Consider the following 203,138-nt stretch of genomic DNA (forward strand, 5'->3'; position numbering starts at 1 on the left):
GCAGCTCCATGACGCCGGCCCGGCCCTCCTGGGCGCGCCACAGCGCGCGCTCGGCCTCGCGGGCCTTCTCCATCAGCTCCGGGAAGCTCTTTCCGACCTCCTGGTCGGCGTGGTGCCTGACCTCCGCCTCCCGGCTCACACTCGGACGGAAAAACGCCATCGCCTGCCCTTTCTCAGCACATCGCCGGTGATCCGGCCTTCGTCGCTCGCCATAGCGTACGCCGCCTCCGTGCCCGTCCGGACCCGCGGTCCGTCATGGTGGCGGGGTCCGGCACGGCGCGGTGCCCTTTACAAAGTAAGTCATCATGCGGATCATGCCTGGTATGCCAGCGAAGCGACCTCCCGTCCCCCTGTCCCGCGAGCGCATCATCGACGCCGCCCTGCACATCGCCGACGGCCAGGGGCTGCGCCGGCTGACCATGCGGCGCCTCGGCGACGCCCTGCAGGTGGAGGCGATGGCGATCTACCACCATCTCCCGCGCGGGAAGGAGGCGCTCATGGACGCGCTCGCCGAGCACGTCACCACGGTCACCGTCGAGCCGGTCGCCTCCGCGAGCTGGCAGGAGGTCGCCCGGGCCTGGGCGCACGCCGGCCGGGCGGCGCTGCTGGAACACCCGGGGGTGCTGGCCCTGGCCCTCACCAAACCGCCCCAGGGCACCGCGCTCATGGCGATCCGGGAGCAGGCGGAGCAGCTGGCCGCCTCGGGGCTCGGCGACGCCGCCCAGGCCGTCCGGTCCCTGCGCGCCTACGTGATGGGCAGCGTGGCGGTGGAGATCCAGCGCTCGGGGTGGGCCGCCCCGCCGGACGACGCGGACGAGGGTGCGGCGCCGGTTCCGGCCACCTCGCGTGCCGAGTCCGGCGAGGAGGCCGTGACCGCGTTCGAGCGCGGCCTGGACGCCCTGCTCAGAGGGCTGGCGCGCGCGTAACCCTTCGTTTATCTGTTCGGCGGCGAGTCGTGCCTGGACCGTTATCTTCGGTGGGGCAGGCTTGTGTCGCAGGTCACACCGCCGATTCAGCCCTATGGGGCCCCCGCGGACCCCCTAATCGAAGGATCCAAACCGTCCCAATGGGCTATGTCGCCCGCGTGTGACCCGCAGCACACTTACTCTGTAGGTGTGCGGTAGCGCACACGTCAACCACACAGCGCTCGTCCCCGTCCAACGGGGACCGGGGGAATCGGCGCGAGGCAGAGGTGCCTGGCCACGACGCCCCCTGCCGAGCACCAGACCGAGAGAGAAATCCGGAGGCACGCCAATGTGCCCGCATGAGCCGTCCTGTCCGACCACCACCGCGCCGGACCGCGAAGCCGCCCGCACGATCGCGGCACACCCTGAACAGGGGTGGAGCCTGTTGTGCAACGGCATCGTGCTATTCGAGGACACCGGGGAGCTCCTGCCCAACGGCGCGATCATCGCCCCACACCGTCCCACCGACCTGGCCATCAGCGCGGCCTGACGATCACGAGAACCGGGGGCCGAGCCACCGCGCGACGACCTCGCCCACGTGGGCGGGGTCCCTGTTGAGATCGTGTCCCTCGCCGGCGAGCACCACCAGGCGTGCAGCGTCCGCCTGATCGGGGATCCCGAAGCGATCACGGTCGCCGCTGACCACCAGCACGTCCACGCCCGCCCCACGCAACTCCTCCGCCCGCGAGCGCTCCGGCCTCCCCGGCGGGTGCAGGGGAAAGGCCAGTGCCACCACCGCCGCCGCTCCGACGGCGCGGGCCGTGCGGCAGGCCACCCGGGCCCCGTTGCTCCGGCCGCCCTGCACCAGGGCCAGGCCGGGAAACCGCTCCCTGAGCGAGGTCACCAGCGCGGTCCACGCCTCGTCCTGGCGGGCGGGCGCCCCCGGCGCGCGACCTCCGGCGACCCTGAACGGCTGCAGCACCCGCGCGACCGTGCCCCCGATCTCACGCACCGCGTCGCGCACCGCCAGCAGGTCGGGCGACTCCACCCCGCCTGCCGACCCGTGGGTGAGGACGAACAGGAACCTCGGCACCCGCGCCTGGTCGATCTCCACGATCGCCGGCCCCCGCGGCGTCTCGATCTGCATGGCCGACACGGTACTCGCGGCGTACCCCCTTACTTCTCACAGGGGATGCCACCGCCTGCGGATATGTGCCAGGTTAAGGGGGTGCCGGATAACTCACTCCCCCGCGACGAGCTTCGCGCCACCGTCGAAGCCCGCCGAGACCTCGGTCCCGACTACGAGAACGCCCTGATCGAGTCCTTTCTCGAGAAGATCGACGCCACGATCGATTCCAGGGTCCGGGCCGAAGTGGCCGCGCAGAACGGCTACCGGCCCCATCCCGCGCCGCCCGGCCATCCCGGGCCGACCGGCCACCTGGGGCCGTACGGCCCTCCGCACGCGGCCGGGCCCGCGCCCAAGCAGTTCGACGGCACGATCCCGATCGCGCTCGGGTCGCTCGGCATCGGCATCCCCCTGACCGCGATCGCCGCCAGCGAGGCGGGCCCCGCCGGGCTGTTCCTGGCCTGGACCGGCATCATCCTGGTCAACGTCGCCGCCGCCTTCGGGCGCCGCCGCCGCTAGGCCCTCACGGGGCCGCGGGCTGCCGGAGGGGCCGCAGGGCGCTCAGGGCGGCGCCCGGGTCGTCGGCGAAGAAGCGGACGGTGGTGACCTCGGCGCGCCGGCCGAGGGGGCGCACGATGGTGACCGGGCCTGTGAGCTCGACGACGACGTTGGTCTGGGAGGACACCGCCACGCCGAGCCGCCCGCCCTCCACGGTCACCATGCCCGGCTCGTTGTAGACGCGAGACAGCCGCACCGACGAGATGAGCTCCCGGGGGACGCGCAGGTCGAAGAACGCGCCGAATCGGACGCGCAGCTCGCCCGCCGAGACGACGTGAGGACGGGTGGCGCACGCCGCGGCGAAGGCCAGCGCGAACAAGATGCCGTACAGGTCGAGCACCAGGATCACGGTGCGCAGGCCCGCCGCCACGCCTAGCCCCCGCAGCAGCACCTCCACGACCACCGTCTCCACGGTCATCACGAACAGCATCACCAGGATCAGCGCGGACTGCTCCCCGGCGTACGGCACCGCGACCGCGCGGGCCGGCACGCCGTCGCGGCGGCGCAGGACCCACAGCACGAGGCTCGCCATGCCCTTCAGGTCGAACGCCAGCACCCTGCGCACCTGCTCGGGCACCAGGCGGTCGGCGGCCGCGCGCAGCGCCGCGCGGCGGCCCGCGCCGCCCCGGCGTGCGGCCCGGAACAGCCGCAGGAGGACCGCCACCTCCAGGAGCAGCACCGCCCCGACGGCGGGCTCGGCCACCGCGAGCACCGGGCCGGGCACGGGCACCCCCGACAGGAGCAGGACCGCGAGCAGCAGCTCCGCGGGGACCACGGCGTACAGGACGGCGCGCGCGATCCGGAGCATCACGCCCTCGCCTGCAACGTGATCATGACGAGCCGGAGCACCTCGGCCTGGGCGGGCGACATCTCCGTCGACATCGCCTCGAGCCACCGCCCGCCGTCCCCACCCCCGCCCCTGCTTTCGCTCGCGTCCCGGTTCCCGGCGGCGTCCGGGCCGGGTCCGGGCGGGAACGCCCGTTCGGGAGGGGTGTCCAGGTTCGCGAGCATCAGGGCGGCCATCTCGTCCGGGATGTGCGCGGCCAGGTCGGCGGCGAGCGGGGCGACGCGGAGGTCGCCGGGGCTCGCGCCGGCCAGCTCGTCAAGGCGCCGGTACAGGGCGTGTCCCCAGGCGAGCGCGGCGGGCTCGGTCAGCGGGCTCATCAGGCCGGCCAGCCGGGACCGTTCCTCCGGGCCGGCCAGGCCGTCCACCAGGGCCAGCAGTTCGCGGTCGAGTTCGGCGAACGCCGAGCCCGGGGCGGGCAGATCGCGCAATACCGCCGCCATCTCGGCCGACATCATCGCGTCGGGACCCGGGGCGGCCTGCGCCGATGGCTTCATTAGAAACGTTGACGCTACGTCAAGGTCAACCTGGCGGGTCATCGTCGCGGCGCAGGCGCAGGCGGACCTGCTCGGCCACGCTCTCGTCGGGATGGCCGAGCCCGTACGCCCACACCGCCTCGGCGTCGGCGTCGCGCCCCCGCAGGGGCAGCGTGCGGGCCAGCAGCTCGATGGCGAGCGCGGCGCCGTCGGTGTCCCCTCCGCCCTCGGCGGCCACGGCGAACTCCCCGCACGCCATGTCGAGATGGGCGATGCCGAGCAGCACGCGCAACCTGCCGGGATCGGCCACCTCCGGCAGCTCGAGAGCGTCGATGAGCACGTCGGCGGCCTCCCCCGGCTCCCCCACGTCCAGGAGGTACTCGGCCAGGCGCTGCGCCGCCAGGGAGCCCGCCTTGGGGTCGCGGGTGGCGAGGGCGGCCCGCAGGGACGCCTCCGCCTCGCTGTCGTCGCCCTGCCCTGCGGCGATGCGCGCCAGCGCCAGGTGGGCGGCGGGCAGGTAGGCCGGGGTGCCGACCCCGATCACGGCCTGCCAGGCGGCACGCGCCTGGTCGGTCATGCCTTCGTCCTCGAACCCGCGCGCCAGGTGGCAGGCCGCCTGGGCGGCGTACTCGGGGTGGCCGGTGGCCAGGGCGGTGCGGGCCGCGGCCCTGGCCCCGGCGACGTCGCCGCGCCGCTCCAGCACCAGGGCCAGGCCGACCGCCGCCTGGGCGCGGTCGGCCTCCCGCTCGTCGGCCGCGAGATCGGCGAAGATCTCGGCGGCCGCCTCGAGCTCACCGCTCTCGGCGAGCCTTCGCGCGTCGTCGATCCGCCGCCCGGACTCGACCTCGTGCGCCGCCATCGGGACCTCTTCTCCGCATCAGAACTCCCCGGGCCTCGCGACGCGGGCGCGCCGTCGCGCGCGACATATTATGCCGATCCAGACGGGGTTCCGGAGGTCGTCGCCTAGTCTTCGTACGCCTCCAGCGGAGGGCAGGAGCAGACGAGGTTGCGGTCGCCGTACGCCTGGTCGATGCGGCGCACCGGCGACCAGTACTTGTCGTCGCGCAGCGCCGGCACCGGGTAGGCCGCCTCGGTGCGGGTGTAGGGGTGCTTCCAGTCGTCGGCCAGCAGGCAGGCGGCCGTGTGCGGGGCGTTGCGCAGCGGGTTGTCGGTCCCGTCGTACTCGCCCGAGGCGACCTTGGCGATCTCCGCCCGGATGGCGATCATCGCGTCGCAGAACCGGTCGAGCTCGGCGAGGTCCTCGCTCTCGGTCGGCTCGATCATCAGGGTGCCGGCCACCGGGAACGACATGGTGGGCGCGTGGAAGCCGTAGTCGACGAGCCGCTTGGCGACGTCGTCGACCGTGACGCCGGTCTCCTTGGTGATCTGGCGCAGGTCGATGATGCACTCGTGGGCGACCAGGCCCTCGCGGCCGGTGTACAGGACGGGGTAGTGCGGGGCGAGCCGGCGGGCCAGGTAGTTCGCCGACAGGATCGCCTGCTCGGTGGCCGCCTTGAGGCCCTGCGCGCCCATCATCCGCACGTAGGCCCAGGAGATCGGCAGGATGCCGGCCGAGCCGTACGGCGCGGCCGAGACCGGGCCCACCGGGCCGTCCTGCATCGGATGCCCGGGCAGGTAGGGCGCCAGGTGGGCGCGGACCGCCACCGGGCCCACGCCGGGACCGCCGCCGCCGTGCGGGATGCAGAAGGTCTTGTGCAGGTTGAGGTGGGAGACGTCGGCGCCGAAGTCCCCCGGCTTGGCGAGCCCGACGAGCGCGTTGAGGTTGGCGCCGTCCACGTACACCTGGCCGCCGGCCGCGTGCACCTGCTCGCAGATCGCGGTGATCGTCTCCTCGTACACCCCGTGCGTGGAGGGGTAGGTCACCATGATGGCCGCGAGCCGGTCACGATGCTTCTCGATCTTGGCGGTGAGGTCGGCGACGTCGACGTTGCCGTCCTGGTCGCAGGCCACCACGACCACCCGCATGCCGGCCATGACGGCGCTGGCGGCGTTGGTGCCGTGGGCGGAGGAGGGGATGAGGCAGACGTCGCGCTCGTGGTCGCCGCCGGCCCGGTGGTAGGCGCGGATCGCCAGCAGTCCGGCGAACTCGCCCTGCGATCCCGCGTTGGGCTGCAGGGAGACCGCGTCATAGCCGGTGACCTCGGCCAGCCACCGCTCCAGGTCCTCGATCAGCGACCGGTAGCCCTCGGCCTGATCGGCGGGCGCGTAGGGGTGGATGCCGGCGAACTCCGGCCAGGTGATCGGCTCCATCTCGGTCGTGGCGTTGAGCTTCATCGTGCACGAGCCCAGCGGGATCATCGACCGGTCCAGCGCGATGTCCTTGTCCTGCAGCTTGCGCAGGTAGCGCAGCATCGCCGTCTCGGAGCGGTGGGAGTGGAACACCGGATGGGTGAGGAAGTCGGTGGTGCGGAGCAGCTCGGCCGGCAGCGCGTCGGAGGTCGCGGTGTCGAGGTCCTCCAGGACGACGCCGGTGAGGCCGAACGCCTCCCAGACGGCGCGCAGATGCTCGCCGGTGGTCTTCTCGTCGCAGCTCACGCCCACATGGTCGGCGTCGGCGAGCCGCAGGTTGACGCCATTGCCCAGGGCGGCCGCGACGACCTCGGCGGCCCGGCCGGGGACCCGGGCGAGCACGGTGTCGAAGAAGTCGTCATGGACGATCTCGACGCCCCCGCCGCGCAGCCCGGCGGCGAGCACCGCGGCGTGCCGGTGCGCGCGCTGGGCGATGCGCTTCAGCCCCTCGGGGCCGTGGTAGACGGCGTACATGCCGGCGATGACGGCGAGGAGCACCTGCGCCGTGCAGATGTTGCTGGTGGCCTTCTCCCGGCGGATGTGCTGCTCGCGGGTCTGCAGGGCCAGCCGGTAGGCCGGGCGGCCGTCGGCGTCCTGCGACACCCCGACCAGGCGCCCGGGCAGCTGCCGCTGAAGGCCCTCGCGGACCGCCATGTAGGCGGCGTGCGGCCCGCCGTACCCGAAGGACACGCCGAAGCGCTGGGAGGAGCCGACCGCGATGTCGGCGCCCAGGGAGCCGGGGGCCTCCACCAGCGTGAGGGCGAGCAGGTCGGCGGCTGCGACGACCAGCGCGCCACGCTCGTGGGCCTCGGCCGCGACCGCGCGGAAGTCCTTGATCCTCCCGCTGGCGCCGGGGTACTGGACGAGGACGCCGAACAGCTCCCCGTCGGGCAGCCCGCCGGCGAGGTCCGCCTCGGCCAGCTCGATGCCGAGCGGCTCGGCGCGGGTGGCCAGCACGGCCTTGGTCTGCGGGAGCGTGTCGGCGTCCACGACGAACACCGGGGACTTCGCGCGGCCGGCGCGCCGGGCCAGGGTCATGGCCTCTGCCGCGGCCGTGGCCTCGTCCAGCAGGGAGGCTCCGGCGACGTCGAGCCCCGCCAGGTCGGCGACGACGGTCTGGAAGTTCAGCAGGGCCTCGAGGCGCCCCTGCGAGATCTCGGGCTGGTAGGGGGTGTAGGCGGTGTACCAGCCCGGGTTCTCCAGCAGGTTGCGCCGGATGACGGCCGGGGTGATCGTGTCGTGGTACCCCAGGCCGATCATGGAGGTCGGCACCGCGTTGCGGGAGGCGAGCGCCCGAAGCTCGGCGATGGCCTGGTCCTCGCTCGCCGGCTCGGGCAGGTCGAGCGGCACCTGCGAGCGGATCGCCTCCGGCACCGCCACGGCGATCAGGTCGGCCACCGAGGCGTAGCCCACGGCCTCCAGCATGCGGGCCTGGTCGGCGTCCGACGGGCCGATGTGCCGGGTGGCGAAGGGCGGTGCGAAGAGGTCGCGAAGCGGTGACCGATCGGTCATGAGGCCCTCCTGAAGGGATAGAGACCGGCGCTGGACGCGCGCGTATGCCGGATCTCCCCCTCTGTCAGCGCGACATCCTCATCGCGACCTGAGAGCTTCATCCCAATATGCGGGATTTGCACCGTCGGTGAGACACGCCTGGCGGGCACGCCTACTTTCCAGAGTCGCCTCACCTGTGCGGTACGTGGGCCTGAGAGATTCCGGGGAGGTTGCTCCTTCGGCGCCCCGGTCACTCGCCGGCGCCACGCGGAGCGCGGAGCCAGCCCATGCCGGGGTCTCTCCCGCACAGGGTCATCAGCCTTCGTGGTAATGCTACCGTGCCGCCCGAAGTACGGGCCTCCCCTATTGATCCCCTTTGCCGGGTTTTATCCCCATCCAAGGGGTATGTAGCGATCTACCCTGATGCAACGGATCTCGAGGGATATGCACGAAAGAGTCCCCGCCCCTCACCAGAGGGAGTCGCCCCGCCCCGAACCTCGGCCCGGGTCAGCCGGTCTTGCGGGCCTTCCTGCGCCGAGCCAGCTCGTCACCTGGGTGGTCCTCCAAGGAGTCACGACCGGCCGGCTCCGCGCGTTCCCCCGGCAGCTCCGCCAGGGATCCCTCGACCTCGCGCCACACCCCGCCGAGAGCGATGCCGAACACGCCCTGGCCGCCCTCCAGCAGATCGATGACCTCATCCGCCGAGGTGCACTCGTAGACGCTCACGCCGTCGCTCATCAGGGTGATCTGCGCCAGGTCGTTGACCCCGCGCTCACGCAGATGCTGCACGGCGGTGCGTATCTGCTGCAGCGACACCCCGGTGTCGAGGAGACGCTTGACCACCTTGAGCACCAGGATGTCCCGGAAGCTGTAGAGCCGCTGGGATCCCGACCCCTGGGCCGCGCGCACCGACGGCTCGACCAGCTGGGTTCGCGCCCAGTAGTCCAGCTGCCGGTAGGTGATGCCGGCCGCCGAGCACGCCGTCGGGCCGCGGTATCCCACGTCGGCGGGCAGCGACGCCGGCCGCTCGTCGAACAGCAGGCCCTGCTCACCCGCGCGCTCCCGCGCCGACTGGCGCTGGGCCGGATCATGCTGGCCGGCCGTCTTTCCCTCGCCGCTGCTGACCGCCACTGCGGACCTCCGGCTTTCTCTCATCCCACGGTCTGATCTGGGGGTTCGTGAATTACAACCGTGGTTTCCCTTGCACCGTAGGACCGGCGCGATGCTCAGTCAACGATCCCGCCCGGCGCGTCGTGAAGCGTAAATGCCCGAAATGGTTAACCCGCACGGCCGAAGTCCTCGGGCGTGATCGTGTCAAGGAACTCCCGGAACTTCTCGACCTCGTCCTCCTGGTCGTCGGGGATGATGACGCCGGCCTCGCGCACCACATCCTCACTGGCGAAGATGCTGGCACCGGTGCGTAGCGCCAACGCGATCGAGTCGGACGGGCGCGCGCTCACCTCGACCCCGTTGGAGAACACCAGGTCAGCGAAGAAGATCCCGTCTCGCAGCGCGACGATGTTGACCGTCTGCAGCCGCACGCCGAGAGCTTCGATCACGTCCTTGAACAAGTCGTGGGTGAGCGGCCGGGGAGGCGGCTCCTCTGCCTGTGCCAGAGCGATGGCCGTGGCCTCGGTCATCCCAATCCAGATCGGCAGATAACGCTCACCCTTCGCCTCCTTGAGCAGGACGATGGGCTGGTTGGAGGGCATCTCAACGCGAACCCCCACGACCTCCATCTGCAACACAGGCTGCTCCGTCTCATTGGGTCGCCGGCCCGCTCCGGGCCCGTTCCCTTGCGGCTCTCGGCTCGCGGCGTGACCATCGCCGCAAAATTCAACGTAACATCCCCGCACCGCGAATTGTCCGGGCGGCCCGTCACCGGCCCAGAATGCCCCGCAGACCACCCCGCACCAGGGCGGTGTGCAGCTCCTGGAGCAGGCCGGAGAGCTCCCGGGCGGTCTCCTCGGCCCGGTCGACGGCGCCGGGGGCGCGGCGGCGCAGCAGCGGCGCGACGGCCTGCTCGACCAGCCCGGCCTCCCGCTCGGCGGCGGCCTTCAGCACCCGCAGGTGGCGCGGGTGCAGCCCGAACCTCGCCAGCGCTCCCGAGGCCCTGGCCACGGTGAGGGCCTCGGCGTCGTACCACCGGGCGACCGGGGTCAGCAGGCCGTAGTCCTCCAGCTCGACCAGGGTCTCCTCGTCGAGCTCGGCGGCCTCCAGCAGCTCGGCGCGGCTGAGCCGCACCTCGGCGGGCGGGGAGTCCGCCCCAAGGGCCCGCGGCCGCGTCAGGCCGCCCGGCCCGTCGCGCTCGGCGGTCTCCAGGTGGTCCTTGATCACGCGGAGCGGCAGGTAGCGGTCACGCTGGGCGGTGAGGATGTAGCGCAGGCGCTCAACGTCGGCATGGGTGAACTTGCGGTACCCCGACGGAGAGCGCTGGGGCTCGATGAGCCCCTCGCCCTCCAGGAAGCGGATCTTGGAGACGGTGACGTCGGGAAAGTCGGCCCGCAGAACCTCGAGCACCTCCCCGATGCTCATGAACGCCCTGGCCACCTGCGCGCTCATCACCGCTCCTGTTCACCCACGCGTGAGGAACACCAGCCGGAATTTGCCGATCTGGACCTCGTCACCGCCGGACAGCGGAAGCTCCTCGATGCGCTCCCGGTTGACATAGGTGCCGTTGAGGCTGCCGACGTCCCTGGCGGTGAAGTAGCTGCCCCGCCGGTAGAACTCGGCGTGCCTGCGCGACACCGTCACATCGTCCAGGAAGATGTCGCTCTCGGGGTGGCGACCCGCCGTCGTGAGATCGCTGTCGAGCAGGAAGCGGCTCCCGGCGTTCGGCCCGCGCATCACGACCAGCAGCGCCGTACCCGGAGGCAGCTGATCGACCGCCGTCCGGTCGGGTATGAGCGTCTGTCCCGTCGCCTCGCCGTCCATCGCCTCGATCCCGCTCAGGGAGATCGTGGAAGTGGTGTCCCCCGGCGTGTTCTCGACACGGCTCAGCGGCGACCCGCACCGTGAGCAGAAACGGGCGTCCTCAGGATTGGCATGACCGCACTGCGTGCAGTAGACGCTCGGCATCGATCGGCTCGGCCTCCTACCGCGAAGTCGCGGCGACGGTGCTCTGGGCGGCGTGCCTCGGTTCTTCGCTTCTCATGGTTGCTCAGACTGCGAATGCCGCAACTTACGCTGATGAGTCGCAAAGGTCAAGATGAGTGCAGGCTCGCGGGTTCGGACATGCTGCTGATGGGGCTCGCTCGGGTCCTCGCTGACGGGGGCTCGCGTGTGCTCCTGACGGCGCTCGCCCCTCGTTCCTTCCGACTCGGCTCGCCTCGCCGGTCCAAAGTTACCGCCCGGCCCGCCCTCCGGTCCATGCGCCGCGCCGTTCGATTGTGCCTGGAATCGGATGGTTCACTGCAGAACGTCGTCCCCGCCATCAGGTGCCGACGGCGTGCTCCACGACGCGGGCCCAGCGCTCGAGGAGGCTCTGGGCGACGTCCAGGTCGTCCCCCTCGGCCCACAGGTGGGTCACGGCCTCGGCGGGGTCGGGCAGGATGAGGGCCCAGCCGCCGTCCTCCTCCACCACCCGGACGCCGTCGGTGGTGTCCAGCTGATGGCCGTCGGCGGCCTCCACCACCGACCGCATGACCGCCCCCTTGGCGGCCCACGGCGTCGGCACGGTGCGCTTGAGCATCTTGGCCTGCGGGATGCGCGCGTCGATCTGGCTGAGCGACAGGCGGGTGCGGGCGACCAGCCCGAGCAGGCGCAGGAAGGCGGCCAGGCCGTCCACGGTGGGCGCGAACTCCGGCACGATGAAGCCGCCGCGCCCGTCGGCGGCGAAGATCAGCTCGGGGTCGGCCGCCGCCGAGGTGAGCGCGTCCAGGGCCGTCGAGGTCCACTGCACCTGGGCGCCGTGGAACCGGCACACCTGCTCGGCCACCCGGGTGGTGGTCACGGGAAGGGCCACCCGCCCGCCGCGCCGCTCGGCCGCGACGAGGTCGAGGACGACCAGCTGCGCGCGCTCCTCGCTGATCAGCTGGCCCATCTCGTCGACCAGGGAGATGCGCTCCCCGACCGCGTCGAACCGGACGCCGAACGCGGCCCTGGAGGATCCGACGAGCTCGGCCAGGCGCTGCAGGTCCCTGCGGCGCTCGGCGAGGGTCTCGGTCGGCGAGGCGTCGTCCAGGCGGTTGTTCACGGTCAGCACGTCCACGCCGACGCGGCCGAGCAGGCTGGGCAGGACCAGCGAGGAGGTGCCTCCCGCGCAGTCGATGACGACCTTCATCTCGGCGTCGCGCACGCCGGACATGTCGATCCAGCGCAGCAGCTCGCGGGTGTAGTCCTCGACCGCCCTGGCGGGGAAGCTCAGCTCGGCGATCTCCCCCGGGAAGGCCCGCCGGAACTCCTGGCGGGAGAAGACGCGCTCGAGCTTGCGCTGCGCGCCCTGGGACAGGTCGGCGCCGTTCTCGTCCATGAAGATGATGTCGACGCTCTGCGGATCGCCTGGGGTGGTGCGCAGCGCGATGCCGCCGGAGGCGGTCTCGTTGGAGGTGTGGAAGCGGGCGACCGGCAGCGGGGCGGCCTCCAGGTCGAGCACGTTGATCGCGCTCGCGTTGAGCGCGCTGATCACCGCGCGCTTGAGCGCGCGGGCGGCCCGGGAGGAGTCGCGCGAGGTGATGACCGACGCGCCCTTCTTCAGGGTGGTCGCGTAGGCGCTCGCCAGGCGCACGCACAGCTCCGGGGTGATCTCGACGTTGACCAGGCCGGAGACCCCGCGCGGCCCGAACAGGCTGCGCTGGCCGCGCGACTCCCAGATCACGCTGGTGTTGACCACCGCGCCCGCCTCGATCGTCTTGAACGGGTAGATCTTGACCCCGGAGGAGACGTAGGCCTCGGCCTCGATGACGCACTCGTCCCCGACGACGGCGTTCTCCTCGATGCGCGCGCCGGTCATCACGTCGGTGTTCTTGCCGATCACGCAGCCGCGCAGGTGGGCGCTCGGCCCGATGTAGACGTTGTCGTGGACGACGGCGCGGTGCAGGAACGCGCCCTCCTTGACCACCACGTTGTCGCCAAGGACGGTGTACTCCCGGAGCTCGGCGCCGGCCTCGACCTTGGCGTAGCCGCCGATGTACAGCGGGCCCTTCAAGATCGCGTCCGGGTCCACGGAGGCGCCCTCGGCCACCCAGACGCCCGGCGAGAGCTCGAACCCGTCGGCGTCCAGCTTCACCCGGCCCGACAGGGCGTCCGCCTGGGCCTTCAGGTAGCTCTCGTGGGTGCCGATGTCCTCCCAGTAGCCGCTCGCGACGTAGCCGTACAGCGGGGCGCCGCGGGCGAGCAGCTTGGGGAACACATCGCCCGACCAGTCGACGGGCACCCCCGAGGCGACCTCGTCGAGCACCTCCGGCTCCATGACGTACACGCCGGTGTTGACGGTGTCGGAGAACACCTGGCCCCAGGTGGGCTTCTCCAGGAACCGCTGCACCCTGCCCTGCTCGTCGACGATGATGATCCCGAACTCCAGCGGGTTCGGCACCCGTTTGAGGCCGATGGTGACCAGGGCGCCGTTCTCCTCGTGGAACCTGATCATGTCGGTGAGGTCGATGTCGGTCAGGGCGTCGCCGGAGATGACCAGGAAGCGCTCGTCGCGCAGCTTGTCGGCGGCGTTCTTCACGCTTCCCGCCGTGCCGAGCGGGATCTCCTCGGTCGCGTAGTGCAGGCTCATGCCGAGCTCGTCGCCGTCGCCGAAGTAGTTGCGCACCAGGGCGGCCAGGAACTGGACGGTGACGACGGTCTCGGTGAAGCCGTGCCGCTTCAGCAGGCGGAGCACGTGCTCCATGATCGGCCGGTTGACTACGGGTAGCAGGGGTTTGGGCTGGTTGGCGGTCATCGGCCGCAGCCGAGTCCCTTCCCCGCCCGCCATCACGACGGCCTTCACAGATCACCCTCCGGCTGTTTCGTCACGGTGGGCGCCCGGTCGTGCTCGCGCGGGCAGTCGCCTGCGGGGACCCGCCGGAGCGGACCCCGCGATCGCTCATGCCCGGCTCGCCCCTCCGATGAGCCGGCGCCCTTGAACCACGTACAGCGCCCCCGCCCACCAATACAGACCTGTTCCCCATATGGCAAAGGCCCATCCCATGATCCGGGCCACGTCGGCGTACCAGCCCTCATGGGAGGCCAGGAACAGCAGCGGGAAGGCGTAGAGCAGGCAGGCGGTCGCCGCCTTGCCCAGGAAGTGGACCGGCAGCGCGGGGCCGAAGCCGTGCCTGCGCAGGACGGGCACGCCGAGGAGCAGCACCACGTCCCTGCCGATGATCAGGGCCGCCAGCCACCAGGGCATGACCTCGCGCAAGGTCAGGCCGATCAGCGTGGCGAGGATGTAGAGGCGGTCGGCGACCGGGTCGAGCAGCCGGCCGAGCCTGCTGGTCTGGTTCCAGGCCCTGGCCAGCTTGCCGTCGAGCCAGTCGGAGAAACCCGCCAGCATGAGCAGGATGAGCGCCCACCCGTCGGCCTTGGGCCCGAGCACCAGCCACAGGAAGAGCGGCACGCCGAGCAGCCGGAGCATGCTCAGCACGTTCGGAACCGTCCAGATCCGGTCCTCCGCCGATTTCACCCGTGACTCCCCTCGTGAACCTGCTGCCGACCCTACCGGGGCGCGGCGCCCGGCGGCGGTGCGGGCGAGCTCGCCACGGCCGTATGGTGAAAGCACAGGTCCCTCCGTGCGGCCGGGTGGCGAGACGGTCCAGATTCAGGACGAAGACGGCATCCTCCCCAAGGTGGAGATGGCATCCTCCAGAGGACCATGAGATCGGCCGGACGGTGGAAGCGAGCGGACCGTTTTGTTCTTTAATGTCAGTGCCATGGCCAATGATGCAGCCCTCTTCTTCCGGCAGTTCGTGCGATCACCCGGCACCACGGGGGCGGTGGCGCCCAGCTCGCGCCGCCTGGCGAAGGTCGTCACCACACCGGTGCCCGAGCGTGGCGAACCGGTCATCGTCGAACTGGGGCCGGGGACCGGCGTGTTCACCAACGAGATCCAGCGGCGTCTGGGCGGGCGGGGCCACCATCTGGCCATCGAGATCAACCCCCTGCTCGCCGCGCGGCTGACCGAACGGCACCCGGGGGCCAACGTGATCGTGGCCGACGCGGTGAACCTGCCCCTGCTGCTGGCCAAGCACGGCCTGGAGAAGGCCGACGTGGTGGTCAGCGGGCTGCCGTGGGCCGCCTTCCCCGCGGCGCTCCAGGACAGGCTGCTCGGGGCGATCAGCGAGGTGCTCACCCCGGAGGGGGCCTTCACGACGTTCGCCTACGTGCACGCCCGTACGCTCCCGCCCGCGATCCGCTTCCGCCGCCGCCTGCTGGAGGCCTTCGAGGAGGTCGTGCCGAGCCGCACCGTCTGGGGCAACGTGCCCCCGGCCTTCGTCTATCACGCGCGGCGCCCGCGCCACTGACACCGCGCTCCCGCCTCGCCCCCGGACCGAACGTTGTTCTACCATTGCGGCCCGACGGGATTGGAGTGATCACGGTGGACTACACGCTTCCTGAGAGCGCCCGCGACGTCCAGCGGGGCATCGCCGGCATCTGCTCGCGGTACGACATGGACTACTGGCAGCGGTGCGAGGCGGAGAAGCGGTGGCCGGAGGAGGTGTGGGCCGAGCTGGCCAAGGGCGGCTGGCTGGGCCTGGCGGTGCCGGAGGAGTACGGCGGCGGCGGCCAGGGCCTGCTGGAGCTCGCCGTGGCGACCGAGACCCTGTCCGCCTCCGGCTCGGCCGGCGGCTCGGCGTTCACCTACGTGCTCACGCCGGGCTTCGGCGCGCTGACCCTCGCCCGCCACGGCACGGCCGAGCAGAAGTCGGCGCTGCTGCCCAGGCTCGCCACCGGGGAGGTCGAGACCTGCTTCGCGCTCACCGAGCCGGACGCGGGCTCCAACGCGCTGGCCATCTCCACCTCCGCCCGCCGCGACGGAGACGACTACGTGATCAACGGCCAGAAGATCTGGATCACCGGCGTCCAGCGGGCGAGCTGGATGCTGCTGGTGACCCGCACCATCCCCGCCGCCGAGGCCAGGCCGCGCAGCAACGGCCTGACGGTGTTCCTGGTCGACGTGCGCGAGGCGGTGGCCAGGGGCGGGCTGTCCTACCGCCCGATCCCGAAGATGGGCGCCAACACCACCCCGTCGAACATGGTGTTCCTGGACGATCTGCGGGTGCCGGCCACCAGCGTGGTCGGCGAGGTGGACCAGGGGGCGGTCGTGCTGTGGGACATCCTCAACCCCGAGCGGATCCTGCTGGCCGCCAGCGCGCTCGGCGGCGCGGAGGTGGCCCTGCGGGTCGCGGTCTCCTACGCCAAGGAACGCGAGGTGTTCGGCCGGCCCATCGGGGCCAACCAGGCGATCGCCTTCCCGCTCGCGCAGGTCAAGGCCAAGATCGAACTGGCCAGGCTCATGCTGTACAAGGCGGCCTGGCTGTTCGACCGGCAGGAACCGTGCGGCACCGAGGCCAACATCGCCAAGCTCACGGCCTCGCAGGCCGCGTGGGAGGCGGCCGACCACGCGTTCCAGACGCACGGCGGGATGGCGTACTCGCTGGAGTACCCCGTCGCGCGGCTGCTCGCCGACGCCCGCATCGGCAAGGTCGCACCGGTCACCGAGGAGCTCCTGCTCAACTATCTGGCGACCCAGGTGCTCGGCCTGCCCCGCAGCTTCTGAGGTCCCCGCAGCTTCTGAGCTTCTGCGCGACCGGCCCGCCATGCCTCACGGCATGGCGGCCTCCACCAGGGCGTCCACGAGGCGGTTGTCCTCCCCGCGCTCCGGGTGCCACTGGACGCCCACGCAGAACCGGTGGCCCTGGAGCTCCACGCCCTCGATGATCTGGTCGTCGGCCCAGGCGACCGCCAGCAGGCCGTCGCCGAGACGCCTGAGGGCCTGGTGGTGGGGCATGGCCACCTCGATGCGGTCGCCCACGGCCTTGCCGACCTTGCTGGACACGCTGACCTGAATGACGTGCGGCGTGGTGGCGGCGTGCCGCTCGTGGTGCACCGCGTCGGGCAGCCACCGGATCAGCGTGCCGCCGAGCGCGATGTTCAGGATGTGCATGCCACGGGCCACGCCGAGCACCGGGATGCCGGCCTGGATCGCCGCGCCGGCGAGCGCGATCTCGAACCGGTCGCGGCGGGGCTGCGGCTCCTCGACCCGCTCGTCGCGCTCCTCGCCGTAGGAGGCGGGGTCGACCTCGACGCCTCCGGCCAGGATGAGCCCTGACATGCCGCGCACGTAGCCGTCGATCGCGCCCAGGCTCAGCGGCGGTATCAGCACCGGGGCGCCGCCGGCCTTGTCCACCGCCTTCGCGTAGGCGGGCGGCGAGAGGATGGCCTCGCGTACCCAGGTGCCCCAGCGGGCGGCGTCGAAGTAGGTGGTGATACCGATCAGTGGTCGGGACATGCGGTCTCCAGGGGCTCGCGCAAGGTCGTACCGCCAAACCGCAGCGGCACCCAGCCCATTTGCAGTGGCCAACCCATCATGGCGCACAACATTTCGGGTATGGCACCTATCCGGGTATCAGTCCCGTCACTTCCACCCCATCCGTCCCGTTGGTCCCACCTGTCCGCCCGCTCGCCCGCTCGCGCGGGGCCTGCGCCGGGGCGGCCTCCCGGCCCTGCGGGCCGGCGCCATTCACGGCGGCCGGACCGTTGCACGGGGAATGACCAGGGAAAAGGAATGCCGATAAAGGCGAATGTGATTCCCTTTCATCTCCACTCCACACCCTCCCGATCGCCCATTACGTGGAATCACGCACCGATTACGAACAGTTCCCTTTCACGGCACCTTGTGGTGAAACGGTTGTGAGGCTCACGAGGGAATGGAAGACTCTATTTCGAGCGATCGGTTGAGCCGGGACCGCCGGACGCTCGCGACCCGGACCGTCAGGGAGGTGGAACAACAAGATCGGATGCTGAATCCGGTCATTTAGGGTGGCGTCAACAAATGTCGTTGAATCCGCGTCTCGTCAAGGAGAGCTTCTCCGCCCTCGAGCCCGTCATGGGCAAGGCCGTCGCCTACTTCTACGGGCGGCTGTTCGCTGAGAGCCCACAGCTGCGGTGCATGTTCCCTCCCGCCATGGACGTCCAGCGCGACCGCCTGTTCGGCGCGCTGACCCGCATCGTCTGGAGCCTGGACAGCCCGGACAGCCTGAGTTCCTACCTGGGCCAGCTCGGCAGGGACCACCGCAAGTACGGCGTACTCGCCGAGCACTACACCGCCGTGGGCAGCGCGCTCCTGGCCACGATCAGGCGCTTCGCCGCCGACGCCTGGACCTCGGAGGTCGAGGCCGCCTGGGTCGCCGCCTACACCACCGCGGCCAACATCATGATCGAGTCCGCGGAGAGCGACGCGGGCGTCTCCCCCGCGTGGTGGCTGGCGGAGGTGATCGACCACGAGCTGCGCACGCCCGAGATCGCCGTGATCACCCTGCGCCCGGGCGCGCCCATGCCCTTCGTCCCGGGGCAGTACGTCAACGTGCAGGTCGCCCGCTGGCCGCGGGTCTGGCGCACCTTCTCGATCGCCAACGCGCCACGCCCCGACAACACCATCCGGCTGCACGTGCGCGCCGTGTGCGGCGGCTGGGTCAGCACCTCCCTGGTCTCCCACACCCGGATCGGCGACACCGTGCTACTCGGCCCGCCCGTCGGCACCATGGCGCCCCCCGCGCAGGACTCCACCCGCGACATCCTCTGCGTCGCGGGCGGCACCGGCCTGGCCCCGCTCAAGGCCATCATCGAGCACGTCATGGCCTCCGGCCACCGGCCCAACATCCACCTGCTGTACGGGGCCCGCACCGCCGCCGAGCTGTACGACCTGGACGACCTGATCCGCATGGAGGCGACCTACCCCTGGCTGCGGGTGCTGACGGCGGTGTCCGGCCAGCCGGCCTACGACGGCATGCGCGGGCTGCTGCCGGACGTCGTGCGGCGCTTCCACTCCTGGGCCGACCACGAGGTCTACGTCTGCGGGCCCTCGCCCATGGTCGCCGAGACCGTGCGCCGCCTCCAGCACGACGGCGTGCCCCTCGCACGCATCCACCGGGACCCCACACAGGAGGTGCGCCGGCCGATCTCCCGCGATCAACCAGATATCGCGGGACGATACGGGCGAACTGATCAACCAAATCCCGTGGAGTCCGGCGGCCACTCCGGCAACGTGACACGATGATGCCGATCCGCGCGCAGCGGCCGACCACATCGATCGGGCCACCACGCCGGCCGGGGGACCGGCGATGCGAGCCCGGCATCGCGAAAGGAAGGGGCGATCATGCGGCGCACCCTGCTCGCCGCCGTGACCCGGCGGCCCGCTCCCCCTGTCGGCACCGCCCTTCTCATCGCCCCGGCGGTGCGCTGACCGTCATGGCCCGACCGGTCACGCTCGTGACATTCGTGCTGCCCAGCACCTTCTGGCACTGGGGCAGCGGGGCGACCGAGGTCCGTGTCTTCGCCGTCGCCGACTCCGACGAGGGCCGCCCGACGCTCGGCGCGGCCCTGCACACCCTGCGCCGCACCCACCCGATGCTCGAAAAACGCCTGTGCGACGAGTACGGCGGGATCCGCCGCCACATCAGCATGTTCGTGTGCGGGGAGAACGCCCGCCGCCTGGGCGGCCTCGAGTGCGCCTTACCCCCGGGCGCCGAGGTCTACGTCCTGCCCGCCCTCTGAGGCGATCACGGCGCCCACCCCAGGAAGCCGCCCGGCCGACCCGGCCTGAGCGCAGGGCCACACGGCGCGGACCGTCAGGGGGCGACGCGGCCCGGACGTCAGGGGGCGACGCGGCCCGCGGCGTTGAAGGCGGCATGGGTGAGCGGCATCAGCCCGGCCCAGATCGCCTCCATCTTCTCGGCCACCATCTCGATCTCGCGCTGCGGGAACGACGGCACGTTCGCGCGCTCGTCCTTGGTGCGCAGGGACAGGAAGTGCATCAGCGAGCGGGCGTTGCACGTGGCGTACATCGAGGAGAACAGCCCGACGGGCAGCACCGCCCGCGCCACCTCCCGGGCGACCCCGGCCGCCAGCATCTCCTGGTAGGCGGCGTAGGACTGCCGGTAGGACTGCTCCATCGCCTCGGTCACCAGCTTGTGCTGGTCGTCGCTGCCCTCGACGAACTGGTAGCGGCCCGGCTTGCCCTCCTGGACGAGCTTCCGCGCCCGCCCCGGCACATAGAAAACGGGCTGAAGCTCCCGATATCTCCCGCTCTCCTCGTTGTATGACCAGCCGACCCTGTGGCGGTGGAATTCGCGGAAGACCAGGATGGGGGCGTTGATGAAGAAGGTCATCGAGTTGTGCTCGAACGGGCTGCCGTGCCGGTCGCGCATCAGGTAGTTGATCAGGCCCCTGGAGCGCTCAGGGTCCTGGCCGACCGCCTCCAGCGACTGCTCCCCCGCCGTGGAGACCCGCGCGGCCCACACCACATCGGAGTCGGCCGCGCTGTGCCTGACCAGCTCGACCGTCACATCGCTCTCGAATCTCAAAGCTCGGCTCCCCCCGTCGTTCACGACCGCCCACATCGTAGTGGAGGCGGGCGCCGGGCACTCAGGTGATGTCGCGGCGGATGGTGGTCGCCGACGCCACGACCGCGAAGAGCAGCGCGTACCCGACGAGCAGCGCGGCGCCTCCCCAGGCCGGCAGGTAATCCCCGCCGAGCGGCGAGGAGACCCCGTACACCGCCTGGGCGGCCCCGCCGGGCAGCCACTTGCCGACGCTGGGCAGCAGGGCGACGAGCAGGTTCTCAAGGACGTAGACCCAGCCGATGCCGACCACGATGGCGGCGACCTGGTTGCGCAGCAGGGACCCGAGGGCCAGGCCGAGGATCGTGTAGAGGGCCATGGCGGCGACCACCCCGGCGCACAGGCGCACCACGTCCCCGTCGATCAACGACAGGCTCCCGCCCTTGATCAGGAGCGCCGGGACCCCGACGGCGAAGGCGAGGGCGATGCCGGCCGCGCCGAAGAACAGGCCCACGCCCGCGCAGGCCACGAGCTTGGCGGCGACCACCCGCTGCCGGCGCGGCGTCACCAGGAACGTGTGCGTGATCGTCTGGAAGCGGTACTCCCCCGTGATCAGGAGGGTGCCGATCACGAAGGCGAACACCAGCCCGACCCCGGCCTGGCTGAAGAGGTTCTTCACACCATCCGGGTCGGTGATCGGGGGCGCGCCCTGCATACCCGACAGCAGGCTCAGCGCGACCAGCCCGATCGCGGTGAAGCCCAGGGAGAGCGCGAGCATGCCCCAGACCATGCGGGTGGTGAACACCTTCTGCAACTCCGCCTTGACCAGCCGGATCACGACGTGCCTCCAGGGGTCTCGGTCAGGGCGGGGACGGGGTCCGGGCCGGGGGGCGCGGCCGGATCGCCGGTGAGCTCCAGGAAGACCTGTTCGAGGTCGGACCGCTGCCTGACCAGCTCCGACAGCACGACGAGCTCGTCCAGCGCCGCCTGGCCGACCGTCTCGGGCTGCGCGCCGTGGACCAGCAGCACGCCGCTCTCCGGGCATTCCACCGTGGCGCCCGCCGCCTCCAGGCGGGGACGCAGCCGTTCGACCTCCGGTCCGGACACCCGGACCCCGCGGTCGCCGTTGGACGTCAGCTCGGCAAGCGTGCCCTGCCTGATCAGGCGACCCTTCGCGATGATCACGACGTCGTCCACCGTCTGCTCCACCTCGGCCAGGACATGGCTGGACACCAGCACGGTGCAGCCCTGGTCGTCGGCGAGGAACCGCAGGAAGCCGCGCAGCCACTGGATCCCGGCCGGGTCCAGGCCGTTGGCCGGTTCGTCGAGGATGAGGATCTTCGGCTCGCCGAGCAGCGCGGTGGCCAGGGCGAGACGCTGGCGCATGCCCAGGGAGAAGCCGGCGACGCGCTTGCCCGCCACGTCGGCGAGGCCCACCTGGCCGAGCGTCTGGTCCGCACGGGCCGCAGGCAGCCCCGCGGCGGTGCACAGCACTCGCAGGTGGTTGCGGGCCGTACGGCCGGGGTGGAAGCTCGTGGCCTCCAGCACCGCGCCGACCTCCGACAGCGGCGCGGCCAGATCGGTGTACCCGCGGCCGTTGATGAGCGCCTCGCCCGAGTCGGGCGTGACCAGGCCGAGCAGGGAACGCAGCGTCGTGGTCTTCCCGGCCCCGTTCGGGCCGAGGAACCCGGTGACGGTGCCGGCCTCGACGGTGAAGGACACGTCGTCCACGGCCCGGACCGCCCCGAACGACTTGGACAGGTTACGGATCTCGATAGCGGCCATCAGAGGCGATTATCGTGCGGGTTGATCGGCGTGCCTAGCGATTCCGGCCGATATAGACCACAACGATATGCCGGGCCCTACAGCCGGTACACGCGGCGGGCGTTGCCGGACCCGATCATGTGGGCCACGCGGGCCGCGTCGCCGGGGCTCCACTCGCCCTCGTCGAGCCGCGCGGCGAGGGCGCGGGTCAGGCCGCGCCGGAAGTACAGGGCCCCCAGGTGGCACATCTCGGCGACGCCGTGGCAGTCGGAGCTGAACATCAGCTTGTGGTACGGGACCAGCTCCAGCAGCTCGCCGATGATCGCCGCCGAGCCCGAGGCCGTGGAGGTCAGCGCCAGCCCGACGTCGACGTACACGTGGGGGAACACGCTGGCCAGGTAGGCCGCCTGCCGGTGGAAGGGGTAGCAGTGGAGCAGGATCACCGGGACCCCGACCGGTCGCAGGGCCCGGATGAAGCCGGTCATCAGCGCCGGGTCGGACCGGTGCAGGTCGATGCCCGGATCGCCGTACCCGGTGTGGAACTGCAGCGGCAGCCCCCGCTCGCGGGCGATGTCGACGGCCGTCCAGAGCAGGTGGCGCAGCAGCACCGGGTCGGCGAGCCGCTCCTTGGGGTCGGCGAGCCGCCGGCCGGCCGCGGCGATGACGGTGCCGCGGCTCGGCCGTGCGGGCGCGAAGTCCAGGCCGTACCGGTAGGCGATGACCGACTTCAGGCCGACCGCCTTGGCCGCCCGCGCGGCGAGCCGGTCCTGCAGGGCGTCGAGGTAGCCGACGACGGTGAGGCCCTCCTGGGCGACGTCCTCCTCGACGCGCTCGAGCCGGACGAGCTCGTCGGCGGCGGCGCCGCCGAGCCGTCCCATCTCGGCCGCCGACAGCAGCTCGCGGCCGCCCCGCCCGCCGTCGACGAGGAAGGCCACGACGCCGGCCGCGCGCAGGAGCCGCGTGTTGGCCTCCTGCGCGCCGAGCTCGGCCCTGCGGGCGAGGTAGACGGCCGGGGGCGCGTGCGGTTCCAGCCCGAGCACGGGGGCGCACCACCGCCGGATCGCCGTGCCGACGGGGGTGTCGAAGTGCGTGGTCCCCGGAGGCGCCGGAGTGCCGGCCTCGGTGATCAGGAGCTCGAACCCCGCCCGGGTGAGCTCGTCGCGGCGCACGCCATGGCAGTGATGGTCCACGAGCGGGGCGAGCAGCGCGGCCGCCACCGCGTCGGGGACGGTGGCCGGCAGCCTGCCGTCGTGATCCATCGGCCACCTCACCCCGCTCGTCGGTCCTGGACGCGGGAAAGCCGCCGGGGGGGGCGGGGCCCCGCGGCCGGGGGGGGGCCCCCCGCGCCCCCGGGGCCCCCCCCCCCCCGGCCCGCGCTGCCTGTGGACTCTACGGCCGAGCCCACCACCCGGCCGGGAGTTCTGTCCTGCCTTTACTTAAGCTCGGCAGAGCCGCAACACGTTGGCGATGATCTGGGCCCCGGCGCCGCCCTCCGTGGTGAGGATGGACTCGGGGTGGAACTGGACGGCGAAGCGGCGGTTGGCGGTGTCCTCGATCGCCATGACCGCGCCGTCGGGGGTGAGCGCGGTCACCGTGAAGCCCTTCACCCCCGGCTGCTTGGCGTGCAGGGAGTGGTAGCGGGCGGCGGTGAACTCCTGCGGGAGCCCGTCGAGCAGGGCGCTCTCGCCCACCCGGGCGACCTGCCCGCGCTTGCCGTGCTCGGGGTGCGGCAGCAGGGAGAGGGTGCCGCCCGCCTGCTCGACCATGGCCTGCAGCCCGAGGCAGACCCCGAAGACGGGGAGCCCTCGCGCGTAGAGGGCGTCCACGAGGGCCGCGCTCCCGAAGTCGGAGGGCCAGCCGGGGCCGGGCGAGAGCACGACCATGTCGGGCGCGACCTCCTCCAGCATGGCCAGGGGGAAGCCGTGGCGCAGCGTGACGACGTCGGCGCCCTGCTGGCGGAAGTAGTCGGCGAGGGTGTTGACGAAGGAGTCCTCGTGGTCCACCAGCAGGACCTTCATGCCCTCGCCCTGCCGTTCGGCCCGCGGCGCGCGGGCGGCGCGCGCCTGGGGGGCGCCGACGGCGGCGAGGGCCCCGAGCAGAGCGCTCGCCTTCAGCTCGGTCTCGCGTTCCTCGGCGGCGGGGTCGGAGTCGAACAGCAGCGTGGCGCCGGCGCGGACCGTCGCCACGCCGCCGCGGATCTGGGCCGTGCGCAGGGTGAGGCCGGTGTTCATGGAGCCGTCGAAGCCGAGGTAGCCGACGGCGCCGCCGTACCAGCGCCGGGAGGTGGCCTCGTGGTCCTCGATGAACTGCATCGCCCAGGTCTTGGGCGCGCCGGTGACGGTGACGGCCCACATGTGGGTGAGGAAGGCGTCGAGCGCGTCGAACTCGGGGCGCAGGCGGCCCTCGATGTGGTCGACGGTGTGGATGAGGCGGGAGTACATCTCGATCTGGCGGCGGCCGATGACCTGGACGCTGCCGGGGACGCAGACGCGCGACTTGTCGTTGCGGTCGACGTCGGTGCACATGGTCAGCTCGGACTCCTCCTTCACCGAGCTGAGCAGGGTGCGGATCGCGTCGGCGTCCTCGACGGGGTTGGTGCCGCGGGCGATCGTCCCCGAGATCGGGCAGGTCTCGACCCGGTCGCCCTGGACGCGGACGTACATCTCGGGGGAGGCGCCGACCAGGTGCTCTCCCTCGCCGAGGTTGAACAGGAACTCGTAGGGGGCGGGGTTGATGAGGCGCAGGCCCCGGTAGAACCCGGCGGGGTCGGCGCAGGGGGCGTGGAACACCTGGCCGGGGACCACCTCGAACAGGTCGCCGCGGCGGAACTTCTGCTTGGCGGCCTCGACGACGGCGGCGTACCCGCCCGGCTCGGGGTTGCCGGGAAGGGCGGCGGGCGCGGGGGGCAGCGGGACCGTCTCGCCGGTGCGCCGCAGGCCGCGGGTGGAGACGCCGTCGACGGTGAACTCGTAGAGGTACTCGCGGCTGGTCTCGCGCTTGCGGTCGATCACCATGACGCGGTCGGGGAGGTGCAGGACGAGGTCGCGCTGGTCGGCGGCGCGGTCGAGGACCTGGCGGATCGGCTCGAACTGGAAGGCCAGGTCGTAGCCGAACGCGCCGTACAGCCCGAGGTGCTCGTCCTCGCCTGCGAAGGCGGCGATCACCTCGCGGATGGCGGTGAACACCGTGGGGCGGCGGCTGCGCATCTCCTCGGGCAGGATGTCCTCGGACTCGGCGACGTGCACCTCGACGTGGTCGAGGGTCGGCTCGGAGGTCGTCTTGCCGGCGGCGAGCAGGCAGGAGGCGACGGCGGGCAGCACGACCCTGCCGCGCTCGTTGAGCGCGCGAGCGGAGATCTTGCGGCCGCGGGCCACGATCTCCAGCACGGGGTCGACATAGGCGAGGTGCCATCGGCTGTACCGGCCGGGGTACTCCATGCCGGAGGAGAGCACGCCGCCGCGGCGCTCGCCCAGCGAGGAGACGACCTCCTCGAGCACGGACTCCGGAACATCGGCGGTCGTCACCTCGACCTCGATGCCGCCAGCGGTCGTATATCCGCTCGTGTCCACCCTTGCCTCGCCCTTCTCGATCTTCGATTGGCCCCGGGCGGGCATGAAGAAGGCCGCCTCCCGGGGCGGCCATCTGTAAAGATGCGAAACACGCGCCGCCTAGAAGCGGCGCCACCACGGAGCAGGTGAGATGGTTCGCATGGCCCAAATGCTAGCGGCATCGGTGGCGTCCCGCCACTTGTTCGCCCGGCCGCCGCGCTGTGGACCTCAGGCGGGAGTGTGACCTTCATCACAGCGTTCGCCGCTCGATAGCACTAGTATGTTACCAGGAAGTAAAGCGCCGCTTACATGAATTGGGGTACGTCTCCGGTTAGAGCGAGGAGCGCGCATGGGCCGGATTCCGTTCAGGGTGGTCGTCCACAAGGATCTGCGAGTCCCCATGCCCGACGGTGTCCTGCTGCTGGCCGACCGCTACACGCCGATCGGGGCGGAGAGTCCCCCGACCATCCTCATCCGGTCCCCCTACGGCAGGCGCGGCCTGTTCGGGTACGCCTACGGCCGGGCCTTCGCGCGCCACGGCTTCCAGGTGATCCTGCAGAGCTGCCGGGGCGGGTTCGGGTCGGGCGGCGAGCTGTCGCCGCTGGACGAGCAGGACGACGGCCTGGCGACCGTCGAGTGGATGCGCGACCAGCCGTGGTACGGCGGGAGCTTCGCCATGCACGGGCCGAGCTATCTCGGCTACGCCCAGTGGGCCATCGCCCCCTACGCCGGCCCCGACCTCAAGGCCATGGCGACCCAGGTGACCGCCTCCCAGTTCCGGGACGCCGCCTACGTCGGCGGATCCTTCGCGCTGGAGGCCACCTTGAGCTGGAGCACGCTGACGGCGATGATGTCCGGCCCGCTCAGCGGCGCGGCCGTGTTCTTCGCCCCGCGCCGGACCCAGCGGGCCGTGCTGTCCGGCAGGCCGCTCGGCGAGCTGGACCTGCTGGCGGCCGGCCGCTCGCTGCCGTTCTTCCAGGAGGTGCTCACCCACCACGCGGACCCGGCCGTGCCCTTCTGGAAGAAGAGGGACTTCTCGGCCACCGTGGGCGAGGTCGACGCGGCGGTCACCATGACCGGCGGCTGGTACGACGTCTTCCTGCCCTGGCAGCTGAAGGACTACATGGCCATGCGGGCCGCCGGGCGGCAGCCGTACCTGACGATCGGGCCGTGGCACCACGCCGACGTGCGGCACGGGCGGCTGGCCAACCTCGACGCGCTGGCCTGGTTCCGCGCCCACCTGCTCGGCGACACCTCCGGCCTGCGCGTGAGCCCGGTCCGGCTGTTCGTCACCGGCGCCGGCGAGTGGCGCGACTTCCAAGACTGGCCCGTGCCCGGCATGCAGCAGCGGCGCTGGCACCTGCAGCCGGGGTTCGGGCTCGCGCCGGACAACCCCGCGGACGCCGAACCCGACCGTTACCGCTACAACCCGGCCCGGCCCACTCCCGTCGTCGGCGGCCCGACGCTGCTCGGCAACTCCGCGCCGCGCGACAACCGGCGCCTCGAGGCGCGGGACGACGTGCTCGTGTACACCGGCGACACGCTCGGCGAGGACCTGGAGCTGATCGGCCCGGTGACGGCGGATGTGTTCCTGCGGTCCAGCACCCAGCACACCGACCTGGTGGTCCGCGTGTGCGACGTCCATCCGGACGGCTCCTCGCTCAACGTCTGCGAGGGCGTGCGGCGCCTGGTGCCGGGCACGCCGCCCGCCGACGACGAGGGCGTGCGCCGCGTCGAGGTGGAGCTGTGGCCGATCGCCCACCGGTTCAAGCGGGGCAACCGCATAAGGGTCCACGTGGCCAGCGGGGCCTACCCGCGGCTGGCCCGCAACCTTGGAACCGGCGAGCCGCTGGGCACAGGCCATACGGCGGTGGCGGCCGACCAGGAGATCTTCCACGACCCGGCGCATCCCTCCGCGGTGATCCTCCCCCACCTCCCCGGCTGACCCTCCCCCTCACCTCCGTGGCCTGCGGCGTCGCTCGCCCGCCTCGTGTGATAAGTAAGTGGTTACCAAGCAAGCCCGTCCCGGGGAGGGGCCATGGAGCCGGCGAACACCGAGTTCGAGCTGCGCGGGGTCAACCACCTGGCGCTGGTCTGCTCCGACATGAAGCAGACGGTCGACTTCTACTCCGGCGTCCTCGGGATGCCGCTGGTCAAGACCATCGAGCTGCCCATGGGCTGGGGCCAGCACTTCTTCTTCGACTGCGGCGGCGGCAACGCGCTGGCCTTCTTCTGGTTCCCCGACGCGCCGGAGGCCGTGCCCGGCGTCTCGGCGCCAAGGACGCTGCCCGAGCGCGGCGAGCTGCTGTCGGCCATCGGCTCGATGAACCACGTCGCCATCGACGTCCCGCCCGAGCGCATCGAGGAGTACCGCGACAAGCTCCTCGCCAAGGGCCTGGACGTCGGGGTCGTCCTCAACCACGACGACAGCGAGTTCGGCGTCTCGCCCGAGATGCACGACGGCGTGTTCGTCCGGTCCATCTACTTCAAGGACCCCGACGGCATCCTGCTGGAGTTCGCCGCCTGGACCCGCGACCTGAGCGAGACCTCCGCCGTGCGCCACGAGCCGAAAACCGCCGCGGACCGCACCGTCTGACCGGTTTCCCTGACCATTTCTCACCGCTCGTCGCGCCGACAAGTCCGTTCGGCGATTGGTGAGTTGCGCGATCTCACCGCGAAATTACGCTTCCGGACAACCGAATGACTAGCCTGATCAGGCTAGTCACGCCTCTCTTCTCCCTAGGAGAGTGTGTTGACCACGCCCCCCGGCGATCAGCCACCCGCTCGTAGCGATCACAGCCCGTGGAACTGGCTGCTGCTCGTGCCGATCGTGATTCCCTTGATTCCCGCCCTGTACAACGCGGACGAGCCGCGCCTGTTCGGGTTCCCGCTCTTCTACTGGCTCCAGCTGGCGTTCATCATCCTCGGCGTCACCGCCACGACCATCGTGTACCAGGTGGGCAAGAGGAGGAACGGCCGATGAGCGAGCACATCACCGAGATCGTCGTCTTCTCGATCCTGTTCCTCGTCGTCAGCGGCATGGGGTTCGTCGCGGCCCGCTGGCGCCGCCCCGACGACCTGGCCAGCCTGGACGAGTGGGGCCTCGGCGGCCGGAAGTTCGGCTCCTGGGTCACCTGGTTCCTGGTCGGCGGCGACCTGTACACGGCCTACACCTTCGTGGCCGTCCCCGCACTGCTCTTCGGCGCGGGCGCGACCGGGTTCTTCGCCCTGCCGTACACCATCGTCACCTATCCCCTGGTGTTCCTGGTGCTGATCCGGCTCTGGTCGGTGGCGCACGTGCACGGCATGGTGACGCCCGCGGACTTCGTCCGCGCCCGCTTCGGCTCGCCCACCCTGGCCCTGCTGATCGCGATCACCGGCCTGGTGGCGACGATGCCCTACATCGCGCTGCAGCTCGTCGGCATCGAGGCCGTGCTGAAGACGATGGGGGTCACCGGCGACCTGCCGCTCATCATCGCCTTCGCGATCCTGGCCGCCTACACCTACCAGTCGGGACTGCGCGCCCCCGCGCTGATCGCGTTCGTCAAGGACACGCTGATCTACGTGGTCATCCTGGTGGCGATCATCTACATCCCCGCCAAGCTCGGCGGCTGGGGGTCCATCTTCGATGCGGCCAAGGCCAAGTTCGACGCCACCCCGGCTCCCGGCGACGGCACCCTGCTCAACCCCAACAACCAGCTCCAGTACATCACGCTGGCGTTCGGCTCGGCCATGGCGCTGTTCCTGTACCCGCACAGCGTCACCGGCGTCCTCGCGGCGCGCAGCCGCGGCGTGATCAAGCGGAACATGTCCGCGCTGCCGGCCTACAGCCTGCTCCTCGGCCTGATCGCGCTGCTCGGCTACATGGCCATCGCCGCCGGGATCAAGCCCATCACCGCCAACGGCAAGGCGGACGCCAACACGATCGTGCCGCTGCTGTTCGACAAGATGTTCCCCGACTGGTTCGCCGGCGTGGCCTACGCCGCCGTCGGCATCGGCGCGCTGGTCCCGGCCGCGATCATGTCCATCGCCGCGGCCAACCTGTTCACCCGCAACATCTACAAGGAGTACATCAAGCGGGACGCCACGGCCGCGCAGGAGGCGTCGGTCAGCAAGATCGCCTCGCTGGTCGTCAAGATCGGCGCAGTGCTCGTCATCCTGCTGATCGACCCGCAGTTCTCCATCGACCTGCAGCTCATCGGCGGCGTCATCATCCTGCAGACCCTGCCGTCGGTCGCCCTGGGCCTGTACACGCGCTGGTTCCACCGGGCCGGCCTGATCGCCGGCTGGACCGCGGGCATGGCGGCGGGCATCCTGATGCTCTACAACGTCGCCAACCCCGCGACCAACCACGCCCACTTCGGCGGTTCGGCCTTCCCGCTCGCCAAGCTCGGCCTGGACACCAAGATGACGGTCTACGTCGGTTTCCTGGCCCTGCTGGTCAACCTCGTCGTCGCGGTCCTCGGCACCCTGATCGCCCGCGCCGGCAAGCTCGCCGACGGCAAGGACGCCACCCGGCCGTCGGAGTACTTCGCCGACGAGGGCGACCCCCGCGTCCACGAGGTCGAGCTCACCGGCTCCCACTGACCGCCCCCGCGCGGTCCCGTCCCTGACGCCCCGCGCCCGGCCGCTGCTCCCTCACAGAGCACCGGGCGCGGACGCGTCCCGCGGATCAGCGGCCGGCGGGCGGCCGGGAGGCGCTGGTCATGGCGGTCAGGACGGCGTCGGTGAGGGTGTCGACGACCTGGCGGCGGTCGACCTCGGGGTGTTCCAGCCACCAGTCGCCCGTGGTCTGCACCATGCCGACGAAGGCGTGCCCGAGGATCTGGGCGCGAACCGGGTCGGCCACGGTGCCGTCCGCGGCGATCACGGCGCCGAGTTCCTCCCCCAGGCTGCGCACGATCGTGGCCATGTGCGAGTGGGTGCGGCTGTCCTCGGCGCCGGCGCGGTGGAACAGGAAGCGGTAGAGGTTGAGATTGGCCGAGATCATGTCGAGGTAGGTCTCGATGGTGGCCCTGGCGCGGACGCGCAGGTCGGTGCGGGCCTTCGCGAACTCCGGCCGCAGTTGCTTGATCACGGTGCGGACGTGGCGGTCGGCCAGCGCCCGGTAGAGCCCGCTCTTGTCGCCGAAGTGCCGGTAGAGGATGGGCTTGGTGATGCCCGCCTCGGCGGCGATCGCGGCCATCGAGGCCTGCGGTCCCTCGCGCCGGATCACCCGGTCGGCCGCGTCGAGGAGCGCCCGGCGGCGGTCCGGATCTCGCCCGCCGTTGCCCGCCACGGTCGCCATGCCAGACAGCATAGGGGTACTTCACCGTCACGTACCGCTGCCAGGGCCAGTTCACGGTCAGGTACCGCCGCACGCGATCCCATGTCCGGTACGCACGGAAATTTCACGACTTCACGGCTCGCTGCCCGTCAACCTTTCTGTACGGAATTCGGGAGGGATCGCTTCCGGTAGTGTGCCGCCTCTGACCCCGTTGGAGGTGGATGGTGGCCGAGCCTGGAGCGCCTGAGGTGCCGGGCTACGAGGTGCTCGGGATCCTCGGGCAGGGCGGTTTCGGCGTGGTGTACCGCGCCCGGCAGCTCGCCGTGCGCCGCGAGGTCGCCCTCAAGGTCGACAACCGCGTGCTGGTGTCCGAGCGCGACCGGCGGCGGTTCATGCGCGAGGTCAGCTCGGCCGGCGCCCTGTCCGGGCATCCGCACGTGGCCGACGTGTACGACGCCGGGGTGCTCGGCGACGGCCGGCCGTACATGGTGCTGGAGCTGTGCCCGGGCGGGTCCCTGGCCGACCGGCTGCGCGCCGAGGGGCCGCCGGCGCCGGCGGAGGTCCGCGACATCGGCGTGCGCATCGGCGACGCCCTGGCCGCGGCCCACGCGGCGGGCGTGCTCCACCGCGACGTCAAACCGGCGAACATCCTGGTCAACGGCTATGGCATGGTGGCGCTGTCGGACTTCGGGCTGGCCACCGCCGCGCACGCCGAGGCCGACATGTCGGTGACCCGCGAGTCCCTCACGCCGGCCTTCGGGCCGCCCGAGGCCTTCGAACTCGCCCCGCCGAGCCCGGCCGGTGACGTGTACTCACTGTCGGCCACGCTGTACGCCCTGCTCAACGGCAGGCCGCCGCGCTTCCCTGAGAACGGCGTGGTGAACATCGCGATGATCATGGCGATGCACCGGCGGCCGATTCCCGAGATCCCCGGGGTGCCGCCGGAGCTGACCGCCGTGCTCCGCGCGGGGATGGCGACCGACCCGCGCATGCGCATCCCGTCGGCGGCCGCCCTCCGCGACGCGCTCTCCGCCCTGCCGGCCGCGGTTCTGCCGTCGCGCGGATCCGCTCCGGGGCCCGCCCGCCCGGGGCCCGCCCTCCCGCACGCGGCCTCCTCGGGCCCAGGACCTTCTCCGTACGCGGCCTCCGGCGCAGGGCCTTCCCGGTACGCGGCCTCCTCGGGCCCAGGGCCTTCCGGGCACGCGGCGCCGTTCCCGCCCGGGCCGTCGCTTCCCAGCGCCGGGGACCTCGGACCGGGCGCCCGGCCGGGGCCGGCGGTTCACGGCGTGCACGCGGAGAGGACGGGGCCGGGCAGGCCGGCGGCGGCGACCGGGCACGGAGCGAAGGCCTCGCTGCCGACGGTGCCCCCCGTGCCCCGGTCGCACGCGCATACGGGGCTGTACGTCGCGGTGGCGGGCGTCTTCGCGCTCCTGCTGACGGTCGGGGCCGCGATCATGCTGCGGGAGGGCCAGGACCCTGGGGTCGTGACGATTACGGGGGCGCCGAGCGGGAGCGGGCAGGCCGGCGGGCCCGCCTCCGTACCGGCCTCCTCGCCGGCCGTCGCGCCGGACGGGTCGATCGGGACGGTCCCGACCACCACCACCTCCTGCCCCGCGGCGGCGGTCGCCGGCGCGGGCGCGGCCTGCGGGCGGGACGCGGAGTGCTGGGGCGGCATCGTGTCGATCGCCGGATCGGTGACGGTCAAGAGGCGCGGCTGCGAGGAGACCCACTCGTGGGAGACCTTCGCCATCGCCCCGCTGCCGCTCGACACGCTCACCTACGACATGCATGACCTCGAGGCGCATCCCGTCGTCAAGAAGCTGTGCTCGCTGCCGGTCCTGCTGCGCTCGCGGTACGGCGCGGCCAAGGCGATCACGGCGGGCAAGTGGATGGTCTCCGTGCTGCCGCCCAGCCCGGAGGCGTTCAAGGAGGGGGTCCGGATCTACCGGTGCGTCGGCGGTGTGGCCGGCACCGATCGGCCCGGCACCTACTTCAGACCCCTCGGCTGAGGCCGCCCGGCGAGGTCGGGCGGATGTGGCGGCAGGTGTGAGGCCAGGTGTGACGGCCGGGCGCGCGTTCGAACGCTGCGAAGCAACGCGCGCCCGGCCGCCGTGCGAATCGCTCCGGGCCGGGGAGGAGACCCGAGCCCGGCACGATCCGGTCAGGTGGTCAGGTGGTCAGGTGGTCAGACCGTCAGGTGATCGGGGCATCAGACGGTGAGACGGCCGGGTGGTCACGGGCATGGGCGGGCGGCCGGGAGCAGGTCGGGCCGTCAGGGGCCATGGGCCGGGTGGCAGAGAACAGGCCGGACGGTCAGGGGCTTGGGCGGGTGGCAGGGAGCCGGTCGGGCGGTCACGAGCAGGTCAGGCCGGGGCAGTCGAACACCAGGACCAGGCGGTCGCCCGGATAGACCCCGTCCCCCTTGAACTCGCTCGCCAGCCAGAGCTCGTGGCTCGCGGGCCAGTAGCTGAGGTTCTGGGAGTTGGCGGGCGTGGTGGTCCAGTAGTGGACGTCCAGGGTGCCGTCGGACGCCAGCGTGGTCTTGTGCAGGCACGACTTGGTGTAGGTCGTCGTCCCGGAGGAGTCGACCACCTGGCCGTCGGTCGTCGAGGGCATGTAGCTCACGACGGGCGTGCCGTTGGGGCACCGTCCCGCCAGCAGGCCGTGGCTTCCGGTGAAGACCCCGCCCTGCGTGTCCCAGACGGGCGACGTCCACCCCGCGATCGGGTGGACGTAGCCGTCGGCGCTCTTCTTCAGCAGCGCGGTATCCGCGTCGAGCGGCCAGCGCATGATCTTGCCACCGGAGCCGCCCGACTTGAACTCGGTGGTCACCATGGCGTCGGGATAGCCGGACCTGTCGAGGGAGACGCTGGTCATGCAGGGGTTGGACAGGTCGAGCGAGACGCAGACGCCTCCGCTGCCCGCGAAGCGGTAGTAGCCGATCTCGGGGAGCGCGTAGATGTGGTACGCCGCCGAGCAGGCCGAGCTCGTGCAGCCGACCGACCCCGAGGAGGTGGAGCTCATCCTCCAGATGTGGCGCAGGTCGAAGACCCGGACGAGGCGGTCTCCCCCGCTGACCGCCGGGTCGCCGCCGGTCACCATGAAGAGTTTGTTGCCGTACCACATGATGCCGTCGGCGTGGCTCGGGATCGCGTGGTACCCCGCGGAGGTGCCGTCCGGCTCGACCAGCAGCACGTGCCGGTAGTTCGCGCCGACGACGCCGTTCGTGACGTCGACGAAGCTGACGCGCGCCAGCCTGTTCTCGCCGGCCTCGTGATGGTAGCTGCTGTGCCAGCTCACCGCGACGATCTTCTTCGCGGCGCAGCCTGAGCAGGGGGTGTAGAGCACCGAGCCGTTGGCGCCGTCACCGCTGCCGGTGATGCCCTGCGGGTACCAGACGTTGGTGGAGTCGTCGGCGCTCGCCCAGCAGAAGCCCTGGACGGAGGCGGAGACGTGCACGTCGGTGGCGTGGCAGATGTTCTGGGTCTTGTAGCCCCCGGCGACGACGTCCCCGAGGTCGGTGACGGTGAACGGCCGGGAGGACGCCTCCGCGGCGTCCCGGTGACCCGTGATGGTGGTGAAGCTGCCCTCGTCGGAGAGCGGCCGCACGCCGCTGAGTTCCTGGGCGGTGATGACGCCGCCGGTGGCGGCGCTCGCGGGTGCCTGCCACGCCGTCATGCTCGCCAGTACGAGCATGACGGCGACGGCGAGGCGGGGCAACCGTCCTGCGTCCATGTGAGGCTCCTTGGGGGGTGGAGGGGGCGCGGAGGCGCTCAGGGGATTTGGGTCTCGCCGATCAGTTCCAGGACGCGGTCCTGCTCGTCATCGGGGTCGAGGACGGAGAGGTCGCGGTAGATCGGCGTTCCCGCGAACGGGCTGGGCAACGCGGCGCACTCGGCGGGCAGGCGCAGGTCTGTGGGGGCGGTGCCGGAGTCCGCAGGTAAGGGGCTGCCGGTCATGTCAGGCCGCCGCGGATGTTGCTGGTCTCGACGGCCATGTGGGCGAGCCAGCGGCCCAGGTCCTCCGGGCGGCCGGGGACGCCGGGCCGGGTCTGCCAGGGCAGCGGGCCGTCCTCGCGCCGGTACTCGACGCCGATGGCGTCCAGGCGTTCCAGGTGGGGGGCGAGCCGCGAGCGGAACTCCTCGAAGTCGCGCTCCCCGCGGCTCCACATGGCCTCGGCGAACGCCGCCAGCCGCGGGAAGGCCATGTAGTCGAGCCGCCGGCCGGAGTCGATGAGCTCGGTCCACAGGCAGCACGTGGAGCCGAGGACGTGCCGGGCCTCGGCGCCGTCGAGCTCCCCGGGCACGGGATCGAAGGCGTGCACCGCGGCCAGGGTGAGCACGGTGCCGAAGGGGACGGGCTCGTCGGGGTGATCGGACTGGCGGTAGTCCAGGTAGACCGAGGTGTTCAGGCAGTTGATCACGTCGTGGCCGGCGCGGGCTCCCGAGACCGCGCCGTCCAGGCTGCGCCAGGACGCGACGACCGCGCCGGGGGCGAGGCCGCCTTCGAGGATCTCGTCCCAGCCGACCATCCGCCTGCCCCGATCGGCGAGGTAGGCGTCGAACCGCCCGATGAACCAGCTCTGCAGTTCCTCCTCGTCGCGAAGGCCGAGTTCGGCGATGCGGCGGTGCGCGGCGGGGCTGGCCCGCCACTGGTCCTTGCGGCACTCGTCCCCGCCCACACAGATGTAGGGGCTCGGGAACAGTTCCAGGACCTCGTCGAACACGTCCAGGAAGAACCGCACGGTTGCTTCCTCGACGTTGAGGACGTTCTGGGAAACGCCCCAGGTGGTGGCGACCTCCAGCGGCGTGCCGAGGTTGCCCAGCTCGGGGTAGGCGGCGATGGCGGCCTGCGTGTGGCCGGGGATGTCGATCTCGGGCACCACGGTGATGTGCCGGGCCGCCGCGTAGGCGACGATCTCCCTGATGTCCCGCTGGGTGTAGAAGCCGCCGTGCGGTACGCCGTCGCCGGGTCCGCGCCATCCCATCTGACTCTCCCGCCGCCAGGCCCCCACTTCGGTGAGCCGGGGGTGGCGCTCGATCTCGACGCGCCACCCCTGGTCGTCGGTCAGGTGCAGGTGGAGCACGTTGAGCTTGTGCATGGCCAGCAGGTCGATGAAGCGCAGCACCTCCGCCTTGGGCATGAAGTTGCGGGCGACGTCCAGCAGGCAGCCGCGCCAGGGGAAGCGCGGCCCGTCCTCGATGCGCACGGCGGGCAGGATCCAGGGGCCCGCGCCGAGCGGGGCCCGGCGGAACGCTTCGGCGGGCAGGAGCTGGCGGAGGGTCTGCGCGCCGTAGAACGCGCCCGCCGGCGTCACCGCCTCGACGCGCGCGCCGCCCGCGTCGACGGCGAGCCGGTAGTCCTCCGGCCCGAGGCCTCCACCAGGGTCGGCGAGGGCCAGGACGATCGTTCCGGGGCCCGGCGGGCGAGGGGCCAGGTCGTACCCGGTCGCCGCGCCGAGCTCACCTCGCAGCCAGGCCGCCGCGCCCGCCAACGCGGGGTGCGCGGCGATCCCCGTGTCGCGGTCGATGGTGAACGTGCCTGGGCGGGGTTCCCGCCGCTCGGGCCTCGGGATGGTCATCGTTTCCTTTCGGTCGGTCGTGGCGCCGGCCTGGACGGGTTCCCGCCCAGGCCGGCCTCGGGACGGTGGCCGCGTCCCTCAGTCGCAGGTGATCGTGGCGTCGGCGAAGTCGGCGTGGTCCCAATAGGCGTTGTCGACGCCGTTGGTGGCCACCAGGCGGATGTAGGTGGCTCCCTGGACCGAGGCGGTGACCTTCTTGGCGGGCCGGTCGCCGGTGACGACGCCGGACCGGGCGGTGCGCTCGCCGTCCGCCCAGACCTGGAACTCCACCGATCCGTGCTTGGCGGCGGGTTCGTCGACCTCGTCGTCGACCCCGCCCTGGAACTCCACGGTGGAGCACCGTCCGGCGACGTAGAACTCGATGTCGGCGGGGGCGTGGGCGCCGAGGCCCTTGGCGTAGACGGTGCCTTCGACGGTGAGGGGGCGCCCGTCTCCGGTGCCGCCGTCGCCGTTGCTGCGGTCCCGCTCGACGGTGCCGAGGTGGTTGGTCATGACGGTCCACGGCAGGTCGCTCAGGTACGTCCTGCCGGGCCCGGGCGCCTTGGCGAGCAGGACGCCGGCACCCGAGGCGACCTGCGGCCCGCCGTCCCAGGTGACCGTGCCGCCGATCTGGTAGCCGGTGAGCGGGGCGTCGGCGGGCGGGGTGAGGTCCCACGACGTCTCGAAGACGTCGCCGGTGGCGAGGGGCTTGGGCGAGGTGGCGGCGGTGGCGGGGACCGCCTTCCACCCCTGTGGCATGGTCAGCGAGACGGTCGCCTGGCGCAGGTTGGCGGTCCCGCCGGTGTTTGTGACCCGCGTGACGATCCGTCCCGCCCTGCCCGGCTCGAGCACCGGGGGCCGGTTGTCGCCGAGGAACGAGGCCGGGGCGACCTCGAACGTCACCGCGGGCGGCGCGCTCACCCGTCCCGTGCCGATGCGGTACATCACGGCGCCGTGCGGTGGTACGGCCGCGCCGATGTCCCCCTTGGTGAGGGTGACGGCGCCGGTCCACAGGTCCTCGACGCGGTAGCGGTCCGCCTGCGGCAGTCGGAGGCGGGCGGCCGTCGCGGTGATGGTGGCGTAGCGGTTGCTCTCGTTGAACAGCACGACCGCGTGGTCGCCGTTCGCGAGGGGCTTGTCGATCACGTGGTACCAGCCGTCGGTGACCGCGTAGTGGCCCTGCACCCCGAGCGGGTCCTGGTCGACCGCGATCACCTTGGGGTTGCCGAGCAGGCCGGCGTCCAGCTTGGCCGGGTCGGCCTGGGCGATCAGCGGCGAGGCCATGACGCTCCACAGGCTGACCTGGGCCTGGTACTCCCTGGCCGTCATGCCGCCCCGGGCGGCCTGCAGCAGGTCGGCGTCGTTCCAGTGGCCCGCCCCGGCGTACTCGCCGCGCAGCATGTTGGTCTCCCAGACGTCGACCATGTGCGCGTAGGCGTCGGTCAGCGGCTTGGTCACCACGTTGGTGCGCCAGGACGTGGCCACCTGCCCGCCCCACAGCCACGGGACGGTGCTGCCGTCCTCGTTGTTCATGGCGAAGGCGACCTTGTCGCCGAGGGCGTCACGCATCGCCGGGTACAGCGTCTGGGCGATCTGCTGGACGTTCTTGCCCGGGAAGTCGGCGGTGGGGATCGAGCACCAGTCGTACTTGAGGTAGTCGACGCCCCAGCCGGCGATCTGCGCACCGTCGGCGGCCTCGTGCTTGTAGGCGCCTGGGCCGCCGCCCGAGCAGGCGGTGGTGCCGGCCGAGTGGGCGAGCCCGAGCTTGAGTCCCTTGCCGTGAACGTAGCCGGCGAGGGCCTCGATCCCGCCGGGGAACCGGGCTGCGTCGGCGGCCGGCCCGCCCCGGGCGTCGCGCTGCTTGGCCAGCCAGCAGCCGTCGATGATCACGTACTTGTAGCCGGCGGCGGCCAGGCCGTTCGCGGCGAGGGTGTCGGCGGCGTTCCTGACGGCCGCCTCGTTGACGGCGCAGCCCAGGGTGCGGCTGCTCCACCCCATGGGCGGGGCGTCGATGGGCGGAGGGCCGCCGGTGGTCTGGGCGGCGGAGGCCAGGGGCACGGCGAGCACGCCGAGCAGGACCGCGGTCGCGGCGGCCGTTCTGCGGTACATGGGCTCGAGGCTCCCGTCAGGCGGGGTTGAGGGTCGGGGTGCCGGGCTCGATGACGAAGGAGCCGGAGGTGTAGGCGGGGGCATAGGGCTCGGAGACGTAGCCGAGCGAGCGGAAGTCGACCTTCATCTCCCGCTCGGACACCACGGTCCGCACGTAGCCGCGCCGGCCGTTGAAGAACTTCACGTGCGGGTTCTCCGCGAGCAGGATCTGGGTGTTGTCGTACTCGTCCCTGCCGTCGCCCTCGGAGGTGACCGAGGTGGAGACCAGCTCGACGGCGACCGACGGCGATCCGGGGTCGGCGTGGTCGCGCTTGACCTCGCCCGCCCAGTGGGAGTGGACGTCACCGGTGAGCACGACGCCGTTGCGCCTGTTGTCGGCGATGGCGGCCGTGACCCGGTTCCGGCTGGCGACGTAGCCGTCCCAGCCCTCGTTGGAATAGCCGTGCGCGGCGCCGTTCGCCCAGTCCATCTGCATGAAGAACACCTGCTGGCCGAGCAGGTCCCACACCGCCTCGGAGGTGCGGAGCCGCTCGCCGAGCCAGGCCTCCTGCTCGTCGCCGAGGATGGTGCGCCCGGTGTCGAACCGGTCGGCGCAGTCGTCGCCCACCGTGCCGGACCTGCCGGTGCAGGCGTACAGGTCGCGGTACTGCCGGGTGTCCAGCATGTGCATGTTGGCCACCGCGCCCCACCGCAGCGTGTGGTACAGCGACATGGCCGGTCCGGTGGGCTTCTGCGCGCGGCGCAGCGGCATGTTCTCCCAGAACGCCTGGAAGGCCGCCGCCCGGCGCGGCAGGAACGGCGGGTCGGGCTGCTCGGGGACGTCGCCGGCCCAGCCGTTCTCGATGTCGTGGTCATCGAACACGACCGTCCAGGGCGCGATGGCGTGCGCCATCTGCAGGTCGGGGTCGGCCTTGTGCTGGGCGTACCGCAGCCGGTAGCCGGCGAGGTCGAAGCATTCCCCGCCCGCCTGGTCGCGCACCGGATACTTGTAGTCGCCGTACTCGTAGATGTAGTCGCCGAGGAAGGCGATCAGGTCGGGGTGGTCCTCGGCCATCCGCCGGTAGGGGGTGAACCATCCCTTCTGGTAGTCGGCGCACGAGGCGAACGACAGGTGCAGGTCGCGCTTGCGGGCGCCGGGCGCCGGGGCGGTGAGGGTGCGGCCGGCCTGCGACAGCTCGCTCTCCACCTTGAAGCGGTAGAAGTACTCCGCGCCGGGGTCCAGGCCGTCCAGCTCGACGTGGACGCTGTGCGCCTCCTCGGGGCGGGCGGTCTCGACGCCGTGGCGCACGACCTTCTTGAAGTTCTCGTCGCGGGCGAACTGCCACTGGACCGGTACGGGCCGGGCGGGCATGCCGCCGAGTCCGTCGGGCGCTATGGGGTCCATGGCGAGGCGGGTCCACAGCACCACGCCCTCGGCGTCGGGCTCGCCGGAGGCCACGCCGAGCCGGAACACGTCGCGCAGAGGGGCGGCGCGGCGGGCCGCCGGGCTGGCCTGCGCCGCCTGCCCGGGCGGGCCGAGCGCGACCGCGAGGCCGAGGCCGGCGCCGCCGGCGATGAGGGAACGCCGGGAGATTCCCGGAGATGGGGGCATGGGGGGTTCTCCTCGCAGAAAGGTGACCGGCGCGTGCCGGACGCCCGGCGCGCGGGCCAGGAGCGGACGGCGGTGGAGCCGGCCATGGAGGCGGCGGAGCGTCGCCAGGTGATGGCGGAGCGGCCGGGGAGGCGGCGGAGCGTTGCCTGGTACGTGGCGGAGCGTTGCCGGGGAAATGGCGGAGCGGCCGGGAGGTGGTGAACGAGAAGCGGCTGGCCGTACGGCGGCGCGGGCGTGCGCCGCGCCGCCGTACGGCCGTCTACTTGATGGAGGCGTTGCCTTCCTGGACCGCCTGGTCGGCGGCGGCCTTCGGCGTGACCTTCCCGAGGTACATGTCGTTGAAGATCTGGTTCATCTTCGGTTCGAAGCCGGTGAAGCCGGTGACCACCGGGAGGTTGTAGGTCTGGCCCTGCGCCTCCTCAAGGAAGGGCGACACGTCGAGCTTCTTGGTGTTCTTCCAGTAGTCGACGTATCCCTGGTCCAGGCTGGAGATCGCGGGGAAGACGTACCCGGCGTCGCCCATGATCTTCTGGGCCTCCGGCGAGGCGAGGAAGGCGGCGAGCTCCTGGGCCTCCTTGGGGTGCTTGGACTTGGAGTAGACGGCCTCCGACAGCCCGTTGATGTTGACCGACCGGCCGGCCGGGCCCTCCGGCATGGCGGCCACGCCGATCTCGAAGTTGGACTCGGGGGTCACGAAGGGAAGCAGCGCGTTGTTGGCGGGGAACATGGCGACCTCGCCGCGCTCGAACATCGGCGTCACCTTGCCGGTCGGCGGGTTGGTCTGGGTGGCGGGCGGCGACACGTGGTACTTGTTCACCAGGTCGACGCCCCACTGCAGGGCCTGCACCGAGGCGTCGTCGTTGAAGACGTACTGGCCGAACGGCTTGTCGATGAGCTTGCCGCCGTTGGAGTTGATCCAGTTCATCCACTGGGTCTGGTAGTGGTTCCAGGAGGCGAAGCCCCACTGCTTCACCTTGCCGGCGTCGAAGCCGCTCTCGTCCGGGTGCTTGCCGGCCGCGTCGACGGTCAGCTTGCGGGCCAGCTCCAGGAAGGTCCCCGAGCCGTCGGGGGCCCAGTTCAGCTTGTCGGGCATCTCCACGCCGGCCTTCTTGAAGGCGTCCTTGTTGTAGAGCAGGCCGACGATGCCCCAGTCCTTGGGCACGCCGTACAGCTTGCCCTGGTAGGTGTAGGAGTCGACGACGTTCTTGTTGTAGATGCTCGTGTCGAGCTTCAGGGGGCTGAGGTCGGCCAGGATGCCCTTGGTGACGAACTCGGGGAACTGCGAGGCCGTCATCCAGAAGACGTCGGGCGCCGTGCCCGCCACCGCGTCGGCGGTCATCTTCGTCCAGTACTGGTCGTAGGGCAGCAGCTCGATGGTGACGCCGATGTTCGGGTGGCTCTTCTGGAAGGCCGCCGCCACCTTCTCGAAGCCGACCTTCTGCTGGTCGTCCCAGAGCCGGTAGGTGAGCGTGACCTTCTCGCCGGAGCCTCCGGACGTACCAGAGCCCGAGCCGCCGCAGGCGGCGGTCGCGGAGAGGAGAAGTGCGCCGAACGCGGCGCCGGCCCAGCGAATTCGGGGGGATGTCATATTCGCTGACACCTTTCTTTCGTGATGTTGCCCTGTCGGGAGCTCAGGTCGGGCGGTGGCGTGCGGTCATTTCAGTCCGGTGAGGACCACCGACCGCACGATGTAGCGCTGGAAGAAGATGAAGATCGCGACCATGGGGACGAGCGCGATCAGGCTGCCGGCCATCATCAGGGTGTCGTCCACGCCGACGGCGCCCTTCAGCCCCGCGAGCGCCACCGTGATCACCTTGGTGTCGTCACCGCTGGTGATGATCATCGGCCACATGAAGTTGTTCCAGGACGAGATCACCGTGATGATCGCCAGCGTCCCGAGGGCGGGGCGGCTGAGCGGCAGGATGATCCGCCACAGGGTCGTCAGCGGGCCCGCCCCGTCGATGCGCGCCGCGTCCTCCAGGCCGGCGGGGATGCCCCTGAAGAACTGCCGCATCAGGAAGATGCCGTACGGCGTGCCGAGGAGGTACGGGACGAGCAGGCCGTACCAGGTGTTGACCAGGCCGAGCTGGCGCATGATCAGGAACAGCGGGATGACGGTGACCGCGGCCGGCACCATCAGCGTCGCCATGTACACCCAGAACAGGGCCTCCCTGCCGCGGAACCGCATGCGGGCGAAGGCGTAGGCCGCGAAGGTCGTGAAGACGAGCTGCCCTGCGGTGAGCGCGGCCGTCATCACCAGCGTGTTGCCGAGGAACCACGGAAATCCCGTGTCGAGCAGCCGCTCGATGTTGCCGAGCGACGGCGGGAAGGCGGGTAGCCAGGGCTTGGTCGCGTTGAGCCGGCCGCGCGACTTGAAGGCGGTGAGCACCACCAGCAGGTACGGGAAGATCGACAGGAACGCCCCGGCGAGGAGGACGACGTAGATCGCGGACTTCTTGAGCACCGGTGCCTCCTCTCAGCTCAGGTCGTAGGTCGTGCGGCGGTTGAAGTAGCGCACCTGCGCCAGCGTGACCAGCAGGATGATCAGGAACAGCAGCATCGCCAGCGCGGACGCGTAGCCGAAGTCGAACTCCCTGAACGCCGTCCCGAAGATCTTGAAGTTGATCACCTCGGTGCTGTCGCTCGGCCCCCCGTCGGTCATCACGAACACGGTGTCGAACACCTGGAAGGCGCCGATCATGTTCGTGACCAGCACGAAGAACATCGCCGGATTGAGCAGCGGCAGGGTGACGGTGAAGAAGCGCTGCCAGGACGTGGCACCGTCCGTCGAGGCGGCGTCGTGCAGCTCCTTCGGGATGCCCTGCAGGCCGGCCAGGAAGAACAGCATGTTGTAGCCGGTGTGCTGCCAGATGTTGACGAGCGCGATGGCCGGCAGCGCCCACGTGCTGTCCGACAGCCAGTCGGGGCCCTGCACGCCCACCACGGCCAGGGCGCTGTTGACGGCGCCGTTGACCGGGTCGAATATCCAGTCCCAGACGAGGCCCATCACGATCGGGGTGGCGATCCAGGGGATGACGAACAGGGCGCGGAAGATCTTCACGCCCTTCAGCCGCTGGTTCAGCAGGACCGCGAGCGCGAGCGCGAGGGCGGTCTGCGCGGGCACGCAGAGCAGCACGTACAGCACGGTGACCCAGAGCGAGTGGCTCACCGACGGGTCCGAGATCAGCTTGCGGTAGTTGTCCAGGCCGGTGAACGCCGGGTCCGACAGCAGCTGCCAGTTGAAGAAGCTGAGCCCCGCCACGATCAGCACGGGCAGCAGCAGGAACGCGATCACGCCGAACAGGCTGGGTGCGATGAAGAGGTAGGGATACCAGCCGGTGAGCCCGCGCCGGGCGGCCGCGACCGGAGCCGGGGCCGTGTCGGGCCGGGCCTTCATCGGGGCCGCCTGGACCTGCGCCGGGCTCACGGCGTCGCCGTTCCGGGACCGGCCGTCACGATGGCTTCAGTGCTCCAGGGACGGGCCAGAGGCGGAGGCCCGGAGGGGTCGGGGCGGGTGGGGGTCATCAGGCGGCGGGTCGTCTCAAGGCCCCACGCGTCCAGGGCGGCGATGGGGTCGCTCGCGCCGCGCAGGCCGCCGCTGGACTCGATGTGCGCGGCCCACTCCTCACGGGTCTCGACCTCGGGCCGCACGATGAGGCAGTCGGGGTCGTTCACCCACCAGCGGGCGTGCAGGAACTCGCGGGCCTCGCCGGTGAGCCGGGCGCCTAGCTGGCTCGGCTGGCTGATGTCCCCGTGGCGGGGCATCCGCCGGGGCGCGGTGTCGGGGCTGACGCGCATGACGTCGACCAGGCCGAGGCTGGGCAGCAGCGGGGCGCCGCAACCGTGGATCACGGCGCCGGGGCCGGTCGCCTCCCTGATCAGCTCCAGGCCGCGCCGGTAGGCGGCGATCGGGCCGGCGCCGTCGTGCCGGCGGCCCGGCATGGCGCCCGCGTAGATGTAGTCGAGCTTGAAGTGCGCGATCCCGAGCGCGGTCAGCTCGCGGAAGACGCCGGCCAGGTGTTCGGCGGCGGCCGGGCGGGTGACGTCCAGCACGGCGAGGTCCTGGTCCCACATGTGCCCGGCGCTGACGCCGGGGACCGTCCAGCCGGGATGCTCCTCGTACAGGCGGCTGTGCCGTCCGACGAGGAAGGGCGCCACCCAGATGCCGCTCCTCCTGCCGCTGTCCGCGATCGCGCCGACGGCCCGTTCCAGGGAGCCGAAGGCGGGCCGGACGTCGAGCCAGTCGCCGATGCCGGTCTCGTAGCCGTCGTCGATGAGGAACAGGTCCAGGTCGATGCCGTGGCGGTCGGCCAGGGAGAGGTTCTCGGTCACGTCGGACTCGGTGACCTTGTCCCAGTACCCGTACCAGGAGCACCAGAGCGGCGGGATCACCGAGATCGCGGGGGCGACCGGCGCGGCCATCGTGTCGGCCCATCCCGCGAGGGCGGTGTCCAGCGGCCCCTCGGCTCGCCAGTGGGACACGGGGCCGTCGGCCGAGATCACCAGGGTGTCGTCGCCGGCCCGCCGCGCCCTGATGGAGGGCACGGCGAGGTGGCCGGGAGCCGACCAGAGGTGCACCGGCCCGCCGTCCCCGGGGTCGACGGCGAGCAGGCCCTCGCCCTGGAACACGCCGGGCGGCACGGGGGTCTCCGGGCGGTAGGCCAGCACCTGGATGGTGGCGTCGGCCGCCCGGGGCGGAGTGTCGTCGAGGCGGTAGGCGCCCGAAGGGCTCCATGACTGCCAGCCGTGCTCGAAGACCAGGGCGTGCCGGCGGTCGCACGCGACCTCGCCGACGTCGGTGAACTTCGCTCGCGACATCAGCACGTCCTCTCAAGCGGGGCATTTACGAAGGAGCCCATCATTAGTAGCACTGAGCCGAAATAGGGGTCAATGGGCAATCTTTTCTGTAAACCCGTCAAGGGCGTGCTCTCCCGGCCTCCGAGGATGGCTGGCATAATCGGACTTAACGAGGAGACCTACATTAGGAACCGTCCATGTCGAACCCTGCGCCGAGCGGCGGCGACCTCTCGCGGCTACGGCAGCTCAACTCCCTGGCCGCGATCAGGGTTCTGCGCGGCGCCGAGCCGCTCACACTGTCGGTGCTCGCCGAGCGCACCGGGCTGTCCCGCCCCTCCACCAAGGACGTGATGGACGAACTGGTCGGGCTCGGCTGGGTCGAGGAGGTCGCGCCGGTCGCGGGGACGATGGGACGCCCGGCGCGGCGCTACCGCTTCCGCGCCGACGGCGGCCATGTCGTGGGCGTCGACATAGGAGCGCACAAGGTCCTGGCCGCGCTCGCCGACCTCGACGGCAACATCCTGGCCGAGACCCGCCACACCGTCGACCCGGACACGCCCACCGACGCCCGGCTCGACGCCATCGACAAGGCCATCGCGGGGTGCCTGTCCCTGGCCGGCCTGACCAGGCGCGACCTGTGGGCCGTCACCGCCGGCACCACGGGCCTGGTCGATCCCGAGGGCCGCGTCGCGCTGTCCACCGCCATCCGGAACTGGTCCGGCGTGGACCTCGCGGGCCGGCTCTCGGAGATGTTCCCCTGCACGGTCCTGGTGGAGAACGACAGCAAGCTGGCCGCGCTCGCCGAGTGGCAGCGCGGCGTGGCGCAGGGGGCCAAGGACGTGCTGTTCCTGCACGCCGGACGGCGCACGGGCGCCGGCCTGATCGTCGACGGCAAGCTGCACCGGGGGTTCGCCGGGTCGGCCGGCGAGATCAGCCTGCTCCCCCTGTCCCGGTGGGCCGACGGGTCCGCGCTCCTCGACGGCAGCCCCGTGGTGCCGACGGGCATCCCGCCGCAGGACGCCGCCAGGTACGTGCTGTCGGCCGCGCGCGACGGCGACCCGGCCGCGATGGAGTCGGTCGAGCGTTACGTGGAGGTGCTCGCGCTCGGGGCCGCCATGATGGTGCTGACCGTCGATCCCGAGCTGGTCATCCTGGGCGGGAGCTTCTCCCGGGCCGCTGACATCCTGCTGCCGCCGCTGCGCCGCCGCCTGGCCGAGGTCTGCATGCGGCCCCCTGAGCTGCGCGTCTCCACTCTCGGGGACGAGTGCGTCGTGCTCGGCGGCATCGGCTACGCCATCCACCACCTGGACGGCCGGCTCTTCGGAGTCGAGGGGGGCCTGCCCACGCCGCTCCCCCAGCACGCCGATGCCATGCTCACCTCAGGCGCGCCACTTTGAGGTGAATGCTGGAAATCTCTGGAACTCCAGGGAACTGTTGGTACGCTCCGGGCGTGAGTGAAACGCTGGACGATCTCGAGGAGCGCATCAACGCGCTCCGCCGGGAGATCCGGCAGGCCGTGCGAGCCCGCGAGAGCGTCCTCGCCAGGTCGCTGCGCGCCGAGCTCAGAAGCGCCGAACGGGCATGGGACCAGGCCCTCGCCGTCCATGAACCCGTGTACGAACCCGGCGACGAGACCGGAGGCGAACCGGGCCACGGGACCGCGCACGGGCCCGGCCGGGAGTCCGCGCACGAGCGCGGTGATCGGCACGAGGCGCCGGGCTCCCTGGTTCCCGTGCGCGAGCAGGTCCACCAGGCACTCACCCTGCTCGGCGTGCCCGCCGCCGCCAAGATGATCGTCGCCGTGCACGCCGCCCTCCGCGCGGGCTCGCTCAAGGGCGCCCAGCTCGCGAGCCTGCGCAGGGACGAGGAGCGCTCCTTCAGGACCTCGCCCTTCGCCCGGCCGTACTACCTGTGCGCCGCGCTCACCGATCGCCTGTCCGCCTCGCGCGGCCTGCTCGCGGTCAGCACCTGGCCGCTGGAGCAGCGGGTCGTCGGCCCGCTCAGCCCGCGCGTGGACTTCCTGACCACCGCGATCCGCGTGGCCGAGCACATCATGCGCATGGTCGGCGCGGGCGAGCAGGCCCCGCCGAGCGCGCAGCGGCTGCTGTCGCGGCTGGCGCACAACATCCCCGGCGCCGCGCCGGAGACGGGGCGGTACGGCCGGGGCGCCGGCCTCCACCTGGTGGACGCCGGGACGGCGCGGGGCGGCCCGGAGGCGGGCGCGTTGGTCGTCGACGGGTTTCCCGGCTCCGATCCGGCCACCGTCGTGAAGGCGGCCCGCGCCGAGCTCGAGGTGCACGCCGCCGCCGACACGGCGGCGCGCGCGGAGATCGCCGGCCGAGCCCGCGACCGGCTCCAGGACGCCGAGCGCCTGTTCGGCGGCACCGTCCTCGGCCTGGCACGGAAAGAGGCGTCGCGGTGAACGTCACACGAGAGAGGCGTCACGGTGAGCCCGTGCGGAAAGGCGTCACGGTGAGCCCGGTATGGAAAGAGGCGTCGCGTTGAAGCGTTCGGGGCGACCGGGAAGACGAGCCGCGCTGGGCCGTGAGCGCTCCAGCGCGGCCGGGAAAGAGGCGTGAGGTGGATCGACTCGATCGGTTGCGCGGCCCGGTGCCGCCGCGTCCCCATGACGCGCGGGCCATCGCGGCCCTCGCGGCCAATCCCGGATGCGCGCGCCGCGCCGTCCTGGACGCCGCGGGCGTCGACAAGGACGCCACCGCCGCCCACCTCGGCTACCCCGCGCCCTTCGGCCAGTCCCCCTTCGCCATCACCCGCGGCAACGCCTTCGAGTCGCTGGTGAAGGAGAGCGGTTGCGCCGAGCTGCTGCGGCTCCTGCGCGAGCTCCTCGGGCTGCCGATCCCGCTCGCCGCCTACACCGATCTCGGCGACGTCGGCGGCAACCCCTCGGCGCAGGTGCGGCACTCCCACACCCGCAAGCTCCTGGACAAGGCGGCCCGCGACAGCGATGACGCCGGCACCCTGTACGACCATCCGCTGCTCCGGCTGGAGATCGCCGGCCACAGCGCCTATCTCGAGCCCGACGTGGTGGCGTTCCGGCTGGGCGGCCGGTTCCACATCGTGGAGATCAAGTCCTTCGCCGTCGTCGACGGGCAGGCCGAGCCGGACAAGGTGGCGGCGGCCGCCCGCCAGGCGGCCGTGTACGTGCTGGCGCTGATGAACACGCTGGAGGAGCTCGGCCACGACCCACGGCGGGTGTCCCACGAGGTCGTGCTGGTGTGCCCGGAGAACTTCGCGAACCGGCCGGCCGCGACTCTGGTGGACGTGCGCCCGCAGCTCGCCGTGCTGCGAAGGCAGCTCGCCCGCATGGCGCGCGTGGGCGCCATCGTGGACGAGCTCCCGCCGGAGCTGACCTTCGACCTGGCGCCCGATGCCGATGGCGTGCCGACCCGCCCGGTGGCGGAGCTGCGCGAGGCCGTGCGCGGGGTCGACGCCCGGTACGCCCCCGACTGCCTGTCGACCTGCGACCTGTGCTTCTTCTGCAGGGACGAGGCCTCCGCCGAGGGCTCCACCGACCTGCTCGGGCGGCAGGTCCGCGACGCGCTCGGCGGGGTCGCCACCGTGACCGAGGCGCTCGGCCTGGCGGACGGGTCGCTCACCCCGGGCGAGGGCCAGGAGGAGATCGCCCGCCTGCTCCGCCTGGCCGACCGCATCTACGCGGAGGTCGGGTGAGCACGCTCGCCGCGCTCGCACGCCTGCGCGCCGTCCACACCGGCACGGCGCAGCGGCTCGCGACCGTGCGGCACTGCCACCTGTCCGAGCGGCCCATGGTGTTCATCCCGCTGCGGCTGGCGGGCGAGGCGGCGGCGCCGCTGGCCGCGATGGCGGGCACCGACCCCGGCCATCCCCGGCTGCTGGTGGTGCCGCAGCCGCGCGACCGCGACCTGCGCTTCGCCTTCGCCGCCGAGCTGGCCGAGATCCTGCTGCCGTACTTCGAGGGGCTGCAGAAGGCGACCGAGACGGTGGAGCGGCGCGGCGCCGAGCCCTACGAGCGCTGCGTCGACGCGCCGCAGGTGATCGTGCCCGGCCGCGGGGCGGTGGCGTTCGTCCAGTTGCTCGGCCGCTCGACCCGGTTCCGCCGCGCCGAGGGGCCGTACGCCGTGCACCCGTCTGTGCCGGTGCTCGGCCGGTGGCTCACCTTCCTCGCCCAGCGGGCGCAGTACCCCGGCTCGTCGCTGCTCCTGGCCGCCACGGAGGCGCTGTCGCTGCACTGGGCCACCGGGCAGAGCACGCTGGAGGACGCCAACCTGGCGTCCCTGGTGGGCTGGATCGACCCGCCGCCCGGCATGACCGGGGCGAGCGCGGCGAGGGAGGCGGAGGATCCGCTGGTCTGGCCGCCCGCGGGGCCGGCCACCGACCCCGGCTTCGACACCGAGGTCCTCGCCCCGGCCATCCGCGCCTACGAGGAGACGCGAAGCGATCGGGCGGCGGCCCGGGTCGCCGAGGCGGTGCGCTCGCAGCTGGAGCCGACCTGGCGGCTGATGTGGCGGGCCATCGGCCTGCTCGGCACGCTGCCGGCCGCGCCCGGAGCCGCGGCGCGCTGGGAGGGCGACCGGACGTCGTTCACCGGGTTCGCCGCGCAGCTGGCCGAGGGCGGCCCGCCCCAGCCCAAGCGGGACGGTGCGGTCGGCGCCGCCTCGCGGCTGGCCCGCATGGAGCGGGCGCAGGCCTCCTACGACGCCCAGCGCGCCTACGACGATCCGCTGGTCATGGCCGCCTACCGCCTGACCGGCGAGGCCTTCACCGGCACGGTCGTGGCCACCGAGCCCGACCGCACCGAGGGCGAGGGCAGGGGGCGCAAGCTCCGGCCGCTGGTCACCGTGCGGACCACCGACCCCGTTCGGCTCGCGCCGGGCACCCGGCTCGGCACGCCCGAGCGGCGCGGCCAGCAGGCCGAGGTCGTGGCGATCGACGGCGAGCACGTCACCTTGAAGATCGTGAAGGGGATGGGCCGCGGCATGGCCGCGACGCCCGGCGCCGTGCCGGAGGCCGGCGAGCGGGTGTGCTACGCCGCGCTCACCGACGAGTTCCAGCCGCCTGCGTCGCTACCGGCGCCCGAGGAGACCCCGTGGACGCACGGCGGCCCGCCTCCGGAGTACTCCCCCGCCGACGACGAGCCCGAGGAAGAATGGTCATGATCTCTCCCGCGGCGGAGGCGTCCGCCGTCGTGGACGCCGTGCTGGCCGACCTGCCGAGGCATCGCGGGGTGGTCGTCGACTCGCCGCCCGGTGCCGGCAAGTCGACACTGGTCGTACGCGCGGCCGGACACCTCGCGGCGACGGGCGAGCCCCTGATGATCATCGCGCAGACGAACGAGCAGGTGGACGACCTGATCGTCCGGCTGGCCGAGGAGCACCCCGGGGTCTCCATCGGCCGCCTGTCCGCGGCCGACTACGCCGTGCCGCAGCGCATCATGGGCAAGGCGAGCATCGGCACCAAGCTGCCCGACCTCGGCGACCCGGCCGTCGTGGTGGCCACCGCCGACAAGTGGGCCTGGGCGGGCGGGCGCACCTGGCCGTGGGCGATCGTGGACGAGGCCTACCAGATGCGGTCGGACAAGCTGCTGCGCATCGCCGGGCTGTTCGAGCGGGCGCTGTTCGTCGGCGACCCGGGCCAGCTCGACCCGTTCACGATCGTGGACGGCGACCGCTGGGCCGGTCTTTCGTGGGACCCGCTGCAGAGCGCGGTCGCCGTGCTCCTGCGCCACAACCCCGGCCTTCCCGTCCACCGGCTCCCGGTCTCCTGGAGGTTGCCCGCCTCGGCGGCGCCGGTGGTGTCGGAGGCGTTCTACCCGTTCACCGGGTTCACCGCCGGCACCGGGCCCGGCGATCGGCGCCTGTCGTTCACCGTGGGCGGCATGCGCACCGCCTACGACCGGGCGCTGGAGGAGGCCGCGGCCACCGGCTGGGCGCTGTATGAGCTGCCGAGCAGGCACACGGTGCGCACCGACGCCGAGGCCGTCCAGGCGGTGGCCGTGCTGGCCACCCGGCTGCTGCAGCGCGCCCCCGTCACCTTCTCCGAACGGGGCGAGCGTCCGGTCACCCCCGGCCGGGTGGCGATCGGGGCGGCGCACCGCGACCAGGTGGCGGCGATCCAGGCCGCCGGGGTGCCGGACGGCGTGACCGTGGACACCGCCAACCGGCTCCAGGGCCGGGAGTACGACGTCACGATCATCCTGCACCCCCTGTCGGGGCGCAGGGACGCCACCGCCTTTCACCTGGAGTCGGGACGGCTGTGCGTGCTGGCCTCCCGCCACCGGCACGCGTGCGTCGTCGTCGCCCGCGCCGGGATCCCCGAACTGCTGGACGCCCACCCATCGGCCGAGACGGTGCAGCTCAACGTCCCGGTGAAGTTCCCCGACGGCTGGGAGGCCAACCAGGCGGTGCTCGCCCACCTGTCGGGGCACCGCATCGAGGCGGCGCCCCCGCGCTGACGCACGGCGGACGGCGCGGGGCCGCCCTCGGGCGGTCAGCCCCAGATCTCCTCGGCGGTCTCGACGATGAGGCGGAGCTTGGCGAGCTGCTCGTCCCTGGTCAGGGAGTTGCCCTCGACGGTGGAGGAGAAGCCGCACTGGGGCGACAGGCACAGCTGGTCGATGTCCACGAACTTGGCCGCCGCCTCGACCCGCCGCTTCAGGTCGTCCTTGGACTCCAGCGCGCCACGCTTGGTGGTGACCAGGCCGAGGACCACCGCCTTGCCCTTTGGCACGAACCGCAACGGCTCGAACCCCCCGGAGCGCTCGTCGTCGAACTCCAGGAAGAACCCGTCCACGGCCAGCTCGCCGAACAGGGCCTCGGCCACGAAGTCGTAGCCGCCCGAGGCCACCCACGAGGAGCGGAAGTTGCCGCGGCACATGTGCGTGGTGACCGACAGGCCCTCGGGCTTGTTCGCCAGGGCGTCGTTGATCTGCTTGATGTACCGCAGGTGCAGGTGCTCGGCGTCGTCCCCGCGATCGGCGATCTCGGCGCGCTGGCCCGGGTCGTTGAGGTAGGCGAGGCTCGTGTCGTCGAACTGCAGGTAGGTGCATCCCAGCTCGGCCAGGCGGCGGACCTCCTCGGCGTAGGCCGCGCTCAGGTCGCTCCAGAACTCCTCCATGTCGGAGTAGACGCCCGGGTCGATGGCGGCCCGGCCGCCGCGGTAGTGGACCATGTTCGGCGAGGGGATCGTGAGCTTCGGGGTGGCCGTGGTCACCTGGTCGCGCAGGAACGCGAAGTCCTCGCCGAAGATCGTCTGGTCGAGGTTCACCCGGTCGTGCACGCGCAACGCGGCCGGGGCGAACTCGATGACGCCCTGCTCATTCTGGAACCGCACGTTGATGCGCTCGTCGGCGGCCTGGCCGATGCCGCCGAGCCGGTAGATGAAGTCCATGTGCCAGGACGCCCGGCGGAACTCGCCGTCCGTCGCCGAGCGCAGGCCCACCTCCTCCTGGGCTCGCACCACCTCGCGAATCGCGTCGTCCTCGATCTCCCGGAGCCGCTCGGCGGGAAGGGTGCCGGCCGCGAAGGCCTCGCGGGCCTCGAGCAGCGCGGGCGGACGGAGCAGGCTGCCGACGTGGTCGGCGCGGAATGGGGGCTTGATCCGCATGGCGATCCTCCAGAAGATCGGTACCGACTACCGTCCTATCAGCTTTTGGGCGGTTTCGCCGTACCGCCGGAGCGGGAGAAGCCAGGCGTCGCGGGCGTAGGCCGCTCCGTACGGAACCCAATGGGACGGCAGCCTCCCGAGAAAGGACGTGACGGCCTCCCCGCGGGGCACGGGGGCATGCCCCTTTCCCTGGCCGCGAACCGGCCCGGCCTGCGGATCCTCGCCCCTCGCCGAGACGTCCGGCCCGCCGTCCGGCGCCGGCCGGATCTCCGGCCGGCCCCGCGCCGCCGCCTTGTCCGAGCCCTCCGCCGCGGCGAGCGCCTTGGCCGGTTCCACCGCCGCCGCGCGGGCCACGAGCCGGCCGTCGGCGTCCAGCTCGGGCTCGGGGCTGGTGGTGGAGGCCAGCAGCGCGAGCGAGATCAACCCCATCACCGCGATCAGTATCAGGGCGAGGCCCATGAGCATCAGAACGGCCAGCAACGTGTAGACCGCGCCGATGAGCGCCATCATCGCCCCTTCCTCCTTTTTTGTTGTCGCGGTGGGACACGTGCCCGGGATGGACACGGTCACACGTTTCCCCACTCAGGTGGATGAACCGATTCTCCCCCGTGCCGGCGGTGGTCGCGCACACCCGGTACCGGTACGCGGGACGTCAGGCTCCCGACATCATGTCCAGACGGCGCAGGATCACGCCTTCTCGCAGCGCCCAGGGGCAGATCTCCACCTCGCGGACGTCGAACAGATCCATCGTCGCGTCGGCCACGACGGCCCCCGCCAGCAGTTGCGGCGCGCGCCCCGCCGAGACGCCGGGCAGGCCGGCCCGTTGCGCGTTGTCCATGGTGGTGAGACGTTCGGTCCACTGGGACACGTCGTCGCGGCTCAGCACCCGCTTGACGTAGGCCCCCTCGCTGGACGGGGCCGCGCCGGCGATGCGGGCGAGCTGCTTGAAGGTCTTGGACGTGGCCACCGCGTGGTCGGCGCGGCCGTACTTCACCACGTCGCCCACGATCCGGCCGATCTCCGCGCGCACCTGCCTGCGCATGCCCCGTACCTCCTCGGCGGGGGGCGGGTCGCCGCTGAACCATTTGCGGGTCAGCCGCCCGGCGCCCAGGGGAAGCGAGACGGCCACGTCCGGCGCCTCCTCCATGCCGGAGGCGATCTCCAGGGAGCCGCCGCCGATGTCCAGCACCAGCAGCCGCCCGGACGACCAGCCGAACCAGCGCCGCACCGCCAGGAAGGTCAGCCGCGCCTCGTCCTGCCCGGACAGCACCTGGACGTCCACGCCGGTGCCGGCACGCAACCGGCCGAGGACCTCCTCGCCGTTGACCGCCTCGCGGACGGCCGAGGTGGCGAAGGCCATGATGTCCTCAACGCCCTTGTCCTCTGCGATGCGCAGCGAGTCCTCGACGAAGCGCCGCAGCTCCCGCTCGCCCTCGCCCGACAGCGTCTCGCCGTCGCTGAAGTGCTCGGCGAGCCGCAACTCGACCTTGTGCGAATACGCCGGCAGCGGCTGCGCGCCCCTGTGCGCGTCCACCACCAGCAGGTGAACCGTGTTGGAGCCTATGTCGAGGACGCCGAGTCGCATGAGCCGACGCTACTACCTGTGGGGAATCGGCCCGGACGCACCTGGGCGCGATCTCCGCGCTCCGGCATGACCAACATGGTCCGGGTGCTGTTCCACCACCCGCAGGCGCGAACCGTGTTCGCCGAGTGGCCCACCCTGCTCGACCGCCGAACCCGCGGCGAGCCCGATGGTACCCCCCTGACACGGGGTGGCCCTCAGCCGCCGGAGAGCGCCACGGCGGCTGTGACCACCAGGAAGACCGCGCCCACGCCGGCGAAGACCACGGCGATGACGGTGCCGCCGGCCCAGAAGCCGTCCAGGCGCATGCGGGTGGGCTTGGCGGGGTCGTAGAGCACCGTGACCGGGCCGCCGACCGGGGCGACCGGCGGGTTGGTGCCGTAGTTGGTCTCGGCCTCCACCTGCTGGCCGATGACCGTCGTGAACCTGACGGTCGGGAAGTAGGTCGTGCCGTTCTCGCCACGGCTCGGCCGCAGCCGTATCACCTGGCCGGGGACGCGCTGCGCGATACGGCGGAACTCCCGGGCGGACACCAGCAGGCCGATGCCGATCCCGCCGAAGACGAGGGCTGCCAGGCCGAAGCCGAGCACGATCCAGGCGGTGGAGGACACGCGAACTCCTTTTCCGTGAGAGGGACGCCGCCAGGGTAGGGACCCGTGCTTGCGCGCGACTTGCCACCCTCTTGAGGCCGCCCTCGGAACTCGCGCCCGACCGGCCCTTCTCCCCCCGGAAGTCGCACACGAGAATGGCTCCTTACCCTCCGAGTTCACACACGACCGGTCCTCCCTGGAGGTACGGCGGGCCCGCACGCGGCGACGACCGTGACCACGGTGGTGGTCACGGCCGTCGGGGTGAAGCGGTGGAGACGGCGGGCGGCTCAGTCGAAGACGGCCACCGGCGCGGCGTCCTTGGCCTGGCTGTCCGTGCCGCCGGATCCACCGGGGGCGACGGGGCCGCTGCGCAGCGGGATCTCCTTGACGAAGATCGCCAGCACCGGCACCAGGACCGCGAACAGGATGGCCCAGAAGAAGACGCTGGAGATGGAGTTGGCCAGTGACTCCAGGAACCCGATCCGCACCTGGGCGGGAAGCTGGGCCAGCCCCTTGGTGTCCAGCCGAGCACTGCCTTCCGCCATCTTGGCGGCCTGGGGCCCGAGCTTCTCGGTCAGCTGGGAAGTGAGGTTGTGGTTGAAGATCGCTCCGAAGAGCGACACCCCGAACGAGCCGCCGATGGACCTGAAGAAGGTGGCGGCGCTGCTGGACACGCCGAGGTCCTTCTGCTCGACGCTGTTCTGCGCGATCAGCATCGTGGTCTGCATCAGGAAGCCCATGCCGAGGCCGAGCACGGCGATGAACACGCCGGTCTGCCAGCGGGCCGTGTGGACGTCCTGCAGGGAGAGCAGCCACATGCCCACGGCCATGATGACGCCGCCGATGACGGGGTAGATCTTGTACTTACCCGTCTTGGTGATCATCTGCCCGACGAACAGCGACACCACCATCATAGCGGCCATCATCGGGAGCAGCAGCAGGCCGGAGTTGGTCGCCGAGGCGCCCTGGACGGTCTGCTGGAACAGCGGCAGGAAGTTGATCGCGCCGAACATCGCGAAGCCGAGCAGGAAGCCGATCAGCGAGACCAGCGTGAAGTTGCGGTTGCCGAACACGTGCAACGGCATGATGGGCTCGGCCACCCGGCGCTCCACGGGGATGAACAGCGCCAGCGTGACCACGGCGACCGCCACGAGCCCGAGGATCTGCCAGGAGCCCCAGTCGTACTGGTTGCCGCCCCAGGTGGTGATCAGCACGAGTGCGGTGATGCCCACGCCGAGCAGGCCGGCGCCCAGCCAGTCGATGCGGTGCTCGGTGCGGTACTTCGGCAGGTGCAGCCGGAAGACCAGCCAGACGAACGCCACGGCGCCGATGGGCAGGTTCACGTAGAAGGCCCAGCGCCAGTTCAGGTGGTCGGTGATGAACCCGCCGACCAGCGGGCCGGCGATCATCGCCAGCGACATCATCGCCGCCATGATGCCCTGGTAGCGGCCGCGCTCACGGGGCGGCACCAGGTCGCCGATGATGGCCATGGCGTTGACCATGAGACCGCCGGCTCCGAGGCCCTGGAGGGCGCGGAAGCCGATCAGCTCGCCCATGCCGCCGCCGGTGCCGCCGAACAGGTCGGAACCGGCCATGCCGCAGAGCATGGAGCCGACCATGAAGATGGCGATCGACGCCAGGAAGATGGTCTTACGGCCGTACAGGTCGCCGATCTTGCCCCAGATGGGCGTCGACACCGTGGTCCCGAGGACGTACGCCGTGACCACCCAGGAGAGGTGGGCCAAGCCGCCGAGTTCGCCGACGATGCGCGGCATCGCCGTGCCGACGATCATGTTGTCCAGCATGGCCAGGATCATCGCTAGCATCAGTCCCGGCAGGACGACCATGACCTCCCGCCGGCGACCGGGAACTATCTCGGCCTCGGTCTCCGTCATTCTTTACGCCCCCTTGATAGATGCTTACTTACTTGCCGACCGGCTAGTGACTATACTGCCAAGCTAGAGCGCTTACTTACCGGCCGTCAAGTTAATTAGGGGACCCAGGGAGCGTCTGAGGAGATATGAGGCCACACACCGACACGCGAGCTCGCATCCAGGAGATCGCCCTGAAACTCTTCACCGAGCAGGGCTATGAGGCGACATCGCTGCGGGAGATCGCCGAGACGCTTGGAGTGACGAAGGCCGCACTGTACTACCACTTCAAGACAAAAGACGACATCGTGGCGAGCCTCGCCGAGGACCGGCAGGCCGCCGTAGAACGCCTCCTCAAATGGGCGCAGGACCAGCCCCGGACCATCGAGACGCGCCGGGAGTTCGTCCGGCGCTACGCCGACGAGGTCTACGGCGGCCACCACCACGCGTTCACGAGGTTCATGGAGCGCAACCAGACCGCGCTGCGCGGCCACCCCAAGTTCGACAAGATGCGCAAGCTCATGACCACCCTCGGCGGGGTCCTCTGGGACGAGGACGCCTCGGTCGCCCAGCGGCTCAGGAGCTCGATGGCGATCTTCACGCTGCACGCGAGCTGGTTCGTGCTCAAGGACGAGCAGATCACCAACGAGGAGCGTAAGACAGCGGCCCTCGACCTCGCTCTGGACCTCCTGGAATCCGCCCAGCCCTCCGGCCGCTGACGCGCGCGCGGCGGTTCTCACGCCGCCCCCGCCCGGGGTCCGCCGCACGTCCACACCCGGGGTCCGCCGCACGCCTACCCCCGGGATCCATCGGACGCCCACGCCGGGGTCCGCCGGACGGTCACGTCCCGGATCCATCGGCGTTCAGACAAGGGCTCCGTGCAGGAGGACCTCGACCAGTTCGTCGATGCGAGCGGGTCCGGTGTCGCCGCCGGGGAGCCGGGGGATGGAGATCATGCCCAGGAAGATCGCCGCGAGCCGCTCGGGCGGCAGGCGGAGGGACTCGCGCTCCGGTTCGAACAGCTCGGCCACGGCCTGCACGGTCCGCGCCATGGAGGCGTCCCTGTCCGTGCTCCTTCCGGGGGCCGGCCGCTCCTCGTCCGCGCCCGTGCCCGCTTCGGCGCCGCCTCCCCCCGGCTGCGCCGGGCCGGCCGCGCTTCCCGGCCCGTGCGGCCCTGGGCCCGCCCTGCCGCGCCGGCCCGTGGCGTACAGGGCGCCGATGACCGTCCCCATGCGTTCGAGGTGTGCCCGCAGGGCGTCGGCGGCCTCGACGAGCCGGGCGGCCAGCGGCTGGTCGAGCGGCACCGCGGCGATCTCCGCCAGCGCGTGGGCGGGATCGAGCGCCTCGCGCAGGCAGGCGTCCAGTAGTTCGTCCTTGTCGTCGAACACCCGGAAGATGGTGGCTTCCCCGATCGCGGCGGCCCTGGCCACCTGAGCGGTCGTCACGGCCGCCCCCAGCTCCGCCACCAGCGGCAACGCCGCCTTGACGATCATCTCGCGCCGCTGCTCGGGGGTCATTCCCGGCGCCCTGCGCCGGACCTTCGGCTCCGTCATGCCTCCACTATACGGAGTGAGTACTCACTACGCACCGCTAAATCCGATGGCATCACCCGTGCCCGGATGGGCAGCAGGCAGGACCAGGGCATTCGGGCCGGCGGCACCCCCGCCCGAGCGCATGTCAACGCTGTGCGCGGGATCGGTATGGTCGTGGCGAGCTGGCGATTCCCGAGGGAGGACGGTTGAGCATCTCCGGCTACGGTCACGCGGCGAGATGGCCGCGCCTGAGCACGCGCTCGTGGTTCACGGCGACCCTGGCGATCACCGGGCTGCTGCTGGCGATCTCGGCGGTGCTCGGCACCTGGGCGCTCAGCCGCAGCACCCTCGCCTCCGACAAGCTGGCCCAGCACATCACCCCCAGCCTGCTGGCGACCGAACGGCTGCGCGGCGCGCTGCTGGACCAGGAAGCCGCGGTGCACGGCTATACCGTCAGCGGACGGCAGGAGTTCCTCACCGCCTATGACCAGGGCATGACAACGGAACGGGCCTCGGTCGCCGAGCTCAGGCGGTCGCTCAGGGCGAGCACGCTGCTCGCCGACCTCGACGTGATCGAGCTGCGCGCCGGGTCATGGCGCACCGGATACGCCCGGCCGATCATGGGCACCGTCGCGCGGCAGGGGCCCGGTTCGATCGACCCCGTGCAGGTGGGCAACGGCAAGGTGCTGTTCGACCGGGTCCGTGCAGCCGTGGACGTCCAGATGGGCAGCCTGGCCCAGGCCAGGGCCCAGGCGAACGCGGAGGTCGCTAAGGCGCGTCTCTGGCGGAACATGGTGTTCACGGCCATCCTGGCGATGTTCGTCCTGACCCTGCTGTCGGTCGCCCTGCTGCTGAGATATGCCGTGCTGCGCCCCCTCGACCGGCTGGGAGCCGCCTCCCGGCGCGTGGCGGACGGGGACTTCGAACACCTCATCGACATCAGGGGGCCGAGCGACATCACGATGCTGGCCGCCGACGTCGACGCGATCCGGCGGCGCATCTCGGCCGAGCTGGCCGTGTCCCGTGACGCGCAGCGGCGGCTGCAGGAGCAGGCCGACCTGCTCGGCGAGCAGGCGGAGGAGCTGCGCAGGTCCAACGCCGAGCTGGAGCAGTTCGCCTACGTCGCCTCCCACGACCTGCAGGAGCCCGTGCGCAAGGTGACGGCGTTCTGCCAGTTGCTGCAGCGGCGGTACGCCGACCAGCTCGACGAGCGGGCCAACGAGTACATCTCGTTCGCGGTGGACGGCGCCAAGCGCATGCAGTCCCTGATCGCCGAGCTGCTGACGTTCTCCCGGGTGGGACGCTCGCACACCGAGCGGGTGCCCGTGCCGCTGGACGCGCCGCTCGACCGGGCCATGGAGAACCTCGAGACGCTGGCGGAGGAGACCGGGGCCGTCGTGATCCACCCGGAGCTGCCGGAGGTCCTCGGCGACCCCGCCCTGCTGACGATGCTCTGGCAGAACCTCCTCGGCAATGCCATGAAGTTCCGCGCGCCCGACCGGGCGCCGGAGGTGCGGATCACGGCCGGGCGGGCCGGCGACATGTGGGAGGTGGCGGTCTCCGACAACGGCATCGGCGTGGAACCGCGGTTCGCCGACAAGATCTTCGTCATCTTCCAGCGGCTGCACAACCGCGGGGAGTACGAGGGCACCGGCATCGGCCTGGCCCTCTGCAAGAAGATCGTCGAGTACCACGGCGGGGAGATCCGCCTGGACACCGGTCAAAGCGAGGGCACCCGCTTCGTGTTCACGCTGCCCGCGGCCGATCGCGCCTCCCCGGCCTAGCCCTCCTGGACCTCGCGTACCACGGTCACGCCGCCGGCCGGGACGGTGGCGGCTCCGATGTACCGGGCGCCGTCCAGGACGCCGTCGCCGGTCACGCCCGGGACCGTCACCGGGTCCTCCCCGTGGCTGATGAGGAACAGGTGCCCGGCCCGCCGTACGATCTCGAGCGTCTCGGGCAGGTCGCGCGGCCGGTCGACGCCGGCGGAGTCCAGCGCCTCGGCCAGCAGTGGACGCGGGTCGGCGACGCCGGTGGCGAGGTACCAGGCCACGCCCGCGCCGAGCTCGTGGCGGGTGAAGGCGGGGTGCCCGGCGTCGGGGCCGCCGGCGAAGGTCCGCAGCACGCGGGCTCCGGCGGGCCGTACCCGCTCCGACCAGACCCGCCCGATCATGCCCGAGGCCGGCAGCGGGGCGGACCCCGACGGCGAGACGGACGGCGTCAGCGGGACGGGCGGCGGCGAGGAGACGGGGGGCGACAGCGGGACGGTCTCGTGCTCGCGCAGCGGGTGGAACTCCTCGACCGTCAGTCCGAGCACGTCGCGCAGCGCGCCGGGATGGGGCCCGGCGTGAACGGTGTCGTGCTCGTCGACGATGCCGGAGAAGTAGGACACGAGCAGGTGGCCGCCCGCCTCGACGTACCGGCGCAGGTTCTTGGCCCCCGCCTCGGTGAGCAGGTACAGGCTCGGCGCCACCACCACCCGATATCCCGACATGTCGGCAGTCGGGGCCACGAAGTCCACGGTCACGTGCGAGCGCCAGAGCGCCTCGTAGTAGGCGTCCACCCTCTCCCGGTAGGCGAGATCGCACGAGGGACGCCACTCCAGCTCCAGCGCCCACCAGGACTGCCAGTCCCACCCGATGGCGACGTCGGCCTTCACCTGGCCGCCGCGCACCCCTTCCAGCTTGGCGAGGTCGGCACCGAGGTCCTTCACGTCGTGCCAGATCCGCGAGTCCGTCCCGGCCTGCGGCACCATCGCCGAGTGGAACTTCTCGGCGCCGGCCCGTTCACCGAGACATCAGAGGGGCTGAGCGATCCGCCCCTTGCTGAGCCGACCTGCTCACCCCAGACCTCCTCGCCGGGCGGGTGGGGGATCATGCGAGGATCACATAATGCGCTATATCATCATCGGCGCCGGTGCGGTCGGCGGAACCATCGGCGGGCGGCTCGCCGAGGGCGGGCACGACGTCGTCCTCGTCGCACGCGGCGCCCACCTCGACGCGATCCGCCGGGACGGCCTCCGGCTGATCTCCCCCGGCGGCGCCACGACCCTGCCGATCCCCGCCGTCGCAGGCCCGGAAGAGCTCGACCTCCGCACGGACGACGTGCTCGTGCTCGCGGTCAAGACGCAGGACACCACCGCGATCCTCAACGCCTGGGCTCCCCGCCCCGTCACCGGCGGCGGCACCGCCGCCGACCTGCTTCCCCTCGTCTGCGCCCAGAACGCCGTCGAGAACGAGCGGCTCGCGCTGCGCCTGTTCCGCCGCGTCTACGGCATGTGCGTCTGGCTGCCGGCGCTGCACCTGGAGCCCGGCACGGTGGCCTCCCACGGCGCGCCCCTGTCGGGCATGCTGACCCTCGGCCGCTACCCGGACGGCACCGACGAGACGATCGAGCGGATCGCCGCCGACCTGCGCGGCAGCATGTTCGCCGCCCCGGTCGTGCCGGACGTGATGCACTGGAAGTACGCCAAGCTGCTGGGGAACCTCGGCAACGCCCACCAGGCGATCTGCGGCACGGGCCCAGGCTGGGAACCGCTGATGGAGCGCCTCCTGGCCGAGGGCAGGGCCGCGCTGGCGGCGGCGGGCATCGCCTGCACCTCCGCCGAGGAGGAGCGCCGCACCCGCGGTGACCAGGTGAACGAGACGGCGGTCGCCGGGGTGGACCGGCCCGGCGGCTCGTCGTGGCAGAGCCTCGCCAAGGGCAGCGGCTCCATCGAGGCGGACTACCTCAACGGCGAGATCGTGCTCCTTGGACGGCTGCACGGGGTGCCGACCCCGGCCAACGAGACGGTGCGCCGGATCGCCAACGAGTTCGCCCGGGAACGCCGTTCCCCGGGGTCCATGACCGTCTCCGCGCTCCTGAAGCTCGTCGAGGAGGAGGCCGCCACCGGCCGATGACACCCCGGCCCCACGCGCCGTGATGTTCCCGGCACGACGCGCGCCGCCTCCGCACGTCCCAGATCGCGCCGCCTCCGGGCGTCCCAGATCGCGCCATCTCGGGGCGCGGCGTTCCGGCCGCTCACGCGGTGGCGTCCCAGCGGGCGAGCTTGAGCGCCAGGTGGAGTTCGAGCCGGTCGCGGCCGTTCCTGAGGTCGCGGCCGGTGATCTCCTCGATCCGGCGCAGCCGGTAGTACAGGCTGGTGCGGTGCAGGTGCGCGGCCTCGGCGGTCGCCTGCGCGTCGCCTCCGGAGTCGAGGTAGGCCTCCAGGGTCGCCACCAGCACCCCGCGCGGATCGCGCCTCCGCAACGGCATGAGCGGATCACCGGCCTCCGCGCTCAAGACTCCAACGTCACAGACCTTGCCGCCCGTGACCCCACCGCCGGCGACCTCGCCGCTCCCGGCCTCACCGCTCGCGGCCTCGCCATCCGGACGACCGCGCCCGGCGGGCGGGCCGAAGAAGCGGTACACGCCCAGCTCGGGCCAGACGACGAGCGGACCGGCGCCCGGATCGGCAGCCGCCGCCCGGGAGGCGGCGAGGGCCTGCCGGTAGGCCTCCGGCGCGGCCTCCAGTGCGGAGTGCGCGGCGCTCGCGCCGACCGCTGAACCCGGCGGGAAACCCCCGGCCACCACGGTGATCCCTCCCGGGTACGGCGCGCGGCCGTGCGGCGCGAGCACGACGGTCCGCCCGTCGATCACGGCGTGGGCGGCGGGCGGGCGCAGCCCGCGGACCTCCCCGCCGATCAGCTCGCTCAGCCGGGACGTGGATGTCACCATCCCATCGCCGCCCGGCTCTGCGTCACCGGGCGGAAGACCGCCGGGGGGACCCGCCGCCCGGCGAACGCCCGGCGCCGCCGCAGGAGGGCGGACGACGAGCACGTGGTACGGCACGTGCTCGGGCAGCCCGCAGGCGGCCAGCCGCGCCGCCGCCTCGCGCCGGTCGCCGGCGCCACCGGTGAGCAGCCGGCACAGCGGCGGGCGGCTCCGGGCCGAGCGGCCGGGGAAGCCCTCGCCGAGCAGCGCGGCCACCCTCGCGGCGTCCCGTACCACCCGGCCGGTCTCGGCCGGCGTCAGCGGCCGCTCGCCCTCGATGACCCACAGGAAGCCCAGCCGCCGCCCGCGGTGCAGGAGCGCGACGCACAGCCGTGCCTCCATCGCCAGGTCCGGGTTGGGCGGGACGCGCACCGGGCCGGTCGCCACACCTGCGCCGTGGGCGCGCTGCCAGGCCCCGACCTCCGGCGGCACCGAACGGGACAGGATGGCGCGCGCCCGGACCGGATCGGTCTCGCCATTGTGGGCGCTGTGCGCGATGACCCGGCCGTCCGGGTCGTCGATCGAGACCCCGCGCCCCACGGCCGCGGCCAGCGCCTCGAGCGCTTCCTGCACGTCGTCCGCGACCATGCGCGCATGGTAGCCGAGCCCCGGACGCTCTCCCTTTCGCGACGCCGCCCGGCGGATCGAGCACGCGGCCGGGGAGGGTGCCCGGCGGCGTCGTGGCTGGTCTGGCTCCTCTAAGCTCGGGGCATGTATCGGGGAAGGATCCAGGACCTCTACCGGTGGCCGGTGAAGTCGCTGCGGGGCGAGCGGGTCTCCGCCGCGCTGCTGGACGGCCGGGGGGTGGCGGGCGACCGGGCGTACTCCCTGGTGGACGAGCGTCCAGGCCGGGAGGGCAACCGGCTCACCGTGCGGCAGACGCCCGGGATGCTCGCCTGGGAGGCCGCCTACCCCGCCACCTGTGACGGCTCCCCCGAACCGCCCGGGCCTCCTGTTCTGTACTCGGCGAGCGGAGCGGCGTGGGCCTGGGACGACCCGGACCTTCCCGCCGCGCTCGCCGAGGCCTACGGCGTCCCGCTGTCGCTTCGCGAGGCCGACGGCCAGCAAGATCGCGGGCCGACGGTCCTGGTCACCTTCGAGGCGTCGCGCCGGGGCCTTGAGGAGGAGATGGGCGCGCCGGTGGACGTGACGCGCTTCCGGCCCAACCTGCACCTTTCGCTGGACGCTCCCGCGTTCGCTGAGGAGTCCTTCGGCGGCGAGGTCACGATCGCCATCGGCGAGGTCGTCCTCGGCGTCACCGGTGATCACACCGGGCCATGCAGCCGGTGCGCGGTGCCGAGCTGGGACCCGCACGGGCGCGAGCGGTGGCCCGAGCTGCAAAAGCACCTCATCGCCGATCACGGCAACAAGTTCGGCCTGATCACACGGGTGGTCCGCCCTGGCACCGTCCACGTCGGCGACCTCGTCACGATCTCGGTCTCGGTGGTCCCGGCAGCCCTCTCCCGTTGACGCCCACCCCCGATTCGGGCGGTGTGGGCAGCCCTGCCGGCGCCAGGTCACGCCGGCGGCCGGCTTGGGGCCGAGGGCTAGAAGGCGGGGCGGGGGCCGCCGGTGCCGAAGTGGGTTTCGTGGTCCCACAGGTAGGCGCATCCCGGGCACTGGACGTGCAGGACGCTGCCGGTGGTGCTCAGCAGGTAGCGCCAGTGGTCCCGGCAGTTGCGGCCGGAGCCGCAGTCGGCGCAGTGCCGGTCGTCACGGCAGTGCGGGCAGGGGATCCAGGCGCGGCGGGCGATGTCGGCGTGCGGGTCAATCGGCAGCACGGCCGGCCTCTCGTCGCGGGAGCACCCCGGCGGCCACGAGCATGTCGTAGGTCTGCTGCTGGCCTTCGTCCAGGCCGGAGTAGAGCAGGTCGTAGGCCTCCTCCTCGCCCCGGATGACCGCCAGGGGGTCCCAGTCGTCGCCCAGCGCGGCGACGACTTCGGCCCGCCTGCGGGCTTCCTGGAGCGAGAGGTCCATCTCGAAGACGATGGGCGGAGGCCCGCTGTCGTGACTCATTGCGCGACTTCCCATGGAGCGATGGCAGAGACGGACATTTGTCCGTTTCAATACCATATGTCGCCTTTACGGTCCTGCGCCACCCCGATGGCGTGGCGCTCCCCACGACCGCCCATGACCCGGCGGGCGCGGCATGCGGCTGACCACCGGCAACCACTCCGGACAACGGTGAACACGGCACCCGGTTTCCTACAGATGTAGGAAACGGCGGGCCGCATCCCCTCGTTCCGGCGGTGGCAGGGCCGCCGCGGGCGGCCGTAGCGTCGAGCGCATCCTGGCAAGGAAACGTGTTCGGACGGAGTGGTCACCCTGGAAGCTCGTAGTCGTGTCGCGCCCTGGGCCTCGGAACGCGCTCAGCGGCGGCTCACCGAACTGGAGTCCGCGCTCGGCGGGCTGGACGCCGCCGGAGTCGTACGGGCCGTGGCCGACGCCCTCGGCGGGCACCGCCGCGCCTTCGACGAGGAAGGCATCGTGCTGTACGCGGGCACCAACACCATGAGCCCGCGCGCGCTGGCCGTGCATCAGGCGAGCGTGTCCAGCCGCCCGTCGATGGGCTGGCCGGGCGAGAAGTTCCAGGCCGGGCTCGACCACCTGGACGTGCTGGAGACGCTGGCGCCGCTGCGGATGGCCGCGCTGATGGACGGCCGGTACGCCGAGGTCCGGCTGCAGAGCGCGACGCTGGCCAACCTGGCCTGTTACACCGCGTTCGCCCGGCCCGGGGACACGATCGCGGTGCTACCGGAGGCGGCGGGCGGGCACGCCAGCCATCACGCGCAGGGCGCCGCGGGGATCCGCGGGCTGCGGGTCGTGGACCTTCCCTACGACGCGGCCGGGTTCGCGATCGACCATGCCAGGCTGCCGGCGTTCCTGCGCCGCGAGCGTCCGGCCATCGTGGTGATCGGCGCGAGCCTGATGCTGTTCCCGCACGACGTGGCGGCGGTCCGGGCGGCGTGCGACGAGGCGGGCGCGACGCTGATCTACGACGCCTCGCACGTCGCGGGGCTGATCGCCGGCCGGCGGTTCCAGCGCCCGCTGGCGGACGGCGCGCACGTCCTGACGATGTCGACCTACAAGTCGTTCGGCGGCCCGCCCGGCGCGGCCATCGTGACCAGGGACGAGGAGCTGGCCGAACGGGTCTCGGCGGCGGCCTACCCGGGCCTGACCGCCAACTACGACGCCGCCCGCCTGGCCCCGCTCGCCGTCACCGCCGCCGAACTGGCGGAGACGGGGCCCGCCTACGCCGACGCCTGCATGGCGGGCGCGACGGCGCTGGCCGCGGCGCTGCAGGCGTCCGGCTTCGCCGTGGCGGCGGCGGAGCTCGGCTGGACGACCTCCCACCATGTCGCGGTGGAAGCGGACGCGTTCGGCGGCGGCGACGAGGCGGCCCGCGCGCTCGCGGCCGGCGGGATCTATCTCAGCGGCATCGGCCTTCCCGGGCAGCCTCCCGGCGAGCCGATGGGCGGCCTGCGCATCGGCACTCAGGAGGTGACCCGCCGCGGCCTCGGCCCGGACCGGATGCCGGCCGTGGCCGACCTCATGGCCCGCCTGCTGATCAAGGGCGAGGACCCGGCGCGGGTGCGCCCCGACACCCTGGCCTTGCGCGCGTCGGCCGGCGAGGGGCTCTGACCGGCGGCTCGGGTTCCGCTGGAGTACTTGGACGTCCTACAATTTATTAGGACGTCCTAGTAACTTGCCTGAGGAGCTCCGGTGCACGAACCCGCAAACCCTGTACGCGTCGTGACCGCGGCGGCGCTGTTCGACGGGCACGACGCCGCGATCAACATCATGCGGCGCATCCTGCAGGCCCAGGGAGCGGAGGTCGTCCACCTCGGCCACGACCGGTCGGTGGAGGAGATCGTGACCGCGGCCGTCCAGGAGGACGCCCAGGGCGTGGCGATCAGCTCCTACCAGGGCGGTCACGTGGAGTTCTTCACCTACCTGGTGGACCTGCTGCGCGAGCGGGGCGCCGGGCACGTGAAGGTGTACGGGGGCGGCGGCGGGGTCATCGTCCCCGAGGAGATCGGCTCCCTCGAGCGCCACGGGGTGACCAAGATCTTCTCCCCCGAGGACGGGCAGCGGCTCGGCCTGGCCGGCATGATCAACACGCTCATCGAGGCGTGCGACGTCGACCTGACCAGGGACGGCGAGCCGCCCGCCGTGCTCACCGGCGACCAGCGGGCCGTCGCGCGCGCGATCACCTACGTCGAGGCCGGGCGGGCCGGCGCGGCGTACCTTGAGACGCTGCGCACGGCGGCGCAGGCGCGTCGCGTGCCCGTGCTCGGCATCACCGGCACCGGCGGCTCGGGCAAGTCCTCGCTCACTGACGAGCTGATCCGCCGGCTCCGCATCGACTACGAGGACAAGCTCCGCGTCGCGGTCGTCGCGGTGGACCCGACCCGGCGCAGGGGCGGCGGCGCGCTGCTGGGCGACCGGATCCGGATGAACAGCCTCGGCGGCGACCGGGTGTTCTTCCGCTCGATGGCCACGCGCGGCTCCCACGAGCTTCCCGAGCACCTCGACGACGTGATCGCCGTGTGCCGGGCGGCCGGGTACGACCTGGTGATCGTCGAGACCCCCGGCATCGGCCAGGGGGACGCCGCCATCGTCCCGTTCAGCGACATATCCCTCTATGTCATGACGCCGGAGTTCGGAGCGAGCTCCCAGCTCGAGAAGATCGACATGCTCGACTTCGCCGACGTGGTGGCGATCAACAAGTTCGACCGGCGGGGCGCGCAGGACGCGCTGCGCGACGTGCGGCGCCAGATGGTGCGCAACCGCGAGGCCTTCGGCACCTCCCCCGAGGACATGCCCGTCTACGGCACCATCGCGTCCCGGTTCAACGACGACGGCGTCACCGCGCTCTACCAGCGGCTGCGCGCGCTGCTCGGCGAGAAGGGCCTGCCCGAGAGCCCCGGGCTGCTGCCGGAGACCTCGGTCACGACCTCCAGCCTGGCGGCCGCCATCGTGCCGCCCGCCCGGGTCCGCTACCTCGCCGAGATCGCAGACGCCGTGCGCGACTACCACCGCCGCACCAGGCTGCAGGCGGAGGCCGCGCGCCGGCGCCGGCAGCTCGCCCAGGTCCGCGAGCTACTGGCCGCCGAGGGCGGCGATCCCGCGTCGCTGGGCAAGCTGGACGCGCTGCGCGAGCGCGCCGAGGCCGAGCTGTCACCCGGCAGCCGCGCGCTGCTGGACGACTGGCCCGAGACGGTCAAGGCCTACTCCGCCGACGAGCTGGTGGTCACCGTGCGCGGCAAGGAGCAGCACACCCCGCTGTGGCGCACCTCGCTGTCGGGCAGCCGCATCCCCCGCGTGGCGCTGCCGAGGTACACCGACCACGGCGAGCTGCTGCGGTTCCTGCGCTCGGAGAACCTGCCCGGACGGTTCCCGTTCACCGCCGGGGTGTTCCCCTTCAAGCGGGCCGACGAGGACCCGATCCGGATGTTCGCCGGCGAAGGCGACCCGTTCCGTACGAACCGGCGCTTCAAGCTCCTGTCGGAGGGCCAGCCCGCCGTCCGCCTGTCGACGGCGTTCGACTCGGTGACCCTGTACGGCAACGACCCGGCGGAGCGGCCCGACGTGTACGGCAAGGTCGGCACCTCGGGGGTGTCGATCGCCACGCTGGACGACATGAAGGCGCTGTACGACGGCTTCGACCTGACCTCGCCGAACACCTCGGTGTCGATGACCATCAACGGGCCGGCCCCGACCATCCTGGCGTTCTTCCTGCACACGGCCGTGGACCAGGCCCTTGCGCGCTTCCGGGCCGACAACGGCCGCGAGCCCACCGCCGAGGAGGCCGCCCGCGTGCGCGCGGCGACGCTGGCCACCGTGCGCGGCACCGTGCAGGCCGACATCCTCAAGGAGGACCAGGGCCAGAACACCTGCATCTTCTCGACCGACTTCTCGCTTCGGATGATGGCCGACGTGCAGGAGTGGTTCATCGCCAACGACGTGCGCAACTTCTACTCGGTGTCGATCTCCGGCTACCACATCGCCGAGGCCGGGGCCAATCCGATCACCCAGCTGGCCTTCACGCTGGCCAACGGCTTCACCTACGTCGAGGCCTACCTCGCCCGCGGCATGGCCATCGACGACTTCGCGCCCAGCCTGTCGTTCTTCTTCTCCAACGGCATGGACCCGGAGTACAGCGTGCTCGGCCGGGTGGCCCGCCGCGTGTGGGCCGTCGCCATGCGCGACCGGTACGGGGCGGGCGAGCGGTCGCAGAAGCTGAAGTACCACATCCAGACCTCCGGGCGGTCGCTGCACGCCCAGGAGATGAACTTCAACGACATCCGCACCACGCTGCAGGCCCTGATCGCGATCTACGACAACTGCAACAGCCTGCACACCAACGCCTACGACGAGGCCGTGACCACCCCGAGCGCGGAGTCGGTGCGCCGGGCCATGGCCATCCAGATGATCATCAACCGGGAGTGGGGACTGGCGGCCAACGAGAACCCGCTGCAGGGCGGCTTCATCATCGACGACCTCACCGACCTGGTGGAGGAGGCGGTCCTCGCCGAGTTCGAGCGACTGTCGGACCGGGGCGGCGTGCTCGGCGCGATGGAGACCGGCTACCAGCGCGGCCGCATCCAGGACGAGTCGATGCTGTACGAGACCCGCAAGCACGACGGCTCGCTGCCGATCATCGGCGTGAACACCTTCCGCAACCCCGACGGCGTGGTCGAGCACGGGTCGCTGGAGCTGGCCCGGGGCACCGAGGAGGAGAAGCGCGGCCAGCTCACGCGGCTCCGGGCGTTCCAGCAGGAGCACGTGGCCGAGGCGCCCGAGGCGCTGCGGCGGCTGCGGGAGGCGGCGATGTCGGACCGCAACGCCTTCGCGGCGCTGATGGACGCGGCCCGGGTGTGCTCGCTGGGCCAGATCACCGAGGCCCTCTTCGAGGCGGGCGGCCAGTACCGGCGCAACGTCTGACTGCGGATACCGGAACGCGCACGACAGCCGGAGGCGCCGGAGCGCCAACGACAACGGACCCGAGCACCAGGCTCGGGTCCGTTCTTCGTGTCAAGTCTCGCGCCGGCGGACCCGCGCACTACGCCCGGGTCCGCTCTCGCGTCAGGTCCTGCGCCAGCGGGCCTCGCAGAAGCAGTAGGCGGCGAAGACCAGCAGGCCGAGGGCGACCACGACCAGCAGCCACGGGCCGAGCGGCGTGTCGGCGAAGGCCCGCAACGTGGAGTCGATGCCCTTGGCCTCGTCGGGGTCGTAGGTGATGGCCGCGTGAACGAAGAAGACGCCGGCCGCGACCGCGATCACGCCGCGCGCGCAGTACCCCACCATGCCGAGCTTCTCGACCGTGCCGCGCGTCCTGGGGGACATCTCGCCGGTGCGCAGGTGCTCGCAGAACTTCTTGGTCACGCCGTCGTAGATCCAGTAGAGGCCGAGCGCGACGATGCCGAGCCCGACGGCGCCCACGATCCACTGCCCGCCGGGCCAGTCCATGACGGTGGCGGTGAGGTCCTTGGACTTCTGGTCGCTCGACCGGCCGGTGGTGCCGCGGAGCAGGAAGCTCAGGATGGTGCCGACGACCAGGGTGTAGACCACGGTGCGGCCGGCCGCCTCCACGCGGTGCTTGGCGTCCAGGCCGGCGCCCATCAGCGCCTCGGAGAGCTGCCACAACGCGAGGGCCGTGAATCCGACGGCGAGGAGCCATAGCAGGACGGTGCCGAACGGCTGCTCGGCCACCGTGCGCACGGCGCCGGTCTTGTCGGCCTCCTCCCCTCCCCCTCCGAAGGCGATCTGCAGAGCCAGGATGCCGATCAGGGCGTACAGGACGCCCCGGCACACCATCCCGAACCGGGCGAGCCGGTCGAAGGTCCGGCTGTTGGTCGCCTGCTGCGCGGCTCCCCGCGCCTGGTGACCTGCTGAGGCCACGGAGTCCATGGGCCGCTCCTTTCGATTCGCCCTCCCTCTACACATTTAACCTGGAAGTAAACTTGTCGCGCCGATCATGGATTGGCGCTCGCGTGGCGCGCGGGGATGCCGGGGATGAAGGCGGCATGAGGGTATTGATCACCACCCGGCGCAGGCCGAGGGGCGCCGGCCACCGCGCCCTGCCCGACGGGCCGTCCGGCGTGCCCCTGGTGCTGGCGGCGCCGGCGGCGGCCGCCCTGCTGTTCCTGGTGCTGCCCATCGTCGCGCTGCTGGTCCGGGCTCCCTGGACGACGCTCCTCGCCCGCCTCACCGAGCCCGAGGTCCTCGCGGCACTGCGGCTGTCGCTGCTGACCTCCGTGCTCGCCACTCTGGGCTGCCTGGTGTCGGGCGTTCCGCTGGCCTGGATGCTGGCCCGCGTGGCCTTCCGCGGCAGGCGCGCCGTCCAGGCCATGGTCAGGGTGCCGCTGCTCCTGCCGCCGGTGGCGGGCGGCGTGGCCCTGCTGCTGGCGCTGGGACGCGACGGCCTGGCGGGCAGCTGGCCCGCCGCCGTGGGCCTGTCCGTGCCCGCCCCTGCCGGGGCCGTGGTGCTCGCGCAGGCCTTCGTGGCGCTGCCCTTCCTGGTCGTCACCGTGGAGGGCGCTCTGCGGGCCTGTGACCCGCGCGTCGAGGAGGCCGCGACCCTGCTCGGCGGCTCCCGCTGGACGGTGTTCCACCGGGTGACCCTGCCTCTGGTGGCGCCGGGGATCGCCGCGGGAGCCCTGCTGTGCTGGGCTCGGGCCCTCGGCGAGTTCGGCGCGACGATCGTCTTCGCCGGCGGCCTCTCCGGGGCGGCGCTCACCGCGCCGCCGTCGGTCTACCTCGGCCTGCGGAGCGACCCCGAGGCCGCCGTCGTGCTCAGCCTCGTCCTGCTCGCGGTGTCCGTGGCGGTGCTGACCTGCCTTCGCGATCGATGGGTGAACCCCGCATGATGTTGGACGCCCATTTGGTCGCCGAGCGTCCGCCCCTGCGGCTGGACGTCAGGATCCGCGCCGCCGCCGGTGAGGTCCTCGCCCTCCTCGGGCCGGGCGGCGCGGGCAAGACCACCGCGCTGCGGGTCCTGGCCGGGCTCACCCCGCCCTCGGGCGGCCACGTCCTGCTCGACGGGGCTCCGCTGCACGCGCGCCCGGCCGAGCGCAGGTCGGTCGCGATGCTCCTGCGCGAGCACCTGCTGTTCCCTCACCTCAGCGCGCTGGACAACGTCGCCTTCGGGCCCCGCTGCCACGGCGCGGGCAGGAGCGAGGCCCGCCGCGCCGCCACCGCCTGGCTGGAGCGCGTCGGCCTCGACGCCCTCCGCGACGCCCGGCCCCGCGAGCTGTCGCCCGTCCAGGCGCTGCTGGTGTCACTGGCACGCTCGCTGGCCTCCGGTCCGCGCGTGCTGCTCATGGACGAGCCGCTGGCCGGCCTGGACGCCGGCACGCGCCCGGAGGCGCGATCGCTGCTCCGGCATCACCTGTCCGCCTTCACGGGCGTCTGCGTGCTCGTCGCCCACGATCCGCCGGAGGCGGCGGCGCTGGCCGACCGGCTCGGCGTGATCGAGGGCGGCGTGCTCATGCAGGAGGGCACTCCCGCGGAGGTGGCGCGCCATCCTCGAACCGGCTACATCGCCCGCCTCCTCGCCTCCCAGGCGGCGTCACAGCCTGGGGAGACACCACAGGGAGATCGCCGGCGAGGTCACGTACGCTTATAGGACCGCAGGTGCTTTGTCCGCCGCTGTGTGGGCAGAGGTAAAGGGCTGGGATCGCGACGGACACCCCCGCGTCCCTCATACCCGAATGATCACCATCGAAGGGAGCGGCCGCCGATGCCGAGGCAGATCGTCGCACACCAGCCCCCAAGCTCCGGCGAACTCGAGGCGCGGGTCCACACCCTCGAAGTCCAGGTTGCCCACCTCACCGAGGCGGTGCGGTCCCTCACGGCGAAGGCCGCCGAGGTCGCCGCCCGCGCAGCCGACTAGCCCCTCCCCCCTCGCGCCCCCACGGCGGACGCCCCGGACCTGTGTGGTCGACTTGTCTTGGGGGCGAAGGGGGGATCGCGGTGAGCATGTGGCACCGCTGGTCGGTCAGAGGTCGCTTCACCCTGTTCGCCGGCATCGTCGCGGCCCTGCTGTCGACGCTGCTCGCGGCCACCTTGATGGTGAGCGTTCACCGCTTCGCCACCGGCTACGTCACCGAAGGGGTCATCGCCGCGGGGCGCCGCGTCTCCACGGTGTTCCAGCGGGACCAGTTGCCCATCCCGATCCCGTACGAGCAGGTGCCCCACATCCAGCTCGTCGACTCCCAGGGGAAGGTGGTGGCATCCACCGAATCGATGGCGGGCAGGCCCCCGATGGCGCACTTCGCTCCCGCTGACGGCTCGGGGCCCGTCAACTCGGTGGTGTGCGACCGGGTCTTCCCTCGCCACCAGTGCTACATCGTGGTGGCGCAGCGGTTCCACCACGCCGGCCGGAGCTGGATCGTCTACAGTGCCGCACCGGTCGTCCCGCCGTGGGTCCATCCCGGGCTGATCGCCCTCGCACTCGCCTCCGTCGTGATCGTCACCACGACGATCGTCTACGGCAGCCACCGGATCATCTCGGTCTCGCTGGCGCCGGTCGACGCCATCCGGGCCGAGCTGGACGAGATCAACGCCACCAGCCCCGGCCGCCGCGTCCCCGTCCCGCCCAGCAACGACGCGATCCACGGCCTGGCCGAGAGCGTGAACCAAACGCTGGACCGGCTGGAGGCCGCGATGGAGCGCCAGCGGCAGTTCGCCTCCGACGCCTCCCATGACCTGCGCAGCCCCATCACCGCCATGCGCGCCGAGGTGGAGAGCGCCCTGCTCGCGCCGGAGGAGGCCGACGTGCCCGCGGTGGGCCGCTCTCTCCTGAGCAGCCTGGATCGGTTGCAGGCCATCGTCCGCGACCTGCTGCTGGCCGCCCGGCTGGACGCGGGCACACCGGGCGCTCGCGATCCGGTGGACCTGCCGCAGCTGGTCGGCGGCGAGCTGGACCGCCGCCACACCCGCCTGACGATCAGGCGCGAGGTCGAGCCCGGCGTGGTGGTGATGGGCGACTACGTGCGGCTGGCGCGGATGTTCGCCAACCTGATGGACAACGCCGAGCGGCATGCGGCCGCCTCGGCCACGATCAGGGTGCTGAAGCGGTACGGCGACCCGCCGGGCGATCCCCGGTTCGCCCACGGCACCGCGATACTCGAGGTGCACGACGACGGCGCCGGGATCCCGCCCGACAAGTGGGAGGTCGTCTTCCAGAGGTTCACCCGGCTGGACGCGGCGCGGAGCAAGGACGCGGGCGGCACCGGGCTCGGCTTGTCCATCGCCCGGCAGATCGCGGAGATGAGCGGCGGAACGCTCGGGATCGAGCCAAGCGAGAGAGGCGCCCGCTTCGTGGTGCGGCTGCCCCTCGGCCCGCGGAACGTGGAGGAGCTCTGAGGCCGCGGCCTGGTACGGGCCCGTGAGCGGCGGGCGCGCGAGCGGTCACGCGGGCCCTGCGGTCTCAGCGCGGCGGTCTCAGCCGGAGCGGCGCAGGATCGAGGCGGGCACCGGGATGGCGGGGAACGGGTTGTCCGGGAACAGGATGAGCCGGCGCGGCTCCCCGCTCGCCGTGGCGGCGTCCAGGTGGAGGAGCGCGGAGCCGATGCCGGCGGCGCCGATCATGTAACCGGTGTCGGCCGTGACCTCCCATGGCCGCAGCCGCCGGTAGGCCTGGTACCACCGGTAACCGGCCTCGTCGTGCCCCGTGGCGCGGCCGACCAGGTCGTCGGCGAGCTCGCGGGCGAACCGCAGGTGAGACTGCGCGCCGGTCGCGGCCCAGAGCCCGACGAACAGCTCCAGCAGGCCCGCGGCGCCGCAGCACTGGCAGGCGACGTTCCAGAACCCGGGCGTCCTGCGGCGCGGGACGCCGCTGCACACGATGCCCGCGGCCAGCCGCTCCACCCAGTCGAGGTCGCCCTGGTCGCCCGTGACCCGGTAGAGCTCGTAGAACATGCGCGCCACGCCGGCCGATCCCGAGCACAGGCCGAGGTAGTGCAGGCCCCGGCCCTGCGGGACGTGGTGCGGCACGAAGACGTGCTTGTCGGTCACGGTGCTGACCGTGCGGACGAAGTCGGCGCCCCTGCGAGCCGCGTCCAGGAAGCGCCTGTCCCGCGTGACGCCGTAGAGCCGGGCGAGCAGGAAGGCGGTGCCGGCCGTGCCGGACAGGAAGCCGGGCGTGACGGCGTCCAGCGGCAGGTCGGGGCACCCGTCCTTGCCGAACCTGTGCCCGGGGACCACCTGCTCGGCGACGCGCGCGCCGGCCTCCACGGCGATCTCCTCGTACGCGGGGACGCCGAGGATGCCCGCCGCGTGCAGGAGGCCGAGGATGATGCCGCCGTCGCCCCGCTGCGCCGGGTCGCCCGTCCATCCGACGCCGCCGCCGTCGCGGCGCAGGCTGCCGACGACACGGTCGGCTCCGGCTCTGGCGGCGACCGCGAGGCTCTCGTCACCGGTCGCCCATCCGGCCTCCGCCAGCGCGAAGACGATGCCGGTCAGGCCGTGGTACAGGGACAGGTCGGCCTCGTCCTGCCAGGTGGCGGCGAGGTAGCGCGCACCTTCCCTGGCGTCGTGCAGGTAGGCCTCGTGGCCGGTGGCCGCGGCGAGCTCAAGGAAGTACACGACGATGCCGGCCACCCCGGCGTACAGCGAGCCGGGCCGTCCCGACCTGGCCGAGCGGCGTCCGGGGTCGGGGTTGGCGAGCCAGTGGCGCCCGCGCTCGTCGTCGACGGCCGCCGAACGGATCCACCGCCCGGCTGTGATCGCCGCGGTGAGGGGGGTCTCGCCACGCGGCCATGACGGGTGGCTCAGGTCCGGGCTCATGTCGCCTCCTCTGCGCGGCGCCCAATATACCCTACAATTTGGTAGGGAAACTAGGCAATCGTGCAACATCCGGTCACCCCGCACGGCCGACCCCGTTGCCGACCGCATCCAAACACTCTCACAAACACCGGCCGTACAGGGCCTTCCGCCAGCTCCCGGATCGGCATATTTCCGTGCACGCGAGCCGGCGAGGCGGCGTCGGGACTAATCCTGCTTTGCCGATCGGGAAAGTGTAATATGCTCTGACATCACTTGAGGCTTTCGTCCCATTCAGCCGATGTGCCCTGTCAGGATCAAGGAAACGGCGACACCGTCATGCGAAGCACCCCCATCACCACCGGACTCATCACGGCGAGCGCGCTGGCCCTGACCTTGACGGCCTGCGGAGGGGGCACGACCGCGGCCAAGGACGCCTCGGAGAAGCCCGCCGGCAAGTCCATCATCCTGATCACCCCGAACCCGGTCGGCACCAACGGCTTCCTGCAGCTCGGGGTCAAGGGCGCCGAGACGGCCGCCCAGCAGATCGGCGCGAGCTTCAAGCTGTACGAGAGCAAGGATCCGACCAGCATCGCCCAGAACCTCGACGCCGCGGTGCGCGCCAAGCCCACCATCATCATCGGCATCACCTTCTCTTTCGACGACCTGTTCAACACCCTGCCGAAGCAGCACCCCGACCAGCAGTTCCTCCAGGTCGACTCCTGTGCCAAGACCCCCGCGCCCAACCTGTCGTGCGTCTCGTTCAAGGAGCACGAGGCCGCCTACCTGGCCGGGGTGGAAGCCGGACTGCTGAGCGAGAGCGGGAAGCTCGGCGTGGTGGCGGCGCTGGACAGCCCCTTCATCCACCGGTGGATCGACCCGTTCTTCGCCGGCGCCAAGTCGGTCAAGCCCGCCGCCGAGGGCACCCCGCTCTACGTCGGCGGCAACAACCCCTTCAGCGACCCCGCGCGCGCCAAGTCCCAGGCCCAGACCCTGATCGGCCGCGGGGCCGACATCGTCGCCGCCGCGGCGTCCGGCGGCAACCAGGGCGTCTTCGAGGCCGCCGCGGCCGGGGGCGCGAAGTCCTTCGGCGTCGACGTGGACCAGTGCGCGCTCAGCCCCGGCAACGTCGTCGACAACGTGCTGAAGCGCGTGGACGTCGCCGAGATCGCCGCCGTCAAGGAGGTCGCCGCGGGCAAGACCGGCGGCGTGAAGGTCTACGGGCTGGCCGAGAACGGGGTGGGCGTGACGGCCCTGGACGACACGCTCGCATCGACCGCCTGCACCGTCGCCAAGAGCCCGGAGGTCGTGGCCAAGGTCAAGCAGGTACGCGACGACATCGTCGCCGGCAAGATCACCGTCGCCGATCCCCTGGCGGGCTAGGAGATGACCTTTCCCCCGGAGCCGCCCGCCGCCGAGCTCGTCGGCATCACGAAACGCTTCGGAACCGTGCTCGCCAACGACTCCGTCGACCTCGCGATCGCGCGCGGGGAGATCCACGCCGTGGTCGGGGAGAACGGGGCCGGCAAGTCCACGCTCATGTCCGTGCTGTTCGGGCTGCACCGGCCCGACTCCGGACACGTGCTGCGAGCGGGCGAGCCGGTCCGGTTCCGCTCGCCCGCCGACGCCATCGCGCACGGGCTCGGCATGGTCCACCAGCGGTTCCGTCTGTTCCCCGAGCTGACCGTCGCCGAGAACGTCGTGATCGGCGCCGAACCGGCCCGCGGTCGGCTGCGGCGCGGCGTGCTGGACCGGGCCGCCGCCCGGCGTCGGGTCGAGGCCCTCAGCGAGCGGTACGGCCTGCGGGTCGACCCCGCGGCCCGGGTCGGCGAGCTGCCCGTCGGCGTGCGCCAGCGCGTCGAGATCCTCAAGGCGCTGCACCGCGGGGCGGAGATCCTCATCCTCGACGAGCCGACGGCCGTGCTCACCCCAGGCGAGGCCGGCCGCCTGTTCGAGGTCCTGCGCACGGTGACGGCCACGGGAGCGTCGGTGGTGCTGGTCACGCACCGGCTCGGCGAGGTGCTCGCCGCCGGCGACCGGGTCACGGTGCTGCGGCAGGGCCGGGTCACCGGCCGGTTCGCCACCGCCGGCACGACGGCCGACGAGCTCGTCCAGGCCATGATCGGCCGCTCCCTCCTCTCCGCCGCGCCCGCCCGCACGGAGCGTGCGCCCTCGGCCGAGTACGCCCTGGAGGTGCGCGACCTCGCGGTGCGCGACGGCGACGGGGTGGAACGCCTGTCCGGGGCCTCGTTCGGCGTCCGGGCGGGCGAGATCGTCGGCATCGCGGGCGTCGCCGGCAGCGGCCAGCGCGAACTCGTCGACGCGGTGACCGGGCTGCGGACCGGGCACTCCGGCGCCGTCCGGCTGCTCGGCGCCGACCTCGGACGCGCAACCGTGCGGCGCCGCCGCGAACTCGGGATCGCCTACGTGCCCGAGGACCGGCACGGCCGCGCGACGGCGGCCACCATGTCCGTCGCCGAGAACCTCCTCATGGGCGACCACCGCGACGCCGGGCCGCGCGGCCGCGCCGGCCGGCTGTCCAAGGCCGTCGTGCGGGAGCGCGCCCGCATGCTCACCGAGCGGTTCTCGGTCCGCACCGCCTCGGTGGACGTGCCCATCTCGGCGCTTTCCGGGGGCAACGCCCAGAAGACCGTGCTGGCCCGCGAGCTGTCCCGGCGAACCCCCGTGATCGTCGTCGAGGAGCCGACGCAGGGCGTCGACGTCGGCGCCCAGGAGTACATCCACGCGCTGCTCGCCCAGGCGCGCGACCGGGGACAGGCGGTGCTGCTCGTCTCGAGCGAGCTCGGCGAGTTGCGCGCGCTGGCCGATCGCGTCCTGGTCATGTACGGCGGCCGCCTAGTCGCCGAGTTCCCGCGCGGGCAGGCGAGCGACGAGGCGCTCGGCGCCGCGATGACCGGAGGCACGGCGTGAGGGGCGCGCGCGAGGCGAGGGACCTGGCCGGCGCGGCGCTGCGGTCGGCCGCGCGATCTCCCGCGCTCCCCGCCATCGCGGGGGCGCTGGTGCTGACCACGATCGTCATGACGCTCGTCGGCGTCGATCCCGCCGAGGCCTACCCCGCGCTGATCAGGGGCGCCGTGGCCGACGGCAACCTCGAGTACACCATCGGCGCCTTCGTCCCCACACTGGGCATGGCCCTGGCGTTCGCCATCCCCTTTCGTACCGGCGAGTTCAACCTGGGCGGCGACGGCCAGATGGCGCTCGGCGCCGTGGCCGCCGCCGCACTGGCCCTGGCGCTCCCGCTGCCGCCGGGCATCGCCGTCGTGGTGCCGCTCGCCGCGGCGGCGCTCACCGGCGCCCTCGTCGCCGGGGTGTCCGCGCCGCTGCACACCAGGCTCGGCATTCCCGCCATCGTGACCACGCTGCTGCTGAGCACGCCGGCCGTCGCGCTCGCGTCCTACCTCGTCCGCTTCCCGCTCGCCGAGCCGAACACCGGCATCGCCGAGACCCCGGTCCTGCCCGCCGCGGCGCACCTGCCCTCGATCGGCGACAGCGGATACGTCACGGTCGCGCTCCCGCTCATCCTGGTGCTGACCCTGGCGTGGCTGTACGCCGACACCGGCACCGTGCTCGGCTACGAGATCCGGGCGACGGGCGCCAACCGGGAGTTCGCCCGGTACGGGGGGATCGACGTGGACCGGCTCGCCATCGCCACCCTCGCGGGCGGCGGCGCGTTCGCCGGCCTGGTGGGCGGGCTGATCGTGCTGAGCCCGCCCTACCGGCTGGTCGACGGCGCGCTCACCTCCCCCGGATACACCTTCACCGGGGTCGCCGCCGTGCTGCTGGCCGCCGGACGCCCCATCGGCGTGCCGTTCACGGTCGCACTACTGACGATCTTGCAGGTGGGCGGGCAGGGCATGGAACGCGACGCCGGAGTGCCGAGCCAGCTCACCCAGGTAATCCAGGGCCTGATCATCGTCATCGTGGCGGTGACGGCCACCATGCGCCACCGTCCCGGACGGTGGCGGCGGCTCCTGCCCGGACGCCCCGCCGCCCCGCCCGTGGAGGCGCCGGATCCGCCGGGAGGGCATGTGGACACCACCAGAAGCGGGGTGAGCGGGTGAACATCTTCGAGGCCACCTTCGTCGCCGCCGTGCTCACCGCCACGACGCCCGTCGTCCTCGCCGCCCTCGGCGGAATGCTGTGCTCGGTCTCCGGGGTGTTCAACATGGCCCTGGAAGGCCAGATGCTGTGGGGCGCCTTCACCTCCGTGCTCTTCAGCCACCTGACTGGCAACGTCTGGGCCGGGGTCCTCGGCGGCGTGGCCGCCACCGTCCTGTACGCGGCGATCCTGTCGGTCGGAGCCGTCACCGCCCGGGCCGACCCGGTGGTCGTCGCGGTGGGCACCAACCTGCTCGCCCTCGGCCTCACCGCGTTCCTGATGCGGCTCATCCTGGGCGGCGGCGGGACGTTCTCCTCCCCCGACCTCAAAGGCCTGCCGACGCTCGCCGGCCTCGGGCTCGGCGACCTCCCTCTGGCGGGGCCGGTGCTCGGCCCCCAGTCGCCGCTCGTGCCGCTCGCGCTGGTGCTGGTGGTGGCGGCCGCGTGGTGGCTGAAGCGGACCAGGTCAGGGCTACGGCTGCGGGGCATCGGGCAGCATCAGGAGGCCGCCGAGTCCCTCGGGCTCAAGGTCGGCGCCTACCGGCACGGCGCCGTGCTGGCCGCCGGCGCGCTCTGCGGGCTCGCCGGGGCCCAGCTGGCCCTCGGCAACGTGACACTGTTCAGTGAAGGCATGAGCGCCGGGCGCGGGTGGGTCGCGGTCGTCGCCGTGATGCTCGGCCGCAACCGCGTGTACGGCGTCGTGGCCGCCTGCCTGCTGTTCGGGATCGCCGAGGCCTGGGGATTCCGCCTGCAGGGAGCCGGGCTGCCGCAGCAGGCCGCCGACGCCGCGCCGTACGTCATCACGCTGGCCGCTCTGGTGCTGGTCCAGCTGCGCAGGCGGCGGAGGCGGCCCGGCGGCCTGGGATCGGACAAGGTCCTCGAGGAAGGGGTGACCACGTGAGCGGCACCGGTAACACGCCGATACTGGCCGACTCGGTACGGACGACCGACGACGGGGTGGACATCCTCGATCGCCGCGTCTACCCGTTCGACCGCAAGTGGGTGCATTGCGCCACCATGGAGGACGTGGCGGTGGCCATCGAGCAGATGGTCACGCAGAGCTCGGGCCCGCTGTTCGCCACGACCGCCGGCATGACGCTCGCCGCCCGCGAGGCGCGCGACGCCGGTCCCGGAGCCGCCGCCGAACGGCTGCGCGCCGCGGGCCGCAGGCTCATCGCCACCCGGCCCACCAACAACCACATCCGCGACGCCGTCAACGCGATCCTGGCGGCCACCGTGGACGGCCCGCTGGCCGGCGCGCCAGGAGCGGAGCTCGTGGACGCCGTGGCGAAGGCCGCGGCCGAGCACGACGCGGGCTACCGCGCGGGAAGCCTGGCCCTGGGCCGTCACGCCGCCGGGCTGCTGGAGGACGGCGCGCGCGTGCTCACCCACTGCTGGGGCGACGCCTACCTGATCGGAACCGTCCAGGCCGCCGAGGCGATGGGCAAGCGGCTGGAGTTCGTCTGCACCGAGACCCGGCCCTACCTGCAGGGGGCCAGGCTGACCGCGGCGACGCTGGTGGAGATGGGCTACCGGCCCACCGTGATCACCGACGGCATGGTGCCCTCCGCGCTCGCCAACGGGCTGGCCGACGTCGCGCTGGTCGCCTCCGACCGGGTGACCATGGACGGGCACGTGGTGAACAAGGTCGGCACGCTCGCGGTCGCCCTGGCCGCGCAGGCGTTCGGCGTGCCGATGTACGTGCTCTCCCATGCCCCAGACCCCCTCTCCCCGCGGATCGAGGACGTCGAGATCGAGCACCGCGACGGCGACGAGGTGCTGCACGTGCTCGGCACGCGCAGCGCGGCCGAGGGCACCCGCGGGTACTACCCGGCCTTCGACGCCACGCCGCCCCACCTGGTCACCCGGATCATCACCGAACGGGGGGCCTTCGAGCCCGCCCGCGTGTCCGATCACTTCGAGGAGAATCCCGCGCGATGAGCACCACCCGCCGCATCGTCGTCGACACCGACACCGGCATCGACGACGCCCACACGCTGCTCTACCTGGCCGGACGCCCGGACGCGGAGATCGTGGCCGTGACCTCGGTGTTCGGCAACTGCGTGGAGGAGGACGCGGTACGCAACATCGGGTATGTCAACCGGCTGCTCGGGCTCTCGGTGCCCGTGGCGCGCGGCGCGGCCGAGCCGCTGTCCGGCACCGCGCACATCGCCCGGTACGTGCACGGCAAGGACGGCCTCGGGGACCGCGGCTACGACCGCCCGCTCCCGCCCGTGGCCGGCGAGACCGCCGCCGAGCTGCTCGTGCGGCTCGCGAACGAGCAGCCGGGCGAGCTGGACCTGCTGGCGCTCGGCCCGCTGACCAATCTCGCGCTGGCGTTGCGCGCCGATCCGGAGCTCTTTACAAAGTATCGTTCGGTCGTGCTGATGGGCGGCTCCGGCCCGTACGCCACCCCCGGCGAGCTGCTCATGATCGACGCGAACGTCAACAACGACCCGGTGGCGGCCCGCGCGGTCTTCTCGGCCCCGCGTCGCGAGCTGGTCATGGTCGGGGTGAACGTCACCGCCGTGACGATCCTCGCCGAGCCCGCCATCGCCGCCCTGCGTGCGGCCGCCACCCCGATCGCGCGCTTCGCCACCGAGATCCTCGACTCCTACCTGGACTTCTACCAGAAGGAATGGGGCCGCAGGATCATCCCGCTGCACGATCCGCTGGCGGCGGGCATCCTGCTCGACCCTAGCCTCGCGACCGGCGCCACGCTCGGGCCGGTCAACGTCGTCGGCGACGGGTTCCTGTGGCGTGCCCGGCTGATGCGGACCGCCGAGGGGCTGCCGCCGTCCTTCCCGTACGAGCCCGCGCCCGACACTCGGGTGATCACGGCGGTCGACTCGGCCAGGTTCGTCAACGACTTCGTCCAGACCCTCACCCGGCCGTGAGCGGCGCACTCACCGGCGGTCCCGGCCAGGCCGCACCGGCTGACCTCCCCGGCCCGGCCGCGCCGGGCACGCCCCCCGGCCGGCGGCCCTACCCGGCCTATCCGCTGCTCTCGCCGGACGACGTTCCCGGATATCTGGAGTCACGCGGCCTTTCGAGCCTGCTCGGCGGCACGGCCGGAGGGCCGCTCACGGTCCGGGAGGTGAGCGACGGCAACCTCAACCGGATCTTCCTGGTCCGCCGCGACCCGGACGTGCCCGGCCTCGCGGTCAAGCAGGCGCTTCCTTGGGTCCGCGTCCACGGGGAATCGTGGCCGCTCACGCCGTACCGCGCGGCGGCCGAGGCCCGCGCCTACGAGCACCTGGCCAGGGTCGCGCCGGAGTTCGTCCCCGCCTACCACGGCTACGACCCGGCGACCTTCACCCTGGTGATGGAGGACCTCGGGGATCTCGACGTGCTGCGCGCGGCCTCGATCGCGGGCCGCTCCCCCGGCGACACGGGCGCCCAGGTCGGCGTCTTCGTCGCCCGGCTGGCCTTCGCGACCTCCGACTTCGGCATGAGCTCCGCCGGGCGCAAGAAGCTGATCGCCGAGTCGGTCAACCCCGAGCTGTGCGAGCTGACCGAGGACGTCGTCCTGACCGAGCCGTACATCGAGCACGAGCACAACGGCCACCATCCCGCGCTGGACGCGCTGGTCCGCGAGGTGCGCGCCGATCCGGAGCTGCGCCGCGAGGCGGCCCGGCTGAAGCACCTGTTCACGACCAAGGCTGAGGCGCTGATCCACGGCGACCTGCACTCGGGCAGCGTCATGGTCGGCGGCGGGCGCGTCGCCGTCATCGACCCGGAGTTCTCCTTCGTGGGCCCGATCGGGTTCGACCTCGGGCTGTTCTGGGCCAACGCCCTCATCGCGGCGATACGCGGCGACGTCCTCGGCTCGTCCGGGCTGGGCGCGGAGCACCTGGCGCAGGTCGCGGCGAGCTGGGAGGCGTTCACCGGCGAGTTCCAGCGGTCGTGGCCGACCCGTGCGGACGGCTTCTACCCCGACTCCTACCTCGCGGAGTTCCTGCGGGGCGTGTGGCACGACGGCCTCGGGTATGCGGGCTCTGAGGCGATGCGCCGTGCCGTCGGATACGCCCACGCCGCCGACCTCGAGACGCTCCCCGAACCCGAGCGGCCGATCGCCGCCGCCCGCGTCGTGCGGCTCGCCCGGGAGTTGATCACGCGGCGACATGGGTACGACCGACCGGACGCGCTGGCCAGGCTGCTCAGAGAGGTGTGAGGACATGACGGAGACGACACCCGCGTGGGTCGTGCTCGACATCGAGGGGACCACCAGCTCCACCAGCTCGGTGCACGTGGGTCTGTACGACTACGCGCGGCCCCGGCTCGGAGTGTGGATCGAGACCCATCCCGAGGACCCCGAGGTCCAGGACGCGGTGGCCCAGACGTGCGCCGAGGCCGGGCTGCCGGAGGATGCCACCACCGACGAGGTGGTGGCGGTGCTGCACGGCTGGATGGCCGGCGATGTCAAGGCCACGCCGCTGAAGACCCTTCAGGGCCAGATCTGGGCCGCCGGATTCGCCGACGGTGACCTGACCGCCCACTTCTTCCCCGACGTGCCCCCGGCTCTGCGCGCCTGGCACTCGGCGGGGATCAAGCTGGCGGTCTTCTCCTCCGGCTCCGTCCGGAGCCAGCAGCCGTGGTTCCGGCACAGCGACGCCGGGGACCTGGCGATCCTGATCGAGCAGTACTTCGACACCGTGCTCGCCGGCCCCAAGCGGGAGCAGGCGTCCTACCGGCGGATCGCCGAGACCCTGGACCAGCCGGCCGGCCGGCTGCTCTTCCTCTCCGACGTCCCGGCCGAGCTCGACGCCGCCTCCGCGGCGGGATGGCGCGCGATCGGGGTGCGGCGGCCGGGCGAGCCGAGCGAGAACGCCGACTTCGGCGCCCACCCCATCATCACGTCCTTTGACGAACTCACCTTGACCGACAAGGAGTCCTGATGAACGAGCTGACCCCGGCCCGCGTCCTGTCCGCCGGAGGGAGGCTGGCCGCCGAGTCGGCCCGGTTCACCTCCTACGGCTGGATGCGCGGCACCTCAGGCAACATCTCCGAGGTGCTGACCCGTGATCCCCTGCTGCTGGCCGTTACCGCCAGCGGCCTGGACAAGGGCGAGCTCGCCCCCTCCGACGTCGCCGTGGTGGACCCGAAGGGCGACCTGGTCGAGGTCGAGGGCGTCGAGCCGCTCCGCCCGTCCGCCGAGGCCGGCCTGCACGCCCGCGTGGCCGCCGTGACCGGCGCGGACGCCGTCGTGCACGTCCATGCCCTGAACGCCGTCATCGCCGGGCACCACTGGCCCGGCGGCGTCCACCTGCGCGACGTCGAGACGCTCAAGGGCATCGGCCGCCTCGCCCACGATGACGAGGTCGTCTTCCCGGTGATCCGCAACAGCCAGGACATGAGCGAGCTGGGCGACCGCTTCGAGGCCGCCTACGATCCCCGCACCCCCGCCGTGATCGTCGCCGGCCACGGCCTCTACACCTGGGGCACCGACCTGGTGCACGCCCGCCACATCACCGAATGCGTCGAATGGCTCCTCGCATACGCCCTCGCCACCTCCTGACCGACTCCCCTGGCAGTGTCGGCTGACAGCCCTCACCAACCGGTGGGGAAGCGCGGACCGTTATCGAGCCGTCCGAGTTCGAACCAAGTTGTAACACTAGTCACAATATCAATCGGAGGGAACGATTCTGGATTCGGCCCCATCATTCAAGCCTGCATCAAGCTTCCCGTAAACTGTTATAAAGCCGTCGTGAGTGACCTTGGCGACACCGAGCCGCTTGAGATATCGGAACCGGTGCGCATCGACGGAAAAGTGCGTAACTCAATTATTCAAGTACTTCAGGCTATACACGCAAAGGCGCCAAACGCCAAGATCATGTTGGTGGGCTACCCCAGGGTGATTGGCGCCACATGTGACGTGCCTTGGGGTATCACCGACCAGGACGAGGTCAACTGGATCAAGGGTACCGTCAATCGTATGGACGACATGATGGCCAACCTGGGCGCCGACCCAAGGCTACAGGGCGTTCCAGTCACGTTCGTCGATCCTCGGCCCTACTTCGGGTTGAACGGTGAGCATGGCGCGTGCACCGGCGACGGGAACGAGGCCATCCATGAAGTGGTCACAGACCTCACCCCCGGAGATAGCGCTCTGCTGCCTGGCCCATGGAACCTTCCGGGCCAGTCCGCCCGATCCTTCCACCCAACCTTATGGGGCACGGATTTGTATGCCGCCGCGCTCAACAGCGTGATATCCGTACCAGGGTTCCTGTGAGGAGGTACAAGGTTGTCTCTGCTGTGGCGGCGGGCTGCATGCTCGCCGCCACAGCGGCGTGCAGCCTCGAATCGAATCAGGAGCGAGCGGAGCGCCTTGCCACACAAGGACTCAGGCCGGAGGTTTCCCGTATCCGAGCTGTGGTGAAGGGAGTTCTTCGAACGGCCTGGACTTCAGGGGACGTCTCGAACAGGCAGCTCACCAGCGCGATGGAGCTCCACTTCGGGCGTTTTGATAAACCTCGATCAGGTGGGATGGGGATCTTCGCCATGCATTTTTCGCCCGCTGGGAGCGTGGGCACCGACATTGTGATTGAGTCGCAATCGAGCGACAGTGGGTTCAACGCCGCTCAGGCGGCCGTGGCGGCGTGTGTGCGTTTTTCCGGTGCGCCCGGGCCCGACCCGGCTGTCGACATCCACGACGTCGCCTGCCCCTCTACCGTTGCCGCGACAAACGTCAGAATCCTCAAGGTCGCCGATCAGAGTCAGTGAGCCATTTCAGCCTGGTCTTGCAGGTCACGGACGCGTCGCAGATGAGCGTTTTTGAGTGAAGGGGCGTGTCGGCGGGTGGGCGCGCGCGGCCCGGTGCGAGTGGGCGCTCTCGCAAGGTCGGCGATAACGCCCGAGGAGAGGCGACCAGCAAGACCGGCAAACGTTCCGCCCGCCGGCAGGCGGGGTGGGCGGCTGAGGGTCATCGGCCGGTCGAGTCGGTGAGGATCTGGCCGACGCGGTCGAAGAGGGCAGGGACGCCGGAGGGCCCCGTGTCCGGTGGGAGGCCCTCCACCAGTAGCAGGCGGGCGGCGCGCAGGACGCCGCGGGCCGCTCGGGCGCGCAGGTCCTCGGGGAGGGTCTCGATGTCGGAGACCTTGGCGAAGCCGATGATCCGGCGGGCGGCCTTGGCGCCGGCGACCGCCACGGCGTCCCCGCGCACCTTGGCGAGGAACCGTTCTCGCACGGTGTCTCCGAACACCCTGGGGTAGACGCGCAACGGCCACAGCTCCCTGAACTGCGCCTGGTAGGCCCGCCAGGTCTCCTCCGCCTGGGCGAGCACCCACGTGGCGTGCCGCTCGTCGCCCAGCGCCAGCGCCCGGGCCGCCGCCAGGACGTAGTTGCCCCAAAGCGCGCCCACGTCGAACCCGGCCGGCCCGTAGAAGGCGAACTCGGTGTCGAAGGCCTTGGTCGAGCGCGGCGCGCCGGGCCGCTCGGCGCGCACGAGCACCGAGCCGGTGTGCAGGTCGCCGTGGATCAGCGCCTCGGCGTGGGTCATGAAGGTCAGCCGGGCCGCGCCGACGGCGGCGCGCACGTCCGGGTCCCCGGCGTACGCGGCCACGTCGGGCTCGTTGGCGGGCAGCACGACGTTGTGCTCGTGCCGGATGTAGGGCTCGGTGTACACCAGGTCCTCGGTGATCTGGCACAGCTGGGGGTTCACCGAGGCCACCAGCGCGGCCTTCTGGTCCGGTGCGCTGAGCCCGAACACCGAGGTGCCGAAGGCGACCCGGGCGGCGTACCTGCCGAGGTCGGCCGCCGCGTCCTCGTGCCGCAGCCCCTCGTTGAGCGCGCCGCGCCAGACGCGGTGGTCGGAGAGGTCCTCGATGGCGACGACGTGCCGCTCGGCGTCCTCCTCGTAGATCGCGGGGACGTACGGGCCCGCGACGAACCCGTGCGCGCGCAGTGCGCGGGCCTCCGACGCGTTGCGGTCCGGCGTCATGGGCCAGCCGGGATCGGTCCTGACGTACGGGAGGGACTGCTTGAGCACCAGGCCGGGCACGCCGGCCGCCTCGACGATGAACACCAGGTTCAGGTTGCCGTCCCCGACCTCGCGCACGCCCGTGATCAGCGCCGGGTCGAGGCGGCTCGCGAGCGCCGGCCGCCCGGCGATGTAGGCGGGAACGGTGTCGGCCGTGAGCAGCCCGTACGACTGCCCGGCACCGATCGTGGCGGTCATCTTCTCCTCCCGGGGGTCAGTGTGTAGCTCATGACGAGCGAGCCGACGAGCAGCGCGCCCTGGACGAAGGTCTGGGTGTAGTAGGGGGCGTTCAGCATGGTCAGGCCGCTGATCATCACGCCGACGAACACCGCGCCGACGAGCGTGCCGAAGGCGTTCGGCCGGTTGGCGCCGAGCACGGCGAACCCGATGAGCGCCGCCGCGACCGACTGCAGCAGGTAGGGGTCGCCGGCGCCCACGTCGCCCCGACCGAGCCGGGCCGACAGCAGGATCCCGCCCGCGGCGGCGCACAGGCCGGACACGGCGTAGGCCAGGGCGCGGTAGCGGTCGACGCGGATGCCCGCCAGGCGCGACGCCCGCGGGTTGCCGCCGACCGCGTACAGCGCGCGTCCCCACCTGGTGTGGTCCAGGAACACGTACGCGGCGACGGCCAGCACGACCATCACGATCACCGGGACCGGGACCGACGCGACCGTGCCCGCGCCCAGCCACACGAAGCCGCTGGTGTACCGGCCGGGGGCGGTGGCGCCGTCGGCGGTCATGCCGGCGGACACCGACTGGCCGGAGGTGATGATGAGCGCGAGCCCCTGGAACAGGAACATGGTGCCGAGCGTCGCGACCAGGTCGGGGACCTTGGCGACCACGATGAGGAGCACGTTCACCGCCGCCACCAGCAGCCCCGCCAGCAGGCCGGCCACGATCGCGGTGCCCCCTGTGAGGTTGAGCCGCACCATCGCCGAGGAGGTGACCATGACGACGAACCCGACGTTGGCCCCGGCCGACAGGTCGAACCCGCCGGCGGCCATCGACACGGTCACCCCGAGCGCCACCACCGCGACGATGGCGACGGACTGCAGCACGATCAGGGCGTTGCCGAAGGTCCCGAAGGCGGGCCTGGCCAGGGAGAAGACGACGATCATCACGGCGAGGACGGCCAGCAGCCCGTACCGGTAGACGGCGGACCGCACCCGTTCGGCGACGGGTGCCGGCTCGGCGGCGCCCTCCTCGACCGGGGACGTCACGATCGTGCTCATCGGCTCTCCCCTGCCATCAGCGCGGCGAGCCGCCCGGCCGTGGCCTCACCCGTCCTGAGCTCTCCGGTCACGGTCCCCTCGTACAGGACGAGGATCCGGTCGGCCACCTCCAGCACCTCCTGCGGGTCGGACGACGCGACGACCACGCCGGTCGTCTCGGAGATCTCCCGGAGCACGCGGGAGATGTCGGCCCGCGCGCCCACGTCCACGCCTCGGAACGGCTCGTCCAGCAGGATCAGGCGCGAGGCGCCCTGCAGCCAGCGGCCCACGACGATCTTCTGCTGGTTCCCGCCGGACAGCGCCTCGATGTCGGCGGCGGGCCCGGGCCCGCGCACGCCGAACCGGTCGATGACGCGGCGGGCGGAGCCGGTCTCGGCGCGGCGGGACAGCAGGCCGGTGCGGCTGTGCGCGCGCAGCCGGGGAAGGGTGACGTGCGCCCGTACCGACCAGCCCGGGACCGTCGCCTGGGCGGCCCGCTCCTCGGCGACGAACGCCACTCCGGCCTTGACCGCCGCGTGGGGGTCGCGGGGGCGGTAGGGCGCTCCGCCGAGCCGCATCTGGCCGGACACCAGGGGCCGCGCGCCGTAGATCTGCTCCAGCAAGCCGGTCTTGCCCGCGCCGATCAGGCCGGTGACCCCGAGGACCTCGCCGGGCGACACGCGCAGGCCGAACGGCGCGGCGGCGGGCCGCGTCCGCATTCCCTCGGCCTCCAGCACGGGGCCGCCGGTCGCCGGGGGTCTCCCCTCGTGCCGGGCCGAGGCGATCTCGTCGCCGAGCATGGCCGCCACCAGGCTCCGCCCGTCGACCGGCGCGGTGAAGACCCGCTGGACGGTGCCGTCGCGCAGTACGGCGACCCGGTCGCACAGCTCCTGGATCTCGCTGAGCCGGTGGGACACGAACAGGACGGCGACACCGCTCGCCGCCATCCGGCGGACGGCGGCGATCAGGGCGCCGGACTCGGTGGCCGAGAGGGTGGAGGTCGGCTCGTCGAGGATCAGCAGGCGCGGGTTCTGAGACAGCGCCCGGGCGATGACGATCTGCTGGCGCACGGCGGCGGGCAGCGTCTCGACGGGCGCGTCGAGCGGGACGCGCAGCCGCGCGGCCTCGGCGACCGCCCGCGCGGCCTGGTGGGTGCGGGCCCGGGTGGTGAACCACCCGGTGCCCCGGCGGGCCGGCCGCGTGTCCGGGTGCGCGTCCCCGCCCCGGCGGGCGAGGGAGTGCAGGGTGAGGTTCTCGGCGGCGGTGGTGCCGAAGATCACGCCGTCGTCGATGTTCTGGTGCACGGTCTGCACGCCCGCGTCCTGGGCGTCCAGCGGGCCGGCCATCTCGACGGCGCGGCCGCCCAGGCGGATCTCGCCGGAGGTGGGCCGGGTGACCCCGGACAGCACCTTGATCAGGGTGGACTTGCCGGCGCCGTTGGTGCCGATGAGGCCGAGCACCTCGCCGGCGTGGATCTCCAGCGTGACCTCGCGCAGCGCGCGCGTGGCGCCGTATCGCTTGGACACTCCCGAGACCGACACCACCGGTTCCCCGGCCGGAGTCGCGATCGCCATGTCAGCCGGTGGACGGCGCGGCCCACGGCACCGGCGCCACGTCGGGGGTGGACAGTTCCGGGATCGCCTGGACGAGCTGCTGCATGTTGGCGATGCCGCCCTGGCGCAGCCGCTCCTGGGTGATCAGGGCCGGCGGCACCTTCAGCGCGTGGTCGACCTGCTCTTTCGCGACGAGCAGCGCCGCGGCCCGCACGGCGATCCGGCCGACGTTGGAGGGGTCGGTGGCGGCGGTGGCCACCCACGGGCTGCCCGCCTCGGTGATCACGCCGATGTCGGCCGTCGAAACGTCCGCGCCGTAGATCTTCACCTTGTCCTTCAGGCCCAGTTCCTTGACCGCCAGGGCGGCGCCCTTGGCGAACTCGTCGTAGGGCGCGAAGACCGCCGTGACGCCGGGGTTGGCCTGCAGGGCGGCCTTGGCCTGGTCGGCGACCGCGGCGGCGGTGGAGCTGTTGACCACGCCGATCCGCGCCGCCTGGGTGATGCCGGGGTTGTCCTTCTTGAACTGCGTCCAGGTCTCGTCGCGCCGGTCCAGCGGGGCGAATCCGGCGACGTACACGTACAGGACCTGGGCCTTGCCGCCGGTGTCCTGCTTCAGCGCGTCCAGCGCCTGTTCGGCGATCTTGTGGTCGTCCTGGTCGATCGTGACGGCCTCCGGCGTGCCGGGGTCGACGTCGAAGGCCACCACCGGGATGCCGGCGTCGACCGCCTTCTTGACCGCCGGCTGGATGGTCTGGGCGAAGCCGTGGTCGACGATGACGGCGGAGGCCTTCTGGTTGACGGCCTGCTGCAGGTTGAGCGCCTGCTTGTCGTTGTTGCCCTCGCCGCTGGAGACGTCCAGGGTGACGCCGACCGCCTTGGCCTCGGCCTGCGCGCCGGCCAGCCACTGCTCGAAGTAGTCGCCGGAGGAGAGCTGCCTGACCAGGGAGACATGGACCTCGCCGCCCGCGAAGGCGGGGGGCGGGGTCGCGGTGGCGGCGGCCGAGGTGGCGGGACCGGCGGGCGTCTTGGGCGCGGCGTTCGGGTCGGCGGTGGCCGAGGGGCCCTGGGAGCAGCCGGCGAGCAGCACGGCCGCGAGGGCGCCGGCGGCGACGCCGAGGAAGGTGGGGGCGGAACGCAAGGTGATCACGTCATTCATATGGAGAGCCGGAGGCGCACGCGCTCGACAGCGGCAGGTCACAGGGGACATTCCGGATGTTATGCCACAAAGCTTCGCATTGTCCACTATTCCTGCATGGATACCGGGGATTTGGTCTTTCGGCCGGTCGGGCGGACAATCGCCTCATGACACAGCTCACGGTGTACACCGACACGGAGAATCCGGAGACCCTGCTCGAGACCGAGTCCGTCGAGGACATCACCGCCACGTTGAAGGAGATCGACGTCCGGCTGCGCCAGTGGGACGTCATCGAGGCGCTGACCTCCGGCGGCACCGAGGAGGAGATCCTCGGCGCCTACCGCGACGAGGTGGCCCGCGTCGTCGCCGAGGAGGGCTACGTCTTCGTCGACGTCGCCCAGCTCCACCCCGACGACAGCCCCGAATGGCCCGAGAAGGCCCGTGCGGCGCGCGAGAAGTTCCTGAACGAGCACACGCACGACGACGACGAGGTCCGCTTCTTCGTCGGCGGCTCGGGCATCTTCTACCTGCACGCCGGGGGCAAGGTGTACGCCGTGCTCTGCGAGGCCGGCGACCTGCTCAGCGTGCCCAAGAACACCACGCACTGGTTCGACATGGGCACCCGGCCCGACTTCACGGCGATCCGGTTCTTCCACGACGACGACGGCTGGGTGGGCGACTTCACCGGCGACGCGGTGTCCTCACGCATCCCCGACTTCGACACCATCGTCGCCCGCCGCGCCGCGAGCCGCCCGGCCTAGAACCGCGTCCGCCGGCCGGGAACGGCATCCGGGCCGGAACCGCGCCCGGCCCGGAACGGCGCAGGGCCGACACCCGGCCCGGAACGGCGCATTGCCCAGAACGGCGCGGCCCGGAACGGCGCACGGCCCGCGACCGCGCGTACCGGCCGCCGTCACGCGTGTGATCGCGTCGGCCGGCAGGTCGCGCGGAAGGCGGGCACGCCTCGGCGACCGCGAGGGTCGCGGAAGGACGGCGTATGACGTGGGGCCGCGGGCAGGCGGCTCCACGGGTCGGCGACGCCGGGTCAGGCGGCGCCGGCCGACAGGACGCCGGGTCAGGCGGCGCCGGCCGACAGGCGGGTGAACAGGGAGAGCGCGGCCTCGCGCACGTCGGGCGGGGTGACGCCCTGCAGGACGGCACGGGCCTCCGCGATGTTGCGCGTGGTGGCGCACGTGATGGCGACCGACGTGGCGGCGGCGTGGCTGAGCGACCCTGCGGGCTCGCGGTCGGCCATCTCCCGGGCACTGGTGGCGAGGTCGAGGTTGTCTGTCTTCGACGCGCTGGTCAATGGATCTCCTCGGGTAGCGGATTCGAGGTCGTGGCCGGTCACCCGGGCCCTCACGGGGATGCCGGGAGGGCGGTCGCCGCGTGAGTCCGGGCCGCGGACCCGGCGTCAGGCAGGCCCGCGCCGCCTGCTCATGACGCCCACTGTAGAACAAGCCGCCCCGCCGCTCGCGCTCGGCCGCGTAAACCGCCGCGCCTCCCACTCGCCGCCGAGCGCGCGCCGGAGGCCGGCGACCATGATCTTTTCACGTACGGTAATTGATCGGTCACCCCAGGCATGGTGGGGCCAGCACTACCATGCACCGGCGTGGTGCCCGGATGTCGCTAGACGTGGTGGTCCCGACAGGGTTAGAGGGGCCCTCCTCCATCCCGCCGTCGGCGCACGCGGCTGCTCGCGGGTCCGGTGGGAGTGCGCCGTACCCCGCCACCTGAGGAGACCCGTGACGACCCCATCCACGCTCGACACCATGGACCGGGAAGGACGCGGCAGCGACTTCGCCGGGCTGTCCCGCCGCATCGCCAAGGCCGGACTGCTGGACCGGCGCCCCGTCCACTACACGGTGCGGCTCTGCGTGGTCGGCGCCCTGTTCGTCGCCGGCTGGGCCGCGTTCGCGGCCGTCGGCGACTCCTGGGCGCAGATCCCGATCGCGGTGTTCCTCGCGGTGGTCTTCGCCCAGGTCGCCCTCGTCGCCCACGACCTGGCCCATCGGCAGGTGTTCCGGTCCAGGCGCTCCAGCGAGATCGCCGGATGGGTGGCGGGAAACCTCACCATCGGCATGAGCTACGGCTGGTGGGCCGACAAGCACACCCGGCACCACGCCAACCCCAACCACGAGGACCACGATCCCGACGTCTCCGCCGAGGTCCTGATCTGGTCGACCAGGCAGGCCGCCGCGAGCCGGGGGCTCCCGAGGATCATCGGCCGGTGGCAGGCGTTCCTGTTCTTCCCGCTGCTGACCCTGGAGGGCCTGAACCTGCACGTCGCCAGCTTCCGAGCGCTGCGCAGGCCCTCGCTCAAGCACCGCGGGCTGGAGGCCACACTGCTGATCACGCACTTCGCGGCCTATCTCGTGGCGGTCTTCTCCGTGCTGCCCATAGGCAAGGGGCTGCTGTTCGTGGCCGTGCACCAGGCGGTCTTCGGCGTGTACCTGGGCTGCACGTTCGCCCCCAACCACAAGGGCATGCAGATGCTGACCGGCGAAGATCGGCTGGACTTCCTGCGGCGTCAGGTGCTCACCTCCCGTGACGTGCGCGGCGGGCCGGTGCTGGACTTCGCCCTCGGCGGGCTGAACTACCAGATCGAGCACCACCTGTTCCCCAGCATGCCGATGCCGAACCTGCGCCGCGCCCAGCCGATCGTGCGGGCGTACTGCGCCGAGCTGGGTATTCCGTACCAGGAGAGCGGCCTGGTGGGCTCCTACGCGCAGGCCCTGCGTCACATGCACGCCGCGGGCGCGCCGCTCCGAGTACGGGGGGCGTCGGCGAGCGCCGGGCGGTGAGTAGCGAATACTGAGGTCACAGGATTAGCGACGGGGGCGACGCATGATCACTACTGAGACGATCGATCGGATCATCCGGTTCAACGGGGGCGACGTGCCCGTGGTCTCCTTGTACGTGGGCGTCGGCCAGGACGGCCCCACCACCCTCTCCACCCAGGTCAACAGCCTGCTCCACGAGATACGCCCGCTCGGGCAGGACAGCTCGCTCGGGCGCCAGGCCCGCCTGTCCATCCGCGGCGACATCGAACGCATCGAGAACATCGAGGGCCTGGAACGGGTGGAGGCCGGCGCGGTCGCCGTCTTCTCCTGCAGCGAGGCCGACCTGTTCGAGCAGATCGTCCTGCCGCGCGCCGTGCGCGACCGCGTCATGGTGGACGCGACCCCCTGGGTGCGCCCGATGCTGGCGGTCCTCGACGAGTACCACCGCGCCTGCGTCCTGGTGGTCGACCGGCGCTCGGCGGAGGCGTGGGAGCTGTACCAGGACGAGATGCGCGAGATCGGCAAGGTGGAGGACGAGACCCTTCGCAAGCCCAACTACGCCGGCTGGTACGGCCTCACCGAGCACCGGGTCCGCAACCGCGCCGACGACCTGGCCAAGCGGCACTACCGCAACGCCGTGCGGCTGCTCGACGGGCTGTTCCGCACCGGCCGGTACGAGCTGCTGATCGTCGGCGGCCATCCGGAGGAGGTGCCGAACTTCATCGACTTCCTGCCGCACCATCTGAGCCCGAAGGTCGCGGGGACGTTCGCGGTCGATCCCCGGACGGCCACCCCCGCCGACATCCGCCACACCGCCGAGCGCATCCTCGAGCAGTACGAGCGCGACGAAGAGCGCCGCTGGGTCGCCGACGTGCTGGAACGGGCGGCCACCCGGCGGCCGGCCGCGCTCGGGATCGAAGACTGCCTGTGGGCCGGGTCGGTCGCCGCGGTGCAGGCCCTACTGGTCCAGGACGGGGCGACCGCCCCGGGCGTGGTCTGCGACGAGTCGGGCTGGCTCGGGACCTCGGGGGACGCCTGCCCGCTGTGCGGGAAGGCGACCAGGCGGACGCCGGACGTCATCGACGAGCTGGCCGACGCGGTGATCGAGGAAGGCGGGTCGGTCGAGCACGTCCTGGCCGACACCGAGCTCAAGGAGCACATCGTGGCCGCGTCGCTCCGCTTCCCACTGCCCCCGCCGCCGCCACCGGAGACGTCCCCCTGAGCGACCGCCGGGCGGGCTCCTCCTCCGCGACCGCCGTTGGCGCGCGCGTTCGGCACGGCCACGGCGCGCGGGGCGAGCGCGATCGGGATGCCGGTGTGCACGTACGGTGCCCAGACGGACGGCGGCTCGCCGCGCGCGATCGCGTCGAGGCAGACCGCGTGGTACGCCTCGAGGCTGTTGGCGCCCGCCCAGCGCTGGTAGAACGCCTGCGCGAACGGTCCGGCGGTGATGCTGTCCACCGGGCACAGCGCGGACACCTCGGCGATGTTGCCGCGGATGCGCAGCGCCAGCGGGAAACCGTTGACGTCGCCGGCGTGCGGGACATTGCGACCGACATTACACGCGTTGATGAACACGAAGGACGCCTGGCAGCCATCCCGCAGCCAGTCGCCGGCGGTCAGCCGCAGCTTTGAGGCCATGGAGCGAGGCCACGGTTCGTAGTCACCGTGCGCGGCGATGTGCGCGATGTTCCACCGGGCCTGCGGGTTCAGGTAGTGACGGTGGCCTAGCGCCGCGTTCTTCGGCCGGACCACGTCGAAGCCCAGCGCCATGAGCTGCTTCTCCAGCTCGCGCGCCTCCTCGGGCGCGCCGATCGCGGGATCCCACCCTCCGATCAGGGCCGATCCGGACACCATGACCGGGCGGGTCGGATCGACGAGACCGGGCAGGTACGTCACCCGGTGCCGCTCGATCAGGAAGCCGTCGTCGCCGCAGGCCGCGTGCAACGGGATGCCGGCGAACGGCTGGTGTGGCACGAACACGACGTTACGGACGCCGTCGAGTTCGTTCCTGAACCGGCCGACGATCTCTGTGTGGAGCCGCCCGAGCGCCTGGGTGTGCCGCCGCCGACCGGTCCGCTTGGGCCGCAGCGAATGCCAGACGGCCTGGCGCAGCTGGGAGAGGGACGCGGGCGTGACGTCGAGCCCGCGTCGCCCACCAGCGCCGGGAGTCGCCGTCCGCGACGCAGCCCGCCGCCCAGAAGCCGCCGCGACGGTCACCGAAGAGCTGGACGTAGGCGGCGGGTCCGGGCAGGTAGGCCAGCAGGCTCTCCGGCTGGTACGCGGTCGGCCCGGTCGCGCTCGACGTCGGCACCGCCGCGCTCAACCGCTTGTGCATGGCCTCGAACAGCCGGTCGTCGGCACCCTCTACCTGCTGGTGGAACTGCTCGGCTAGCTCGAACTCCTCGATCAGCTGCGCGTCCTGGGTGAAGATCCGGTTGATCGCACCGAGGCCCGCGTGCGCCGCGTGGAACGCTAGCTCGGCGTGCCCGCGGGCGGCCAGGAACGTAGCCGTCCAGGTGGAGATCGTGGTCATCTGCCGGGCCACGTCGATGAGGTCGGCGGTGCCCCGGGACTGGGTTACCGCATGCTGCACGATGCCACAGACGGCATGCACGGCGTATGCGGCGGCAGCGTCGTCGCCGGCCTCGGTCGCGACCGCGAGGATGACCTGCAGCGCCTCGGTGGCCTTGGTCCAATGGGCAGCTTCGAGTGAGACCGTCAGTGCCTCCGCCACCGCGAGGCGCTCGGCCGGCTCCAGCACCACCTGCCGGACCAGCTTGTTGAGAAGCCCGGGCCGAAGGTACGTCGCGTACCCGGCGGCGATCTCGTCGGCGGACTCCAGCAGTGAGCGCCGGTAGTCCTCGGCCGTGCGGCGCTCCACCGGTTCGAGCCGCTCGGGCCGCGGTCGACGCAGTTCCGGATGCCAGTCGTCGATGACTGCGGCAGCCAACTGCAGGACCTCGATATCGGCCCGGCCGGCGACCATCGCCATGACCCTCAGCACGAGACTCGCGGCGTTCTCGGCCGCGATATGGCGTACTAGCTGGGCGATCTCGTCGGTCGTTCCGCCGACCGTCGCACCGCCGTCCGCCGAATCGTCCTCTATGGACGGGGCGGCGACCTCGGTGTCGAGCGGCTCGGCTGGCCATCTCGGGCGGCCGCCGCTGTCGCCACAGCGCGGCCGGTTCGACCACGATGAGCCCTCGCGTCGCCAGAACCACGCTGCTGTGGGCCGGCCGACTCGGTCGAGCTCGGCGCCGAGATCGCTTGGCTCGACCAGCAACTGACCAACATCGTCCTGAACCGGGCCAAGGGTTCTTCACACCCGAGGTGCTGGACCAGCTCGCCGCGCAACCGTCCGCCCAGGCATCGGTGGCCGGATGCGATCGATGCGCCTGGAGCATGGCCAACGGAGGCATCCTGTGCGACTGCGGGCACGACTGGAGCTGCCACCCTGACGCCCCCGGCGGTCGCGAACCCTGTTCGCACTGCTCCTGCCCGAGCATGCGGACGCCGTCGGAGGTCGACCAGTCGGCGGCTCCACAGTAAGTGGTGGGGGCTCCTACAGCCGCCGGCCATCGTCGGGCACTGGCGGTTCGTCGTCCTCCAGCGCCCGGTACAGCGTGGAGCGGCCGATGCCGAGACGCTTGGCGATCGCGGTGACCGACTCGCCGCGGGCCCGGCGGGCGCGAGCGATGGCCATGACGTCGTCGGTGACGGTGACCGGGCGGCCGCCCTTGCGGCCGTGCGTTGCGGCCGCCGCCAGTCCGTCCAGGGTGCGCTCGCTGATCAGGTCGCGTTCCATCTCAGCCGCCATCGCCGCGACCATGAACAGCATCTTGTCGGCCACGGTCTGCCCGCCCGGCCGGTGGACCCCGGCGCAGATCCCCGACAGGATCTCCAGGTTGATCCCGCGCGGCGCGAGCTCGTCCTCGAGGAAGACCAGCAGCTCCTTCACCGAGCGGGCGATGCGGTCGGGCTTGTAGATGACCAGCGTGTCGCCGGTCTTCATCGCCGCCACCGTCTTGCGCAGCTTGGGCCGGTCTTTGCGGGTGCTGGCGGTCTCCTCCACGATCTCGCGGCAGTGCGCGGCCGTCAGGGCCTCCATCTGGGACAGGTGGTCCTGGGCGCGGGTGGAGATCCGGGCGTAGCCGATCCGGATCGCGTTCGACGGGACGCTGCCGGCGGTCGACTCCGCTGCGGCAAGGCCGACGGCGTGCTCGGTGGAGGTGTTCACCGGCACATCGTCTCGATAACGGTCCCGTAACTCAATCCCCGGGTCCGGTGTTTCTAGACGGATTCCGGGACTGATCTTCTTGGGCGAACACGACTCCGGGCCGTCCAGCTCAGAGCCGTCCCGTAAACGACCGTTTCCGGGACGTCCGCTCACGGACGAAGACGGGCCGGGCGAGGCCTCGATCGGGCCCGCGGCCGCCACCTTGCTCGCCTGGTCGGCGGTGCGGTCGGCCCACCGCTTGGCCAGCGCGGCGAGCCTGGCGTTCACCTCCGCCTTGTCCCGAAGGTGCTCGTAGTGCTCCCTGGGTCTCAGCCACCAACGCCGCTGTGGGGAATCCGTCGTTCAACAGCCGATCCGACCTGGTGCGCCATCCGCCACCCCACCGAACGTCGCATCAGGGACCTCTTGTATAACTTCGGTATAAAAGCGACTAATAAGCACACTAGTGGCCATAGGGGCCGAAAGGGAACGCTCCATGCACGGGGATCACCCCACCTTGCTTGCCGGGCCGGGAAGCCCGGCGACGCTGTCGATCGTCTTGACCGCCGTCGCGGTGTTCGCCGTCGCATCCCTGCTGATTTACCGGTTCGTCACCCGCCGCCGGAGGTCCCGTTGAGGGCCCACCGACGGAACAACGAGAAGCTGCGGATGGTCGCGGCCGGGGCGCTGGTCCTGGGTGCCGCCGTCGCCTGGATCGTGATCTTCCGGACCTTCATCTCCAACCCCGGCCACTGGGAGTCGGCGGGCATCTACCTGCTCACCACGGGCGCCCTGATCGCCATCTTGGGCTCGACGGTCTACCCGCGCCGGTTCACGCACCTGCCCCCGGTCAAGGGCCGCGTGGTGTGCATCGTCCCGGCCTACAACGAGACGACCGAGGCCCTGAACTCGACGATCACCGCGCTGCTCAACTCCTCCAGGCCTCCGGACGAGATCCACGTCGTGGACGACGGTTCGTCGACCCCGGTCATTCCGTTCGCCCACCCCCTTGTGTGGTGGCACCGCCGCGAGAACGGGGGTAAGCGGGAGGCCCAGGCCTTCGTCTTGCGGGAGTTGCGGTGCGCGCGCGACAAGGGGAGGGGACGGGCCGACTTCATCCTCACCGTCGACAGCGACAGCGTGATTGACCAGAACGCCATCCGGCACCTCCTGCGGGCCATGTCCGACCCGCGCGTCCAGGCCGCGACCGGTCTGCCGATGCTGCGCAACCGCAGCAAGAACCTCCTGACCAGGTTGCTCGACTTGGAGATGGTGTCGGCCTGCCTGACCCAGCGCGCGGCCCGGTCGCGGATGGGCGTGGTAGCCCCGTGCTCCGGCGCGCTCACCCTGTACCGGGCCGACCTGGTCCTGGACAACCTGGAGGACTACGTCAACTCCGGCACCGTGGGCGACGACCGGCGCCTGACCCACTACGCCCTCCAGCGGGGCCAGACAGTGTCCGTGGACGACGCCTGGGTATTCACGGACATGCCGGAGACCGTGAAGGCCACCTACCGGCAGCGGACCCGCTGGTACCGCTCCTACTGGATTTACGCCCTGTGGGAGGTCGCCAACCTGCGGCCGCTGCCGACGGCCTGGCGCATCTACGCTATGGCCATGAGTGCGCTCAACCCCGTGGCGCTGGTGTGGATGGTCGTGGTCGCGCCACTCCTGGGCAAGCCGTTCCCCTGGGAGGGGGCGCTGTACTGGCTGGGCCTGACCTACATCATCGGCAGCCGGTACGCGTTCCGGCGGCCGAACGTCAGCGCCGCCGCCCGGGTTGCGACCTGGCTCATCGGGACGCCGTTCCTGCTCTTGCTGCAGTACGGGGTGATCCGCCCGGCCATGTGGCACGCGGCGCTGACGGCCCGCCGCACCGGGTGGGTGACGCGTGGGCCGCAGGTCGACGCGCCGGCCCTGTCGATGGTCGCCTGAGCACGGTCATGCAGAAGGACATCCATACGGATCGCAGAACGTACCAGAAACCACCAAACCCATACAAGATCGGCATCCATGATGGAACGCCGGCCGCTTCCCACCTGGGAAAACTCAGTCCAGGATCAGCTCATGGCGGGTTTCCGGCGTACCTTGGCCGGACCCCAAGGTAGAGCGGGGCCCGTCGCGGCTGTCCATCACGCCCCAGATGGCCTGTCGTTAAGGAGCGTGTCACCAGGTACACGCGAGGCGATATGACAGGGAACGTGTTCTCTTCGGGCGGCTTCATGCCTGGTGACGGCGCTGGTCGGCCCCGCTAGCGAGATCACCGATGTGGCCGGTAATCGCTGGTTCCCGGTCCCGTCAAGCGCTCTTGATCGTGTCTCTGACCTGGGCGTATAGGGATCGCGTGTACCTCGTGACACCAGTCTTACCGACACCCCGGTACGCCTTGGCGGTGTCGGTCGCAAGCCCCGACTGACGGCGGTGTTCCCTATGTCTCCAACGGTCAGCTGAAGATCCGCCAGCCTGACGGAACGGAGTTCAGCTTCTGGGCTCGTGCGGTTCAGCTTCCTGTGCCCGGTCGTTGGCAAGTTCGGCCCCCTTGGACTGCTCAGGGACTTGTGTGGTCGACTGGTAGGGGGACGTGTGGGATGAGTGCGCACAGTCGTATGTCGATTACTACACGCATCGCTTTGTTCGGCGGCGTGGTGGCGGCTCTGCTGTCTGCGCTGCTTGCGACAGTGCTAATGATCGGCATCAGGAATTTCGTCACCGATAACCTCACCCAGGAACTCGCCGCGAACGCCGGCCGCCTGGCCATCCAACTGGAGCAGGACCAGGTGGGGTACCCCCTTGCGCACCATCACGCCCGCGACGTGCAGGTTGTCGACTCACGGGGTCGGGTAGTCGCCTCGACCGATGATCTACGGGGCAAGCCGCGAATGACGCGGTTCACCCCCGGCGGCGAGGAAGCCGCAACCTCCGTCGTGTGCGGTGGGGTCTTCCCGCCCGGCGAATGCGAGATCGTGGTCGCACAATGGGCCAACCACGCTGGCGGGAGATGGATCGTCTACAGTGCCTCCCCGGTACCCCCTCCATGGGTCGATCCGCGGCTGGCCGGCCTGGTGGTGGGGGGTGCGGCGGCGCTCGCCGGGGCCGCCACCTATCTCGGCTACCGAATCGCCAGGGCAGCCCTCAGGCCGGTGCACGCCATCCGGGCCGAACTCGACGAGATCACCGCGGCCTCTCCCGGCCGGGTACCGGTACCACCCAGCGAGGACGAGATCCGCGCTCTGGCCGACAGTGTCAACAACACGCTGAGCCGGCTGCATGCCGCGATGGAACAGCTTCGCCAGTTCGTCTCCGACGCATCCCACGATCTGCGCAGTCCGATCGCCGCTATGCGGGCCGAGGTAGAGGATGCTCTGGTCGCACCGCAGGAGACCAGCGTGACCACGGTGGGGAGCGCCGTTCTCGGCAGTCTGGACCGGCTGCAGGCGATCTCGCAGGATCTGCTGACCCTTGCACGGCTGGACGCGGGGGTGCCGGGCGCACGCGAGCGGGTCGACCTGACCGAGCTCGTTTCCGCGGAGTGCCGGATCCGCCACACTTCGGCGAAGAGGGTCGAATGCTCGCTTGAATTCGGCGTTGTGGTGATCGGCGACCGGGGACGGCTTGGCCGCCTGCTCACCAACCTTGTCGACAACGCCCAACGGCATGCTGAAACCAAGATCAACGTCACGCTGCGGCGCGAGCCGAGCGACGAGTCCGGCGATCAACGCTTCCCGCACGGTGTCGCCGTACTGGAGGTGCTCGACGACGGGGCCGGTATCGATCCCGACAAGCGGGAGCTGGTGTTCCAGCGGTTCATGCGGCTGGACGCATCCCGTAACAAGGACCCAGGAGGCACCGGACTGGGCCTGCCGATCGCCCGGCAGATCGCCGAGGCCATCGGGGGGACCCTCCGGATCGAGGACAGCCCTCACGGCGCGCGCTTCGTCCTCCGCCTACCGTCCGCCTCGTCGGCGAGCGAGCACGCCCCGCGCCGCGGCCACGACGCCGGGAGGTGAGGACTGATGGGCCAGGACCGCACGCTGGTGGTGTGCGGGGGCCGCACCCACAAGGGCCGGAACGGATCGCTGCCCGCCGTGTCGAACGGCCGCTGATCGGAGCCAGGCTTCGGTGGGAGACGTTTGAGGTGCGGGTGGCTGTCACCCGGCGCTGTCGTCTGCTTCCTCGGCCATTTCGGTCAGGATGTTGGCGGCGTCTTGGTTGCCGCCGCTGGCAAGGCGGCGCATCTCGCCAACGTCGCCTCGTTCTTGCGCCAGCTCGACGAGCTGATCGGCGGCGTCTTTGCTGCCCGCGTCGGCGAGGCGGCGTAGCTCTTCCATGTCGCCGTGCTCGGCTGCGAGTTCGACGAGCTGGCCGATAGCGTCTGGGTCGCTGTCCGCAATCCCGAGCATGGCCAGGTGATCATTGCGGTTCATGCCGCACCCCTTGCCGCTTCTTCTTTGTCGGCCGTCGGCTGGTTGCTGCTGAGCAGGTCTGCGATCGCGTCTCGCACTGCCTGTTCGCCGCGCAGGTGGATCGTGACATGGCCGGCTTCGACTGGCCGGACTTCTCCTCGGGGTACTGAGTTGGCGAAGTCGGTGTAGAGCCGGAACTTGGCTTCGATTTCCTCCTGCAGTAGGGCCTCTGGGATGCCTTGGGAGACAACCGCTTTGAACGGGTCGACCTTGGTGGAGGAAAGGATGAGGAGCGGGACGTCGGGCAAGGGGCCGGCTGCGAGTGCAGGCAGGCGTCCCGGTCGATCCGATCGTGGGACGGCCGTCAAGGGCGGACTTCAGCGCGGGCAGCGCAGATCCGATGGGGCCGAGGTGCTCATGTACTGCCGCCACTGGGCGGCGGTGATGTCACGCCCGGCGGAATCGCACGCGGTACGCAGCCAGGCGTCGTGGTCGATCTGCCACTCGGCCACCACGCCCACGCCGGCGAGCCCGGCCGCCTCGGTGGCGGTGACCAGTTTCTTGCCGTCGGCCGAGAACTCCAGGCCGATGGAGTTGGGTTTGAGGCCCTTGGGCACAGGAAGCGTGCCGAGCTGATATCCAGAGGGGTAGTCGAAGAGCTTGGCGGTGCCCTCGGAGTCCGTTTCGGCGAACGTGCCGGCGCCGTTGACGACGGGACCGGTGACGCTGTCGCTCAGCCCGCGCAGGGTGCCGACGCGCGTGCTGCCAGGAGAGTTCCAGACCTCCAGCGTGCCGTCGCGCCGCTGGATCAGCAGCCTGTCCTCGACGAAGGCGACACCGGTCGCCTCGTCACCTCCGATCGCCCTGATGTGCCCGGTGGTGATGTCGATGACGCTGACCTTGCCGCCATCGGGGTCGATGACGGCGGCGTGCGCCGTTCCGGCGTCCACGGCCGCGTAGCCCTGTGGCAGTGACGACGTCCCGCCCGAGACCGGGGCCATGTCCGCGGGGCCTGGCACTCTCCGCAGGATCTTCCCCGTCGTCGGGTCCCTGATGGTCACGGTGCCGGAACCGGCCACCGCCACGACCCGCCGGCCGTCGGGGGTCAGCCGCAGCAGCGTCGGCGGGTCGTTCAGGTGCGGCGGATCGACCGGTGCGGGCCACGAGCCGACCGTGGGGAGCCCGGGCGCGAGGGCGCGGATCCGGGCGCTCCCATCCTGAGTGCCGACCAGGATGATCTTCGTGCCGTCGGCCGTCCACAGCGGGGGGCTGTAGACGTCCTGAAGGATCGGCGACGCCCGCTCCGTCTGGCGGTTGGTGATCCCCGAGCCGAGTTCCTGCACGTCCAGGGTGAGGCCGTCGCCGTCCACGAGGACGACGTGGCGCCCGCCGGGCTGGAGTCCGATCCGGGGCCCCGGACAGGCGTTGCAGGAATCGGGGATCAACGCGTCCGAGGCGGTGCCGATGCGGGAGATCTGGCCGAGATCCCAGAGGGTCAGCATGCCGCCGGACGCCGAGACCAGCCGGTCGCCGTCCGTGCCCAGAAAGGCGACGCTGCCGGCGGTGACCGGCCCCGCCCCGGTGAGCACGGTGGGTGCCTCCCGCTTCTCTTTCGGCGGGGTGCTCCTGGAGACGTAGATCATGGTGTTGGCGGCCTGTGCCGCACGTGAGCCGTCGGCGCTGAGCGCCAGCGCCACCGGATTCGCGCCCCGGGTTTCGGCGACGAGGCCGAACGCGTCGAGGTCGGGCGAGCCGCTGGTGCGCCACAGCGGCAACCAGGTGTCGGCGTTGGTGTAGGTGACGTATCGGCCGTCCGCCGAGAGTGCCGAGGCCCAGTTGTGGATCCCGAACCCGATCGTGCTGCCTGCGATGCGCTTCAGCTCCGGTGTGGACAGGCGCACCCAGGTGCCGTAAGCCCCGTCGAGCAGCACGATGTGCCCGTCGTCGGCGAATGAGACGCGCTCGGGAGTGCTGCCCATGTCCTTCAAGGGGACATGCCGGGTACGGCCGCTGGTCAGGTCCAGGAGCGAGAGTCCGGATGTCAGGTTCTCCTCGTCCTCGGTGGACACGGCGACGAACCGTCCGGACGGAGAGACGGCCACGGCCGTGGGCGGATGTCCGGCCGGGAGGCCGAGTGAGGCGACAGGCCGTGTGGCGGACCAGATCAGCACGGTCCTGTCGTCGATGGCCGCCCCGGTTCCGCCGTCCGTGTCGGTCGCGATCATCCGCACGGCGCCGTGGAGCTTGACCGTCCGCTTCTTCTCGGCCTTCTTCAGGTCGCTGGAAAGCCTCCACATCACGACATTTCCGTCTTTGGTCCCCGCTGCGACGGTCTGCCCGTCACCGGAGGCCGCGGTCGCCGAGATCGCGCCCCCCGCCTGGAGGCTCCGCACCAGGTGAGGGCTGGCCGACACCGCCTGGAACAGGGCGGCCCGGGTCTGCGGCGTCGGGTCATGGTGGTACGCCTGGGCCGCGAACAGCTGTGCCAGGCCGGCGTCGCTGTTCAACAAGGTGGTGGCGACATCCGCGAGCTTGGCCGCCGTGTGCCTCCGGGCGGTGGCGTCGGCCTGGACCTTCGAGACGACCATGCCGGTGGTCGTGGCGACGGCGAGCACCGCGGCGGCGGTGACCAGACGACCGGTACGCCACTGCCGGGCGTACCGGTCGGCCTGCCGCAGGGTCGTGGCGAACTTGACCGTGGCGGGCGGATGGGAGATGTCCGCCCGGTTCTCCTCAGGGGCGATGAGCCGCCAGCGCTTCCTGCGTGCCACCTGCAGCTTGGCGCCGAGCCCGCTGACGTGCCGTAGACGCGCGCCTTCGTCGAGGCGACCGGTCACGGCGGTCGTGGGCCGCAGGCCGTACACGACTCCGCGCAGCCCGGCCACGCTGGGGCGGCGCGAGACGGGATGGCGGAACAACTCGCGCAGACCCAGGGCGAAGGCCGCGCCGAGCGAGCCGCCGCTGATCCGCAGGGCGGGTGAGGGGCGGTCGGACAGCACGATCCGCCAGAGCACACATCTGCCCTTGTCCACCCAAGGGGAGGCCTGCCAGGCATGGGAGAGCGACGCCGCGAAGGAATGTCCGCCGCTGGACGCCCCGGCCATCGCCTGTGGGTCCGGGAACAGGCCCACCGGCCCCGCCGGGAACTCCCGGAGCTCCAGCACGCCCGCGGTGCCGTCTTCCTGGCCGGTGTCGCCGTGATCGGCCCGGTCGAAGACGACGGACACCCGGACGACGGGCCGCTTGCGCCGCTCCGCGCCCGCCAGCAGCAGCGCGGTGAGGCCGACCATGACCTGTGCCGGACCGCTCGCCGTGTCGAGCAGGGAGCCGAGCCGGAGCGCGACCCGTTCCGGGGCGCCGGGCACCGCTCTGCCCGGCAACGCGAAATCGCCGAGCGGCGGACCGGAAGGCAGCAGCCTGCTCTCGTCCCACGCCTCGGCCGCCGGCCTCAGGGCTTCCAGGTGTTCCCGGCATGGGCTGAAAGGGCAGCCGAGAGCTCTGGCCACCAGGTATGCGGGGTCGGCTGGATTGCGCCCGGCCGGGCCGTCGTCGGGGGCGTTCTTGTTGATCCAGCTCCGCCAGCGCTCGGCCTGGCTCTGGAAGAGCCAGCCGGGATCCTCGCGTACGGCCTCCTGGCAGCACTTCCACCAGAGCTGTTCCCGGCCGATCAACCGGTCGAGGAGGGCCCCGCCGCTTGCTCCGCGCCGGGTCGCCAGGTCGCCGAACCGTTCTTCCAGCGCGGTTCTGTGCGAAAGCCGCCTCCGCCCGGGCTCGGGCCCTCTGCCTGGCGTGCGGGGACCGCCATCGCCGCCGGGGACGGTCACCGCAGGGCGCCGTCGATCGCTCGCCTCAGGTCGTCCGAGACGAGGTCGCGCACCTGGCGCCAGGCATCGCGAGTGGCCTCGTTGAGGGCGGCGCCGGCGGACGTGGCCACCGTGGCCGGCTCCCACGCCGCCGTGCCGTCCACGACCATGGGAACCGAGGCCTCCCAGCCGGTGCCGCCGTCGAATCCGGGAAGCGCGATCTGCGCCGTGGCAGGGCCTATGTCCTGCCTCGCCATCGGGACCAGCAGCTCTCGCTCGCCGCCGGCCTGGCGGTAGCGCACGGAGATCACGGCGGGCAGCTCGTCGAAGTCCCGCAGCACCACCTCCAGCGTATGGTCCGCCCCGGCCGCGTCACGGCGGCGGAGGAAGAACTCGGTCCGGCCGTCCGGTGACGCCGCCTCGGCGGCGACGGACTCGTCGTCCGCGGCGAGCAGCCCGGCCGGTTCCGTGAGCGCCGGAAGCGAGAACCACCGGGCGGCCGGGTGGCCGGTGGCGGGCTCGGTACGGGCCGGGCGCGGTGACCGTGGCGCGGCAACGGCGCGAACGTCCCGGGCGGTGGCCCCCTCCGGTCGTATCGGCAGGTCGACCCCGATGAGGGAGGCCCAGTAGCGCTGCCCGAAGGTGTACCCGTGCCGCCCGCGGCCTGCGGGCGACGCGTCGCGGGGCGGGCCGGAGTCCGTCAGCGAACTCCAGTAGCGGCGGAGGAAGGAGGCGCTCATTCGGGCCCCTCGACGTTCTGCGGGCCACCGTCCTTGCCGGAGCGTTGTGCCGCCGCCTTGCCGAAGGTCGTGAGCAGGGCCGGCGCCGCGGCGCCCACCGCGACGGCCGCGTAGGAGCCGGTGATCTGGCTGTGCAGCAGGGCGCCCGCCGCGCATCCCAGCGCCGCGCGGGTGAGGGCGACCGCCGTATCGGCCGCGGGGTCGATGAATTCGCCGATGCGGGGCCGGCGTTTCCTCTTTGTCCCTGCCGTGTGGCGCGCGTCCCGCCAGGCGCTCAGGTGGTTCCACAATGCGACGGCTTCCACGATCAATCCGCCGATGGCTCCGTATCCCATCGCGACGGACCAAGACAGCATGCTTCTCCCTGCTCTCACAGTGCTGCACCGTGGAGAGAATGTCGCACACTTGCCGGCTCCGCGGCGTCGTGCTCCCAGGAAAGTTGCGCGATCGTCAGCAACCCCTGCGCCTGAGGGGTTTCACTGCGCGCAGAAGAGCCCTGGCGGAGGAGGAGCCCGCCCGGCGGGCGTGCGGGGCCAGACGATCGGCCTCCGTGCTACTTGCCCATGGCGCTCGCGAATTCCGCGCAGGTGTGCCGGCGCGTGTCCCAGGACAGCTTGACGCTGCGGATCCCGGGGACGGCGGTGCCGGTGCAGACCAGCTGGGCGAGCGCGAGCCCTCGCGTGTCCGGCTTCCCCCAAAGGGACAAGACGTCGCCCTCCCGGCTGATCACCACCTCGTTCGGTTCCACCTGGGTGCTGAGGCCGCGCGCCCGCTCGACCTCGGTCGGCCCGTCCAGCAGCTGCTGCATCGAGTACTCCGGCACGTTGGGCAGCCCCGGCCGGGTGGCCTGGACCAGTTCGCCGCCCTTGAGGAAGTAGACGACGTTGGTCTGTGACTTTGCGCGCGCGATGGGCGGGTCCCCGGCCACGGTGGCCGCCGTGGGCTGGATGCCGCAGCCCACGGCCAGCAGCAGCAGTGCGACCAGGCAGCCCTTCCGGCGCCGTGCGGGGCGCCTCATGCGCTCTCTCCGAGCGGGAGCCAGACCGTGAACACGGCGCCTTCGGCCGGGTCGTTCAGCACCGCGACCTCGCCTCCGTGCAGCTCGACGTTGGCGCGGGCGATCGCCAGCCCGAGGCCGCTACCCTCGCTGCTGGTGCGGGCCCGGTCCAGCTTGACGAACCGGTCGAACACCAAGGGCAGCAGCCACCTCGGTATGCCGGGCCCATGGTCGGTCACGGTGAGCGTCAGTCCGGCCACGCCCTGCCTCTCCTGTTCGGCGAAGCGCACCACCACGGGCGGCGCGCCGTGCTTGAGCGCGTTGCCCACCAGGTTCGCCAGGATCACGTCGAACCTCCGGGGGTCGAGGCGGGCCATCAGGCCGTCCGGCCCTTCGACCTCCACCCGGCCGGTCCAGCCGCGCGGGGCCAGGCACGCCGCCACCGCCCCGGCCACCTCGAGGTCCTCCAGCACGAGCGCGGCGGTGCCGGAGTCCAGCCGGCTGATCTCGATCAGATGCTCGACGAGGATCCGCAGCCGCCGGACACCCTCGGTGACCAGCGGCCCGGCGGTCTCGCGGTCGGCGGCCGAGACGCCGGGATCGGCGAGGGTGTCGGCGAGCGCGGTGATCGCGGTGAGCGGGGTGCGCAGCTCGTGGGAGACGTCGGCCACGAACCTGCGCGAGGACGCCTCCAGTGCCCGCAGCTCGGCGATGCCGCCCTCCAGTGCCCCGGCCGTCCGGTTGAACGTCCGCGCGAGGTCGGCGAGCTCGTCGTGGCCGATCACCTCGACGCGGGTGTCGAGTCTCCCGTCGCCGAGCGCGTAGGCGGCCCGTCCCAGCCTGCGTACCGGCAGCAGGACGCCGCGGGCGGCCACGAGCGCGAAGACGATCGCGACGGCGAGGGTCACTCCGTTGGCGATCAGCAGGACCTGGGTGAGGGTGCGCAGGTCCTCGGCCTCGCGGGCCAGGCTGACGATGACAAAGCCCATGATCGGCGTCGGCCGCCCGGTCTGCCGCTCGGGCACCTCGGCGTACACCTGGGCCCCGACGAGCAGGAAGGGCGCGCCCCGGTGCTCCACCCGGCGCTGGACGGTGTTGCTCCTGGCCATCTGCGCGAAGTCGGGCGGGATGTCCACCCCGTACCGTGGGTCGAAGTCGGGGAAGAAGTAGATGCCGTCCTCCTGCACCTGGGCGAGCTTGACGTCGTAGCGGCCCTGGACGCTGAGCGCGGACTTCAATTGCTGCAGATACTCGACGCTGAGGTTGCTGTAGTTGGCGAACTTGGGCATGTCGGCGGACACCGTCCTGCCGATGGTGTTCTTGAACTCCCCGATCACGTTCGACTGGGTCCTGTCCAGCATGGACCGCTGGACCAGGTAGTAGGCGACGACGGACGCCGCCAGCGACGACAGCACGGCCACCACGACGAAGCCGGTGATGAGCCGCAGGCGCAGGCCGACCCGACGCGGGGAGAGCCTCGGCAGGCGGACCGGCGGGTCCTGCGGGGAGTCCTGCCCGTGCGGCGAGTCCTGCCCGTGCGGCGAGTCCTGCCCGTGCGGCGAGTCGTGCCCACGGGGCGCGCCCGTGCCGCGCCTCAAGCGGGCGCGCAGGGTCGCCGGCACCGCGGCCAGGGCCGGAGCGTACGCGCGCACGCTGGTCACGGCCTTGCGTACAGGGCTCGCCAGGGTCTGCGGCAGCCGGATCACGGTGTTACGAAGCGGTAGCCGAAGCCGCGCACGGTCTCGATGTACCCCGGCCGGGACGGCTCGTCGTCGATCTTGGCCCGGATGCGCTGCACGCAGGCGTCGACGATGCGCGAGTCCCCCGGGTAGGTGTGCTCCCACACGTCGGCGAGGAGCTGCTGGCGGGTCAGCGCCAGGCCGGGACGCCGGGTGAGGGCGAGCAGCAGGCGCAGCTCGGTCGGGGTGAGCCGGACGTCCTTGCCGCGCCGGGTCACCTTGAGCGCCCCCCGGTCGACGACCAGGTCTCCGTAGGTCGAGACGTCGCCGTGCGTGGTCTCCACCCGCCGCAGCACGGCGCGGATGCGGGCATCCAGGACGCGCGGCTCGATCGGCTTGACGACGTAGTCGTCCGCCCCCGCCTCCAGGCCGAGCACGACGTCGAGGTCGTCGCCCCGCGCGGTCAGCAGGATGACCGGCAGGGTGTCCATGCGGCGGATCTTGCGGCAGACCTCGATGCCGTCGATGCCCGGCAGCATGACGTCGAGGAGGGCGATCTCCGGACGGCGGGCCCGGATGCACTCGAGCCCCTCCTCGCCGCTCGTCCTGGCCGTCACGCTGTGCCCCTGCCGGGACAGGGCGAACTCCACCGACGCCCGGATGAGGGGGTCGTCCTCCACGAAAACGATGCTTGCCACCGAGGAAGTATTTCGATCAACCGCGCCCGGCCGGGTCAATGTGATGATTCCTAGACATTTCACAGAAGGTTCGGTCGAAACCCCGCCCGAGTGTCTCCCACATGACGCTCACCACCTCACCCCTGCTCTCGACGCCTCCGGCGAGCACGCCGGAGCGCCGCGCGGTCCGCGTCCGGTGGATCCTGGTGGCCGGCTGGCTGGCGCATCTGCTGCTGCGGCTGTGGCTGGCCCGATGGCGTACCGGCCCGGTGGCCAACCCCGACGAGTCCACCTATCTCGTGGTCGCCCGGTGGCTGGCCGGCGGGCCCGGCATGGACATGTCGGGCAGCACCTTCTACCAGGGCGGATACCCCCTCCTGCTGGCGCCGGTCTTCTGGCTGGTCAAGGATCCGGAGGTCGCCTACCGCATGGCCGTCGGCATCGGCGCGGCCGTCGGGGCGGCGCTGTTCCCGCTCGGCTACGCGGCGCTGCGCCGCCTGGCCCCGGTCGCTCCCGCCGCGGCCTGCGCCCTGGCGTTCGCCGCCACGTTGCTGCCCGCGACGCTGGTGTTCGGGCAGATGGCGCTCACGGACGCGATCCTGCCCACGCTGCTCCTCGGCTGGCTGCTGGCCCTGCACGCGTTCGCGGGGTCCGGCCGCCTGCCGGCCGGCCTGCTCGCGAGCGCCCTCGCCGGGTACGGCTTCGCCGTCCACCTGCGCGGGACGGTGGTCCTGCTCGTCCACGTGGTGATCCTCGCCGTCCTGCTGCCGCGCGGACTGGTCCCCCGCCGGGCCGGGCTGGTGGCCGTGGCCGCGGCCCTGGTCACGGCGGCGGGCGGCTACGCGCTCAACGCCGCGGTGCGGGCGGCGATCTACCCGGCCGGCCCGCGCGACCTGTCGGCCCTGCTGTGGGAGCGGCTGACCAGCGCCGATGGCCAGGCCTGGGCGCTTTCCGGAGCGGCCGGCCAGGTGTGGTACCTCGTGGTGGGCACGTGGGGCCTCGCCGGGGCCGGCCTCGCGGCGGCCGCGGTCACCGTGGCCCGTCGCGCGACGCCCGTCCCGGCCAGGGTCGCGGCGCTGGCCCTGCTGCTGGTCACGGCGGGCATCGCCTACGCCTCCTCGGCCGCGCTGCCCGACGAGCACCGGGTCGGCAACTACGCCTACGGGCGGTATCTGACGTGCGTGGCGGTGGTGCTGGCCCTTCTGGGTCTGGCGGCGCTGACCCGCGCCTCCCGGCGGGCCGCCGTACGGTACGCCCTGGCCTCCGCCGTGCTCATGACGGTCACGGGCGGCGTCGCGGCCCTGTACGCGGGCGACCGGCTCCGGCGGTACGCCTTCATCGCCTTCGACTTCCCCGAGATCTCCTTCCTGACGGGATCTCGGACGGCGCTGGACATGACCGCGGCGACCATCTCCGCGCTCGGGCTGCTGGCCTGCCTGCTGGCCGTTTCGCTGCCCAGGACGCGACTGCCGCTCGCCGCCGGGGCGCTCGCAGCCGTGAACGCGCTGTTCATCGTGGGCGGGACCTTCGATGGGCCGGCTAGTCCCGCCGCGCCCGACCACCTACTCGCCGCCGGGGACGTGGCCGTCGACCGCGGCCTTCCCTGGCCGGTGCGGCTGCCGCTGATGTACCGGATCTGGTGGACGGAACCGCGGCTGTTCGACCCGGCCCGCGAGCCGGTGCCGCCGGGCGTCTGCGCCGTCATCGTGTCCCCGGCCGCCGGCGGCCCGCCCGAGGCGTCCTGGCCCGGGCATCCGGCGGGGTGGCGTCCGGCGTCCCATTCCGGATGGGTGAGCTGGAGCCCTCCGGCCTGCGCCGCGGCCGTCCATCCCCGGCCGTGACGCCGGGGATGGACGGCAGGACGCCAGGTGCGGGCGGCCGCGAAGCCCGGGGGATCAGCCCATGCCGGGCTTGAGGGTGACCTTGGTCCAGCCGGGCTCGCGCTTGTCGAAGTGGGCGTAGGCGTCCGGGGCGTCCCGGAGCGGCAACTCGTGCGAGAGGATGAACGACGGCTGCGCCTTGCCGGTGTGGATGAGGTTGCGCAGGTGCCGGTCATAGCGCTTGACCGGGCACTGGCCGCTGCCGATGGTCTGGCCCTTGAGCCAGTGGAGCCCGTACTCCAGCGGCACCCGCCCATGCCTGGCGAGGTCGTCGGAGGCGCCCGGGTCCTCCGGGATGAAGACGCCGACGACGCCGATGCCGCCGGTGAAGCGCACCGACTCCACCAGCTTGTTGAGGGTGTCGTCGGGGTGCTCGTGCCCCTGCGGGTCGTGGGCCTGGTATCCGACGCATTCGCAGCCCCGGTCGGCCCCCTCTCCGCCGGTGAGCTCCAGCACCTGGTCCACCGGCGAGTCCTTGGAGTCGTTGATCGGGATGGCGCCGATCTTCTCCGCGAGTGCGAGCCGGTCGGGATGGCGGTCGACCACCATGATCTTGCTGGCGTTCTTCACCACCGCGGACAGGGCGGCCATCAGCCCGACGGGGCCGGCGCCCATGATGACGACGGACTCGCCGGGACGCAGGCCGGCCATCTCGGTGGCGTGGTACCCGGTGGGGAAGATGTCGGAGCACATGACGTAGTCGTTCTGCTTCTGCAGGGCGTCCTCGGGCATCTTGCAGCAGTTGAAGTCGGCCCAGGGCACCCGGAGGAACTCCGCCTGCCCGCCCGCCCAGGGACCCATGTCGGCGAAGCCGTAGGCCCCGCCGCAGAGCCGGGGATAGTCGGGGTTGGCCCTGATGCAGTAGTTGGTGAGACCGGCGTTGCAGTTCTTGCAGGAGCCGCAGGCGACGTTGAACGGCAGGCAGACGATGTCTCCGACGCTGATGCGCTCGACGGCGTCGCCGATCTCGACGACCTCGCCGAAGTTCTCGTGGCCGAGGATCCTGCCCGGCTCCATGTCCGTGCGGCCCTCGTACATGTGGAGGTCCGACCCGCAGATGTTGGTGGCGATGATCTTGACGATGGCGTCGCGCGGTGTCTCGATCCTCGGATCCGGCATGTCGTCGACGCTGACGTCGCGGGGTCCGTGATAAACGAGTGCCTTCATGGCTGCCCTCCTGGAATGCGTCTCCGTTCGACCATGACCCGGCCTCCGGAGGGCCACATCCCCCATACGGGTAGAGCGGCCCCGCGCGGACCGGCCCCCTCGGCCCGCGCAGACCACCTCCACCGGCCCCGCGCGGGCGCCCTCCTGGCTCGCGCGGACCACGTCCATCGGGCCCGCGCGGACACCCCTCCTGGCCCGCGCGGGCCGCCCCCGAGCCGCTCCCGCGGGTCACGGCCGAGGAAGTGTCAGGCCGAGGGCAGCGGCACCACCATCAGCGGAGGGGCGGACGGCTGCCGCGACCCTCCGGCCGGCTCGACCGTGACACCGATCTTGGTGGCGTCGCCCAGCTCCCCGATGACCACCGGAGGCGTGCGTCCCTCGGTGTCGGGCCGGGTCAGCCGGTCGGGGACGGCGCCGCCCGGCCCGATGCGCCACAGCTGGTAGGTCCGGCTCTCGGGCAGGGCGGCCAGCCCGCTGGAGAAGAACACCACCTGGCCCTGCGAGCGCGACACCACGAGCGTGCCCTTGGCGCCCTGCCCGGCCGTACGGGTGACGGTCTTCGCGTCCGGCGCGGCCAGGACGGCGGCGATCCGCTGGCCGCCCAGCCGTTCCTGCTGGAGCGCGTCGTTCGCGCGGACGGCCACGACCCCCAGCCCGACGGCGACGGCCAGGCAGGCGGCGGCCAGCCCGGTCGCCGCGCGCGGCCACCAGGCGCGCCGGGCCGCCGCCCGCCGCCCCGGCGCGGAGGCCGGGTCGAGGATCGGAGGCAGCTGGCGGACCAGTCCGATCTCGGCCATGACGCGGTCGCGGAGGCCCGGCGGGGGCTCCTGCGCCACGGCGACGCCGAGGCGGGCGGCCGTCTCGCGCAGCCCCCGTGCCTCCTCCTCGCACTCGGGGCACCGGCTCAGATGCTCCTCGAAGGCGCGCCTCTCATCGGCGTCCTCGACGGCGTACATCGCGTACGCGCCTGCCAGCGTGTGCGGGTCGCTGCTCATCGCTCCACCCCCAGGCAGTCGCGCATGCGGATCAGGCCGTCGCGCATCCGGGTCTTCACCGTCGCCAGCGGCACTTTCAGCAGCTCGGCGACCTCACGGTAGGTGTAGCCGCCGTAGTAGGCGTAGGTGACCGATTCGCGCTGCAGCTCGGTCAGCCCGTTGAGGCAGCGGCGGAGCCGTTCCTGTTCCAGGGTCGTCTCCACCGACTCGGCGACGTCGTCGTAAGGCCGGCGGGCCTCCAGCCGCGCCACGCGGTCCTCGCGGTCGATCGACGCCTGCGCGGAGCGCACCCGGTCGACGGCGCGGTGGTGGGCGATGGTCATCACCCACGACATGCCCGACCCCCGCGAGGCCTCGAAGCGGGCCGCGCCACGCCATACCTCGATCAGCACCTCCTGGGCGATCTCCTCGGCCTGGGCCGGGTCGCGCAGCACCCTCAGGGCCACGCCGTAGACGGCGGCGGCGACCATATCGTAGACCTGCTCGAACGCGGCGCGGTCGCCGCGCGCGACCTGCCGTAGCAGTTCCTCCAGACCGGGCCGGTCGTGCCGGCCGCCGTCCAGGGGCAGGGCCCGTCTCGGCCTCATGCCTTCTCTCCAACCGTCGGCGTGGACGCGGACATCACTACTTCGGCGCTGGAGGTCCCGTGGATTGCGCGAAGGCGGAACTTCCCCGTGAAGTGCCCGAGTTGGAAGACGTGGCCGTCATGGCGGCATCATGGCTTCGAGCACCGACGACCGAGGAGCGGCACGTGACCAACCGTCCCCTTGTACTGCTGGACGTGGACGGGGTGCTCAACCCCGCCCGGCGGCATACGCTGCGGCTCCGGCGCTACGAGTGCGTCCTCGACGGCCAGGCGTACAGGATCCTGCTGAACGCGCGGCACGGGGCCAAGCTGTCGGAGCTGGCCCGGGACACCGGGGCTGAGCTGGCCTGGGCCACCACGTGGGAGCATCACGCCAACGAGCAGATCGCTCCGCGCATCGGCCTGCCCGCCCTTCCGGTCATCAAGGTCAACAGCGATCCTGGGACACGGGCCGGCGAGCACTTCAAGACCCGCCACGTCGCCGAGTACGTCGCCGGCCGCCCGTTCGTCTGGTTCGACGACAGCCTCGGCGCCGCCGACTGGCACTACCTGAAGGACCATCCGGGGGTCGACGAGTTCCTGCTGGTGGACGTGGACCCCCGCACCGGTCTCACCGAAGGGCATCTCGCGCGGGCGCGCGACTGGCTGGCCGGCCGGAGCACTCCCGGCGCCGGGCTCAGCCGCCCCCGGGCTTGAGGAAGTCGCGCAGCCAGTGGTAGCTCGCCTTGGGGCCGCGGGACCGCCAGGCCGTGCGCGAGCAGCAGGTGGTGGGCGGCGGCCAGCGTGCCGTGCCCCTCCTTCGCGCCGGGCGCGTGCCGGCCCTCGCCATAGCCGACGATCGAGGAGCAGTACGGAGCGCCGCCGGCAACCGTCTCGCTGATCGTCGCGCCGTTAACCGCTTCGCCACCCCTGGTACAGCTCATGGCACTAGCGTGCCCCGCGAGACCAGAGAGTGGGGTGTGCCCGGATGTTGAAGAAGAGCCTGGCCTGCGCGGTGGCCGTCCTCGCGGGCGGTGTGACGCTCGTCGGTTTACGGCCCGCCGGCGCGACGGCCGGTAAGGCAGCACACGACGACCGCGGGGCGATCGTCATCGGACACCGCGGTGCGAGCGCCATCCGGCCCGAGCACACGCTGCTGTCGTACGAGGCGGCGGCCAAGCTGGGGGCCGACTACATCGAGCCCGACCTGGTGTCGACCAAGGACCACATGCTCGTCGCCCGGCACGAGAACGAGTACCGGATTGAATCACTAGCAAGGTAACGGGCATGCTCCGATCATGCAAACACCGAGGTTGGACGAGCTATCCCACACTGAGCAAGTGATCCTCCTGGCCCACGCACAGGCCGGTCTGAGGCTAACGATCATGAACATGGAGCAGGAGCTGGCATCACTGGTCGGCCCCGCCACCGACGACCAGCTCGACGCCCTCGACGGGCACGTAGACGTCATCCGCGCCATGACACACGGCATAAATGCCGCCACCCTTTTGCAAGGACTGAAGATCCTCGAATACCTCGGTGACCTCCCCGTGGAGGGCATCGCCGACATTGCCGAGGCCCGCAATGAAGTCGGACCATTCGCTTGGGAAGCGATAGCACGCTGTGTGGTGAAAGTGGGAGAGGACAACCCCCTCGACACTCCAGTATGGGGGGACGCCTCACCAGTGGAGCGAGCAAGATTCCTTGAGGCGTTCACCTACGCCCGCTCCCTCGTCGGGAGCACGCGAGCACCCTCCTGAACGAAAAAGGAGCCCCCCGGCTATAGTCGGGGGGCTGTGCGCTCGATGAAGAACAAGGAGCCAGGAGAGATGTCACCTCACGCGCAGAAACTGCGACGTGCGCTCCCGCACCTCGCCGTCATCCTCTACGCCTTGCTCATCATCAAGCTCGCTGTCGACACTTGGCCGAAGGCTGGCATGGGAGGAGGACTGGAGTTCATGCTCAACCTCTTCGCGGCTGCGCCTCTCAGCTTCGTCTTCGCCGCGATCCTGTGGGGCCTGCGGCCCCTGCTACCAGCGGATGCTCACTTCTTCCTCGTGATGGATGCATTGGCCGGGCTCGTCCAAGCCATGCTTGTCTGGCTCCTGCTGCGACGCCTCGGTCGACGCCGATCGAAGTGATTGTCGTGCGACGCACGGCCTGACCATGCGAACGCGGGACCCGGATTCCCTGAGCGATCTCGCAGACAGCCCGCATTTCAATCTGGTCCCCTCGGATGAGGTAGGGGTTGCAAGTCTATCTCAGGAGCCTATTTGCGCCGATGATTTCGACGCCCAACAAATGACCATCACGGTCGAAATCGAGAACGATATCCCCAGATCCTGGACGCTCGACTACAACCTGCTCCACCGCTTCTCCATCCGCTATGGCATCGACGATGTAGCTATACGCGGCATCTACTTCGTGATCATACTCAATCTCATCAGATAGGCGCTCCGAATTCTTCCCGCCGATCGGTTGCGTTTTCAGTTCCATCCAACAGAAATTCGCCTCCCAGTTTTGGTGTTGACAACCACGCGACACTATGGAAAGGAAGACTTCCAGGCCCCGAGACGTTACGACGGTAGCGACGTTGACCAAAGCGCGCTCTTCTAGCGACAAAAAATTCGTAGACCCCTCATATCGGCCCGAATCCCTCTGTCCACATATCCTCATCTAGTTCAAATTCGGCATACCAGAAACATTCAGGCTCGTCGCGGAATCCAGGAAGCTCTTTCGCCGTGAGAATTCGCTGCTCGACGCGTTCAAGTGCGGAGTAGACTCCCAGCAGTTTAACATCATCCCCCTCCTCCTCGTTGGCCGAACACTCTTCGCCATCGAAATGAATGACATTTCCTTCCACGTCTTGCGCAACGTGATGCACATGCCAAAGTATGTACACACCCATAGTCGATCTCCATATAGCTGGCGCTAGATCAGCGCCAATAGTTAGGGCTTTCAGTGATCCGCCCAGTCGCCGCTCGCTCAAGCGGGCAAGCACGAGACCATAGGGTCAATGATCACCTATTTCGGATCAGGCGACCATTCCGGATTACGCCACTCTTGGGCATAGAGGCGATGGGCAATATTCCATAGCTCCATTGCCCGAGGGTCGGTTCCCTTCTTCTCGCGCAGGTGATCAAAAAGGTTCTTCCTGGCTCTGCGTGCGTCAATGACGTAGGAAATAGCATCCGGGTCGTTGACCCACATTGCATACTCGGGCCACAAAAGTCCGAGCGTGGCATGGAGGGGTGGCTGTTCCACAGGCGAGGTGTGCCATACTCCGATGTAGTCATCGAGGTCCTCGACCTGTGCGCGTCCGTTGAGGACGTCGTCGATGTAGGTCATAGCTTGATCTTTCGTCCGCGGACTGCCAGCTTGTAGACACTACGCGCTGTGCGACGACCGGCCGGAGTTGTGCAAGGAACTACTGCGGACGCTGTTGGACGAGCTGCGCCGTGTCCTGGCGATCGACGCCGACTGTCTGACCGAGCCCGGGGTTCATGCAGACAAAGGGAGAGCATTCAGGCCCCCGACCGTAGCCGGGGGCTTCCTCTGTTGCCAGTCCTACGTTTAGCGCTCTCGCCTAATGCCGCCATCTCTCTTCACGCGGCACTGACGACGCCGCTCCCATAGCGAGAAGATTGTCAGAGTGACTCCGATCGCCACCCCTGATCCCACGCCGAGCGACGCTGTAAGCAGCCACGGCATGGATCGTTCGTTGTGATACCACGAAGTAGCACTGCTAGAGCTCCGCAGCCAAGGCCCCACATAACCGGATGGCGGGCTGCCCAGCGTTGCGACTTAGTTGGCGGGTCGTCTCCTCCCATAGCTCGGTCCAACTTTCGCCAGTATTCTCGCGACTTTCCTGAACTGCCTCTTGGCTCTCTCATCGGTTGTCACATTTCTCTTTCGCCGGCGATATGACAGCAGTGGCCTAGCCTTCGGCCCGTGCTGCGGGGTATGTGGATTATGACGCACCCGAAAAGGCCCCGGCTTACTGGCCGGGGCCTTATAGGGCTGTGCTAGGCGGCAAGCTCAGGGGCCTGGAAGAGGGCCAGGGGCACCGGGGCAGCCTGGGCAGGGACAACCTTGGTAGCCCTACCAACCTTGGTGGTGTCGGCCTCCAGAAGGGCGGCCCGCAGCATGGCCAGGGCCTCCGGGTCAGTCAGAACCGCCTTGACGACCTCGGCGGTCGTCAAGGCCTGAGGAGCCTCAGCCTCGACCACCTCGACCGGGCGGGCCTCAGCCTCACGGGCCGCGTCGATCTCCTCCCACTCCTCTTCGGACAGGACCGGGACGACAGCCGGGGCAACCGGTTCAGGAGCGACCTTGGAATCCTCGACCGTGTCAATGTCCTCCCACTCGTCATCCGGCAGGGGAGCGAACGGGGAGACCCGCAAGTCCCCGGATGATCCTGTCTGTCACATTGCTCCTTGGACGCAACCTTTGTTCCTTGCGTCCGGTTCGTCCGCCTAGTGTATGTGTCAGGCACGAGAACGAGATCTCCGGCACCACCGATGTGGCCGGCCACCCCGAGTTCGCCGGCCGCAGGACGACCAAGACCATCGACGGGGTGCAGGTGACCGGCTGGTTCACCGAGGACTTCACGCTGGATGAGCTGCGCACGCTGCGGGCGAAGGAGCGCGTCCCCGACCTGCGGCCCGACAACACGGCGTTCGACGGCCTGGCGCAGATCCCGACGTTCGAGGAGGTCGTCCAGCTCGCCCAGAAGTACGGCGTCGGGGTGTACCCCGAGACCAAGCACCCGACCTACTTCGACTCGATCGGCCTGTCGCTGGAGGAGCCGCTGCTCGCCACCTTGAAGAAGTACGGCTGGGACGGCTCGCGGTCGCCGGTCTTCATCCAGTCCTTCGAGACCGGCAACCTCAAGGAACTGCGCTCGGCCACGCGCGTGCGGCTGATCCAGCTCATCAACGCCACCGGCGCCCCGTACGACCTGGTGGCGGCAGGCGACCCGCGCACCTACACCGACCTGGTCACCCCCGAGGGCCTGCGGGAGATCTCCCGGTACGCCGACGGCCTCGGCGTGGCGACGACGCGCATCGTGCCGGCCGGGCCGGACGGGCGGCTGCAGCAGCCGACGACCCTGATCAGGGACGCCCACCGCAGGGGCCTCGCCGTCCACACCTGGACCGTCCGCCCGGAGAACTCCCAGCTCCCGGCCGACTACCGCCTCGGCAACCCCGCGAGTCCCGCCTACCCGCGCGCCACCGGGGACGTGATGGGCTGGCTGGAGCGGCTGTTCTCGCTCGGCGTCGACGGCGTCTTCTCCGACGACCCCGGCATCGCCCGCGCCACCCGCGACCGCCTGCTGACGCAGGACTGACCACCGCCGAAGGCCCCGGCGCGCCCGCCCCTCTGGGGCCGGCCACCGCCGGGGCCTCGTGCTGCCAACACCATGTCGCGACATGTCCCTAGATCATGTCCTTTGAGTCGATCGTCCGCTTTGTGCTTTATCGAGCGTGATGCCGGGTACGAGATGCTTAGCCAAATGCCGCGAAGATCGGCACCACGGAGGCGCCCGCCTCCGGGCGCCGGGATGGAAACGCCCACGTCCCGCAGGCTCCCCACGCACTCTCGCCTCTCCCGCACGCCCGTCCCGATCAGGAGGCTCCCGGAACTCTGCCGACCGTAAACACCTCAGCGTAGGAGGGTCCATGATCGGTACGGAGAACAGCGACGAGCGAGTCCGCGGCCAGGCGGACGTGGAGGAGTTCGCACGACGGTGCTTCCAAGGCACCCCCGGCGACAGGATCGGCATCGAGCTCGAGTTCCTCGTCTTCGACCGCGACGAGCCCGCCCGGCACGTCCTCGTCGAGCGGGTCGCCGAAGCCCTCCCCGCCCTGCCCCGCGGCAGCGCGGCGAGCTTCGAGCCCGGAGGCCAGCTGGAGCTCTCCGGCCCTCCCGGCGACCTGCGGGGAGCCCTCTCCGGCCTGGCCACCGACCTCGCGACCGTGCGCGCGGCCCTGCACGACCACGGGCTCGCTCTGGTGGGCATGGGGCTCGATCCGCTGCGGCCGCCCCTGCGCCAGCTCCGGCAACCCCGCTATGAGGCGATGGCGGAGCTGCTCGGCGTGCCGTACGGGCCGATCATGATGTGCCTGACGGCGTCCATCCAGGTCAACGTGGACTTCGGCACGCGGCCGGCCGCCCGGTGGGAGCGCGCGAACCGTCTCGGGCCCGTCCTCAGCGCCGCCTTCGCCAACTCCGCCGTCCTCGGCTCCCGCCCGTGCGGCTGGATGTCGGGCCGCCAGGCCGTGTGGCTGCACCTGGACCCCACCCGGACGCGCCCCGTCGTGGCCGACGGCGACCCCGCCGAGGCCTGGGCCAGGTACCTGATGGACGCCCGGCTCATGCTCGTCCCCGAGAAGCGCCCGCGCCGCCACACCCCGCCGAGCCGGGCCACGTTCGGCGGATGGCTGAAGGCCCCGGGCCTCGGCGGGCACCGGCCCACGGCGGGCGACCTCGCCTACCACGCGACGACGGTGTTCCCTCCGGTCCGTCCCCGCGGATGGCTGGAGATCCGCTACCTGGACGCCCTGCACCCGAGGTGGTGGCCCGCCTGCGCGGCGGTGACCTCGGCGCTCCTGCTCGACGACCGCGCCGCCGACACCGCGCTGGCCTGGGCCGAACCGTTCGCCGACCGCTGGTGGCAGGCCGCGCACGTGGGCCTCGGGGACCCTCGGCTGCGCCTGGCCGCCGAAGGCTGCTTCCGCGCCGCCATCGAGGCGCTCCCCCGGCTCGGCGCCGGCGCCGGCCTGGTCGCGGACGTGGAGGCCTACACCGACCGCCACGTCACCCCCGGCCGCTCCCCCGCCCTGGACGTGCTGCGCGCCCACGACGCCGGGTCCGAGCCGTCCGCGTGGCTCGGCGAGGAGGTCGCCGCATGACCGGCCTGAAGGAGCGCATCGCCGCCGAACTGGAAGCGGGACGCGCCCGCTCGCTGGCCTACACCGACGTGGACGACGAGGTGCTGGTGCGCAGGCACTCCCAGTTCATGTCGCCCCTGGTGTGGGACCTCGCCCACGTCGGCAACTATGAGGAGCTGTGGGTGCTGCGGGAGGTCGGCGGGCTCACCCCGCTGCGGCCGGAGATCGACGCGATGTACGACGCGTTCACCCACTCCCGCCGCGAGCGCCACGCGCTGCCGCTGCTCCGGCCCGCCGAAGCCCGCCGCTACATCTCCGGGGTGCGCGGCCGGGTGCTGGACGTGCTGGACGCGGCCGACCTCGGCGACCCCGACCCGCTCCGCTCCGGCGGCTTCGTGTTCGGGCTCGTCCTGCAGCACGAGCACCAGCACGACGAAACGATGCTCGCCACCCTGCAGCTGTCCGGCGAACCGGGCCTGGTCGGCGACGGCCCGCTGCCCCCCGGGCGGAACGCCTTCCCGGCCGAGGTGCTCGTGCCCGCCGGGCCGTTCACCGCCGGGGCCGGCACGCTGCCCTGGGCCTACGACAACGAGCGGCCCGAGCACCGGGTCGACCTGCCCGCGTACTGGATCGACCGGTACCCCGTCACCAACGGCGCCTACGCCGAGTTCATCGAGGACGGCGGGTACACCGACCCGCGCTGGTGGAGCCCGCGCGGCTGGAGCTGGCGGGACCAGCGGGGGATCCTCGCGCCGCTGTTCTGGACCCGCGACGCCGGCACATGGTGGCGCACCCGCTTCGGGCGGACCGAGCCGGTGCCCCCCGACGAGCCCGTGCAGCACGTGAGCTGGTATGAGGCCGACGCCTACGCGCGATGGACCGGCCGCCGGCTGCCCACCGAGGCCGAGTGGGAGAAGGCCTGCGGGTGGAACCCGCACGCCGGACGGGCGGGCGCCTACCCGTGGGGGGACGCCGAGCCCGGGCCCGAGCACGCCAACCTCGGCCACCGCGCCTCGCGGCCCGCGCCGGTGGGCGCCTTCCCCGCGGGGGCGAGCCCCTGCGGCGCCGAACAGATGATCGGGGACGTGTGGGAGTGGACGGGATCGTGGTTCCTGCCCTACCCCGGCTTCCGCTCCTTCCCCTACTCCGAGTACAGCGAGGTCTTCTTCGGCGCCACCTACCGGGTGCTGCGCGGCGGCTCGTGGGCCACGCACCCGCTGGCGGTCCGCACGACGTTCCGGAACTGGGACCATCCACACCGCCGGCAGATCTTCGCCGGGTTCCGGTGCGCCCGCGCGGCGACGCCGGAGGAGGCCTAGATGTGCCGCCACGCGGCGTGGCTGGGCGCCCCCCGCCCGCTCACGTCGCTGCTCGACGACCCCGGGCACGGCCTGCTGCGCCAGTCGTACGCGCCGCGCCACCAGCGGTGCGGCGCGGTCAACGCCGACGGGTTCGGCATCGGCTGGTACGACCCGCACCACCGGGAACCGGTGCGCTACCGGCGTTCGGTCCCGATCTGGACCGACGCCAACCTGCCGGCGCTCGCCGGCGCCGCCCGGTCGGGCTGCCTGATCGCGGCCGTGCGCTCGGCGACCCCCGGCATGCCCCTGGAGGAGTCCGCCACCGCGCCGTTCACCGAGGGACGATGGCTGCTCAGCCACAACGGGCGGGTGTCGCGGGATGCGGTCAGGCCGCTCGCCGGCGACCGCGAGCCGGAGAGCGCCTGCGACTCGGCCTGGCTCGCGGCGGCGGTGTTCGCGCGGCTCGGCGCCGGAAGCCCGCTGTGCGACGCGGTGGCCGCGGTCGTGGTGCCCGCCGGCCTGGACGATCCAGGAGCCCGGCTCAACCTGCTGGTCACCGACGGGGACGCGGTCGTGGCGACCGCCTGGCACGAGACCCTGTTCGTCCACCTCGGCGAGGGGGTGCTGCTGGCCAGCGAGCCGGTGGACGACCGGCCCGGCTGGGAACCCGTGCCCGACCGGCACCTGGTGCTCGCCACTCCCGACGGTGTCCGCGTCCAGCCCCTCTGACCCGCCGACCGCCCTTCCGACCGCACGCCTGCCCGCACCCGTCCGATCTCGCCACCCGTCCGCCTGACCTCGCCGCCGTCCGGCCTCGCCACTCGTCCGGCCTCGCCGTCACAGCGCCCGCATCCGCCTCTGCGTTCACCGCTCCCCCCGCGCCCGGCCTTGCCTCCCGCCCACGACCAGCGCTCCGCGCGACCAGTTCCGCCGTCACACCAGGAGGCCCGCGTGTCCGTCACCCAGATCCCGCTGCCGTTCCTGTACACGGTCAACCACCTCGGCCCCGACCACCGCCGCAGGGCGCTCGCCGAGGACGTCCGCACCGGGCTGACCTCGACGCCCAAATGGCTGCCGCCCAAGTGGTTCTACGACGCCACCGGAAGCGAGCTCTTCTCCCGGATCACCACGCTGCCCGAGTACTACCCCACGCGGCGGGAGCTGGCCATCCTGCGCGAGAACGCCGCCGAGATCGCCGCGCTGTCCGGCGCCGACACGCTGGTCGAGCTCGGCTCGGGCACCAGCGACAAGACCGTCCTGCTGCTGGACGCGCTCGCCGGCGCCGGCACGCTGAAGACCTACTCCCCGGTCGACGTGGACGCGGCCACGCTGGAGGCCGCGGCCCGCCGGGTCGCCGCCGCCCATCCCGGCCTGGCCGTCTGGGCGGTCTGCGCCGACTTCGAGCGGCACCTGTCCCGGCTGCCGCGGACGGGCAGGCGGCTGGTCGCGTTCCTCGGCGGGACGATCGGCAACCTCGACGACGAGGCGCGGGCGTCCTTCCTCTCCGAGCTGCACGACACGCTCTCCCCCGGCGACGGCCTGCTGCTCGGGGCCGACCTGGTGAAGGACACCGGGCGGCTGGTGGCGGCCTACGACGACAACGCCGGGGTGACGGCCGCGTTCAACCGCAACGTCCTCACCGTGATGAACCGCGAGCTCGGCGCGGACTTCACCCCCCAGGCGTTCGAGCACGTGGCCCTCTACGATGCGCGGCGGCACCGGATCGAGATGCGGCTGCGGGCCACCCGTCCCATGCGCGTGAACTTCCGCGAACTCGGCCTGACGGTCGCCTTCAGGGCCGGCGAGGAGATGCGGACCGAGATCAGCGTCAAGTTCTACCGCTACCGCCTGGAGCGCGAGCTGCTGCGCTGCGGCTTCGCGGTGAGCCGCTGGTACACCGACCCGGCGCAGGACTTCGCCGTGGTCCTGGCGTTCGTCCCGGAGGGGCGGCACGCCGAGGAGGTTCAGGCGCCGCGAGGGCACCGCAGGAACGGCCGCAGCTGATCCGCGACAGCCTTACGCAAGAAAAGGGAAATATGCGGCTATCAATGGCAAAAAACTTTCACTCCACCGTTTACCCGGCATCGGGTGGATGTTTTTCCATCGCCGGGGAAACAGAGGGATCCCGTCCCACTCTTCCCCTGGTGAGACGGGCGGTCGGCGGGCCACCCCGCACGGCCGGGGCGCCGTTCGAGATATATGCTTTGAACCCAATCCGGCATTTTGCCGTTGATATCCCTAGATGCGGGAAGCACCGCATCGACCGAGGAGGTCCGCAGGGTGTCGGCGCAGGAAAGGCGGCTCTCGGCGATCGGGGAGGCCGCGGCCGGTGTTCTCCGCCACACCGATTACCATCTCGTCCGGGCCGAGGACGTCGCGGCGGCCGTGCGGCTCTCCCGGGAGGGCCAGAGCGGGCGGCGCAGCGCGGTCTGGCTCTACAACGAGGTCAAGAGCCGCAGGGTCCTGGTGGCGCTCGCGATCCACCACGCCTTCGCGGAGTTCGCCGAGCGCAACGGCCCGCGCGAGCCGCCGCCGGTCCCCGGGAGCCTGGTCGAGGCGCGCGACCTGGTCACCCGGGCGCTGCTCCTGGTCGCCCGGTTCCACCGCGCCGAGTTCTTCCTCACCCAGCAGGTCCAGCTCGGGATCGGCGACATCGCCACCTCCGAGAAGCGCCAGTCGGCCCCCCAGGAGCCGCCGAGCTGGCCCGACACCGCGATCGGACAGGCCGCCTCCGCCGGCTGGGCCGGGCGGGTGTTCGCCTACGCCGGCCACCTCACCCCCGTGCTCGCCGCCGCGGCGCAGGCGGTGTGCCTGCCGCCTCCGGGATGGGCGCGCTCCAGCGCCGAGAGGCTCTCCGACCTCGCCTTCGACGCGCTCACCGACGACCTGGACGGCCCGGTCGACCGGCAGGCCGCGGCGCTGAGCGCCCACTGGTACGAGCGGCACCTGGTCCCGCTGGCGGGCTCGTGGATCGACGACCTGGACGTGGCCGAACGCGTCCGTGACCTCACGCGCCGGTCCGCGCCCGGCACGCGGGCCGAGGCCGACGCCCAGGCCGGCGTCCTGCGCTCCCTTCTCGACACCGGCATCCTGCTCGAACGCGGCGCGCGCGAGGCCTCGGAGCTGTCACGGCTCCTGTCGCCCGCCGGAACCGGCGAGCACGCCGACCCGCTCGCCCTGTGCGACGCCCATGGCCGCCGCGGCCTCGCCCTGCTCAGATACGGCGACCTCGCGTCCGCCCGCGCGAGCTTCCTGTCCTGCCTGGACATCGCCGAACGGGAGCTGAGCGCGCGCGACCCGGAGGAGGCCGCCCTGTACGCCGCACGGGCGCGGCACAATCTCGGCGAGGTCATGATGGAGGCGGGCCGGCCGGTCGAGGCGGCCGAGCTGATCGACAAGGCCCGTCCGGCGCCCGGCCAGGGCGGCGACCCGGGCACGGGCGTCTCCCCGGCGTGGCGGCGCCACACGCTGACCGCCCAGGCGGCGGCGCGTGCCGCCTCCCGCGCCGGCAGGGTCGTGGAGGGGCTGCGGCTGGCCGAGGCCGTGGCCGCCGACCGGCTGGCCCGCCTCGGCGAGCCCGGCGACATCAACGTGGTCGCCGCCCGGGTGTCCCTCGCCGAGACGCTGCTGGAGGCCGGCCAGCCCATCGAGGCCCGCCACGTGCTCCAGGAGGCCCGGCGCCACCGCGCCGACCTGCTGCGCCCGATCGCCTACTGGGCCGCCCACGACACGGTGCGGCTCGCGCAGGTCGAGCTCGTCTCGCACGAGCCGGGCGCCGCCCTGCGGCTGCTGGAGGTCTCCCCCGTCCTGGACGAGTGGTTCGCCCGGCACGTGTCGTTCGGGCTGTGGGCGGAGGCCCGGACGGTGCGGGCCCTCGCCACGGCCCTGGTGGGCGACGCGGGCACGGCGCTCGGCGCCCTCGGCGAGCTGACGGACCTCCTCGGCGCCGCGCCGGCCGAGGGCCTGCTCCTCCCGGTACGGCGCGCCCTCGCAGAAGTGCAGTTGATGTGCGGCGACGCGCGCTCGGCCGCCGCGACCCTGGAGGAGGTCCGGGCCGCCGAGACCGAACCGGGCGATCCCCCCGGGCGGGCGCGCACGATGCTGCTCGCCGCCCGCTGCGAGGACGACCTCGGCCGGGAGGCGGCGGCCCGGCGCCACCGTGCCGAGCTGGCCGGCCTCACCGGGCTCGACCCCGCCCACCCCCTGCTCCTGGCGGGACGCTACGACGAGGCCGCGCGCCGGTTCGAGACCGGCGGCTTCGAGGGGCTGGAGGAGCTGCTCGCGCCCCTGCTCGACCGCACGCCCCTCGGCCACGGCCGCCCCGCGCTCGGGGACGGGCATCCGCTGCTCCTGAACGCCGTCGTCCTCGCCGACCGCAGCGGCGCCGTCCGCCTCCCCCGCTCCCCACGCCAGGTGCTCTGGGAGGACGCCTGACCGGAGCCACCTCCCGCGCTCGACTCGCTGAAGTTCGAACGCATGGACGGGCAGACCTACCGCGCATTCGGCTACCGGCTCATCAGCATACCCGCCGGACCATTACCCGAACGAGTGACCACGATCTCCCAGCTCGCGGGACTTCCGAAACGCGCCCTTAGTTGAGAATGTCGATGACAGGGATGCCGGGGTAGCGCGCCTGCAGGAATTCGGGACGGGCGGTCAGGATGGGCCAGCCGCGTAGATCATGGAAGGCGGCCGCATGTGCCAGAGACAGGTCACTGATGGTCGTGCCCTTCAGTAGCCGATAACTGACCAGGAGCGCCTGCTGGGAGGTGAGCGCCGACTCTTCCCCTCCTAGGGCGAAGTCCGCTCCGAGTATCTGTGTGATCAGCCAGCGTTCCTCATCTGTTCTGGCCTGGGAGAACGCCTCCGTTACGCAGACGGAGGGGATCAGCAGGGAGGTCGCCGTCTCCTTGATCTCCCCGAGTCGCATGAAGGCTGCGGATTCTTGCCGTGCACATGCCTCCAAGGCGCTGGTGTCCATGATCAGTCCGGAGCGGGCGTCCACTACGCATTGCCCTCCATGTCGCGGTCCGCCCCTCCGGCGGCGAGGGCGGCACGGAAGCCGGCGCCGTTGTCGTAGATGCGCTGATACTCATCGGGGTCGGTTACCTTGAGCGCCTCGATTCTCGCCTCGAGCAGCGCGCTCAACTGTGCGGCCCTGCTGAGCTTGTATTCAGCCGCTTCGGCCAGGAACGCCGAGATCGACGACGCCTGGCCCGCCTCCAGCCGCTCGCGGATCTTCGCCACGAGGTCGCTGGGGAGGCTGACGGAGAGCTTCTCTGTCGTTCCCATGCCGCGATGCTACTCGGGTAGCACCGGATGATCAATCGTCGTCGACTCCTGCTTGTACTACGCGTGGTCGGCGAGGGTGTCGCGCAGGCCGTGGACCGCCTCGCCGATCGGTTCGAGAGCCTTCTCTCCCTGGGCCTCGTCCCCGGCGAGCCGTGGGCGGTGGCGCACCGGGTCTCCGGAGCGGACGCGCTCGGCGATGTCCTCCAGCGACGCGGCGACCTCCTTGACCGCCTCGTCCGACGGCTCGGGCCCGCCGTGCTCGCTACGCACCGCCGTCGCCGCCGTCGCGTCGGCGACCTTCTCCAGTGCCGTCATCGCCGGCAGCCAGGTGGTGACGCGCCTGCTGACGGCGGGCGGCTCGGTCAGCGCCCGCTGGAAGACCGTCCGCAGGTCGGCGAGGGCGTCGAACGCCTGCCGGTGCAGCAGCGCGCCGCCGGGGCCGCCGTCGAACGCGTGCCGCAGGTACCGCGCCGTGGCCGACACCGCGTCGGCGAAGCGCGGCCGGACCGGGGCCTGCCAGCTCGCCGGCCAGGGCAGGTAGCCGACGAGCAGCACGATGGCGCAGCCGACGAGCGTGTCCACCAGCCGGATCTCCGCCAGCCGGGGACCCATCCCGGTGAGCAGGTCCACGAGCAGCACGACCACCGGCACCTGGAACGTCGACATCAGCCCCCAGTTGCGCTGCTGCCCGTACGGCAGGAGCGCGGCGAAGATCGCGATGGGGATCAGGATCGCGGGCCCGTACGGCACCAGGTAGAGCAACACGGTGCCGAGGAGCGCGCCGACGACGGTGCCGATGCCGCGCTGGACCGCCCGGGCGAACACCGACCCGAAGTCGGGCTTGAGCACCAGCGCGACCGTCAGCATGGTCCAGTAGGAACGCTGGATCCAGTGCAGCTCGCTGAGCACCGCCGCCACTCCCATGCACAGCGCCAGCCTGACGGTGTAGACGCGGGTCAGGTGCCCGTACATCATCCGCTCCCACGCCCGCCTGACCCGGGTGCCGAACCCCATCCGCTCATAAGGGGGACGCTCCTCCGGGACCTCGCCTCCGGAGACCAGGTCAGCGGCCTCGTTCACGGCCGAGCACAGCGCCCGCAGCGCCGGCGAGGACGGCTCGAACCGCCGCAGGCGGGGAGCGTCGCCGCCGGCCAGCGCCGCGGCGATGGCGCCGACGGCCTGCGCCACCTCGGGGGCGGGCTCGCGGCCCTCCTGCGAGAGCGACAGCAACGCGTTGCGTATCCGGGTGGCCTGGTTCAGCAGGGCGATCAGCCGGGTGCGCTCCTGGTCCGGCCCGGCCGCCGCCGACCGGGCGCTCAGCACCGTGTCGTAGGCCTTCTTGAGGGCGGTGTCGAACGCCTTCACGGCGTCCGCCCTGTCGGAGTGCCACCGCGACAGGAGGCCGCCGAGCGCCTGGTAGACCTCGGCGACGGCGGCGTCCTCGGCGGCGCGGGGACGGAGCGGCCAGCCGGCCACCGACAGCAGGAGCGCCCACGCCGCGCCGGACGCGTACAGCAGCGCTCCGGCGACGGGCCGTTCGGGGAAGGACACGCCGATGCCGAGCACCGTCATCACCAGGAGCTGGAGCCCGGCCAGCGAGCCCGCGGCGCCCACGAGGCTGATCAGCGCGGACACCGCCGAGACCACGACGACCACCAGCACCGTCCACCAGCCGAGCCCGTGCACGGAGTGGCCCACCAGGTAACCGGCCGAGCCGCCGGACGCCGCGCAGGCGATGCGGATGACCCGGGCGCGGTAGGTGCCGCCCCGGTCGGCCAGCGCCGCCGCCATGGCTCCCATGCCGGGCAGCAGCCCCAGCGTGAGCCGGCCCAGCGCCAGGCCGGCGATCAGCGGACCGGTGACCGAGGCGGCGACCCGCAGCATCGCCGGCCAGTTCGGCCGGGCGGGGACCGGCCGGACCGTCTCCACCAGCCAGCCGGGAGCGGCGCCGGCCAGCCGGTCGGCGGGACGCCGGAACGGTCCGAGCATGCGCGCGGGACGCGCTCAGCGCACCAGCTTGTCCATGCGGATCGGCAGGTCGCGGATCCGCACCCCAGTGGCGTGGTGGACGGCGTTGGCGATCGCCGCGGCGGTGCCGACGATGCCGATCTCGCCGATGCCCTTGGAACCCATCGGATTGAGGTGTGAGTCGTCCTCCTCCACCCAGAAGGCCTGCACGTCGCGGACGTCCGCGCACCCCGCGATGTGGTACTGGGCGAGGTCGTGGTTGAGGTAGTCGCCGAACTCGCGGTCCATGATGCTTTCCTCCAGAAGAGCCATCGACAGGCCCATGGTCATGCCGCCGATGAACTGCGAGCGCGCGGTCGTGGGGTTGAGGATGCGGCCTGCGGCGAACACGCCGAGCAGGCGCAGCACGCGGGTCTCCCCGGTGTCGGCGTCCACGCCGACCTCGGCGAACTGGGCGCCGAAGGCATGGCGCGCGAACGGCTCCTGCGCCCGAACCTCCTGGGTGGTGTCCGCGGTCGCCTCCAGCCCGCCGGGCGGCACCGCGCCCCCGGCGGCCTCCAGCCGGTCGCGGAGGGCCTCGCAGGCCCGCACCACGGCCGTGCCCCACGAGGCGCTGCCCATCGACCCGCCCGCCACGACGGCACTGGGCAGCGCGCTGTCGCCGAGCTCGACGACGACCAGGCCGGGCGAGGTGCGCAGGGTGTCGGCGGCGATCTGGGCGAGGATCGTCCTCGCGCCGGTGCCGATGTCGGCGGCGGCGAGGCGCACGGTGAACCGCCCGTCCGGCTCGGCCCGCGCGGACGCCGACGACGGGGCGCGGTAGGCCGGGTAGGTGGAGGCCGCGACGCCGGTGCCGACCAGCAGCCGGCCGCCGCGCCGCACGCCCGGCTCGGGGTCGCGACCGGCCCAGCCGAAGCGCCGGGCCCCCTCGCGCAGGCAGGCCACCAGGTTCCGCGAGCTGAACGGCAGCCCGCTCTCGGGGTCGGTCTCAGGCTCGTTGCGCACCCGCAGCTCCACCGGGTCGACCCCGCAGGCGATCGCCAGCTCGTCCATCGCCGACTCCAGCGCGAACATGCCCGGCGTCTCCCCTGGCCCGCGCATGTACGACGGCGTCGGGACGTCGAGCCGGACGAGCCGGTGGGTGGTGCGCCGGTGCGGCGCCGCGTACATCATCCGGGACGGCACGGCGGCCTGCTCGGCGAACTCCGCGACGATGGAGGTCTGCTCGTACACGTCGTGGGTGATCGCGACGAGCCGCCCGCCGGCCTCGGCGCCGAGCCTCACCCGCTGGATGGTCGGCGTGCGGTATCCGGTGACCGCGAACATCTGCCGCCGGGTCACGGCCAGCTTGACCGGCCGGCCGACCTGCTTGGCGGCCAGCGCGGCGATGACCACGTGCGGAAGGATCTTGAGCTTGGCCCCGAAACCGCCGCCGACGTAGGGCGAGACGACCCGCACGTGGGCGGGCGGCATGCCGAACAGCGACCCGAGCGACGCGCGGAGGCTGGAGGCGCCCTGGGTGGGCTCGTGGACGGTGAGGCCGTCTCCGTCCCACTCGGCGATCGTCGCGTGCGGCTCCATCGGGTTGTTGTGCTCGGCCGGGGTGCTGTAGACGGCGTCCACCACGACCGGGGCCGAGGCCAGGGCGGCGTCGGGGTCGCCGTCCTCGGTGTCGGTCGCGTAACCGGCGTTGACGCGCTCGGGACGGTACATCCGCGGGTGGTCGGCGCGCAGCTCGACGTCGTGCTCCTCGGCCGCGTACTCCACGCGGAGCAGCCGGGCCGCGTTGCGGGCGTCCTCCAGGGTCTCGGCCACCACGACGGCGACGTACTGGCCCCGATAGGCCACCCGCCGCGACTGCAGGACGGCCAGCTCCTCGTCCGCGCTCGGCAGCCGGGGCGCGTTGCCGTGCCAGATCGCCGCGACCACGCCGGGACGCTTCAGAATGGCGTCGACGTCCACCTCGAGGATCTCGCCCCGGGCGATGGTGGCCTGGACGGGCACCGCGTGGACCAGGCCCGCGGGGGCGTTGTCGTAGGCGTACCTCGCCCGGCCGGTGACCTTCTCCACGGCGTCCACGCGGTCGAGCGCGGAGCCGACGTGCCTGCTGCCGGTGACGGTCATCGCGCCTCCGCCAGGTCGGCGAGCACGCGTACCAGCAGGTTGCGGGCGAGGGCCACCTTGAAGCGGTTGAGCGGAAGCGGGCGGGCCGCGGCCAGCTCGGCGTCCGCCGCACGTCCGAACTCCTCCTCGGTCGCGGGCGCGCCGCGCAGTGCGGTCTCGGCCGCCTCGGCCCGCCAGGGGACGTGCGCGACCGCGCCGAGGGCGATGCGGCAGTCGCGCACCACGCCGCCGTCCACCTCGAGCACGGCCGCGACCGACACCACGGCGAAGGAGAACGACGCCCGGTCGCGCGCCTTGCGGAAGCGGGAACGGCCGCCCGGCCGCGGCGGGGGCAGCTCCACCGCCGTGATCAGCTCGCCGGGTGCCAGGACGGTGTCGCGGTCGGGCTCGTCGCCGGGCAGCCGGTGCAGGCCCGGCATGGGCACGACGTGCGCCCCGCCGGGGCCCTCCACGTGGACCTGCGCCCCGAGCGCGGCCAGGGCGACCGCCATGTCCGAGGGGTGGGTGGCCACGCAGCTGTCGGAGTGGCCGAGGATCGCCAGGTTGCGGTGGTCGCCGGCGCGGGCGGGACAGCCCGTGCCGGGGCTCCGCTTGTTGCAGGGTTTGGAGACGTCCTGGAAGTAGGCGCACCGGGTGCGCTGGAGCAGGTTGCCTCCCACCGTCGCCATGTTGCGGAGCTGGCCGGAGGCGCCCGCCAGCACGGCCTCGGCGAGCATCGGGTAGCCCCGGCGCACCAGGGGGTGCGCGGCCAGGTCGCCGTTGCGGACGCCCGCGCCGACGCGCAGGCCACCTCCGGGGGTCTCCTCGACGGTCGCGGGCGCGGCGCGGGTGACGTCCACGAGGGTGCCGGGAGAGACGACGCCGAGGCGCATCAGGTCGATGAGGTTGGTGCCGCCGCCGAGGTACATGACGTCGGTGCTCGTGCCGGTGGCCTCCAGCGCCTCGGCCACGGTGGAGGGGCGATGGTAGGCGAAGGGTCTCACCGCGCCACCTCCGCGATGGCCGCGACGATGCCGGGATAGGCGCCGCAGCGGCACAGGTTCCCGCTCATGCGCTCGCGGATCTCCTCCTCGCCGAGGCGCACCGGCTCGGGCGGCCCGTCTGGGAGGGCTCGCGCGGCGGGGTCGTGTGGAGGTGCGGCGGGGTCGTGCGAACACCCGGCCGCCTCGGGCCCGGCGCCGGGCGGGCTACGGGGGGTTACCAGGCTGGGCCATCCCGCCGCCGCCTCGGCCAGCACGCCGGCCGCCGAGCACAGCTGCCCGGGAGTGCAGAAGCCGCACTGCAGGGCGTCGTGGTCGATGAACGCCTTCTGGAGGGGATGGAGGGCGCCCCCGCTTCCGAGGCCCTCGACGGTGGTGATGGTCCTGTCGTCGACCGACACCGTGAGCGTCAGGCAGGACACGACCCGCCTGCCGTCCACCAGCACCGTGCAGGCCCCGCACTGCCCGTGGTCGCAGCCTTTTTTGGCGCCGGTGAGATCGAGGCGGCCCCTCAGGGTGTCGAGCAGTGTCTCCCTGGTGTCCACTGTGACCGGATATAGCTGGTCATTGACGGAAAGCTGGAGGTCGACAGTGATCGGAGCCGGGGCCGCGTCATCGTAGGTCGTGTTCGCATCGCCCTTCACCCGCGCTTCCCTACCCCCGGATGCACCTTCGCTACCCCATGATTCGTTCATCGTTGCCGGGGCCCGGCGCGAGCCCGGAGTGTCGCGCCAGGCCCGCCGAGGCGCGCCCGAATGGGCCGGTTGGCACCTGGACGGAGCCTGGGGTGAAATAGATTCTGTCTTTACCGAAAAGCGCGGCCGGGCCGCCCGATCGAGGAGGTCATCCGGTGGGCACATCGGAGCGCCAGGGCCGCGACGACCATGACGTCCGGGAGCGCCAGGACGCCGTCGGCGCCCGGATGCGCCGGTTCCGCAAGGAACGCGGCCTGACCCTGCGGGGGCTGTCCACCCGTTCCGGGCTCTCGATCGGGTTCCTCTCCCAGGTCGAGCGCGGCATCTCCTCCATCGGGCTCACCGCGCTGAACGGCGTCGCGGCCGCGCTCGACCGCAGCGTGGCCGACTTCTTCGACGACGAGCAGCAGAGCGCCGAGGAACGGGCGGGCGTCGCCCGGCTGCCGTCGCACTTCACGCTGACCAGGGCCTCGACGGCGGCCACCGAGTACGTCTCCGGCCAGCAGACCTACCGCATGCTGTCCGCGCGGGGGCCGAACCTCCTGCTGGAGCCGCTGCTGGTGCACATCGCCCCCGGCGGGCGGCGCGAGGACGCCTACGGCCACGCGGGCGAGGAGTTCGCCTTCGTACTGGAGGGCGAGTTGCTCTACGAGGTCGACGGCGTCGAGCACCGGCTGTATCCGGGCGACAGCGTCCACCTGCGCTCCACGGTCCCGCACAGCATGTACAACGACACCGACGGCGTCACGACGGTGGTGTCGGTGGTGACCCCGAGGCTGTTCTGATCCCGACGATCATGATTACCCCTCATGTCCGAGGGTGTGGGAACGCCGTTCTGTTAAGTGGGACGAAACACCATGAACATCGCGGCGGGGCGGCGCCGGCCGCGATCCGGGTGGGCTCGTGGCTCCGATCTCGGTACGGCCGGGGGCTCACAGCCGGGTGCGGCCGGGGCTCACATCTGGGTGCGGGCCGACCAGAGCTCGGGGAAGACGTCGCGGCGCAGACTGCGCTCGAGCCAGCTCAGCCCGCTCGACCCGCCGGAGCCGGCCTTCGCGCCCATCGAGCGCCGCACCGCCATGAGATGCCGGTAGCGCCAGTCGGAGAAGCGCTCGGACAGGTCGGTGAGCGTCTCGGCCAGCGTCCACAGCTCGTCGCCCGGGCCGCCCTCGGCGTAGACCCTGATCCAGGCGGCCTCCACCAGCGGGCTCGGCGTGTACTCCGCCGCAGGGTCGGCCGTTGCCGGGATCTCGAACCCCCGCCTGGCCAGCACGGCCAGCACGCTGTCGTACAGGCTCGGCCTCCGCAGGGCGTCGAGCAGCTCCTGATACACCGCTGAGCTGCGCCGATGCGGCCGGGTGAGCGGCTCGGACTTGTTGCCGAGCAGGAATTCCAGGTGCCGGTACATCGCCGACTGGAAGCCCGACGCCTCCCCGAGCGCGTCCCGGAAGGAGTTGAACTGGGCGGGCGTGAGCCAGCTCAGCGCGCCCCAGGCCGCGTTGAGCGCCTCGAAATACCGCACGCTGCGGGCGAGCACCGCGGTGGCCTCCACGACCTGGTCGTCGTCCAGCATCCGCTGCGCCAGCCGCCACTCCGACCGGATCAACCCGAAGTACAGCTCCATCACCTGTGTCGTCACCAGGAAGGCGCGCTCCTCTGGGACGTCGGTGACCGGCCGCTGGAGCCCGTGCAGAGCCTGCGCGGCCACGTAGTCGTCGTAGGGGGTGCCGTTCGCGAAGTCGAGGATGGGCGCCGCGGCGTGGTCGGCCGCCCCCCTCGGGGCGCGCCGCCGCGCGCCCACCGCTCCCGCCCGGGCACCGCCGGTCCGCCGCCTGCTGGTCATCTGAGCTCCTTAGTTCACCTCCATGTTCACTTAGATAGAATTTTAGTGAAATGATGATTCGGTGGCGATTCGACCGTTTCACTTTCGGGATGGAACGTGCAGGACGGTTTCCGGTTTGCGAGTGACGGAGCGTGACCGTGGACGCGATGGACTGGGCCTTGCTGGCCGAACTGCAGGCGGACGCGAGGCTGTCCTACAGCGAGCTGTCCCGGCGGGTGCACCTGTCGGCCCCGGCGGTCGCCGAGCGGGTGCGGCGGCTGGAGGAGACCGGAGTGATCAGCGGCTACCACGCCAGGGTCGACCTCGCCCGCGCCGGCCGTAAGGTCAGCGCGCTCATCCGGATGTCCTGCTACGGGGTGCGCTGCGTGCTGCGCGACAAGCAGGCGCTGGCCTGGCCGGAGATCGTGGAGGTCCACCGCGTCACCGGCGACACCTGCTGCCTGCTCCGCGTCGCCGCGACCTCGATGACGGCCTTCGAGGAGCTCATCGACCGCCTCGCCCCCTACGGCCAACCCTCCAGCATGATGATGCTGTCCAGCCCGCTCCCCTGGCGCGCCCTCACCCCCGTCGAGGAATGACCGGCTTCCCGCGCGAGGCGACCTTCATCTCAGGACCCCCTGGCGGTGGTCGCCACGAACCGGTCAGCCCAGGAACGGGGGGTCGACGCCGCGAGCCGGTCAGCCCAGGAACGCGGCGGTCGTCGCCACGAACCGGTCAGCGTCATCGACCCACGGAAAGTGGCCCGCTTCTGGCTGAACGACGAGTTCGGCGTTCGGGAACAGCGCGGCGTATTCGACCACGACGCTCGGGATCGTGTTCAGGTCGGTCTCTCCGGCGAGCAGCAGCACCGGCGCGGTGAACGCGGCGAGCGCCGCGCGGGTGGCATCCGGGTCGAAGGCGCCCTCAGCGCCGAAGGCGGCCGCGGCTTCGTCGTTCCGATGGCCGTCCTGGGCCGCCTGGTGGGCTTGTGCCGCCGCATCCCATCGACCGTAGAAGAAGGGGTCGATGGCCTTCCGGCCGTCGTCGGTGACGTTGCCGGCCACGATCGATTCAAGAGCCGCGAAGGCCGCTGCGAACCAGGGCTCGTCCTTGCGGAGCCTCGCGGTTTCAAGCCGGGACTCCCCGGTGGCGTCGATGCCGACGGCCCTGGTGCTCGGAGTGATCAGGGCGAGCTTGCCGACGCGTTGTGGGTGCCGGGCCACATACAGCACCGCGAGGTTCGCGCCGGCGCTGTGCGCGAGCAGGTCGAACCGGTCAAGACCAAGGTGCTCGCGCAGGGCCTCGACGTCATCGACGAGCCGGTCACAGCGGTAGGAGGCGGCGTCCTCCGGTATCGCGGACCGGCCGGTGCCCCGAGGGTCCACCATGATCAACTGCCGGTGCGCCGACAGGCCGCCGAGTTCGCCGAGGTAAACGGAGTCCTGCATCGGGCCGCCCGGCAGGCAGATCACCGGGATGCCCTCTCCGAACACCTCGTAGGCGAGCTCGGTTCCGTCATGCGCGGAGAAGGCGGACATGGCGAGGATCTTCTCAGCGGCGTTCCGACCAGGGCAACCGATTATCCGGCGGCCCGTGCTAGAGGTGGATCAGGCTGCCCTGGTGGTCGATGTGGTCGGCCGTCTCGTCGTCGAACCACACACCCTGGGTCGCCAGGTAGCGGAACCGGTGGACCCCCGGAGCCAGGATCACCGAGACGGTGCGCGTGCCGTTCCGGCGGCGGCGCAGCTCGTGGCGTCCGGGGCACCAGTCGTTGAAGTCCCCGACGACGCTGACCACGCCCTCGGGCCGGTCCACGGGCAGGGTGAAGGTGACACGGGTCTTGCGGCCGAACAGCAGCGTGCGCTTGAGCATCGAGGATCCTCCGGGTCGTGACAGGCCCAGCTTCCCGCAACGCCACTGATCTCCGATATACGGACACGCCAGACGTAACATACTGTTCACCCCCATTCCCCACCGATCCGAGCTCCGCACATCCCGCGCCCCCACCCCGCCAGACGGCCTCCCCTCCCCCACCGATGCGAGCTCCGCACATCCGGCGCCGCGTCGGCGGGAGGTGGTACGGCGAAGCCGGCGCCGCCGTACGTCGGGCAACCTGGCGTACCTGGATGGGCAGCTCAAGAAGCGCCGGCATCACGGTCGCGATCCGGCCCCACCCGGCACCCATGCCGGTGGTGAGCCAGGCCGACCCACCCGAGCAGTGGCTTCCCAACACGGCCAGGCGGGGTGGCCATGCCAGGGTGCCGGGTGGGCGGATCCCCCAGCCTCGGATCCGACACCTCGTGTTGTGCTGGGCACCCACGTTCACCAGGTTGCCCGCCGTATGCCGGGCGACCGGTGAAGGTCCGTGGTGACAGCCCCGGTCCGCCCTACTGGGGGCGGTGGAGGTCCAGGCGGATGGCCAGTTCCTCGGCGGTGGACTTCCAGATGGGCGAGGACGGGTCGATCACGGCGAAGTGGTCGCCGGGGGCTTCGAGGTAGGTCGCCTCGTCCCCCGCCGCCCGGGCGTACCTGCGGCCGATGTCGAGAAGGTCCAGATCGTCGGAGGCGCCTTGGACGATGAGCTGCGGGACGCCGAGCGGCAGCCGTTCCATCGGGCTGGACGCGGCGTACACCTCCGGGATCCGGTCGGCGGTGCCGCCCAGCGCGGCGGCGACGGCGCCGGAGCCCAGGTGGCGCCGGTCCCCCTCCACCAGGTCGAGCACCCCGGCCAGCGACACCGCGAGCGCCACCCGGCGCATGCCCGTGCCCGCCCGGGGCGTGTCGGCCACCACCCGCTCCTTGTCCGCCGCCAGGCGGAGCGCGAGCTGCCCGCCCGCCGAGTGGCCGATCACCGCGATCCGGTCGAGGTCCAGCGGGACGTCCACCGTCTCCAGCGCCGCGAGCCCGGTGGCCAGGTCGCCGGTCGTGGCGTCCCAGCCGTACAGGTCGGGGCGGCGGTACTCCAGGTTCCAGGAGGCGTACCCACGGTCGGCGAGGTCGATCGCGAGCGCGTCCATCAGGTCGGCCTCCCAGATGGACCTCCAGTAGCCGCCGTGGACCAGCACCGCGACCGGCGGGGGCGTGCCGTCGCCCGCGGCCGGCAGCCGCAGTTCCCCCCACTGGTCGGCGTGGCCGCCGTAGGGGACGCGGCGCGCGGGCCGGCGCGTCCGGTGCACCGCGTGGCGGATCGCCCAGACCAGCCCCAGGACCCCACGCCCCTGGTGGTGGGCGGCGCCGCCGGCCGCCGGGAGCGGGCCGACGCGCGCGAGGTCGAGCCATACCGTACGGGCCGCGCAGGCGGGCGGCGTGCCGATGAGCCGCCGGGCGTCCAGGTCGGGGCCCGGCAGCGCGACGACGGCCTGGTCGCCGCCCGCGCCGTCGAGCTCGGCGCGGAAGGCGTCCACATCGGTCACGGCGGCGAAACGCCCCGAGACGCCGAGCGCGGCCATCTCGCCCGCCGCCACCTCTTCCAGCAACCGCGTGTCCGCCGTGAGGCGAGGGCCGGCCACGACCAGCACGTGCACGTGTACTTCCTCCCGTTGGGTGACAGTGAGCGTCAGGTCGTCGATCCGGACCTCGCCCGGTCCAGCAGCGGCAGGACGGCGGTGCCGAGCAGGTGCACGCCCAGGTCGTCGTCGAGGCCGTGCGGCGTGCCGAACTCGACCCTGCGCACTCCCGCGTCGATCAGTGCCTGCGCCTGCGCGGCCACCTGCTCGGGCGTTCCGGAGAAGGCGAACATATCGAGCACGTCGTCGGGGATCAGCTCGCCGGCCGCCCGGTCGTGCCCGGCGCCGACCAGGTCCCGCACCCGAGCGAGCAGGTCCGCGGGTACCTCGGCGGTCGGATCCAGTTCCGCGACCACCGCCAGGTACATGGCGACCTCGGTGCGCGCCCTGGCCCTCGCCGCCGCGCCGTCGGTGTCGACGACGGTCACCGCGCCGAGCACGATGCCTATGTCGCCGGGGTCGCGGCCGGTCCACTCCGCGCCGGCGCGGACCCGCTCACGGATCACCGGCACCATCGCGGGGTTGGCGCTGCCGCCCACCTTGATCTCGTCGGCGATCCGCCCGGCGAGCGCCGCGCCCTTCGGACCCCACGCGCCGAGCAGCAGCGGCGGGTGCGGCCGGCGGACGGCGTAGCGCAGCCTCGTGCCGGGCTCCAGGCGGAACATGTCACCTTCGTACCCACCGGTGTCCCCGCCGAGCAGCCGGTAGATCACCTCGGCGGCCTCGGCGAGGGCGGTCAGCGGCCGGGGCTGGGCGATGCCGACCGCTCCGAGCCAGGTTCCCCGGGCCAGCCCCAGGTAGGCGCGGCCGTCTGAGGCGAGGTCCAGGGCGGCCAGCTGCCCGGCGATCTCGTACGGCGCGAGGGAGTAGGGGTTGAGGCAGGCCGTCCCTAGCCGTACGCGCCGGGTGGCGGCGGCCATCTCCAGCAGGGGGAAGATCGGCGGCTGGTACATCAGGTCGCCGAACACGCTGAGCACGTCGAACCCGTGCTCCTCGGCCAGGCTCGCGAGCCGCGCGTAGTCGCCGGGCCGCTTGTCACTCTGCAGACCGAGCCCGATCTCGGCGACGGTCATGGGTGGTTCCTCCAGTGGTCGGCTCGTCGCGGTCCATAGCGGCACCGCGCGGGTCAGGGCGGCGATCCCCGCAGGACCGCGCAGGTCAGGGTGCCGGTTCATCCCGGACCGCGCAGGTCGGGATGGCGGTTCATGCGGGCCCCGCAGGTCGGGACGGCGGTTCATGCGGGACCGCGCAGGTCGGGGGTGGCGGTGCACTCCGGCCGCTCAGGTCAGGTCGGCGGAGTTCATCCGGCGGCGCCGGGTGCGCTCCACCCGCATCACCAGGCGCTCCTCGGGGTCGGGGCAGGCGAACAGCGAGTCCTGGGCGAGCCAGTCCCCCGAGGCCAGGTCGCGCTGCTTGGCGGCGAGGAAGGGCAGGACTGAGGCCAGCGCGTACACGCAGAAGTGCTTGCCGTCGGGCAGGCGGAGGTGCGCGCTGTTCTCCAGTTCGAAGCTGTCGCCGACCCGCATGCCGCAGACCGACCGGCCCTCGATGCGATCGACGACGACCCGCAGGTCGTACAGCTCCATGTCCCCCTCGTCCGCCGCCTCCGCGTCCATCGCCATGTCGCTTCGCGCCGCCGTGGCCTTGCCCGTCTCCATGCCATCCTCGGCCGTCATAGGTCCGCCTTCGTCCTCGGGTCCGCCGTCAGGGAGGTCTCGCGGGCCGGTCACCGGACCGGCCCCTCGGCGCGGTCGTCGCGGCCGGCCTCTCCATTCAGCACCCAGCGGCCGTCGCGGCCGGCCTCTCGCCCCTTCGTCACCCAGCGGTCGTCGCGGACGACCTCTCCGCCCTTCATCACCCAGCGGATCCCCCGGAACGCCGAGGTGGTGGCCAGCGGGTCGTCGTCCATGGCGACCAGGTCGGCGTACCGGCCGGCCTCGACGGTGCCGAGGTCGGCGTCGGCGCCGAGCCACCGGGCCGGGCCGAGCGTCCCCGCGCGGAGCGCGCCCGCCGGGCCGAGGCCGGCCTCGGACATGTGCTCCAGTTCCCGTACCGTGGCGTTGGTCCCCTCGAAGGGCCAGAACGGGGGCATGTCACTGCCGAGCAGGACGGTGACGCCCGCGGCGAGGGCCATGGCGTAGCTCTCCAGGTGGCGCGGGCCCGCGCCGAGCGAGCGGCACTGCATCCACTCGGGCACGCCGAGTTCGTCGAAGAACTCCTTGCACCGCGTAACGAGCAGGGTCGGCACCAGGGCGGTGCCGCGCCGGGCCATCGCCGCCGCCACGTCGGGGGTCAGCTCGTAGCCGTGCTCGACGCAGTCGAGCCCCAGCTCCACGGCCTCGGCGATGACCGCGGCGGGCCCGGCGTGCGCGGTGACCTTGCGCCCCCAGGCGTGCGCCGTGGCCAGCACCGCCGCCATCTCGTCGGTGAACAACTGCGGGGTGTCGATGCGCTCGTGCTCCCCGGCGATGCCGCCCGAGATCATGACCTTGATCAGGTCGGCCCCGGCCTTGATCTGGTCGCGTACGCCGCGCCGGAACCCGTCGGCCCCGTCGCATTCCAGCGTGTCGGTGCCCTCGTGGCCGTGGCCACCGGTGCAGACCAGGGCGCGCCCCGCGGTGAAGACGCGGGGCCCGATCGCCCGGCCCGCCTCGATCGCCCGCCGCAGCGCGAAGTCCGCGTGGTCCTTCTCGGCGACGCACCGCACGGTGGTGACCCCGCACGAGAGGGTACGGCGCGCGCCGTCGGCCATGTACAGGGCGAGGTCGTGCGGCCCCATGCCCTTGACGTCGTCGCCCTGCCGGCCGGGCAGCGACAGGGACAGATGGGTGTGCATGTTGATCAGGCCGGGGGTGAGGTAGGCCCCTTCCAAGTCGAGGCGCCTGGCGCCGGGGGCCTGGCGCAGGACGTCCGCGCGCGGGCCGACGGCCGTGATCCGCTCGTCTCGCACCAGCACCGCCGCGTCGTGGACCGGGCTCATGCCGTCGGCCGCCCTGCCGTCCACCACGGTGCAGTTGACGATGACCACCTCGCCCATCGGCCGGCCCCGATCCCTGAGAGAAGCCGCTGTTCATGAACATGAGCAGCGGTTTGTTCACCGGTAATATAGCGGCCCGGCCGGGAGTATCCGAGCCGCCCTCATCTCAGCCGAGCTGGACGTTCATGAAATTTCACCCGAACGGCGGCCGGCGGGGAGGTGCCGTTCCGGATCAGCCGCAGCCCTCGAACTGCGGGACGGCGTAGTTCAGGGCGAGGCCCGACTTGGCGAACCACTTCTGCAGGAGCTTCTTGGCCGTGCCGTCCTGGTACATCTCGGTGATGGCCTTGTTGACCGCCTCGCAGCCGTCGATGTCACCGGTGCGGATGCCGATGCCGTACCGCTCGTCGCTGAACGGCGCGTTGACGATCTTGGTGTCGGAGGTGGCGAACCCCGCCAGGATCAGGTCGTCGGTCGAGACGGCGTCCACCTTGCCGGAACGCAGATCGGAGACGCACTCGCTGTAGGAGGCCGACGCGACGAGCGCCACGGGGATCTTGCGCTCCTCCTTCACCCGGCGCCAGGAGTTGGACCCGGTGACCTGGCAGAGCTTGCGGTCGCGAAGGTCGCGCACGTTGGAGACGCCGCCCTCCCCCGAGCGGACCAGCGTGTCCTGGTGGGCCACGTAGTAAGGGCCGCCGAACGACACCTTGGTCTTGCGCTCCGCGGTGATGGAGTAGGTGGCGACGACCAGGTCGACCGCGCCCTCCATGATCATTTTCTCGCGCTGGGAGGAGGGCGCGGTGACGAACCGCGCCTGCTTGCCGAGCTTGCGGGCGATGTAGGTGGCGACGTCGACGTCGAACCCCGAGTAGCCGCCGTTGGCCGCCTTCACCCCCAGGCCGGGCTGGTCGGCCTTGACCCCGATGACCAGGGAGTCCTTGTTCAGGACCGACGTGCCGGCGCCGCAGGAGGCGACGAGCGGGAGAGCCGTCGCCGCGGCCACCGCCACGGCGGCGGCCCGGCGGAAACGGCGGAGACGGCCTTCCCCGCGCCCGGGGCGGTACTTCCGAGTGAGCGTGACCATCAAGACGTTCCCTTCAGCGGTACTCGGCGAGCCGGGGCCGGACACCGATGAGGACCAGCAGGACGGCGGCGAGCGCGGCCGCGGGCGGCACCAGGTTCCACCCGCCGAGCGCGCCGTCGCCCTCGCGCACCGCGCCGTCGAACGCCTTGCGGTGCAGCGCGGTGAGCTTGACCAACGCGTCGTCGTAGGCGGCGAACGCCGGGCCCATGGCCTGGCTCACCGCCTGCCGCTGCCTGCCCCCCGTGGCCAGGCGCCGTATCTGCTGGTCGTTGTTCTGGAACGCCTGGTAGCGCGCGAGGACCTGCTCGAACGCCGGACCCTGCCCGGCCAGGGTGAGGCGGGAGGCCTCCGCCCCGAAGAACCCCAGGAAGTCCTTCTTGCCGCCGGAGACGAAGTCGTCCACCGTGGCGTAGTACTTGTCGAGGTTGCCGGCCGGGACGTAGAACACCGCCTGCGACTTGTCCAGGTACACCTGCTCGTAGGTGTCGGCCCGCTGCGGGTCGAGCAGGTAGCGGCTCTCGTCCCCGTGCAGGGTGTTGCCGATGGCACGGGCCCGCGACAGCGCGAGGACGGAGTTGAAGCCGTCCTCCTTGGCGTCCCTGAGCACGTTGCCCTCGTGGTTCAGCACGGCGATCGCGGCCACGGCGAGCGCGCCCACGACGATCGTCGCCACCAGCGCGGGCAGGTTGAACGTGCGCCGGAACCCCCGGCTCAGGAAGACCTGCAACACGATGAGCACCAGCAGGGCGAGCGCTCCGGCGACGCCCACCCAGATGCGCGCTTGCTGGACGGCGGACAGCTCGGCCAGGTAGGCGTGCCTGACGATGGTGCCGCTGTCGAGGGTCAGGTTGTAGGCCTTGGGCAGCAGGTCGAGCCGCATGAGGTCGGTGGCCTGGCGGTAGACGTCCAGGACGGCCTGCGGAGGCGGCCCGGCCGCGTGTTTCGCCTGCTCGTCGAGCAGCAGGGCGCGGGCGGCCAGCCGCTCGTACCGGCCGAGCCCGTCGAGGAGCGCCTGCACGGTCATCTGCTGGGTGGCGTCGCCGCTGGCGAGGTCGGCGGCCTGCAGCACGGCGCGGTCGGCCTGCGAGCGGCGCTCCTCGTAACGGTCGAGCATCCCCTGCCGGCCGGGGCCGAGGCCCTGCTCCCGGCCGATGAGCAGCAGGTTGGCGACCTGGGCGTCCATGTCGCTCAGCGCGAAGTACAGGTCCGCGGTGGTCACGACCTGCGGGCCCGCCGTGTGGCCGATCGCGTTCAGGCCGTCCCTGGCGTGCCCGACGCCGATGCCGACGGTCGCGAAGAGCAGCAGGATGGCGCCGGTCGCCAGGCCGGCCAGCAGGCGGATCCACCCGGGCACGGTGCGCACCCGCAGGACGCGGCGCAGCGGTGCCGGTCCGACGGCCTGGCCCGCCGGCGCGGCGGTGGCCATGGCCTGGCCGGGGTCGTGCGGGACGGGCGCGGGTGGCGGGGCCTGGGCGGTCGCGGGTGCGGGAAGTGTCATCTCAGGCCCTCCGGACCGTGATGACGGTCCACGCGCCGACGTGCACGCGGTCGCCGTCGGCGAGCGGAACCGGAACGTTGATCTCCACGGTCTCGCCGTTCACCATGGTGCCGTTGGCCGAGCCGGGATCGACGAGCTGCCAGGTGCCGTCGGGCAGGGCGAGCAGCACGGCGTGCAGGTGGGAGACGCCCGGGTCCTCCGGTGGCCCGGACAGGTCGATCTCCGGCGCGAGCGCCCGTGACTGGCTGCGCCGCCCGATGCGCATCTCGGTGCCGGCGAGGGACACCTGCCGCTCGGGGCAGTAGGGCGGGAACGCGACCCAGGCCGCGTCCGGGCCGCCCTGGGAGATCATCGTGTCGTAGTACGCGCGATCGGCGGCGATGACCGCCACCCAGCCGCCCGCGGGCGCCGGGGCCGGCGCGCCGCCGGTCGCGGGTGAGCCCCCCGGCACGGGCTGGGCGGGCTGCCACGACGAGCCCGCCTGCGCCGGCCGCGAGGGCGGAGCGGGCTGGACCGGTCGCGACGGCTGCCACGGCTGCGAGGGCGCAGCGGGCTGGACGGGCTGCGACGGCTGCCAGGACTGACCGGGCCGGACCGGTTGCGCGGGCTGCCACGACTGCGAGGGCGGCGCGGTCCGGGAGGAGTTCCCCGGCGGAGGCGGCGCGGGGGCGGGCTGCGCCGTACGGCTGCCGCCGCCGAGCACGAAGTCGTACCCGCACGTCTCGCAGAACCGGCCGCTGCGCGGCGCCCCGCAGTCAGGGCACGCGTCGAGCTGCTCGCCACCCGCCGCGGCCGACCCGGAGGCCCCGGGCGCGGAGGGCGGGCCGGCGGGCGCCGGCGCCTCGGGGGCGCCCTGCGCCGGAGTGCCCGACATCAGCGCGCCGCAGATGTCGCAGTACTCCTCGTCGGAGGAGTCGTGCCCTACGGGGCAGGTGGCCATCCTCAGTTCTCCGGGTCCTTGCGCATGCGGACGGTGCGGACCGACCTGGTGTCGAGCGCGATCTCGTCCGCCTTGTCAACGACGCGCTTGAGCCGCGCGGTTCCCGTCTCGGGGTCGACGTCGATGACCTTGTCGAGCAGCTTGGCCGTCTCCTCGTTGCCGGCCTGCTGGGCGATGCCGCGCGCCCTGCCGAGCCGGGCGGTGGCGAGCTCCTCGTTGCCGTCGTTGCGCGCCTGCAGGCCCTCCTGGATCAGCGAGGCGAGCTCCTGCTGGCCGGTGTAGTGGGCGACCCTGGGGTTGATGCGCGTGGACTGGACGGGGTCGTCGCTCCACTGGGCGAGGATGTTGCCGCTGGCCAGCACCTGGCCGGTGCCGGGGATCACCAGCTTGACCAGGCCGGCGCGCATCTCCTGGCCGACGTTCCCCGAGGGGACCCGCACGCTGACGTGGTACTCCCGGGACTCCCCGCCCCAGGCGCCGGTCGGGTAGTCGCCGGTGAGCGCGTCCACCTCGGTGCGGCGGCCGGTGAGGTCCTCGAGGGCCGGGGACACCTGCTTGACGAAGTTCAGCGTCGCCGCCCGCGGCGTCCACACGCGCAGCGCGACGTCGGCGACGGTCTTGCCCATCGCGGCCTCGGTCATGGCGCGGAAGTCGGCCTCCAGCTCCTCGGGCCTGCGCACGTCCATCACGCTGCCGAGGAGCGCCGAGCCGATCCTGCGCACCTCGGCGACCACCCAGTCGGTGCCGACGCCGCGGCAGTCGCAGACGAACTTGCCGGTGCAGTACGTCAGGTTGGCGTCGAACTCGGGGGCGGGCTCGTGCTCGTTCTTGCCGTCGGTCAGCAGGATGGCGTGGCGGATCGCGCCGGGATGGCCCACCTGGTGGGCGCTGAACAGGTCGGCGGCGCGGCGCAGCCACCGGCCCATGGCGGTGCCGCCGTCGGCCCGCAGCTGGGAGACCGCGGCCTTGGCCGCGTTCCGGCTCTGCGCGTCCGCCGGGACGAGCTGCCCCGTGCCCGGGAAGACCACCTCGGCCTGGTGGTCGCCGGAGATCACCGCGAAGTAGACCCCGTCGCGCAGCGTGTCGATGGCGGCCTGGGCGGCCTTGCGGGCGTCGGCGATCTTGCCGTAGGCCATGGAGCCCGAAGTGTCGATGATGATCACCTCGGCCGCCTCGGCGACGGGGGCCCGTTCGACCGGTCCGCTCGCCTCGACCGTGATGATCCCGTGGACCTCCTGGCTCCCCGCGGGCAGGTACTTGTTCTGGTCCACGCGAATGGTGAAATCAGTCACTTCTCTCCTTCGGGAATGCCACCGTCGCCTCCGCCCGCTCCCCCTGTCCGAACGGGATGATCGCGACGGTGATGTTGTCGTGTCCCCCGGCCTCGTTCGCCAGCCGTACGAGCCGCCGTGCCGCCGAGAGGGGCGTGCCGCTCAGGGCCGTGGCGGCCAGCATCTCGGGCTCGGGGTAGTAGTTCCACAGGCCGTCGCTGCACAGCAGCACCGCGCCCGGACCGTCGGTGGTGAAGGTCCTGACGTGCGGCACGACCTCTCCGGCGTCGGCGCCCAGCCACGCGGTCAGCATGTGCGTGCCGGGGGTCGCGTCGTCGGTGGTCAGCAGCGAGGAGTTGTCGCCCAGCCAGTACGCCCGGCTGTCGCCCACCCAGCCGACCGTCACCTGACGGCGCTCGACCACGGCGGACACCAGCGTGCACGCGGGCGAGTCCTCCCCGATGCGGGCCGAGAAGGCGACGGTGTCGGCGGCGAGCCGCACGGCCTCACGGGTCGCCGCCTCGGCGCCCTCCCCCTCGGCGAGCCTCTTGGCGATGGTGACCGCCGCGATGTCGGCCGCCGCCTGGGAGGCCTCGTCCGGGCGCGGCGAGGTGGACACCCCGTCGCAGACGACGGCCACGACGGCGTCCTGCCCGGCGGTCACCAGCGCCATGGCGTCCTCGTTGCGGCTGTGCCGCAGGCCGCGGTCGCTGACCCCCGCCATGGCCGCGAGCTCGATCTCGACGTGGTCGCGGCCCGTGGGCTGCAGCATGCCGCAGTTCTCGCAGTAGCCGTCCTGGCCGATGCTCGCCGACCCGCACGCCGTGCAGGAGGCGCGCGGGGCCGAGGACAGGTCGTGCCCGCACTGCTCGCAGAACGCCTCGCCGGCCATGACGCGGGTGCCGCACTCGGGGCAGGAGCCGGTCACCACAGCGTCCTCGGCCGCACGGCGTTGGCCCGCCCGATGAGGGCGTGACGCTCCTCGGTGGACCCGGCCGACCTGGCGAGCGCCCGGTAGACCCGCTCCAGCTCGCCGCGCACGCCGGGCTCGCTCAGCGGGGTGGTGCCGAGCAGCGTGCCGTTCCCGGAGACCGCCTGGCCGGTGACGAACCGGGCGAGCGCGCTCTCCAGCACCTCCGAGGCGAGCCCGTCGCGGTCGCGCGTGTCGAGCTTCAGCGTGCGTAACCGCTCGCCGGCGGCGACCAGCTCCGGTTCGGCGGGGGCCTGGCCGCGTACGACCACGGCGACCGCGGCCACCTGGGCGGCGGTGCGGTGGATGGAGGTCGGCGGCATCTGGTCCAGGACGCGGATGGCTCCCGCCCGGTCGCCGGCGGCGAGCCGGATGCGCGCCAGGCCGAAGCAGGCGCTGACGTAGGAGCGGTCGGTCCGCCAGATGGCCGCGTAGTGCCGTTCGGCCTCGGCGCTCGCCCCGGCGACCTCCAGGGCGAACGCGAGCGCGAGGCGGGGCGCCGCCTCGCCGGGGAACCACGCGTACAGGCCGTCGAAGAACTGCGCGGCCGTGCCGGCGTCCCCCGCGGCCAGCTCGGCGACCCCCCGGTACCACCAGAGCCGCCAGTCGCCGGGCAGGTCCTTGGCCGCCGCCGCGTACAGCGTGTCGGGGACGGGACGGCCCAGCTCGCTCAGCACCCTGATCAGCGCGAGCTTGGTCTCAGGGGTGGGCGGCGCGGACTCCAGCACGGCGATCAGCTCGTCGGGGCTGCCGGAGGTGAGACCTGCGAGCAGCCCGGCGGCGGGGTCGAGCGGGTCGACCAGCGGCACGGGGAGCCCGGACGCGGCGTCGGCGCGGACGAGCGGCCCGAAGGCCTGCCCGGTGGTGGCCGGGGCCAGGTCGGTGCCCACGGCGGCCCGCTCAGGGCCGAAGACGCCGGACTGCGCGGGGTGCGGCGTTCCCTCCTCGGCGGCGCGCATCTCGCGGAGCACGCCGACGAGCTGGTCGGACATCTCGGCCGCGCTCTGGAACCGCCTGCCCGGATCGGGATCGGTCGACCGCTGCAGGAACCGCTGGAAGGACTCGTACCGCAGGCCCATGTCGGGCAGCGGGGCGGGCTTCCCGCCGCTGGTCGGGCTGAACGGGAAGCTCAGCACGGCGAGCGTCCGGCCCACGGTGTACAGGTCGGAGGCGATGGAGGGGCCCTGCGAGGCGATCTCGGGCGCCTGGTAGCCGATGGTGCCGTAGATGGCGCTGTCGGGGTCGTCGATGCGCCGCACGGCGCCGAGGTCGATGAGCTTGAGCTGCTCCTCCACCTGGATGACGTTGGCGGGCTTGAGGTCGCAGTACAGCATGCCGCGGTCGTGCAGGTAGCCGAAGGCCCGCAGGATCTCATGACCGTAGGCGATGACCTGGGACAGCGGGAGCGCCTCGCGGTTGTCGCTCTCCCTCAGCCTCTTGCGCAGCATGTCCTGGAGCGGCTCGCCGCCGACGTACTCCATGACGATGTAGCCGACCAGCGTCCCGGTGCCCGGGTCCGGGTGGTTCACGAAGTTGAAGATCTTGACGATGTTCGGGTGGTCCATCGCGGTGAGGTAGCGCCGCTCGGCCTCGGCGGCGGCGAGCGCCTCCATGTCGCCGGTGTCGAGCAGGCCCTTCATCACCACCCAGCGGCCGTCGAGGTTGCGGTCGGCGGCCAGGTAGATCCAGCCGAGGCCGCCGTGGGCCAGGGCGCCCTTGACCTCGTACTGCCCGGCGACGAGGTCGCCCGCGACAAGTTTGGGGGTGAAGGAGAAGCGCTGGCCGCAGTGCGGGCAGAACCCCTCGGGCCGCCCGGGCCGGCCGTCCCTCTGGCGGCCGACCGGCTTGCCGCAATCGGGGTTGCCGCAGAAGCGCCGGTCCTCGGGCACCTCGGGGTTCGCGAGCACGACCGCGGAGGGGTCGCGGTAGGGGACGGGGGGCACCTCGACGAGCCCCATGCCCAGCATCCCCCGGCGGGAGCGGGTGCTGGCGCGGCGGGAGGAGCTGGTGAAGCCGGTGATGCCCGTGCGGACCGAGCCGGTGGGCGTCGTGCCAGGGGTGCCGGCGGAGGGGCCGGTCATCGCCGCCGAGGGTGGCACCGCCGCCGAGGGCCAGGCGGTGCCCGGGGGCGGCGGCGCGGAGGGCGGCACCGAGGGCCAGGCGGTGCCCGGGCGGCCGGGAGCGCCGAATCCCGGCGGACCGGGCGGCGTTCCCGGCCCGGCGGGCGCCGCCGGGCCCGTGCCCTGCGGCGGGGCCTGCGACGGGCGCGCGGCCTCGGGGAGAGGGGCCATGCCGCAGGTGTCGCAGTACCCCTCCACCACCGTGCCGGCGCAGCCGGGTTGCGTGCAGTTGGTCATCCGGCCGCTCCGATTCGAGTGATGGCCCGCTGGTACTCGGCGACCGCCACGGTCGCCCGCCGTAGATCGCACGGCGCCGTCCACAGAAGGTCGCGCGCCGCGCCGTACAGCCCGGCCAGGGCGACGTCCTCCGCGTGCCCGAGCCGCACCGCCTTGGCCTGGTAGGCCGAGAGCCGCCCGCGGAGCTCGTCGCGGCGGCCGATCAGGCCGCCCATCGACTCGGTGACGCGGCCGGCGTGCGCCAGCGCCTCCTCGACGCCGCGTTCGACCGCGGCCAGGCGCTCGGCCAGCTCCAGCCAGCGGCCGCCGGCCGTGTCCAGCGCGGCCAGCCGGTCGCGCAGCGTGGGCGCCTGGTCGGGCAGTTCGGGGAGGGACGGCGACTGGATCTTGCCGAGGACCACCTCACGGACGCGCCGCGCCTCCCGCTCGGCCTCGGCGACCGCCTCGATGCGCTCCTCCAGGCGTCGCGCGCGGCCGGCGTACTCGTCGCGGACGCGCACCGCCTGCTCCAGCGCCGCCCGGCGGGCGTCCACCGCGCGGGCCAGCGTGTGCAGTTCGCCGGCCAGGCCGGAGGACCCCAGGGGGTCTGTGGTGACCTGCGCGCGAAGGCGGCGGACCTCGACGTCGAGGCGCTCCAGCTGAGCGTCGGGCGTGCCGAGGCCGGTCTCCAGTTCCTTGGCCGCGCCGCGGGCGGCGCCGATCTCGTCCAGCATCGGGAGCAGCGCGTTCCAGGCGGCGTCCACGGCCGCGATCGTCTCGGCGATCTCGCGGTACGCCTCGTCCATGCGGGCGAGGACCACGTCCAGCGTGATCCACTCGCCTTGGGCCCTGAGCAGGGAGCGCTTCTCCAGCGGCACGTCGTCGGGCTTCAGCTCCACCGACCGGCCGGAGAGCAGGGCCGTCAGCAGGGCGAGGTCGGGCTTGGCCGCGGACCTGGCCTCCTGCGCGAGGTCGAGCACCCGGCGGTAGGTGTCGAAGAGCCACCACAGCGTCACGAGCCTGACCTGGGCCTGCTCCCACCGGCGCGCGGTCTCCCCCGTGGGGGTCATGCCCTTCAGCAGCCGGTGGCTCGGGTGGTCGTCGAGGTCCAGCATGTCGCCGGCGACCCGGTCGCGCTCCTCCATGCGCCGGCGCAGGGCATGGTCAATGCCCTCCAGGCTCATCGGAGGGCCGGCGGCCCCAGGCATGCCCAACGCTCCGCGCCTCCCCCGGTGCTGGTGACTAGTCCATCTACATACACATTCTTTCCATAATTCGGAAGCATGCGTGCGCCCGGCAGGGGACGGTACGGCGGGTATTCGATCACATACCGGTCACGCAGGTGTCACGGAGAGGGCGCCGAGGCCCGCGCGGGCGGGGCTCAGCGGCCGACGAGCCAGTTCCACACGTCCCTGACCACGTCGAACCCCACGTCGGCCACGACGCCGGTCTCGCACGCCACCGCGTCCTTGATCAGGTGCTCTATGGCCTCCTCGTCGCGGTACTGGACGGCGTAGTCGAGCCGGATGAGGTACTCGGCGTCCTCGCGGCGCCCGGCGTCCACCGCCCGAAGGATGTCGTCATCGTCGATCATGGAAAGGTTCCTCGTATCCGGCGTGGCGGTTTCCCGGCGGTCTCCGCGGCGCGCGGTCAGAGGGGGAACCGCGCGAGGTCGAACGCGCTGACGCCGCGGACCCCGTCCCAGACCAGGAAGTTGCCGTACTCGCGCATCGTCGCGACCGGCACCCCCGCGAGCTCGGCAACGTCGCCGAGCATGCGCTGGAACCGGAAGACGGCCGCCGGCCCGAGCTTGTTCACCACGCCGACCATCAGCCGCACGAGGTTGTAGCGGAACAGCGCCGAGCACGGCAGGACCCGGTGGCCGTCACGCAGCCGGGAGAACACCGCGGCGTGCTCGGGGTGGGCGGCGCGGTACCTGGCGCACACCTCCTCGGAGAAGTGGCCCCGGTAGCGGACGGCGTTCCGGTCGAAGCTCAGCCGCTCGTCGGAGATCGCGAACTCTCCGGTGTTGTACGTGGAGGTGCGGAGCAGGTCGCCCCAGGGCTCGATGAGGGCCCGCTCGAAGTGGGCGGCCTTGCGCTCCAGCCGGGCGGCCAGCGCCGGGGTCGGCAGGAACGAGCCGTGCGGGCCGCGCATGTCGAAGATCCACGGAGGCGGGGTGAGCGTGTCGGCCTTGGTCAGGACGAACGTCAGCTTGCCGAGCAGGCGGCCGCACGCGTCCTGATCGGCTCCCGCCAGGAGCATCGCAAGGCAGCGGGCGTCGGCGGTGGTCGATCGGCTGTCGGCGTGGATGGCCCATATGACGACATCGGACTCCAGCAGCTTCGCCAAATACATCGCGACGTAGGGGGCATTCTCGCTCAGCGACTCCCCCATTCCCGGCATATCCCAAAATGTCAGCATGTGATCGGAATTGCCGGGAATCGATATGGCGCGCGGTTCGCACGTGGCCGGCTTCACGTCCCCGACCGGCAGACTTGTACCGAACAGGGCGTTGAGCAGCGACGACTTCCCCACGCCCGTCTGGCCCATTATGGCGACGCTCAACGGCCTATTCGACTCGGCCTCGCGTTCGCGGCGCACGCGCCGCCTGACCTTTTCGAGCCCGCGCTCATCGAGCGCGCCTGCCGGAATGCGGTCCATCCTTGCCACAGGCTCACCTCACGTCATAGCGTTGACGAGGTTTTGCGGATTTTCGGTACCTGCCTCATCGTGGCCACCGATCCTTGCGATGACCTTGCGGAAAGGGCGCCGATTGACGATCGAGAACCGGCCCCCGGTGAACGTGGCGAGATTCGACATCAGATTGCTCGGCGAGGTCTCGATCCTGGTGGACGGATCGCCGAGGAAGCTCCTGCCGCAGACGGCCAAGGCCCTGGCCATGCTCGTCTCCGCCAGGAACCCCGTCCCGCAGAGCAACCTGGCCGCCGCGCTCGGGCAGAGTCCCGGCTGGCCGGTGCCCGATGTGGCGCCCCCGCTGTCCCGGCTGCGCCAGGCCCTCGCGGGCGGCGCGCTCGACATCCCGCCCGCCAAGTGGTCCCACGCCTACGAGCTGGTCGAGAGGGAGCACGGCTACCTGGCCGCCACGCTCGACGCCGCCCGCTTCGAGACGCGGCTGCGCGAAGGGCGCGAGCTGTACGACGACGGCGACCTCCCCGCGGCCATGGCGGCCCTGCGATCGGCGGCCGGCGAGTGGCGGGGCGCGCCGTTCGCCTCGCTGTCGGCCGGCTGGAGCCTCCCCTGGGTGTGCGAGACCTACCGCGCCAAACTGGAGGAACAGCGCAAGGAGCTGATACGCCTCGTCGCCCGGGTCGCGCTGCGGCTCGGCCGCCACGAGGAGGCCGCGTTCCTGGCCGAGGGCCCCGTCGGCGAGGGCGCCGGCGACACCACGGCGATGTGGCTGCTGCGCTTCCTCACGACCCTTCGTGAGGACGGCGCCACCGCGGCCCGCGAGGTCGTCGGACGGCGCCGGGAGCGCTCGCGGGGCGACGAGGCGGCGCGCCGCGCCGAAGACCTGCTGCTCCTGCACGAGCACGGCTTCGACGTACACGCCCCGCTCGGCGGCGGGGGCGAGGAGACCGGCGAGCACGGCGGCCCGCCGGTCCTGGTCGGCCGCCGGCGTGAGGTGCTGGAGCTGTCGCGCCTGGCCGACCGGCTGCGCGGCGGCGACGCCGTGGCCATGGCCCTGTGCGGCCCCGGCGGCATCGGCAAGACCCGCCTGCTGCGGGAGGCGGCGCGCCTGGCCGCCCGCGCCGGAGTCCCCGCGGTCACGGTGACCTGCCACGACCTCGACGCCCTCCGGCCCTGGCGCGAGCTCGCGGGCGCGGTCTGGAGTCACCTGCGACGCGACCTCGCCAGCGTGCCCGAGCCGATCAGCGCGCAGGAACGCGACACGCTGGAGAAGCTCATGACCGCCGGGACGACGGGCTCCCCCGCCCGGCCCGGCCACGAGCGCGACCCCCGGGAGCTGACCTTCCTGCTGGTCAGCCTGTTACGCAGGGCCGCCGGCCGGGGCCTGCTGGTGGGCTTCGACAACGCCCACCTGCTCAGCCCCTACGCCGAGGAGCTGCTGCAGCACGTCAGGAGAGGGCTCGGCCCGGTACCGGTGGGCTTCCTGCTCACCACCCGGTCCGAGGCCGCGCACTGGAAGGAGGCCATGGACACCGTCACGGTGTCCCCGCTGACAGAGCAGGAGGTGGGGCAGTGGCTCAGCCGGACGTGGCGGCGCCGGCCGACGGCCGGCGAGATCGAGGAGGCCGCACGGGTCACCGCCGGCCTGCCCCTGGCACTGTGCGCCCTCACCGAGGCCGGTGACCTGCGTCCCGCTCCCGCCGGGCCGGACGCCAAGGCGGGCCCCGCGTTCCCCTGGCTCGCGGCGGCCGCGATCACGGCGCTCGGCCAGGACATCGACACCGCCCTGGTGGCGCGGATGCTCGAGCTTGAACCGGACGAGGCCGACCATGCCCTGGCGCTCGCGGCGGCGGGCGGCACCGTGACCTGCCACGACCGGGTCCGCTTCGCGCACGATCGCTCGCGCGAAGCGGTGCTGGAGGAGCTCGGCCGCGATCCGGCGCTGGCCAGGGACCTGCACCGCCGTGCCTTCGAGTCCCTGACCGAACGCACGACCACAGGCGGCTGGGCCGACCCCGCCCTCCCCGTGCGCGTCGCCCTGCACGCGACGGCCGCCGGAGCCGCCGTCCCGGACGAACGCGCCGCCGCGGCGTGCCTGGACGCGGCGCGTGCCGAGCAGCGCGGGTTCGCCGTCGAGGGGGCGACCGCGTGGGCGCAGGCCGGCCTGCGGCTGCGCTGCGACGCCGCCACCCGCGCCGGCCTGCTGATCACCCTCGGAGACGCGCTCAGCGACGCGGGTGACATGGACGAGGCCGGACGCCGCTATCTGTCGGCGCACCAGGCGGCCGAGGGGCTGCCGGCGCTCGCCGCCGCGGCGGTGATCCGCCTCGCCCGCAGATGGTCGGCCCCCGGCCGGGTCGACCGGCAGCTCGTCCACCTGCTGCGCGGCGGCCTGGCCGCGCTGGAGCACGACGACGGCGAGGAGGCCGCGCCGCTGCGCCTGCAGCTCCAGGCCCACCTCGCCAAGAAGCAGACGATGGCGGTCGCCCAGAGCGCCGACGACCCCGTCCCCGACGGCCCGCCGCCCGGGGTGGAGCTCGCCCGCGCCACGCTGCGCGAGCTCCCGCCCGGCGCCGACGGCCTCGTCCGGTGCGAGGTGCTCAACGAGTGCCGCTGGGCGCTGTACGACCACGCCCACCCCAGGGAGCTTCTCGGCATCTCCGCGCGCCTCCGCGAGGCGGGCGTCCAGGCGGGGTCGGCGTACTTCCACAGCGAGGGCCTGGTCGCGCTGGCCATCGACCAGCTCAGGCTCGGGCTGGTCAGCGACGCCCTCGGCACCGTGGACGACCACCGCAGGCACGTCGCCCGCAACCCCCGCGCGCTCGGCCCGTGGCTGCAGAACACCCTGGACACGGTGATGGACCTGTGGAACGGCGACTTCCAGCGCGCCGAGGACCGCCTGATGGGCGAGTCCCTGCGGATGGTCCAGGAGCTGACGGCCGACCACGCCGTTCCCGCCGAGACCCTGTGGCAGACCTGGATGGGCCAGCACTACTGGCTGCTGTACGAACGGGGCCGGATGGAGGAGCTGTTCGACTCCGGTCTGGCAAGGCAGATCGAGCAGCACGCCTACTTCCCGATCTGGCGGGCCGCGCACGTCCTCGCGCTCTGCGAGACCGGCCGCCACGACGAGGCCGCCGACCGGCTCACCGCCATCGTCCGCGAGACCTCCGGCCTCGCCGCGCTCCCGCCGCACGGCTGGTCGGTGGCGACCCTCGCGTTGCTCGCCGAATCCTGTGCCCTCATCGCCGAGTCCACGGCATTCAAGGCACCCGACCCCGGACGAGCCGGACTCCCGGAGGGCCCCGAACACGCAGGCGGCACCGGACCGCGCGAAGGCACCGGGCTCCTGGAGGGCACCGGGCTGGAGGAGCACATCCCGCTGCTTCGGGCCCGGCTCGCCGCCCACCCCGAGGAGATCGCGCTCGCCGGATGGCCGACCGTGCTCTTCGGCCCGACGGCGCGGTCCCGCGGGCTGCTGGCGATGGTCGCGGGTGACGTGCCGGAGGCGCTGCGCCGCTTCGATGAGGCGACCCGCATGGTGTCGGCCGCTCCCCCGCACATGGCCAGGCTCCAGCTCGACCGCGCGATGGCACTGCGGCTCCTGGACCCCTCCGACCCCACCGGCGAGGCGACCCGCCTCCTCCACCGCTCCCTCCGCCTCGCCGACCGCCTCGGCATGCCCCGTCTCGCCGCCAAGGCCCGCACGCTTCTCACCGCGAGCTGATCACCCGGTCAGTGGCTGCGGGAGCCGGGGTGGGCGGCGTAGCCGGTGGCGGTGAGGGCGACGCAGGCGGCCACGGCGAGCAGGACCCAGGCGGCGCCCGCGTGCCGGAGCAGCAGCGCTCCGAGGCAGGCGCCGAGCAGGATGGACCCCACCGAGACGATCCGGCGCAGGGCGCGGGGGTTGGTGCCGCCGGCCAAGGTCGACTCCGCGGCCAGGCCGGTGAGCGTGCGGGTCAGCACGGTCGTCGTCAGGTCCGGGACGGCGAGGACCCGCACGATGGCGTTCTGCAACCCCATGGCGACGGCGACCAGGGCGATCACGAGGTGACGCTGGGCGTCGGTGGACGCGCCGAGCAGGGCCGAGGCGGCGGCGGCGAGGCCGGCCGCCGTGGCCTCGGCGGTCAGCGTGAGCAGGATCCGCGAGCGGCGGGAGCGCGCGTGGACGCTGATCCGGCCGCCGGCGACCGCCCCGGCGAGGAAGGCGAGCAGCGAGTTCAGCGACGCGGCGGCCGAGAACCCGGGGGCGCCGGCGGTGGCGAACCCGAGGATGACCACGTTGCCGGTCATGTTCGCCGTGAAGACGTGCCCGAGCGCCAGGTAGCTGACGGCGTCGACGCAGCCGCTCAGCAGGGTGAGCACGACGAGGGCCACGGGCAGCGGGTCGCGCGCGTCCCGCCGGGCCAGCGGCCTCATGGTCGGCCCTTCCTCATCGTCGACGGTTACACACCGTGACGCTAACGCAGATCGGGGCGGTGTTGTCGCAAGGCGGGCGTCACCGCGTGTGATGTCAGGCCGGGGTGCCGGGCGCGCCTGAGCGATTGGCCCTCAGGTTGGGGGATGAGGAAGCGGGCGGGACGGCGAAGGATGAGAGGCGGGCATACCCGTGCCCACTCGCACGCATGTCGGAAGGAGCGCGATGATCGGCATCGACATTCCTCTCTGGGCGGCGCGGCTGCGGGCGTGGCGGCGCGGCAGGCTGTGGAACCGGGAGGACCTCGGCCGGCGGCTCGCCGACAACGCCGACGAAAATACCCGCGACCGCATGCCCGCCGGGGAGGATCTCACGGCGATGGTCCGCGCGTGGGAGGCCGGCGAGCGGCGGCCCGACGCGCGGTACGCCGAGTTGCTGTGCCGCGTGTTCGGCGCCCAGGAGGCGGAGCTGTTCGGCCAGGACAGGGGGGAGCCCGCCGGCACCACTCTGTGGCACCACCTGACCGGCGTGCCGCTGATGCCGGGACGGTTCACCGCCGATGAGGAGGAGCGGACCGGCCGGGCCATCGAGGACCCGCGCCGCGCCGACCGGCAGACCGTGGCCTACCTGGAGTCGGTCCTCGCGGAGTGCGACCGGCCCGACCGCCACCCCGCCGAGCTGGCCGGCGCCCTGTCCCCGGTGTTCGGCGTGGTGCAGGGGTTCCGCAGCGACGCGGGGCGGACCGTCCGCCGGGCTCTGATCACCCTTTCCTCCGAGGACGCGGAGGCCGTCAGCCGCATGTGGTACGAGGCGGGGCACCTGGAGGAGGCGTTGCGGTGGTCGGACCGCGCCCGCCGCGCCGCGGCCCAGGCGGAGGACGAGCGGCTGGTCGCCTACACGCTGGCCGGACGCGCGGGTCTGACCGGTCCGGAGAGCGATCCCGGGGAGGTGGTGGAGATCGCGGTGGCCGCCCGCGAGCGGCCGGTCCGCGAGCACGCCGTCCCCTCTCCGCGCCTTGAGGCGGTGGCCCGGCTGCGGGAGGCGCTGGGGCACGCGATGGCCGGGGAGGAGGACATGTGCCACCGCCGGCTGGAGGAGTCCGCCGAGCCTCCGGGGGAAGAGCCGGAGGAGCGTCCGAGGTTCGGCTTCGACTACTCCCCGACCCTGCACGAGCTACTGGCCGCGGAGTGCCTGCTCGACCTCGGCCACCCCGATGACGCCATCCAGATCCTGGAGCGGGAGCTCGGGGAGGCCGGGCGGAGCCGCGAGACGGCCTACGACCTCGCCCGCCTCGCCCACGCGTACGCCGACGCCCACGACAGCGAGCGGTACGCCCAGGCCGCCCGCCGCGCTCTGGACCTGGCCAGGGAGACCGGCGCGGCGCGCGCCCTGCGGGAGCTCGGCGTCACGCGGGCATCGAGGTACCGAGTTCCAGTGTCGACGGGAGTTCGGCACGGCTGGTGATGTCGAGCTTGCGGTAGGTGCGGGTCAGGTGCTGCTCGACGGTGCTCACGGTGACGTAGAGCTTGTCGGCGATCTCACGGTTGGTGTAGCCGGCCGCCGCCAGCACCGCGACCCGCCGCTCGGCGTCGCTCAGGACGGCGGTGACGTCGGCGGCCTCGGCGGTGGCGCCGGGCACCGCGACGGGGGCCGCGTCCCCGTCCCGGGTGAGGGACCGGTTCAGCGGGTCCGCGTGGCATTCCTGCGCGACGGCGCGGGCCCGGCCGCCGATCATGCCGGCGCGGCGGTACTCGCCGAGCCCGTGGAAGGCCTCGGTCAGGTCGACCAGGACGCGCGCGAGCTCGTACCGGTCTCCGCCGGCCTGTAACAGGTCGCCGGCCTGGCGTAGCAGCATGGGGCGGTGCCGTGCCTCGCTGGTGGCCGCCAGCAGGCGCATGGCGATGCCGTGGACCCGCGGGGCGCCCGTGCCGCACCGCCTGATCTGCTCCTCCACCAGGCGGCGGGCCTGGTCGGGCCTGCCCAGGCGCAGGCACGCCTCGGCCGCCTCCGCCCGCCAGGGGATGAGCCAGGGCACGTCGAGGTCCCACCGGCCCATCAGCTCGCCGCACCGCTGGAAGTCCCTGAGCGCGAGCTGCGCGTGGTCGGTGGCCAGGCTGTACCGGCCTCTGGCGTGCAGGTAGTGCAGGCCCCAGCGGGTCTGGAACATGGCCTCGGGCACGGGCTGGTCGAGCAGGTCGTTGACGGCGTCGTGGTTGCCCATCGCGGTCGAGGCGATCACCAGGCTGGACAGCGGACCGCCGACGGCGACGCCCCAGCCGGTGAGCGGGATGGTGTCCAGGGCGAGGCGCCCGTGGAACTCGGCGCCGAGCATGTCGCCCTGGCGCAGGGCGATCTCCGCGCGGATCGCCGAGAGCCGCGCCTGCCTGCTCGGGGCGTGCCGGGAGGAGGCCTCGTCGATGAACAGGTCGCACCAGGGGGCGGCCTTGTCGGGCCTGCCGCCGTAGGTGAGCGCCAGCAGGGCGCTCTCGACGGTGTCCATCGACATCTCGTCCAGGCGGGAGCTGCGCAGGATCCGCTCGACGACGGTCACGATCTCCTCGCGCGGCCCGCGGGTCAGCACGGCGGCCAGCGTGATGGCCGACTCCAGCCGCCGGTACGCCGACACCGACAGGATGGCCGCGCGGGACTGCTCGCTGCTCACCTGGGGCAGCTGGGACAGGAACGGGGTGTAGGAGCAGCGCAGCCAGGGGCGGGTGACCACCAGTTCGGTGACGGTGTCGGCGTCGAGCGGCTCGCCCGACTCGCTGAGGCGCTTGAGCACGTCCTGGGCGTCGTCGAACCGGCCGTGCCACAGCAGGGCCTTGGCGAGCACGACCGCGTCGCCGCCGCGCAGGTGGCCCCGGTGGAGCGCGTCGGTGAGCCCAGAGAAATGCCCGGTCGGCGTGCTGGGGTTGATCCGCCATTCGGCCCGCATCAGTGCGGTGGTGAGCCTGACCCGCTTCTGGTCGTCGGCGCAGATCCGGCAGGCGAGGCGCAGGTAGGCGACGGCGGCCTCGACCCGGCCCTCGCGTAGCGCGTGCCGGGCGGCGTCGGCCAGGACGTCGGTGGCCCAGGGCTCGTCGAGGCCGCCGGCGTGCAGGATGTGGTCGGCGATCACCGTGGTGGAGCCGCCGCCGTCGTAGGCGAGCGTCGCGGCGCGCCGGTGCAGGTCGCCTCGCTCGCCGGGGTCCAGCTCGGCCAGTACGGCGGCACGGGCCGACTCGTGCCGGAAGCGGCCCATGGCGAGCAGGCCGGCGACGGTCAGGGAGTGCAGTTCGCGGCTGACGTACTCCTGGCTGACCCCGAGGAGCCGGTCCAGGGAGTCGGGCTGGCCGAGGACGCCGAGCCCCCACGCCACCTGGAGCATCTTGGGGTCGGCGCGGTGCAGGCAGGAGATGACCGCCTGCCCGTAGCCGTCTCCCGGGACGAACTCGGCCGGGGGCCGCCCGGCCGTCCGCGTGGCGGTCTGGTAGTCCTCGATCAGCCCGGTGGCGAGCAGCGGGTTGCCGCCGCTGAGGGCGTACCACTCGGCGGCGAACCGTTCCGCGGCCTCGTTGCCGAGTTGCTCGGCGACCATGCTCATGACGCCGGCCTGGGACAGCGGGGAGAGCTGGATGCGGCGGCAGTGGGGCTGGCGGAGCAGCTCGGTCGGGAAGGAGGTCTCGGCGTACCGCCCGTGGGTGGAATGGCTGAACACCGCGACGATCGAGGCGAACCTCACCCGGCGCGACAGGTAGGCCAGGCACAGCAGCGACGCCCGGTCGGCGTGGTGCACGTCGTCCACGACGATCATGAGCGGGTAGCGCTCGGACAGTTCGAGGAGCACGGTGCACAGGGCGTGGACGATCTGGGCGTCCACCTGCTTGAGCGGTTCGGTCCCGGGGGCGGCCGACATGACGGTGCGAGCGCCCTCCGACAGGAGGGCCATGGCCCGATCACGCTCCTCCAGCACCAGCGGGGCGTCGTGGATGAGCTGCCCCATCACGCCGAGCGGCAGGTCGCGCTCGGCCAGCGAGCCGGTGGCGGTGATGGGCAGCGCGCCGAGCTCGGCGGCCTGCTCGGCGAAGGAGTGCAGCAGGTCGCTCTTGCCGGTCGCGACGGTTCCGCTCACCAGGGCGACCCGGCCCTTTCCCATGATGGCGCTGGCGAGGAGCCCCTCCAGGGAGGCCAGGGCCTCCTGTCGTTCGATCAGGCTCATGACGAGCCTCCCTTAATCCGATGAAAACCACATGTGGCCGCGTGGTGCCTTCCGTTTGTCAGGGCTTGTCCTGATTTGGAGTCAATGGCCACGCTAGGCTCGGCCGCCTTCCACCCCCTATCGGGCGGCTATCCGCGGCGAGGTCACCGGACGGGAGGCGCGGGGAGCGGGGATCTCGACCTCGGGGGCAAGGGCGAGGTGGGGGTGCGGGGAGTTCGGGGTGTCCAGGCGCGCGCGGGTCATGGCCGACCGCACGGCCGACATCGCGGCCGTCTCGACCTCGGAGGCGATCCCGGCGCCCCAGATCGACCGCCCGCCGGCCCGGCACTCGGCGTACACCACCGCCTCGGCGCCGGCGTCCCTTCTCGGGACCGCGTCGTGGGCCGCGTGGTGGACGGCCCGCACCTCCACGCCCCACCGGGCCAGCGCGTCCATGACGCCCTGCAGGCGGTCCGCCCGCCCGCCGCCGACGTCGAAGCGTTCCCCGTCGATGTGCAGCTCGGCCGTCACGGGGTCGCCGCCGAAGACCAGTGGGATGGGCAGGGCCGGGTACTCCAGGTATTCACGGTCGAACAGGGCCCTGACCCGCTCCGGCGTGATCTCGCCGCCTTCGGCGTCGGCCCGGGCCTGCACGGCGCGCGCGAAGTCGGTCTGGAGCGGGCGAGGCAGGTGCATGCCGTGCCAGGCGCTCATGATGTAGGCCACGCCGCCCTTGCCGGACTGGCTGTTGATGCGGACCACGGCCTCGTAGGTGCGCCCGACGTCCCGCGGGTCGATCGGCAGGTACGGCATCTCCCACGGGAGGTCCCGGACCTCGGCGCCCGCCTCCCCCGCTGCGCGCTCCAGCGCGTCGAAACCCTTCTTGATCGCGTCCTGGTGCGAGCCGGAGAAGGAGGTGTACACCAGGTCGCCGCCGTAAGGGTGCCGGGGGTGGACGGGGATCTCGTTGCAGTGCTCGACCGTGCGGCGGACGCCGTCGAGGTCGGCGAAGTCGATGCCGGGATCCACGCCGTGGGCGAGCAGGTTGAGCCCGAGCGTGACCAGGCAGACGTTGCCGGCCCGCTCCCCGTTGCCGAACAGGCAGCCCTCGACGCGCTGGGCTCCGGCCAGCAACGCCATCTCCGAGGACGCGACCCCCGTACCGCGGTCGTTGTGGGGGTGGATGGACAGGCAGACGTGGTCCCGGCGCGAGAGGCTGAGGTGCAGCCACTCGATCTGGTCGGCGAACACGTTCGGCAGGGAGCGCTCCACGGTCGTCGGGAAGTTCAGGATGATCTCCCGTCCCGCCTCCGGGCGCCAGACGTCCATCACGGCCTCGCACACCTCGAGCGAGAAGTCCGGCTCGGTGTCGTTGAAGAGCTCCGGGGAGTACTCGAAGCCGAGGTCGCAGCCGGGCAGCAGCTTGTCCGCGTACTTCATGACCAGCCGGGTGCCCTGCACCGCGAGGTCCTTGCACTCGTCCCGGTCCATGCCGAAGACGACCCGCCGGAACAGCGGCGAGGTCGCGTTGTACAGGTGGACGGTGGCGCGCCGGGCGCCCTCGAGGCTCTCGACCGTGCGCCTGATGAGCTCGTCGCGCGCCTGGACGAGGACCGAGATGCGCACGTCGTCGGGGATCAGGTCGCGCTCGATGAGCGTGCGCACGAACGTGAAGTCGTCCTGGCTGGCCACGGGGAACCCGACCTCGATCTCCCGGTAGCCCATGCGCACCAGCAGGTCGAACATCGCCATCTTGCGCTCGGGGGTCATCGGCTGGGCGAGCGACTGGTTGCCGTCGCGCAGGTCGGTGGACAGCCAGCGCGGGGCCGAGGTGATGGTGTTGTCCGGCCAGCGGCGGCCGGACAGCGCCACCTGGGCGGACGGGCGGTACCGGGCGGCCGCGGGCCTGCCGGAGCGGGGGGCGGGCACGGGCGGCGCCGTCCTCCTGATGTTCGCGGTTGTCACTGTCGGGTTCCCTTCTCCCCGTGCATGCCCCTCGGTCGCCGCGCATCGCCCGGAAGGGTGGAGATCTGACCGGACGCGGCGGGAATGCCGCCGGTCACGCGATCCTGAAATGCGTCGAATACGAATAAGGGGACAGCATCACTTGGATCTGATAGGCGTCCGTCTCGTCCTGCATTCGGAAAGTAACGATTATCTCGGGATAGGCGGCACTGACACCTAGGCCGACGAAGTAGTAGTCGCTGTCGAAGATGATGCGGTAGATACCGCGCTCGAGCTTCTTGTCACGCCATTCGCTTATGCAGCCATCGCTGTCGGTCTCGGCTTCGGCCAGGTCGTGCCATCCGCCGCTGCCGTCGCGCTCGAGGCGGGCGCGTACGCCGGCGGCCGACCGGCCGTAAACGCCGTCCAGCGCCTGCGCGGTAATACTCATGTCCAGCACACCTATCTGCCGTGCCCGCCGCAACGGACGGCTTCGGCACATCGCGATGGCGCGCCGCTCACCGGCGCTCCTCAGTGCGAGCACGCGAGCTGGTAGGGCGTTTCCATCCGGTTCCACCGTCCCTGACCCGACGCACATGCGCCCGGGACCTGAGATGCCGCCGGCACCGGCCAGTCCCGGCCTGGGGGCAAGAGTGCCTAACGCCACTATCGATTCACCTTCGCCCGGCTATTCACCGCCATCATCCGGTGCCCCACGAGGCGTCCCGCCGCAGGTCATCCCCCTTTCGGCACGCCTCGACCGGGCCACGATGGCGTCACCGACCGGAAATATCCGCGTAACGCGCGAAATAGCCGGATTCATGCCGTGACCTGCCCTGATGGCGGGTGAGAAGAGATCCGATAAGGAGCGAATGGTGGCGCTTTCTACGTTGATGGCGTTCCAGCGAATCCGCTGGTGAACACCGCACCGCGACACAAGAAGAGGTCAGGGAAAATGAGCGCTCAGAGTGGTAGCCGCGTCTTCCGGTCCCTTATCTTCATCGTCGCCATCGGCGATATGGAGGCCATCGGCGCCTTCTCGAGCGCCACGTCCACTCCGCGGCTTTCCCAACTGTCAGGGCCGGGCATTCCGCGTCGCCGCGTGATGGCGGGATCCGGCGGCAACACGCCCTGGGGCTGAGCATCGCCGGCGATGTCGCGCCTTGCCTGCCGGCCTCGCCTGAAACGTCCACATCCGGCCACGCCGTTCACCGAACGTTCCGACAGAGCCCGTAAAAATCGCCCACAACGGGACATAACACAGACTGGATCATTGCCCGCAACCACGAACTGGTTGCATACGCAAATGACCATACGAGTTCGGAAAGTATTCGTAGACTCTCTATAGCCCCGAACCTCTTATAGTAGTACGATCCAGACATAAGTGACATCGCCATATGTAACCAGCTCGCGTCCGACAGTATCAACGCGAGTCCCGTTACAGGCCGACCAATGCGATGTCAACTATGGGGGCGGATCTCCTGGCGCCACGCATCTGTATACCTCTCGCATCGGAGGGTGATCAAACTTCCGGGATGGGCCGCGAGCTTTCTTGCGAGGAGATGCAGTGCAATTCGCGATTCTGGGAGCGCTTGAGGCGGCTGCCGCCGATCGGCGGCTGGATCTCGGGGGGATCAGGCAGCAGATCGTGCTCGCCGTCCTTCTCCTCGACGCCAACCGGGTGGTCACCATCGGCCGGCTCATGGAGGCGATCTACGGCGACGAGCCGCCCACCACCGCCCGCGCCCAGGTGCAGATCTGCATCTCCTCACTCCGGCGGCTCTTCGCCGCCAACGGCAGCCCGGACATCATCTCCACGCAGTCGCTGGGGTACTCCATCCGGGTCGCCGCCGACCAGATAGACGCGCAGCGCTTCGAGAGCCTGGTCCTGCGGGCCCGGCGCGCCCGCGAGAGCCGCAACGTCAACGAGGCGATACGGCACTATCGCGAGGCCCTGTCGCTGTGGCGCGGGCCTGCCCTCGACGGCATCGAGAGCAGGCTCGTGCAGTCGGCGGCCGGCAGGCTGACCGAGAACCGCATCACGGCCAACGAGGACTGCATCCAGCTTGAGCTGGATCTCGGCCGGCACCACGAGCTGGTGGGCGAGCTGACCGAGCTCACCGAGGAGCATCCCCTCCGCGAACGGCTCCGCGGCCTGCTCATGACGGCTCTGTACCGTTCGGGACGGCAGGCCGAGGCCTTGCAGGTCTACCGCAACGCCCGCCGCACGATGATCGAAGAGCTGGGCATCGAGCCCAACGAGCGCCTGCAGCAGCTCGAGCACGCCATCCTCACCTCCGACGAGAGCCTCGCCGCCCCGCCGCAGCCCCCCGACAGGGCCGACCCGCAGGCGGCGGCCCCGGCGGTGCCCAACGTCCCAGGGATGCTCCCGACCGACATCGCCGACTTCACCGGCCGCACCAAGCAGGTCGAGGACATCCGGCAGCGCCTGATGCTGGCCTCGGAGGACCGCTCGCGCTTCGCCGTGCCCATCATCGTGATCGTCGGCAAGCCCGGCGTCGGGAAGACCACCATCGCCGTCCACGCCTCCCACGCCGTCGGCGAACGCTTCCCGCACGGGCAGCTCTTCGCCGACCTGCACGGCGCGGCGTCCCGTCCCACCAGCCCCATGCAGGTGCTGGAGCGGTTCCTGCGGGTCCTCGGCGTGGCCGGCACCGCGATACCCGACGGCCTGGAGGAGCGCGCGGAGATGTACCGCGCGCTGCTCGCCGACCGCAAGATGCTGATCGTGCTGGACGACGCCGGCAGCGAGAGCCAGGTCCTGCCGCTGCTGCCCGGCAGCCCCTCCTCCGCCGTGATCATGACGAGCAGGAGCCGGCTGGCGGGGCTCGCCGGCGCCGTCCACGTCGACGTGGAGATCTTCGACTCCGACCAGTCGGTGAACCTGCTGTCCCGCATCGCCGGCATCGAGCGGGTGCAGTCGGAGATCGAGGCCGCCGAGGCCCTGGCAGAGCTGTGCGGTCACCTGCCGCTCGCGCTGCGCATCGCCGGCGCGCGCCTGTCGGCCCGCCAGCACTGGAGCATCGAGCAGCTCGTGAGCCGCCTGGAGGACGAGACGCGGCGGCTCGACGAGCTCAAGCACGGCGAGATGGGGATCCGCGCCAGCATCTCCCTCACCTACGACAGCGTCAGCGAGGACGCCCGCCGGCTGTTCCGCCGGCTGACGGTGCTGGACTCCCAGATCTTCTCCGCCTGGGTGAGCGCGGCCCTGCTGGACCAGCCCCTGGCCATCGCCCAGGACCTGCTGGACGACCTGGCCGACGCCCAGCTCATCGAGACCACCGGCGTCGGGTACGGCGTGCACAGCCAGTACCGCTTCCACGACCTCATCCGCGTGTTCGCCCGCGAGCGCCTCGCCGCAGAGGAGTCGCCGGCGGACCGCAACGCGGCGCTCGGGCGCGTCCTCGGCGGGCTGCTCTTCCTCGCCGAGGCCGCCCACCGCCGCGAGTACGGCGGGGACTACGTGCAGATCCACAGCGACGCGCCCCACTGGCCGCTCCCGGCCAAACTGGTCGACCAGCTGGTCGCCGCGCCCCTGCAGTGGTACGAGCGTGAACGCTCGATGCTCGTGTCGGGCATACGGCAGGCGGCCCAGGCGGGCTTCGTCGCCCTGTGCTGGGATCTGGCGATCAGCTCGGTGACGCTCTTCGAGTCGCGGGTCTACCTCGACGACTGGCGGGAGACCCACCAGGTGGCGCTGATGGCGGCCCGGCAGGCGCAGGACAAGCGCGGGCAGGCGGCCATGCTCTACTCCCGGGGCTCGCTGTACATCACCGAGCAGCGGTTCGGCGACGCGCGCTGCGACTTCGAGGCGGCGGTCCAGCTGTTCGAGGAGATCGGCGACACCCAAGGGACGGCCCTGGTCATCCGCAACATCGGCTTCCTGGACCGGCTGAGCGGGCGCTTCGCCGACTCCGAGTCGCACTACCGTCGCGCTCTGGCGATCTTCCGCGGCAACGGCGACCAGGTCGCCTCGGCGTACGTGCTGCACAACCTCGCCCAGCTGCGGCTGGAGTTCGACGACCTGCCCGGCGCGCAGCTGCTGCTGTCGGAGGCCCTGGAGCTCAGCCGCAGCAGCGGCAGCAGGCGGGTCGAGGCCCAGGTGCTGCACCGGATCGGCCACACCTACCTGCAGTCCGACCAGCCGGCGCTGGCGGTCGAGGTGTTCGACGAGGCGCTCGCGGCCGTGCGCAACATCGGCGACCCCACCGGCGAGGCGTACGCCCTGCACGGGCTCGGCATCGCGCGGCTGCGGCGGGGCGAGCTGGCGGAGTCCGAGAGCGCGCTCAACCGCGCCCTGATGCTGGCGAGCGCGTCCAGCGAGCACATGGTCGAGGCGCGGGCGCAGCTCGGGCTGGGCGAGCTGGCCATGGCCAGGGACGACGGGCCCCAGGCGGTCATCCACCTGGAACAGGCGCTCTCGCTGTTCCGGCAGATGCACATGCCGCTGCAGGAGGCACGGACCCTGATCAGGCTCAGCGACGCCCAGCAGGCGGCCGGGGACGTCGAGGCCGCGCAGGACTCGCTGGCCCAGGCGCTCACGCTGACCGACAAGATGGACGCCCCGGTGGCCCAGCAGATGCGCGGCCAGCTCACCCAGCGGCTCGGCGAGCAGACCTAGGGCCGCTCCCCTTGCGGGCGCAGCCGGTTCAGGCGGAGGGCGAGCTGGATCTCAAGGGCGCGCTCGGGTGACTGCCAGCCCTCGCCGAGCAGCCTCCCCACCCGGTCCAGGCGCTGGGTGACGGTGTTGACGTGGATGTGCAGGCGCTCGGCGGTCCGCGACAGGCTGGACCCGGCGCCGAAGTAGGTCTCCAGGGTCTGGACGAGCGCGGTGCCGCGGCGCCGGTCGTAGGCCAGGACGGGCCCGATGGCCGCCTCAAGGAATCCGCCGACGTCCCGGTCGCGCCCGATGAGCAGGCCGACGAAGCCCAGCTCGTCGCTGCTCGCCCCCTCGCCGTCGCGTCCAAGCGACAGCAGGGCCTCCGCGCACCGCCGGGCCTCGCGGTAGGCCTCCGCCACGGCGGCCGGCCCGTGAACCGGGCCCGCCGCCCCCGCGGTGACCGGGGTGCCGAGCGAGGCGCCGAGCTCCCTGGCGACCCGCCGCGCCGCCGCGGCGGGGTCGACGCCGGGCAGCAGCAGGATGGTCTCCTCACCACGCGCGGCCACCAGCCCGTGGCGGGAGGCGGCGTCGGAGGACGCCCAGAACACCGTGCGCTGGGCCGAGACCGGCTCCTGCGCGCTGTGCCTGGCGACCACCAGGGTGTGCGGGGCGTCGAGGTCCACGCCGAGGAGCCGCGCCCTGCCGTACAGCGCGTCAGAGTGGACGATCCTGCCGGTGAGCAGGTCGTCCAGGAGCTCGCCGCGCACCCGGCCCTCGGCCGCGGCGGCGGTGCGGCGGAACAGCATGAGCAGCGCGGTGACCAGGGCCGCTCGTTCCAGGATCCGCTGGTCGGCGCCGGAGACCTCGTCGGGTGTGCGCAGCACCAGCGTGCCGAGGTTCTCCGGGCCGGAGGCGACCGAGGCCACCCACAGGTCGCCGCGCTGGACGGTCCTGCCGAGCTGCCGGGAGGCGGCGGCCGCGGCGGCGACCTCGTTCTCGTCCAGCTCGCCGGCGGAGCCGACGGCGGCCAGGCGCCGGCCGTCGGCGTCGAACACGACGATCGCGCCGCCGAGGATGTCGGTGACCACGGCCGCGACGTCCTCGACCCCGCCGCCGCGCACGACCAGGCCGGTCATGCGGTCGTGGGCCTGCGCGGCCCGCTCGACGGCGGTGCTGCGCGCCTGCAGGAGCCGGTTGGCGGCGCTGAGCTCGCCGAGCGCCGTGCGGGTCTCCTCCAGCAGGCGGGCGTTGTCCAGGGCGACGGCGGCGTGCGCGCCGAGCGAGGCGAGCAGCGCCACCTCCTCCTGGGCGAAGGGGCGCGCGCTGCGGTTGGCGGCGAACAGCACGCCGATGATCTGGGCGCCCAGCCGCATCGGCACCCCGAGGATGGCGACCAGCGCCTCCTCCTTGACGGCGACGTCGATGTGGGTGCGGTGCCGGAACCGCTCGTCGGCGAAGTAGTCGGGGCTGGCGTAGGGCGTGCCGGTCTGGGCGACCAGGCCGCCGAGCCCGGCGCCCATCGGCAGGCGCAGCTCCCGGAAGGCGGCCGACACCGAGCCGTCGGTGACCCGCATGTAGGTGTCGCCGCGGTCGGCGTCGTGCAGCGTCATGTAGGAGATGTCGGCGTGGAGCAGCCTGCGGGCGCGCCGGACGATCGCCTCGAGCACGGCCCCCACGTCGCGCAGCCCGGCCAGGTCGCCGGCCGTCTCGAACAGGGCGGACAGCTCGGCCTCGCGGCGGGAACGGTGCTCCAGCAGGGCGCGCACGCGCAGCGCGGCGAGCTTGGCCTGGTCGAGCTCGGCGAGCACCTCCGGGGCGGCGCCGGCGGCGCGCGCCTCGACCAGCGGGGCCTCGAACTCCACTGGAGCGGCCTCGCGGGCGAGCAGGTCGAGAAAGACGGTGCAGCTCATGGGGTTTATTGTCCCCTTGATCACGATTTATCCCCCGATGCGTTGACCGGCGCGCCGCGGACGCCGGCGCGGCCCCGGACACCTCCTGTGTGCGTCCTAGTGGGCCGTCCACCCACCGTCGATGGTGAGGGAGGCGCCGGTGATCATCGACGCCTGCGGCGAGCACAGGTAGGCGACCGCCTCGGCGACCTCCTCCGGCTCGATGAGGCGCCGGACGGCCGCCGGGGCGAGCATGATCTGCTCGACCACCTCATCGGGGGGAAGGTCGTGGACGCGGGCCTGGTCGGCTATCTGCTCCTCCACCAGCGGGGTACGGACGTAGGCGGGGTTCACGCAGTTGGAGGTGACGCCGTGCGCGGCCCCCTCCAGGGCGATCACCTTGGACAGGCCCTCGAGGGCGTGCTTGGCGGTGACGTAGGCGACCTTGTACGGCGACGCGCGCAGCCCGTGCACCGAGGAGATGTTGACCACCCGGCCCCAGCCGCGCTCGTACATGCCCGGCAGGGCCCGCCTGGCCAGGCGGAAGGGCGCCTCGACCATGATCTTCATGATGGCGGCGAACATCTCCGGCGGGAACTCGGTGATCGGTGCGACGTGCTGGAAGCCGGCGTTGTTGACCAGGATGTCCACCCCGCCGCAGTCGAGCGCGTCGACCGCGGCCATGTCGGTCAGGTCGGCGGTCAGTGCCAGCCCGCCGATCTCGCCGGCGGCCTCGCGGGCCTCCTGTTCGCGGACGTCGAGGATGACGACCTGCGCTCCCGCGCCGGCCAGCCGCCGGGCGCAGGCCCTGCCGATGCCGCTGGCTCCGCCGGTCACCAGTGCCCGCCGGCCGGTCAGATCCACCCCGGCTACCTGCCCGGCGGTCACGCTCGTTGAAACCACAGCGAATGCTCCTAGAAGTACATGAATGCGGCGAGCTACCTCGAACAGGACCAGGGGCCGGCGGCTACACCGGCGAGCCGACGTCCTCGGAACGGCTGGGTGCGCCGTTCGGCGCGTCCCCGGAGCCGGGCTTCCCCGGGCCGCGGCCGGAACGCGCCTGGAGCAGGTCGCGCGCCGTCCCCCAGATGCCCCGCCGGAACACGAGCACGATGATCACGAAGATCGTCCCGGTGACGATGCCGATGCCGTCGAATCCGGCGGTCACCAGATAGTCGTTGAGCTCCACGACCAGGGCCGCGCCGATCACGCCGCCCCACAGCGTGCCGATGCCGCCGAGGACGACCATCATCACCACCTGGCCTGAGGTGGTCCAGTAGACGCTCTCCAGCGAGGCGAACCCGTGGCCGATCGCGAAGAGCCCGCCGGCCAGCCCGGAAAGCGCGGCCGACAGCACGAACGCCAGCAGCCGGTAGCGGTCGACCGGGTAGCCCAGGGCCTGCGCCCGCGCCGGGTTGTCCCTGATGGAGGCGAGCACCCTGCCGAACGGCGATCGCACGATGCGCCACACCGCTACGAACCCGGCCAGGACCAGGGGCAGACCTGCGTAGTAGAACAGGAACGAGTCCGACAGGTCCAGGCCGAACAGCTCGCGCGGCACTCCCTGCAGGCCGTTCTCCCCGCCGGTCAGGTCGCGCCACTGGTTGACGACGAAGTAGACCATCTGGGCGAAGGCCAGGGTGACCATCGCGAAGTAGATGCCGTGCAGCCGTACCGACAGGTAGCCGATGGGCAGGGCGAGCACGGCGGCGAACGCCGCGCCGCCGAGCACGGCGACCGGGAAGGGCAGCCCGCTGTGCACCGCGATGAGGCCGGCGACGTAGGCGGCGCCGCCCCAGAACGCGGCGTGCCCGAAGGACAGCAGCCCGGTGAAGCCGAGCAGCAGGTCCAGCGCCGCGGCGAACAGCGCCCAGCAGGCGATGTCGAGCGCGACCGGAGGGTAGACCATCCAGGGCAGCGCCAGGGCGAGGAACAGCCCGGCGACGAGCAGGAGCGGCCTCGCGGCCAGCCGGGAAAGGATCACGACGGCGACTCCTCGCGTCCGAACAGGCCGGCCGGCCGCCAGAGCAGCACGACGGCCATCAGGATGAACACCAGCGTCTGCGACAGGGCGGGTACGTAGAGGTTGCCCAGCGCCGAGACCAGCCCGATGGCGAACCCCGCCGCCACCGAGCCGAAGATCGAGCCGAGGCCGCCGATGACCACGACCGCGAAGACCGTGATGATCAGATCGGCGCCCATCAGCGGGTTGACCGCGCGCATCGGGGCGGCGAGCACGCCCGCCAGCCCGGCCAGCGCGATGCCGAAGCCGAAGACCGGCGTCACCCAGCGCCCGACGTCGATGCCGAGCGAGCGCGTCAGCTCCGGCCGCTCGGTCGCCGCCCGGACGATCATGCCAACGCGGGTGCGGGTCAGGACGAGCCAGACCACCACGCAGACGACCAGGGAGAGGGCCAGCACGAACACCTGGTAGGCGGGGTAGGTGAACAGCCCGAGGTCCACCGTGCCGGACAGCAGCTCCGGCCGGGGGTAGGGCTGTGACTGCACTCCGTACTCCCGCTTGACCAGGTCCTGCAGGACCAGCGCGAGCCCGAAGGTGAACAGGAAGTTGTACAGCGGGTCCAGCGGCGAGAGCCTGCGGATGAACAGCCGCTCCAGCAGGGTGCCCGCCACGCCGAGCACGACGGGGACCACCACCAGCGCGACCCAGAAGTTCACGCCGAAGGAGTCGAGCAGCACATAGGAGCCGAACGCGCCGAGCATGTAGAAGGCACCGTGGGCGAAGTTGACGACGCCCAGCATGCCGAAGATGACGGCGAGGCCCAGGGCGAGCAGGGCGTAGAAGGCGCCACCCACCAGGCCGTTGAACGCCTGTTGGAGCACGGTGACCTCCAAGGGACGGCCGGCGGGGACGGGTGTCCCCGCCGGTGGGGACTGAGCGGGGTGCGCGCTCAGAGCTTGCAGGCGGGATTCGCGGGCTGGAACGCCTGGTCGGCCGGGATGGTGCTGAGGATCTTCTCGTAGTCCCAGGGCTCCTTGACCTCGCTCGACGGCTTGACCTGGGCCAGGGAGACGTCGTGCAGCAGCAGGTGGTCCTGGGCGCGGATGGTCGCGTTCTGGGCGAACACATCCTGGAACTTGTAGCCCTCGAGCTGCTTGACCACCGCGTCGGAGCCGTCGGTGCCGGCCCGCTGCACCGCCTCGAGGTACTGGACGGCGGCGGAGTAGTTGGCGGCGTTGGGGAAGCTCGGCCGCTTGGCCACCTTGGCCTGGAACTTGTCGGCCCAGGCGCGGTTCTCGGGGGTGGCGTTCCAGTACCAGGCGTCGGTGAACTTGGTGCCGGCCAGCGCGTCCGGGCCGAGGGAGTGGATGTCGGTGATGAACATGAGCCCGACGGCCAGGCCGATGCCCTTGTCGCGGAGCTTGTACTCGTTGTACTGCTTGACCAGGTTGACCAGGTCACCGCCGGCCTGCATGGTGCCGAGCACCTGCGGCTTGGGGTCCAGGCCGGGGGCCTTCAGCAGGAACGTCGAGAAGTTGTCGTTGGGGAACGGCGCGGGGTCGCTCTGGATCACGGTGCCGCCGGCGCCCTGGACGGCCGCGGTGAAGTTCTTCTGCATGTCCTGCCCGAACGCGTAGTCGGGGTAGACGATGTACCAGTTCTTCGAGCCGTCCTTGGTGACCGTGTCGCCGGTGCCGTGGGCGAGCATGTAGGTGTTGTAGCCATAGTGGAAGGTGTACTTGTTGCACTGGGCGCCTTCCAGCTCGGTGGTGGCGGCGCCGATGTCCATGAAGATCTTCTTCTTGGACTTGGCGACGCCCGCCACCGCCAGCGCCGCGGCCGACGAGGGCACGTCGAGGATGATGTCGGCGTGCTGGCGGTCGTAGAGCTCCTGCGCCTTGGAGTTGGCGACCTCCGGCTTGTTCTGGTGGTCGGCCGTGATCACTTCGATGTCCTTGACGACCGCCTTGTCGCCATATTTCGCCTTATAGTCGTCGACGGCCATCTTCACGGCCTCGACGCTGCTCTTGCCCGACAGGTCAGCGTAGATCGCCGACTGGTCGTTGAGCACCGCCAGCACGACCTTGCCGTCGCTGAACTTCTCCCCGCTCCCCCCGCTACCGGGTCCACCAGCGCAACCGGCGAGCGTGGCTCCCGCCGCCACCACGGCGGCCGCTCGGCCCAGAGCTTTCATGTATGTGTTCTCCTGTCTGTGTGCGTGGGCCTCGCTCCGCTCGGCCGGCTCGGGGCGCCTTGCGGCGCCCCTCGCGGCCGGCGAGCCAGGGTGAGATCAGATCCCGAGGTAGTCGAGGAGCTCGTGCTCCCGGGCGCGCATCTCGTCGTTGTCCAGCGACTCGACGACCCGTCCCTCGGCGAGCAGGTAGTGACGGTCGGCGACGGTCGCGGCGAAGTGCACGTTCTGCTCGATCAGCAGCACCGTCGTGCCCTGCCGCTTCACCTCCCGCAGGATCTCGCCGATCTGCTGGACGATCAGGGGGGACAGTCCCTCGGTCGGCTCGTCGCAGAGCAGCACCCGCGCCCCCATCCGCAGCACCCGGGCCAGCGCCAGCATCTGCTGCTCGCCGCCCGAGAGCTTGGTCCCGGGGAACGCGCGCCGCTCCGCCAGGCGGGGGAAGGTCTCGTACACCCGGGCCAGCGACCAGGGCTCAGGGCCGACACGGGGCGGCAGCGTGAGGTTCTCCTCCACGGTGAGCGTGGAGTACACCCCGCGATCGTCGGGGACGTAGCCGAGGCCCTGGCGTGCCCGCCGGTGCGCCGGCAGCCGGGTGAGGTCGGCGCCGAGGAAGGAGATGCTCCCCGAGTAGCGTCCCTGCAGCCCCATCAGGCAGCGCAGCAGCGTGGTCTTGCCCGCGCCGTTGCGGCCGACGAGCGTGACGATCTCGCCCTCGCCCACCTGGAGCGACACGTCGCGCAGGACCTGCGCCTCGCCGTACCAGGCGGACAGGCCGCCGACGGTCAGGATGGGCGTGGTGTCAGTCCTCGGCATGGGGGTCTCCCAGGTAGGCGCTGATGACCCGTGGGTCGTGGCGGATCTCGGCGTAGGGTCCCTCGACGAGCACGCGGCCGCTCTGCAGGACCGTCACGCGGTCGGCCAGGCTGGACACGACGCTCATGTTGTGCTCGACCATCACGACCGTCCGCCCGGCGCGGACCTTCCTGACCAGCTCCACGGTGCGGTCGATGTCCTCGACGCCCATCCCGGCGGTCGGCTCGTCCAGCAGCAGCACCCGCGGGTCCAGCGCCAGTGCGAGGGCCAGCTCCAGGGCGCGCTTGTGGCCGTAGGCGAGGTTGCCGGCCGGGATCTCGGCGTGCGCCGCCAGGCCGACCTGGTCCAGCAGTTCCGCCGCCCGGTCGCCGAACCGGTCCAGCAGCCGGTGCGAGCGCCAGAACCGCCAGGTGAGCCCGGTGGCGCCGGCCAGGGCGAGCTCGACGTGCTCGCGCGGGGTCATCTGCGGGAACAGGCTGGTGATCTGGAACGACCGGGCGACGCCCAGGCGCGCCACCTGCTCCGGGCGCCTGCCCGTCAGGTCGCGCTCGCCGAGCAGGATGCGGCCCGCGCTGGGCTTCAGGAAGCCGGTCAGCAGGTTGAACAGCGTCGTCTTGCCGGCGCCGTTGGGACCGACCAGCGCGTGGACGCTCCCCTCGGCGATGTCCAGGTCGACCCCGTCGACGGCGCGGAAGCCGCGGAACTCCTTGGCCAGGCCCTGCGCCCGCAGGACGGGACCCTCCATGTGGCTCTCCTCGTCGTCTCGATCCGGCCGTCCGGGGTTACCCGCAGATCACCGCGGCGTTAACGGACGAAGTCGTTGTGACGGGGAACACTAAGTGAGCCGGTGGAACGGTGCCATGTGGCAGACGCACATATTCCACTGCTTCAGGGCGGATAACACCCACATCTATCGCAGGTCAGAGCATATGCCACGCTTGCCGGGCCGTACCTGTGTGGCCAGAGCGCGCCGGAACGCACACCCCGGCGGCGGTACCGGTGGAGGCCGATGGAGACCGGCCGGCGCGGCGCCGCCCGCACCATGGCGGCGCCGGACATGGGCGCGCGGCCGATTGTGGGCCCGGCGGACGTGGCCGGGCTCACAGTGGATGAGCACCATGGCGGTCACCCCGCACGACAGCGTGTCCCCCGTCCTACGTGAGGAGCCCCCCATGCGATCCACCCGACGACGGCCGCGCCGGCTACTGGGCCTGGCCACGGCCGCCCTGGCCGGCACGGCCCTGCTCGGGCCGGTGCCGGCCCACGCCGCCGCCGCTGCCTGCCCCCGCCTCGACCAGATCACCGTCCCGGGGGCGGAGAAGCAGATCTCCGCGTGCCTGGACGACCTGACCACGGCCGGCACGGTCGCCTCCGGGCATTCGATCGCCGCGGAGTGGGCCGGCCTCACGCCCGCCGGCGCGACCAATCCGAGCGGCGTCCCGGGCGCGCAGATCGACGGCTACTTCCCCGACACCTCGACGTTCAACACCGACCACGGCTGGAACCACGACAGCCAGTTCGTCATCCGGCTGCCCGAGCACTGGAACGGCGGCCTGGTCGTCGCCGGCCCGCCCGGGAACCGGAGGCAGTACGCCAACGACTTCGCGATCTCCGACTGGGTGCTCGCCCGCGGCTACGCGTACGCGGCAACCGACAAGGGCAACAGCGGCCTGCAGTTCTACCAGGACGGCAGCAAGCCCGGCGACGCCATGGTGGAGTGGAACCAGCGGGTCACCCAGCTGACCCGCGCGGCCAAGACCGTGGTGGCCCAGCGGTACGGCCGGGCCCCGCGCCGCACGTACGCGGCCGGGATCAGCAACGGCGGCTACCTCGTGCGGTGGCAGCTGGAGAACCATCCCGAGCTGTACAGCGGCGGCGTCGACTGGGAGGGCACCCTCTGGCGCGAGAACGGCCCGAACCTGCTGACCTCCCTGCCGGCCACGCTGCGGGCGTATCCGGCCTACGCCGCCACCGGCGACCAGGCCGCGCACGACGCGATCATCGCCGCGGGCTTCGCGCCGGGCTCGGAACCGCTGTGGGACTACCACTACAAGGTCTACTGGGACCTCACCCAGCGGATCTACCGGGAGGAGCTCGACCCGGCCTACGACGGGGCGACCGAGGCCGGCACGCCGTTCTGCGCGGCGGGGACGCCGGGCTGCGACGCCGACTACGACTACGCCTCCCGCCCGAAGGCCGTCCACGACGCCGTCGAGCGGATCTCGCTGACCGGCCGCATCGGGCGCCCGCTCATCACCCTGCACGGCACGCTCGACACGCTCCTGCCCATCGGTGAGGACTCCGACGTCTACGAGAAGCTGATCAGTGCGCGGGGACGCGACCGGCTGCACCGGTACTACCGCATCGAGGGCGGCAACCACGTCGACGGGCTGTACGACGCCAACCCGGGGCTGCTGCGGCCGATCCTGCCGTGCTTCCGCGACGCGTTCGAGGCCCTGGAAGGCTGGACGACCCGAGGTGCGACGCCGCCTCCCGACGCCACCATCCCGCGCCCGGCGTCCGGGGACCTGGCCAACTCCTGTTCCCTCTCCACGACCTGACCGGAGCGCATAACAGCACGAAGGCCCGTATAGGGAACCCCCGCTTCCGATCGGTTGGAATGCCAGCTCGGCCGCCGTGGCGCGCCGCGCGGCCGGATACCCCTCCTGCATGCAAACTCTGCGCGATCGCTCCATTACCCAGAGTTTGCATCACGCAGGAGGAACATCGGATGACGACCATCGACCGCCGGGGGTTCGCCCGGCTGGCCGGGTTCGGCGCCGTCGGATCCCTCGTGGGCGCGGTCCCCGCCGCGCCCGCGACGGCCGCCGCCGCGCCCCTCCACACGGCGCCCGGCCGCGCCGCGCGCACGCCGGGCTGGGACACCTGCCTGGAGGTGGCGCGCGACCTGCTGCTCGTCGGCGAGGACGGCTCCGACCTCAAGCTGAGGTACCTGCGGGTGCTCATCGACAAGGGCCTGCCGAAGACCCGCTCGCCGAAGAAGGTGCTGATCGTCGGGGCGGGGATCTCCGGCCTGGTGGCCGCCACGCTGCTGAAGCAGGCCGGCCACCAGGTCACGGTCATCGAGGCCAACGGGAACCGCATCGGCGGCCGCATCAAGACCTTCCAGACCGGGTTCGCCGATCCCGCCCAGTACGCCGAGGCGGGGGCCATGCGCATCCCCGGCTTCCACCCGCTCACGCTCGCGCTGATCGACAAGCTCGGCATCCCGCGCCGCCCGTTCTACAACGTGGACGTGCGTCCCGGCGCGGAGGCGAGCGGCCCCACCCCGCCCGTCGTCTACACCTCGCGTGGCGGCCACGTCTGGCGCTCGGGCCCCGCCAAGGGCGAGTTCAGGGCGCCGAGGCGGCTCAACCACACCTGGATCCGGGTCAACGGCATCTCCCAGCGCCGCGACGAGTACGCCGCTGACCCGCGCAGGATCAACGCCTCCTTCGGCCTCAAGGACCGCAGGACCACCGCCCAGATCCTGGACGACGCGCTCGACCCGGTGCGCGACCACTTCTCCGTGACGCGCGGCGGCAGGCGGGTCGACAAGCCTCTCCCCGACCTGATCAGGGGATGGGCCCGCGTGCTGCGGGAGTTCGACGGCTACTCGATGCACCGCTTCCTCACCGAGCACGCCGGGCTGAGCGACGCGGCGATCGACGCCATCGGCACCGTGGAGAACCTCACCTCGCGGCTCCCGCTGGCGTTCATGCACACCTTCCTGACCAGGAGCCTGGTGAACCCCTCGGCCACCTACTGGGAGATGGCGGGCGGCAGCCGCCTGCTGCCGTACCGGCTGGAGCCGGGGCTGCGCGAGGAGATCCGCATGGACCGGCGGGCCGTGCGCATCTCCACCTCCGGCGGGGGCGTGCGCATCGAGACGGTCAGCGAGAAGGGCAGCGACGAGTCGTCCTCCGCGCCGCAGACGCCGACCGAGACCTTCCACGGGGACGTGGCGATCATCACGATCCCGTTCCCCGCGCTGCGGCACGTCGAGATCGCCCCGGCGATGTCCTACGCCAAGCGCCGCGCCGTGATCGAACTGCACTACGACTCGGCGACCAAGGTCCTGCTGGAGTTCCGCAAGCGCTGGTGGGAGTGGGACGAGGACGAGTGGAAGCGCGAGCTCGGCCCGCGCTACCGGCCAGGGCCGGCCACGCACGTGACCGGCGGCGGCTCGGTGGCCGACAACGCCAACCGGTTCACCTACTACCCCTCCCACCGGGTGCAGGGCAGCGAGGGCGGCGTCGTGCTGGCCAGTTACGTGTGGTCCGACGACGCCTCGCGGTGGGACTCGATGGACGACGCCGAGCGCTACGGGTACGCGCTGCGCGGCCTGCGAGAGGTGCACGGGGACCGGATCACCGAGTTCTACACCGGCCGCGGCCAGACCCAGAGCTGGCTGCGCAACCGCTACGCGTTCGGCGAGGCCGCCGTCTTCCTCCCCGGGCAGATGACCGAGATCCACCCGGCGATCGCCGTTCCCGAGGGCCCGCTGCACTTCGCCGGGGAGCACACCTCGCTCAAACACGCGTGGATCGAGGGCTCGCTGGAGTCGGCCGTCCGCGCCGCCCTGGAGGTCAACGCCTGACGGCCGACGCCTCTCCCCCGCCTGGCGGACGCCTCCGGAACCCGGGCCAGGCGGGGTGTCTTGCGCAAGGCCCCGCGCGGTTAAAACAATGTAATGCCCCGATGAAAGGAAGCTTTATATAAACCACCCCCAAGCCCCGATCGATTCACCTTTTCTCAAACGCCTGTAAACAACCTTGAAACCTGCCCGCAACGTGATAACTTGAGTCTTTCCAGATAACTCGGAAGCGCCTTGCCCGCGAAGCGCGGATCATCGCGGGCAAGGCCAGGATCAGCGATGGACCCCCTGGTGAGGTGCCACGACGGGCACTCCCATCACCCATCACCGGTCCACTCGCCCTAGTACGCGACCGGCTACACGCAGAACATCGGGGGCACAAGGCGACCATGACGATGGAAAGCGCTATCCCGGCCACTGCTTCCGCACGCAGCCCTTTCGCCGCTGAAGAACTCGTGGGGAAGTACATGATGCTTGCTGAGGTAAGCGGACGCACGCCGGCACAACGGACATCGCTGCGTTCACGACTTCGCCCACGATCCATTCGCGGACGGGTCACGGCTCTGGTCGCCCTCCTTGCGACGCTTCTCCTCATCCCTTCGAGCGTGGCGGCCGGTGTGGTTGCACATCAGTCGGTGGCGAAGACCGAATGGCTCGAGGCCCGGCAGGAGTCCACGCTCGTCGCCGCCGCCGACCGTCTCGGCCGCCTGGAGGATCCCATCAAGCCCGACCTCACCGGGGTCACGCTCATCCAGGTCGTCGCGCCGGACCACCGCGTGGTCGCCGCCTCGCCCGCCGTCCGGGGCCTGCCACCGCTGACGACGGTGTGGCCCTCCCCGGCGGACCCGGAGCAGGACGTGCGCACCTGCGCTCACCAGCATCTGGGGTGCGTCAACCTCGCCGCGCAGCGGGTCTCGAACGCCGCGGACTCCAACGTCGTCTACGCCGGCGACCCGGCGCCGGCGGGCAGCATCACCGGCGTCATCGACTCCATCTTCGTCATCCAGGGCATCGCGCTGATCCTGCTCGCCGTCGCGATGACCTGGAAGGTCACCGGGCGCACGCTGCGGCCGGTGGAGGCCATCCGCGCCGAGCTGGCCGCGATCAACGTCAACGACCTGAGCACCCGCGTCCCCCAACCCGTGGGCAACGACGAGATCGCCCGCCTGGCGCACACGGTCAACGGCACGCTGACCCGGTTGGAACACGCCAAGGACCAGATGGAGCAGGCCCTGAACCACCAGCGGCAGTTCGCCGCCGACGCCTCGCACGAGCTGCGCACCCCGGTCGCCGGGCTGCGCGCGCAACTGGAGGAGGCGCAGCTCCACCCCGAGGACACCGACCTCAAGCAGCTGCTCAACTATTCGCTGAGGGACGTCGACCGGCTCCAGGCGATCATCACCGACCTCCTCCTGCTGGAGCGGGTCAACACCGGCACGCCGCAGTCGCGCACGCTCGTCGACCTCGCCGAGATCGTGCGCGCGGAGGTGGCCCGGCGGCCGGGCCGCTTCCCGGTGCGCCTGGATCTGGCTCCGGACGTCACGATCGACGCCGTGCGCACGCAGATCGGCCGCGTCCTGGGCAACCTGCTGGACAACGCCGAGCGGCACGCCAGGCGGTCGGTGAGCGTCACGGTCCGCCGAGAGGGCGACACCGCCGAGCTGATCGTCGACGACGACGGGGACGGCATCGCCATGGAGGACCGGGAACGGATCTTCCAGCGCTTCACCCGCCTGGACGCGGCCCGCAGCCGCGACCGCGGAGGCACGGGGCTCGGCCTCGCCATCGCCCGTGACATCATCGAGACCCACGGGGGCACGATCGTGGCGGCCACCTCCCCCGCCGGCGGGGCGCGCTTCATCGGGCGCATCCCTTTGGCCAAATCGAGCCAGGCCGGCCGCTCCCGGACCGCCAGTCCCGCGTAGCCGCCGATCGCCCGCCGCGGACCGCTCCGCGCTGGGCCGGGCACTTCGCGACGCGCGGGCCGGGCACTTCGCGACGCGCGTCTCTTCAGGCGCCGCCGCGACGTCTCCAGCGGAGCCGTCTCTCACGTCAGCGTGGCCGGAACAGGCACCGACAGCGCGCGGAGCAGCACCGCGACCTTGCGGTCCAGCTCCAGCCCGACGGAGGCGACCTCTGGTATGCCGAAGCTGCCGAACCCGCTGCTGGGCCGGTCGAAGACGAGCCGCGTCACGCCGTCGGCGCCTTCGCAGATCGCGGTGCGGAGCGGCGCGTAGAGCATGACGGCGGGATCGTGGCGGAACATGCGCTCGGCGATGACATGGTTGCCCATGAGGTACTCCGTGCAACGGAAACGGTCTCCCGCCAGCCGCATCATCGTATGCGCGTCGTACCTCCAGTAGATCATGAAGCCGTGCGGCGCGGACCGGTCGGTGAGCTCGAGCACCTCCCGCCAGGCCGCGCCCCGTTCCATGAGCTCGCCGAACTCCTCGGCGGGATAATCGGGGACGGCCCGCTCGTAGCGGGCGCGGAACTCCTCGTACGGCGCTCCGACGTCGATGGCGAATCGCGTGACGGCGCGCGTCACGGCGTCGATCCGCATCCCGGCCGTCATCGTCCCCCTCGCACCACGCGGGCCCGGCGCTATCCCAGGTCGGGATGCGGGAGGTAGCGGTCCAGCCAGACCGGGCCGGGCTCGGTCGTCATGAACGTGTCCATGTCGTCGATCTCCCAGCCGGCCTCCAGCAGTTGAGGCAGGAGCGGGTGCACGCCCGGCACCGCCACCTGGACCTCCTCGACACCCGGGTGCGCGCCGACCGCCGCGAGCACCGCGTCGGCGCAGTCCTGCGGGGTCTCCCCGCCCGCCGGCCCCACCTCGAGGTCCTCGCCGACCAGCCGGGCGAGCGCGTACCCACGGCCGGTGAGGTGCAGCGTCACTCCCGGCAGGCCCGCGTACCAGGACAGGGTCCCGGTCCGGTCGCCGCCCGTGAGCCGGGCGTCCAGCCTGCCGGCCTCCCGCATGCCGGGCGGCTCTCCCTTCTCCGCCCGGGGCCCGTCCACCGGTCCCCGCGCGGCCGGCTCATCCGGCGCCTCCTTGCCCCGCGCCTCGGCCCCCTGGGACCCGGAGTCCTCCGGCGGGGGGCTGGTCAGGTAGAGCAGCGGGCACACCGGACGCATCCCCTGCCTCACGTACAGGCCCAGGGCCCTCGGGTCGTCCGAGGCGAACGTGACCCGTGGCGTGCCGGTCGGCAGCAGCCGGTCCAGGATCTTCCGGCCCACCCCGGACGACTGGTGGTCGGGAAGGACGTACAGGTCGCCCAGGTGGGAGACCTGCCCCCGGCGGAGCACCCCGCCGAAACCCACGATCCGCCCGTCGACCTCGCCCACGACCAACGTCCCGAACGCCCGCTCGGCATCAAGGAAGTCCGGCATATCCGTCCAGTCGTCCAGAGTCTCGAAGCGCGAGGCCACTTCCCGTACGCCCGGCATGTCCGCGTCCACCGCGACGCGCACGATCGATTCACCCACCCGCGCTCCTCACCTGCGAATGCCGCCACGTACCGCCTACCCTGGAACTGGTTCGCCCACCTCCTTCCCCAGGAAGATCGCAGCGTGCCAAGCGGGTGTGCGGCCGCGTCATCCCCCTGCGGCCGGTTCCGGGGCGGCGCCGGACAGGCGGAGGCATAGGGACTTCACCTCGGTGGCGGCGTATGCGTCTTTTTCCAGGGGCTCGCTGCAGAGGAGGACCGGGGCGTCGCGGGGATGTGCGGGAAGGCGGCCGTGGCTGCCGCGCACGGGGGCGGGGTCGAGGGGGAGGACCGGCATCGTGTAGCGGAAGCCCAGCGTCTTGCGGGCGAGCGCCAACCCGGCCTTCGCCTTCACCCAAGGGTCCTCCGGGTCGAGGAACAGCTCGGCCGGGTCGTAGCCGGGTTTGCGGTGGATGTCGACCAGCCGGGCGAAATCCGGGGCCAGCGCGTCGTCGAGCCAGTAGTAGTAGGTGAACCACGAGTCCGGCGACGCGACCGCGACCAGCTCACCGGCCCTCGCGTGATCGAGCCCGTACGCCGCCTTGCCCGCCTCGTCCAGCACCTCCTCCACGCCGGGCAGCGCGGCCAGGATGGAACGCACCTTCGCCACGTCGGCCGGGTCCCGTACGTAGACGTGGGCCAGCTGGTGGTCGGCGACGGCGAACGCGCGGGAGGTCCAGGGGTCGAGGTACTCCATCCCGGCCTGCCGGTAGACCGACAGCAGGCCCTCCCGGCGCAGTGTCCGGTTGACGTCGACGGGGCGGGAGACGTCGGTGATGCCGTACTCCGACAGCACGACGGTGACCGCGCCCATGGCCGCCGCGTCGTCGAGCAGCGGCTTGAGCACCGCGTCCACCTGCCGGGCGGCGGCCACGGCCTCCGGTCCCGAGGGGCCGTACCGCTGGAGGTCGTAGTCCAGGTGCGGGACGTAGACGAGCGTCAGGTCGGGCTTCTCGCGGGCGAGCATCAGCCGGGACGCGTCCACGATCCACTGGCTGGACGCGATCCCCGCCTTGGGCCCCCAGTACGAGAACAGCGGGAAACGGCCGAGTTCCCGGGTCAGATCCACCCGGAGTGACGGCGGGCTGGTGTAGCAGTCGGGGGACTTGCGCCCGTCGGCGTGGTAGATCGGTCTCGGCGTGACCGTGAAGTCGGTGGCCGCGCCCATGGCGTACCACCAGCAGATGTTGGCGACGCGGTAGCCCGGGTGGACCCTGCGTGCGTCGTCCCAGATCTTCGGTCCTTCTACGAGGGCGTTGTGCTGCCGCCACAGCAGGATCTCCCCGAGATCGCGGAAGTACCAGCCGTTGCCGACGATCCCGTGGTCGCGCGGAAGCGTACCGGTGAGCAGGGTCGACTGTACCGAGCAGGTCACCGCGGGCAGCACCGTCCCGAGGGTGGCCGAGCGGCCGAGCTTGGACAGGTTCGGCATCGCTTCCAGCAGCCGGGGCGTCAGGCCCACCACATCGATGACCACCAACGGCCGCACGGCATCTCCTGTGCTATTCGTCACGGTTCTCCTCCTCCGAACGTCACGGCGCCCCGCCTTCGGTCGTCGAGTGCGCCGTGCGCCCTGCCGGTCGTCACGGGTTCTCCTCTTTCAGGCCGAGGCCGATGAGGCGGTCGCGGATCCAGGCGAGTTCCAGCGCGATGCCCTCGACCAGCGCCTCGTCGGTCTCCGGGCGGCGGTCGCCCGGCAGCGCCTGCCAGGTGTAGGTCTCCACCTCGACGTGCGAGGTCAGCGCCGAGGGCCCGGCCAGCAGCACCCGCAGGGTCTTCTCCAGCACGCCCCGGGTGGAGGAGATCGGCGCGGCCGGTGGCGCGTGCAACGGGACGTGGAAGTGGACCCGCCATGGCGCATCGCCGGGCAGGTCGCCGCCGAGAGCCTCCCCGAGGTCGTCCGTCCCCCGGAGTTCACCGGCGGGCGATCCGGCGCCCGGCTCGCGGGTCTGGTGGATGAAGCGCGGCTCGGCGAAGGCCGCGAGCGCGTCCCGGGTGGCCGGGTCGGCGGGGTCGTCCACCTGGAGCGCGCAGGACGCTTGCAGTTTCACCACCGGCAGCCCGGCACCGGCGAGGCGTTCCGCGGCCTCGACGGGGTCCTCGAACTGCACGGCGAGATGGCAGGCGTCCAGGCAGACCCCGAGGTAGTCGTGGTCGACGCTCGCGAGGTGGTGCGCCGCCTGGGTGGTGTTCTCCACGACGCAGCCCGGCTCCGGCTCGAAGCCTACCCGGATCGTGCGCCCGGTGGCGGCTTCCACCTCGGCCAGCCCTGCGGCGAGCCGGTCGAGCGCTCCCATCACCAGGGCGGCGCGCTCGGGCGACCAGGGGGTGCGCCAGGCGAGCGGGAGCGTGGAGATGCTCCCCGAGCCGACGTCGTCGGGCAGCAGTTCGGCCAGAACGCGCGCCAGGGCCAGCGTGTAGTCGAGCCGCTCCGGCGTGGTCCAGTCGGGATGGTAGACCCGCAACTTCGGCGAACCGGGCACCCCCGAACCGCCGCCGGCCGCGCCGCCGTCGTCCCCGTAGTCGTGGAAGCCCTGGTAGGGGAAGCCGTTCAGCGTGACGACCTCGAGCCCGTGCTCGTTGAGCGCGCCGCGCAGCCGTGCGACCTCACGAGCCTCGGCGGTCAGGGCGTCGCAGACCGGTCGCGACAGCCACAGCCCGAGACCCAGCCGGGGAACACCAAGGCGTTCGCGGATCGGCCTGGCGAAGCGGCGCAACTGCCCGAGCACCCCGGCCAGTTCCTCGCCCGGATGGACGTTGGTGCAGTAAGCCACGTGGACGATCGACCCGTCCGGATGCCGGAACCTCATGACACCTCCGCCAAGGCGGATGGTAGGTGGCCGGCCCGGCGAAGGGATGCGGGTGCTCCTCTAGTCACGTGGGGCTCCGCGGAGGACGCTGTTGCCGGCGTAGTCTTCGCCGGCCGTGGCCTCGGACAGGTCCAGGCGGCCGCTCTGGCCGTAGAACGCGGCGGGGTTGTCCCACAGGACGGTCTCCACCTCGGCCTCCGAGAAGCCGGAGGCGAGCATGGCGTCAGCCACCGCGCGGGTCTTCAAGGGGTCGCTGCGTCCCCAGTCGGCGGCCGAGTTGACCAGGATCCGCGCCGGCCCGTACTCCTTGAGGATCGTGATCATCCGGTCCTCGTCCATCTTGGTGTCGGGGTAGACGGAGAAACCCATCCAGCAGCCGCTGTCCGCGACCATGCCGACCGTCATCTCGTTGAGGTGGTCGACCAGCACCCGCTCCGGCGGCAGGCCCGACTCGCGTACGACGTCGAGGGTGCGCCGGGTGCCGACGGCCTTGTCCCGGTGTGGCGTGTGGACCAGCACCGGCAGGTCGTGCTCGATCGCCAGTGCGAGCTGGCGGGTCAGGGCCTCGTCCTCGGCCGGGGTGATGTCGTCGTAGCCCACCTCGCCGACCGCCACCACGTGGTCCTTCGCCAGGTAGCGCGGCAGCAGGTCCAGTACGGGACGCAGGCGCGGGTCGTTGGCCTCCTTGGGGTTCAGCGCGATCGCGCAGTGGTGGACGATCCCGAACTGGGCGGCGCGGTAGGGCTCCCAGCCGAGGAGGCCGTCGAAGTAGTCGGCGAAGGTGCCGGGGGAGGTGCGCGGCTGACCCAGCCAGAAGGCGGGCTCCACCACGGCGCGCACCCCGGCCTGGTACATGCGCTCGTAGTCGTCGGTCGTGCGTGAGGTCATGTGGATGTGCGGGTCGAAGATGCGCATGAGCGTTCCTTGCTCTCCGATCAGTTGAGGTGGCCGGCTTCGGTGAGGAGGCTGCGTATGCCGGTGAGCACGGCGGGGTGGCGTTCCACGAGGGGCCACACGTCGGGTGGGACCTCACGTCCTGCCAGCAGGCGTTCCCGCGCGTAGTCGGCCATCATGCGGGCCAGCTCCTCGTCGGCGCGCCGGTCCAGGCCTGTCACTGCGCCGAGTGGCACGCCGATGAAGACGCACTTCAGCACCGCCTGCCGGTAGGCGTGATCGGGCAGGTGTTCCGCGGCGTACGGGCCGAGGGCCGCCCGCACCAGGCGGGCGTCGTTGGTGCGCAGCGCGTCCCGGACGATCGGCAGTCCGGCATCGCCGAGCCGGTTGCACGCGGCCAGCACCGGCAACGCCTTGAGCACCGCGAGCCGCTCGGCGGCGTCCCCGTGGGCGTACAGCTCGAAGATCGTCTCCCCGAGCGGCGCCCCGGTGCGGGACAGGGCGCGGAGCAGTTCCACCCTGACCGCCTGGTCGACCGTCCAGCCGGGGAAACCGGGGATGGGGGCACGGCCGCAGGCCCGCCCGGCCAAGGGGAACAGCGCGGCGAGGGCCCGGTCGTCCGTACGGATCCGCTCGGTGGAGGCCGCCAGCCATCGGGCGCCCTCCTCGCTGAGCACGAACCCTGGTAGGTGTGGCGTCGTCATCGTTCTCTCCCGCCTCTCATCGCGCGACTCCGTCGCCGCGAACGCCCGTCCTGCCCGAGAAGTCCGGCTCCGCTCCCCTCATCGCACAGCTCCGACGCCGGGAGCGCGTGTCGCGCCGTGCGGGGCCGCCTCGCGGAGGAAGCGCAGGGACCGGGCGGCGACCAGGGGGGCTGCGTGGCTGTGCCGGGGCAGTTCCACGCTGACCAGGCCCCGGTACCCGACCTCGTCCAGCGCGGCGAGGACGGGCGGGAAGTCGATCTCCCCGTCGCCGAACTCCAGGTGCTCGTGCACGCCGCGCCGCATGTCGTCGATCTGCACGTTGACCAGGTACGGCCCGGCCCGGCGCACGCTGTCGGGCACCGGATCGGGTTCCAGGCAGCGGCAGTGCCCGATGTCCAGGGTCAGGCCGAGCCGTTCCGGCCTTCCGGTCAGCTCGTGCAGGCGCTCGAACCGCGCGATGGTGTCGACCAGCATGCCCGGCTCCGGTTCGAAGCCGAGCGTCACCGCACGGGTACCGGCCTCGTCGAGTACGGCGGCGACCCCCGAGACGAGGTTCCGCCAGGCCCGCTCCTCGCCCACCTCCACCGGCCGGATCCCGCTCCAGAACGAGACGGCCTCCGCGCCGAGGTCCGCGCCGATCCGCACGGCCCGCCGCAGCAGGTCGATCCGGGCGGCCGCCGCCTCTGGGGGGTGGAGCAGGGTCGGGTGGTGCTTGCGGAAGGGGTCGAGGACGTAGCGCCCGCCCGTCTCGATCACCACGGCGAGACCCAGCTCGCCCAGCCGGGCGGCGACCCGGTCCACCTGGTGGCCGATGTCCGGCGCGAAGGGATCCAGGTGCCCGGCGTCCAAGGTCAGCGCGACGCCCTCGTACCCCACGTCGGCCAGCACCGCGAGCGCCTCGTCCAGGCGGTGGTTGCTGAAGCCGTTGGTGCCGTAGCCGAATCTCACGTCGGAGAGACCTTCCTGGACAGCCTCCTGGCGAGGGGATGGGCCACGGCCAGTGCGACGGCCGTGGCGAGGTGCCCACGCCCGGCGGTGAGCGCCGCCTGCAGTGGGAGCAGCCCGAGGATGCTCTGGCCAACGGCCGTCCGGGTCCGTCCCGCGTCAGGGGTGCGGGCGGCGGCGAGCTGCGCCCGCCCCACCAGACCCGCGTACGCCCCCACCAGCCCGAGTGCGGCCAGCTTTCCCGCGGTCACGGCGGGTTGGGCTCCGGCGGGTGCGATCGCGGAGGAGACGTGGACGGCCGCGAGCCCGGCGGCCAGGGCGGTGGCGGTGAGCGCCGCGGCGGAGCGGGCCGTCGACCCTCCGCTGACCTCGCCACGGCTCAGTGCTGTCACCCCGTACGTGTGCGCGGCCACGGCGCCCGCCGCCAGCAGGCGCGCCCTTCCGCTCCCCGGCGGGACGCGGCGACCCGCGGAAGTGCCGGGAAGGACACCGGAGCGCGGGGAAGCGGGGACCGTGCCGCCGAGGAACACGTCCAGCCCGCGGGCCGCGGCCATCGCTAGTGGCCCCGCCGCCGTGTCCTTGAGCACAAGGTCGTAGGCCCACACGACCGCGGCCAGGCCCGTCGCGACGCCGAGGGCTCCGCGGCCGCCCGTCCGGGCCGCGAGGAAGAGGCCCGTGGCGGTCAGCCCGGCGGCGAGCCCGAGCGCCTGGCCCGGGCGGACGCGTCCGGAGGGGATGGGCCGCTCGGGCCGCTCCTCGGCGTCCAGGTCACGATCGGCGTAGTCGTTCAGCGCCATGCCGGCCCAGTAGAGGCAGACCGACGACAGCGCGAGTCCGGGGCTCACCGCTCCCCCCGCGGCGGTGTCACCGGGCACGGTGAGCGCGGCGGGCGCCCGGACCAGCTCGGCGAGCGTCCCGAGGTCCACGGTCACGCCAGTTCCCCGGCCCAGGCGCGCAACAGGTCGTACTGGGTCTGGAGGCGATGCTCGTCCAGCGCGATGGGGTCCTTGAAGAAGAACCCCAGCTCCTTGACGGCTCCGGCGTGGCCGCGTTCGTGCGCGCGGGCGAGCAGCCTGGCCAGGTCCAGCACCAGGGGCGCGGCGAGCGCGGAGTCACAGCCCTGCCAGGTGAACTGCAGCGACATGCGCACGCCGAGGAAGCCTTCGAAGGTGATGTGGTCCCAGGCGGTCTTCCAGTCGCCGAGGTGGGGCACATGGTCGATGTGGGTCCGGCCCTCGACGGAGTGGCCGAGTATCCCGGGCAGCGCCCGCTCCTTGGAGATCCGCTTGCTCTCCCCGGAGGCCGGGTCGGCCAGCGTGGCGCCGTCTCCCCCTCCGAGCAGGTTGGTCCCCGACCAGGAGCGCACGGCCAGGGCACGGTCCGCGAACATCGGGGCCAGGGCGGTCTTCACCAGGGTCTCCCCCGTCTTGGCGTCCCGGCCGGCGTACGGCACTCCGCGGGCGCGGGCCAGTTCGTCGAGGGCGGGCAGGGAGACGCCGGTAGACGGGGTGAAGTCGATGTAGGGGCAGCCGGCGCTGAGGGCGGCGAAGGCGTACAGCGAGCTCGGCGGCAGCACCCTCCCGGGCCGGTCCAGGGCCGTGGTCAGCGCTTCCAGGCTGTGGTGAGCCGGATGCGGTACGGCGGGCGGCTCGGTGGAGGCCACGTGGATCACGACCACCCGGGCGAGGCCGCGGCGCTCCCGGAACTCGGTGAGGTCGCGGATCAGCGCCTGTGCCATGGCGCCCTGGCCCTCCGCGACGGAGGTGTCACGCGGCCGGGTCCACGTGTCACCGGCCATGCCGGGCCGGCCGGCCGCGTCGGACCAGGTGTCCGCGTCCGCGGCGATCCCAGACCGGATCTCCGCGTCGGCGGCCTCCAGATCTTGGCGTACGAGTTCGGCCAGCGGCGCTGGGATGACCCCGGCCCGGCTCAGCTCCTCGGCCTTCTTGGGCAGCGGCGTGCTGGAGATGTCGTGCCCGCCGAAGACCAGCCGGTCGAGCGGCGGGAGCCCCGCGTCTGCGAAGTCGGGGGCTTCTGTCACGCACCCGATGGGCGCCGCGAGCCCGGCTCGCAGGGCCGCCGCGCCCGTGACGACTGTGGTGGCCACCGAGCCTCTTGCCCCGATGAGCCATACTCCGACGTCCATCAGCTCTCCTTCTTTCACGAGCCGGCCGCCGACAGCCGGCCTAGTGCGGTGGAGCAGGGAGCGGCACCCGCCCCGGAGCCGGTTCGTCCGGACATCCGGTCTATTTCCGGCGAGTGCCGCTCCCGGGGTGTCACTTGGTGAGCGTGAAGGTGTCCACGTCGAACAGGGAGCCGGAGCCACCGGTGAACACCAGGAACAACGCCCCCGACGCCGAACCGCTCAGCGTGGTGGACACGTTCTGGAAGGTGTCCCAGCCCCCGGTCGAGGGAACCGTCACCGACCCCAGCAGGGTCCCGGTCTGCGAACCCGAACGGATCTGGATCGTCCCACCCGGACCGCCCGAGGCGATCCGGGCCGAGAACCCGGTCACCCCGGCCGTGCTCACCGACGCATAACCCGCCCAGTCACCGTTGTCGATGTAACCGAGCGTCGTGCCGCCGCTCGCCCCCGCATGACTCGCCGGCTGCACACCCGACTGCGAGGTGTACGACTCACCCTCCACCGGCGTGGGGGCGGTGGACTTGGTGAGCGTGAAGGTGTCCACGTCGAACAGGGAGCCGGAGCCACCGGTGAACACCAGGAACAACGCCCCCGACGCCGAACCGCTCAGCGTGGTGGACACGTTCTGGAAGGTGTCCCAGCCCCCGGTCGAGGGAACCGTCACCGACCCCAGCAGGGTCCCGGTCTGCGAACCCGAACGGATCTGGATCGTCCCACCCGGACCGCCCGAGGCGATCCGGGCCGAGAACCCGGTCACCCCGGCCGTGCTCACCGACGCATAACCCGCCCAGTCACCGTTGTCGATGTAACCGAGCGTCGTGCCGCCGCTCGCCCCCGCATGACTCGCCGGCTGCACACCCGACTGCGAGGTGTACGACTCACCCTCCACGGTGCCGCCGCCCCCGCCCGTCGGGGGGTTGCAGTCGGCCTGGACCATGCCAGCCGCGTACCTGATGCCGCCGAGCAGCAGCGCCCGGTAGCTCGGCTCCGCGAAGGACTCGATCGTGTGGCCGAGGCCGGTGTAGAACGACCGGCCGGACGCCTGCGGATGGCACCAGGTGATCGGGTGGTCCCCGCTCATCTCGCCGCCGGTGTAACTGCTCTCGTCCATGCTCTGTAGGACGTGAACGGTGGAGCGGGGGTTGGTGCGGTAGTTGTACCACTCGTCGGTGCGCGTCCAGGTCGCCGCGAGGCCGGAGGTGGCGGGGTGCGTGCGGTCCTCGTTCTTGACCGTCGCCTGCTGTATCGCCGGATGGCTCTTGAACCATGCGCCGACGAGCTGTCCGTAGTACGGCCAGTCGTACTCGGTGTCGGCCGCCGCGTGGATGCCGACGTAGCCGCCGCCACCGTTCACGTAGGAGGCGAAGGCGGTCTGCTGGGCGTCGTTGAGGACGTCACCGGTGGTGCTGAGGAACACCACCGCCTTGTACTGCGCGAGGCCGGCCGCCGTGAAGGCGTTCGCGTCCTCGGTGGCGGTGACGGTGAAGTTGTTCGCGGCACCGAGGTCACGGATGGCCTGGATGCCGGTGGGGATGGAGTCGTGGCGGAACCCTGCGGTCTTGGAGAAGACCAGCACCTGGTAGGCCGGATCGGCGGCCTGCGCGGCCGCGGGGGCGAACTGGGCTGCGATCACCGTGGCGGCGACCAGCGCCAGGACGCGGCGCATGACCTTGAACATGGATGGTCCCTAAGAGTCGTCAGCGGGTGATGGTGAAGGTGTCGACATCAAGCAGGGAGCCCGAGCCGCCGATGAACGTCAGGAAAAGGGACCCGGACGCCGAGCCGGTCAGCGTGGCCGACACCGTGGTGAAGGTGTCCCAGTTGCCGGTGTTGGCGACGTTCACCGAGCCGAGCAGGGTCCCGGTCTGCGAGCCGGAGCGGATCTGGATGGTGCCGCCGGGGCCGCCGGAGGACACCCGGGCCGAGAAGGTCTGCGCGCCCTGGGTGTTGACCTGCGAGTATCCGGCCCAGTCGCCGTTGTCGATGAAGCCGAGGGTCGTGCCGCCGCTGGCCCCCGCGTGGGCGGCCGGCTGCAAGCCCGACTGGGAGGTGTACGCCTCGCCCTCGGTCGTGGTACTGGTGCCGCCGGTCGTGGTGTCGATGGTGTAGGCGTCGAGGTCGAACAGGTTGCCCTGGCCGGTCACGCCCTTGAACACCAGGTACAGCGTGGTGGTGCCGCTGGGAACGTTGGCCAGCGTCCCGGTGACGTTGACGAAGGTGTCCCAGCCGCCGGTGTTGGCGACGTTCAGCGATCCAAGGAGCGTGCCGGTCGCCGACCCCGCCCGTACCTCCAGGGTGCCGCCGACGCCGCCGGAGGAGACCCGGGCGGTGATGCTCTTTGCGTTGCTCAGCGCGTACGGCTGGAAGGAGATCCAGTCGCCGTTGTCGGTGAAGCCGACCGTCTTGGCGCCCTCGGCCCCGGCGTGGTCGGCGGCCTGGATGCCGGACTGGGCGCCGAAGTGCTCGGCCTGCCGGTGCCTCGGCTGGAGCGTGCGGGGGCTGGTGGAGGTCAGGCCGCCCTTGTCGGTGTAGGAGGCTTCGAACACACCGAAGACGTTCGCCGCGGCGTCGTGCTCACCGTCGACGGGCACCGCGATGGATCCGCTGCAGCCGGTCTTGGAGGTGATCTGGTGGCGGTGGCTGTCGTGCCCCAGGAAATAGGTGACGGTCACCTTGGTGCAGTCGATCGCGCCGTCTTCAGGATCGCTGACGGTGACCTGGAAGGGCACGGTGTCGCCGAAGGAGAAAAGCTGGCCGTTCACCGGCTGGGTGAGCGTCACGGTCGGGGCGGTGTTGCCGACGGTCACGACGAGGCTCGCCGTCCCGGTGAGTCCTTGCGGGTCGCGGACGGTCAGCGTCGGCGAGTAGGTGCCGTTGGTGGTGTAGGTGTGCGAGGGGTTGGCCGCGGTGGAGGTGCCGCCGTCCCCGAAGTTCCACGAGTACGTCAGCGCGCCGCCTTCGGGGTCGGAGCTGCCGGCCGAGGAGAAGGTCACCGCCAGCGGGCTTGGGCCCGAGGTCTTGTCGGCGGCCACTTTGGCGATCGGGTTGCGGTTGGTCGCGCCGACGTATTCGACCCTCCACAGGGCCTGGTTGTCGCTGCCGGTGCCGTAGTCGAGCACGTACAGGGCGCCGTCGGGGCCGAAGGCCATGTCCATGACCTGCGTGCCGGTCCAGGGGAAGTCCCCGATGTCGCCGTAGGTGCCGTCGGCCTTGACCTCGATGGCCTTGATCCACTTACGGCCGTACTCTCCGGCGAAGTACCTGCCGTCCAGGGACTGCGGGAACTTGACGCTGGAGTTGAGCGAGGCGTCGTACCGGTAGACGGGGCCGCCCATCGGCGACTCGGAGCCACCGCCGAACTCGGGCGGTGAGCCCGCCTCGCCGCCGTACCTGATCCAGCTCGGCTTGGCCGGGGGCAGGGTGGTCAGGCCGGTGTTGCGGAAGGAGTTGTTGGTGGGCCCGCCGGCGCAGTTGTACTTGGCTCCGGAGGGGCCGCTCGGGAAGGTGTACTCGTTGTAGGTCTCGGCGGTGGTGTTCGTGCCGGTGCAGTACGGCCAGCCGTAGTTGCCGGGGCCGGTGATCCGGTCGAACTCGACCTGGCCGCCGGGGCCGCGGTTCGGGTCGGGGCCGCCGGCGTCCGGGCCGTAGTCACCCAGGTAGACAATGCCGGTGGCCTTGTCGACCGACATGCGGAACGGGTTGCGGAAGCCCATTGCGTAGATCTCGGGCCGGGTCATCGCCGTCCCGGGCGCGAACATGTTGCCCGAGGGAATGGTGTACGTCCCGTCCGGCTGCGGCTTGATCCGCAGCAGCTTGCCGCGCAGGTCGTTGGTGTTGGCCGCCGACCGCTGAGCGTCGAACTGCGGGTTGCGGTCGGTGCGCTCGTCGAGCGGCGAGTAGGAGTTCGACTCGAACGGGTTGGTGTCGTCGCCCGTGGTCAGATACAGGTTGCCGGCCGCGTCGAAGTCGATGTCGCCGCCGACATGGCAGCACTGCCCTCGGTCGTTCGGAACCTTGAGCACGACCTTCTCGCTGGCCAGGTTGAGCGTGTCGTCGGCGTTCAAGGTGAAGCGCGAGAGGTGCAGCTCGCCCTTCCACTGGTCGAACTGCGCCTGGGTTCCGCTGGTCGGCGCGTCACCCGCCGGCGTGGTCAGCTTGGGCGAGAAGTACAGGTAGATGTAGCGGTTGGTGGCGAAGCCGGGGTCCGCCGCGACCCCTTGGAGTCCTTCTTCGTCGTGCGTGTAGACATCGAGCTGACCGGCCACTTTGGTGTTGCCGGACGCGTCGGTGACGCGCACCGTGCCGTCGCGGGCGGTGTGCACCACCGAGCGGTTGGGGAGCACCGCGAGGGACATGGCCTCGCCGAGTTCCGCGCCTCCGGTGGCCAGGCTTACCTGCTGGTAGTCGGAGGCCGGGATGACCGAGGCTTGGGCTGCCGGGCCGGTGGCGGTCACGGTCGCCGCGCTGCAGGCGACGACCAGTGTGATCGCGGCGAGCAGCCGAGTCCACGGCCGAGGACGTGGTGACATGGGGGGTCCTTTCCTGACTTGGGGGGTCAGTCAGGCAAGGCGCGCGCCGCCGCGCTTGCTGTCGGGTCGGGTGGGGTCGGTGTGGGTCGGGGTGGGCGTCGGTGGGTCAGGTGGATCGGTGGTCGTGCCGCTGGAGGGTGCCGCCTCCGAGTGCCGGTCTGCGCGGAGCGGAGCCCCGCAAAAAGACTATTGACTCACGAAATTATCTGTCATGCGTCCTACAGGCGTCCATGGAACACCGCGCCGACTGCCGGACCAGCGCGGCAGGACCGTAATGAGGTTCTAACACGGCCACTTCTCGCAGTAAATCCCCGCAGCTCGGGCGGCGCGTCGGCCATGACATGTCTTGACATCCGACACGGCACAGCCGATCGCGTTACGGAAGTGTTACGTAAGCCGAAGCGCTTCGACACTTGCACCGCTTGGGAGAAGCGCTCTTTAATGCGAAAAGCCTGCAAAATTTCTCGAGAAAACCGCAAGTTGTTCGTCGATCGCTGAAATTTCAAGCGGAGCGGTACGGCCGTCGCTCCCTGAGACTCCCGTCCACCCGGCCGGCGAGACCCGTGACGGGGCCGTTCCCGCCGACTTCGGCTCCGCCGCGGTGGTGCCGCTCGTACCGGTCGGGCGGACGGGCCCCCTCGTACCGGCGAACCCCCCCATCGACGCGAGGAGTCACCGACCATGCCGAACTGGCGCACCGCGACGGCCGCCGCCGTCCTTCTCGTGGCGTCGGGCCTGACGCCACTTTTGGGACGGCCGGCCCTCGCCTCGCAGAACGCACCGCAGGCCGCCGCCGGCCACACGGCCGCCGACGTCCAGCTGTTCTACTACCCGTGGTACGGCAGCCCCGCCGTCGCCGGCAGCTACCGGCACTGGCAGCAGGGCGGTCACACGCCGCCGGACGACATCGGCGCCGACCTCTACCCTGAGCTCGGCCCCTACGACTCCGGCGACCTGGCCGGCGCGGTGACCCAGCACATGCGCTGGATCCAGCGGTCGGGCGCCGGCGTCATCGTCTACAGCTGGTGGGGGCAGGACTCCTACGAGGACCGGCTGGCCGCCGGCGTGCTGGACACGGCCGCGCGGTTCGGCATCAAGGTCGCCTGGCACCTCGAGCCGTACACCGGGCGCACCGCCGCCTCGACGGTCGCCGACATCGCCTACATCAACTCCCGGTACGGGAACAGCCCGGCGTTCTACCGTGACGCCGCCCACGGCGACCGGGGCGCGTTCTACGTCTTCGAGAGCCTGCGGATCACCGACTGGACCGCGCTGGACCAGGTGCGCTCCAGCAGCATCGTGCTGGCCCAGACCACCGACACCACCAAGGTCGCGCACTTCGGCGGCATGTACACCTACGACGGCATCGCCGGCGCGACGGCGCCGGGCTGGAAGGGCGCGAGCGACTTCTGCAAGGCCAACGGCCTGATCTGGGCGCCGTCGGTCGCCCCGGGATACATCGACGACCGCGCGGTGCCGGGCAACACCACCCCCACCCTGGGGCGCGGCAACGGCGCCACCTACGACACCGAATGGCAGAACGCCCTGGCCCCGGCCACCGGTGGCGATCCGAGCTGGGTCTCGGTCACCTCCTTCAACGAGTGGCACGAGGGATCGGTGATCGAGCCGGCGAGCTCCACCCCGCCCGCCGGACGGGGCTACCAGACCTTCGACGGCGCCTACGGCAGGACGGGCGCCGACGCCGAGACCGCCTACCTCGACCGGACCAAGTACTGGGTGGACCGCTTCACCGGGACGACCACCCCACCGGCAAATCCGAACCTGGCGGCCGGACGGGCGATCAGCGCGAGCAGCCACACGCAGGGCTACGTCGCGGGCAACGCCAACGACGGGAACGCCGGCACCTACTGGGAGAGCGCCAACAACGCGTTCCCGCAGTCGATCACGGTCGACCTGGGCGCGGTGAGCGACGTCACGCGGATCGTCCTCACCCTGCCGCCCTCCTCCGCGTGGGGGCGCAGGACACAGACGATCGCGGTGCTGGGCAGCCAGGACGGCACGGCGTACTCCACGATGGTGGCGCCGCTCGGCTACACCTTCGACCCGGGGACCGGCAACACCGCGACGATCACCTTCCCCGCGACGTCGCAGCGGCACATCCGGCTGACCTTCACCGGCAACACCGGGTGGCCCGCCGGGCAGGTGTCGGAGTTCCAGGTGTACCGCACGTAGGCCTGCGGAAGATCACGGCACGGTCGGGCCCACCTGTCGGTGGCTTGACCGTGCCGTGACATGATCAAGGTAAGGTTTTGTCTGATTTGCACCATTTTGGGGTATCTGCTACGTTTGCTTTTGCCCTAGCGAGTCATCCGCGGGCCATGCGGCCGCACGTGCCGCCGTACCGAAGATGGCCGAGCATACGGCGGTGCAACGTACCCGCCCTCCGGGCGCTTTCCCTGAGCGCCCACCCGATCCGGCGCAGCCCCCCACCGCCCGTGATCAGCAGTGATTGATCACCGCGAGGAGGACCCGCGTGCCCATCCCTCTCCCCGACTCACCATGCCGCCCGCGGCTGTGGCGCCCCCGCTCGATCCGCGGGCGGGTCACCGCGCTGGTCGCCCTCCTGGCGATGCTCCTCCTCGTCCCCTCCGGCGTGCTGGCCGGGATGGTCGCGCGCCAGGAACTGGCGAACGCCGGATGGCTGGACGCGCGCCGCGCCGCCGGCCTCATGGCCGCCGCCGACCGTGCCGGGCGGCTGACGGACCCGATCGTGACGAGCAGCGTGCCCGGGGCCAACGTGATCCAGGTGGTGGCGCCCGACCGCAAGGTCATCGCCTCCTCGCCGGACGCCCGCGGGCTCGCGCCGCTGTCCACGCTGTGGCCCACGGCCGAGGACCCGCAGAGGGACGTGCAGACCTGCGCGAACGCCCGCCTCGGCTGCGTGCGCCTCTCCGCGGCCCGCGTCTCCCCCGACCCCGGCTCCAACGTGGTCTACGCGGGCGGCCCGGTCCGCACGGTGATCGCGACGGGCGTGTTCGACGCGCTCTTCGCCATACAGGTCGCGGCGCTGATCTCCCTCGCGATCTGGGCCGCCTGGAAGATCTCCGGCCGGACGCTGCGGCCGGTCGAGACCATCCGCGCCGAACTGGCCGCGACCAACGTCAACAACCTGAGCAGCCGTGTCCCCGAACCTCCCGGCGACGACGAGATCGCGCGCCTGGCGCGGACGGTCAACGGCACGCTCGAACGCCTCGAGAGCGCCAAGGACCGCATGGAGCTGGCACTCGCCGCCCAGCGGCAGTTCGCCTCCGACGCCTCCCACGAGCTGCGCACCCCGGTCGCCGGCCTGCGCGCCCAGTTGGAGGAGGCCCGGATGCACCCCGAGGACACCGACCTCGAGGACCTGCTGGACCGCACGCTTCGCGACGTCGACCGGCTGCAGGCCATCATGACCGACCTGCTCCTGCTGGCGAAGCTCAACGGGGGCACGCCCAGCGCGCTCGCCGAGGTGGACCTGGCCGAGTCGGTCCGCATGGAGGTCTCCCGGCGCACCGACCGGCTGCCCGTACGGCTCCGGCTCGTCCCCGAAGTGGCCGTCAGGGGCGTCGACACCCAGATCGCCCGCGTCCTGACCAACCTGCTCGACAACGCCCAGCGGCACGCGAAGCGCGGAGTGCTCGTGGAGGTGCGCCGCGACGGCCGGACCGCCGAGCTGGTGGTCTCCGACGACGGCGACGGCATCGCCGAGGCCGACCGCGAGCGGATCTTCGAGCGCTTCACCCGGCTGGACGCCTCCCGCTGCCGCGACCGGGGAGGCACAGGCCTCGGCCTGGCCATCGTCCGCGACATCGTCCGCGCCCACGGCGGGACCATCGGGGTGGACACCGCCGAGGCGGGCGGCGCCCGCTTCACCGTGCGGCTGCCACTCGACGAGCCGCCGGCGGACGAACCCGCCACGCCCGGCATGCCGCCACTGCCCCTGGCCGCCGCCTCCACCCACTGAGCGGCCCTTTCCGCACGTCCCTCCGGCGAGCCTCTGGAAATGAGTTTGCGCGCGCATGGGATTTGGCCCGTGATGTCCAGGAAATTGTGAAGGACAGGCGGTTCTCGGGGTGCGCTCAAAGCGCGAGTGACAACGCCGTCCTGCCCATCACGGAAACCGCGGAACAGTTCAAAGCACCGTCGCCGACGGGAAGGTGTGTGGCGTGGCAAGCGTGGATACCACCAGGAACAGTCGCCAGTCGGAGAAAACAGTCACGGCCACGGTAGGCCAGGCCAACGCCGGAAAGGTGGTGAGTGGCGGCAGGAAGCCCGAGTCCGCCGCGGGAACGTATCCCACAACTGAGTGGGAACGCAGGATGCGGGACATCGTGCAGGCCGGCGGCATGCCGCCGCTGGACGTCACGGCGCCCTCCTACGAGGAACTCCGGCCCTACGGCCACCGCGAGACCGCGGGATTCCCGGTCTACAAGAACCTGGAAAGGCGGCTGCTGGAGGCGGGGCACCATCCCGATCCCGAAATCGCGCACGTCCTCGCGACCTGCGCCGCGTACGCCTATTCGGACGCCAGGACGCTGTCCATGATCCTGGCGAGAATGGGCCTCGAGGACAATCACTGCCAGATGATCCAGACGTCGGTCGACGCGATGCTCATCTGCTCGACCGCCTTCTTCATCCAGAGCGAGAGCGGCAAGGTCGGAATCCTCTGCTACCGGGGCACCGAACCGCTCAATTTCATCAACTGGCTGAGCGACATCGACCTGGAGCCGGAGCGCATCGGCTACCAGATCGGCGACCCGCGCGCCACCGTGCACGCCGGCACCTACCGCAACGTCCGAGCCACGCGGTACGAGGTCATGAACATGCTGCGGCGGGCGTCCGAGCGCCAGCCGGGCCACATCGGGCAGCCCGACGGCGCCTCCCGGTCCGGCGACGCCTACGGCTCCGCCCCCTCCGAGGGCAACCTGGAGGCGCTCTACATCACCGGGCACAGCCAGGGCGGGGCGATGGCCGCGCTGCTGGGCGTCATGATCAGGCACGAGCGCAAGTACAGGGAGGCGCTCGGTGACCGGCTGAAGGCGGTCTACACCTACGGCCAGCCCATGATCGGCGACCCGGCGTTCGCCGAGGCCTGCGAGCGGGACGAGTTCCTCCGCGAGAACGTCATCCGCTACGTGTACGACAGCGACATCGTCCCGCACCTGCCGTCCACCTCGTCGGGCCCGTTCCGGCACTTCGGCCGCGAGTACCACTACCGGGTCCCGCACCTCCGCAACAGCCTCATCGACACGCTGACCCACCAGCGGTTCGCCACGCATGCGAGAAGGGGCCAGTGGGAGGCCAGGAGGCGGCCGACGTCGCAGCTTGCCGGGCTGCTCGGCATTCCGCTGTCGGCGCTGTCGTTCATCGCCCGCAAGTTCGAGGCGACCCGGTCGCTGCCCGCCGTCTACTCGGTCGACGACCACCTGCCGCAGCACTACATCTCCGCGCTGACCCCGCCGGGGGTCCAGAACGAGTACGGCGACTAGCCGTACCCGGCCCGCCGGCGACACGCCGGTACCTCGCGATCGCCGATCCGCCGCCAGGCGGGTCGGCGATCCGCTTTTCCGGAGATCCAGCCGTCCTGCCGCGATCGGATCGTCGCTCTCCGTTACGATGATCGAGGTGTCGATCCACAGTGGAGGAGAATGCCATGCGACGTGTCATGACGGCTCTCGGTGCCCTGCTCGCCGCCGCGCCACTGGCCCTCACGGCCCCGTCGCCGGCCACCGCCGCGACCGGAACGCTGACGATCGAGGGCGACGAGGTCCCGCGCACGCGGCTCGTCGATCCGGCGCCCGGGTGCCACGCGCTCCCCTGGTTCTCCCTCATGACCAGGGTCACCGTGATCAACAAGACCGATGCCGACGTCATCATCTACTCGGGTGAGGGTTGCAAGCGGGGGCTGCTCCGCGGCGCGACCCTCGTGCGGGCCGGCACCCTTCGCGAGCGCACTCTCACCGGCACCTACAGCCTGATGGTCCAGCCCACGACCTGACCACGAGGCCGGACCAGGCCGGGGGGCCGATCAGACCGAGGCTCCCGGGGCCCTCGGCCCGTCCAGCAGGCTCGCGAGGACGTCCATACGGCTCGATGAGACGCACGCGCATGCTCGCGCGCTTCTGAACGATGGCCCGTCTCGGCGGGTGCCGCTTGACTGGTGGCAGAGAGAATCAGAAGGGACCTGAAGATGGAGCTGTTACGCAAGGTCGTCCTGGTCGCCGCGACGATGAGCACCGGACTGATCGCCGGCCTGTTCTACGCCTACGCCTGCTCGGTCATGCCGGGTCTGAACAAGGCCACCGACCGTACCCTGGTCGACACGATGCAACGCATCAACGTGGCCATCCTCAACGGCTGGTTCGCCCTGTGCTTCGCCGGCGCGCTCGTGATGACGGCCCTGACCGCGATACTCCATCTCCACCAGGAAGGGCGCGCTCTGCTGCCGTGGCTGGTGGCCGCGGTGGTCCTTTACGCGGCGACGCTCGTCATCACCTTCGCGGTGAACATCCCCCTGAACAACGCCCTCGACGCGGCCGGGAAGCCCGGCGACATCGCCGACCTGGCCGCCGTGCGCGAGGCCTTCGAGGCACGGTGGGTCCGCTGGAACCTCGCCCGCACGCTGACCTCGGTCGCCGCGTTCGGCAGCCTGGTATGGGCGGTGATCGTCTCCTGAGGGCGCGTGGCCGCGGCCGGGCTCAGACGTTGAAGTATTTGGCTTCGGGGTGGTGGACGATCAGGGCGGAGGTGGCCTGTTCGGGATGCAGCTGAAACTCCTCCGACAGGCTCACCCCGATCCGGCCCGGGTCCAGCAACTCGAACAACTGCCGCTGGTCCTCCAGGTTCGGACACGCCGGATACCCGAACGAGTACCGGCAGCCGGTGATGTTGACCTTCAACATGTCGGCCAGCGACTCATCCCCGCCGATGCCCAACTCGCCCCGCACCCGGGCATGCCAATACTCGGCCAGCGCCTCGGTCAACTGCACCGACAACCCATGCAACTCCAGATAATCGCGGTAGGCGTCCTTGGCGAACAACTCCGCCGTCGCCTCCGAGATCCGGCTGCCCATGGTGGCCACCTGAAACGCCACCACATCCACCTCACCGCTGTCCTTACCGCGGAAGAAATCCGCCAGGCACAGATGCCGGTCCCGCCGCTGCCGCGGGAAAGAGAACCGGGTCCGCTCATTCCCGGTCTTCTCATCCAGGATGATCAGATCATCGCCGTCGGACACACACGGGAAATACCCATACACCA

The 203,138-nt window shown here is 71.8% G+C and carries 176 protein-coding genes, 1 pseudogene and 1 riboswitch (1 of these 178 running past the window's edge); of the genes and pseudogenes, 69 read left to right on the top strand and 108 right to left on the bottom strand.

Annotated features, from left to right (window positions below; translation table 11 throughout):
- Window positions 1-160 carry the beginning of a hypothetical protein gene (locus MYF83_RS02760; protein WP_248958537.1) on the bottom strand. Its footprint begins 239 nt before the window's first position, so only the first 160 of its 399 coding nucleotides appear in the window; the start codon lies at window positions 158-160; its stop codon lies off the left edge, out of view.
- 163 nt (window positions 161-323) lie between these two features.
- Here MYF83_RS02760 and MYF83_RS02765 point away from each other — a divergent pair, with 163 nt between their 5' ends.
- Window positions 324-926, top strand: coding sequence for a TetR/AcrR family transcriptional regulator C-terminal domain-containing protein (locus MYF83_RS02765; protein ID WP_248958538.1), 603 nt, complete (start codon window positions 324-326; stop codon window positions 924-926).
- Between the two features lie 328 nt (window positions 927-1,254).
- A complete protein-coding gene (locus tag MYF83_RS02770) occupies window positions 1,255-1,455 on the top strand; it encodes a DUF5999 family protein (RefSeq protein ID WP_248958539.1) in 201 nt (66 codons plus the stop codon).
- Window positions 1,456-1,458: 3 nt separating this feature from the next.
- Here the strand turns inward: MYF83_RS02770 and MYF83_RS02775 are convergent, their stop codons facing one another.
- A complete protein-coding gene (locus MYF83_RS02775; RefSeq protein ID WP_248958540.1) occupies window positions 1,459-2,052 on the bottom strand; it encodes an alpha/beta hydrolase family protein in 594 nt (197 codons plus the stop codon).
- An 81-nt stretch (window positions 2,053-2,133) separates the two neighbouring features.
- Here MYF83_RS02775 and MYF83_RS02780 point away from each other — a divergent pair, with 81 nt between their 5' ends.
- Window positions 2,134-2,550, top strand: a complete 417-nt coding sequence (locus MYF83_RS02780; RefSeq protein WP_248958541.1) for a hypothetical protein — start codon at window positions 2,134-2,136, stop codon at window positions 2,548-2,550.
- A 4-nt stretch (window positions 2,551-2,554) separates the two neighbouring features.
- Here the strand turns inward: MYF83_RS02780 and MYF83_RS02785 are convergent, their stop codons facing one another.
- The 10 genes from MYF83_RS02785 to clsA all read right to left on the bottom strand — a co-directional run bounded on the left by MYF83_RS02785 (window position 2,555) and on the right by clsA (window position 14,320).
- On the bottom strand, window positions 2,555-3,397 hold the full coding sequence (locus tag MYF83_RS02785) for a hypothetical protein (protein WP_248958707.1): 843 nt from the start codon (window positions 3,395-3,397) through the stop codon (window positions 2,555-2,557).
- Window positions 3,397-3,930, bottom strand: coding sequence for a hypothetical protein (locus MYF83_RS02790; protein WP_248958542.1), 534 nt, complete (start codon window positions 3,928-3,930; stop codon window positions 3,397-3,399). Before MYF83_RS02790 ends, MYF83_RS02785 begins: the two co-directional genes overlap by 1 nt.
- A 25-nt stretch (window positions 3,931-3,955) precedes the next feature.
- Complete coding sequence (locus tag MYF83_RS02795) at window positions 3,956-4,768, bottom strand: tetratricopeptide repeat protein (protein ID WP_248958543.1); 813 nt, start codon at window positions 4,766-4,768, stop codon at window positions 3,956-3,958.
- 104 nt (window positions 4,769-4,872) lie between these two features.
- Entirely contained in the window at window positions 4,873-7,731 is a 2,859-nt protein-coding gene (gene gcvP, locus MYF83_RS02800; RefSeq protein WP_248958544.1) for an aminomethyl-transferring glycine dehydrogenase, read from the bottom strand.
- 168 nt (window positions 7,732-7,899) lie between these two features.
- Window positions 7,900-8,025: riboswitch (glycine riboswitch) on the bottom strand.
- A gap of 192 nt (window positions 8,026-8,217) precedes the next feature.
- Window positions 8,218-8,841: a MerR family transcriptional regulator gene (locus tag MYF83_RS02805; protein ID WP_308201387.1), complete on the bottom strand. Its 624-nt coding sequence runs from the start codon at window positions 8,839-8,841 to the stop codon at window positions 8,218-8,220.
- Window positions 8,842-8,987: 146 nt separating this feature from the next.
- The gene (locus tag MYF83_RS02810; protein ID WP_248958545.1) at window positions 8,988-9,458 is read right to left on the bottom strand and encodes a bifunctional nuclease family protein; all 471 of its coding nucleotides are present in this window, start codon (window positions 9,456-9,458) and stop codon (window positions 8,988-8,990) included.
- 130 nt (window positions 9,459-9,588) lie between these two features.
- Window positions 9,589-10,272, bottom strand: coding sequence for a transcriptional regulator FtsR (gene ftsR / locus MYF83_RS02815; protein WP_248958546.1), 684 nt, complete (start codon window positions 10,270-10,272; stop codon window positions 9,589-9,591).
- A 12-nt stretch (window positions 10,273-10,284) separates the two neighbouring features.
- Window positions 10,285-10,788: an FHA domain-containing protein gene (locus MYF83_RS02820; RefSeq protein ID WP_248958547.1), complete on the bottom strand. Its 504-nt coding sequence runs from the start codon at window positions 10,786-10,788 to the stop codon at window positions 10,285-10,287.
- Window positions 10,789-11,143: 355 nt separating this feature from the next.
- Window positions 11,144-13,645 carry a mannose-1-phosphate guanyltransferase gene (locus MYF83_RS02825; protein WP_248958548.1) on the bottom strand — a complete coding sequence of 834 codons (2,502 nt, stop codon included), beginning with the start codon at window positions 13,643-13,645 and terminating at the stop codon, window positions 11,144-11,146.
- A 96-nt stretch (window positions 13,646-13,741) separates the two neighbouring features.
- The gene (clsA, locus tag MYF83_RS02830; RefSeq protein WP_372500078.1) at window positions 13,742-14,320 is read right to left on the bottom strand and encodes a cardiolipin synthase ClsA; all 579 of its coding nucleotides are present in this window, start codon (window positions 14,318-14,320) and stop codon (window positions 13,742-13,744) included.
- Between the two features lie 247 nt (window positions 14,321-14,567).
- Between clsA and MYF83_RS02835 the strand changes: the two genes are divergently transcribed.
- The gene (locus MYF83_RS02835) at window positions 14,568-15,158 is read left to right on the top strand and encodes a class I SAM-dependent methyltransferase (protein ID WP_248958549.1); all 591 of its coding nucleotides are present in this window, start codon (window positions 14,568-14,570) and stop codon (window positions 15,156-15,158) included.
- 74 nt (window positions 15,159-15,232) lie between these two features.
- Complete coding sequence (locus MYF83_RS02840; RefSeq protein WP_248958550.1) at window positions 15,233-16,414, top strand: acyl-CoA dehydrogenase family protein; 1,182 nt, start codon at window positions 15,233-15,235, stop codon at window positions 16,412-16,414.
- A gap of 45 nt (window positions 16,415-16,459) precedes the next feature.
- Here the strand turns inward: MYF83_RS02840 and MYF83_RS02845 are convergent, their stop codons facing one another.
- Window positions 16,460-17,146, bottom strand: coding sequence for a gamma-glutamyl-gamma-aminobutyrate hydrolase family protein (locus MYF83_RS02845; RefSeq protein WP_248958551.1), 687 nt, complete (start codon window positions 17,144-17,146; stop codon window positions 16,460-16,462).
- Between the two features lie 543 nt (window positions 17,147-17,689).
- On the opposite strand from MYF83_RS02845, the gene MYF83_RS02850 reads away from it, so the two are divergent.
- Both MYF83_RS02850 and MYF83_RS02855 read left to right on the top strand, forming a co-directional pair.
- On the top strand, window positions 17,690-18,913 hold the full coding sequence (locus tag MYF83_RS02850; RefSeq protein ID WP_248958552.1) for a globin domain-containing protein: 1,224 nt from the start codon (window positions 17,690-17,692) through the stop codon (window positions 18,911-18,913).
- Window positions 18,914-19,104: 191 nt separating this feature from the next.
- Window positions 19,105-19,410 (top strand): ubiquitin family protein, encoded by a 306-nt coding sequence (locus tag MYF83_RS02855; protein WP_248958553.1) that lies wholly within the window; start codon window positions 19,105-19,107, stop codon window positions 19,408-19,410.
- A gap of 98 nt (window positions 19,411-19,508) precedes the next feature.
- Here the strand turns inward: MYF83_RS02855 and thyX are convergent, their stop codons facing one another.
- The 5 genes from thyX to MYF83_RS02880 all read right to left on the bottom strand — a co-directional run bounded on the left by thyX (window position 19,509) and on the right by MYF83_RS02880 (window position 25,573).
- On the bottom strand, window positions 19,509-20,219 hold the full coding sequence (gene thyX, locus MYF83_RS02860; RefSeq protein ID WP_248958554.1) for an FAD-dependent thymidylate synthase: 711 nt from the start codon (window positions 20,217-20,219) through the stop codon (window positions 19,509-19,511).
- A 61-nt stretch (window positions 20,220-20,280) separates the two neighbouring features.
- A complete protein-coding gene (locus tag MYF83_RS02865) occupies window positions 20,281-21,033 on the bottom strand; it encodes an ABC transporter permease (RefSeq protein WP_248958555.1) in 753 nt (250 codons plus the stop codon).
- A complete protein-coding gene (locus MYF83_RS02870) occupies window positions 21,030-21,980 on the bottom strand; it encodes an ABC transporter ATP-binding protein (RefSeq protein WP_248958556.1) in 951 nt (316 codons plus the stop codon). The genes MYF83_RS02865 and MYF83_RS02870 overlap by 4 nt, the downstream gene beginning before the upstream one ends.
- 77 nt (window positions 21,981-22,057) lie before the next feature.
- Window positions 22,058-23,218 (bottom strand): amidohydrolase family protein, encoded by a 1,161-nt coding sequence (locus MYF83_RS02875; protein WP_248958557.1) that lies wholly within the window; start codon window positions 23,216-23,218, stop codon window positions 22,058-22,060.
- Between the two features lie 177 nt (window positions 23,219-23,395).
- Window positions 23,396-25,573 (bottom strand): anthranilate synthase component I, encoded by a 2,178-nt coding sequence (locus MYF83_RS02880; protein ID WP_248958558.1) that lies wholly within the window; start codon window positions 25,571-25,573, stop codon window positions 23,396-23,398.
- Between the two features lie 283 nt (window positions 25,574-25,856).
- Between MYF83_RS02880 and MYF83_RS02885 the strand changes: the two genes are divergently transcribed.
- The 4 genes from MYF83_RS02885 (at window position 25,857) to mctP (ending at window position 30,094) form a co-directional block, all read left to right on the top strand.
- Window positions 25,857-27,452: a CocE/NonD family hydrolase gene (locus MYF83_RS02885; protein WP_248958559.1), complete on the top strand. Its 1,596-nt coding sequence runs from the start codon at window positions 25,857-25,859 to the stop codon at window positions 27,450-27,452.
- A gap of 93 nt (window positions 27,453-27,545) precedes the next feature.
- Window positions 27,546-28,103, top strand: a complete 558-nt coding sequence (locus tag MYF83_RS02890; protein WP_248958560.1) for a VOC family protein — start codon at window positions 27,546-27,548, stop codon at window positions 28,101-28,103.
- 156 nt (window positions 28,104-28,259) lie between these two features.
- Complete coding sequence (locus MYF83_RS02895) at window positions 28,260-28,490, top strand: DUF3311 domain-containing protein (RefSeq protein WP_248958561.1); 231 nt, start codon at window positions 28,260-28,262, stop codon at window positions 28,488-28,490.
- The gene (gene mctP / locus MYF83_RS02900; protein WP_248958562.1) at window positions 28,487-30,094 is read left to right on the top strand and encodes a monocarboxylate uptake permease MctP; all 1,608 of its coding nucleotides are present in this window, start codon (window positions 28,487-28,489) and stop codon (window positions 30,092-30,094) included. The genes MYF83_RS02895 and mctP overlap by 4 nt, the downstream gene beginning before the upstream one ends.
- Before the next feature lie 85 nt (window positions 30,095-30,179).
- On the opposite strand, the gene MYF83_RS02905 is transcribed toward mctP, so the two are convergent.
- Window positions 30,180-30,806: a TetR family transcriptional regulator gene (locus MYF83_RS02905; RefSeq protein WP_248958563.1), complete on the bottom strand. Its 627-nt coding sequence runs from the start codon at window positions 30,804-30,806 to the stop codon at window positions 30,180-30,182.
- Between the two features lie 188 nt (window positions 30,807-30,994).
- Here MYF83_RS02905 and MYF83_RS02910 point away from each other — a divergent pair, with 188 nt between their 5' ends.
- On the top strand, window positions 30,995-32,782 hold the full coding sequence (locus MYF83_RS02910; protein ID WP_248958564.1) for a serine/threonine-protein kinase: 1,788 nt from the start codon (window positions 30,995-30,997) through the stop codon (window positions 32,780-32,782).
- 343 nt (window positions 32,783-33,125) lie between these two features.
- Here MYF83_RS02910 and MYF83_RS02915 read toward each other — a convergent pair whose 3' ends face one another.
- The 9 genes from MYF83_RS02915 to MYF83_RS02955 form a co-directional block, all read right to left on the bottom strand.
- On the bottom strand, window positions 33,126-34,508 hold the full coding sequence (locus tag MYF83_RS02915; protein WP_248958565.1) for a hypothetical protein: 1,383 nt from the start codon (window positions 34,506-34,508) through the stop codon (window positions 33,126-33,128).
- A gap of 38 nt (window positions 34,509-34,546) precedes the next feature.
- Complete coding sequence (locus MYF83_RS02920; RefSeq protein WP_248958566.1) at window positions 34,547-34,732, bottom strand: hypothetical protein; 186 nt, start codon at window positions 34,730-34,732, stop codon at window positions 34,547-34,549.
- A complete protein-coding gene (locus tag MYF83_RS02925) occupies window positions 34,729-36,354 on the bottom strand; it encodes a beta-N-acetylhexosaminidase (protein ID WP_248958567.1) in 1,626 nt (541 codons plus the stop codon). Before MYF83_RS02925 ends, MYF83_RS02920 begins: the two co-directional genes overlap by 4 nt.
- Before the next feature lie 78 nt (window positions 36,355-36,432).
- Entirely contained in the window at window positions 36,433-38,442 is a 2,010-nt protein-coding gene (locus MYF83_RS02930) for an NPCBM/NEW2 domain-containing protein (RefSeq protein WP_248958568.1), read from the bottom strand.
- A gap of 16 nt (window positions 38,443-38,458) precedes the next feature.
- On the bottom strand, window positions 38,459-40,033 hold the full coding sequence (locus MYF83_RS02935) for an alkaline phosphatase D family protein (protein WP_248958569.1): 1,575 nt from the start codon (window positions 40,031-40,033) through the stop codon (window positions 38,459-38,461).
- Between the two features lie 259 nt (window positions 40,034-40,292).
- On the bottom strand, window positions 40,293-41,621 hold the full coding sequence (locus tag MYF83_RS02940) for an ABC transporter substrate-binding protein (protein ID WP_248958570.1): 1,329 nt from the start codon (window positions 41,619-41,621) through the stop codon (window positions 40,293-40,295).
- A 66-nt stretch (window positions 41,622-41,687) separates the two neighbouring features.
- Window positions 41,688-42,497, bottom strand: coding sequence for a carbohydrate ABC transporter permease (locus tag MYF83_RS02945; RefSeq protein WP_248958571.1), 810 nt, complete (start codon window positions 42,495-42,497; stop codon window positions 41,688-41,690).
- Window positions 42,498-42,509: 12 nt separating this feature from the next.
- A complete protein-coding gene (locus MYF83_RS02950) occupies window positions 42,510-43,460 on the bottom strand; it encodes a carbohydrate ABC transporter permease (RefSeq protein WP_248958572.1) in 951 nt (316 codons plus the stop codon).
- Window positions 43,457-44,851, bottom strand: a complete 1,395-nt coding sequence (locus MYF83_RS02955) for a glycoside hydrolase family 36 protein (protein ID WP_248958573.1) — start codon at window positions 44,849-44,851, stop codon at window positions 43,457-43,459. The genes MYF83_RS02950 and MYF83_RS02955 overlap by 4 nt, the downstream gene beginning before the upstream one ends.
- Before the next feature lie 176 nt (window positions 44,852-45,027).
- Between MYF83_RS02955 and MYF83_RS02960 the strand changes: the two genes are divergently transcribed.
- The 5 genes from MYF83_RS02960 to MYF83_RS02980 all read left to right on the top strand — a co-directional run bounded on the left by MYF83_RS02960 (window position 45,028) and on the right by MYF83_RS02980 (window position 51,281).
- Window positions 45,028-46,227 carry an ROK family transcriptional regulator gene (locus tag MYF83_RS02960; protein ID WP_248958574.1) on the top strand — a complete coding sequence of 400 codons (1,200 nt, stop codon included), beginning with the start codon at window positions 45,028-45,030 and terminating at the stop codon, window positions 46,225-46,227.
- 53 nt (window positions 46,228-46,280) lie between these two features.
- Entirely contained in the window at window positions 46,281-47,252 is a 972-nt protein-coding gene (locus MYF83_RS02965; protein ID WP_248958575.1) for a hypothetical protein, read from the top strand.
- 158 nt (window positions 47,253-47,410) lie between these two features.
- On the top strand, window positions 47,411-48,520 hold the full coding sequence (locus MYF83_RS02970) for a hypothetical protein (protein WP_248958576.1): 1,110 nt from the start codon (window positions 47,411-47,413) through the stop codon (window positions 48,518-48,520).
- Window positions 48,517-49,986, top strand: coding sequence for a hypothetical protein (locus tag MYF83_RS02975; protein WP_248958577.1), 1,470 nt, complete (start codon window positions 48,517-48,519; stop codon window positions 49,984-49,986). Before MYF83_RS02970 ends, MYF83_RS02975 begins: the two co-directional genes overlap by 4 nt.
- Window positions 49,983-51,281: an AAA family ATPase gene (locus MYF83_RS02980; protein WP_248958578.1), complete on the top strand. Its 1,299-nt coding sequence runs from the start codon at window positions 49,983-49,985 to the stop codon at window positions 51,279-51,281. The genes MYF83_RS02975 and MYF83_RS02980 overlap by 4 nt, the downstream gene beginning before the upstream one ends.
- 35 nt (window positions 51,282-51,316) lie before the next feature.
- Here the strand turns inward: MYF83_RS02980 and MYF83_RS02985 are convergent, their stop codons facing one another.
- The 5 genes from MYF83_RS02985 to MYF83_RS03005 all read right to left on the bottom strand — a co-directional run bounded on the left by MYF83_RS02985 (window position 51,317) and on the right by MYF83_RS03005 (window position 56,499).
- Complete coding sequence (locus MYF83_RS02985; RefSeq protein ID WP_248958579.1) at window positions 51,317-52,432, bottom strand: 5-methyltetrahydropteroyltriglutamate--homocysteine S-methyltransferase; 1,116 nt, start codon at window positions 52,430-52,432, stop codon at window positions 51,317-51,319.
- Window positions 52,433-52,459: 27 nt separating this feature from the next.
- Window positions 52,460-52,942: a hypothetical protein gene (locus MYF83_RS02990; protein WP_248958580.1), complete on the bottom strand. Its 483-nt coding sequence runs from the start codon at window positions 52,940-52,942 to the stop codon at window positions 52,460-52,462.
- Window positions 52,943-53,084: 142 nt separating this feature from the next.
- A complete protein-coding gene (locus MYF83_RS02995) occupies window positions 53,085-54,017 on the bottom strand; it encodes a Ppx/GppA family phosphatase (protein WP_248958581.1) in 933 nt (310 codons plus the stop codon).
- A 194-nt stretch (window positions 54,018-54,211) separates the two neighbouring features.
- Window positions 54,212-54,625: a DUF3592 domain-containing protein gene (locus tag MYF83_RS43575; RefSeq protein ID WP_248958582.1), complete on the bottom strand. Its 414-nt coding sequence runs from the start codon at window positions 54,623-54,625 to the stop codon at window positions 54,212-54,214.
- Between the two features lie 266 nt (window positions 54,626-54,891).
- Window positions 54,892-56,499, bottom strand: a complete 1,608-nt coding sequence (locus MYF83_RS03005) for an MDR family MFS transporter (RefSeq protein WP_248958583.1) — start codon at window positions 56,497-56,499, stop codon at window positions 54,892-54,894.
- Window positions 56,500-56,624: 125 nt separating this feature from the next.
- Between MYF83_RS03005 and MYF83_RS03010 the strand changes: the two genes are divergently transcribed.
- Complete coding sequence (locus tag MYF83_RS03010) at window positions 56,625-57,194, top strand: TetR/AcrR family transcriptional regulator (protein ID WP_248958584.1); 570 nt, start codon at window positions 56,625-56,627, stop codon at window positions 57,192-57,194.
- Between the two features lie 144 nt (window positions 57,195-57,338).
- Here MYF83_RS03010 and MYF83_RS03015 read toward each other — a convergent pair whose 3' ends face one another.
- Window positions 57,339-58,028, bottom strand: a complete 690-nt coding sequence (locus tag MYF83_RS03015) for a TetR/AcrR family transcriptional regulator (RefSeq protein ID WP_248958585.1) — start codon at window positions 58,026-58,028, stop codon at window positions 57,339-57,341.
- A gap of 185 nt (window positions 58,029-58,213) precedes the next feature.
- Between MYF83_RS03015 and MYF83_RS03020 the strand changes: the two genes are divergently transcribed.
- Entirely contained in the window at window positions 58,214-59,791 is a 1,578-nt protein-coding gene (locus tag MYF83_RS03020) for a sensor histidine kinase (RefSeq protein WP_248958586.1), read from the top strand.
- Here the strand turns inward: MYF83_RS03020 and MYF83_RS03025 are convergent.
- Window positions 59,788-60,762 carry a beta-galactosidase gene (locus MYF83_RS03025; RefSeq protein ID WP_248958587.1) on the bottom strand — a complete coding sequence of 325 codons (975 nt, stop codon included), beginning with the start codon at window positions 60,760-60,762 and terminating at the stop codon, window positions 59,788-59,790. The genes MYF83_RS03020 and MYF83_RS03025 overlap by 4 nt on opposite strands.
- A gap of 136 nt (window positions 60,763-60,898) precedes the next feature.
- Here MYF83_RS03025 and MYF83_RS03030 point away from each other — a divergent pair, with 136 nt between their 5' ends.
- Window positions 60,899-61,906 (top strand): ketopantoate reductase family protein, encoded by a 1,008-nt coding sequence (locus MYF83_RS03030; RefSeq protein WP_248958588.1) that lies wholly within the window; start codon window positions 60,899-60,901, stop codon window positions 61,904-61,906.
- Between the two features lie 121 nt (window positions 61,907-62,027).
- Here the strand turns inward: MYF83_RS03030 and MYF83_RS03035 are convergent, their stop codons facing one another.
- Window positions 62,028-63,347, bottom strand: coding sequence for a PucR family transcriptional regulator (locus MYF83_RS03035; RefSeq protein WP_248958589.1), 1,320 nt, complete (start codon window positions 63,345-63,347; stop codon window positions 62,028-62,030).
- 123 nt (window positions 63,348-63,470) lie between these two features.
- Between MYF83_RS03035 and MYF83_RS03040 the strand changes: the two genes are divergently transcribed.
- On the top strand, window positions 63,471-64,229 hold the full coding sequence (locus MYF83_RS03040) for an MOSC domain-containing protein (protein ID WP_248958590.1): 759 nt from the start codon (window positions 63,471-63,473) through the stop codon (window positions 64,227-64,229).
- A 77-nt stretch (window positions 64,230-64,306) separates the two neighbouring features.
- On the opposite strand, the gene MYF83_RS03045 is transcribed toward MYF83_RS03040, so the two are convergent.
- Window positions 64,307-64,540, bottom strand: coding sequence for a hypothetical protein (locus MYF83_RS03045; RefSeq protein ID WP_248958591.1), 234 nt, complete (start codon window positions 64,538-64,540; stop codon window positions 64,307-64,309).
- Window positions 64,527-64,775, bottom strand: coding sequence for a DUF6400 family protein (locus MYF83_RS03050; RefSeq protein WP_248958592.1), 249 nt, complete (start codon window positions 64,773-64,775; stop codon window positions 64,527-64,529). Before MYF83_RS03050 ends, MYF83_RS03045 begins: the two co-directional genes overlap by 14 nt.
- Window positions 64,776-65,075: 300 nt before the next feature.
- Between MYF83_RS03050 and glyA the strand changes: the two genes are divergently transcribed.
- Together glyA and icmF are read left to right on the top strand one after the other, a co-directional pair.
- The gene (gene glyA, locus MYF83_RS03055; protein WP_248958593.1) at window positions 65,076-66,401 is read left to right on the top strand and encodes a serine hydroxymethyltransferase; all 1,326 of its coding nucleotides are present in this window, start codon (window positions 65,076-65,078) and stop codon (window positions 66,399-66,401) included.
- An 81-nt stretch (window positions 66,402-66,482) separates the two neighbouring features.
- The gene (gene icmF, locus MYF83_RS03060; RefSeq protein ID WP_248958594.1) at window positions 66,483-69,707 is read left to right on the top strand and encodes a fused isobutyryl-CoA mutase/GTPase IcmF; all 3,225 of its coding nucleotides are present in this window, start codon (window positions 66,483-66,485) and stop codon (window positions 69,705-69,707) included.
- A gap of 141 nt (window positions 69,708-69,848) precedes the next feature.
- Here icmF and MYF83_RS03065 read toward each other — a convergent pair whose 3' ends face one another.
- A complete protein-coding gene (locus tag MYF83_RS03065; protein WP_248958595.1) occupies window positions 69,849-70,673 on the bottom strand; it encodes a DUF1206 domain-containing protein in 825 nt (274 codons plus the stop codon).
- 116 nt (window positions 70,674-70,789) lie between these two features.
- Here MYF83_RS03065 and modB point away from each other — a divergent pair, with 116 nt between their 5' ends.
- The 4 genes from modB to MYF83_RS03085 all read left to right on the top strand — a co-directional run bounded on the left by modB (window position 70,790) and on the right by MYF83_RS03085 (window position 74,132).
- A complete protein-coding gene (modB, locus tag MYF83_RS03070; protein WP_248958596.1) occupies window positions 70,790-71,632 on the top strand; it encodes a molybdate ABC transporter permease subunit in 843 nt (280 codons plus the stop codon).
- Window positions 71,629-72,390, top strand: coding sequence for an ABC transporter ATP-binding protein (locus MYF83_RS03075; protein WP_308201388.1), 762 nt, complete (start codon window positions 71,629-71,631; stop codon window positions 72,388-72,390). Before modB ends, MYF83_RS03075 begins: the two co-directional genes overlap by 4 nt.
- 114 nt (window positions 72,391-72,504) lie before the next feature.
- Window positions 72,505-72,657: a hypothetical protein gene (locus tag MYF83_RS03080; RefSeq protein ID WP_248958597.1), complete on the top strand. Its 153-nt coding sequence runs from the start codon at window positions 72,505-72,507 to the stop codon at window positions 72,655-72,657.
- Window positions 72,658-72,743: 86 nt separating this feature from the next.
- Entirely contained in the window at window positions 72,744-74,132 is a 1,389-nt protein-coding gene (locus MYF83_RS03085; RefSeq protein WP_248958709.1) for a sensor histidine kinase, read from the top strand.
- 78 nt (window positions 74,133-74,210) lie between these two features.
- On the opposite strand, the gene MYF83_RS03090 is transcribed toward MYF83_RS03085, so the two are convergent.
- Window positions 74,211-75,554 (bottom strand): lanthionine synthetase LanC family protein, encoded by a 1,344-nt coding sequence (locus MYF83_RS03090; RefSeq protein WP_248958598.1) that lies wholly within the window; start codon window positions 75,552-75,554, stop codon window positions 74,211-74,213.
- Window positions 75,555-75,869: 315 nt separating this feature from the next.
- On the opposite strand from MYF83_RS03090, the gene MYF83_RS03095 reads away from it, so the two are divergent.
- From MYF83_RS03095 to MYF83_RS03145, 11 genes are read left to right on the top strand one after another with little or no spacing between them, the layout of a single operon-like run.
- Window positions 75,870-76,913 (top strand): BMP family lipoprotein, encoded by a 1,044-nt coding sequence (locus tag MYF83_RS03095; RefSeq protein ID WP_248958599.1) that lies wholly within the window; start codon window positions 75,870-75,872, stop codon window positions 76,911-76,913.
- Window positions 76,914-76,916: 3 nt separating this feature from the next.
- Complete coding sequence (locus MYF83_RS03100; protein ID WP_248958600.1) at window positions 76,917-78,461, top strand: ABC transporter ATP-binding protein; 1,545 nt, start codon at window positions 76,917-76,919, stop codon at window positions 78,459-78,461.
- Complete coding sequence (locus MYF83_RS03105; protein ID WP_248958601.1) at window positions 78,458-79,612, top strand: ABC transporter permease; 1,155 nt, start codon at window positions 78,458-78,460, stop codon at window positions 79,610-79,612. Before MYF83_RS03100 ends, MYF83_RS03105 begins: the two co-directional genes overlap by 4 nt.
- Window positions 79,609-80,550 (top strand): ABC transporter permease, encoded by a 942-nt coding sequence (locus MYF83_RS03110; protein WP_248958602.1) that lies wholly within the window; start codon window positions 79,609-79,611, stop codon window positions 80,548-80,550. The genes MYF83_RS03105 and MYF83_RS03110 overlap by 4 nt, the downstream gene beginning before the upstream one ends.
- Complete coding sequence (locus MYF83_RS03115) at window positions 80,547-81,590, top strand: translation initiation factor eIF-2B alpha/beta/delta subunit family protein (RefSeq protein ID WP_248958603.1); 1,044 nt, start codon at window positions 80,547-80,549, stop codon at window positions 81,588-81,590. The genes MYF83_RS03110 and MYF83_RS03115 overlap by 4 nt, the downstream gene beginning before the upstream one ends.
- Window positions 81,587-82,546, top strand: a complete 960-nt coding sequence (locus MYF83_RS03120; protein ID WP_248958604.1) for a nucleoside hydrolase — start codon at window positions 81,587-81,589, stop codon at window positions 82,544-82,546. Before MYF83_RS03115 ends, MYF83_RS03120 begins: the two co-directional genes overlap by 4 nt.
- Window positions 82,543-83,823: an S-methyl-5-thioribose kinase gene (gene mtnK, locus MYF83_RS03125; RefSeq protein ID WP_248958605.1), complete on the top strand. Its 1,281-nt coding sequence runs from the start codon at window positions 82,543-82,545 to the stop codon at window positions 83,821-83,823. Before MYF83_RS03120 ends, mtnK (MYF83_RS03125) begins: the two co-directional genes overlap by 4 nt.
- 4 nt (window positions 83,824-83,827) lie before the next feature.
- Window positions 83,828-84,547, top strand: a complete 720-nt coding sequence (gene mtnC / locus MYF83_RS03130) for an acireductone synthase (protein ID WP_248958606.1) — start codon at window positions 83,828-83,830, stop codon at window positions 84,545-84,547.
- On the top strand, window positions 84,547-85,167 hold the full coding sequence (mtnB, locus tag MYF83_RS03135; protein ID WP_248958607.1) for a methylthioribulose 1-phosphate dehydratase: 621 nt from the start codon (window positions 84,547-84,549) through the stop codon (window positions 85,165-85,167). Before mtnC ends, mtnB begins: the two co-directional genes overlap by 1 nt.
- Before the next feature lie 42 nt (window positions 85,168-85,209).
- The gene (locus MYF83_RS03140; RefSeq protein WP_248958710.1) at window positions 85,210-85,881 is read left to right on the top strand and encodes an SGNH/GDSL hydrolase family protein; all 672 of its coding nucleotides are present in this window, start codon (window positions 85,210-85,212) and stop codon (window positions 85,879-85,881) included.
- Complete coding sequence (locus MYF83_RS03145; protein ID WP_248958608.1) at window positions 85,878-86,372, top strand: hypothetical protein; 495 nt, start codon at window positions 85,878-85,880, stop codon at window positions 86,370-86,372. Before MYF83_RS03140 ends, MYF83_RS03145 begins: the two co-directional genes overlap by 4 nt.
- Before the next feature lie 199 nt (window positions 86,373-86,571).
- Here MYF83_RS03145 and mtnK (MYF83_RS03150) read toward each other — a convergent pair whose 3' ends face one another.
- Genes mtnK (MYF83_RS03150) through MYF83_RS03165 form a run of 4 tightly spaced genes read right to left on the bottom strand, consistent with a single transcriptional unit; the run spans window position 86,572 to window position 91,547 of the window.
- The gene (gene mtnK, locus MYF83_RS03150; protein WP_248958609.1) at window positions 86,572-87,825 is read right to left on the bottom strand and encodes an S-methyl-5-thioribose kinase; all 1,254 of its coding nucleotides are present in this window, start codon (window positions 87,823-87,825) and stop codon (window positions 86,572-86,574) included.
- Window positions 87,822-88,859 (bottom strand): ABC transporter permease, encoded by a 1,038-nt coding sequence (locus tag MYF83_RS03155; protein ID WP_248958610.1) that lies wholly within the window; start codon window positions 88,857-88,859, stop codon window positions 87,822-87,824. The genes mtnK (MYF83_RS03150) and MYF83_RS03155 overlap by 4 nt, the downstream gene beginning before the upstream one ends.
- The gene (locus MYF83_RS03160; RefSeq protein WP_248958611.1) at window positions 88,856-90,412 is read right to left on the bottom strand and encodes a sugar ABC transporter ATP-binding protein; all 1,557 of its coding nucleotides are present in this window, start codon (window positions 90,410-90,412) and stop codon (window positions 88,856-88,858) included. Before MYF83_RS03160 ends, MYF83_RS03155 begins: the two co-directional genes overlap by 4 nt.
- 1 nt (window position 90,413) lies before the next feature.
- Window positions 90,414-91,547, bottom strand: coding sequence for a substrate-binding domain-containing protein (locus MYF83_RS03165; protein WP_248958612.1), 1,134 nt, complete (start codon window positions 91,545-91,547; stop codon window positions 90,414-90,416).
- A 146-nt stretch (window positions 91,548-91,693) separates the two neighbouring features.
- Between MYF83_RS03165 and MYF83_RS03170 the strand changes: the two genes are divergently transcribed.
- Window positions 91,694-92,287: a 1,2-dihydroxy-3-keto-5-methylthiopentene dioxygenase gene (locus tag MYF83_RS03170; RefSeq protein ID WP_248958613.1), complete on the top strand. Its 594-nt coding sequence runs from the start codon at window positions 91,694-91,696 to the stop codon at window positions 92,285-92,287.
- Window positions 92,288-92,601: 314 nt separating this feature from the next.
- On the opposite strand, the gene MYF83_RS03175 is transcribed toward MYF83_RS03170, so the two are convergent.
- Window positions 92,602-92,835: a hypothetical protein gene (locus MYF83_RS03175; RefSeq protein WP_248958614.1), complete on the bottom strand. Its 234-nt coding sequence runs from the start codon at window positions 92,833-92,835 to the stop codon at window positions 92,602-92,604.
- A gap of 529 nt (window positions 92,836-93,364) precedes the next feature.
- Between MYF83_RS03175 and MYF83_RS03180 the strand changes: the two genes are divergently transcribed.
- Both MYF83_RS03180 and MYF83_RS03185 read left to right on the top strand, forming a co-directional pair.
- A complete protein-coding gene (locus MYF83_RS03180) occupies window positions 93,365-94,330 on the top strand; it encodes a fatty acid desaturase family protein (RefSeq protein WP_248958711.1) in 966 nt (321 codons plus the stop codon).
- A gap of 43 nt (window positions 94,331-94,373) precedes the next feature.
- Window positions 94,374-95,531 (top strand): baeRF10 domain-containing protein, encoded by a 1,158-nt coding sequence (locus MYF83_RS03185; protein ID WP_248958615.1) that lies wholly within the window; start codon window positions 94,374-94,376, stop codon window positions 95,529-95,531.
- A 149-nt stretch (window positions 95,532-95,680) separates the two neighbouring features.
- Here the strand turns inward: MYF83_RS03185 and MYF83_RS44125 are convergent.
- The 3 genes and pseudogenes from MYF83_RS44125 to MYF83_RS03200 all read right to left on the bottom strand — a co-directional run.
- Window positions 95,681-96,400, bottom strand: a pseudogene (locus tag MYF83_RS44125) (CHAT domain-containing protein); the annotation flags it as partial.
- Window positions 96,297-97,595 (bottom strand): hypothetical protein, encoded by a 1,299-nt coding sequence (locus tag MYF83_RS03195; protein ID WP_248958617.1) that lies wholly within the window; start codon window positions 97,593-97,595, stop codon window positions 96,297-96,299. The gene MYF83_RS03195 and the pseudogene MYF83_RS44125, both read right to left, overlap by 104 nt.
- A 279-nt stretch (window positions 97,596-97,874) precedes the next feature.
- Complete coding sequence (locus MYF83_RS03200; protein ID WP_248958618.1) at window positions 97,875-98,549, bottom strand: recombinase family protein; 675 nt, start codon at window positions 98,547-98,549, stop codon at window positions 97,875-97,877.
- Between the two features lie 475 nt (window positions 98,550-99,024).
- Here MYF83_RS03200 and MYF83_RS03205 point away from each other — a divergent pair, with 475 nt between their 5' ends.
- The 3 genes from MYF83_RS03205 to MYF83_RS03215 all read left to right on the top strand — a co-directional run bounded on the left by MYF83_RS03205 (window position 99,025) and on the right by MYF83_RS03215 (window position 102,535).
- Entirely contained in the window at window positions 99,025-99,165 is a 141-nt protein-coding gene (locus MYF83_RS03205; RefSeq protein ID WP_248958619.1) for a hypothetical protein, read from the top strand.
- The gene (locus tag MYF83_RS03210; RefSeq protein ID WP_248958620.1) at window positions 99,162-100,463 is read left to right on the top strand and encodes a glycosyltransferase family 2 protein; all 1,302 of its coding nucleotides are present in this window, start codon (window positions 99,162-99,164) and stop codon (window positions 100,461-100,463) included. The genes MYF83_RS03205 and MYF83_RS03210 overlap by 4 nt, the downstream gene beginning before the upstream one ends.
- 695 nt (window positions 100,464-101,158) lie before the next feature.
- Window positions 101,159-102,535, top strand: a complete 1,377-nt coding sequence (locus tag MYF83_RS03215) for a sensor histidine kinase (RefSeq protein ID WP_248958621.1) — start codon at window positions 101,159-101,161, stop codon at window positions 102,533-102,535.
- A 141-nt stretch (window positions 102,536-102,676) separates the two neighbouring features.
- Here the strand turns inward: MYF83_RS03215 and MYF83_RS03220 are convergent, their stop codons facing one another.
- The 8 genes from MYF83_RS03220 to MYF83_RS03255 form a co-directional block, all read right to left on the bottom strand.
- Window positions 102,677-102,952 carry a hypothetical protein gene (locus tag MYF83_RS03220; RefSeq protein WP_248958622.1) on the bottom strand — a complete coding sequence of 92 codons (276 nt, stop codon included), beginning with the start codon at window positions 102,950-102,952 and terminating at the stop codon, window positions 102,677-102,679.
- Window positions 102,949-103,239, bottom strand: coding sequence for a hypothetical protein (locus MYF83_RS03225; RefSeq protein ID WP_248958623.1), 291 nt, complete (start codon window positions 103,237-103,239; stop codon window positions 102,949-102,951). Before MYF83_RS03225 ends, MYF83_RS03220 begins: the two co-directional genes overlap by 4 nt.
- A 69-nt stretch (window positions 103,240-103,308) precedes the next feature.
- Window positions 103,309-106,755 (bottom strand): WD40 repeat domain-containing protein, encoded by a 3,447-nt coding sequence (locus MYF83_RS03230; protein ID WP_248958624.1) that lies wholly within the window; start codon window positions 106,753-106,755, stop codon window positions 103,309-103,311.
- Window positions 106,752-107,474, bottom strand: coding sequence for a hypothetical protein (locus MYF83_RS03235; RefSeq protein ID WP_248958625.1), 723 nt, complete (start codon window positions 107,472-107,474; stop codon window positions 106,752-106,754). The genes MYF83_RS03230 and MYF83_RS03235 overlap by 4 nt, the downstream gene beginning before the upstream one ends.
- Window positions 107,471-107,830 (bottom strand): hypothetical protein, encoded by a 360-nt coding sequence (locus MYF83_RS03240; RefSeq protein WP_248958626.1) that lies wholly within the window; start codon window positions 107,828-107,830, stop codon window positions 107,471-107,473. The genes MYF83_RS03235 and MYF83_RS03240 overlap by 4 nt, the downstream gene beginning before the upstream one ends.
- 197 nt (window positions 107,831-108,027) lie before the next feature.
- The gene (locus MYF83_RS03245) at window positions 108,028-108,492 is read right to left on the bottom strand and encodes a GerMN domain-containing protein (protein WP_248958627.1); all 465 of its coding nucleotides are present in this window, start codon (window positions 108,490-108,492) and stop codon (window positions 108,028-108,030) included.
- A complete protein-coding gene (locus MYF83_RS03250) occupies window positions 108,489-110,177 on the bottom strand; it encodes an ATP-binding protein (RefSeq protein ID WP_248958628.1) in 1,689 nt (562 codons plus the stop codon). Before MYF83_RS03250 ends, MYF83_RS03245 begins: the two co-directional genes overlap by 4 nt.
- On the bottom strand, window positions 110,174-110,848 hold the full coding sequence (locus MYF83_RS03255; RefSeq protein ID WP_248958629.1) for a response regulator: 675 nt from the start codon (window positions 110,846-110,848) through the stop codon (window positions 110,174-110,176). Before MYF83_RS03255 ends, MYF83_RS03250 begins: the two co-directional genes overlap by 4 nt.
- A gap of 101 nt (window positions 110,849-110,949) precedes the next feature.
- Between MYF83_RS03255 and MYF83_RS03260 the strand changes: the two genes are divergently transcribed.
- Window positions 110,950-112,668, top strand: a complete 1,719-nt coding sequence (locus tag MYF83_RS03260; RefSeq protein WP_248958630.1) for a hypothetical protein — start codon at window positions 110,950-110,952, stop codon at window positions 112,666-112,668.
- Between the two features lie 54 nt (window positions 112,669-112,722).
- Here MYF83_RS03260 and MYF83_RS03265 read toward each other — a convergent pair whose 3' ends face one another.
- The 3 genes from MYF83_RS03265 to sigK form a co-directional block, all read right to left on the bottom strand.
- Complete coding sequence (locus MYF83_RS03265; protein WP_248958631.1) at window positions 112,723-113,874, bottom strand: glutathione-independent formaldehyde dehydrogenase; 1,152 nt, start codon at window positions 113,872-113,874, stop codon at window positions 112,723-112,725.
- A 245-nt stretch (window positions 113,875-114,119) separates the two neighbouring features.
- On the bottom strand, window positions 114,120-114,869 hold the full coding sequence (locus MYF83_RS03270; RefSeq protein WP_248958632.1) for an anti-sigma factor: 750 nt from the start codon (window positions 114,867-114,869) through the stop codon (window positions 114,120-114,122).
- A complete protein-coding gene (sigK, locus tag MYF83_RS03275) occupies window positions 114,866-115,456 on the bottom strand; it encodes an ECF RNA polymerase sigma factor SigK (protein ID WP_248958633.1) in 591 nt (196 codons plus the stop codon). The genes MYF83_RS03270 and sigK overlap by 4 nt, the downstream gene beginning before the upstream one ends.
- A gap of 164 nt (window positions 115,457-115,620) precedes the next feature.
- Here sigK and MYF83_RS03280 point away from each other — a divergent pair, with 164 nt between their 5' ends.
- The 4 genes from MYF83_RS03280 to MYF83_RS03300 all read left to right on the top strand — a co-directional run bounded on the left by MYF83_RS03280 (window position 115,621) and on the right by MYF83_RS03300 (window position 117,575).
- A complete protein-coding gene (locus MYF83_RS03280; protein WP_248958634.1) occupies window positions 115,621-116,151 on the top strand; it encodes an HAD domain-containing protein in 531 nt (176 codons plus the stop codon).
- Window positions 116,152-116,422: 271 nt separating this feature from the next.
- Window positions 116,423-116,716 (top strand): glycerophosphodiester phosphodiesterase family protein, encoded by a 294-nt coding sequence (locus MYF83_RS03290; RefSeq protein WP_372500080.1) that lies wholly within the window; start codon window positions 116,423-116,425, stop codon window positions 116,714-116,716.
- A 109-nt stretch (window positions 116,717-116,825) separates the two neighbouring features.
- Entirely contained in the window at window positions 116,826-117,194 is a 369-nt protein-coding gene (locus tag MYF83_RS03295) for a hypothetical protein (RefSeq protein WP_248958635.1), read from the top strand.
- A 45-nt stretch (window positions 117,195-117,239) separates the two neighbouring features.
- Window positions 117,240-117,575: an SCO4225 family membrane protein gene (locus MYF83_RS03300; RefSeq protein WP_248958636.1), complete on the top strand. Its 336-nt coding sequence runs from the start codon at window positions 117,240-117,242 to the stop codon at window positions 117,573-117,575.
- A 115-nt stretch (window positions 117,576-117,690) separates the two neighbouring features.
- Here MYF83_RS03300 and MYF83_RS03305 read toward each other — a convergent pair whose 3' ends face one another.
- The 4 genes from MYF83_RS03305 to MYF83_RS03320 all read right to left on the bottom strand — a co-directional run bounded on the left by MYF83_RS03305 (window position 117,691) and on the right by MYF83_RS03320 (window position 119,837).
- The gene (locus tag MYF83_RS03305) at window positions 117,691-117,930 is read right to left on the bottom strand and encodes a DUF2283 domain-containing protein (RefSeq protein WP_248958637.1); all 240 of its coding nucleotides are present in this window, start codon (window positions 117,928-117,930) and stop codon (window positions 117,691-117,693) included.
- A gap of 142 nt (window positions 117,931-118,072) precedes the next feature.
- On the bottom strand, window positions 118,073-118,342 hold the full coding sequence (locus MYF83_RS03310; RefSeq protein WP_248958638.1) for a DUF7336 domain-containing protein: 270 nt from the start codon (window positions 118,340-118,342) through the stop codon (window positions 118,073-118,075).
- A gap of 116 nt (window positions 118,343-118,458) precedes the next feature.
- Entirely contained in the window at window positions 118,459-118,782 is a 324-nt protein-coding gene (locus tag MYF83_RS03315) for a hypothetical protein (RefSeq protein ID WP_248958639.1), read from the bottom strand.
- A 677-nt stretch (window positions 118,783-119,459) separates the two neighbouring features.
- The gene (locus MYF83_RS03320) at window positions 119,460-119,837 is read right to left on the bottom strand and encodes a hypothetical protein (RefSeq protein ID WP_248958640.1); all 378 of its coding nucleotides are present in this window, start codon (window positions 119,835-119,837) and stop codon (window positions 119,460-119,462) included.
- A gap of 8 nt (window positions 119,838-119,845) precedes the next feature.
- Here MYF83_RS03320 and MYF83_RS03325 point away from each other — a divergent pair, with 8 nt between their 5' ends.
- The 6 genes from MYF83_RS03325 to MYF83_RS03350 all read left to right on the top strand — a co-directional run bounded on the left by MYF83_RS03325 (window position 119,846) and on the right by MYF83_RS03350 (window position 128,062).
- Window positions 119,846-120,784, top strand: a complete 939-nt coding sequence (locus MYF83_RS03325) for a glycerophosphodiester phosphodiesterase family protein (RefSeq protein ID WP_279338995.1) — start codon at window positions 119,846-119,848, stop codon at window positions 120,782-120,784.
- Window positions 120,785-121,115: 331 nt separating this feature from the next.
- Window positions 121,116-122,348, top strand: coding sequence for a glutamate-cysteine ligase family protein (locus MYF83_RS03330; RefSeq protein ID WP_248958642.1), 1,233 nt, complete (start codon window positions 121,116-121,118; stop codon window positions 122,346-122,348).
- The gene (egtB, locus tag MYF83_RS03335) at window positions 122,345-123,646 is read left to right on the top strand and encodes an ergothioneine biosynthesis protein EgtB (RefSeq protein ID WP_248958643.1); all 1,302 of its coding nucleotides are present in this window, start codon (window positions 122,345-122,347) and stop codon (window positions 123,644-123,646) included. The genes MYF83_RS03330 and egtB overlap by 4 nt, the downstream gene beginning before the upstream one ends.
- Window positions 123,647-124,357, top strand: a complete 711-nt coding sequence (gene egtC / locus MYF83_RS03340) for an ergothioneine biosynthesis protein EgtC (RefSeq protein WP_248958644.1) — start codon at window positions 123,647-123,649, stop codon at window positions 124,355-124,357. It begins immediately after the preceding gene.
- A 222-nt stretch (window positions 124,358-124,579) separates the two neighbouring features.
- Window positions 124,580-125,632, top strand: a complete 1,053-nt coding sequence (gene egtD, locus MYF83_RS03345) for an L-histidine N(alpha)-methyltransferase (protein WP_372500081.1) — start codon at window positions 124,580-124,582, stop codon at window positions 125,630-125,632.
- A 276-nt stretch (window positions 125,633-125,908) separates the two neighbouring features.
- Window positions 125,909-128,062, top strand: a complete 2,154-nt coding sequence (locus MYF83_RS03350; RefSeq protein ID WP_248958645.1) for a hypothetical protein — start codon at window positions 125,909-125,911, stop codon at window positions 128,060-128,062.
- Window positions 128,063-128,219: 157 nt separating this feature from the next.
- Here the strand turns inward: MYF83_RS03350 and MYF83_RS03355 are convergent, their stop codons facing one another.
- The 6 genes from MYF83_RS03355 to MYF83_RS03380 form a co-directional block, all read right to left on the bottom strand.
- Window positions 128,220-128,558: a hypothetical protein gene (locus tag MYF83_RS03355; protein WP_248958646.1), complete on the bottom strand. Its 339-nt coding sequence runs from the start codon at window positions 128,556-128,558 to the stop codon at window positions 128,220-128,222.
- Window positions 128,559-128,632: 74 nt separating this feature from the next.
- Complete coding sequence (locus MYF83_RS03360) at window positions 128,633-128,920, bottom strand: type II toxin-antitoxin system HicB family antitoxin (RefSeq protein WP_248958647.1); 288 nt, start codon at window positions 128,918-128,920, stop codon at window positions 128,633-128,635.
- Between the two features lie 57 nt (window positions 128,921-128,977).
- Complete coding sequence (locus MYF83_RS03365) at window positions 128,978-130,909, bottom strand: FUSC family protein (RefSeq protein WP_248958648.1); 1,932 nt, start codon at window positions 130,907-130,909, stop codon at window positions 128,978-128,980.
- Window positions 130,910-130,924: 15 nt separating this feature from the next.
- The gene (locus tag MYF83_RS03370) at window positions 130,925-133,012 is read right to left on the bottom strand and encodes a xanthine dehydrogenase family protein molybdopterin-binding subunit (protein ID WP_248958649.1); all 2,088 of its coding nucleotides are present in this window, start codon (window positions 133,010-133,012) and stop codon (window positions 130,925-130,927) included.
- The gene (locus MYF83_RS03375) at window positions 133,009-133,995 is read right to left on the bottom strand and encodes an FAD binding domain-containing protein (protein ID WP_248958650.1); all 987 of its coding nucleotides are present in this window, start codon (window positions 133,993-133,995) and stop codon (window positions 133,009-133,011) included. Before MYF83_RS03375 ends, MYF83_RS03370 begins: the two co-directional genes overlap by 4 nt.
- Window positions 133,992-134,636, bottom strand: coding sequence for a (2Fe-2S)-binding protein (locus MYF83_RS03380; RefSeq protein ID WP_248958651.1), 645 nt, complete (start codon window positions 134,634-134,636; stop codon window positions 133,992-133,994). The genes MYF83_RS03375 and MYF83_RS03380 overlap by 4 nt, the downstream gene beginning before the upstream one ends.
- 206 nt (window positions 134,637-134,842) lie before the next feature.
- Here MYF83_RS03380 and MYF83_RS03385 point away from each other — a divergent pair, with 206 nt between their 5' ends.
- The gene (locus MYF83_RS03385) at window positions 134,843-135,472 is read left to right on the top strand and encodes a helix-turn-helix domain-containing protein (protein WP_248958652.1); all 630 of its coding nucleotides are present in this window, start codon (window positions 134,843-134,845) and stop codon (window positions 135,470-135,472) included.
- 170 nt (window positions 135,473-135,642) lie between these two features.
- Here the strand turns inward: MYF83_RS03385 and MYF83_RS03390 are convergent, their stop codons facing one another.
- Window positions 135,643-136,530, bottom strand: a complete 888-nt coding sequence (locus tag MYF83_RS03390) for a tryptophan 2,3-dioxygenase (protein WP_248958653.1) — start codon at window positions 136,528-136,530, stop codon at window positions 135,643-135,645.
- Between the two features lie 146 nt (window positions 136,531-136,676).
- Here MYF83_RS03390 and MYF83_RS03395 point away from each other — a divergent pair, with 146 nt between their 5' ends.
- Entirely contained in the window at window positions 136,677-137,108 is a 432-nt protein-coding gene (locus tag MYF83_RS03395) for an Lrp/AsnC family transcriptional regulator (RefSeq protein WP_248958713.1), read from the top strand.
- 99 nt (window positions 137,109-137,207) lie between these two features.
- Here the strand turns inward: MYF83_RS03395 and MYF83_RS03400 are convergent, their stop codons facing one another.
- The 12 genes from MYF83_RS03400 to MYF83_RS03455 form a co-directional block, all read right to left on the bottom strand.
- Window positions 137,208-138,047, bottom strand: a complete 840-nt coding sequence (locus MYF83_RS03400; protein WP_248958654.1) for an alpha/beta fold hydrolase — start codon at window positions 138,045-138,047, stop codon at window positions 137,208-137,210.
- A gap of 58 nt (window positions 138,048-138,105) precedes the next feature.
- A complete protein-coding gene (locus tag MYF83_RS03405) occupies window positions 138,106-138,381 on the bottom strand; it encodes an isoamylase early set domain-containing protein (protein ID WP_248958655.1) in 276 nt (91 codons plus the stop codon).
- Between the two features lie 515 nt (window positions 138,382-138,896).
- Window positions 138,897-140,033, bottom strand: coding sequence for an alpha/beta hydrolase family protein (locus MYF83_RS03410; RefSeq protein WP_248958656.1), 1,137 nt, complete (start codon window positions 140,031-140,033; stop codon window positions 138,897-138,899).
- A gap of 32 nt (window positions 140,034-140,065) precedes the next feature.
- Complete coding sequence (locus MYF83_RS03415) at window positions 140,066-141,088, bottom strand: LLM class flavin-dependent oxidoreductase (protein WP_248958657.1); 1,023 nt, start codon at window positions 141,086-141,088, stop codon at window positions 140,066-140,068.
- Window positions 141,089-141,295: 207 nt separating this feature from the next.
- Window positions 141,296-141,691: a TIGR04076 family protein gene (locus tag MYF83_RS03420; protein WP_248958658.1), complete on the bottom strand. Its 396-nt coding sequence runs from the start codon at window positions 141,689-141,691 to the stop codon at window positions 141,296-141,298.
- Between the two features lie 50 nt (window positions 141,692-141,741).
- Window positions 141,742-143,052: an amidohydrolase family protein gene (locus MYF83_RS03425; protein ID WP_248958659.1), complete on the bottom strand. Its 1,311-nt coding sequence runs from the start codon at window positions 143,050-143,052 to the stop codon at window positions 141,742-141,744.
- Between the two features lie 172 nt (window positions 143,053-143,224).
- On the bottom strand, window positions 143,225-144,079 hold the full coding sequence (locus tag MYF83_RS03430) for a glutamate ABC transporter substrate-binding protein (RefSeq protein WP_248958660.1): 855 nt from the start codon (window positions 144,077-144,079) through the stop codon (window positions 143,225-143,227).
- Window positions 144,080-144,092: 13 nt separating this feature from the next.
- The gene (locus tag MYF83_RS03435; RefSeq protein WP_248958661.1) at window positions 144,093-145,577 is read right to left on the bottom strand and encodes a GlnX family signal transduction membrane protein; all 1,485 of its coding nucleotides are present in this window, start codon (window positions 145,575-145,577) and stop codon (window positions 144,093-144,095) included.
- A 1-nt stretch (window position 145,578) separates the two neighbouring features.
- Window positions 145,579-146,517, bottom strand: coding sequence for an FHA domain-containing protein (locus MYF83_RS03440; RefSeq protein WP_248958662.1), 939 nt, complete (start codon window positions 146,515-146,517; stop codon window positions 145,579-145,581).
- Window positions 146,518-146,519: 2 nt separating this feature from the next.
- Window positions 146,520-147,809 carry a vWA domain-containing protein gene (locus tag MYF83_RS03445; protein ID WP_248958663.1) on the bottom strand — a complete coding sequence of 430 codons (1,290 nt, stop codon included), beginning with the start codon at window positions 147,807-147,809 and terminating at the stop codon, window positions 146,520-146,522.
- Window positions 147,802-148,716: a PP2C family protein-serine/threonine phosphatase gene (locus MYF83_RS03450; protein ID WP_248958664.1), complete on the bottom strand. Its 915-nt coding sequence runs from the start codon at window positions 148,714-148,716 to the stop codon at window positions 147,802-147,804. Before MYF83_RS03450 ends, MYF83_RS03445 begins: the two co-directional genes overlap by 8 nt.
- Entirely contained in the window at window positions 148,713-150,716 is a 2,004-nt protein-coding gene (locus MYF83_RS03455; protein WP_308201389.1) for a serine/threonine-protein kinase, read from the bottom strand. Before MYF83_RS03455 ends, MYF83_RS03450 begins: the two co-directional genes overlap by 4 nt.
- Here MYF83_RS03455 and MYF83_RS03460 point away from each other — a divergent pair.
- Window positions 150,715-151,137, top strand: coding sequence for a hypothetical protein (locus MYF83_RS03460; protein WP_248958719.1), 423 nt, complete (start codon window positions 150,715-150,717; stop codon window positions 151,135-151,137). The genes MYF83_RS03455 and MYF83_RS03460 overlap by 2 nt on opposite strands.
- Here MYF83_RS03460 and MYF83_RS03465 read toward each other — a convergent pair.
- The 3 genes from MYF83_RS03465 to MYF83_RS03475 all read right to left on the bottom strand — a co-directional run bounded on the left by MYF83_RS03465 (window position 151,112) and on the right by MYF83_RS03475 (window position 153,758).
- On the bottom strand, window positions 151,112-152,302 hold the full coding sequence (locus MYF83_RS03465) for a hypothetical protein (protein ID WP_248958665.1): 1,191 nt from the start codon (window positions 152,300-152,302) through the stop codon (window positions 151,112-151,114). The two genes, MYF83_RS03460 and MYF83_RS03465, sit on opposite strands and share 26 nt — an antisense overlap.
- 173 nt (window positions 152,303-152,475) lie before the next feature.
- The gene (locus MYF83_RS03470) at window positions 152,476-152,688 is read right to left on the bottom strand and encodes a hypothetical protein (RefSeq protein WP_248958666.1); all 213 of its coding nucleotides are present in this window, start codon (window positions 152,686-152,688) and stop codon (window positions 152,476-152,478) included.
- Between the two features lie 56 nt (window positions 152,689-152,744).
- Window positions 152,745-153,758, bottom strand: a complete 1,014-nt coding sequence (locus tag MYF83_RS03475) for a GTPase family protein (RefSeq protein ID WP_248958715.1) — start codon at window positions 153,756-153,758, stop codon at window positions 152,745-152,747.
- 112 nt (window positions 153,759-153,870) lie between these two features.
- Between MYF83_RS03475 and MYF83_RS03480 the strand changes: the two genes are divergently transcribed.
- Window positions 153,871-157,473: an AAA family ATPase gene (locus tag MYF83_RS03480; protein ID WP_248958667.1), complete on the top strand. Its 3,603-nt coding sequence runs from the start codon at window positions 153,871-153,873 to the stop codon at window positions 157,471-157,473.
- Window positions 157,474-157,481: 8 nt separating this feature from the next.
- On the opposite strand, the gene MYF83_RS03485 is transcribed toward MYF83_RS03480, so the two are convergent.
- On the bottom strand, window positions 157,482-158,165 hold the full coding sequence (locus MYF83_RS03485; protein WP_248958668.1) for a YoaK family protein: 684 nt from the start codon (window positions 158,163-158,165) through the stop codon (window positions 157,482-157,484).
- A 223-nt stretch (window positions 158,166-158,388) separates the two neighbouring features.
- On the opposite strand from MYF83_RS03485, the gene MYF83_RS03490 reads away from it, so the two are divergent.
- On the top strand, window positions 158,389-159,627 hold the full coding sequence (locus tag MYF83_RS03490) for an NsdA family TPR-like regulatory protein (protein ID WP_248958669.1): 1,239 nt from the start codon (window positions 158,389-158,391) through the stop codon (window positions 159,625-159,627).
- Here the strand turns inward: MYF83_RS03490 and MYF83_RS03495 are convergent.
- From MYF83_RS03495 to MYF83_RS03505, 3 genes are all read right to left on the bottom strand, one after another.
- Window positions 159,569-162,361 (bottom strand): helix-turn-helix transcriptional regulator, encoded by a 2,793-nt coding sequence (locus MYF83_RS03495; protein ID WP_248958670.1) that lies wholly within the window; start codon window positions 162,359-162,361, stop codon window positions 159,569-159,571. The genes MYF83_RS03490 and MYF83_RS03495 overlap by 59 nt on opposite strands.
- Window positions 162,362-162,478: 117 nt before the next feature.
- A complete protein-coding gene (gene leuA, locus MYF83_RS03500) occupies window positions 162,479-164,269 on the bottom strand; it encodes a 2-isopropylmalate synthase (RefSeq protein ID WP_308201396.1) in 1,791 nt (596 codons plus the stop codon).
- 130 nt (window positions 164,270-164,399) lie between these two features.
- Window positions 164,400-164,828, bottom strand: coding sequence for a hydroxyisourate hydrolase (locus MYF83_RS03505; RefSeq protein ID WP_248958671.1), 429 nt, complete (start codon window positions 164,826-164,828; stop codon window positions 164,400-164,402).
- Window positions 164,829-165,851: 1,023 nt separating this feature from the next.
- On the opposite strand from MYF83_RS03505, the gene MYF83_RS03510 reads away from it, so the two are divergent.
- Entirely contained in the window at window positions 165,852-168,926 is a 3,075-nt protein-coding gene (locus MYF83_RS03510) for an AfsR/SARP family transcriptional regulator (protein ID WP_248958672.1), read from the top strand.
- On the opposite strand, the gene MYF83_RS03515 is transcribed toward MYF83_RS03510, so the two are convergent.
- The 7 genes from MYF83_RS03515 to MYF83_RS03545 all read right to left on the bottom strand — a co-directional run bounded on the left by MYF83_RS03515 (window position 168,923) and on the right by MYF83_RS03545 (window position 176,509).
- Window positions 168,923-170,815, bottom strand: a complete 1,893-nt coding sequence (locus MYF83_RS03515; protein ID WP_248958673.1) for a helix-turn-helix domain-containing protein — start codon at window positions 170,813-170,815, stop codon at window positions 168,923-168,925. The two genes, MYF83_RS03510 and MYF83_RS03515, sit on opposite strands and share 4 nt — an antisense overlap.
- 96 nt (window positions 170,816-170,911) lie before the next feature.
- Entirely contained in the window at window positions 170,912-171,697 is a 786-nt protein-coding gene (locus tag MYF83_RS03520; RefSeq protein ID WP_248958674.1) for a 3-hydroxybutyrate dehydrogenase, read from the bottom strand.
- Between the two features lie 64 nt (window positions 171,698-171,761).
- Window positions 171,762-172,778: a branched-chain amino acid ABC transporter permease gene (locus MYF83_RS03525; protein WP_248958675.1), complete on the bottom strand. Its 1,017-nt coding sequence runs from the start codon at window positions 172,776-172,778 to the stop codon at window positions 171,762-171,764.
- Entirely contained in the window at window positions 172,775-173,638 is an 864-nt protein-coding gene (locus MYF83_RS03530; protein ID WP_248958676.1) for a branched-chain amino acid ABC transporter permease, read from the bottom strand. Before MYF83_RS03530 ends, MYF83_RS03525 begins: the two co-directional genes overlap by 4 nt.
- 68 nt (window positions 173,639-173,706) lie before the next feature.
- The gene (locus MYF83_RS03535; protein ID WP_248958677.1) at window positions 173,707-174,951 is read right to left on the bottom strand and encodes an ABC transporter substrate-binding protein; all 1,245 of its coding nucleotides are present in this window, start codon (window positions 174,949-174,951) and stop codon (window positions 173,707-173,709) included.
- Window positions 174,952-175,047: 96 nt separating this feature from the next.
- Entirely contained in the window at window positions 175,048-175,764 is a 717-nt protein-coding gene (locus tag MYF83_RS03540; protein WP_248958678.1) for an ABC transporter ATP-binding protein, read from the bottom strand.
- Window positions 175,751-176,509: an ABC transporter ATP-binding protein gene (locus tag MYF83_RS03545; protein ID WP_248958679.1), complete on the bottom strand. Its 759-nt coding sequence runs from the start codon at window positions 176,507-176,509 to the stop codon at window positions 175,751-175,753. Before MYF83_RS03545 ends, MYF83_RS03540 begins: the two co-directional genes overlap by 14 nt.
- A 427-nt stretch (window positions 176,510-176,936) precedes the next feature.
- Between MYF83_RS03545 and MYF83_RS03550 the strand changes: the two genes are divergently transcribed.
- The 3 genes from MYF83_RS03550 to MYF83_RS03560 all read left to right on the top strand — a co-directional run bounded on the left by MYF83_RS03550 (window position 176,937) and on the right by MYF83_RS03560 (window position 182,286).
- The gene (locus tag MYF83_RS03550) at window positions 176,937-178,325 is read left to right on the top strand and encodes a tannase/feruloyl esterase family alpha/beta hydrolase (RefSeq protein ID WP_248958680.1); all 1,389 of its coding nucleotides are present in this window, start codon (window positions 176,937-176,939) and stop codon (window positions 178,323-178,325) included.
- Window positions 178,326-178,495: 170 nt separating this feature from the next.
- Window positions 178,496-180,364 (top strand): flavin monoamine oxidase family protein, encoded by a 1,869-nt coding sequence (locus tag MYF83_RS03555; RefSeq protein WP_248958681.1) that lies wholly within the window; start codon window positions 178,496-178,498, stop codon window positions 180,362-180,364.
- A 632-nt stretch (window positions 180,365-180,996) separates the two neighbouring features.
- A complete protein-coding gene (locus MYF83_RS03560) occupies window positions 180,997-182,286 on the top strand; it encodes a sensor histidine kinase (protein WP_248958682.1) in 1,290 nt (429 codons plus the stop codon).
- A gap of 122 nt (window positions 182,287-182,408) precedes the next feature.
- On the opposite strand, the gene MYF83_RS03565 is transcribed toward MYF83_RS03560, so the two are convergent.
- From MYF83_RS03565 to MYF83_RS03615, 11 genes are all read right to left on the bottom strand, one after another.
- Window positions 182,409-182,936 (bottom strand): DUF302 domain-containing protein, encoded by a 528-nt coding sequence (locus tag MYF83_RS03565; RefSeq protein ID WP_248958683.1) that lies wholly within the window; start codon window positions 182,934-182,936, stop codon window positions 182,409-182,411.
- Window positions 182,937-182,965: 29 nt separating this feature from the next.
- Entirely contained in the window at window positions 182,966-183,850 is an 885-nt protein-coding gene (locus MYF83_RS42370; RefSeq protein ID WP_308201390.1) for a GNAT family N-acetyltransferase, read from the bottom strand.
- A gap of 108 nt (window positions 183,851-183,958) precedes the next feature.
- Window positions 183,959-185,362 (bottom strand): alkaline phosphatase family protein, encoded by a 1,404-nt coding sequence (locus MYF83_RS03575; RefSeq protein WP_308201391.1) that lies wholly within the window; start codon window positions 185,360-185,362, stop codon window positions 183,959-183,961.
- Window positions 185,363-185,432: 70 nt separating this feature from the next.
- A complete protein-coding gene (gene eboE, locus MYF83_RS03580) occupies window positions 185,433-186,659 on the bottom strand; it encodes a metabolite traffic protein EboE (RefSeq protein WP_248958684.1) in 1,227 nt (408 codons plus the stop codon).
- Window positions 186,660-186,719: 60 nt separating this feature from the next.
- Window positions 186,720-187,574: a TatD family hydrolase gene (locus MYF83_RS03585; protein ID WP_248958685.1), complete on the bottom strand. Its 855-nt coding sequence runs from the start codon at window positions 187,572-187,574 to the stop codon at window positions 186,720-186,722.
- Window positions 187,575-187,594: 20 nt separating this feature from the next.
- Window positions 187,595-188,257: an EboA domain-containing protein gene (locus tag MYF83_RS03590; RefSeq protein WP_248958686.1), complete on the bottom strand. Its 663-nt coding sequence runs from the start codon at window positions 188,255-188,257 to the stop codon at window positions 187,595-187,597.
- Window positions 188,258-188,335: 78 nt separating this feature from the next.
- Window positions 188,336-189,205: a sugar phosphate isomerase/epimerase family protein gene (locus MYF83_RS03595; RefSeq protein ID WP_248958687.1), complete on the bottom strand. Its 870-nt coding sequence runs from the start codon at window positions 189,203-189,205 to the stop codon at window positions 188,336-188,338.
- Window positions 189,202-190,134, bottom strand: coding sequence for an SCO3242 family prenyltransferase (locus tag MYF83_RS03600; protein ID WP_248958688.1), 933 nt, complete (start codon window positions 190,132-190,134; stop codon window positions 189,202-189,204). The genes MYF83_RS03595 and MYF83_RS03600 overlap by 4 nt, the downstream gene beginning before the upstream one ends.
- Window positions 190,131-191,348, bottom strand: coding sequence for an inositol-3-phosphate synthase (locus MYF83_RS03605; protein ID WP_248958689.1), 1,218 nt, complete (start codon window positions 191,346-191,348; stop codon window positions 190,131-190,133). The genes MYF83_RS03600 and MYF83_RS03605 overlap by 4 nt, the downstream gene beginning before the upstream one ends.
- A 130-nt stretch (window positions 191,349-191,478) precedes the next feature.
- The gene (locus MYF83_RS03610) at window positions 191,479-193,026 is read right to left on the bottom strand and encodes a ThuA domain-containing protein (protein ID WP_248958690.1); all 1,548 of its coding nucleotides are present in this window, start codon (window positions 193,024-193,026) and stop codon (window positions 191,479-191,481) included.
- A 19-nt stretch (window positions 193,027-193,045) separates the two neighbouring features.
- Entirely contained in the window at window positions 193,046-195,877 is a 2,832-nt protein-coding gene (locus MYF83_RS03615) for a carbohydrate-binding protein (protein WP_248958691.1), read from the bottom strand.
- A 681-nt stretch (window positions 195,878-196,558) separates the two neighbouring features.
- Here MYF83_RS03615 and MYF83_RS03620 point away from each other — a divergent pair.
- The 5 genes from MYF83_RS03620 (at window position 196,559) to MYF83_RS03640 (ending at window position 202,553) form a co-directional block, all read left to right on the top strand.
- On the top strand, window positions 196,559-198,070 hold the full coding sequence (locus MYF83_RS03620; RefSeq protein WP_248958692.1) for a discoidin domain-containing protein: 1,512 nt from the start codon (window positions 196,559-196,561) through the stop codon (window positions 198,068-198,070).
- A gap of 301 nt (window positions 198,071-198,371) precedes the next feature.
- Window positions 198,372-199,841 (top strand): sensor histidine kinase, encoded by a 1,470-nt coding sequence (locus MYF83_RS03625; protein WP_248958693.1) that lies wholly within the window; start codon window positions 198,372-198,374, stop codon window positions 199,839-199,841.
- Between the two features lie 202 nt (window positions 199,842-200,043).
- Entirely contained in the window at window positions 200,044-201,366 is a 1,323-nt protein-coding gene (locus tag MYF83_RS03630) for a lipase family protein (protein ID WP_248958694.1), read from the top strand.
- Window positions 201,367-201,530: 164 nt separating this feature from the next.
- Window positions 201,531-201,875 (top strand): hypothetical protein, encoded by a 345-nt coding sequence (locus tag MYF83_RS03635; protein WP_248958695.1) that lies wholly within the window; start codon window positions 201,531-201,533, stop codon window positions 201,873-201,875.
- A 192-nt stretch (window positions 201,876-202,067) separates the two neighbouring features.
- Window positions 202,068-202,553 carry an anthrone oxygenase family protein gene (locus tag MYF83_RS03640; protein ID WP_248958696.1) on the top strand — a complete coding sequence of 162 codons (486 nt, stop codon included), beginning with the start codon at window positions 202,068-202,070 and terminating at the stop codon, window positions 202,551-202,553.
- A gap of 22 nt (window positions 202,554-202,575) precedes the next feature.
- Here MYF83_RS03640 and MYF83_RS03645 read toward each other — a convergent pair.
- Window positions 202,576-203,138: vitamin B12 dependent-methionine synthase activation domain-containing protein (locus MYF83_RS03645; protein ID WP_279338997.1), on the bottom strand; the 563-nt coding region annotated here is incomplete at its 5' end.

Source organism: Sphaerisporangium perillae, from assembly GCF_023276435.1.
Classification (GTDB): Bacteria; Actinomycetota; Actinomycetes; order Streptosporangiales; family Streptosporangiaceae; genus Sphaerisporangium; species Sphaerisporangium perillae.

Excerpts from the sequence above, each read along its gene's own strand:
- MYF83_RS02925 (WP_248958567.1), bottom strand. The coding sequence starts at position 36,354 with ATGACCATCCCGAGGCCCGAGCGGCGGGAACCCCGCCCAGGCACGTTC.
- MYF83_RS03365 (WP_248958648.1), bottom strand. The coding sequence starts at position 130,909 with ATGCTCGGACCGTTCCGGCGTCCCGCCGACCGGCTGGCCGGCGCCGCT.
- MYF83_RS03040 (WP_248958590.1), top strand. The coding sequence starts at position 63,471 with ATGTATCGGGGAAGGATCCAGGACCTCTACCGGTGGCCGGTGAAGTCG.
- MYF83_RS03260 (WP_248958630.1), top strand. The coding sequence starts at position 110,950 with ATGACGCTCACCACCTCACCCCTGCTCTCGACGCCTCCGGCGAGCACG.
- MYF83_RS03555 (WP_248958681.1), top strand. The coding sequence starts at position 178,496 with ATGACGACCATCGACCGCCGGGGGTTCGCCCGGCTGGCCGGGTTCGGC.
- modB (WP_248958596.1), top strand. The coding sequence starts at position 70,790 with ATGAGGGTATTGATCACCACCCGGCGCAGGCCGAGGGGCGCCGGCCAC.
- MYF83_RS03460 (WP_248958719.1), top strand. The coding sequence starts at position 150,715 with ATGCCCAGCATCCCCCGGCGGGAGCGGGTGCTGGCGCGGCGGGAGGAG.
- MYF83_RS03015 (WP_248958585.1), bottom strand. The coding sequence starts at position 58,028 with ATGACGGAGCCGAAGGTCCGGCGCAGGGCGCCGGGAATGACCCCCGAG.
- MYF83_RS02960 (WP_248958574.1), top strand. The coding sequence starts at position 45,028 with ATGTCGAACCCTGCGCCGAGCGGCGGCGACCTCTCGCGGCTACGGCAG.
- MYF83_RS03550 (WP_248958680.1), top strand. The coding sequence starts at position 176,937 with ATGCGATCCACCCGACGACGGCCGCGCCGGCTACTGGGCCTGGCCACG.
- MYF83_RS03515 (WP_248958673.1), bottom strand. The coding sequence starts at position 170,815 with ATGAGCTGCACCGTCTTTCTCGACCTGCTCGCCCGCGAGGCCGCTCCA.
- MYF83_RS03090 (WP_248958598.1), bottom strand. The coding sequence starts at position 75,554 with ATGAGCCCGGACCTGAGCCACCCGTCATGGCCGCGTGGCGAGACCCCC.
- MYF83_RS02845 (WP_248958551.1), bottom strand. The coding sequence starts at position 17,146 with ATGTCCCGACCACTGATCGGTATCACCACCTACTTCGACGCCGCCCGC.
- MYF83_RS02870 (WP_248958556.1), bottom strand. The coding sequence starts at position 21,980 with ATGGCCGCTATCGAGATCCGTAACCTGTCCAAGTCGTTCGGGGCGGTC.
- MYF83_RS02885 (WP_248958559.1), top strand. The coding sequence starts at position 25,857 with ATGGGCCGGATTCCGTTCAGGGTGGTCGTCCACAAGGATCTGCGAGTC.
- MYF83_RS03440 (WP_248958662.1), bottom strand. The coding sequence starts at position 146,517 with ATGGCCACCTGCCCCGTAGGGCACGACTCCTCCGACGAGGAGTACTGC.
- MYF83_RS03640 (WP_248958696.1), top strand. The coding sequence starts at position 202,068 with ATGGAGCTGTTACGCAAGGTCGTCCTGGTCGCCGCGACGATGAGCACC.
- MYF83_RS03415 (WP_248958657.1), bottom strand. The coding sequence starts at position 141,088 with ATGACCGTCGCCGAGATCGGGCTCGGTCTGCAGAGTGACAAGCGGCCC.
- MYF83_RS03590 (WP_248958686.1), bottom strand. The coding sequence starts at position 188,257 with ATGACGACGCCACACCTACCAGGGTTCGTGCTCAGCGAGGAGGGCGCC.
- MYF83_RS03620 (WP_248958692.1), top strand. The coding sequence starts at position 196,559 with ATGCCGAACTGGCGCACCGCGACGGCCGCCGCCGTCCTTCTCGTGGCG.
- MYF83_RS03325 (WP_279338995.1), top strand. The coding sequence starts at position 119,846 with ATGATCCTGTCTGTCACATTGCTCCTTGGACGCAACCTTTGTTCCTTG.
- MYF83_RS02905 (WP_248958563.1), bottom strand. The coding sequence starts at position 30,806 with ATGCTGTCTGGCATGGCGACCGTGGCGGGCAACGGCGGGCGAGATCCG.
- MYF83_RS03085 (WP_248958709.1), top strand. The coding sequence starts at position 72,744 with ATGTGGCACCGCTGGTCGGTCAGAGGTCGCTTCACCCTGTTCGCCGGC.
- MYF83_RS03235 (WP_248958625.1), bottom strand. The coding sequence starts at position 107,474 with ATGAGCGCCTCCTTCCTCCGCCGCTACTGGAGTTCGCTGACGGACTCC.
- MYF83_RS02955 (WP_248958573.1), bottom strand. The coding sequence starts at position 44,851 with ATGTCGCGAGCGAAGTTCACCGACGTCGGCGAGGTCGCGTGCGACCGC.
- MYF83_RS02890 (WP_248958560.1), top strand. The coding sequence starts at position 27,546 with ATGGAGCCGGCGAACACCGAGTTCGAGCTGCGCGGGGTCAACCACCTG.
- MYF83_RS03355 (WP_248958646.1), bottom strand. The coding sequence starts at position 128,558 with ATGCGACTCGGGGAGATCAAGGAGACGGCGACCTCCCTGCTGATCCCC.
- MYF83_RS03290 (WP_372500080.1), top strand. The coding sequence starts at position 116,423 with ATGTTGAAGAAGAGCCTGGCCTGCGCGGTGGCCGTCCTCGCGGGCGGT.
- MYF83_RS03075 (WP_308201388.1), top strand. The coding sequence starts at position 71,629 with ATGATGTTGGACGCCCATTTGGTCGCCGAGCGTCCGCCCCTGCGGCTG.
- MYF83_RS02910 (WP_248958564.1), top strand. The coding sequence starts at position 30,995 with ATGGTGGCCGAGCCTGGAGCGCCTGAGGTGCCGGGCTACGAGGTGCTC.
- egtB (WP_248958643.1), top strand. The coding sequence starts at position 122,345 with ATGACCGGCCTGAAGGAGCGCATCGCCGCCGAACTGGAAGCGGGACGC.
- MYF83_RS03425 (WP_248958659.1), bottom strand. The coding sequence starts at position 143,052 with ATGGGCGAGGTGGTCATCGTCAACTGCACCGTGGTGGACGGCAGGGCG.
- MYF83_RS03030 (WP_248958588.1), top strand. The coding sequence starts at position 60,899 with ATGCGCTATATCATCATCGGCGCCGGTGCGGTCGGCGGAACCATCGGC.
- MYF83_RS03240 (WP_248958626.1), bottom strand. The coding sequence starts at position 107,830 with ATGCTGTCTTGGTCCGTCGCGATGGGATACGGAGCCATCGGCGGATTG.
- MYF83_RS03120 (WP_248958604.1), top strand. The coding sequence starts at position 81,587 with ATGAGCACCACCCGCCGCATCGTCGTCGACACCGACACCGGCATCGAC.
- MYF83_RS03010 (WP_248958584.1), top strand. The coding sequence starts at position 56,625 with ATGAGGCCACACACCGACACGCGAGCTCGCATCCAGGAGATCGCCCTG.
- gcvP (WP_248958544.1), bottom strand. The coding sequence starts at position 7,731 with ATGACCGATCGGTCACCGCTTCGCGACCTCTTCGCACCGCCCTTCGCC.
- MYF83_RS03455 (WP_308201389.1), bottom strand. The coding sequence starts at position 150,716 with ATGGGGCTCGTCGAGGTGCCCCCCGTCCCCTACCGCGACCCCTCCGCG.
- MYF83_RS02930 (WP_248958568.1), bottom strand. The coding sequence starts at position 38,442 with ATGTACCGCAGAACGGCCGCCGCGACCGCGGTCCTGCTCGGCGTGCTC.
- eboE (WP_248958684.1), bottom strand. The coding sequence starts at position 186,659 with ATGAGGTTCCGGCATCCGGACGGGTCGATCGTCCACGTGGCTTACTGC.
- MYF83_RS03430 (WP_248958660.1), bottom strand. The coding sequence starts at position 144,079 with ATGGTCACGCTCACTCGGAAGTACCGCCCCGGGCGCGGGGAAGGCCGT.
- MYF83_RS03465 (WP_248958665.1), bottom strand. The coding sequence starts at position 152,302 with ATGCCTGGGGCCGCCGGCCCTCCGATGAGCCTGGAGGGCATTGACCAT.
- MYF83_RS03220 (WP_248958622.1), bottom strand. The coding sequence starts at position 102,952 with ATGAACCGCAATGATCACCTGGCCATGCTCGGGATTGCGGACAGCGAC.
- MYF83_RS03005 (WP_248958583.1), bottom strand. The coding sequence starts at position 56,499 with ATGACGGAGACCGAGGCCGAGATAGTTCCCGGTCGCCGGCGGGAGGTC.
- MYF83_RS02985 (WP_248958579.1), bottom strand. The coding sequence starts at position 52,432 with ATGCGGATCAAGCCCCCATTCCGCGCCGACCACGTCGGCAGCCTGCTC.
- MYF83_RS02835 (WP_248958549.1), top strand. The coding sequence starts at position 14,568 with ATGGCCAATGATGCAGCCCTCTTCTTCCGGCAGTTCGTGCGATCACCC.
- MYF83_RS03495 (WP_248958670.1), bottom strand. The coding sequence starts at position 162,361 with ATGAGCCTGATCGAACGACAGGAGGCCCTGGCCTCCCTGGAGGGGCTC.
- MYF83_RS03390 (WP_248958653.1), bottom strand. The coding sequence starts at position 136,530 with ATGACCAGCAGGCGGCGGACCGGCGGTGCCCGGGCGGGAGCGGTGGGC.
- MYF83_RS03305 (WP_248958637.1), bottom strand. The coding sequence starts at position 117,930 with ATGGAACTGAAAACGCAACCGATCGGCGGGAAGAATTCGGAGCGCCTA.
- MYF83_RS02850 (WP_248958552.1), top strand. The coding sequence starts at position 17,690 with ATGTCGTTGAATCCGCGTCTCGTCAAGGAGAGCTTCTCCGCCCTCGAG.
- MYF83_RS03270 (WP_248958632.1), bottom strand. The coding sequence starts at position 114,869 with ATGAGCAGCGACCCGCACACGCTGGCAGGCGCGTACGCGATGTACGCC.
- MYF83_RS02995 (WP_248958581.1), bottom strand. The coding sequence starts at position 54,017 with ATGCGACTCGGCGTCCTCGACATAGGCTCCAACACGGTTCACCTGCTG.
- MYF83_RS03170 (WP_248958613.1), top strand. The coding sequence starts at position 91,694 with ATGACACAGCTCACGGTGTACACCGACACGGAGAATCCGGAGACCCTG.
- MYF83_RS03400 (WP_248958654.1), bottom strand. The coding sequence starts at position 138,047 with ATGTCCGCCTTCTCCGCGCATGACGGAACCGAGCTCGCCTACGAGGTG.
- MYF83_RS03310 (WP_248958638.1), bottom strand. The coding sequence starts at position 118,342 with ATGGGTGTGTACATACTTTGGCATGTGCATCACGTTGCGCAAGACGTG.
- MYF83_RS03605 (WP_248958689.1), bottom strand. The coding sequence starts at position 191,348 with ATGGACGTCGGAGTATGGCTCATCGGGGCAAGAGGCTCGGTGGCCACC.
- mtnB (WP_248958607.1), top strand. The coding sequence starts at position 84,547 with ATGAACGAGCTGACCCCGGCCCGCGTCCTGTCCGCCGGAGGGAGGCTG.
- MYF83_RS03205 (WP_248958619.1), top strand. The coding sequence starts at position 99,025 with ATGCACGGGGATCACCCCACCTTGCTTGCCGGGCCGGGAAGCCCGGCG.
- MYF83_RS03050 (WP_248958592.1), bottom strand. The coding sequence starts at position 64,775 with ATGAGTCACGACAGCGGGCCTCCGCCCATCGTCTTCGAGATGGACCTC.
- MYF83_RS03395 (WP_248958713.1), top strand. The coding sequence starts at position 136,677 with ATGGACTGGGCCTTGCTGGCCGAACTGCAGGCGGACGCGAGGCTGTCC.
- MYF83_RS02795 (WP_248958543.1), bottom strand. The coding sequence starts at position 4,768 with ATGGCGGCGCACGAGGTCGAGTCCGGGCGGCGGATCGACGACGCGCGA.
- MYF83_RS02990 (WP_248958580.1), bottom strand. The coding sequence starts at position 52,942 with ATGATGGCGCTCATCGGCGCGGTCTACACGTTGCTGGCCGTTCTGATG.
- MYF83_RS03475 (WP_248958715.1), bottom strand. The coding sequence starts at position 153,758 with ATGGACCGCATTCCGGCAGGCGCGCTCGATGAGCGCGGGCTCGAAAAG.
- MYF83_RS03330 (WP_248958642.1), top strand. The coding sequence starts at position 121,116 with ATGATCGGTACGGAGAACAGCGACGAGCGAGTCCGCGGCCAGGCGGAC.
- MYF83_RS03435 (WP_248958661.1), bottom strand. The coding sequence starts at position 145,577 with ATGACACTTCCCGCACCCGCGACCGCCCAGGCCCCGCCACCCGCGCCC.
- MYF83_RS02775 (WP_248958540.1), bottom strand. The coding sequence starts at position 2,052 with ATGCAGATCGAGACGCCGCGGGGGCCGGCGATCGTGGAGATCGACCAG.
- MYF83_RS03035 (WP_248958589.1), bottom strand. The coding sequence starts at position 63,347 with ATGGTCGCGGACGACGTGCAGGAAGCGCTCGAGGCGCTGGCCGCGGCC.
- MYF83_RS03535 (WP_248958677.1), bottom strand. The coding sequence starts at position 174,951 with ATGAAAGCTCTGGGCCGAGCGGCCGCCGTGGTGGCGGCGGGAGCCACG.
- MYF83_RS03545 (WP_248958679.1), bottom strand. The coding sequence starts at position 176,509 with ATGGAGGGTCCCGTCCTGCGGGCGCAGGGCCTGGCCAAGGAGTTCCGC.
- MYF83_RS03610 (WP_248958690.1), bottom strand. The coding sequence starts at position 193,026 with ATGTTCAAGGTCATGCGCCGCGTCCTGGCGCTGGTCGCCGCCACGGTG.
- MYF83_RS03265 (WP_248958631.1), bottom strand. The coding sequence starts at position 113,874 with ATGAAGGCACTCGTTTATCACGGACCCCGCGACGTCAGCGTCGACGAC.
- MYF83_RS03160 (WP_248958611.1), bottom strand. The coding sequence starts at position 90,412 with ATGGCGATCGCGACTCCGGCCGGGGAACCGGTGGTGTCGGTCTCGGGA.
- MYF83_RS03295 (WP_248958635.1), top strand. The coding sequence starts at position 116,826 with ATGGAGCAGGAGCTGGCATCACTGGTCGGCCCCGCCACCGACGACCAG.
- MYF83_RS03065 (WP_248958595.1), bottom strand. The coding sequence starts at position 70,673 with ATGGACTCCGTGGCCTCAGCAGGTCACCAGGCGCGGGGAGCCGCGCAG.
- MYF83_RS02940 (WP_248958570.1), bottom strand. The coding sequence starts at position 41,621 with ATGACATCCCCCCGAATTCGCTGGGCCGGCGCCGCGTTCGGCGCACTT.
- MYF83_RS03095 (WP_248958599.1), top strand. The coding sequence starts at position 75,870 with ATGCGAAGCACCCCCATCACCACCGGACTCATCACGGCGAGCGCGCTG.
- MYF83_RS02765 (WP_248958538.1), top strand. The coding sequence starts at position 324 with ATGCCAGCGAAGCGACCTCCCGTCCCCCTGTCCCGCGAGCGCATCATC.
- mctP (WP_248958562.1), top strand. The coding sequence starts at position 28,487 with ATGAGCGAGCACATCACCGAGATCGTCGTCTTCTCGATCCTGTTCCTC.
- MYF83_RS02935 (WP_248958569.1), bottom strand. The coding sequence starts at position 40,033 with ATGCCCCCATCTCCGGGAATCTCCCGGCGTTCCCTCATCGCCGGCGGC.
- mtnC (WP_248958606.1), top strand. The coding sequence starts at position 83,828 with ATGACGGAGACGACACCCGCGTGGGTCGTGCTCGACATCGAGGGGACC.
- MYF83_RS03300 (WP_248958636.1), top strand. The coding sequence starts at position 117,240 with ATGAAGAACAAGGAGCCAGGAGAGATGTCACCTCACGCGCAGAAACTG.
- MYF83_RS02770 (WP_248958539.1), top strand. The coding sequence starts at position 1,255 with ATGTGCCCGCATGAGCCGTCCTGTCCGACCACCACCGCGCCGGACCGC.
- MYF83_RS03405 (WP_248958655.1), bottom strand. The coding sequence starts at position 138,381 with ATGCTCAAGCGCACGCTGCTGTTCGGCCGCAAGACCCGTGTCACCTTC.
- MYF83_RS02785 (WP_248958707.1), bottom strand. The coding sequence starts at position 3,397 with ATGCTCCGGATCGCGCGCGCCGTCCTGTACGCCGTGGTCCCCGCGGAG.
- MYF83_RS03490 (WP_248958669.1), top strand. The coding sequence starts at position 158,389 with ATGATCGGCATCGACATTCCTCTCTGGGCGGCGCGGCTGCGGGCGTGG.
- sigK (WP_248958633.1), bottom strand. The coding sequence starts at position 115,456 with ATGAGGCCGAGACGGGCCCTGCCCCTGGACGGCGGCCGGCACGACCGG.
- MYF83_RS03635 (WP_248958695.1), top strand. The coding sequence starts at position 201,531 with ATGCGACGTGTCATGACGGCTCTCGGTGCCCTGCTCGCCGCCGCGCCA.
- MYF83_RS03315 (WP_248958639.1), bottom strand. The coding sequence starts at position 118,782 with ATGACCTACATCGACGACGTCCTCAACGGACGCGCACAGGTCGAGGAC.
- egtC (WP_248958644.1), top strand. The coding sequence starts at position 123,647 with ATGTGCCGCCACGCGGCGTGGCTGGGCGCCCCCCGCCCGCTCACGTCG.
- MYF83_RS03155 (WP_248958610.1), bottom strand. The coding sequence starts at position 88,859 with ATGAGCACGATCGTGACGTCCCCGGTCGAGGAGGGCGCCGCCGAGCCG.
- MYF83_RS03080 (WP_248958597.1), top strand. The coding sequence starts at position 72,505 with ATGCCGAGGCAGATCGTCGCACACCAGCCCCCAAGCTCCGGCGAACTC.
- MYF83_RS03585 (WP_248958685.1), bottom strand. The coding sequence starts at position 187,574 with ATGCGCATCTTCGACCCGCACATCCACATGACCTCACGCACGACCGAC.
- MYF83_RS02855 (WP_248958553.1), top strand. The coding sequence starts at position 19,105 with ATGGCCCGACCGGTCACGCTCGTGACATTCGTGCTGCCCAGCACCTTC.
- MYF83_RS02880 (WP_248958558.1), bottom strand. The coding sequence starts at position 25,573 with ATGCCCGCCCGGGGCCAATCGAAGATCGAGAAGGGCGAGGCAAGGGTG.
- MYF83_RS03565 (WP_248958683.1), bottom strand. The coding sequence starts at position 182,936 with ATGACGGCCGGGATGCGGATCGACGCCGTGACGCGCGCCGTCACGCGA.
- ftsR (WP_248958546.1), bottom strand. The coding sequence starts at position 10,272 with ATGAGCGCGCAGGTGGCCAGGGCGTTCATGAGCATCGGGGAGGTGCTC.
- MYF83_RS03540 (WP_248958678.1), bottom strand. The coding sequence starts at position 175,764 with ATGCCGAGGACTGACACCACGCCCATCCTGACCGTCGGCGGCCTGTCC.
- MYF83_RS03485 (WP_248958668.1), bottom strand. The coding sequence starts at position 158,165 with ATGAGGCCGCTGGCCCGGCGGGACGCGCGCGACCCGCTGCCCGTGGCC.
- MYF83_RS03370 (WP_248958649.1), bottom strand. The coding sequence starts at position 133,012 with ATGACCGTCACCGGCAGCAGGCACGTCGGCTCCGCGCTCGACCGCGTG.
- MYF83_RS03025 (WP_248958587.1), bottom strand. The coding sequence starts at position 60,762 with ATGGTGCCGCAGGCCGGGACGGACTCGCGGATCTGGCACGACGTGAAG.
- MYF83_RS02790 (WP_248958542.1), bottom strand. The coding sequence starts at position 3,930 with ATGAAGCCATCGGCGCAGGCCGCCCCGGGTCCCGACGCGATGATGTCG.
- MYF83_RS02920 (WP_248958566.1), bottom strand. The coding sequence starts at position 34,732 with ATGACCGGCAGCCCCTTACCTGCGGACTCCGGCACCGCCCCCACAGAC.
- MYF83_RS02875 (WP_248958557.1), bottom strand. The coding sequence starts at position 23,218 with ATGGATCACGACGGCAGGCTGCCGGCCACCGTCCCCGACGCGGTGGCG.
- MYF83_RS03470 (WP_248958666.1), bottom strand. The coding sequence starts at position 152,688 with ATGATCGACGATGACGACATCCTTCGGGCGGTGGACGCCGGGCGCCGC.
- MYF83_RS03615 (WP_248958691.1), bottom strand. The coding sequence starts at position 195,877 with ATGTCACCACGTCCTCGGCCGTGGACTCGGCTGCTCGCCGCGATCACA.
- MYF83_RS03245 (WP_248958627.1), bottom strand. The coding sequence starts at position 108,492 with ATGAGGCGCCCCGCACGGCGCCGGAAGGGCTGCCTGGTCGCACTGCTG.
- MYF83_RS03100 (WP_248958600.1), top strand. The coding sequence starts at position 76,917 with ATGACCTTTCCCCCGGAGCCGCCCGCCGCCGAGCTCGTCGGCATCACG.
- MYF83_RS02915 (WP_248958565.1), bottom strand. The coding sequence starts at position 34,508 with ATGGACGCAGGACGGTTGCCCCGCCTCGCCGTCGCCGTCATGCTCGTA.
- MYF83_RS03420 (WP_248958658.1), bottom strand. The coding sequence starts at position 141,691 with ATGACGGCCGAGGATGGCATGGAGACGGGCAAGGCCACGGCGGCGCGA.
- MYF83_RS03360 (WP_248958647.1), bottom strand. The coding sequence starts at position 128,920 with ATGGGAACGACAGAGAAGCTCTCCGTCAGCCTCCCCAGCGACCTCGTG.
- MYF83_RS02820 (WP_248958547.1), bottom strand. The coding sequence starts at position 10,788 with ATGCCGAGCGTCTACTGCACGCAGTGCGGTCATGCCAATCCTGAGGAC.
- mtnK (WP_248958609.1), bottom strand. The coding sequence starts at position 87,825 with ATGACCGCCACGATCGGTGCCGGGCAGTCGTACGGGCTGCTCACGGCC.
- MYF83_RS03165 (WP_248958612.1), bottom strand. The coding sequence starts at position 91,547 with ATGAATGACGTGATCACCTTGCGTTCCGCCCCCACCTTCCTCGGCGTC.
- MYF83_RS03185 (WP_248958615.1), top strand. The coding sequence starts at position 94,374 with ATGATCACTACTGAGACGATCGATCGGATCATCCGGTTCAACGGGGGC.
- MYF83_RS02980 (WP_248958578.1), top strand. The coding sequence starts at position 49,983 with ATGATCTCTCCCGCGGCGGAGGCGTCCGCCGTCGTGGACGCCGTGCTG.